The organism is Endozoicomonas sp. ALD040 (genome assembly GCF_049275945.1).
Lineage (GTDB): Bacteria > Pseudomonadota > Gammaproteobacteria > Pseudomonadales > Endozoicomonadaceae > Endozoicomonas_A.
Window position 1 is genome coordinate 5,159,447 of record NZ_CP184829.1, and the last position, 230,686, is coordinate 5,390,132.

Genomic DNA, 230,686 nt, shown 5'->3' on the forward strand with positions numbered 1-230,686 from the left:
AAGTATTTCAGTGACCCTCAGTCCTTTGGCATTCGATCCATTCAAACTCCTTTATCCCGGCGTCTCTGTGGTTTGTCTGTTTCAGATCAGGCTGACACACTCCGCGAACAACTTGGAGGCAAGGGGATGTTTTTGTGGCGCATGAGCAAAACCGGTTTATCTGTTCCGCCATTCCAATGTGTGACAACCGGGGTCATGGCTGCTCTTGCACGTTATTCTCTGGATACCCGTCGTTTATCCCACTATCTTCCCGGGATTGACCACGGACAGCAGGCACAGACCAGCCTGACGAAGATCAGGGAATACCTCAATGCCTTGCCACCTTCGGAGCAAACCAAAAGAGATGAATGGTTGGCGGGTCTGGCAGAATTTATTGCCAGTGATGACTGTTACGAACAGGTTAAAAATTCTGAAGCAGCTAAAAAAATCAGGGATCTGCGTCGTCAGCTGGATGGACCCTGCACATCACAGCCGTTTATTGTCCGCAGTTCCGGCATTAATGAAGATAACTTCGGCGATGCCCAGGCGGGCAAATACCTCTCGGACGTTCAGGGAGATGAGGATGTTTTGCGTACCTGCCTCAGGGTTATGGCTTCAGCTTACCGACCTGAAGTCTGTTCCGAAGGCATACCCTCCCCCATAGCACTGGTCATCCAACAGTGCATTGACTGCCAATACGGCGGGGTTGCCATGAGCTTTCAATCCTTTAACGATGGTACCGTCAGGGTTGAGTACACAATGGGGCAGCCCAGAGGCGTAGTGGCAGGGCAGTCTGGTAACAGGCCCCACCGCATCGATATTTATCGCGGGGATAGCAAAGAAGAAACTGACCGCTTTCAATTCTTTCCCGGGACGATCTCGAGTCACTTTATCCTGCAAAAGAACAATAACGGCTATTCAGAAACAAGAATTGATGATGCCGATGCCCAATCAAACGACGTTGAGCAACAACTCACTGATGACATGGTTTCAGACCTCAGGCAGATGGTGACAGAGCTGGAAAAACTTTTGCTCTGCCCCGTGGATGTGGAGTTTGCCATAGACCATCAAGGTCGCCTGTTTCTGTTGCAGGTGCGTCCTGTCACCCGACTCTCTGGCGGCCTGGATTTCGCCATGCCCATACCCGAAGAGACCCTGGCCATCGGCGAGGGTGTCAGCGAAGGCTATTGCACCGGACCGCTCTGGCTGGCTGAAGAAGCAGCGGCAGACTCTATGCCAGACGGAGCCATAGTGGTGGCCCGACACGCTGAAGACTGGATGCTTGAGCCCGGGTTCCTGAAGCGGGCAGGAGGCTTTGTCACTGCCACAGGAGGGTTCAATGATCATGTAGCGATCGCCATGAAACAGAAACGAAAAGCCCTGATGCTGGCCGCTAGTCAGTTCGCGGCAGTGGCCGCTAAGCCTGGCCAACAGGTGACGCTGGCCTGTGCCCACTTTAACGGAAAGTCCGGAGCCTTTATTGTTGCCGGTGACATTACCGGGGAACTGGTGAGTCATGGAAGCCTGTCTGATCTGCCGCCAGTAAAAGCCGTCCCGTCACGGGATGATTTGTCCCCCTCAGACGACACATTCCATACGGTCGCCAGCGGTTTTCAATGGCTCACGGATCAAAATGCCCGGCTGTTGGCATTTTTTGCCACCGGCGGCGGGCTGGACTGTCTGGCAAATCCGGTAAAACTGAGTATGTCGCCACAACGATCAAAGCGACTGGCAGAGACCTTGGACAGCGTAAATCGACTGGTTCATGGGGCTCAGGCGCTGCTGGATGGGTACGAGGCATTCCTGCAACTGGCTGTTAAGCAAAGTTCTGACAGAGTCGAGTCATTGCGGCAAGAGTTACCGCAGCTGAGCAACCGGTTCGAGATGCTGAAACAGACCATTGAATCCGGGTTAGAGCGTATCACTCCTCTCATGCAAGCCGCTGAAAAAGAGAAGGTATCCCCGGTAAGCTTTCGTCAGTGGCTGGCAGACTGTCATCAGCTACAATCCTGTCTTCAAGCACTCAACCCGAAAAGCGCTGAGCAGGTGAGAAGTGTTCATGGGCTGATTTTTGCCTTGCATCAGCGTTTTGTGGAGGCACTGGCACCGGTCACTCTGGCTTCGGATCAGGGTGAGGTATCTACGGCAAATGGCATCACTTATGTTGATTGCACGACACCGGGCGCAAAGACGCCGTTATTGAGACCGTCCGACAAAGTATCCATTGAAGAATCAGGGCTCTTGGGGACTGTCATCAGTATGGATACTGCCTTGATTGTTAACCTGAAGCTTGGCAGTCATATGAGCCTTGTCGAGCTGCTTGAAAACGCAGAGGGAGGTAAAGGACGAACCTTGAGGCTGAAATTTTCTGACCAGTTTCGGAGCCCTGATGGCAGTGATGAACACGGTAAGTTAAAACGTATGTGGTTTTTAGTGCAGCTACTGAAAACGATCAAGCTGGGTAAGGAGGCTGTTAGCATGAAGCTGGGTTGTAACGCCGTGGCGGGTGAAATTATCGTCGAATACTCCGGCATAACATCATGCAAAGCCATGCAGGATGCCTTTGAAAAACTGATGATTGTGTTAAGTGATATGTCTGAGCTTGATATTTTCTTTACTGACAGAAAGACATTTGCAGAAAATCATTGGGATTTTAACTTGCTTGCACAACGCCTTAATTCCGATGCTATGACAGAAACCGATAGATTCACCTTTCAATATTGTCTTTTCACAATGTATTATCTGCGTTTATGCCGTCTTGTTCCCGAATGCTGCCAGTTACTAAGCAACCACCTTCAACAGTTTGTTTATTATGCTGAGCAGTTAGGGGAGTGTCTGGCGTTAGTAAATTCCAAGAAAAAACCGGAGGATAGTCTAAGGGAAATTTTAATGAGTGTTGAGATTAGTGAGGATATCCGCAGGGAGCTCTTACATCATTTTTTATTGTCAAATCGCCATTACTCTATAGGACTGATTGAGTACTTTTATCCGCATTTGAGAGATCAATACTTTATTATCAAACCATCACGGGATTACACGCTGACATTTGATGTTCCACCGTCTCAGTCGCTTTCGGATATCAAAGGAACGGTGAAGAAAGCCCTGGTGAAAGATGGACTGGAATATGTCAGTCAACGGATTCGAAGTGATAAAGAGCTTGTATTAGAAGCTGTTACAGGGCATCCATCTAACCTGAAATATGCAAGTCAGGAACTGAGGAATGATAAACAGGTTGTCATAGCCGCAGTTACTCAGAGAGGCTGTTGTCTGATCGACGCCAGCTCGAAACTTCAGGATGATGATGACGTTGTCAAGGCCGCTATCAAACAGAGTCCAGATGCTCTGGAGTATGCCAGTGAAAGAATTCGAAGAGATAAAAGCATTATTAGTAGTGTAATTAAACAAGGCGTTTGTCACTTGCGATATGTCAGTAAAACCTTGTTAAATGATCGCGAGTATATGCTTGACTTAATTGCAGAGTATCCTGGAGCTTTCAAACATGCGGCTTACAGGCTTAAAAATGATCAGGTTTTTATCGATTCAGCAAGGCTTGGAAACCCCGAAGTTGATAAATACGTCAGGTATTTTTTAGCCTGAATTATGAACTTTATAAAAATATTATTGTCAAATGTAAAGGTAATGACCAGTCGTTGATTCATGGATGATTATTAACGTGAGAGGGATACCTTTATGTTACCTTTACCACCTGCAACCATTGGCAGATCAGATTTTCAAAGTCTGGCAATTGACCCCAATCATAAGGCTGAGGCTGATCGTTCAGCCAAAAGGTATTTTGGTGATCCTGAAGCCACTGGCGTTCCCGACACAAGGTCACTAGCCAAGCGCAAATGCTGTTCTCCTGTTCAAGATCAGGCTGATCATTGTTCCCCTGCCAACCGGGCACTAGTTGGGGGCAAGGGAATGTTTTTGCAGCGTATGAAAGCAGCCGGTTTGTCTGTGCCACCGTTTCAGTGTGTGACAACTCAGGTCACCAATGCGCTGGAACAATACCCTCTGGATAGCCAGCGTCTGGAACCCTATTTCCCCGGGATCGGCGATGAACCGGAGGCGGAGATCAGTCTGGCAAACATCAGGGAATGCCTCAATGCGATGCTGCCTTCAGAGCAAGCCAGAAGAGACAGCTGGCTGGCGGGTCTGGCGAACTTTATTGCCAGTGATGACTTTTATGAGCAGGTTAGAGATTCTGAAGCGGCCCAACACATCAGGGATCACGGACTATCAACATCAGGGCCGCTTATTGTCCGCAGTTCCGGCATCAATGAAGATAACTACGGCGACGCCCAGGCGGGCAAATACCTTTCGGAAGTTCAGGGAGATGAGGATATTTTGCGAACCTGTCTAAAGGTTATGGCCTCAGCTTACCGGCCTGAAGTCTGTTCCGAAGGCATACCGCAACCCATGGCGCTGATTATCCAGGAGTGTATTGACTGCCTGCACGGCGGAGTCGCCATGAGTTTTCAATCCTTTGATGATGATACCGTCAGGGTTGAGTTCACACGGGGGCAGCCCAGAGGGATAGTGGCCGGGCAGTCCGGTAACAGGCCCCATCGTATTGATATTTTTCGCAAGGAAGGCGCCGACAGCTATCAATACTTTCCCGGGACCATCTCAAGTCATTACATCCTGCGTAAAGACAATAACGGCTATTCGGAAATAAGAATGGATGATGCCGATGCCCAATCAAACGACGTTGAACAACAACTCACTGATGACATGGTTGCAGACCTCAGGGTGATGCTGACAAAGCTGGAAAAGTTGTTGCTCTGTCCGGTGGATGTGGAGTTTGCCATAAACTATCAGGGTCGTCTGTTCCTGTTGCAGGTGCGTCCTGTCACCCGACTCTCTGGTGGCCTGGATTTCGCCATGCCCATACCCGAAGAGACCCTGGCCATTGGCGAGGGTGTCAGCGAAGGCTATTGCACCGGACCACTCTGGCTGGCTGAAGAATCAGCGGCAGACTCTATGCCAGAGGGAGCCATTGTCGTGGCCCGACACGCTAAAGACTGGATGCTTGAGCCCGGGTTCCTGAAGCGGGCAGGAGGCTTTGTTACTGCCACAGGCGGATTCAATGATCATGTCGCGATCCTGATGAAACAGCAACGAAAAACCCTGATGCTGGCCGGTGACCAGTTTGAGTCCGTGGCCGCTCAGGTTGGCCAACAGGCGACGCTGGCCTGTGCCCGCTTTAACGGTAAGCCCGGTGCCTTTATTGTTGCCGGTGACATGACCGGGAAACTGTTGAGTCACGGCATTCTATCCTCTGCTGTTTCTGATGAGCCTTCAGCAAAAGCCATCCCTGCATGGGATGAATTGTCCCTCTCAGAAGGCGCACTCCGTCAGGTCGCCAGCGGATTTCAATGGCTCACGGATCAAAATGCCCGCCTGTTGGCATTTTTTGCCACCGGCGGCGGGCTGGATTGTCTGGCAAACCCGGTAAAACTGAGCATGTCACCACAACGATCAAAGCTATTGGCAGAGACCTTGGACAGCGTAAATCGACTGGTTCATGGGGCTCAAGCGCTGCTGGATGGGTACGGGGCATTCCTGCAACTGGCTGTTAAGCAAAGTTCAGACAGAGTCGAGTCATTGCGGCAAGAATTACCGCTGCTGAGCAACCGGTTCGAGATGTTGAAACAGACCATTGAATCCGGGCTAGAGCGTATCACTCTTCCCATGCAAGCTGCCGAAGAAGAGAAGGTATCCCCGGTAAGCTTTCGTCAGTGGCTGGCAGACTGTCATCAGCTACAATCCTGTCTTCAAGCGCTCAACCCTGAAAGCGCTGAGCAGGTGCGAAGTGTTCATGAGCTGATTTTTGCCTTGCATCAGCGTTTCGTAAAAGCGCTGGCACCGGTCACTCTGGCTTCGGGTCAGGGTGAGATATCTACGATCAACGACATCACCTATGTTGATTGCACGAGTCCGGGCGCAGGGGCGCCGTTATTGAAGCCGTCCGACAAAATATTCATTGAAGGATCAAGGCGCTCAGGGACTGTCGTCAGTATGGATGATGCTCTGATTGTTAACCTGAAGCTTGGCACTCATATGAGCCTTGTCGAGCTGCTTGAACACGCAGAGGGAGGTAAAAAACGAACCTTGCGACTGACATTTTCTGATCAATTTGATAGATCTGATGATTTTGATATATCCGGCAAGTTCCGGCGCATGTGGTTTCTGGCGCAATTATTGAGAGAGATCAAACTGGATGAAAATGCTGATAGCATGAAGCTGAGTTGCAACGCTGTTGCGGGTATAATGACCGTCGAATGCCCCCGAATGAAATCAACTCAAACCATGCAGGCTGCCTTTAAAAAACTGATGATTGTGTTATGTGCTTTGAGTAATTTGGATATTCGTTTGAATTACGGACCCATTTTTGAAGGAGGCCAGTGGGACTTTGACTTGCTTGCCCAGCGCCTTAATCGTGATATTGCGACAGAAGCGGATAGATTCGCCTTTCAACGTTGCCTTTTCTTAATGTCTTTTCAGAATAAAAGAGAGTGGCCCCATATTGCTCCTTGCTGTGAGTTATTAAGCAGATACCATCAACAGTTTATTTATTATGCTCATCGCTTATGTGTTTATTTTTTGTCATTGAAAAGTCGGGAAAAACCTGAAGAAACTGCGCGGGAAATCTTGATGAGTGATGAGATGAGTGAACAGACCCGCAGGGAACTCTTGCACCATTCTATATTATTTAATCCTATAAGTACTATTAGATTGATTGAGGAAGTGTATGACATCGGATATCAATGCTTTGTTATCAATCCATCTTGCAATTACAAATTGGAGTTTTATGTACCACCGGGCCAGCCACTTGAGGATCATAAAGAAAAGATCAGGAATGCCGTGCTGAAGCATGGATTGGAATATGCCAGTCAACGGGTTCGAAATGATAAATATTTTGTATTATCCGCCATTACAAAAGATCCCTCACAACTGCGAGATTTGAGTGAGGAGCTGAGAAATGATAGCGATGTCGTCAAGGCCGCTATCGAAACGTCTTCCACACTTCTGGTTCATGCAGGTGAGAGAGCCCGAGGGGATATAAAGGTTATTCGAGTGGCCATTGCTAAGAGTATTTCCAGCTTATCATTGGCCAGTGAAAAGATTTTGAAGGATCGCGAGTGTATGCTCGAATTAATTGAAATAAATCCTCAGGCTTTCAATTATGCTGCTTCCGAGCTTAAAGGTAATAAAGCTTTCATCAATGCAGCAAAACAAAGAAACCCTGAAGTTCATGAATTCCTCAGATAATCTGCGAACAAGGTCTGATCGATTCAGATAATGTTGACCAGTGCCAACCCCGTTGTTGTTATTTTTCTACTGTGTGCCTGAAGCTGACGGGGGAACTTTATAAAAACATTATTGTCAAACGTAAGGGTAACGACCAGTCGTTGATTCATGGATGAATATTAACGTGAGAGGGATACCTTTATGTTACCTTTACCACCTGCAACCATTGGCAGATCAGATTTTCAAAGTCTGTCAATTGTCCCCAATCATAAGACTGAGGCTGATCGTTCAGCCAAAAAGTATCTTGGTGATCCTGAACCCGCTGGCGTTCCCGACACTAGGTCACTAGCCAGGCGCAAATGCAGCTCACCTGTTGCAGATCAGGCTACTCATTGTTCTGTTGCCAACCGGGAACTGCTTGGTGGCAAGGGAATGTTTTTGCAGCGCATGAAAGCAGCCGGTTTGTCTATGCCACCGTTTCAGTGTGTGACAACTCAGGTCACCAATGCGCTGGAACAATACCCTCTGGATAGCCAGCGTCTGGAACCCTATTTCCCCGGGATCGGCAATGAACCGGAGGCAAAGATCAGTCTGGCGAAGATCAGGGAACGCCTCAATGCGTTGCTGCCTTCAGAGCAAGCCAGAAGAGACAGCTGGCTGGCAGGTCTGGCGAACTTTATTGCCAGTGATGATTTTTATGAGCAGGTTAGAGATTCTGAAGCGGCCCAACACATCAGGGATCACGGACTATCAACATCAGGGCCGCTTATTGTCCGCAGTTCCGGCATCAATGAAGATAACTACGGCGACGCCCAGGCGGGCAAATACCTTTCGGAAGTTCAGGGAGATGAGGATATTTTGCGAACCTGTCTAAAGGTTATGGCCTCAGCTTACCGGCCTGAAGTCTGTTCCGAAGGCATACCGCAACCCATGGCGCTGATTATCCAGGAGTGTATTGACTGCCTGCACGGCGGAGTCGCCATGAGTTTTCAATCCTTTGATGATGATACCGTCAGGGTTGAGTTCACACGGGGGCAGCCCAGAGGGATAGTGGCCGGGCAGTCCGGTAACAGGCCCCATCGTATTGATATTTTTCGCAAGGAAGGCGCCGACAGCTATCAATACTTTCCCGGGACCATCTCAAGTCATTACATCCTGCGTAAAGACAATAACGGCTATTCGGAAATAAGAATGGATGATGCCGATGCCCAATCAAACGACGTTGAACAACAACTCACTGATGACATGGTTGCAGACCTCAGGGTGATGGTGACAAAGCTGGAAAAGCTGTTGCTCTGTCCGGTGGATGTGGAGTTTGCCATAAACTATCAGGGTCGTCTGTTCCTGTTGCAGGTGCGTCCTGTCACCCGACTCTCTGGCGGCCTGGATTTCGCCATGCCCATACCCGAAGAGACCCTGGCCATCGGCGAGGGTGTCAGCGAAGGCTATTGCACCGGACCGCTCTGGCTGGCTGAAGAAGCAGCGGCAGACTCTATGCCAGACGGAGCCATAGTGGTGGCCCGACACGCTGAAGACTGGATGCTTGAGCCCGGGTTCCTGAAGCGGGCAGGAGGCTTTGTCACTGCCACAGGAGGGTTCAATGATCATGTCGCGATCCTGATGAAACAGCAACGAAAAACCCTGATGCTGGCCGGTGATCAGTTTGAGTCCGTGGCCGCTCAGGTTGGCCAACAGGCGACGCTGGCCTGTGCCCGCTTTAACGGTAAGCCCGGTGCCTTTATTGTTGCCGGTGACATGACCGGGAAACTGGTGAGTCATGGAAGCCTGTCTGATCTGCCGCCAGTAAAAGCCGTCCCGTCACGGGATGATTTGTCCCCCTCAGACGACACATTCCATACGGTCGCCAGCGGTTTTCAATGGCTCACGGATCAAAATGCCCGGCTGTTGGCATTTTTTGCCTCCGGCGGCGGGCTGGACTGTCTGGCAAATCCGGTAAAACTGAGTATGTCGCCACAACGATCAAAGCGACTGGCAGAGACCTGCGACAGTGTAAATCGGCTGGTTGATGGGGCTCAAGCTCTGCTGGATGGGTATGGGACATTCTTGCAACTGGCTGGTAAGAGGTGTTCACACAGGGTCAGGTCATTGCGACAAGAAGTACCGCAATTGAACGACCGGTTCGCAATGTTGAAAAAAACCATTCTATCCGGGTTAAAGCGTATTATTCTTCCCATGCAAGCCACTGAAAAAGGGAAGCTATCCCCGGTAATGTTTCGTCAGTGGGTAGCAGACTGTTGTCGGCTACAATCCTGTCTTCAAACACTTAACCCTGAGGAGGCTGAGCAGGTCCGGAGTGTCCATGAGCTGATTTTTGCCCTGCATCAGCGTTTCGTGAAAGCGCTGGCACCAGTCACTCTGGCCTGGGGTCAGGACAGTCTGTCCATAAAAAGGAAAATCACCTACGTTGATTGCACGACCCAGGGTGAAGAGGCGCCGCTGTTGAGGCAGTCCAGCAGAGCATTCATGGAAGAGTCAGGGCTTTCAGGGACTCTTATCAGTATGGATGAAGCCTTGATTGTTAACCTGGATCTTGGCAGCCATGTGAGCCTTATCGAACTGCTTGAACGCGCAGAGGGAGGGAAAGGACGCACCTTGCGGCTGACATTTTCTGACCAGTTTGTTAGCACTGATTACGCAGGTAAATCCGGCAAGTTAATGCGTATGTGGTTTCTCGCGCAATTACTGAGAGAGATCAAACTGGCTGATAATCCTGATAACATGAAGCTAAGTTATAACGCCGTAGCGGGTGAAATTATCGTCGAATGTTCCCGAATGACAACACGTCCAGCTATGCAGGATGCCTTTGAAAAACTGATCACTGTCTTACCTGCTATGTCTGATCTGGATCTGCATTTGAAGTGCAGTCCCATTTTTGAAGGAAGTCAGTGGGACTTTAACCTGCTTGCACAACGCCTTGAACGTGATGTTGCCACAGGAGCGGATAGATTTGCCTTTCAACATTGCCTTTTTGTCATGTTTTATCGGATTGCGGGTGGTCAATACTCGACTGCCGCTTTCTGCTGGCTGTTAAGCAAACACCAGCAAGAGGTTGCTCATCATGCCCGCCGGTTGGGCGCGTGTCAGTGGTCGTTGTTGCTTAAGAACAAACCGAAAGAGAGTCTGCGGGAAATCTTAATGAGTGATGAGATGAGTGAGGATATCCGCAAGGAACTCTTACATCATTTTTTATTATTCGATCCCAAAAGCGCTACCCGATTGGTTGAACAACTGTATGACCTGGGAGATCAATACTTTGTTATCAAGCCATCTTACGGTTACAGATTGGAATTTTATGCGTCACCTCAGCCACTGTCCGGGGATCATAAAGAAAAGGTCAGGAATGCCGTGCTGAAGCATGGTTTGGAATATGCCAGCCAACGGGTTCGCAATGATAGAGACTTTGTATTACCCGCCATTTCAAAACATCCCAAACAACTGCAATATTTGAGTGTGGAGCTGAGGGATGACAGCGATATTGTTATGGCCGCTGTCGAAAAAAATCCCTTAGCTCTGAATTATGCCAGTGAAAGACTCCGAAACGATAAAAACATTATTCGAATGGCCATTGCTGAGAGTACTTATCCCTTATCATTTGCCAGCGAAAAGGTTTTGAGTGATCGCGAGTGCATGCTCGACTTAATTGCAAAAAATCCTCAGGCTTTCCATTATGCTGCTGTAAAGCTTAAAGATGATAAAAAATTTATCAATGCCGCAAAACAAAGAAACCCCGAACTTCGTAAATACCTCAGATAATCTGCAAACAGGGTCTGATTGATTCAGACAACGCTGACCAGTGCCAACACTGTTGCCAGCCTGTTGTTGCTTTTTCTACTGCGTGCTTGAAGCTGACGTGTGAACTTTATAAAAACGCCATTGTCAAAGGGGGGAGAGGGAAATCTAGATGTTGTCTGTTAATGAAGTGCGCAATAGGGAATTAGAAAGTTCGATTGGTATTAGTGGAAAACCAGAGAATGATAAGTACGTCGTCATGGCTGCGGTCACTCGGTATGGCAACGGGCTGGCAGATGCAAGCCCGGAGGTTGAACATAAACATCAGAGGGATGTCTCAGTTACATGCCAATTCTGATCGTTCAAATCAGCAAATCCCGACAACCATTCCAAATCGGATTACCGGGGCTCTCAGTTCAGTTAACAGGGCTAACCTTTTAGCCAAAAGATATTTCAGTTATCTGGTTGCCAGTCCCATTCCCTGCCAGACACTACTGGCCAATCGTGTCTGTCGTATACAGACTTCAGTTCCACTCAATCAGGCTGCTGACCAGTCTCGCCCCAACCGGGCACTGCTTGGGGGCAAGGGAATGTTTTTGCAGCGCATGAAGGCAGCAGGTCTGCCTGTTCCACCCTTCAAGTGTGTAACTGCTCAAATCATGAATGCGCTTGAACAATATCCTCTGGATAGCCATCAACTTGCTCGCTGTCTCCCGGGGATTGTTCATCAACAGAAGGCTCAGACCAGCCTGATTAACATCCGGAAATACCTCAATGCCCTGCCATCTTCAGAACAAGTGAAAAGGGATATCGGGCTGGCGGGTCTGGCGAAATTTATTGCCAGTAATGACTTTTACGAACAGGTTAAAGATTCTGAAGCGGCCCGGCACATTGGCAATCTGCGCTCTCAGCTGGACGGACCGTGGACATCAGAGCCGGTGATTGTTCGCAGCTCTGGCATCAGCGAAGATAATTACGGCGATGCCCAGGCGGGCAAATACCTCTCGAAAGTTCAGGGAGAAGAGGATGTTGTGCGAACCTGCCTTGAGGTTATGGCCTCAGGTTACCGGCAAGAAGTCTGTCCCGGAGTTATACCACCCCCCATGGCGCTGATCCTCCAACAGTGCATTGACTGCCAATATGGCGGGGTCGTCATGAGCTTTCAATCCTTTCAGGATGATACCCTCAGGGTCGAATACACACCGGGTCAGCCCAGAGGCGTTGTGACAGGACAGTCCGGTAACAGGCCCCATCGCATCGATATTTCTCGCAAAGAAAGCGTTGACAGCGCTCACTATTTTCCCGGAACGATTTCAAGTCGCTTCATCCTGCGCAAAAACACGAATAATAACGGCTATTCAGAAATAAGAATTCATGATGCGGATACTCAATCAGACGACTTCAGTCAGCAACTCAGTGATGACAGGGTTTCAGCACTCAGGGAGATGGTGACAAAGCTCGAAAACCTCTTGCTCTGTCCTGTGGATATGGAGTTTGCCATCGATCATAAGGGGCGCCTGTTCCTGTTGCAGGTGCGCCCTGTTACCCGACTCTCTGGTGGCATGAGTTTTGCCATGCCGATACCCGAAGAGACTCTGGCCATCGGCGAGGTTGTCAGCGAAGGCTATTGCACCGGACCACTCTGGGTAGCCAAAAAACAAAAGGCAGACTTGATGCCAGAGGGAGCCGTTGTCGTGGCCCACCACGCGCAAGAGTGGATGCTTGAGCCTGAGTTCCTGAAGCGGGCAGGAGGGCTCGTCTTTGATGAAGGAGGATTCAATGATCATGTAGCGATCCTCCTGAGACAGAAAGCAAAAACTTTGATGCTGGCTGCTGGCCAGTACCCGGCCATAGCCGCTCAGGACGGCCATCAGGTTACACTGGCCTGCGCTCGTTTTAAAGGGACGCCCGGTGCCTTTATTGTTGTCGGTGACCATAGCGCAAAACTGACCAGTTTCAGAACGCCATCCAGTGCTTTTTTCGATGAAACCTTACCGCAAACCATCCCGACACAGGATGATTTGTCCCCCCCTGAAGGCACATTTCGTCAGGTCGCCAGTGGCTTTAAGTGGCTCACAGATCAAAATGCCCGACTGCTGCTGCTCTACGCCCCGGGCAGTGGCCTGGATTGTCTGGCAAATCCGGTAAAACTGAGTATGTCGCCACAACGAGCAAAGATACTGGCAGAGACCAGGGAATGCGTAAATCGGCTTATTTATGGCGCAAAAGCCCTGTTGGAGGGTTACCTGGCCTTCTTGCTGCTGGCGCGTAACAGCAGGGCACCCAAGGTCGGGCGATTGCTGGATGAATTACCGCTATTAATCAACCGGTTCGAGACGTTGAAACAGACTATCCGAGCAGAGCTGGAGGCTATCATCCTGCCACTGGATGACTGTGAAGATGGGAAGATATCGTTTCGTCAGTGGCTGGCCGCCTGCCACCGGCTACAATCCTGTCTTCAGGCACTCAACCCTTCAGAGGCTGAGCAGGTGCGCAGTGTCCATGAGCTGATTTTTGCCCTGCATAAGCGCTTTGTAGAGGCACTGGCTCCGGTCACTCTGGCCTCGGGACAGGGCAGATCGTTCAAGGAGGAAGAAGTCGCTTATGTTGATTGCACGACTCCGGTTGGCTCGGGTGAAAGTCCTCCGCTATTGAGTCCCTCCTGCAAGGCATCCCTCAAAAAATTAGCCCGTCCGGCGACGGTCATCAGTATGGATGATGCCTTGATTGTGAACCTTAAGTTAGGACATCACCTGGCGCTTATCGAGCTACTTGAAAACGCAGAGGGAGTTAAAGGACGAACCTTGCGGCTGAAATTTTCTGACGAGTTTGATGCCATTGATGGCACTGACAAACCCGGCAAATTGAAACGCATGTGGTTTCTGGTGCAATTACTGAAAACGATCGAACTGGATAAAAATGCTGCCGGTATGAAGCTCAGTAGCAACGCCGTAGCGGGAGAAATTATTGTCGAATACACCCGAATGACATCACGTCAAACCATGCAGGATGCCTTTGAAAAACTGATGACAGCTTTGCATGCTATTCAGGATATGGATATTTATTTAGAGGACTGCAGCCTTTTTGAAGGAGATCAGTGGAATTTTGATTTGCTTGCGCAACGTCTTGATAGAGACTCAGCCACAGAAGCTGATAGATTTGCCTTTCAACATTGTCTTTTCTCAACGATTTATGACTATTCCACGATGACTCCCGATTGTTGCCAGTTATTAAGTAAACAACACCAACAATTTATTGATTATGTTCAACGGTTAGAAGAGTGGTGGAGAAAGTCGGAGAACCATTTTCGGGAAGTGTTAATGAGTAATGAGATCAGTGAGGACACCCGCAGGGAGCTTTTACATCATCTGTTATTGATAGATGCCCAAAACGCTATGCCATTGGTTGAGGCTGTTTATCCCGATTTGAGAGACCAATACTATATTGTAAAACCATCAGCCTGCAGTTATAGCCTGGAGTTTGATGTTCCATCAGGTCAGTCGCTTCCGGAAGACAGAGAAAAGGTCAAGAGTTTCTTTCTGAAGTATGGGCTCGAATATGCCAGCCAACGGGCTCAAAAAGATAAACATCTGGTATTAGCCATCACTGCAGCACATCCGCATAACCTGAAGTATTTGAGTGAAGAACTGAAAGCTGATAAAGAGGTCGTCCTGGCCGCAGTCACTGGAGATGGCGGTCTGCTGGAATATGCCAGCTCGGGGCTTCAGGATGATGATGAGGTTGTCATTGCTGCTATCGCACAGTATCCAGACGCTTTTAAGTACGCAAGTCCAAGAATCCGAAGCGATAAAAACATGATTAAAATCTTGATAGCTGATGATATCACTCACTTAAGACATGCCCATAGAGCGGTATTTCATGATCGCGAGTATATGCTGGACTTAATTCAGGAATATCCTCTGGCTTTCGAATATGCTGCCTACAGACTTCAAGAAGATGAGGACTTTATTGATGCAGCAGTCCAAAGAAATTGCGAAGTTCTTAAATACATACGCAAGTAAGAAGTTCGGAATGCTCCATTTTTTATCCTGATTAAGCTCTGTGCTTGCAGCGAATGGCGGAACTCTATAAAAATTCTCTTGTCAAATCAAAGGTAAGTAGCTAACCAGTTGGTTTCGTATATTCTGGACGGCGGCTTTTTCCATCCTTCTGCGTTCCAACTCTGGTTGCCTGGCTATGGCTACACGCCCGTCGTTGCGCCTTGAAGGATGAAAAAATCCACTCGCCAGAATATGCGAAACCAACTGGCCAGGTACTTAAAGGCTCACTCTGGTCACCCAGTACAAAAGTAAATAAAACGAGGGTTTTCTTTACTTTCTGTTGTAGTGGTGCAGTGTTAATAGGTAACACCTTTTAATACCAAAGGAGAAGAGGATGGCCACCACCTCAGTTAAACTTGATGAAGACTTGAAAAGGAGGGTTCAGCACTTGGCTGAAGCCAGACACCGATCAGCCCACTGGATTATGTGTGAGGCAATTCGTCACTATGTGGCTTGTGAGGAAAAGAAAGAAGCCTTCAAGCAGGATGCTCTCAATGCTTGGGAAGCCTATCAGGAAAATGGCATGCACCTGACGCTTGAAGAGGCAGATGCATGGCTGGCCAAACTTGAAGCCGGAGAAGATGCGGAGATTCCTAAGTGTCACGATTGATATGGTCACCTTCTGCCCTTAGAGATGTTCAGCGACTTCATCGGTTTCTGGCAAGCAAAGGTGGAAAGTCTGCCAGCCGTGCTATCAAAACAATCCGTTCTAATGTGAAAATTTTAGCCCATCAACCTGAAGTTGGTCGGCCTGTTGATGGCATGGAGCCTGAGTTTAGGGAGTGGCTGATTGACTTTGGTAGCAGTGATTATGTTGCCTTGTATCGTACTGATGGCGAACTAACAACGGTACTAGTGCAGCTAAGCTCTGATATCCATACACCCCTCGTTCCCACGCAACAAAGGGTGTCGCAAAACCCTGGTTCACCTCCCGTCATTTCCGGCCTCACTCCCGTCATTCCCGCGAAGGCGGGAATCCACACAGACTCATCACCAGAACCATACTGCCCGGTGCCCCCCTGGCCTTTTCATCCGCGTGAAGGCAGAGACCCGCTGTTGGCGCTGGATTCCCGCCTTCGCGGGAATGACGACCACAGAGTATCGGAACGAGTGGGCTGTATGGATATCAAGGCTTGGCTGCACTAGGAGCCTTATATGGTCCGCCCCGTTTTGCAAGAGCCTGTTTTGTTAATTAGCAAACAAAGATAACTGCAATCATATATACGGCCTATTCATGAGGTCTAACCCTCTGGCCCTGATGGGTATCCGCGCAACCTGGCCTTATCAGTCCGACGGCCTCAAGGGCCAAGACTCCTATCAGGTTTCAGGTTGCCGGTTTTTTTTTACCTGTTTGCCATCAACTGTACATGCTCATCGCAATCTGCGGGGGGGTTCCCCTTTGATTAAGCTTATGCTTTACTTTGCCGCTGCCGCCTTTACCTCATTATGCAGCCTTGTAAACTTCATTTCGGGTCATGATGACCCAGACAATCCGAGCCATTTTATTAGCCAGACCAACGGCGGCAACGTTGTGATTGCTGCGCTCATTAAGTTGGCTAACCCATTTTTTACAGCGGTCATCCTTATTTTTGAGGCAGTGGAGTACCGAACGTGCGCCGTGTATCAATAATGTGCGCAGGTATTTATCACCCCGTTTACTGATGCCCAGCAGGACTGACTTACCGCCTGTGGAATGCTGTCTTGGAACTAATCCCAACCATGCGGCAAGGTGTCGACCAGATTTAAAATACGTCGCATCACCAACGGCTGCCTTCAATGCAGTGGCAGTGATGGCTCCGATACCCGGCATAGTCATCATTCGACGACATTCGTCGTCGTTTTCAGCCAGCTCCTGAATTTTCTGGTCATACTGTTGAATACGCTTGTCAAGACTGGCCAACTCTTCTGATAAACCATGTAGCAGCTCACGAGTCAGCGAATGGAGTCCATTTTCAGCATCTTCCAGAATTAGGTGAAATCAGCTTGACAGTATGCCCATAGTTCTTGAATAACCGAGCCAAATAGTGAGCACCACCACAGGCTTCCATAGCGATAATGCATGGCTCCAGATTTGCCACGTACTCCAGAAGGTTCTTCCTGGACAACTTCTTTCTGATGACTTTGCTACCCTGCTCATCAACACCAAACAGGTGAAAGTTGTTCTTGCCAATATCGATACCATGTACTGAAATAGTCATGGGTGGTTCGCTCCGGTTAATCCTGTTTAAATGGTTAACTCCATTTTGGCTCATTTGAAGCCGTTTAGGAGGGGCGGACCATCCCGTTAGACCGAGAATAGACTGCCCTACACGGCAACTGCTCCTGCGTTGCTCTAGCTCCTGCATCCATGCAGTCGTGCGGCGGCAGCATATTGTTCTGTAAATCCGCTTTTGTTCGTCAAATAGCTCGCTATTCTCCTCACAAAACCGAATTTTCATCCTCAATTTTCTGCCGTCCTCGCTACGGGGTCGCCTAGACGGGCGCTATTCTCGGTCAGGCTCCTAGTGAACTTTTCGAGGGTATGTGAGCAGTACCCCTTGCAGGGTTTGCAGTTTGTACTGGTGTTCACAGTAAAGCCCATGGCCCGGCAACGACCAGTGCACCGACACTTTGCCAGATCGTGAATAGATGTACTCCTGTCAATGATTCCAAAGCCACTGCTTTGACTGGACTGACCAACGTCGAGGGTCAGTTCTACTTTGACTCAGCTGTTTGCACGACAGAGCCTTAATCCTCTGCTTCATCAGCGGATACAACTCCAGTGACCAATGCTTTGGGGGTCATAACCTCTCGTTTTTCCATGACCAGATGATGCAGGGTAAAGCCAAACTGATCCTGCAATACGCAGACTCTGAGGCCAAGCTCTACAGGAGTGCCAGCCTTACCTTTGCTGATCCATTCGGTATGACGTTCGAACAAAGAAAAAACCTTCTCATTATGAGGGATGCTTTCATGGCTCAATACACGACGGACAATCAGCTGACACTGGTAGTCTGAATCTTTTACCCAACGTACCAGTTCTTATTTGTCCAGATATATTGCAATGCCAGGAGCAAGCGGGGAATGTCATCCCTTGATCTGAGATTGAATGTAATGGCAGAGATATCAACCTCGCCAAGCTGCATTTGTGGATTAATGGTCTGGCGCATAAGTTCGGAATGCTTCATCTTTTATCCTGATCAAGTTATGTGCTTAAGGCCAATGGTGGAACTTTATAAAAATATTCTTGTCAAAGTAATGGTAATGACTCGCTGTTGAATCATGGATGAATATTAACGTTAGAGGGATATCTTTATGTTACCTTTGCCACTTGTAAATATTGACAGATCAGGTTCTCAAAGCCTGGCAACTCTCCCCGATCAGGAGACTTTGGCTGATCGTTTAGCCAAAATGTATCTTGGTGACCCTGAACCCATTGGCGAGCCCGACGCAACGCCACTAGCCAAGCGCAAATGCAGCACACCTGTTGCAGATCAGGCTGCTCATTGTTCTCCTGCCAACCGGGAATTACTGGGCGGCAAGGGAATGTTTTTGCAGCGCATGAAAGCAGCTGGTGTATCTGTGCCACCGTTTCAGTGTGTGACAACCCGGGTCACCAATGCGCTGGAACAACACCCTCTGGATAGCCAGCGTCTGGAACCCTATTTCCCCGGGATCGGCGATGAACCGGAGGCGGAGATCAGTCTGGCAAAGATCAGGGAACGCCTCAATGCGTTGCTGCCTTCAGAGCAAACCAGAAGAGAGTGCTGGCTGGCAGGTCTGGCGAAATTTATTGCCAGTGATGACTTTTATGAGCAGGTTAAAGATTCTGAAGCGGCCCGACACATCAGAGATCACGGACTATCAACATCCGGGCCGCTTATTGTCCGCAGTTCCGGCATTAATGAAGACAACTACGGCGATGCCCAGGCAGGCAAATACCTCTCGGAAGTTCAGGGAGATGAGGATATTTTGCGAACCTGTCTTAAGGTTATGGCCTCAGCTTACCGGCCTGAAGTCTGTTCCGAAGGCATACCGCAACCCATGGCGCTGATTATCCAGGAGTGTATTAACTGCCTGCAAGGTGGAGTCGCCACGAGCTTTCAATCCTTTGATGATGATACCCTCAGGGTCGAGTACACACACGGTCAGCCAAGGGGGGTAGTGGCAGGACAGTCCGGTAACACACCCCACCGTATTGATATTTCTCGCAAAGAAGGCGCCGAAAACGTTCAATACTTTCCCGGAAAGATTTCAAGCCACTTCATTCTGCACAAAAACACAGATAATTGCGGCTATTCGGAAATAAGAATTGATGATGGGGATGCGCTATCAGACGACGATGGTCAAAAATTCAGTAATGGCCACATACTCAGTAACGACATAATCTCAAAACTTAAGGACGTGGTGGCAAAGCTGGAAGACCTGTTGCACTGCCCCGTGGATGTAGAGTTTGCTATCGATCATCAGGGGGGGCTGTTCGTGTTGCAGGTGCGCCCTATAACCCAACTCTCTGGCGACATGGTTTTTACCATGCCCATGCCCGAACACAGCCTGGCCAGTGGCGAGGGCATCAGTGAAGGCTATTGCACCGGACCACTCTGGCTGGCTAAAAAACAACAGGCAGGCTTTATGCCAGAGGGAGCCATTCTCGTGGCCCGACATGCTGAAGACTGGATGCTTACGTCCAAATGTCTGGATCGGGCTGGAGGTGTCGTCTTTGCCTCAGGTGCGTTCAATGACCACATGGCCATCCTTATGAGACAGAAAAAAATACCCTTTATGCTGGCCGGCGAAGCGTTTACGACCCTGGCCGAGCGGGATGGCCATCAGGCGACATTGGCCTGCGCCCGCTTCAAAGGTGAGTCCGGAGCCTTCATTGTTGCCGGTGACATGAGCGAAAAACTTGCCAGTCACAGAAGCCTGTCCTCTGCTGTTGCTGATCTGCCGTCAGTAAAAGCCATCCCGTTAAGGGATGATTTGTCCCCCCCTGAAGGCACATTCCGCCAGGTCACCAGCGGTTTTGAATGGCTCACGGATCAAAATGCCCGTTTGTTGGCATTCTTTGCCCCCGGCAGGGGACTGGATTGTTTGGCAAACCCCATAAAACTTAGCATGTCGCCACGACGCTCAGAATTATTGGCAGAGACCAGTGACAAGATCAATCAGCTGATTCATGGGGCCGATGCACTGTTGGAGGGTTACCGGGCCTTCCTGAACCTGGCGGGTGACAAAGATTTACAAAAGGTGCAGCCATTGCTGAATGAATTGCAGCTGCTAATCAACCGCTTCGCGACGCTGAAAGAGACCATCCTATCAGGGTTAAAAACGATCATCCGTTCCCTGCAATCCGATGAAAAAGAGCAGTTATCCACGGGAGCTTTTCGTCAGTGGGTGGCTAACTGCCACCAGCTGCAATTCTCTCTTCAGGCACTTAACCCCAGGGAGACTGAGCAGGTACGGAGTGTTCATGAGCTTATTTTTGCCTTGCATCAGCGTTTTGTGGAGGCATTGGCACCGGTCGCTCTGGCTTCGGGTCAGGGCCGGATATCTACGGAAAACAAGATCACCTATGTCGATTGCACGACTCCGGGTGCAGAAGCACCGCTCTTAAGACCGTGCGACAAAACATCGATCCAGCGATCAGGGCGCAGAGGGACTGTTCTCAGTATGAATGATGCTTTGATTGTTAACCTGAAGCTTGGCTATCATGTGGCCGTTATTGAGCTATTCAGGGACGCAGAAGGGGGGAAAGGCCATACCCTGCGACTGAAATTCTCCGACAGGTTTGATAAACCTGATGGCAGTGACAATCCCGGTGCTTTAAAACGTATGTGGTTTCTGGTGCAGTTACTGAAAATGATCGGACTGAATAAAGAGGGCGAAACCATGAAGGTTAGTTTTAACGCCATAGCTGGAGACATGATCGTCGAATGTGCCCGTATGGCATCACCTGAAACCATGCAGGAAGGCTTTGAAAAACTGTTGACAGCGTTACGTGCTTCTCGTGATATGGATCTTTACTTGGCGGACAGTGCTATTTTTGAAAGAGATGAAGTAGAACAGTGGAACTTTAACATGCTGGCACAACGCCTCGATAGTGATGCGGTTACTGAAACTGACAGATTCTCCTTTCAACATATCCTGTTCTTGATAGCCGGTGATTTATATAGAGAAGACCGAACAACCCCCGTTTTCTATCATTTATTAAGCCATCACCAACAACAGTTTATTGATCAGTGTCGAGAGTTAGTTTTTTCGGCTCCTGTGGAAGTGCTAATGAGTGATGAGATGGGTGAAAACATCCGCAGGGAATTGTTACATCATCTTTTATTATCACACCCCCAAGAGGTTATTTGGTTTGTTGAAGATGAGTATCCCAATTTGAGAAATGATTACTTTATTATCGACCCGGCTTACAGCTACGAGCTAAGGTTTTCTGTTTCACCGGGTCAGTTGTTTCCGGGTGGTAGAGAAGAGATTAAAAAAAATCTGCTGAAGCATGGGCTTAAATATGCCAGTCGGCGGGTTCGAGATGATAGAGAGCTGGTATTGGCAACGGTTAAAGTGCATCCGGGTGACCTGACATATGCTAGTGAAGAACTGAGGAATGATAGAAAGATCGTTATGTCCGTCGTTACTCAATATGGCATTGGATTGGCATATGCCGGCGAGGAAATGCAGGATGATGATGAAGTTGTAATGACCGCTTTCGCTTCGCATCCGAAAGCTTTTCGTTTTGCAAGTTGGAGAATCAGAAGCGATATAAACATTATTAAAAGGGTGATTGCTGATGATATTAATCGCTTGTCATGGGCCACTGACACGATATTGAGTGATCGCAAGTCTATGCTGGCCTTAATTAAAGATAATGCTCTTGCTGTTAAATATGCCTACAAAGAGCTTCTTCGTGAGAGGGCCTTTATTGAGGTGGCAATCCGGAAAAACGCCGAAGTTCAAAGATACGTGGAGAAGCCTGCGAGTTAAAACTGATCGATTCAGACAAGGTTGGTCAGTGCAAGCTGTGTTGTCGGCTTGTTGTTGTTTTTTTGCGTGTTTTAGCCTGACGGGTGACGGGTGAACTTTATAAAAACATCATTGTCAAAGAAAGAGGCTTATTAATTAGCTGTTAGTGAATAATGGATGAATGTTAATACAAGAAGGATATCTTGATGTTTCCCACTACATTTGATGCTCAAACTCCGAAAGCAAATTCAAATCAGAATACGGTGACTGGAAGTTCATCCAGCAGGGCTGGTAGTTCATCCAAAAAGCATTTTAGTGACCATGGCACCCGTAGTTTTCCAGAGCCAAGGTCGCTAACCATGCGCTCCTGCCGTTCACCTGTTTCAGATCAGGCGGCTGACAGTTTTCCCAGCAGCCGGGAACAAGTTGGCGGCAAGGGAATGTTTTTGCAGCGTATGAAGAAAGCCGATCTGCCTGTTCCACCCTTCGAATGTGTGACTGCTCAGGTCATGAATGCGCTTGAACAACAGCCTTTGGATACCCGACTTTTAGACCGCTATTTCCCCGGGGTTGTTTATGATCCGGAGGCAGAGATCAGCCTGACGAACATTCGGGAATACCTCAATAGCTTGCCGCCTTCAGAGCAAACCAAAAGGAACAACTGGCTGGTGGGTCTGGCTGAATTTATTGTCAGTGATGACTATTACGAACAGGTTAAAGATTCTGAAGCGGCCCGGCAAATCAGGGGGCTGCGCCATGAGCTGGACAGACTCTACATATCACAGCCGGTTATTGTCCGCAGTTCTGGCATCAATGAAGATAACTACGGCGATGCCCAGGCGGGCAAATACCTTTCACTGGTTCAGGGAAATGAGGATATTTTGCGTACCTGTCTTAAGGTCATGGCCTCAGGTTACCGGTCTGAAGTCTGTCCCGAAGGCATACCACAACCCATGGCACTGATCATCCAGCAGTGTATTCATTGCCGATGCGGCGGGGTCGCCATGAGCTATAAATCTTTTGATGATGATACCATCAGTGTTGAGTTCACACCCGGTCAACCCAGAGGTGCAGTGGCAGGGCAGTCTGGTAACACGCCTCACCGCATTGATATTGCTCGCAAGGGTCGAAAAAGAGCTGACAGTTATCAATATTTTCCCGGGACTATCTCAAGCCAGTTTACCCTGCACAGCAACAATAACGGTTATTCGGAAAAAAGAATGGATGTTGTCGATGTCCAGGCAAACGACGGCGGGCAGCTAATCAGTGATGAGATGGTATCAAAACTCAGGAAACTGGTGAAAAAGCTGGAAAAACTGTTGTTCTGCCCCGTGGATGTCGAGTTCGCCATCGATCATTGGGATCGCCTGTTCCTGTTGCAGGTACGTCCTGTTACCCGACTCTCTGGCGATATGGTTTTTGCCATGCCCATACCCAAAGAAACCCTGGCCATTGGCGAGGGCATCAGCGAAGGCTTCTGCACCGGACCGCTCTGGCTGGCCAGAAAACCAGAGGCAGTCACTATGCCACAGGGAGCTATTGTCGTGGCCCACCACGCTGAAGACTGGATGCTTGTGCCTGAGTTTCTGAAACGGGTTGGGGGTTTTGTGCTGGCCGAAGCAGGATTCAATGATCATGTAGCAATCCTTATGAAACAGAAAAAAATAACCTTGATGCGGGCTGGTGGCCAATATTCGGCATTGTTCGCTCAGGATGGTCAACAGGCGACGCTGGCCTGCGCCCGTTTTAAAAATAAGCCCGGTGCCTTTATTGTTGCCGGCGACATTGCCGAAACACTGGCCAATTACAGAAGCCTGACTTCAGCTGTTTCTGATGCATTGACAACAAAACCCGTCCCGTCACGGGAGGATTTGTCACCACCTGAAGGCACATTCGACCGGGTCGCCAGCGGTTTTCAATGGCTCACGGATCAAAATGCCCGTCTGTTGGCATTTTTTGCCTCCGGGGGCGGACTGGATTGTCTGGAAAATCCGGTAAAACTAAGTATGTCGCCACAACGATCAGAAATACTGGCAGAGAATAAGTACAACTTAAAACGCCTGCTCTATGGAGCTGAAGTCCTGCTGGAGGGGTACCGGGCCTTCCTGCTGCTATCGGGTGACAGCAGTTCACCCTGGATCAAGCCACTTCTGGCAGAATTACCGCAATTAAACAAGCGCTTCAAGACACTGAAAAAGACCATCCGATCAATGTTGGAAACGATCAGGCTTCCTCTGAAAGCCGATGTTGAAGGGCCGTTATCCACCGTAACTTTTCCTGAGTGGCTGGACGCCTGCCATCAGCTGAAATCCTGTCTGCAGGCACTCAACCCTGAGAAGGCTGAGAAGATTCGGAGTGTCCATGAGCTGATTTTTGCCCTGCATCGGCGCTTTGTAAGTGCACTGGCGAAGGTTACTCTGGCTTCGGGTCAGGGCAGGCAATCCAGTAGCGGGAGCATCAAATATGTTGATTGTGCGGTTTCGGGTAATCCGAATGAAAAGATGCCGCTATTGAAGCCGTCCTGCAAAGTATTAATTGAAAAGTTAGGGTGCTCAGGAACGGTCATCATTGCCGATGGCGTTTTGATTGTTAACCTGAAGCTTGGAAGTCATCTGTGTCTTATCGAGCTATTTGAAAACGCAGAGGGGGGTAAAGGACGGACCTTGCGGCTGAAATTCTCTGACCAGTTTTATAAAGATGATGGTATTGATTCAGCTGCCAAGTTAAAGCGTATGTGGCTTCTGGTGCAGTTACTGAAAGTGCTCGAACTGGATAAAGATGCTGATAGCATGAAGCTGCGTTGCAATGCGGTAGTGGGAGAAATTATCGTCGAATGCACTCGAATGAAAACAACTAAAACTATGCAGGATGCCGTTGAAAAACTGCTCACTGTGTTATGTGGTATGTGTGATTTGGATTGTAAGATGCTGCACATTGACCTTTTTGAAAGCAATCAGTGGAACTTTAGCTTGCTGGCACAAAGGCTTAATGGCGATATTACGGCAGAAGCTGACAGGTTCGCCTTTCAACATTGCCTTTTCGCAATGTATTATAAGAAGCGTATCCACTACACTCCCGATTGTTTCAAGTTATTACCAAGCCACCACCGACAGTTTATTCATTATGCCAAACGGTTTGAAGAATGTCGTGATAAAGATTCTCGTGATAAAGAGTCTCGTGATAAAACTGAGGACAACTTTCGGGAAATATTAATGAGCAATGAAATCACAGAGCAAACCCGAAAGGAACTTTTACATCATCTGTTATACCTGGATGCCCAAAGGACTGCTCCATTGATTGAGGATGTTTATCCCGATTTGAGACATCAATGCTATGTTCTAAAACCATTCTCCTACGGTTACAGGCTAAGTTTTGATGTTCCACCGGGTAAGTCGCTTGCGGATAATAGAGAAAAGATCACAAAAGCCTTGCTGAAGCATGGACTGCAATATGCCAGCCAACAGCTTCGGAATGATAAAGAACTGATATTAACAATTATTGCAGCACGTCCCAAATGCCTTGAATTTGCCAGTGAGAAACTAAAGAATAGTAAAAAGGTCGTCATGACTGCAATCAACCAACATGGCTTTTATCTGCAATATGCCGGCCCGAAAATTAAAGATAATGAAGAGGTTGTAAAGGCTGCCATCACCGATTATCCAGAGGCTCTCGGGTATGCAAGTGAAAGAATCCGAAGCGATAAAAACATTATTCAAATGGTAATTGATAAGCATATTGACCACTTATATTATGCCAGTGAAAGGGTATTGAATGATCGCAAGTATTTGCTGGATTTAATTGCACATAATTCCCGTGCCTTCATATCTGTTGCGCATAATCTTAAACGTGATATGGATTTTATCAGGTCAGCAATCCACAGGAACCGGGGTGTTGTTAAACACGTAGACGAGGAAAGTTTAGAAAAATACTACAGTAGTGAATTTGCCGGTTCGTAATACAAACAGCAGCCTGAAAAACCAAAGCCCATAGCTATTTGTAAAATCCTCTGAGCCTGATTTTCACCTTTTAAATACTTTGATGAGCCTACAAGAGCTTATTTCATAGCCTGATCAATTTGCTTGCTTCAGGCTGATTGGCGAACTTTATAAAAACATCATTGTTAACGTTAGAGAGGGATATCCTGATGTTACCTGTTATTTCTGAGACGTCAGATCCTCAGAGTCTGACAACGAATCCAAATCATAATACCCGGGCTGGCAGTCCATCCATCGGGGCTGATGATGTGCCCAAAAGGTATCTCGGCCATTCTGATCCCGATGGCATTCCCGACCCGGAGCCACTTATCAGGCGCACCTGTTGTCCAGCTGATTCAGATCAGGCTGCTGACTGTTTTCCCCTTGGCCGGGAAAAAGTTGGGGGTAAGGGGATGTTTCTGCAGCGCATGAAGAAAGCTGATCTGCCTGTTCCACCCTTCAAATGTGTCACTGCGCAAGTCATGAATGCTTTTGATCAACATCCTCTGGACAGGCATCGTTTAGACCGCTATCTACAGAAGGTTGACCGTGAACCGGAGGCCGGGACCAGCCTGACGAACATCCGGGAATACCTCAATACCCTGCTGCCTTCAGAGCGAACCAAAAGGAATGACTGGCTGGCGGGTTTGGCTGAATTTATTGTCAGTGATGACTATTACGAACAGGTTAAAGATTCTGAAGCGGCCCGGCAAATCAGGGATCTGCGTCGTCAGCTGGACCGATTTTCCATGGCACAGCCGATTATTGTCCGCAGTTCCGGCATCAATGAAGATAACTACGGCGATGCCCAGGCAGGCAAATACCTCTCTTTAGTTCAGGGAGAAGAGGATATTTTGCGAACCTGCCTCAAGGTCATGGCTTCAGGTTACCGGCCTGAAGTTTGTCCCGAAGGCATACCGCAACCCATGGCGTTGATTATCCAAAACTGCGTTGATTGCCAATACGGTGGTGTCGCCATGAGCTTTCAATCTTTTCAGGATGATACCGTCAGGGTTGAGTACACACGGGGTCAACCCAGAGGTGTTGTGGCAGGGCAGTCCGGTAACACACCCCATCGCATTGATATTTATCGTGAGGATTGCAAAGAAGCAGCTGCAGGCTCTCAATACTTTCCCGGTACGATCTCAATTCACTTTATCCTGCAAAAGAACAATAACGGCTATTCGGAAACAAGAATTGATCATGTGGCTGCTCAGTCAGACGACGGTGGACAGAAACTCACTGATGAAATGGTTTCAGATCTCAGGAAGGCGGTGACAGAGCTGGAAAACCTGTTGCTCTGCCCCGTGGATGTGGAGTTTGCCATAGACAAACAGGGTCGCCTGTTCCTGTTGCAGGTGCGCCCCATCACGCAACTCTCTGGCGGCATGGATTTTGCCATGTCCATACCCAAAAAGACACTGGCCATTGGCGAGGGTATCAGCGAAGGCTATTGCACCGGACCACTCTGGCTGGCCAGAAAACAAGAGGCAGGCGCTATGCCAGATAAAGCCATTGTCGTGGCGCAACACACCGAAGACTGGATGCTTGAGTCCGGGTTCCTGATGCGGGCAGGAGGTTTTGTCATTGCAGAAGGAGGATTCAATGATCATGTGGCGATACTCATGAGACAGGAAAAAAAGCCCTTAATGCTGGCCGGTGGGCATTTTGACACCCTGGCTGCCAGGGTTGGCCAGCAGACGACGCTGGCCTGTGGCCGCTTCAAAGGCAAGCCCAGAGCCTTTATTGTTGCCGATGACCTTAGCGAAGAACTGGCCAGTCACAGAAGCCTGTCCTCTGCATTTTCTGATGCACCGTCAACAAAAGCCTTCCCGTCCCGGGAAGCTTTGTCTCCATCTGAAGGCACATTCCGTCAGGTCGCCAGCGGTTTTCAATGGCTCACGGATCAAAATGCCCGGCTGTTGGCACTTTTTGCCCCCGGCAGTGGTCTGGATTATCTGGTAAACCCGATAAAATTGAGTATGTCGCCGCAACGATCAAAGTTACTGGCTGAGACCAGGAATGACGTAAATCGGCTGATTTATGGCGCTGAAGCTCTGTTGGCTGGCTATCAGGCGTTCTTGCAGCTGGCAGGACAACGCGGTTCACCTGAGGTCAGGCAATTACAGGAAGAATGGCTGGAACTGAGCGACCGTTTCGAGGCGTTGAAACAGGCCATCCAGTCCGGCCTGGAGAAAATCATTAAGCCCATGCAAGTGGCTGAAGACGGGCAGCTATCCCCGGGAATGTTTCGTCCGTGGATAGCAGACTGCCATCAGCTAAAATCCTTTCTTCAAGCGCTCAATCCACAAGAGGCTGATCTGGTGCGGAGTGTCCATGAACTGATTTTTGCCCTGCACCAGCGCTTTGTAAAAGCATTGGCACCGGTCACTCTGGCTTCGGGTCAGGGCAGGATATCCGGGGAAAAAAACATCACCTATGTCGATTGTACGACACCGGGTGAAGAGGCACCGCTATTGAGAATTTCCGATAAAGTCTCTATGGAAGAGCTGGAGCTTTCCGGGACCGTCATCAGTATGGATGAAGCCGTGATTGTTAACCTGGAGCTGGGAAGTCATGTGGGCATTATCGAGCTACTGGAACAGGCAGATGGGGGTAAAGGACGAACCTTGCGGCTGACATTCTCAGACAAATTTGATGCAAACTATGACTATGACAGACCCGGCAAGTTCAGGCGTATGTGGTTTCTGGCGCAATTATTGAGAGAGATTGAACTGGATAAAGATGCCGATAACATGAAGCTGAGTTGCAACGCCGTAGCGGGTGAAATGATCGTCGAATGCCCCCGAATGAAATTACGTAAAACCATGCAGTATGCCTTTGCAAAACTGATCATTGTGTTACGTGCTATGTTTGATCTGGATCTTGATTTGAATTCCAGACCCATTTTTGAAGGAGGTCAGTGGGACTTTAACCTGCTTGCACAGCGTCTTAATCGTGATGTTGCGACAGAATCGGATAGATTCGCCTTCCAACATTGCCTTTTCATAATGGCTTATCGGGCTGGGAGCATTTGGTCCGTTACTGCTATGTGCTGCCAGTTTTTAAGCACACACCACCAACAGTTTGCTCATCATGCCCGGCGCTTGGGTATGTGTCGGAGGTCAAAGTTTATCAGGGGGAATCCATGGGACGCTATGAGGGAAAGGTTAATGAAGATCAGTGAGAACACTCGTACGGAGCTCTTACATCATCTTTTATTATTAAATCCCAGAAACGCTACCCGATTGATTGAGCAACTGTACGATTTGGAAAATCAATGCTTTGTTATCAATCCATCTTACAGTTACAGACTGGAGTTTTATGTGCCACCGGGTCAACCGCTTGGGGATCATAAAGAAGAGATTAATAATGCCTTGCTTAAGTACGGACTGAGATACGCCAGCCAACGTGTCCGAAATGATAGAGACTTTGTATTACCCGCTATTTCACGACATCCCGAAGAACTGCAGTTTTTGAGTGCAGAGCTGCGCAATGACAGAGATGTTGTCATGGCCTCTGCCGCAGAGGAGGCAAAAGTTCTGTCCTATGCCAGTAACACAATCCGAAGCGATAAAAGCACTATTGAAAGCTTAATGGCTGTCAATGTTAATGTCTTAAAATATGGCTGTGAGACCTTATTGAGTGATCGCGAGTTCATGCTGGACTTAATTGCAAAGAATTATCAGGCTTTCCAATATGTAGCTCTGGAGCTTAAAACTGATACAGATTTTATCAATGAAGCAACCCTGAGAAACCCCTTACTGGGTAAATGGGTCTGATTCCGGGAATAGGTTCAGATCTATTCTGAAAATGTTGACCTCAACAGCTCGTTATCGTTTTTCCTGTTATCTGCTTCAGACGGACGGGTGAACTTTATCAAAGTCTCATTGTCAAATGTCAGGTAATCGCTTTAAACGTTTGCACTTGAATCATGGATGAATAATATCATTAGAGGGATATCTTGATGTTAAATGCTACTGCTACTGTTGAAATTTCAAATCATCAAAACCTGGCGACCGACCCCAATCAGAATACTGAGGTCAATGAATTGCCTAAAAGGCACTTCAGGGATCTTGATCCCGGTGGCGTTCCCGATCCAAGGTCGCTAACCAAGCGCACCTGCCGTTCACCTGTTTCAGATCAGGCTGCTGACTGTTTTAGCGCCAACAGGGAACAATTTGGGGGTAAGGGCATGTTTTTGCTGCGCATGGTGCAAGCCGGTCTGTCTGTTCCACCCTTCAAATGTGTCACTGCTCAAGTTATGAATGCGCTTGCACAACAGCCTCTGGACCCCCATCGTTTAGCCCGCTATCTCCCCGGGATCGCCCATGGATGGGGCGCAGAGACCAGCCTGACGAACATCCGGGAACATCTCAATACCTTGTCCGCTTCAGAGCAAACCAAAAAGAATAACTGGCTGGCGGGTCTGGCAGAATTTATTGCCAGTGATGACTATTACGAACAGGTTAAAGGTTCTGAAGCGGCGCAACACATCAGGGATCTGCGCCAGGAGTTGAACGGATTCTCCCTATCACAGCCCGTGATTGTTCGCAGCTCTGGCATCAATGAAGATAACTACGGCGATGCCCAGGCGGGCAAATACCTCTCTGTCGTTCAGGAAGAAGACGATGTTTTAAGCACCTGCCTTAAGGTCATGGCCTCAGCCTACCGGCCTGAAGTCTGTGCCGAAGGAATACCGCAACCCATGGCACTGATCATCCAGCAGTGTATTGACTGCCTGTATGGCGGCGTCGCCATGAGCTTTCAATCCTTTCAGAATGATAACCTCATGGTTGAGTACACATCCGGTCAACCCAGAGGTGTGGTGGCAGGGCAGTCTGGTAATACGCCTCACCGCATTGATATTTCTCGCGAGGGTCGAGAAGGAGCTGACAGTTATCAATACTTTGCCGGGACGATCTCAAGCCAATTTATTCTGCACAAGAACAATAACGGTTATTCGGAAAAAAGAATTGCTGGCGCTGATGTCCAATCAAACGACGGCGGGCAGCGACTCACTGATAAGATGATTTCAAAACTCAGAAATATCGTGACAGAGCTGGAAAACCTGTTGTTCTGCCCCGTGGATGTTGAGTTCGCCATCGATCATTGGGGTCGTCTGTTCATCTTGCAGGTGCGCCCTGTTACCCGACTCTCTGGCGATATGGTTTTTGCCATGTCCATACCCGAAGAGACCCTGGCCATTGGCGAGGGTATCAGCGAAGGCTTCTGTACCGGACCACTCTGGCAGGCCAATAAACAACGCGCAGAATCTATGCCAGAGGGCGCCATTGTCGTGGCCCACCACGCTGAAGACTGGATGCTTGGGTCTGGCTTCCTGAAGCGGGCAGGGGGTTTTGTCCTGGCCGAAGCAGGATGCAATGATCATGTCGCGATAGTCATGAGGCAGAGAAAAATAACCCTGATGCGGGCTGGTGGCCAATATTTGGCCTTGGCCGCTCACCATGGCCAACAGGCGACGCTGGCCTGCGCCCGCTTTAACGGTGAGCCCGGAGCCTTTATTGTTGCCGGTGACATTGCCGGAAAACTGGCCAGTCACAAAAGTCTGGTCTCAGCTGTTTCTGATGCGCTGTTTGCAAAAGTTGCCCCGTCCCGGGAGGATCTGTCCCCACCTGAAGGCACATTCCATCAGGTCGCCAGCGGTTTTCAATGGCTCACGGATCAAAATGCCCGGCTGTTGGCATTTTTTGCTTCTGGCGGTGGACTGGATTATCTGTCAAACCCAGTAAAACTGAGTATGTCGCCACAACGATCAGAGCTACTCACAAAGACTGAGGACAGTGTAAATCGGCTGGTTGATGGGGCTCAAGCAATGCTGGATGGGTATCGGGCCTTCTTGCAGTTGGCAGGTAAATGGCCTTCATCCGAGGTCAAGTCAAGGTGCGATGAATTATCGCAACTGGACAACCGGTTCGAGATGCTGAAAGAGACCATTCAATCAGGGCTAAAGAGTGTCGTTCTGCCACTGCAAGCCGCTGAAAAAGGGCAGTTATCCCCGGGAGTGTTTCGTCAGTGGGTGGCAGACTGCCATCAGCTGCAATACTGTCTTCAGGCATTCAACCTTGATGAGGCTAAACAGATCCGTAGTATCCATGAGCTGATTTTTGCCCTGCATCAGCGTTTCGTAGAGGCATTGGAGCCGGTTACTCGGGATTTGTGTCAGGGCAGGATATCTGAGGGAAATAACATCACCTATGTTGATTGGACGACCCGCAGTCAGGCGACACCGCTATTGAACTCGGCCGGCAAAGCAATGTTGAATAAATTATGGCTTTCAGGGTCTGTTGTCAGTTTGGACGATGCCTTGATTGTTAACCTGTCGCTCTGTCAACATATGAGTGTTATCGAACTACTTGAACACGCAGAGGGGGGTAAAGGACGAACCTTGCGGATGACATTTTCTGACCAGTTTCAGAAACCTGATGGCAGTGATCAACCGGGCAAGTTAAAGCGTATGTGGTTTCTGGCCAAGTTACTGAAAGTGATCGAACTGGATAAAGATTCTGATAGCATGAAGCTCAGTTGCAACGCCGCAGCGGGAAAAATTATCCTTGAATGCCACCGAATGACATCAACGAAAAACATGCAGTATGCCTTTGAAAAATTGCTAACAGTGCTAGGTGCTACTGATCAATTAGATGTTTTTCTGGACAGAGCCATTTTTGAAGAAGATCACTGGTGCTTTAACACACTTGCACAGCGCCTTGATAGCGATGTTGTCACAGAAGCCGATCGATTTGCCTTTAAAGACTGCCTTTTCTCAATTGCCAGAACTTATTTACATAGAGTTCCGCGTTTTTATCATTTATTAAGTAAACAACACCAGCAGTTTATTCGTTGTGTTCAACGCTTGGAAACGTGCATGAGAACATCGGCGGACCATTTTCTGAAAAAGTTAATGAGTGATGAGATCGGTGAGGGCACTCGTATTGAACTCTTACAGCATTTTTTATTGACATATGCTAAAACCGCTATGCCATTTTTTGAGATTATGTATCCTCACTTGAAAGGTCAACATTATGTTATCAAACCATCCTGCGGTACACGTCTGAAGTTTTATGTTCCGCCAGGTCAGCCATCTGGGGGTCACAAAGAAAAGTTCAAAAATGCCCTGCTCAAGCATGGGTTGAAATATGCCAGTCAGGCTGTTCTGAATGATAAAGACCTTGTGTTGCCCGCCATTTTAAAACATCCTGAACAACTGGAATATGTCAGTAAAGAGTTGAGGAATGACAGCGATATTGTCATGGCATCAGTCACTCAGAATGGTTCTCAGCTACAATATGCCAGCCAGAAAGTTAAGGATAATGAGGAAGTGGTAATGGCTGCTGTCAAACAGTATGCCGGAGCCCTGGAGTATGCCAGTGAAAGATTGCGAAGCGATAAAAATATTGTTCGAATAGCCGTTGCTAAAAGTATGTGTTATTTAAGAGGGGCCGGTGAACAGATATTAAATGATCGCGAGTTTTTGCTGGACTTGATTGCAATCGATTCATTTGCTTTCTCAAATATTACTAACAGCCTTCAAAATGATACTCAGTTTATCAATTTAGCAATCTCCAGAAACCCCGAAGTTCGTCAATACGTCGGGTAATCTGCAAATAAGTACTCAGCCATGCGGAATCGAATATTTCTGGCTTATTGGGCAGGTGCTCTGCAAGGCGCAACGACGGGAACATAGCAAGCTATGTGACCAGAGTTGCAACGCATCACGACTGCATGGATGCAGGAGCTAGGAGCCTGACCGAGAATAGGCTTATCTGTTATGATAAGCCTTAAACCAACTCTGATTATGCCAAATGTCACCACCACCAAAGTTTAAGGACAGTCCTGTTGAGTTTGATCAGCATCTGCTGTTCCCAACCAACGTTTTCGATTTGCTTCCCAAAGATCATGATTGTTTTATTTATGAAAGCATTTTTCAGAACATTAATACGTCTGAAGTCGAAAAAAAATATCACCACCTTGGTCAGCACGCATACCCTCCAAAGCTCATTGTCGCTATTCTGATCTACGCGTACAGCCATGGTGTTTTCAGTTCCCGTGAGATTGAGCGACGGTGTCGACAAGACTTGGCGTTCATGTATATCTCACAAATGAACTGCCCGAATTTCAGGGTTCTTGGTGACTTTCGTAAGGATAATCTGTCGTTTTTCCATGACTGCTTCAAACAGTCAGTCAAACTGGCCATTGAACTCAAAATGGCATCACTGGGTCATATCAGCCTGGACGGCTCCAAGTTCAAAGCCAACAGCTCAAAACACAAGGCCATGAGCTACGGGAGGCTCAAAGCGAAAGAGGCAGAACTCAGTGCCGAAGTGGATGAGCTGATCAAAAAAGCCAGTCAGTGTGATCAGGAAGAAGATGACGCCTACAAAGCAACCAATGGTTACAGCATTCCTGAAGACCTCCAGTTTAAAGAAGAGCGCCTGAAAAAAATCAAAGAGGCCAAGAAAGCACTTGAAGAACGTGAAAAAGCTTTAAATCCAGACAAACCAATAGACGACAAAAAGCAGATCAGTTTTGCAGATCACGATGCCCGCGTGATGAGCAAGAAGGGGTATTGTGAGTACAGCTACAATGCTCAAATTACAGTTGATTCCGATAACCAGATCATTGTTGGCCAGCATGTCAGCCAACACGCCAACGATGTACAGGAAGTGGAGCCGGCGCTGAGGGCATTATCAGGAGCCACTGATGGCGCGGCTGTAGATAAGTGGAGTATGGATAATGGTTACTTTTCAGGGTCAAACTTACATACAGTCGAGCGACATGAGATTGATGCCTATATCGCAACCGACAAGGCGGAGAAGCCTGCCGCTGACGACCTTGAAAGCTCTGACAGGAAGTTTGTCAAAGCGGATTTTGCGTATGATTCCGAAGCTGATGTATTTATCTGTCCGGCAGGGGAAAAGCTGGTAACGAACCCGGCCAGCAAAAGCAAAAGAAAAAGCTACCGGGCAAACAAGACGGTATGCAGGGAATGCCCTTATCGTCGGAATTGCAGTGATTCAAAGAAAGAGGCTGGCAGGGTTATCCGTACCGATAAGTTTGAAAAAGCACGTCAGGCTATGAATAAGAAAATGGAGACAGCCGGTGCGAAAGCCATATATGAGCGTCGTAAAGTTATTGCGGAGCCACCATTTGGACAGATAAAAGAATCTGGTTTCCGAGGGTTCAGTCTCCGCGGCAAAGAAAAAGTTTCAGCGGAATTTTCACTGGTATGCACTGCGCATAATATCAAAAAATTTGTAAAAGCGGCTTCCACGAGGTCAATCCGTCTCGAAGATTTGAAAGAGGCTAAAAAGGCAGCATAGAGGCTGTGAGAAGGCATAAATATGCAAAAATGAGCAAAATCCCACTAATAATTGGATATTTTTTGCTCATTTTAAGATTTGGGAAAACTTCTGTTGGTCTGGTTGCGCTATTCTCGGTCAGGCTCCTAGGAGCCTGACCGAGAATAGCGCCCGTAGCGAGGACGGCAGAAAATTGAGTATGAAAATTCGGTTTTGTGAGGATTGCGCCTTGCAAGCGCGTAAAATCTTGTGACCTGAAATGGTCATCGCGGTAAAGCTGTGGTCGGCAGCCGTGTACCGAGTCTTGCGTGGTAGAAGGTAACGACTACTGCGAAGCGTAGACAGGGTGATAACAGGCCGTAACGTCTGCTAAGGGATAATTAGCCCCGAAATTGAACGTGGTTGAAGTAGCTGACCTTCTTTCTCAATGGGGAAAGCGGAAGTCGGGAGCTCCGCTAATGACAAGGCATCCCGACTGCTTCCGGGGTTCGTACCCACGGCATGTTATCGAATGATTTTACGTGAACAAGGGAGATCCTGAACGTTCAGGCGGAGCCTGTAGGGTCCGACGAGCCTGTAAAGCAAGAACGACTTGATGACGTTCAGGAAGTCAGACCAGCTGATAGTACTCCGAGGCGGGGAGAGCCCGTCACATGGGGAAGCGGCTGGCGGTATTTGAGCCTTTCCAGGGAAACATGGGCTCCACATCTGAGGGAGTTACGGTCTTTTACGCAGTGAGAAGGTAAACCAGCCATGGCAACGGGACTGGAGAGGGTAGCAGCGAAAGCCCGGAGTTATCCGAAACTTCGCTTTACAAGTCTGGCACATCATATTACCCCGGCGAGCCTGTGTATGAATCTGAACAAGATTCCACACAACACATCGCCCGGAGTCGATGGGCTGACTGTCGAAGAGACAAAGAAAGACTTTAAGCGGTGGTTGGAACAGACACTGACGTCTATCCATCGGCAAGGCTACAAGGCACCGCCGGTCAAAAGGGCATGGATACCCAAGCCGGGAAAAAAGGAAAAGCGCCCTCTGGGTGTTCCCTGCATCAATGACCGGGCTTTGCAGCGAAGTGTTGCTGATGTGCTGAATGCTATTTATGAGCAGGACTTTTTGCCCTGTTCCATGGGTGGCAGGCCACGACTGGGAGCGCACCATGCCCTGTCCACTTTTAACGAGGTGGTTTCAGGCCGAAAGGTCAGCTGGGTGCTGGAAGCGGACTTGAAGAACTTCTTTGGGAGTCTTGACCATGGATGGCTGCTTCGTTTTGTGGAACACCGGGTCGGTGATCCCAGAATCCTGAACCTTATACGGCGCTGGTTGAAAGCCGGGGTGATGGAGGCCGGGGAGTTGCAAGAGTGTGAAGAAGGTACGCCTCAGGGTGGGCCGATCAGCGTAGTTCTGAGCAACCTGTACCTGCATTATGTACTTGACCTCTGGTTCGAGTGCATGGTCAAGCCTCGGCTAAAAGGCGAGGCATGGCTGATCAGGTACATTGATGACTTTGTGGTGTGTTTTCAGTATCGCAGTGATGCGGAGCGGTTCATGAATGTGCTGCCACAGCGACTGGAGAAGTTTGCGTTGAAACTGGAGCGGGATAAAACCCGGTTAGTCAGGTTCGGACGTTTTGCCAGTCGTGGGGGAAGACGACCGGAAACGGTTTACTTCCTTGGCTTTACGCACTACTGCACAAGGAATCTGAAAGGAAACTTCATGGTGGGAAGGAGAACGGAAAAATCCCGCCTAAGACGCAGCATAGCCAAACTGAAGGAACTGCTGAGACGAATACGCCATGAACCGCTGCACGAACAAGTGACAGCGATCAATCGACGGTTGAGAGGGCATTATGCGTATTACGGTCTGGGAGGAAACTTCCGAAGTATGGAGAAGCTTTACCGGTTTGTTGACCGCTACTGGTACAAGATGCTGTGTAGCCGATGCCGGAAAGGCAAGATTCCATGGGAAAAGTACCATAACCTCAAGCAGCTTCTGCCGCTACAGAAACCGAGGATAATGCTGCCTTTTATGGCAATGAAATCCATGGCTGTGCTGTGAGTCAAATATCGAAGAGCCCGGTGCGGGAAATCCGCACGCCGGGATCTGAGGGGGTTGGAGCTACAATTGGTAGCTCCTTCTACCCGGTGAATAGCGAGCTATTTGACGAACAAAAGCGGATTTTCAGACCAATTTGCTGCCGCCGCAGTAGGGCAGTCTATTCTCGGTCAGGCTCCTAGGAGCCTGACCGAGAATAGCGCAACCAGACCAACAGAAGTTTTCCCAAATCTTAAAATGAGCAAAAAATATCCAATTATTAGTGGGATTTTGCTCATTTTTGCATATTTATGCCTTCTCACAGCCTCTATGCTGCCTTTTTAGCCTCTTTCAAATCTTCGAGACGGATTGACCTCGTGGAAGCCGCTTTTACAAATTTTTTGATATTATGCGCAGTGCATACCAGTGAAAATTCCGCTGAAACTTTTTCTTTGCCGCGGAGACTGAACCCTCGGAAACCAGATTCTTTTATCTGTCCAAATGGTGGCTCCGCAATAACTTTACGACGCTCATATATGGCTTTCGCACCGGCTGTCTCCATTTTCTTATTCATAGCCTGACGTGCTTTTTCAAACTTATCGGTACGGATAACCCTGCCAGCCTCTTTCTTTGAATCACTGCAATTCCGACGATAAGGGCATTCCCTGCATACCGTCTTGTTTGCCCGGTAGCTTTTTCTTTTGCTTTTGCTGGCCGGGTTCGTTACCAGCTTTTCCCCTGCCGGACAGATAAATACATCAGCTTCGGAATCATACGCAAAATCCGCTTTGACAAACTTCCTGTCAGAGCTTTCAAGGTCGTCAGCGGCAGGCTTCTCCGCCTTGTCGGTTGCGATATAGGCATCAATCTCATGTCGCTCGACTGTATGTAAGTTTGACCCTGAAAAGTAACCATTATCCATACTCCACTTATCTACAGCCGCGCCATCAGTGGCTCCTGATAATGCCCTCAGCGCCGGCTCCACTTCCTGTACATCGTTGGCGTGTTGGCTGACATGCTGGCCAACAATGATCTGGTTATCGGAATCAACTGTAATTTGAGCATTGTAGCTGTACTCACAATACCCCTTCTTGCTCATCACGCGGGCATCGTGATCTGCAAAACTGATCTGCTTTTTGTCGTCTATTGGTTTGTCTGGATTTAAAGCTTTTTCACGTTCTTCAAGTGCTTTCTTGGCCTCTTTGATTTTTTTCAGGCGCTCTTCTTTAAACTGGAGGTCTTCAGGAATGCTGTAACCATTGGTTGCTTTGTAGGCGTCATCTTCTTCCTGATCACACTGACTGGCTTTTTTGATCAGCTCATCCACTTCGGCACTGAGTTCTGCCTCTTTCGCTTTGAGCCTCCCGTAGCTCATGGCCTTGTGTTTTGAGCTGTTGGCTTTGAACTTGGAGCCGTCCAGGCTGATATGACCCAGTGATGCCATTTTGAGTTCAATGGCCAGTTTGACTGACTGTTTGAAGCAGTCATGGAAAAACGACAGATTATCCTTACGAAAGTCACCAAGAACCCTGAAATTCGGGCAGTTCATTTGTGAGATATACATGAACGCCAAGTCTTGTCGACACCGTCGCTCAATCTCACGGGAACTGAAAACACCATGGCTGTACGCGTAGATCAGAATAGCGACAATGAGCTTTGGAGGGTATGCGTGCTGACCAAGGTGGTGATATTTTTTTTCGACTTCAGACGTATTAATGTTCTGAAAAATGCTTTCATAAATAAAACAATCATGATCTTTGGGAAGCAAATCGAAAACGTTGGTTGGGAACAGCAGATGCTGATCAAACTCAACAGGACTGTCCTTAAACTTTGGTGGTGGTGACATTTGGCATAATCAGAGTTGGTTTAAGGCTTATCATAACAGATAAGCCTATTCTCGGTCAGGCTCCTAGGAGCTTGTCCGAGAATAGCGCCCGTATCGAGGACGGCAGAAAATTGAGGATGAAAATTCGGTTTTGTGAGGAGAATAGCGAGCTATTTGACGAACAAAAGCGGATTTTCAGACCAATTTGCTGCCGCCGCAGTAGGGCAGTCTATTCTCGGACAAGCTCCTAGAGCAACGCAGGAGCAGTTGCCGCGAGTGCCTGAACAATAAGTCAGAAAATATGATTTCGTATGGTTGAGTACTTAAGTTCTTTTCAACTCCGGGGACATTGACCGGTGCAAAGGTTGTTACCAGCTCATTACTTTTTTTCTATTGTCAGCTTCAGGCTGTCGGTTGAACTTTATAACAATGTCATTGTCAAAAGAAAGTAATCTATTGAACTTTAGCGATTAAATCATGGATGATTTTAACATGTGAGGGATGTCTTGATGTTACCTGCTACTGCTGAGATGTCAGATTCTAAAAGCCTGACAAGGATTCCAAATCATAATATCCAGGATGGTAGTCCATCCATCGGGACTGATGATTCTCCCAAAAGGTATTTTGGCAATTCTGATCCCGGTGGCGCTCCCAACCCAGCATCGCTCGCCAGGCGCACCTGCCGTCCAGCTGATTCAGGTCAGGCTGCTGACTGTTCCCCCTCCAACCGGGAACAATTTGGGGGCAAGGGAATGTTTTTGCAGCGCATGAAGAAAGCCGGTCTGTCTGTGCCACCGTTCGAGTGTGTTACTGCTCAAGTCATGAATGCTCTTGAACAACACCCTCTGGATAGACTTGACCGCTATCTTCCCGGGATTGACCGCGAACTGAAGGCTGAGACCAGCCTGAAGAACATCCGTGACCACCTCAATGCCTTGCCGCCTTCAGAGCAAAGCAAAAGGGATAAGTGGCTGCAGGGTCTGGCGCAATTTGTGGCCAGTGATGACTATTACGAACAGGTCAAAGATTCTGAAGCGGCCCGGGAGATCAGAGGTCTGCTCCGTCAGCTGGACCGACTCTCCACATCACAGCCGGTTATTGTGCGCAGCTCAGGCATCAACGAAGATAACTACGGCGATTCCCAGGCCGGTAAATACCTCTCGGTAGTGCAGGCAGAAGAGGATATTTTGCGTACCTGCCTTAAGGTCATGGCCTCAGGTTATCGGCCTGAAGTCTGTCCCGAAGTCATACCCCCACCCATGGCGCTGATCATCCAGGAGTGCATTGACTGCCAATATGGTGGGGTCGCCATGAGTTTTCAATCTTTTCAGGATAATACTGTCAGGGCAGAGTTTACACTGGGTCAACCCAGGGGCGTAGTGGCAGGGCAGTCCGGTAACACGCCCCACCGCCTCGATATTTATCGCAAGGGCCACAAAGAAGAAGTTCACAGCTATCAATACTTTCCCGGAACCCTCTCAAGTCACTTTGTCTTGCACAAGAATAATAACGGCTATTCGGAAGTAAGAATTGATCATGTTGATGCTCAATCAGGCGACGGTGGACTGCAACTCACTGATGAAACGGTTTCAGAACTCATGGAGGCGGTGACAAAGCTGGAAGACCTGTTGCTCTGCCCCGTGGATGTGGAGTTTGCCATTGATCGTCAGGGTCGCCTGTTCCTGTTACAGGTACGCCCCGTTACCCGACTCTCTGGCGGCATGGATTTTGCCATGCCTATACCAGAAGAGACCCTGGCCAGTGGTCAGGGCATCAGCGAAGGCTATTGCACCGGTACACTCTGGCTGGCGGAAGAACAAGCGGTAGATTCAATGCCAGAAGGAGCCATTGTCGTGGCCGACCATGCCGAAGATTGGATGCTTGAGCCTGAGTTCCTGAAGCGAGTGAGGGGGGTTGTCTTTGCCAAAGCAGGATTCAATGATCATGTCGCGATCCTCATGAGGCAAGAAAAAATAACCTTAATGCGGGCCGATGATCAGTTTTCGGCATTGGCCGCTCAGAAAGGCCAACAGACGACACTGGCCTGCGCCCGCTTTAACGGTGAGCCCGTAGCCTTTGTTGTTGCCGGTGACCTTACCGAAAAACTGGCCAGCCACAGAAGTTTATCCTCGGCCTTCTCAGATATGCCCCTGGGAAATGCCGTCCCGTCACGGGATGATTTGTCTCCCTCTGAAGACACACTTCGCCAGGTCGCCAACTGTTTTCAGTGGCTGACGGATCAAAACGCCCGCCTGTTGGCATTTTTTGCCTCCGGTGGTGGACTGGATTGCCTGGCCAACCCGATAAAACTGAGCATGTCGCGGCAACGATCAGAGCTACTGGCTGAGACCAGAGAGAACATAAAACGACTGATTTATGGCGCTGAAAAGCTGTTGGAGGTGTACCAGGCATTTCTGCAGCTGGCGGGCAACAGCAGTTCATCCCTGATTGAGACATTGCGAGATGAATTACCGCAACTGAACAAACGCTTTGAGACGCTGAAACAGACCATCCAATCCGGCTTGGAGAATATCATTATGCGAATGCAAGCTGCTGAAGACGGGCAGCTTTCCCCGCTAATGTTTCGTCAGTGGGTGGTAGACTGCCATCAGCTGCAATCCTGTCTTCAAGCGCTCAACTTCGGGAAGGCCGAGCAGGTGCGTAGTGTCCATGAACTGATTTTTGCTCTGCATCAGCGCTTTGTAGAGGCTCTGGCAGCGGTCACTTTGGGGTCGGGTCAGGGCAGGCTATCCAAACAAGGGCAAGCCACCTTTGTTGATTGCACCACTCCGGGTAAGTCGGGTGAAAAGGCACCGCTATTGACTCCGTTCGGCAAGGAGTCCATCGGAAAATCAGCGAATAAAGCGACTGTCATCAGTATGAATGATGCCTTGATTGTTAACCTGAAATTAGGAAGTCATGTAGGCCTTGTCGAACTGCTCGAACAGGCAGAGGGGGGTAAAGGACGAACCTTGCGACTGAAATTTTCTGACAAATTTCGTAAGCATCGTGCATCAGGTCTTTATAATCCCGGCAAGTTAAAGCGCATGTGGTTTCTGGCACAGTTACTGAGAGCGATCGAACTGGGAGAAAATACGCAGAGCATGAAGCTGAGCTGCAACGAAGTAGCAGGTGAAATGATCGTCGAATGCTCCCGAATAAAATCACGTCCAGTCCTGCAGGGTGCCTTTGAAAAACTGATCACTGTATTAAACAATACCTATAATCTGGATCAACAATTGTCGGACCTGCCCATCTTTGAAGGAGATCAGTGGGACTTTAACCTGCTGGCACAACGCCTTAATCGTGATATTACCACAGAAGCTGATAGATTCGCTTTTCATCATTGTCTTTTCTCAATGTTTTATGATTGGAAATTATACATTTTTTACAAATGCCTTATTCCCTGCGACCAGTTATTGAACAACCAGCAACAACGACAGTTTATAGATCATTGTCGACGTTTAGGTAAATCAGAGCGCCATCTTGAGAAAGTGTTAATGAGTGATGAGATCGGTGACGACAGCCGCAGGGAACTATTACAGCATCTTTTATTGATACATCCGGAACATGCTGTGCCATTGTTTGCCCATGTGTATCCCCATCTGGAAGGTCAATACTATGTTATCAAACCATCCTTTAATGTCAGACTGGAGTTTGATATTCCTCCGGGTCAGCCAGTTCCGGATGATAAAGAAAAGGTCAGGAATGTCTTACTCTTGCATGGGCTGAAATATGCCAGCCAACGGGTTCGAAGTGACAAAGAGGTTGTGTTACCCACCATTAGAGTTTATCCGGGTGACCTGAAATATGTGAGTACAGAACTGAAAAATGATAAAGAGGTTGTTATGGCCGCAGTCACTCAGAAGGCCAGACAGTTGCAATATACCAGCCCGGAACTTCTTGACAATAAAGAGGTCGTCATGGCCGCAGTCTCTCAGAATGGTCGTATGCTGGAATATGCCAGCGCAACACTTCGGGATGATGAAACGGTGGTCATGGCCGCTGTTGAGACGTTTCCGCAAGCCCTGCGTCATGCCAGTGAAAGATTACGAGGCGATAAAAAAATTATACAATTCGCAAGCTCTGGTGATGTTCGTAGCTTATATTATGCCAGTGAAACCTTACTGAATGATCGAGAGTACATGCTGGGCTTAATTGAGCAGAACTGTCTTGCTTTCGAATTTGCTGCTTCAAGGCTTCAAATGGATTATGACTTTATCAATGCAGCAACCATAAGAAACCCGGCAGTTTTTGAATTCTTCGAAATACCCTGCCAACAAGGTCTGACCGGCTCTGACAGTATTGGCCAGCAGACGGCGTTTTAACCACTTCAGCCGTACGGTTGAACTTTATAAAAACATCAATGTCTATAGAAAGTAGTCAATTAACGTATCAACCGTTGATTCATAGATGAACATAATGAAAGGGATATTTTATGCATTGTGCTACTTCTGAGACATCAGATCCTAAAAACCCGATAACAAATCCAAATCAGAATACCCTGGCTGGCACTCGATCCAATAGGGCTGGTGATTCACCTAAAAGATATTTCGGTGCCCTTGATCCCAGCGGTATTCCCGCCTCGACTTTGCTGGTCAAGCGCATTTGTAGTTCGCCTGTTCCAGGTCAGGCTGCTGACCATTCTTTCTCCGACCGGGAACAATTGGGGGGCAAGGGGATGTTTTTGATGCGCATGGAAAAAGCCGGTCTGTCTGTTCCGCCCTTTGAATGTGTGACAGCCCAGGTCATAAGTATGCTCGAAAAACACCCTCTGGATAGACAGCTGTTAGTCCGCTATCTCCCTGTGAATGTTGATGAACCCGATGCACTGACCAGCCTGACGAACATCCGGGAATACCTTAATACCTTGCCACCTTCAGAGCAAAGCAAAAAGGATGACTGGCTGGCAGGTCTGGCGGAATTTATTGCCAGTGAAGACTATTACCAACAGGTTAAAGACTCTGAAGCGGCGCAAAAAATCAGGGATCTGCGTCGTCAGCTGGACGGGTGCCCCACCTCTCAACCGATTATTATCCGCAGCTCTGGTATTAACGAAGATAACTACGGCGATGCCCAGGCGGGCAAATACCTCTCTGTCGTCCAGAAAGAAGACGATGTTTTAAGTACCTGCCTGAAGGTCATGGCCTCAGCTTACCGGCCTGAAGTCTGTCCCGAAGGCATACCGCAACCCATGGCGCTGATCATCCAGCAGTGCATTGATTGCCAATACGGCGGGGTCGCCATGAGTTTTCGATCTTTTCAGGATGGTACCATCAGGGTTGAGTACACACCCGGTCAACCCAGGGGGGCAGTGGCAGGGCAGTCTGGTAACACACCTCACCGCATTGACATTTCTCGCGTGGAAGGAGCTGACAGCATTCAATACTTTCCGGGTACGATCTCAAGTCACTTTGTCTTGCACAAAAACAACAAGGGTTATTCAGAAACAGCTATTCAGAATGCTGACGCACAAACAGACGACGGCAGGCATAAACTCAGTGATCATTTGGTTACAAAACTCAGCCAGGCGGTGACAGAGCTGGAAAACCTGTTGCTCTGTCCCGTGGATGTCGAGTTTGCCATCGATCATCAGGGTAATTTATTCCTGTTGCAGGTGCGCCCTGTTACCCAGCTCTCGGGCGGTATGGATTTTGTCATGCCCATACCCGAAGAGAGTCTTGCCATTGGCGAGAGCATCAGCGAAGGCTATTGCACAGGGCCAATCTGGCTGGCCAATGAACGACAGGCAGACACTATGCCAAAGGGCGCCATTGTCGTGGCTCAACAGGCTAAAGACTGGATGCTTGAGTCCGGGTTCCTGAAGCGGGCAGGTGGCTTTGTCTTTGCCTATGCCGGATTCAATGATCATGTAGCGATCCTCATGAGACAGCTAAAAGTCACTTTAATGCGGGCCAGTGGCCAGTATTCGGCGTTGGCCGCTCAGGTTGGTGAACAGGCGACGCTGGCCTGTGCCCGCTTCATGGGTAAGCCCGGAGCCTTTATTGTTGCCGGTAACTTTACTGAAAAACTGGCCAGTCACAGCAGCCTGTCCTCAGCTTTTTCTAATGCGCCCCTGAAGGAAGTCAGCCTTTCAAGGGATGAACTGTCCCCTCATAGATGCCAGTTCCGTCAGGTCGCCAGCTGCTTTCACTGGCTCACAGACCAAAATGCCCGTTTGTTGGCATTTTTTGCCTCCGATGGCCGATTGGGTTGTCTGGCAAACCCCATAAAACTGAGCATGTCGCCAGCACGATCGCAACGACTGGCAGAGATCAGGAACGACGTAAACCAGCTGATTCGTGGGGCTGAAGTCATGTTGGAGGGGTATCAGGCGTTCTTGCGGCTGGCTGGTAAAACGGATTCGCCTCTGGTCAACTCGTTGCGGGTTGAATTCCCGCAACTGAGCAGACGATTCCAGGCATTGAAACGGGCCATCGAATCAAAGTTGGAGAGTATCATTTCTGCAATACAAACCGCTGAAGAAGGGCGGCTTTCCCCGGTAATATTTCGTCAGTGGCTGGTAGATTGCAAGGAACTGGAATCCTGTTTGCAAAAACTCAACCCAAAGGAGGCGGAACAGGTCCAAAGTGTCCATGACCTGATTTTTGCCCTGCACCAGCGCTTTGTCGAGGCGCTGGCTCCCGTGACTCTGGGTTCGGGGCAAGGCAGTATATCCAAGAGAAAGGATATCACTTATGTTGATTGTACGACCCCTTGTGAAAGGCCGCCGCTACTGACGCCTTCCGCAGCAGCAGCCATGGAACAATTTAATTTTACAGCCACTGTCGTCAGTCTGAACGATGCCTTGATTGTTAACCTGAGGCTTGGCAATCATATGAGTGTTATTGAGCTGCTTGAACATGCAGAAGGGGGCAAAGGACGAACCTTGCGGCTTAAATTTGCTGACACCTTTGGTAAAGAATGGGACTTTGCAGTCGGCAAATTAAAGCGTGTGTGGTTTATGGTGCAGTTACTGAAAGAGATAGTACTCGATAATAATACCGATGGCTTAAAGACAAGTATCAATGCCGTAGCCAGTGAAGTTATCATCGAATGTCCCCGAATAAGATCACCTGAAACCCTGCAAAATGCCTTTCAAAAACTAATCATAGTGTTACGTGATATTAAAGATGTGGATATGAATTTGAACGATAAACCCATTTTTGAAGGGGACCAGTGGGACTTTAACTTGCTTGAACAACGGCTTGATCGCGATATTGCGACAGAAGCCGATAGATTCGCCTTTCGACGGTGCCTTTTCTCAATCAGTTATACCTATTTACACAAAGTTACTCTTTGCTACCCGTTATTAAGCAAGCAATACCAACAGTTTATTGATGATGTTCAACGTTTATCCCGGTGCGCGATAAAATCAAAGGACGATCTTCAGGCGCTTTTAATGAGTGATGAGCGCAGTGATAACAACCGCAGGGAACTGTTGCAGCATTTTTTATTCAGAAATCCTGAAGCAGCTATGCCATTTTTTGACATTATGTATCCTCAATTGAAAGGTCAATATTATGTTATCAAGCCCTCCTTCAGTGAGCGTCTGGCGTTTTATGTGCCACCGGGTTTGCCGGTTGGGGATCACAAAGAAAAGATTGCGAATGCCATACGAATGCATGGGCTGGAATATGCCAGCCAAGCGGTTCGAAATGATAGAAAGTTTTATACTCACTATCTCTGAAGATCCCAAAGAACGCCAATATGTGAGTGAAGAGCCCAAGAATGGCAGCTATGTCGTCATGACAACATTCACTCAAGTCACTTCATTATGACTTGAAGCTGGGCTATTAAACAGCAGATGAGGGATCAAAGTCAGCCCCGGAATACGTAAACTGTGTCGTTTTTCGGGCTAAAAACCTGTTTTTTAAAATTAATGGGTATTTCAAAACATTCCTTTGATTACCTAAAATGAGCGTGGTCAAGCTCCGGTCGTCTTTCGAACGCCAAATCAGATTTTCAGCGGTGGTTTCTCCCAAACTGTCTGCCGCCTCTTTCCCATAATACGCCTCCTGCTGATATTCCAATGACTTTTGAAGGTTTATCAATGAGTCATCCCAGGCCTCATGTTTTTTACTCGAAGATTATTCTGGCTTTTGCCGTTGTTTCTGTGATTTCCGGGTGGGTTTTGGGAGATGATAGCGGCGGCAGCCGCTTTGACCCCAAGGAATGGCCCCCCCATAAAACCAAAGTTGTAGAGTGGGTAGAATCCATCCCAAAAGATAGTTCCGTTACCATAGGTCCCGCTGATCCATCCAAACCCGACGGGATAAATTACATAAAAATGGTGAATGGAACATTAAACATCGAAGGTTCTCTGACGAGCGAATTACCCAGTGGCAATAAAGTGCAGGCCGGGGTTCATATGATCGTCAGCGCTGTAGGCATGAATAATAGAGTCACTAACAAAGGCATACTCAGCAGTGCACGGGAGAAGAAGGGTTACGCTGCAGACGTCGTCATGGCCCTGACCAAATATGGGGATACTATCAGCAACGAGGGCATAGTCACTATTCAGGGGATAAAGAGACGAACTGCACCCACAGCCTTTCAGGCTGCGCACAAAGCTTCTGAGGCCGCTAATGAGATAAATGGAACCTTTAATATTTTAAGCGCTCCCGCAATGGGCTTTCTCATTATCAACGGTTTGGGTACAAACAGTGGCACTCTTAACTTGTCTAGCCAGTCCTCAAGCGACCAACCGTCCTATGGAATGAAAGCCAGAAATCAAAATGTCCACGACTTCGGAGTAGAACAGGGTAATGCAGAAGTTCGCAATAGAGGCACCCTCAACGTTAATGGCAAAAACAATTATGGTATGGCTGCAACCGCCGATGCCAGTAACCCGCCCCCGGTCGGTTACTCCTCCACCGCTGCCAACTGGGCCACTATCAACGTTTCTGGCGACGATAGTGTTGGTATGAGCACAGACACACATCGAGCTAAAGTAGACAACAGTGGTGATATTTTTACCAAAGATAATGCCATTGGCATCAAAATCTCAGGCAATGGTCAGTTAGTGAATGCGGGAACCATAAGAGGTACTGGCACCGGATTGCTTTATTCTGGTAATTTTCCAAGAGGCCTTAGCATTAAACCCGGATACGTCATTGAGGGGTCGCCTGCCATTAAAATGGAGCAGGCAAGTCAATCCCCTCTGTATTTGCACGGAGGATTCATAACAGGAAACATCGAGGGTGCTGGTGGCGAAGACAACACTCTTTATATTGCTCTTCCTGAAGAAGTTCCGGGTAAAAATACGACATTATCCATAAAGGGCAATATTTCCGGCTTTTCCACCATTAAGATTTCCGGATCAGGCTGGAGCCTGAGTGGCTGGATTTCAGAGGCGACAAGGTTTGATACATCCAGTCAAATCAATAGCTTGTTTGTGAGCGATACAATAGCATCCTCCCATGAAGCCCCTGACGCTTCCTTAAGGTTTGCTACTACAAGTGAGAGCCAGAACAAACTGGACATAAATACTGAAGGGGGAGGGAAGGTAGAGAGTCTGAACCTTTTCGGTAGCGCTCAGCTTAATCATTTACCGGAGCTAAAACATATAGCTGTTTACCATTCCGGGAACTGGTCAGTCTCGCCTGTTGCACCTTTGCCTGACCTGCTCACCATTACAGCAGGTTCAGGAGGTCAGATTGAAGAGATAACTACTAAACGTCCCTCGAACAAATCCAAATCACTGTATCTGTCGTTCAGCCAATCAACTTTGGTTGCTCGTGATCTGGTTGTTCATAGCTTGCCTGAGAGCATCATCAAGACGATTGATCTATCGTCAAAAGACGACCGAAAACCTCTATTGTTGTTTCTGGAAGGGGGGGAAACAGGAACCATCAAGGGCCGTTCTGACCTAAATGATAAATTTGTACTGAATAAGGGGTCAGTAACAGAAGCGGTCAATGATATCTCTACCATCACGGTAACAAGTGACAATGCTGACGCCTGGTCAGCGACAGGGCCAGTGTACAACCCCAATTCCATAAATATAAATGACGGTGCGCAGATCAACAGCATCAATACCCACTCCAGCCGTGGCAGTGACCGTGGCGCTTTAAGTCTGGCATTTAACCGCAGCTATACCAACAACGACTTCATTAAAGTGGATAATCAGGGGAAATTAGGGAGTCTGGACTTCTCGAGTGACGCTGAACGTCCCAGGCTGTGGTTTCTGCAACAAGGTCAAACAGCAGCCATCAAAGGTCGTTCCGATAAACAAGATGAACTTGAACTGAAGACGGGTTCAGTGAAAGGAACGGTTGATAATATCCATACCGTCAGGGTAACAGGTAGGGAGTGGACGGTTCTGAATTGGCTTACCGGCACACAGAGAGTGGATCTGCAAAGCCCTGTTCATCAGATTCGTATTGCCGACAAGAAAGAACAGGGAACCTTGCCAGGCAGCACTCTGGGCCTGGTCAACAGCAACAGTCCAATCAGTATCACCAGCCATGCTGATCAACAATCGGATCTGTGGTTGCGAGGTAAAGCTCAGATCAGCGATCTTCATGGAGTCAGGAATATTCTGCTGGACAGTGCTGAGGTTTGGTCAGTGACAGGATCAGTCCCCAACCCTGACTCCATAACCATAACTCCCTATGCCAAGGTCAGCAGCATCAATACCCGCTCCAGTCACGGCGATAATACGTTATCCCTGACATTTAACGGCACCTACACTGACGATAACTTTTTTAAAGTAGATAACCGCGGAACACTGGAGAGACTGGACTTTTCGAACGGCGCTAAACGACCACCTCTACAGCTCTCTCTGAAAGGGGGTGAGATGGGAGTAATCAAGGGTCATCCTGATCGGGATGATCAACTTATACTGAACACCGGCTCAGTAACAGGCGAAGTTAATAATATCCGTACCATCAATGTGACGGGTAAAGCATGGACGTTTCTGAACTGGGCCGTCGGCACACGAAAAGTGATCCTGGAAAGCCCTGTTCATCAGATCCGGGTTTCCGACAAGAAACAACAGGAAGTCGTGCCAGGCGCCACTCTGAACCTGATCACCAGCAACAGTCCAGTCAGTATTACCAGTCATGCTGATCAACAAACGGATCTATGGTTGCGGGGAAAAGCTAACATCAGCGATCTTAAGGGTGTCCGAAATATCCTGCTTGACAGTGCTGAAGACTGGTCGGTCAATGGCTCAGTTTACAACTCCAATGCTATCACCATAAGCCCTGAAGCACAGGTCAGCAGTATCAATACCCACTCCACCCACTTAAACAGGGGAAACTCGGATAAAACCTTAACCCTGTTATTTAACGGCACCTACACAGACGACAATGTCTTTAAAGTAGATAATAGTGGAACACTGGGAAGCCTGGACTTTTCCAGTAACGCTAACCGCCCTCCATTGCAGTTTTCTCTGAAAGGGGGTGAAGTAAAAGAAATCAAGGGTCGTTCTGATAAAAATGATGAACTGATACTTGACAAGGGTTCGTTGACAGAAGCGGTTAATGATATTCATACCATCAGGGTAACAGGTCGGGAATGGACTTTTCTGAATTGGGCCACCGGCACACACAAAGTGGATCTGCACAGCCTTATTCAGCGGATCCGTGTTTCAGACCAGAGAGAGCAGACAGACGAGGAATGGAAAAAAGGGTTGCCAGCAGCGACTCTGGGCATCATCACCCGTAGCAATCCAGTCAGTATCACCAGTCATGCCGATAAACAAACCGATCTATGGTTACAAGGTGAGGCCCGGATCACCGATCTTGAAGGAGCCCGGGGTATCTGGCTGGACAGCGCTAAAGACTGGTCGGTGACGGGGCAAGTACTAAACCCTGACTCCATAACCATAAGACCGGGTGCACAGGTCAAGAATATCAGTACCCACTCCGGATTCGGGACTCAATCTCTGGCTCTGGTGTTTAAAAATATTGATGCCGACGACGACTTTAAAGTGGATAACTATGGAACACTGGAGAGCCTGGACTTGTCCGCTCATGCTCAGCGCCCTTCTTTAAAGCTCTCTCAGAAAGGCGGTGAAATAGTTAAAGAAATCAAAGGTCGCTCTGATAAAAATGATGAACTGATACTGGACTCCGGCTCAGTAAAAAGAGCGGTTGATAGCATCCATACCATCAGGGTAACAGGTAAAAAATGGGATTTTCTGGACTGGGCCACAAATACACGACAAGTGACTCTGGAAAGCCCCATTCATCAGATCCGTGTTTACGACAAAAAAGATCAGGAAACAGTTCCAGAAGAGACCCTGAGCATCATCAGTGATAAGAATCATCCAGTCATTATTACCAGTCATGCCGATAAACAGGCAGATCTATGGCTGAAAGGTGAAGCCCAGATCAGAAAGCTTCAAGGAGCCAGACACATCCTGCTGGACAGTGCAGATGCCTGGTCGGTGTCAGGGCAAGTCAACAACCCCAGTTCCATAACCATAAATCCTGATGCCCAGGTCAGCAGCATCAATACTCGTTCCACCTATGGCAATAAAACCTTAGCTGTGGCATTTAACGGCACCTTTAGCAACAACGATTTTTTTAAAGTGGATAACCATGGAACACTGGCAAGCCTGGACTTTTCCAGCGACGCCCACCGCCCTTCACTGCAATTTATCCAATCCGGTGGAGCTGCTGACCTTGTAAAAGCACGCCCTGGAATGAACGACACTCTTGTAATGGTCGCAGGCACTATCAGGGAACAGAGCGGCTTTGACAACCTGATCGTGCAGGGAGATACATGGGGCTATTTGAGAATGGATAATCTTGACATTGTGAACCTTGTTAAAGGCGCTGTCGTTAACAGAATCACGGATGACCCAAAGGTTGAAAAAGGAACTGATCGTCTGGTATTAGGCTTTAAAAAGTCTTTATTTAATCGGTCAGCCTTTGCTATCAATAATGAAGGCGGTGAAATCCATGAAATCGATCTCTCAGGGCCAGACTCCGCACGTCCGAAACTCTTTCTGAACCATCTCGATGGCATCACCGAAAACATTAAAGGTCAACAAGGCCACGGCGATAGTCTGTTTCTCAGCGGTGGCAAGATCACTGGATCGGTCAGTGGCATAGATGATGTCTCGATCACAGGCAAACAATGGGAAACCATTGCAATACAGAACCCATTAAGCATCACGGTGACTGAAGACGGTACAGCCAGACTGATAACGACCAGAGACGCAGGCCCTGCTGGCGGTGCTTTAACATTACCTCTTAAATTCACTAAGTCAGCGGTACTTTTCAAGAAAGTACCATTAAACACCCGTGGCACAATAAAGGAGATGAAGTTTGATGACACGGGTCACCGCCCACCCATCAACATTGTCCTTAAGGCTGGCACCATTGGCAGCATCCGGAGCCTACCGGGTAAAGGTGACAGTCTGGATGTTCAGAACAGTACCGTAGAGGGCGACATTATCGGGCTGGACTCCCTGACCTTCAGTGGTCCGGAGGCTCAATTCGGCGGTCAGCTGATTGAGACTATGGGAACAGTGAGCATTTCAGGCAAACTGACCCTGACCTCAAACCTGAAATTGTCTGTCACTCCCGTCAAATTTTTACAATCTGTTTCAGAAGCTGAATCTGATACCTCAACCGCCTTGGCCAAGACAACTGTCCATATTAACAAAGGCGGTACTTTATACCCGAAGGCACCTTCTGCAGCTCTGTCGTCCAGACGTGACAGTGCCTTGGAAGTGGCAGGTCTTTATAAGCAAGAGGGCACACTGGTAGTGACTCTGGATGAACTGCGTGACCTGAAAGCACCTTACATCAAAGCCAGCAGAATTGAAGTCGGCCCTGAAGCCGGTGTTTTACTGAATAATCAACCGGATATCGGTGAGAGCACCGAATATCTTTTGATGCAATCAAGCGACTGCGACATTAAAACAATGCCCTCCCTGGTAACGACTTCATTCACTCCTCACACCCTTTACTACCTTCGCCTGACGGCCAGACAGCTGTTCCTTGTCAGCTACCATGTAGCGACATTTGTTGCGGATCTTGCCAGATCCGGCGGTGCCAACGATTCAGCCTTGAAAGCGATTGAAATAGCACTGACTACCCGTCAATCAAACGACAGTGAACCATTGAATAACTGGATCCTGAGTCAGGTCAAGATGATCAATAACAACACTGCCGAAGTCGCCAAAATTGTCAACCAGATGACTCCGGACCTGTCCGGTGCGTCCATAAGTTCTGCCAACGCTTCGATCAGACAGGCCCGTACTGCAGTTGGCGCCCGACAGACTGGCCTTCGCAACGGTATTGCTGCGGGTGATATGGTTGCCTCCGGTAATGTCTGGATGCAGTATGCCAACACGGATGCCAGGCAGGATAAAAAGGACGGGTACAACGGCTATGAAGCCAAAACCCACGGCTTCACAATGGGTGTTGACTCTGATCTGAATGAACGCATGACGTTAGGTGTCGCCTATACCTACTCAAAGGGTGATGTTAACGGGACCGATGGCTCAAGCAGCAGGATTGATACCGAAGGGCATACCTTCAGCGTCTATTCGAGCTTTGCGCAGGGCTCCGTGTTTGTCGATGGCCGTATAGGTTACAGCTGGAGTAATAATGATGGTAAACGTAACGTTGTCGGCAATGAGATCAAGGCCAAACATGATCTCAATTCGTGGGATGTTGGTCTTCTGACTGGCTATAAAATGCCATTGGGTCAGTCAGGAGAATGGCACTGGTTGCCACAACTGGCCTTCAACTATGCCAGCATCAAGCCAGACGACTACCGGGAGACAAGCGTTAACGATTGGTCAGATATCCTGCGGTTTGCAAGAGTCAAAAGCGACACTTACGAGATACTGGAACTGGGCGCTGGTCTGAAACTGTCGGGCGATATCACCACAGCCAGTATGACCGTCAAACCTGAAGTCAGCCTGATGGCCTTCCACGATTTCAAGGATGACCCGGTGAGCATGACCGCGCAATTTGCCCAGGGTGGCAATGCTTTTCTGATGAGCGGGGCCAAACGTGAACAAAGCCGTTACCAGTTCGATGCAGTGATTAATATGGAGAGCCACAGCAACCTGGCCTTTACCATCAGCTATCACTATGACTGGATGGACAGCTTCAAGGCTTATGGTTTTATTGCCAGAGTCAGCTACGGGTTCTGAGTAAGCCGTCAATTTTTCACCGGAAAGAGCGTAAAACCCTGTACTTTTAGAGGGTGTTGCAAAACTTCAACAACTACTCAGGTTCGGCTTATGCGTTTTGTTCTCAACCTCTGTAGAAAGGGCTTTGATGAGAATATTCATCTGATGGCTGGTCAATGTCGAAATGGCATCAAGAAATGCCTTGATGAGATCATATTGCATAATTGCATACCTGAAAGTAGGAGGCTGCTGCATCATAGTTCAAACAACAGGTAAGGCTAATTTAGCCTTTTTTACTTGTGGCGCATAAATTTCCCGACCCGTGAACAGGACTTCCTCCTGATCAGCGGTAAAACTACGACACCTGAGAAATGTGAACTGGTGGAAGTAGCTTAACCTGGTGTTCATTACAGCTCGGTATTGGGCTCGTCATCCTTGTCTTTCCTTTTCGGCCATTTCAGGATCTCTTTCACATCATCTTGTGTGAGCGATCTTATGTCATTACGCATGGACGAGAAAGAGTGATAAAGCGCCATATTGAAATCGTCCCTGGCTTCCCGGTCCTGCAAGTCTTGTGAAAAGCCGCGAAACAACTTCTTACTGAACCTGCCATCTTTGTCGTTCAGTATCTGCCAACAGAGCATCGTCGCTCTCATGGCTTCAAAGCTGAACTGAGTATCATTATTTCTTGAGGTAGCACAATTGCATGCTCCTCCACAGTTACAGTTTTCCGGGAATTCCGCAAAATGTGCGGGGGGTTGGTTAGCTCTGGCTGCAGCATCATAATTATCGATGGAGAATGTCAGGGTATAAAAATTGGAGTTAACTGAAATCGCTAATATCTGAATGTTATTGTTGGGTGATTTCCTAAGGTGGTATTGAACGACAGTTCCTTTTTGAAAGTATAATGATAAAAAATTTGATGGTTGCAGGTTTGCACTATCATCTTCACTGGTTTTCTCATGCACAATAATATTGGCAGGTCTGACTGTATTGAATAACTCAGGTATTATCAAATTAAACGTACCGTAGGACGTAGAGTTTAGTAGATGCTCTATTATCCATTGTCGTGTTTCTGGATTATTCAGGAAAAGGTCAAATATAAGATTATTATCGTCTATAGCTTTTGTGCTTGACGATAAAAGCGTTTGAGCATTATCGGTCTCATCTGTAGGAGATCGAGATACAGATATAGAGCGACTATCGATACTTACATGTTCTGGTAAAGTGGTTGGCGTTGCTGCTTCAAGCGCGTTCACCTTTTCTTCGCTATTTAGTAAGTTTTGAAAAAGCATCCTGCTAGTCCAGATAAAAGGCATAGCAAAAAAGCTTAATATATGGGCAAATTTACGTGCTGTTGTTTTCGTTTCACTTCTTAGTGTGTAACGAGTGTGTAAGCGATGCTGAAGGTTATGTTGGCCATTTCCTAATAAGCTACTAAAAAAAGCTGGCACACGATTGGCCGTGTTATGTTGATTAAGCTCTATATTAGCGGAAGAGGTCAGGTCATAATTGACAAAACGATCCCCGGAAATATAACTAAAAAAGCTAGTGGGGTTATTCAAATAGCTATTTATTGTTCTCCCATTGTGACTGAAATTAGCGGATGATGTGGCTGTACCATCAAGTACTAATTGACCTAAACGCTCCAGTTTCCATGTAAAGTGCAGGTCATTTGAATTTGAATAAGATGATAGCAAGCAGAGACAGAGTAAAATGATTAATCTTATGTCTATTTTCATCGTTAATTACCTGTTTTTTACTAATATCAATTTTCGGTGAATGATTGAGAGTAGCACACACAGTTTATATGACTGTTTTTTTTGAGGATTCTGACACCTGATGTTCATTTTGATTGCTCTAGACCAAAAAATACACGATCACTCATGTTTTCACTCTGATAATCTGAGTCATCTGTATCGTTATTGCTTGAATCCAGCCTTAAAGATAATGATGATTTTATCGAGGCCACAATAAAAAGAAACCCCGAGGTTTCTGAATACTTCGAATAATCTGCGAATAAGGTTTGATCTATTCAGACAATGTCATCCGGTGCAAACCCTGTTGTTGTTTTTCTTATTGCGTACTTCAGGCTGATGAGGGAGCTTTGTAAAAATTCTGCTGTCAAAAGAAACTAATTAATTGATGCACTAGTAATGGGATGGATAATAACATGAGAGGGATTTCTTGGTGATAACTGCTGCTTTAGTTGATAAATCAGATCTTTACAGCCGGACAACGAATCCGAATCAGGATGCCGTGACTGCCAGTCCATCCATTGGGGTTAATGGTTCACCCAAAGGGTATTTGGCTGGTCATAATACCACTGTCGTTCCCGATCCAAAGTCACTAACCGAGCGCAACTGCGGTTCACCTGCTTCAGATCAGGCTGCTGATTGTTTTTCCGGCAACCGGGAACAATTTGGGGGCAAGGGGATGTTTTTGCAGCGCATGAAAGAAGCCGGTCTGTCTAAAACAGAAGGGATGACTGGCTGGCGGGTCTGGCGAAATTGATTGCCAGTGATGACTATTACGAACAGGTTAAAGATTCTGAAGCGGCCCGAAAAATCCGGGGGCTGCACCGTCAGGTGGACAGACTCTCTGGATCACAGCCCGTGATTATCCGCAGTTCCGGTATCAACGAAGATAACTACGGCGATGCCCAGGCAGGCAAATACCTCTCTGTCATTCAGGCAGGAGGCGATGTTTTCAGAACCTGTCTTAAGGTCATGGCCTCAGGTTACCGGCCTGAAGTCTGTCCCCAAGGCATACCGCAACCCATGGCGCTGATCATCCAACAGTGTATTGATTGTCGATATGGTGGAGTCGTTATGAGCTTTCAATCCTTTTAGGATGATACCGTCAGGATTGAGTACACACTGGGTCAGCCCAGAGGCGCAGCAGTAGCAGGACAGTCCGGTAACACGCCCCACCGTATCGATATTTGTCGCAGGGAAGGCGCTGAAAACTTTCAATACTTTCCCGGCAAGGTGTCAAGTTACTTTGTCCTGCACAAAAACAATAACGGCTATTCGGAAACTTTCGAGGTTCGGTCATTGCGGGATGAAATACTGACATTGAGCAACCGGTTCGAGGCGCTGAAAAAGACCATCCGATCCGGGTTAGAGACTATCATCCTGCTTCTTGATAATGGTAAAAACAGGCAGATAACATTTCATCAATGGCTGACTGCCTGTCAGCAACTGAAATCCTCTTTGCAAGCACTGAATCCTAAAGAGGTTGAGCAGGTCCGGAGTGTTCATGAGCTGATTTTTGCCTTGCACCGGCGCTTCGTAAATGCACTGGCACCGATCAGTCAGCATTCCGGTCAGGGCGAGCTATCAAAAGAAAAGAAAATTACCTACCTTGATTACACAACTCAGCGCAACCCGGGAGAAAAGGCGCCGCTATCGAGGCCGTCCTCGAAGCCATTAATCGAAAAGCTTAATTGTTATGGGACTGTGGTCATTATGGATGATGTCTTGATTGTTAACCTGAAGCTTGGAAGTCATGTGTGCCTTATTGATCTGCTTGAATACGCAGAGGGAGGCAAAGAACGAACCTTACGGCTGAAATTCTCTGACCAGTTTTATAAAGATGATGGTGTTGGTAAAACCGCCAAGTTAAAGCGTATGTGGCTTCTGGTGCAGTTATTGAAAGTGCTCCAACTGGATGAAAATGCTGATAGCATGAAGCTGAATTGCAATGCAGTAGCCGGAGGCATTACCGTCGAATGCACGCGAATGAAATCAACTAAAAACATGCAGGATGCCTTTGAAAAACTGATCATTGTGTTACGTGATATGCGTAATGTGGATTGTAAAATGCAGTACATTAAGGTTTTTGAAGGAGATCAGTGGAGCTTTAGCTTGCTTGCACAACGCCTGACTGGCGATATTGCGGCAGAAGCTGACAGCTTCGCCTTTCAACATTGCCTTTTCGCAATGTATTATGAGCAGCATTTCACCTGCAGTCCTGATTATTTGCTTTTATTACCCGAACACTACCAGCAATTTATTAATTATGCCCAACGGTTTGCAGAGTGTCGTGATAAATCGTGTCGTGATAAATCGTGTCGTGATAAATCGGAGGACGACTATCGGCAAATATTAATAAGCAATGAGATCACTGAAGAAACCCTCAGGGAATTTTTACATCATTTGTTATTCCTGGATGCCAAAAGAACGGCTCCATTGGTTGAGGATGTTTACCCCGATTTGAGAGATAAATACTATGTTATAAAACCATCATCCTACAGTTACAGACCAAGTTTTGAAATCCCTCCGGATCTGTGGCTTTCTGATGATAAAGAAATTTTCAAAAAAACCTTGCTGATGCACGGACTGCAATATGGCAGTCAACGGGTCAGGAATGATAAAGACCTGGTATTACCAATCATTGCAGAGCGTCAAGAAAACCTTGAGTTTGCTGGTGAAAAAATGAAGAATGATAAAGAGGTTGTCATGACCGCAATCAAAAAGCACGGCAATTGGCTGCAATATGTCAGCCCGGAAATACGGGATGATGAAAATATTGTAAAGGCCGCTATCGCCAGTTATCCAACCGCGCTGAGATATGCAAGTGAAAGAATCCGAAGTGATAAAGACATTATAAAAATAGTTATCGATAATGATATTGTTTACTTACGATGTGCCAGTACAAAGGTACTGAGTGATCGCGAGTATTTGCTGAACTTGATTGAACGTGATCATCATGTTTTCGACTATGCTGCTGATGAACTTAGATACGATAAGGATTTTATCAGGTCAGCAATCTTCAGGAACCCGGATGTTGTTGAATATGTCTCCCAGACGACTTTAAGTCCGATACGACTTTAAGAATGTGCTTCAGTACTGAGAGTGCAAGTCAGCACTTTGCGCTGTCAGCGGGACGAACTCTCCAGGACACTGTCGGTTATTGTCCGCAATTCCGGCATCTGCTGTTCGATAATGCGCTAGAATGCACAAGCAAAGCATCAGGGGTTGTTATACATCCGGTCAATTCTTCGGCGGCAACCATGTTCTCTCGGAGGTTCGGATCATGTTATGGCAGTGGGTCTTCTGGCTCAGTCTGGCAGGCACTTTGGTTATTGGTGCGATTCTGTTTCGGGATCTGGGTGATATCAGTCAGTCGTTCATCAGGGTTAAGCGAGAAAACATCCTTCGTGCGATTCGCCAGGAGCGTCGCCTCATGGCAATCGGCCTTGGTCTGGCGTTGCTGATGGCCCTGTGTCATCTGACGTATGATGCCGGCAGCGGCTGGACCTTCTGGTCAGCGGCAGCACTGGTGACATTGTTCTATGGCTTTCCCTATGTCTGGATTCACATAGGCCTGCGCAATCAGCAAGGCACTGCAAGCTATTACTCCATCGACAAGGCTCGCAACTTTATCAATCCCTCCACCAGTATGCTGGTGATCGAGAACAATGGCGAAGCGGCTGCGCATAGTGATTACGACTTGAGTCGGCCGCACCTGGCCAGCAGTGCCAGAGGTCTTGGTGGCGAGAAGCGCTTGATCATGACTTATTGCGCACTGGCAAATCTGGGTTTGGGCTTCAAGGCCGAAATGGATGGCCGTCCTATCGATTTAGACGTGCTGGCACAGCATGGTAATAACCTGGTGATGCGTGACAAACAAACCCGTGAGCCGATTCAGCATATTTTCGGTCAGCGCGTTTGCGACTTGTCTGCAAACAGTCATGGACGGCCCGACAGACATTCGACCTGCGAGCGCCAGGGCATGCCGCTTTGGCCAACGTTTCGCATGAGTTTTCGCGCCTTTGAAAAGGCCTATCCAAATGGGCGTGTGTTTCTGAACAAGCCGGTGTCTAATCCGTTTCTGCGTTTGCTGGATGCCGGTATCGACTCGATCTTTGCTGTCTTGCTCGGTCGGCATGCTCGTGAGAACACGCCTGTTATCGATAATATGACCCATTATGATGATCGGCTCCCTAACAAGACGTATATATGGGGTATCGCGCTAAATGGTGATGCAGTGGCCTATACAGAGGACTTTGTGTTTGAGCAGGATAATGTCATCAACGTGACGATTGGCGGTCGAGCGGTAGTCATTGCATACGATTCTAAACTGGAAAGTCTTGGGGCCTGGTACAACGACAGCGGTCAGTCTGTCACCCGTATCGACTTCAATGGCCGATCGGATCGTGGCCGATTGATGCGGATTGAAGCCCTGCGGCCCGGCATGTTTTGGCATGTTTGGGTGGAGTTTTTTCCAGCCACCGACATCAATCGTCTCGACAAGGTATCGTGGCAAACTTAAGGCTGAAGAGTGAACTTTATAAAAACAGTACTGTCAAAAGAAAGTAATTTATTGATGCACTAGGAGGCTCCTAGAGAGCCATTAATGATTACTCCGTAGTTCAGTGATTTTCACCGAACGGTCCCTGGAGACGGTTACCACATAGCGACCATCGGCGCTGAAGGCGGCTGATTTTAAACCGCAATCATTAGAAAAAATGCCGTTTTTGTGTGAAATGCGGGCTTTTTCTAACCATGACCCATCGGTCTCCTGACCAATTATTGTCGCTGTTCCGTCTTTGCTGGCAGTCACCACATGGCAGCCATCAGGGCTGAAAGTGGCTGATATGACTCCGCCTTCATGGAAAATGCTGGCTTCTTGTTGCCACGACCCACCGGCTTTCTGGCTATAGATTCTTGCCCTGCGATCCTCACAGGCAGTCACCAGATAGCGGCTATCGGGGCTGAAGTTGGCTTTGTAGACCCAGAAATTATGGTGAATGGTGTCTTCTTGTTCCCATGATCCATCGGCCTTATGACCGAAGATTACAACCGTGTAATCGGTACTGGCGGTCACCATATAGTGATCATCGGGGCTGAAGGTCGCTGATTTGATGCTGTTATCATGTTCAAAGCTGGTATTTTCTAACCATGATTCACCGGCCTGCTGGCTGAGGATTGTTGCCGTACGATGCTTATTGGCTATAACCAGATGGCGGCCATCGGAGCTGAAGCTGGCTCTTTTGATCGGACTGTCCTGTTGGATAGTGGCTTCACTTTTCCATGATCCATCGTCCCTGAGGCCATAGATTTTTGCCGTTTGATCTCTACTGGCGGTTACCACACGGCGACCATCGGTGCTGAAACTGGCTGAGCTGACACGGGCAGTATGGGTAATGCAGCCTACTCTTTCCCAGGACCCATCGGCCTGATGGCCACAGATTACAGCCGTGCCATCGGTACTGGCAGTTACCATATGCTGACCATCGGGGCTGAAGGTGGCTGATCTGAGCCAATCGGCATGGTGAATGATGTCTTTTACTTCCCATAAGCCAGCACCCTTGTGAACGTAGATTTGTGCTGTGTCGTTATCGTAACGGGTAATGACCAGGTGGCAGCCATCGACACTGAGACTGGCCGAGTCGATGCGGCTATTTAGTTTGATGGTTGATCTAGTCACTAAGTTAAATGTTTTGCATTCAGCCATCAGCCTGGCTTTGGTGAAAAAAAACAGAGCAGGCACATAAGCCCCCTCCGGGTTGCGATCTGTGAGTGACTTCACCAACGCCTGATCATTCGTGAAGGATTCAAACCAATCACGAAGTTGATCCTTGTTTTTTGTATTGATGGCTATCCTCAGCTGATTCTGATGCGAGGAAGGAAAACGGCGATACCAGGCTTTTGCCTCAGCATTATCCTCTTTGATTGCATCGCGCAGGAGGGTACATACCTGTTTTAAACGGCAGATATCCCGAAGTTCCAGACAGCGAAAAATTATGGGTAATGAGGATAAGTCCAGCAGTGAGGGTTTATCCTTTTTTTCCCTGATTGCTACAGTGACACTCCTGCCTGCAATGGTGCCCGTTGTTGTTGCCGATTCCTCTTGCCCGGGTGGTGGTGAGGTGTGACTTTCACTACTGAAGTCAGTATCTATTCCATTCATGCCTGGTTCCCCGAGAGTAAATATTTATTCTCGATAGTTAAGGATGTCGAACAATAATCTCGTTGGTTAGAGTCGGCTTTGAAAAGAAAGTTCATCTTATTGTTAAGCGAAACGAGCAAAGTGTCCGTCTTTCTGCACAGGCAGAATGTCGTTACTCAGTGACAGTAAACAATGAATTACTGCTCCGTAGTTCAGTGATTTTGACTGCGCCGTCGGAACCGGCGGTGATCACATGGCTGCCATCGGCGCTGAAGGCTGCTGAGGTGATCCAGCCATCATCAGGGTCAATGCTGTTATTGTGGGAAATGCTGGCTTTTTCTAACCATGTTCCATCGGCCTCCTGACCAATTATTTTCGCTGTTACGTCGTCACTGCCAGTCACCACATGACGGCCATCAGGGCTGAAAGTGGCTAGTAAGACTGCGTCTTCATGGCTGATGTTGGCGACAGGTTTCCATGATCCATCGGTTTTCCGGGCACAGATTTTTATCGTGTTATCACTACTGGCAGTTACCAGATAACGGCTATCGGGGCTAAAGTTGGCATCGCAGACACGGTCAGTATGGTGAATGGTGTCTTCTGGTTGCCATGATCCATCGGCCTTATGACCGTAGATTACAGCCTTGCCATCTTTACTGGTAGTGACTAGATGGTGGCTATTGGGGCTGAAGGTGGCTGATTGGACGCTGCCATGATGGTCGATGCTGACTTTTTCTAACCATGATTCATCGGCCTGCTGACTAAGGATTTTTGCCGTTTTATCTTTACAGGCGGTCACCAGGTGCTGGCCATCGGAGCTGAAGCTGGCAAATTTGATCTTACTTTTCTGCAAGATAGTAGCTTCGCTTTCCCATGATCCATCGTCCCTGAAGCCATAGACTTTTGCCGTTTTATCTTTGCTGGCAGTCACCAGATGGCGGCTATCAGCGCTGAAGCTGGCTGAGACGACATCATCAGTATGAGCAATGATGCCCGCCAGTTCCCAGGACCCATCGGCCTTGTGGCTGTGAATTAAGGCCGTGCCATCATAACTGGTAGTCACCAGATGCTGACTATCGGGGCTGAAGGTGGCTGAATTGACCCAATGGGCATGGCGAACGACGAGTTTTAGTTCCCACAATCCAGCATCCTTATGAAAGTAGATTTTTGCTGTGTGATCTTGACAGGCGGTGACCAAGTGGCAGCCATCGACACTGAGGCTGGCTGAGATCAGTGCTTTATGTTCGTGAATGGTCGATGTTGTGACTAATTTAAATGTTTTACATTCAGCCATCAGCCTGGCTTTGGTGAAAAAAAACAGAGCAGGCACATAAGCCCCCTCCGGGTTGCGATCTGTGAGTGACTTCACCAACGCCTGATCATTCGTGAACGATTCAAACCAATCACGAAGTTGATCCTTATTTTTTGTATTGATGGCTATCCTCAGCTGACTCTGGTGCGAGGAAGGAAAACGGCGATACCAGGCTTTTGCCTCAGCATTATCCTCTTTGATTGCATCGCGAAGGAGGGTACATACCTGTTTTAAACGGCAGATATCCCGAAGTTCCAGACAGCGAAAAATCATGGGTAATGAGGATAAGTCCAGCAGTGAGGGTTTATCCTTTTTTTCCCTGATTGCTACAGTGACACTCCTGCCTGCAATGGTGCCCGTTGTTATTGCCGATTCCTCTTGCCCGGGTGGTGGTGAGGTGTGACTTTCACTACTGAAGTCAGTATCTATTCCATTCATGCCTGGTTCCCCGAGAGTAAATATTTATTCTCGATAGTTAAGGATGTCGAACAATAATCTCGTTGGTTAGAGTCGGCTTTGAAAAGAAAGTTCATCCTATTGGTAAGCGAAACGAGCAAAGTGTCCGTCTTTCTGCATAGGCAGAATGTCGTTACTCAGTGACGGTAAACAATGAATTACTGCTCCGTAGTTCAGTGATTTTGACTGCGCCGTCGGAACCGGCGGTGATTAAATGGCTGCCATCGGCACTGAAGGCTGCTGAGGTGACGCAGCAACCATGAGGGTTAATGCTGTTATGGTGGGAAATGCTGGCTTTTTCTAACCATGTACCATCGGCCTCCTGACCAATTATTTTTGCTGTTTCGTCACCACTGCCAGTCACCACATGACGGCCATCAGGGCTGAAAGTGGCTGAGAAGACTTCGTCTTCATGGCTGATGTTGGCGACAGGCTCCCATGATCCATCGGTTTTCCGGGCACAGATTTTTATCGTGTTATCACTACTGGCAGTTACCAGATAACGGCTATCGGGGCTAAAGTTGGCATCGCAGACACAGTCAGTATGGTGAATGGTGTCTTCTGGTTGCCATGATCCATCGGCCTTATGACCGTAGATTACAGCCTTGCCATCTTTACTGGTAGTGACTAGATGGTGGCTATTGGGGCTGAAGGTGGCTGATTGGACGCTGCCATGATGGTCGATGCTGACTTTTTCTAACCATGATTCATCGGCCTGCTGACTAAGGATTTTTGCCGTTTTATCTTTACAGGCGGTCACCAGATGCTGGCCATCGGAGCTGAAGCTGGCAAATTTGATCGGACTTTTCTGCAAGATAGTAGCTTCGCTTCTCCATGATCCATCGTCCCTGAGGCCATAGACTTTTGCCGTTTTATCTTTACTGGCAGTCACCAGATGGCGGCTATCAGCGCTGAAGCTGGCTGAGACGACACCATCAGTATGAGCAATGATGCCTGCCAGTTCCCAGGACCCATCGGCCTTGTGGCTGTGAATTAAGGCCTTGCCATCATAACTGGTAGTCACCAGATGCAGACTATTGGGGCTGAAGGTGGCTGAAAAGACCCAATGGGCATGGCGAATGACGAGTTTTAGTTCCCATAATCCAACATCCTTATGAAAGTAGATTTTTGCTGAGTGATCTTGACAGGCGGTGACCAAGTGGCAGCCATCGAAACTGAGGCTGGCTGAGATCAGGAATTTATGTTCGTGAATGGTTGACGTTGTGACTAATTTAAATGTTTTACATTCAGCCATCAGTCTGGCTTTGGTGAAAAAAAACAGAGCAGGCACATAAGCCCCCTCCGGGTCGCGATCTGTGAGTGACTTCACTAACGCCTGATCATTCGTGAACGATTCAAACCAATCACGAAGTTGATCCTTGTTTTTTGTATTGATGGCTATCCTCAGCTGATTCTGGTGCGAGGAAGGAAAACGGCGATACCAGGCTTTTGCCTCAGCATTATCCTCTTTGATTGCATCGCGCAGGAGGGTACATACCTGTTTTAAACGGCAGATATCCCGAAGTTCCAGACAGCGAAAAATCATGGGTAATGAGGATAAGTCCAGCAGTGAGGGTTTATCCTTTTTTTCCCTGATTGCTACAGTGACACTCCTGCCTGCAATGGTGCCCGTTGTTGTTGCCGATTCCTCTTGCCCGGGTGGTGGTGAGTTGTGACTTTCACTACTGAAGTCAGTATCTATTCCATTCATGTCTGGTTCCCCGAGAGTAAATATTTATTCCCGATAGTTAAGGATGTCGAACAATAATCTCGTCGGTTAGAGTCGGTTTTGAAAAGAAAGTTCATTCTATTGTTGAGCGAAACGAGCAAAGTGTCCGTCTTTCTGCATAGGCAGAATGTCGCTACTCAGTGCCGGTAAACAATGAATTACTACTATGTACAGAGTTTGCCCCGTAGAGCCCAAGCCATTGATGATCATTGCAACTACAACTTGTCCAATAGTGACATTACGAACATCAGAGTCATTTGTGATACGGGCATCAATATATTCGGCTATCTTTAACTCCCGACACCATAGTGGCAATCAAGCCAGGGTGGTTGAGGTTCTCAAACGGGTACTTAGGTAAATATCAGTCGCTGTGGTGAAAGGCAGTTATCGAATGAGCGTAAAACCCCGTACTTTGATGACGGGGATGAAAGCTCGGCTTGCAGAGCAAGCCCCTTGTGCTACTTTACTATCCGTCAGGTGTTTTTAGCGATTACGCTACCTGACAGGAAAAGTAAAATACCTTCCGCTTTCTGCCCGTGTTTGTTAACGGGGTCGCCTAGACAATCCGAAAGGTAGAGCAGATTGTCGAATAAGGTGTATGCCGCTATAGGGTAAGGTATACACTGCGGTCGGGCATGACCGTCTAGCCGTAGGAATCCCCGTCCTTTAGAGGGTGTCGCAAAACTCCAACAGCTCGTTCCCATGCTCTTAGGTCGTCATTCCCGCGAAGGCGGGAATCCAGCGCCAACGGTGGATCTCTGCCTTCTCGGGGATGACAAGGCCAGGGGGGCACCGGGCAGTATGGTTCTGGTGGTCAGTCAGTGTGGATTCCCGCTTTCGCGGGAATGACGAGAATGAAGCCGGGAATGACGAGAATGAAGCCGGGAATGACGAGAATGAAGCCGGGAATGACGAGAATGAAGCCGGGAATGACGGGAGTCAAATCGTTCCCACGCTGGAGAGAGTTTTGCGACACCCTCTGAAGATGTGAACCAGAGTTTTGCGACACCCTCTTTAGGGCGGGGAGGATGTCAATGCTAACCAATAACTCTGGGATGGATATTAATATGAGAGGGATTTCTTGATGTTACCTGCTGCTCTAGTTGATAAATCAGACCTTTACAGCCTGACAACGAATCCGGATCAGAATGCCGGGACTGCGATTCCATCCATAGGGGCTGATGGTTCATCCGAAGGCTATTTGGCTGGTCATGATACCACTGTCGTTCCCGATCCAAAGTCACTGACCGAGCGCACCTGCCGTCCACCTGATTCAGATCAGGCTGCTGACTGTTTTTCCGGCAACCGGGAACAATTTGGGGGCAAGGGAATGTTTTTGCGGCGCATGAAAAAAGCCGGTCTGTCTGTTCCGCCCTTTGAATGTGTTACTGCCCAGATCATGAATGGGCTTGAACAACACCCTTTGGATACCCATCTTTTAGACCGTTATTTACCTGAGTTTGTTTGTGAACCCCAGACTGAAACCAGTGTCAAAAGCATCCGGGAGTCTATCAATGCCTTGCTGCCTTCAGAGCAAACCAGAAGGGATGAATGGCTGGTGGGTCTGGCGCAATTTATTGCCAGTGATGACTATTACCAACAGGTTAAAGATTCCGACGCGGCCCGGCAAATCAGGGCTTTGCGCCGCCAGCTGGAAGAGCTTTCTAAATCACAGCCCGTGATTGTGCGCAGCTCTGGCATTAAGGAAGATAACTACGGCGATGCCCAGGCGGGCAAATACCTTTCTTTAATTCAGGAAGAAGAGGATGTTTTAAGTACCTGCCTTAAGGTCATGGCTTCAGCTTATCGGCCTGAAGTCTGTCCCGAAGGCATACCAAAACCGATGGCACTGATCATCCAGCAGTGTATTGACTGCAAATACGGCGGGGTTGTCATGAGCTTTCAATCTTTTCAGGATGATACCGTCAGGGTTGAGTACACATACGGTCAACCCAAAGGTGTGGTAGCAGGGCAGTCCGGCAACAGGCCCCACCGTATTGATATTTATCGCGAGGATCGTAAAGAAGAAGCTGACAGCTATCAATACTTTGTCGGGACGATCTCAAGTCATTTCGTTCTGCACAAAAAGAACAACGGCTACTCGGAAATATCAATTGATAATGTTAATGCTCAATCAGACGACGGTGGACAGAAACTCACTGATGAAACGGTTTCAGAACTCATAGAGGCGGTGACAAAGCTGGAAGACCTGTTGCTCTGTCCTGTGGATGTGGAGTTTGCCATTGATCGCCGGGGTTGCCTGTTGCTGTTACAGGTGCGCCCTGTTACCCGACTCTCTGGCAGCATGGATTTTGCCATGCTCATACCCAAAGAGACTCTGACCATTGGTGAGGGCATCAGCGAAGGCTATTGCACCGGAACACTTTGGCTGGCCCGGGAACAAGCGGCTGACTCTATGCCAAAGGGAGCCATTGTCGTGGCCGACCACGCTGAAGAGTGGATGCTTGAGCCAGAGTTCCTTAAGCAAGCAGGGGGTTTTGTCTTTGCAAAAGCGGGATTCAATGATCATGTAGCGATCCTCATGAAACAGGAAAAAATAACCTTAATGCGGTGCGCTGAAGAGTTTGCGGCATTGGCCCCTCAGAATGGCCAGCAGGCGACGCTGGCCTGCGCCCGCTTTAACGGTGAGCCCGGAGCCTTTATTGTTGTTGGTGATCTTACCGGAAAACTGGCCAGTCGCAGAAGCCTGGCCTCTGCTGTTGCTGATGCACCCCTGGCAAAGGCCATCCCGTCACGGGAGGATTTGTCTCCCCCTGAAGGCACATTCCTTGAGGTTGCCAGCGGATTTAAATGGCTCACGGAACAAAACGCCCGACTGTTGGTATTTTTTGCCTCCGGCAGCGGACTGGATTGTCTGGCAAACCCGATAAAACTGAGCATGTCGCCACAACGATCAAAGCTACTGGCTGAGACCAGGGAGAGCGTCAATCGGCTGGTGCTTGGGACTCAGTCACTGTTGGCTGGGTACCGGGCATTCCTGGGGCTGGCGGGTAACAGTGATTTATCTCCGCTCAAGTCATGGCGGGAAGAGTTACCGCAACTGGTCAACCGCTTCGAGGCTCTGAAAAAGACCATCCGATATGGTTTGGAGAGTATCATTCTCCCCTCGCAAGCCGGTGAAGAAGACCAGAAATCCAAGGGCGCTTTTCGTCACTGGCTGGCCGCCTGCCAGCAGCTGCAATCTTGCCTTCAGGCACTTAACCCCAAGCAGGCTGATCAGGTCCGGAGTGTCCATGAGCTGATTTTTGCCCTGCATCAGCGCTTCGTAAAGGCACTGGCACCGGTCACAATAGCCTCGGGTCAGGGCCGACTGTCCAGTGAAAGGAAAATTACCTATGTCGATTGTACAACCTCAAGTGATGAGGAACCGCTATTGAGGCCGACCGGCAGAGCATACATGGAAGAGTTGGGGCTCTCAGGGACGGTTATCAGTATGGATGAAGCCATAATTGTTAACCTGAATCTTGGCAGTCATGTGGGCGTGATCGAGCTACTTGAACAGGCAGAGGGAGGTAAAGAAAGAACCTTGCGGCTAACCTTTTCTGACAAATTTGATAGACCTTTTGACTATGGTAGATCCGGCAAGTTCAGGCGTATGTGGTTTCTGGCGCAACTTCTTAAAGAGATCAGACTGGATGAAAATGCGGGTAGCATGAAGCTGAGTTGCAACGCCGCAGCGGGTGAAATGATCGTCGAATGCCCCCGAATGAAATCACGTAAATCCATGCAGTATGCCTTTGAACATCTGATCATTGTATTACGTGCTATGTATAATCTCGATCGTCAGTTCGGGGATAAACTTATTTTTGAAGGCGGCCAGTGGGACTTTAACCGGCTTGCACAGCGCCTTGGTCGTGATGTTGCGACAGAAGAGGATAGATTCGCCTTTCAACATTGCCTTTTCGTAATGTCTTATCGGAGTGGGGGGAGTTGGTACATTACAGCAGCTTGCTGCCGGTTATTAAGCAAATACTACCAACAGTTTATTCATCATGCCCGGCGGTTTGGTGCCTGTCAGTACTCAGTATTTCTCCGGGAAAAACCGGAGGAAAGCCTGCTGGAAATGTTAATGAGTGATGAGATAACTGAGGATATCCGCAGGGAACTCTTACATCATTTTTTATTATTAAATCCCATAAGCGCCACCCGATTGGTTGAGCGAGTGTATAACCTGGAAAATCAATGCTTTGTTATCAATCCATCGTTCAGACACAAATTGGAGTTTTATGCGCCACCGGGCCCACCGCTCGGGGATCATAAAGAAAAGCTCAGGAGTGCCTTGCTGAAACATGGTCTGGACTGTGCCAGCCAGCGGGTTCGAAATGATAAAGACTTTGTATTACCCGTCATGTCAGAACATCCCATGGAGCTGCGATATTTGAGTGAAAAGTTGCGAGATGATAGAGAGATTGTCATAGCCGCTGTCGAAAAGTATCCGGGAGCTTTGCGTTATGCCAGTAAAAGACTTCGGAGCGATAAAAGCATTATTGGATTGGCAATTGCTGATGGCATTTATGCCTTAACATTCGCCAGTGATACGGTATTGAGTGATCCTGAGTATATGCTGGAGTTAATTGCAAAGAATCATGAAGCTTTCCATTATGCTGCTTCCGAGCTTAAAGATAATGAAGCTTTTATCAATGCAGCAAAACAAAGAAGCCCCGAACTTCGTGAATACCTCAGATAATCTGCAAACAAGGCCTGATCGATTCAGAAAATGTGGACCAGTGCCAACCCTGTTGTTTTTTCTACTGCGTGCCTGAAGCTGACGGGGGAACTTTATAAAAACATGATTGTCAAACGTAAAGATAATCACCAGTCGTTGATTCAAGGATGAATATTAACGTGAGAAGGATATCTTTATGTTACCTTTACCACCTGAAAAAATTGGCAGATCAGATTTTCAAAGCCTGGCCAGTGTCCCCAATCAGAATATTAAGGCTGATAGTTCATACAAAAGGTATTTCAGTGATCTTGAACCCATTGGCTACTGCGACGCAACGTCACTAGCCAAGCGCAAATGCCACTCACCTGTTGCAGATCAGGCTGCTCATTGTTCTGTTGCCAACCGGGCACTACTGGGCGGCAAGGGAATGTTTTTGCAGCGCATGAAAGCAGCCGGTTTGTCTGTGCCGGCGTTTCAGTGTGTGACAACTCAGGTCACCAATGCGCTGGAACAATACCCTCTGGATAGCCAGCGTCTGGAACCCTATTTCCCCGGGATCGGCGATGAACCGGAGGCAAATATCAGTCTGGCAAACATCAGGGAATGCCTCAATGCGATGCTGCCTTCAGAGCAAGCCAGAAGAGACAGCTGGCTGGCAGGTCTGGCGAACTTTATTGCCAGTGATGACTTTTATGAGCAGGTTAGAGATTCTGAAGCGGCCCAACACATCAGGGATCACGGACTATCAACATCAGGGCCGCTTATTGTCCGCAGTTCCGGCATCAATGAAGATAACTACGGCGACGCCCAGGCGGGCAAATACCTTTCGGAAGTTCAGGGAGATGAGGATATTTTGCGAACCTGTCTAAAGGTTATGGCCTCAGCTTACCGGCCTGAAGTCTGTTCCGAAGGCATACCGCAACCCATGGCGCTGATTATCCAGGAGTGTATTGACTGCCTGCACGGCGGAGTCGCCATGAGTTTTCAATCCTTTGATGATGATACCGTCAGGGTTGAGTTCACACGGGGGCAGCCCAGAGGGATAGTGGCCGGGCAGTCCGGTAACAGGCCCCATCGTATTGATATTTTTCGCAAGGAAGGCGCCGACAGCTATCAATACTTTCCCGGGACCATCTCAAGTCATTACATCCTGCGTAAAGACAATAACGGCTATTCGGAAATAAGAATGGATGATGCCGATGCCCAATCAAACGACGTTGAACAACAACTCACTGATGACATGGTTGCAGACCTCAGGGTGATGCTGACAAAGCTGGAAAAGTTGTTGCTCTGTCCGGTGGATGTGGAGTTTGCCATAAACTATCAGGGTCGTCTGTTCCTGTTGCAGGTGCGTCCTGTCACCCGACTCTCCGGCGGCCTGGATTTCGCCATGTCCATACCCGAAGAGACCCTGGCCATTGGCGAGGGTGTCAGCGAAGGCTATTGCACCGGACCACTCTGGCTGGCTGAAGAATCAGCGGCAGACTCTATGCCAGAGGGAGCCATAGTCGTGGCCCGACACGCTAAAGACTGGATGCTTGAGCCCGGGTTCCTGAAGCGGGCAGGAGGCTTTGTTACTGCCACAGGCGGATTCAATGATCATGTCGCGATCCTGATGAAACAGCAACGAAAAACCCTGATGCTGGCCGGTGACCAGTTTGAGTCCGTGGCCGCTCAGGTTGGCCAACAGGCGACGCTGGCCTGTGCCCGCTTTAACGGTAAGCCCGGTGCCTTTATTGTTGCCGGTGACATGACCGGGAAACTGTTGAGTCACGGCATTCTATCCTCTGCTGTTTCTGATGAACCTTCGGCAAAAGCCATCCCTGCATGGGATGAATTGTCCCTCTCAGAAGGCGCACTCCGTCAGGTCGCCAGCGGATTTCAATGGCTCACGGATCAAAATGCCCGCCTGTTGGCATTTTTTGCCACCGGCGGCGGGCTGGATTGTCTGGCAAACCCGGTAAAACTGAGCATGTCACCACAACGATCAAAGCTATTGGCAGAGACCTTGGGCAGCGTAAATCGACTGGTTCATGGGGCTCAAGCGCTGCTGGATGGGTACGGGGCATTCCTGCAACTGGCTGTTAAGCAAAGTTCAGACAGAGTCGAGTCATTGCGGCAAGAATTACCGCTGCTGAGCAACCGGTTCGAGATGTTGAAACAGACCATTCAATCCGGGTTAGAGCGTATCACTCTTCCCATGCAATCTGCCGAAGAAGAGAAGTTATCCCCGGTAAGCTTTCGTCAGTGGCTGGCAGACTGTCATCAGCTACAATCCTGTCTTCAAGCACTCAACCCTGAAAGCGCTGAACAGGTGCGAAGTGTCCATGAACTGATTTTTGCCCTGCATCAGCGTTTTGTGGAGGCATTGGCACCGATCACTCTGGACTCGGGCCAGGGCAGGCTTTCCAGGGAAGGTTTCGTTGACTACGTTGATTGCACAGTTCGGGGTAACCTGGATGAGAAGGCAGCGATACTGAGCCCGAATGGCAAAACATTAATTAAAGCATTGAGGCGTCGAGGGACTGTTATCACTATGGATGAGGCTGTGATTGTTAACCTGAATCTTGGCAGTCACGTGAGCCTTATCGAGCTGCTTGAACACGCAGAGGGGGGGAAAGGACGAACCCTGCGGTTGACATTTTCTGACCAATTTGAAAAAGATGATAACGCTGAAAATTTCGGCAAGTTCAGGCGTATGTGGTTTCTGGCGCAATTTTTGAGAGAGATCAAACTGGATGAAAATGCTGATCCCATGAAGCTGAGTTGCAACGCCGTAGCGGGTGAAATGATCGTCGAATGCTCTCGAATAAAATTACGTAAAACCATGCAGTATGCCTTTGAAAAACTGATCATTGTCTTAAGTGAGATGCGTGATCTGGATTTTCGGTTGCAGAGCAGACCCATTTTTGAAGGAAGCCATTGGGACTTTAACGTGCTTGCACAACGCCTTGATCATGATGTTGTGACAGAAGCAGATAGATTCGCCTTTCAACATGGCCTTTTCTTAATGTCTTATGAGCCTAGTAGTGGTTGGCACAAAACTGCCGCTTGGCGCCAGTTATTGAGCAAACACCATCAACAGTTTGTTGATTATGCTCATCGGTTGTGTATTTATCTTTTGTCATTGGTAAGTCGGGAAGAATCTGAACAAACTGCGCAGGAAATCTTGATGAGTGATGAGATGAGTGAGGACACCCGCAGAGAGCTCTTAAATCATGTTTTACTTCTCAAACCCAAAATCGCTACTCGATTGATTGAGCAAGTGTATGACTTGGGAAATCAATACTTTGTTATCAGCCCATCTTGCAATGACAAATTGGAGTTTGATGTATCACCGGGCCAGCCAATTGGGGATCATAAAGAAAAGATCAGGAATGCCGTGCTGAAACATGGATTGGAATATGCCAGTAAACAGGTTCGGAATGATAAAAACTTTGTATTACCCGCCATTTCAAAAGATCCTGCACAATTGCGAAAATTGAGTAAGAAACTGAGAGATGACAGCGATGTCATCAAGGCCGCTGTCGCAAAGAATCCAAAATCTCTGCGTTTTGCAAGCCAAAGACTCCGAGGCGATAAAGACATTATCCGAATGATCACTGCTAATAGTATCCGTCACTTACGAGTAGTCAGTAAAGAGGTATTGATGGATCGCCAGTATATGCTCGAACTAATTGAAATAAATCCTGGAGCTTTCAGTTATGCTGCTCCGGAGCTTAAAGATGATAGGGATTTTATCAATGCAGCAAAACAAAGAAACCCTAAAGTTCATAAATTCCTCAGATAATCTACGAATAAGGCCTGATCGGTTCAGACAACCTTGACCGGTGCCAACCCTGTTGTTGTTTTTTCTACTGCCTGTTTAAAGCTGACGGGGGAACTTTATAAAAACATTATGGTCCAATCAAAGGTAATGACTCACTGTTGAATCATGGATGAATATTAACGTGAGAGGGATACCTTTATGTTACCTTCACCACCTGCAACCATTGGCAGATCAGATTTTCAAAGTCTGGCAATTGACCCCAATCATGAGACTGAGGCTGATCGTCCAGCCAAAAGGTATCTTGGTGATCCTGAAGCCACTGGCGTTCCCGACACAAGGTCACTAGCCAAGCGCAAATGCTGTTCTCCTGTTCAAGATCAGGCTGATCATTGTTCTCCTGCCAACCGGGCACTAGTTGGGGGCAAGGGAATGTTTTTGCAGCGCATGAAAGCAGCCGGTTTGTCTGTGCCGGCGTTTCAGTGTGTGACAACTCAGGTCACCAATGCGCTGGAACAATACCCTCTGGATAGCCAGCGTCTGGAACCCTATTTCCCCGGGATCGGCGATGAACCGGAGGCAAATATCAGTCTGGCAAACATCAGGGAATGCCTCAATGCGATGCTGCCTTCAGAGCAAGCCAGAAGAGACAGCTGGCTGGCAGGTCTGGCGAACTTTATTGCCAGTGATGACTTTTATGAGCAGGTTAGAGATTCTGAAGCGGCCCAACACATCAGGGATCACGGACTATCAACATCAGGGCCGCTTATTGTCCGCAGTTCCGGCATCAATGAAGATAACTACGGCGACGCCCAGGCGGGCAAATACCTTTCGGAAGTTCAGGGAGATGAGGATATTTTGCGAACCTGTCTAAAGGTTATGGCCTCAGCTTACCGGCCTGAAGTCTGTTCCGAAGGCATACCGCAACCCATGGCGCTGATTATCCAGGAGTGTATTGACTGCCTGCACGGCGGAGTCGCCATGAGTTTTCAATCCTTTGATGATGATACCGTCAGGGTTGAGTTCACACGGGGGCAGCCCAGAGGGATAGTGGCCGGGCAGTCCGGTAACAGGCCCCATCGTATTGATATTTTTCGCAAGGAAGGCGCCGACAGCTATCAATACTTTCCCGGGACCATCTCAAGTCATTACATCCTGCGTAAAGACAATAACGGCTATTCGGAAATAAGAATGGATGATGCCGATGCCCAATCAAACGACGTTGAACAACAACTCACTGATGACATGGTTGCAGACCTCAGGGTGATGCTGACAAAGCTGGAAAAGTTGTTGCTCTGTCCGGTGGATGTGGAGTTTGCCATAAACTATCAGGGTCGTCTGTTCCTGTTGCAGGTGCGTCCTGTCACCCGACTCTCCGGCGGCCTGGATTTCGCCATGTCCATACCCGAAGAGACCCTGGCCATTGGCGAGGGTGTCAGCGAAGGCTATTGCACCGGGCCACTCTGGCTGGCTGAAGAATCAGCGGCAGACTCTATGCCAGAGGGAGCCATAGTCGTGGCCCGACACGCTAAAGACTGGATGCTTGAGCCCGGGTTCCTGAAGCGGGCAGGAGGCTTTGTTACTGCCACAGGCGGATTCAATGATCATGTCGCGATCCTGATGAAACAGCAACGAAAAACCCTGATGCTGGCCGGTGACCAGTTTGAGTCCGTGGCCGCTCAGGTTGGCCAACAGGCGACGCTGGCCTGTGCCCGCTTTAACGGTAAGCCCGGTGCCTTTATTGTTGCCGGTGACATGACCGGGAAACTGTTGAGTCACGGCATTCTATCCTCTGCTGTTTCTGATGAACCTTCGGCAAAAGCCATCCCTGCATGGGATGAATTGTCCCTCTCAGAAGGCGCACTCCGTCAGGTCGCCAGCGGATTTCAATGGCTCACGGATCAAAATGCCCGCCTGTTGGCATTTTTTGCCACCGGCGGCGGGCTGGATTGTCTGGCAAACCCGGTAAAACTGAGCATGTCACCACAACGATCAAAGCTATTGGCAGAGACCTTGGACAGCGTAAATCGACTGGTTCATGGGGCTCAAGCGCTGCTGGATGGGTACGGGGCATTCCTGCAACTGGCTGTTAAGCAAAGTTCAGACAGAGTCGAGTCATTGCGGCAAGAATTACCGCTGCTGAGCAACCGGTTCGAGATGTTGAAACAGACCATTGAATCCGGGTTAGAGCGTATCACTCTTCTCATGCAAGCCGCTCAAGAAGAGAAGGTATCCCCGGTAAGCTTTCGTCAGTGGGTGGCAGACTGTCATCAGCTACAATCCTGTCTTCAAGCGCTCAACCCTGAAAGCGCTGAGCAGGTGCGAAGTGTCCATGAGCTGATTTTTGCCCTGCATCAGCGCTTCGTAAAAGCGCTGGCTCCGGTCACTCTGGACTCGGGTCAGGGCATTCTGTCCAGAAAAGGGGAAATCACCTATGTCGATTACACGACACCGGGTGAAGAGGCACCGCTGCTGAGACCGTCCGTCAAAGTACTTATTGCAGAGTCAGAGCTTTCAGGGACTGTTATCACCATGGATGAAGCCTTGATTGTTAACCTGAAACTTGGTAGTCATGTGGGCCTTATCGAGTTGCTTGAACAGGCAGAGGGGGGGAAAGGACGAACCCTGCGGCTGACATTTTCTGACCAATTTGACAGAACTGATTACGCTGATAAATCCGGCAAGTTCAGGCGTATGTGGTTTCTGGCGCAATTACTGAAAGAGATCAAACTGGATGAAAATGCTGATCCCATGAAGCTGTGTTGCAACGCCGTAGCGGGTGAAATGATCGTAGAATGCTCCCGAATGAAATTACGTCAAACCATGCAGGATGCCTTTGAAAAACTGATCATTGTGTTACGCGCTATGTATAATCTGGACATTTGGTTGAAGGGCAGACCCATTTTTGAAGGAGGCCAGTGGGACTTTAACCTGCTTGCACATCACCTTGATCGTGATGTTGCGACAGAAGCGGACAGGTTTGCCTTTCAACATGGCCTTTTCGCAATGTCTTATCGGAATTGGACTGGTTGGCAAAATACTGCCGCTTGCTGCCAGTTATTGAGCGACCATCACCAGCAGTTTGCCCATCATGTCCGGCGGTTAGGTAAGTATCAATCGTCATTGTTAGTATATAAAGAACCAGAAGAGAGTCTGCAGGAAATCTTAATGAGTCATAAGATGAGTGAGAACACTCGCAGGGAGCTCTTGCATCACTATTTATTGGTCAAGCCCAAAAACGCTACCAGATTCATTGAGCAAGTGTATGACTTGGGAAATCAATACTTTGTTATCAAGCCGTCTTACAGTTACAGACTGGAGTTTTATGCGCCACCAGATCAACCGTTCGGTGACCATAAGGAAAAGGTCAGGAATGCCCTGCTGGAACATGGATTGGATTATGCCAGCCAACGGGTTTGGAATGATAAAGACTGTGTATTACCCATCATTTCAGAATATCCCATGGAGTTGCAATATTTGAGTGAAGAGCTGAGGAATGATAGAGATGTCGTCATAGCCGCTGTCAAAAAAGATCCCAGACTTCTTTGTTATGCCAGCAAAAGACTCCGAAGTGATAAAAAAATTATTCAAATGGCCATTGCTGACAGTATAAATCCCTTATTTTTTGCCAGTGAAACGATATTGAATGATCCTGAGTATATGTTGGAGTTAATTGCAAAGAATCATGAAGCTTTCGATTATGCTACTTCCGAGCTTAAAGATAATAAAGCTTTCATCAATGCAGCAAAACAAAGAAACCCCGAACTTCGAAAATACCTCAGATAAGTACTCAGCCATACGGAATCGAATATTTCTGGCTAATTGGGCAGGTGCTCTGCAAGGCGCAACGACGGGAACATAGCAAGCTATGTGACCAGAGTTGCAACGCATCACGACTGCATGGATGCAGGAGCTAGTGCAGCCAAGCCTTGATATCCATACAGCCCACTCGTTCCGATACTCTGTGGTCGTCATTCCCGCGAAGGCGGGAATCCAGCGCCAACAGCGGGTCTCTGCCTTCACGCGGATGAAAAGGCCAGGGGGGCACCGGGCAGTATGGTTCTGGTGATGAGTCTGTGTGGATTCCCGCCTTCGCGGGAATGACGGGAGTGAGGCCGGAAATGACGGGAGGTGAACCAGGGTTTTGCGACACCCTTTGTTGCGTGGGAACGAGGGGTGTATGGATATCAGAGCTTAGCTGCACTAGAGCAACGCAGGAGCAGTTGCCGCGAGTGCTTGAACAATAAGTCAGAAAATATGATTTCGTATGGTTGAGTACTTAATCTGCGAACAAGGTCTGATCGATTCAGACAACGCTGACCAGTGCCAACCCTGTTTTTCTACTGCGTTGACGGGGGAACTTTATAAAAACCTTATTGTCGAACGTGAAGGTAATGACTCGCTGTTGAATCATGGATTTACATGAGAGGGATATCTTTATGTTACCTTTACCGCCTGCAACCACTGGCAGATCAGATTCTCAAAGTCTGGCAACCCCCGATCAGAATACTAAGGCTTATAGTTCAGCCAATAGGTATTTTGGTGATATTGAACCCGTTGTCATTCCCGATACAAGGTCACTAGCCAGGCGCAAATGCCACTCACTTGTCGCAGATCAGGCTGCTCATTGTTCTGTTGCCAACCGGGCACTATTGGGCGGCAAGGGAATGTTTTTGCAGCGCATGAAAGCAGCCGGTTTGTCTGTGCCGACGTTTCAGTGTGTGACAACTCAGGTCACCAATGCGCTGGAACAATACCCTCTGGATAGCCAGCGTCTGGAACCCTATTTCCCCGGGATCGGCAATGAACCGGAGTCGGAGATCAGTCTGGCAAACATCAGGGAATGCCTCAATGCGATGCTGCCTTCAGAGCAAGCCAGAAGAGACAGCTGGCTGGCGGGTCTGGCGAACTTTATTGCCAGTGATGACTTTTATGAGCAGGTTAAAGATTCTGAAGCGGCCCAACACATCAGGGATCACGGACTATCAACATCAGGGCCGCTTATTGTCCGCAGTTCCGGCATCAATGAAGATAACTACGGCGACGCCCAGGCGGGCAAATACCTTTCGGAAGTTCAGGGAGATGAGGATATTTTGCGAACCTGTCTAAAGGTTATGGCCTCAGCTTACCGGCCTGAAGTCTGTTCCGAAGGCATACCGCAACCCATGGCGCTGATTATCCAGGAGTGTATTGACTGCCTGCACGGCGGAGTCGCCATGAGTTTTCAATCCTTTGATGATGATACCGTCAGGGTTGAGTTCACACGGGGGCAGCCCAGAGGGATAGTGGCCGGGCAGTCCGGTAACAGGCCCCATCGTATTGATATTTTTCGCAAGGAAGGCGCCGACAGCTATCAATACTTTCCCGGGACCATCTCAAGTCATTACATCCTGCGTAAAGACAATAACGGCTATTCGGAAATAAGAATGGATGATGCCGATGCCCAATCAAACGACGTTGAACAACAACTCACTGATGACATGGTTGCAGACCTCAGGGTGATGGTGACAAAGCTGGAAAAGCTGTTGCTCTGCCCCGTGGATGTGGAGTTTGCCATAAATCATCAGGGTCGCCTTTTCCTGTTGCAGGTGCGTCCTGTCACCCGACTCTCCGGCGGCCTGGATTTCGCCATGCCCATACCCGAAGAGACCCTGGCCATTGGCGAGGGGGTCAGCGAAGGCTATTGCACGGGACCACTCTGGCTGGCTGAAGAATCAGCGGCAGACTCCATGCCAGAGGGCGCTATTGTCGTGGCTCAACACGCTGAAAACTGGATGCTTGAGCACGGGTTCCTGAAGCGGGCAGGAGGCTTTGTTACTGCCACAGGAGGATTCAATGATCATGTCGCGATCCTGATGAAACAGCAACGAAAAACCCTGATGCTGGCCGGTGATCAGTTTGAGTCTGTGGCCGCTCAGGTTGGCCATCAGGCGACGCTGGCCTGTGCCCGCTTTAACGGTAAGCCCGGTGCCTTTATTGTTACCGGTGACATGACCGGGAAGCTGGTGAGTCATGGAAGTCTATCCTCTGCTGTTTCTGATGTGCCGCAAGAAAAAGCCGTCCCGTCATGGGATGATGTGTCCCTCTCTGAAGACGCATTCCGTCAGGTCGCCAGCGGTTTTCAGTGGCTCACGGATCAAAATGCCCGCCTGTTGGCATTTTTTGCCTCCGGCGGCGGACTGGATTGCCTGGCAAACCCGGTAAAACTGAGCATGTCACCACAACGATCAAAGCTGCTGGCAGAGACCCTGGACAGCATAAATCGGCTGGTTTATGGGGCTGAAGCGCTGCTGGATGGGTACGGGGCATTCTTGCAACTGGCTGTTAAGAAAAGTTCACACAGAGTCGAGTCATTGCGGCATGAATTACCAGAACTGATCGACCGGTTCGTGATGCTGAAACAGACCATTCAATCCGGGTTAGAGCGTATCACTCTTCTCATGCAAGCCGCTGAAGAAGAGAAGGTATCCCCGGTAAGCTTTCGTCAGTGGGTGGCAGACTGTCATCAGCTACAATCCTGTCTTCAAGCGCTCAACCCTGAAAGCGCTGAGCAGGTGCGAAGTGTCCATGAGCTGATTTTTGCCCTGCATCAGCGCTTCGTAAAAGCGCTGGCTCCGGTCACTCTGGACTCGGGTCAGGGCATTCTGTCCAGAAAAGGGGAAATCACCTATGTCGATTACACGACACTGGGTGCAGAGGCACCGCTGCTGAGGCCGTCCGACAAAGTACTTATTGCAGAGTCAAAGCTTTCAGGGACTGTTATCACCATGGATGAAGCCTTGATTGTTAACCTGAAACTTGGCAGTCATGTGGGCCTTATCGAGTTGCTTGAACAGGCAGAGGGAGGGAAAGGACGAACCCTGCGGCTGACATTTTCTGACCAATTTAACAGAACTGGTTACGCTGATAAATCCGGCAAGTTCAGGCGTATGTGGTTTCTGGCGCAATTACTGAAAGCAATCAAACTGGATGAAAATGCTGATCCCATGAAGCTGAGTTGCAACGCCGTAGCGGGTGAAATGATCGTCGAATGCTCCCGAATGAAATTACGTCAAACCATGCAGTATGCCTTTGAAAAACTCATCATTGTGTTACGTGCTATGTTTGATCTGGATCTTGATTTGCGTTCCAGACCCATTTTTGAAGGAGGTCGGTGGGACTTTAACCTGCTTGCGCAACGTCTTAATTGTGATGTTGCGACAGAAGCCGATAGGTTTGCCTTTCAACATGGCCTTTTTGTAATGTCTTATCGGAATTGGAATGGTTGGCACTATACTGCCGTTTGCTGCCAGTTATTGAGCGACCATCACCAGCAGTTTGCCCATCATGCCCGGCGGTTAGGTGAGTATCAGTCGTCATTGTTTTTTCATGAAACACCGGAAGAGAGTCTGCAGGAAATCTTAATGAGTCATAAGATGAGTGAGAACACCCGCAGGGAGCTCTTGCATCACTATTTATTGTTTGAGCCCAAAAGCGCTACCAGATTCATTGAGCAAGTGTATGTCTTGGGAAATCAATACTTTGTTATCAAGCCGTCTTACAGTTACAGACTGGAGTTTTATTTGTCACCAGGTCAACCGTTTGGGGACTATAAGGAAAAGGTCAGGAATGTCATGCTGGAACATGGATTGGATTATGCCAGCCAGCGGGTTTGGAATGATAAAGACTCTGTATTACCCTTCATTTCAGAATATCCCTTAGAGCTCAAATATTTGAGCGAGGAGCTGAGGAATGATAGAGCTATAGTCATGGCCGCTGTCAAAAAAAATCCCAGAGCTCTGTGTTATGCCAGCGAAACGTTATTGAATGATCGTGAATATATGCTGGAGTTAATTGCAAAGAATCATCAAGCTTTCCGATATGCTGCTTCAGAGCTTAAAGCTGATCCGGTTTTTATGGATGAAGCAACCCTCAAAAGCCCCGAGCTTCGAGAATACTTCAGATAATCTGCGATTAATGTCTGACTTATCCAGACAACTTCTGCCAGTGCCAACCGTGTTGTTGTTTTTTCTGTTGTTTGTTTCAGGCTGATTGCTGAACTTTTTAAAAAAATTATTGTCGAAACAAAGTAATTGATTAATGCCACAGCCATTGAACCATGGATGAATGTTAATAATAGAGGGATATCTTGATGTTTCATGCTAATTTTGGCCGTTCAGAGGGTCAAGTCCTGAAAACTGATCCAAATCGGAATGCCGACGCTGGCGGTCCATCCAGGGAGGCTCGCAGCCTACCCAAAAAGCGTTTCAGTGATCCCGGTCCCTGTGGCGCTCTGACCAGCGAAACTCCTCTGGCCAAGCGTGATTGTCGTCCATCTGTTGCAGATCAGACTGCTGGCTATTCTCCTCCCAATCGGGAACAACTCGGCGGCAAGGGGATGTTTTTGCAGCGCATGAAAGAAGCGGGCCTGTCTGTTCCGCCCTTCCAATGTGTGACTGCTCAAATCATGAATGCGCTGGCACAACACCCTCTCGATACCCATGCTTTAGACCACTATTTCCCCAGGTTTGTTGATAAATCGCTGGCAAAGACCAGCCTAAGGAACATCCGGGAATACCTCAATACCTTGCCGCCTTCAGAGCAAACCAAAAGGGATGACTGGCTGTCAGCTATGGCAGCATTTATTGCCAGTGATGACTTTTACGAACAGGTGAAAGATTCTGAAGCGGCCCAAAAAATCCGGGAGCTGCACCGTCAGGTGGACCGACTCTCTGGATCACAGCCCGTGATTGTCCGCAGTTCCGGCATCAACGAAGATAACTACGGCGATGCCCAGGCAGGCAAATACCTTTCTGTCATTCAGGCAGGAGGCGATGTTTTCAGAACCTGTCTCATGGTCATGGCCTCAGGTTACCGGCCTGAAGTCTGTCCCGAAGGCATACCGCAACCCATGGCGCTGATCATCCAACAGTGTATTGACTGTCGATATGGTGGAGTCGTCATGAGCTTTCAATCTTTTCAGGATGATACCATCAGGATTGAGTACACACGGGGTCAGCCCAGAGGCATAGTGGCAGGACAGTTCGGTAACACGCCCCACCGTATCGATATTTCTCGCAAGGGTAGGGAAGGCAGTGACAGTTATCAATACTTTCCCGGCAAGGTCTCAAGTCACTTTGTCCTGCACAAAAACAATGATGGCTATCTGGAAACAGAAATTTATGATGCGGACGCCCAATCAGACGACAGTGTTCATAAACTCAGTGATCATTTGGTTGCAAAACTCAGTCAGGCGGTGACAGAGCTGGAAAAGCTGTTGCTCTGTCCGGTGGATGTGGAGTTTGCCATCGATCATCTGGGTAACCTGTTCCTGTTGCAGGTGCGCCCTGTTACCCGGCTTTCTGGCGGCATGGATTTTGCGATGCCTATACCCAAAAAGACCCTGGCCATTGGCGAGGGTGTCAGCGAAGGGCATTGCACCGGAACACTCTGGCTGGCTGAAGAACAAGCGGCAGACTCTATGCCAGAGGGAGCCATTGTCTTAGCCCACCATGCTGCAGACTGGATGCTTGAGCCAGAGTTCCTGAAGCGGGCAGGGGGTTTTGTCTTTGCCGAAGGAGGCTTCAATGATCATGTCGCGATCCTTATGAAACAGGCAGGAAAAACCTTGATGCTCGCCGGTGGACAGTTCGCGGTCGTGGCCGCTCAGGTTGGCCAACAGGTGACGCTGGCCTTTGCCTGCTTCAAAGGTGAGCCTGGCGCCTTTGTTGTTGTCGGTGACCTTAGTGGAAAACTTGCCAGTCGCAGAAGCCTGTCCTCTGCATTTTCTGATGTGTCGCTGCTCAGAGCCGTCCCGTCACGGGATGATTTGTCCCCACCTGAAGGCACATTCCTTAATGTCGCCAGCGGTTTTCAGTGGCTCACGGATCAAAATGCCCGTTTGTTGGCATTTTTTGCCTCTGGTGGCGGACTGGATTATCTGGCAAATCCCATAAAACTGAGCATGTCACCACAACGTTCAGAGTTGCTGGCAGAGATCAGAGTCAGGGTAAATTGGCTGGTTCAGGGGGCTGAAGCTTTTCTGGATGGCTACCATGCGTTCTTGTTGCTGGCGGGAAAAACAGGTGCTTACGAGGTTCGGTCATTGCGGGATGAAATACCGACATTGAGCAACCGGTTCGAGGCGCTGAAACAGACCATCCGATCCAGTTTAGAGGCTATCATCCTGCTTCTGGATGATGGTAAAAACAGGCAGATAACATTTCATCAATGGCTGACTGCCTGTCAGCAACTGCAATCCTCTCTGCAAGCACTGAATCCTAAAGAGGCTGAGCAGGTCAGGAGTGTTCATGAGCTGATTTTTGCCTTGCACTGGCGCTTTGTAGATGCACTGGCACCGATCACTCAGCTTTCCGGTCAGGGCAAGCTATCAAAAGAAAACAAAATTACCTACCTTGATTACACAACTCAGCGCAACCCGGGAGAAAAGGTACCGCTATTGAGGCCGTCCTCGAAACCATTAATCGAAAAGTGTAGTTGTTATGGGACTGTGGTCGTTATGGATGATGTCTTGATTGTTAACCTGAAGCTCGGAAGTCATGTGTGCCTTATTGAGCTGCTTGAATGCGCAGAGGGAGGCAAAGAACGAACCTTACGGCTGAAATTCTCTGACCAGTTTTATAAAGATGATGGTGTTGATACAACCGCCAAGTTAAAGCGTATGTGGTTTCTGGTGCAGTTATTGAAAGCCCTCGAACTGGATGAAAATGCTGATAGCATAAAGCTGTATTGCAATGCGGTAGCGGGAGGCATTATCGTCGAATGCACTCGAATAAAATCAACTGAAAAGATGCAGGATGCCTTTGAAAAACTGATCATTGTGTTACGTGCTATGTGTAATGTGGATTGTAAAATGCAGTACATTAAGGTTTTTGAAGGAGATCAGTGGAGCTTTAGCTCACTGGCACAACGCCTGACTGGCGATGTTGCGGCAGAAGCTGACAGGTTCGCCTTTCAACATTGCCTTTTCGCAATGTATTATGAGAAGCATATCCTCTACACTCCCGATTGTTTCCTGTTATTACCCGATCACTACCAGCAATTTATTAATTATGCCCAACGGTTTGCAGAGTGTCGTAATAAATGGGAGGACGACTATCGGCAAATATTAATGAGCAGTGAGATCACTGAAGAAACCCGCAGGGAATTTTTACATCATTTGTTATTCCTCGATGCCAAAAGAACGGCTCCATTGGTTGAGGATGTTTATCCCGATTTGAGAGATAAATACTATGTTATAAAACCATCATCCTACAGTTACCGGCTAAGTTTTGAAGTCCCTCCGGATCTGTGGCTTTCTGATGATAAAGAAACATTCAAAAAAGCCTTGCTGAAGCACGGGCTGCAATATGGCAGTCAGCGGGTTCGGAATGATAAAGACCTGGTATTACCAATCATTGCAGAACGTCAAGGAGACCTTGAGTTTGCTGGTGAAAAAATGAAGAATGATAAAGAGGTTGTCATGACTGCAGTCAAAGAGCATGGCATTTGGCTGCGATATGCCAGCCCGGAAATGCGGGATGATGAAAACATTGTAAAGGTCGCTATCGCCAGTTATCCACCAGCACTGAGTTTTGCAAGTGAAAGAATCCGAAGCGACAAAAACATTATACAAATGGCAATTGTTGATGATATCTGTTGCTTACAATGTGCCAGTAAAAGAGTACGGAGTGATCGCGAGTATTTGCTGAACTTGATTGAACATAATTATCGTGCTTTCGACTCTGCTGCTAATGAACTTAAACGCGATAAGGATTTTATCCGATCAGCAATCCACAGAAACCCTGATGTTGTTCAATACCTCTCTGCGGAGACTTTAAGAATGTGTCTGAGTACTGGGAGTGCAAGTTCACAACAGAAAAATCAGCCCGAAAACGCTGAGGACCATAACGTTCTGTGTAACATCCTCTAAGCCTGATTATCAGCCAGTTGCTACCGGTTTTTTTAAGCAGGCAAGCAACAATTTTCTCATCAGATAACGCCCTCCAGTGCAAACCGAGTTGTTATTTATCCTATTGCGTGCTTCAGGCTGAACTTTATAAAAATAGTATTGTCCAAACAAAGTAATTGATTAATGCCACAGCCATTGAACCATGGATGAATGTTAATAATAGAGGGATATCTTGATGTTTCATGCTAATTTTGGCCGTTCAGAGGGTCAAATCCTGAAAACTGATCCAAATCGAAATGCCGACGCTGGCGGTCCATCCAGCGAGGCTCGCAGCCTATCCCAGCGGCATTTCAGTGATCTTGGTCCCTCGGGCGCTCTGACCAGCGAAACTCCACTGGCCAAGCGTGATTGTCGTCCATCTGTTGCAGATCAGACTGCTGGCTATTCTCCTCCCAATCGGGAACAACTCGGCGGCAAGGGGATGTTTTTGCAGCGCATGAAAGAAGCGGGCCTGTCTGTTCCGCCCTTCCAATGTGTGACTGCCCAAATCATGAATGCGCTGGCACAACACCCTCTCGATACCCATGCTTTAGACCACTATTTCCCCAGGTTTGTTGATAAATCGCTGGCAAAGACCAGCCTAAGGAACATCCGGGAATACCTCAATACCTTGCCACCTTCAGAGCAAACCAAAAGGGATGACTGGCTGTCAGCTATGGCAGCATTTATTGCCAGTGATGACTTTTACGAACAGGTGAAAGATTCTGAAGCGGCCCAAAAAATCCGGGAGCTGCACCGTCAGGTGGACCGACTCTCTGGATCACAGCCCGTAATTGTCCGCAGTTCCGGCATCAACGAAGATAACTACGGCGATGCCCAGGCGGGTAAATACCTTTCTGTCATTCAGGCAGGAGGCGATGTTTTCAGAACCTGTCTCATGGTCATGGCCTCAGGTTACCGGCCTGAAGTCTGTCCCGAAGGCATACCGCAACCCATGGCGCTGATCATCCAACAGTGTATTGACTGTCGATATGGTGGAGTCGTCATGAGCTTTCAATCTTTTCAGGATGATACCATCAGGATTGAGTACACACGGGGTCAGCCCAGAGGCATAGTGGCAGGACAGTCCGGTAACACGCCCCACCGTATCGATATTTCTCGCAAGGGTAGGGAAGGCAATGACAGTTATCAATACTTTCCCGGGAAGGTCTCCAGTCACTTTGTCCTGCACAAAAACAATGATGGCTATCTGGAAACAGAAATTTATGATGCGGACGCCCAATCAGACGACAGTGAGCATAAACTCAGTGATCATTTGGTTGCAAAACTCAGTCAGGCGGTGACAGAGCTGGAAAAGCTGTTGCTCTGTCCGGTGGATGTGGAGTTTGCCATCGATCATCTGGGTAACCTGTTCCTGTTGCAGGTGCGCCCTGTTACCCGGCTTTCTGGCGGCATGGATTTTGCGATGCCAATACCCAAAGAGACCCTGACCATTGGTGAGGGTGTCAGCGAAGGCCATTGCACAGGAACACTCTGGCTGGCTGAAGAACAATCGGCAGACTCCATGCCAGAGGGGGCCATTATCGTGGCCCACCATGCTGCAGACTGGATGCTTGAGCCAGAGTTCCTGAAGCGGGCAGGGGGTTTTGTCTTTGCCGAAGGAGGCTTCAATGATCATGTCGCGATCCTTATGAAACAGGCAGGAAAAACCTTGATGCTGGCCGGTGGACAGTTCGCGGTCGTGGCCGCTCAGGTTGGCCAACAGGCGACGCTGGCCTTTGCCCGCTTCAAAGGTGAGCCTGGTGCCTTTGTTGTTGTCGGTGACCTTAGCGGCGAACTTGCCAGTCGCAGAAGCCTGTCCTCTGCATTTTCTGATGTGTCGCTGCTCAGAGCCGTCCCGTCACGGGATGATTTGTCCCCCCCTGAAGGCACATTCCTTAATGTCGCTAGCGGTTTTCAGTGGCTCACGGATCAAAATGCCCGTTTGTTGGCATTTTTTGCCTCTGGTGGCGGACTGGATTATCTGGCAAATCCCATAAAACTGAGCATGTCAACACAACGTTCAGAGTTGTTGGCAGAGATCAGAGTCAGGGTAAATCGGTTGGTTCAGGGGGCTGAAGCATTTCTGGATGGCTACCGTGCGTTCTTGTTGCTGGCGGGAAAAACAGGTGCTTACGAGGTTCGGTTATTGCGGGATGAAATACCGACATTGTGCAACCGGTTCGAGGCGCTGAAACAGACCATCCGATCCAGTTTAGAGGCTATTATCCTGCTTCTGGATGATGGTAAAAACAGGCAGATAACATTTCATCAATGGCTGACTGCCTGTCAGCAACTGCAATCCTCTCTGCAAGCACTGAATCCTAAAGAGGCTGAGCAGGTCCGGAGTGTTCATGAGCTGATTTTTTCCTTGCACTGGCGCTTTGTAGATGCACTGGCACCGATCACTCAGCTTTCCGGTCAGGGCAAGCTATCAAAAGAAGCGAATATTACCTACCTTGATTACACAACTCAGTGCAACCCGGGAGAAAAGGCACTGCTATTGAGGCCGTCCTCGAAAGCATTAATTGAAAAGTTTGCTTGTTCAGGGACTGTCGTCATCATGGATGATGTCTTGATTGTTAACCTGGAGCTTGGAAGTCATGTATGCCTTATTGAGCTGCTTGAATACGCAGAGGGAGGCAAAGAACGAACCTTACGGCTGAAATTCTCTGATCCGTTTTATAAAGATGATGGTGTTGATACAACCGCCAAGTTAAAGCGTATGTGGTTTCTGGTGCAGTTACTGAAAGCCCTCGAACTGGATGAAAATGCTGATAGCATGAAGCTGTTTTGCAATGCGGTAGCGGGAGGCATTATCGTCGAATGCACTCGAATAAAAGCAACTGAAAACATGCAGGATGCCTTTGAAAAACTGATTGTTGTATTACGTGATATGTGTGATGTGGATTGTAAAATGCAGTACATTGAGGTTTTTGAAGGAGATCAGTGGAACTTTAGCTCACTGGCACAACGCCTGACTGGCGATGTTGCGGCAGAAGCTGACAGGTTCGCCTTTCAACATTGCCTTTTCGCAATGTATTATGAGAAGCATTTCTCCTACAGTCCTGATTATTTGCTGTTATTACCCGATCACTACCAGCAATTTATTAATTATGCCCAACGGTTTGATGAGTGTCGTAATAAATCGGAGGACGACTATCGGCAAATATTGATGAGCAATGAGATCACTGAAAAAACCCGCAGGGAATTTTTACATCATTTGTTATTCCTCGATGCCAAAAGAACGGCTCCATTGGTTGAAGATATTTATCCCGATTTGAGAGATAAATACTATGTTATAAAACCATCATCCTACAGTTACCGGCTAAGTTTTGAAGTCCCTCCGGATCTGTGGCTTTCTGGTGATAAAGAAACATTCAAAAAAGCCTTGCTGAAGCACGGACTGCAATATGGCAGTCAACGGGTTCGGAATGATAAAGACCTGGTATTACCAATCATTGCAGAGCGTCAAGAAAATCTTAAATTTGCTGGTGAAAAAATGAAGAATGATAAAGAGGTTGTCATGACTGCAATCAAAGAGGACGGCATTTGGCTGAAATATGCCAGCCTGGAAATGCGGGATGATGAAAATATTGTAAAGACCGCTATCGCCAGTTATCCACCAGCGCTGAGTTTTGCAAGTGAAAGAATCCGAAGCGACAAAAACATTATAAAAATGGTTATCGATGATAATATTGTGAACTTAAAATGTGCCAGTAAAAGAATACTGAGTGATCGCGAGTATCTGCTGAACCTGATTGAACATCATTGTCGTGTTTTCAATTATGCTGTTGATGAACTCAGGCGCGATAGGGATTTTATCCGATCAGCAATCTACAGGAACCCTGATGTTGTTCAATACCTCTCCGAGAAGACTTTAAGAATGTGTCTGAGTACTGGGAGTGCAAGTTCACAACAGAAAAATCAGCCCGAAAACGCTGAGGACCATAGCGTTCTGTGTAACATCCTCTAAGCCTGATTATCAGCCAGTTGCTACCGGTTTTTTTAAGCAGGCAAGCAATAATTTTCTCATCAGATAACGCCCTCCAGTGCAAACCGAGTTGTTAAGTACCTAACCAGTTGGTTTCACATATTCTGGACGGCGGCTTTTTCCATCCTTCTGCGTTCCAACGCTGGTTGCGTAGCTAAGGCTACGCGTCCGTCGTTGCGCCTTGAAGAATGAAAAAATCCACTCGCCATAATATGTGAAACCAACTGGCCAGGTACTTATTTATCCTATTGCGTGCTTCAGGCTGAACTTTACAAAAAAATTATTGTCAATAGAAAGGGATTTGTTTATTCGTCAGCGATTGAATCATGGATGAATATCAATAACGGAGGGAAGTCTTGATGTTTCCTGCTCATTCTGGCCGTTCAGAGGGTCAAATCCCGAAAACTGATCCAAATCGGGATGCTGGTGCCGACAGTTCATCCAAGGGGATTAGCAGTTTATCTAAAAGGCATTCCAGTGATCCTTATCCCTGTGGCGTTGCGACCAGCGAAACTCCCCTGACCAAGCGTCACTGCCGTCCATCTGTTGCAGATCAGACTGCTGGCTATTCTCCTCACAATCGGGAACAACTCGGGGGCAAGGGGATGTTTTTGTGGCGCATGAAAAAGGCTGGTCTGTCTGTTCCGCCCTTCGAATGTGTGACTGCTCAAGTTATGAATGCGCTTGAACAACACCCTCTGGATAGCCATCTTTTAGACCGCTATTTTCCCGGGATTGTCCATGAGTGGGACACAGGGAACAGCCTGAGGAACATTCGTGACTACCTCAATACCTTGCCGCCTTCAGAGCAAACCAAAAGGGATGACTGGCTGTCGGGTCTGGCAGAATTTATTGCCAGTAATGATTATTACCAACAGGTTAAAGATTCTGAAGCGGCTCGACAAATAGCTGGTCTGCGCCGTCAGCTGGGTGTACTCCTTGCATCACAAGCGGTTATTGTCCGCAGCTCTGGCATCAATGAGGATAATTACGGCGATGCCCAGGCGGGCAAATACCTCTCTTTAGTTCAGGGAGAAGAAGATATTTTGCGAACCTGTCTCAAGGTCATGGCTTCAGCTTGCCGGCCTGAAATCTGTCCCGAAGGCATACCGCAACCCATGGCGCTCATTATCCAACAGTGCATTGATTGTCGATATGGCGGAGTCGCCATGAGTTTTCAATCCTTTCAGGATGATACCGTCAGGATTGAGTACACACGGGGTCAGCCCAGAGGCGCAGTGGCAGGGCAGTCCGGAAACAGGCCCCACCGTATTGATATTTATCGCGAGGATCGTGAAGAAGAAGCTGCCAGCTCTCAATACTTTCCGGGGACGATCTCAAGTCGCTTCATCCTGCAAAAGAACGATAACGGCTATTCGGAAACAAGAATTGATAATGCCGATGCCCAGTCAGGCGACGTTGGACAACAACTCAGTGATGACACGGTTTCGACACTCATGGAGTGGCTGACAGAGCTGGAAAACTTATTACTCTGCCCCGTGGATGTGGAGTTTGCTATTGATCATCAGGGGTGTCTGTTCCTTTTGCAGGTGCGCCCTGTTACCCGCCTCTCTGGTGGCATGGATTTTGTCATGTCCATACCCGAAGAGACCCTGGCCATTGGCGAGGGCGTCAGCGAAGGCTTCTGCACCGGTCCACTCTGGTTGGCCAGTCAGCCAGAGGCAGGCTCTATGCCAGAGGGAGCCATTGTCGTGGCCCACCATGCTGAAGACTGGATGCTTGGGCCTGAGTTTCTGAAGAGGGTTGGTGGTTTTGTCATTGCTGAGGGAGGATTCAATGATCACGTAGCAATCTTCATGAAACAGGCAGAAATAGCTTTGATGCTGGCCGGTGGCCAGTTTACGGCAGTGGTCGCTCAGGTTGGGCAACAGGCGACGCTGGCCTGTGCCCGCTTTAACGAAAAACCCGGAGCCTTTATTGTTGCCGGTGACCTTAGCGGAAAACTGGCCAGTTGCAGAAGCCTGTCCTCTGCATTTTCTGATCTATCGTTGGCAAAGGCCGTCCCGTCACGGGATGATTTGTCCCCCCCTGAAGGCACATTCCTTCAGGTTGCCGACGGTTTTCAATGGCTCACAGATCAGAATGCCCGTCTGTTGGCAATGTTTGCCTCCGGCGGCGGACTGGATTGTCTGGCAAATCCGGTAAAACTGAGCATGTCTCGACAACGATCCGGGATACTGGCAAAGATCAGAGACAGTGTAAACAGGCTGGTTCATGGAGCTGAAGCAATGCTGGATGGGTACCGGGCATTCCTGCTGCTGGCGGGTAACAGCAGTTCATCAGAGGTTCAGTTATTGCAGGATGAAGTACTACTATTAAGCAACCGGTTCAAGACACTGAAACAGACCATCCAATCATTGCTGGAGGCTATCATCCTGCCCCAGGATGACGATGAAGAACGGCAGTTATCGTTTCGTCATTGGCTGTCAGCCTGCCAACAACTGCAATCTTGTCTTCAAGCACTCAATCCCAGGGAGGCTGAGCAGTTCCAAAGTGTCCATGAAGTGATTTTTGCGCTGCATCTGCGCTTTATAAAAGCACTGGCACCGATCACTCTGGACTCGGGTCAGGGCCGGTTATCCAGGGAAAAGCGAATCACTTATGTTGATTACACGACCCAGGGTAATCCTGATGAAAATGCGTTGCTATTGAGTCCAACCGGTAAAGCCATTATGAATGAATTAGAGCTTTCAGGGACTGTTGTCATTATGGATGATGCCTTGTTGGTTAATCTGGGATTAGGCGTTCATGTCAGCCTTGTCGAATTATTTGAAAACGCAGAGGCTGGGAAAGGACGAACCTTGCGGCTGAAATTTTCTGACCAATTCGATAGACCTGGTGGCTTATATAAATCCGGCAAGTTACAGCGGGTCTGGTTTCTGACACAGTTTCTGAAGGCCATCGAACTGGATGAAAATGCTGATCCAATGAGGCTCAGTTACAATGCGGTAGCGCGTGAAGTTATTGTCGAATGTACGCGAATGCAATCACCTCAAGCTATGCAGTATGCCTTTGAAAAGCTGATGCTTGTTTTAGATTCTATGACTGATCTTGATATTCTCTTTGATTACGAAGACATTTTTGAAGAACCTCATTGGGATTTTAACTTGCTTGCACAACGTCTTAATCCCGTTGTTGCGACAGAAGCTGATAGATTCACCTTTCAACATTGCCTTTTTTCAATGTTTTATAAGAACGATTATTGGATGAGTCCCGCTTGTTGCCAGTTACTCAGTAACCATCTTCAACAGTTTGTTCATCATACTGAGCGATTAGGGGAGTGTCGGTCTTTAGTCTATTCAGGGAAAAAACCGGAGGCGAGTCTGAAGGAAATATTTATGAGTGATGACATGAATGAGAGCATGCGCAGGGAGCTCTTACATCATTTTTTATTGCTAGATCCCTATTACTCTGTTGGCCCGGTTGAGGATTTTTATCACCATTTGAGAGGCCAATACTTTATTATCAAGCCATCACACGCTTACACGCTGACGTTTGTTGTTCCACCGGTTCAGTCGCTTTCGGATATTAAAGAAAAGGTCAGGCAAGCTTTGCTGAAAGATGGGCTGGAATATGCCAGCCAACGGGTTCGAAATGATAAAGACCTTGTATTAGAAGCCATTGCAGTACATCCATTTAACCTGAAATATGTAGGTGAAGAACTGAAGAGTGATAAAGATGTCATCCTAGCCGCAGTTACTCAGAAGAGCTATTGTATGAGCTGCGTCAGCCCGGAACTCCCAAATTATGATGAGCTGGTGATAGCGGCTATCGCAAAGCGTCCAGCAGTTGTGAGGTATGCCAGTGAGAAAATCCGAAGTGATAAAAACATTATTCAAAGTGTCATTGCTCATAATATTGAGTACCTGGCATATGCCAGTAATACGGTGTTGAATAATTACCATTCTATGCTCGATTTTATTGAACAAAATCCACGTGCTTTTGAATTTGCTGCTCCCGGGCTTAAACTTAATAAGGCTTTTATCGAAGCAGCAAAACAAAGAAATCCCGCAGTTATTCAATACACCAGAGAGCTTTTGGATAAGGTCTGAACGGCTCTGAAAAGTTGGTCAGTGCAAACCCTGTTGCCAGCTTATTGGCATTCTTTTTATTTCGTATTTCAGTCTGACGGGGGGAACTTTATAAAAATATCATTGCCTGAACAGGGTGATACATTGAATTTCTGGCAATTAAATTATGTATGAGTACTTAGTATGACGTGGATGTCGCGATGTTACCTTTACCTGAAAATTTTGGCAAATTAGATCCCCGAAGCCCGGGAACCTGTTCAAATCAGAACACCGGGGCTGGCAGTCTATCCAACAGGGTTCGCAGTGCAATCAAAAGGCATTTCGATAATCCTGTACCCCGTGGCGTTTCGACCAGCGAAACCCCTTTAACCAAACGTCTCTGCCGTTTAGCTGTTTCAGAGCAGGCTGCTGGCTGTTCTCCTTCCGAACGGGAACAGTTCGGGGGCAAGGGAATGTTTTTGTTGCGCATGAAAGCAGCCGGTCTGTCTGTTCCGCCCTTCGAATGTGTTAGTGCTCAAGTCATGAATGCGCTTGAACAACACCCTCTGGATGCCCATCTTTTAGACTGCTACTTCCCCGGAATTATTTATGAACCGGAGGTGGGAACCAGCCTGGCGAGCATCAGGAAATACCTCAATGCCCTACCGCCTTCAGAGCAAACCAAAAGGGATGAATGGCTGTCGGCTATGGCGAAATTAATTGCCAGTAATGACTATTACGAACAGATTAAAGATTCTGAAGCGGCCCGGCAAATCAGGGTTCTGCGCTCTCAGCTGGGCAAAGTCTCCAACTCACAGCCCGTAATTGTCCGCAGTTCCGGCATCAATGAAGATAACTATGGCGATGCCCAGGCGGGCAAATACCTCTCTTTAGTTCAGGGGGAAGAGGATATTTTGCGAACCTGTCTTAAGGTCATGGCCTCGGGTTACCGGCCTGAAGTCTGTCCCGAAGGCATACCACAACCCATGGCGCTGGTTATCCAACAGTGCATTGATTGCCTATACGGCGGGGTCTTTACGAGCTTTCAATCCTTTCAGGATAAAACCGTCAGGGTTGAGTACACAAAGGGTCAGCCCAAAGGCGTAGTGGCAGGACAATTCGGTAATACGCCCCATCGTATCGATATTTATCGCAGGGAAGGCGCCGAAGACGCTCAATACTACCCCGGGACCATCTCAAGTCACTTCATCCTGTACAAGCACAATAACGGCTTTTCGGAAACAAGAATTGATAATGTCGATGCTCAATCAGGCGACGGTGGTCTGAAACTCACGGATAAAATGCTTTCAGATCTCAGGGACGCGGTGACAAAACTGGAAGACCTTTTGCTCTGCCCCGTGGATGCGGAGTTTGCCATTGATCACCGGGGTCGCCTGTTCCTGTTGCAGGTGCGCCCTGTTACCCGACTCGCTGGCGACATGGATTTCGCCATGCCCATACCGGAAGAGACCATTGCTTCTGGCGAGAGCGTTAGCGAAGGCTACTGCACCGGACCCATCTGGCTGGCCAGTGAACAGGAGGCAGACTCTATGCCAGAAGGTGCCATTGTCGTGGCCCATCACGCTGGAGACTGGATGCTTGAGCCTGAGTTCCTGAAGCAGGCAGGAGGCTTTGTCATCGCCGAAGGAGGATTCAATGATCATGTAGCAATCCTCATGAAACAGGAAGGAAAAACGTTGATGCTGGCCGGTGGGCAGCTTGCGGCAGTGGAAGCTCAGGTTGGGCAACAGGCGACGCTGGCCTGTGCCCGTTTTATGGGCAGGTCCGGCGCCTTTATCGTTGCTGATGACCTTAGCGAAAAACTGGCCAGTTACAGAAGCCTGACCGCTATTGATTCTGACGTGCCGTTAGCTGAAGCCGTTCCGTCACGGCAGGATTTGTCCCCCGCTGAAGGTACATTCGATCAGGTTACCAGCGGTTTTCAGTGGCTCACAGATCAAAACGCCCGCCTGTTGGCATTTTTTGCCTCAGGCGGCGGACTGGATTGTCTGGCAAACCCGATAAAACTGAGTATGTCGTCACAACGCTCAAAGTTGCTGGCAGGGACCAGGGACAGTGTAAACCGGCTGATTCATGGGGCTGAAGCATTGCTGAATGGGTACAAGTCATTCCTGCAGCTTGCGAGCGTAAAGGACCCATCCGAAATCGGGCCATGGCTGAATGAATTACCGGAACTGACCAGCCGGTTCAAGACGTTGAAAGAGAAAATCCAATCAGAGTTAGAAATGATGCTCCTTCCCCTGCAAGTCGGTGAAGAAGGTCAGAAATCCATGGGCATTTTTCGACACTGGTTGACGGCGTGTCAGCAACTAAAGTCATCTCTTCAGGCACTCAATCCCAATGCGCCCGAGCAGCTCCGGAGTCTCCATGAACTGATTTTTGCCTTGCATGAGCGCTTCGTCAAGGCACTGGCACCGGTTACTCTGGCCTCGGGTCAGGGCAAGATCAGCAGGATATGGCCCATCACCTATGTAGATTGCAGGACTCCGGGTGACTCGGCTAAAAAGGTACCGCTATTCACTCACTCCTGCAATGCATCCCTCATAAGATCAGAGTGTGCAGCGACTGTCATCATTATGGATGCTGCTTTGATTGTTAACCTTGAACTGGGACATCATGTGGGCCTTATCGAGCTACTTGAAGAAGCAGAAGGGGGGAAAGGACGTACCCTGCGGCTGAAATTTTCTGACCGGTTTGCCACAGCTGATGGCAGTGATGGCTCCGGCAAATTGAAACGTATGTGGTTTCTGACGCAGTTACTGAAGACGATCAATCTCGATGAACAAGCGGGTCCTATGAAGTTCAGTTGCAATGCCGTAGCGGGTGAAATGATTGTCGAATGCCCCCGAATGAAATCACCTCAAGTCATGCAGGCAGCTTTTGTAAAACTGACAACGGCGTTATCTGTCATTAGGAACCTGGATAAGGACTTAAAGTCAGCAGCCATTTTTGATGGAGATCAGTGGAGCTTTAACAGCCTTGCACAACGCTTTGATAGTGATGTTACGACAGAAGCCTATAGATTTGCCTTTCAACACTGCTTTTTCTTAATGGTTTATTCTGCTCGATATAACATTAATGAGGATTGTTTCCGGTTATTAATAACGTTCTTAAACAATCATCAAAAACAATTTATTCTTCATAGTCAACGGTTCGCTGAATCAATACACTCCCCTCGTGAAGCGTTAATGAGTGATAAGATCCCCGGGGACACCCGCAGGGAACTCTTGCAGCATTTTTTATTGTTAAAGCCTGATGACGCTGCGCCATTGTTTGAAGAGGTGTATAAGCTGGAAGATCAGTACTTTGTTATCAATCCATCCTGCAGTTGCAGTGTAAATTTCGAGGTTTCACCCATTCAGTTCCTTGGGGTTCAAAGAGAAAATATGAAGAATGTTTTACGCAGGCAGGGACTGAAATATGCCAGCCAACGGGTTCGCAATGATAAAGATCTTGTATTAGCGACCATTGCCGTACATCCATACAGCCTGAAATATGTGAGTGAAGAACTGAAGTGTGATAAAGAAGTCGTTCTAACCTGTTTTAAAGCGCTCAATCTTTTGAAGACTGAGGAGGTACGCATTGTCAATCACCTGATCTCTGACTTGTATAGGTCCGTGACAGAGGCCCGGAGACCGGTTACCAGGGCCTCAGCTCTGAGCATGCTATCCAGAGATGATAAGGTCATATATGTTGATTGCACGACTCCGGGTGGCGCGGGTGAAAAGTCAACGCTATTGAATCCGTCCTGCAGAGCAGTCCTTGGAGAATCAGGACTTTTTGAAGGAACTGTTATCAGTATGGATGATACTTTGATTGTTAACTTTAAGATAACCGATCTTGTAGGCGTTATCGAGCTACTTAAAAACGAAGAAGAGGCAAAAGAATGTACCTTGCGGTTGAAAATTTCTGACAATTTTTCCTACTCTGATGGTAGTGATGCACCTGGCAAGTTAAAACGTATGTGGTTTCTGGTGCAGTTACTGAAAGCGATAGAGCTGGATAAAAGTGCTGCCAGCATGAAGCCTGGTTGCAACGCCGCAGCGGCTGAAGTGATCGTCGAATGCCCGCAAATAACATCAACTCAAGTCATGCAGGGTGCCTTTGTGAAACTGATAAGGGCATTAGAGGCTGTTAGATCTTTGGATATGTTTTTAGGCCCAAGACCTGTTTTTGAAGGGGGTCAGTGGAGCTTTAACATGCTTGCGCAACGCCTTGATAGCGATGTTGCTGCAGAAGCCAATAAATTTGCCTTTCAACATTGCCTTTTCTTAATGGCTGAACGTTACCGATATGCCATTGATCTCAGTTGCTACTTGTTATTAAGCAGTCATCAACAACAGTTTATTGATAATGGTCATCGGTTGTTTAAATTGGAGGGTAATCCTGGCGACGTATTAATGAGAAATGAACTCCCTGAGGACACCCGCAGGGAGCTACTGCATCATTTTTTATTGTCAGATCCCGGTGAGGCTAATCGATGGGTTGATCTTGTGTATCCTCATTTGAAAGATCATTACTTTGTTATCAAGCCATCCTGCAGTTACAGCCCGAAGTTTGATTTTTTACCGGTTCAGGCGCTTGGTAATAATAAAGAAAGGGTCAGGAATATCTTGCACAGGGATGGACTGAAATGTGCCAGCCAACGGATTCGCAATGATAAAGACCTTGTGATAGCGGCTCTTGCAAGACATCCACATAGCCTGGAATATGTAGGTGAGGAGCTGCAGAGTGTTGCTGAGGTCGTCATGCATACAGTCACTAAAGATGGTTGTTATCTGCAATATGCCAGCCCGACACTTCAGGATGATGAGAAGGTTGTCATAGCCGCTGTTACAAATTCTTCAGGCGCTCTGAAATATGCCAGTGAAAGAATTCGAAGCGATAAAAACATTATTAAAACCTTGATAGCTATCAACGTTAATAACCTGATATACGTCAATAAAACGATATTGGAGGATCCTGAGTACATGCTGGACTTAATTGCAAAGGATTCTGCTGCTTTTATTTTTGTTGCTCCCGAGCTTAAACAGAATGAGGCTTTTATTGAGGCAGCAAAAAAAAGAAACCCCGAAGTGAGTCAACACCTCATGTAATACCCATCGTGCTTTCTAACTTTAACAGCCTTACGCAACGCATATATATTAGCGAAAGAACCCGGTCTGGTGGTTTCTGGTTTGCAGTGTGTCGCTTAAGCAGACGGCGGCACGGATAATGCCCTGAGAGTGGGTCAGAAGCCTGAGTGATATAATCAGTCATTTAAGTCTTAAGGCTATGAAATATGTTAAAGGTAAAACAGTCAGGAAGCATGATCGTCGGCATATTGCTTCTGTTTGCAACTCAGGTTTTTGCCTGGTCTCATGTCCATATCGTTAATAAAACTGACCTCGATGTATATGGTGAAATCAAATACATTGGCGGATCCGCTTGGGATTGTGATACACAAACCTATGCACTCGCTCCCTGGGGGGCATTTACTGCACCTTCCCGAGGCGCATGTCTGGTACGCAAAATTACCGTCAGTGCCTACGACCTGGGCAATGGTATTCCCTATGAGTCATCAGCAGGAACTGCCTTTGTGCAATTCATAGTGGTCAAGAGAGACGACGGCCAGCTTATGGTGACTCGCCCTTAAGAGAGTTAACGCGTTTATTCAGACAACGTTAAACAGTGCCAACTGTGTTGATAGCTCATTGTTGTTTACCTGTTGCCTGGTTCAGCCTGAGTGGTGAACTTTATAAAAAAATAATTGTCATATATGTAATAAGCGATTTTTTAGGCGTTAGTCATTGAATTATGGATAAATGAGAGGGATATCTTGATGTTGCCTGAAACTATTGATCTTCAAATATCGAAAACGAACCCAGAGCAGAATACCGGGGCTGGTCGTTCATCCAGCAGAGCTGCCAGTTCCCCCAAAAGGTATTTCAGTCATCTTGATCTCAGTGACGTTCCCGACCCAACGTGGCTAAACAAGCGCACCTGCTGTTCCCCTGTTTCAGGCCAGGCTGCTGACTGTTCTGCCGCCAGCCGGGAACAACTTGGTGGCAAAGGAATGTATTTGCAGCGCATGAAGAAAGCCGGTCTGTCTGTGCCACCGTTCGAATGTGTTACTGCTCAAGTCATGAGTGCTCTTGAACAACAGCCTCTGCATAACTTTGCCCGCTATCTCCCCGGGATTGACCGTGAACTGAAGGCAGAGACCTGTCTCAAGAACATCCGTGAACACCTCAATGCCTTGCCGCCTTCAGAGCAAAGCAAAAGGGATAACTGGCTGCTGGGTCTGGCGCAATTTGTTGCCAGTGATGACTATTACGAACAGGTTAAAGATTCTGAAGCGGCCCGACACATCAGGACTCTTCGCCATCAGCTGGACAAACTCTCCAGATCACAACCCGTTATTGTCCGCAGTTCCGGCATCAACGAAGATAACTACGGCGATGCCCAGGCGGGCAAATACCTCTCGGAAGTTCAGGGAGAAGAGGATGTATTGCGCACCTGCCTAAAGGTCATGGCCTCAGGTTACCGGGCTGAAGTCTGTTCCGAAGGTATACCACAACCCATGGCACTGATCATCCAACAGTGCATTGATTGCCGATACGGCGGTGTCGTCATGAGCTTTCAATCTTTTCAGGAAGATACCATCAGGGTTGAGTACACACGTGGTCAGCCCAGAGGCGCAGTGGCAGGGCAGTCCGGTAACCGGCCCCATCGCATTGATATTTATCGCGAAGATCACAAAGAAGAAGCTCACAGCTATCAGTACTTTCCCGGAACAATCTCCAGTCACTTTGTCTTGCACAAGAACAATAACGGCTATTCGGAAACAATCATTGCTAATGCCGATGCTCAATCAGACGACAGTGGACAGAAACTCACTGATAAAATGGTTTCAGATCTCAGGGATGCGGTGACAAAACTGGAAGACCTGCTGCTCTGCCCCGTGGATGTGGAGTTTGCTATCGATCATCAGGGTAGCCTGTTCCTGTTGCAGGTGCGTCCTGTTACCCGACTCTCTGGCGGCATGGATTTTGCCATGCCTATACCCATAGAGTCTCTGGCCATTGGCGAGTGCATCAGTGAAGGCTTCTGCACCGGGCCACTCTGGTTGGCTAAAAAAACACAGGCAGACTCTATGCCAAAGGGCGCCATTGTCGTCGCCCGGCAGGCAGAAGACTGGATGCTTGAGCCTGGCTTCCTGAAACGGGCAGGAGGTTTTGTGCTGGCCGAAGCAGGCTTCAATGATCATGTAGCGATCCTTATGAAACAGGAAAAAATAGCCTTGATGCGGGCCGGTGCTGAGTATGCAGCTGTGATCGCTCAGGATGGCCAACAGGCGACGCTGGCCTGCGCTCGCTTTAATGGTGAGCCCGGCGCCTTTATTGTTGTCGGTGACCTTGCCGGAAAACTGGCCAGTCACAGAAATTTATCCTCTGCCTTCTCTGATGTGCTGCCGGGAAAAGCCGTCCCGTCGCGGGCTGATTTGTCTCCCTCTGAAGATACACTTTGTCAGGTCGCCAGCGGTTTTCAATGGCTCACGGATCAAAATGCTCGCCTGCTGGCATTTTTTGCCTCCGGCGGCGGACTGGATTGTCTGGAAAACCCGATAAAACTAAGCATGTCGCCGCAACGATCAGAGTTACTGGTAGGCACCAGAGAGAACATAAGCCGACTGATTTATGGAGCTGAAAAGCTGTTGCAGGGTTATGAGGCATTCCTGCGGCTGGCGGGCGACAGCCGTTCATCCCGGGTTGAGCCATTGCTGGATGAATTTCTGCACCTGTCCAACCGCTTTGAGATGCTGAAACAGACCATCCTATCCGGCTTGAAGAGTATCATTATGCCAATGCAAGCTGCTGAAGACGGGCAGCTATCTCCGGTAACGTTTCGTCATTGGCTGGCAGACTGCGATCAGCTGCAATCCTTTCTTCAAGCTCTCAACCCCTGGAGGGCTGAGCAGGTACAGAGTGTCCATGAACTGATTTTTGCTGTACATCAGCGCTTCGTAAATGCGCTTGCACCCATCACTCTTGCCTCGAGTCAGGGCAGGGTCTCTCGGGAAAAGCGCATCACCTATATTGATCACAGGACTCCGAGTGAAACGGCACCGCTACTGAGTCCAGCCTGCAAAGCAACCCTCGAAGGATTATTGTTTCGTAAAGCGATTGTCGTCTGTATGGATGAAGCCTTGATTGTTAACCTGAAGTTAGGCACTCATGTGAGTCTTATCGAGCTACTTGATCGTGCAGAGGGGGGGAAAGGACGAACCCTGCGGCTGAAATTTTCTGACTCTTTTGACAGTGATGATGGCAGTGAATCACCCGGCAAATTAAAACGTATGTGGTTTCTGGTGGAGTTACTGAAAGCGTTCGAACTCAATAAAAATGCGGGTAGCATGAAGACAAGTTGTAACGCTGTAGCGGGTGAAATTATCGTTGAATGCACTCGCATGAGATCACGTGAAAACATGCAGGAGGCCTTTGTAAAACTGACCAAGGCATTATATTCATTAGTTAGTCTGGATCGATACTTAAGTCGGATAACTCTGTTTGAAGGAGGTCGGTGGAGCTTTAACTGGCTTGCGCAGCGCCTTGACAGCGATGCTTCGGCAGAAGCTAATAGATTCGCCTTTCAGCATTGCCTTTTCTCAATGGTTAATAGTATCCGAGATGGCATTGCTCCAGAGTGTTACCCGTTATTAAGCAAGTATCAACAAGAGTTCATGGATCAAGGTCGATGTCTGGTCAAATCGAAGGACAATGTTTGGGAACTATTAATGAGTGATCAGGTCTCTGAAGATATCTTAAGGGAGCTATTACATCATTTTTTATTGTCATATCCTGGTAACGCCAGTCAATGGGTTGAGCTTTTGTATCCTCATCTTAAAGATCAATACTATGTTATCAAACGGTCCTGTAGTTACAGTCTGGAGTTTGATGTGCCACCGATGCCGTTGCTCGGGGGGCAAAAAGAAAGGGTCAGGAGTTTCTTGCTCAAGCATGGCATAGAATGTGCCAGCCAACGAATTCGAAATGACAAAGACCTTATGTTAGCGGCTCTTGCAATACATCCGTATAGCCTGAAATATGTCAGTGAAAAGCTGAGGAGTGATAAACAGGTCGTCCTCACTGCAGTCACCGGAGATGGTTGTTGCCTGCAATACGCCAGCACCAAACTGCGGGATAATGAAGAGGTTGTCAAAGCCGCTATCAAACATGATTCAGCAGCCCTGAAATATGCCAGTGACAGAATTCGAAGCGATAAAAAAACATTATCAAAGCCTTAATGGCTGTCAGTTTTGATAACTTAAGATATGTCAGTAAAGCGGTGTTGAAGGATCGTATAGGTTGAACTTTATAAAAAAATTATTGTCAAAAGATTAATTGATGTTTTTTCTAGATGAATCATGGATGAATATTAACATGGGAGGGATATCTTGATGTTACCTGCTAATTCTCAAATGTCAGCGCTTCGGAGTCCAACAACGAATCCAGATGAGATTACCGGGACTGGTAGTTCATCCGGCAGGGTTGGTAGTTTATACGGCAGGGCTGTTAATTACCTCAAAAGATATTTCAGTTATCTTGATAGCACTTCCATTCCAGACCCGACGTGCCTTAGCAAACGCACCTGCTGTTCATCTGTTTCAGATCAGGCTGATGACTATTCTCCCCCCATCCGGCATCAGCTTGGGGGTAAGGGACTGTTTTTGCAACGCATGAAGGAAGCTGGTCTGCGTGTTCCAGCGTTCAGATGTGTGACAACTCAGCTCGTTCATGCGCTTGAACAACACCCTCTGGATCCTCACTCTTTAACTCGCTATCTTCCCGATATCGCCTATGAGCCGGGTGTGCACAGCAGCCTGACGCTCATCAGGGAATACCTCAATACTCTGCCACCTTCAGAACCCGTCAAAAGAGCCGGGGTGCTGACGGGGCTGGCGGAATTTATTGCCAGTGATGACTTTTATCAGCAGGTTAAAGAGTCTGAAGCGGCCCAACAAATCACAGACCTGCGTCGTCAGCTGGACAATCTCTCTTTATCACAACCGATTATTGTCCGCAGTTCTGGCATCAACGAAGATAATTACGGCGATGCCCAGGCAGGCAAATACCTCTCTTTGGTTCAGGAAGAAGACGATGTTTTGCGTACCTGTCTGAAAGTCATGGCTTCAGGCTACCGCCCTGAAGTCTGCCCCGAAGGCATACCACAACCCATGGCTCTGATCATCCAGGAGTGTATTGACTGCCAATACGGCGGTGTCGTCATGAGCTTTCAATCTTTTCAGGATGGAACCATCAGGGTTGAGTTTACTCAGGGTCAGCCCAGAGGTGTGGTTGCGGGGCACTCCGGTAACACGCCTCACCGTATCGATATTTCTCCTGAGGAAGGCCCTGACAGCTATCAATATTTTCCCGGTACGATTTCAAGTCACTTTGTCCTGAACAAAAACAATCACGGTTATTCAGAAACAAGAATTGATAATGTCGGTGCCCAGCCAGACGACGGTGAACAGTTACTTGGTGATCAAACGGTCTCAGATCTCAGAGAGATGGCGACAACGCTGGAAAACCTGTTGTTCTGCCCCGTGGATGCCGAGTTTGCCATCAATCGTAAGTGGCAGCTGTTCCCGGTGCAGGTGCGCCCTGTTACCCGACTCTCTGGCGGCATGGATTTTGCGCTGTCCATACCCGAAGAGACCATTGCCACAGGTACGGGTGTCAGTGAAGGCTTTTGCACCGGAACGCTCTGGCTGGCCAGACGACAAAAGGCAGACTCTATGCCAGAGGGTGCCATTGTCGTGGCCCCACACGCTGAAGACTGGATGCTTGAGCCCGGGTTCCTGAAGCGGGTTGGTGGTTTTGTCATTGCCAATGGAGGATTCAATGATCATGTTGCGATCCTTATGAAACAAGAGCAAAAAACGTTGATGCTGGCCGGTGGGCAGCTTGCGGCAGTGGAAGCTCAGGTTGGGCAACAGGCGACGCTGGCCTGTGCCCGCTTTAACGATAAGCCCGGAGCCTTTATTGTTGCCGGTGACCTTACCGGAACATTGGCCAGTCACAGAAGCCTGTCCTCAGCTGTTTCTGATGTGCCGCTAGCCAAAGCCGTCCCCTCACGGAATGATTTGTCCTTTCCTGAAGGTACATTCCTTCAGGTTGCCAGCGGTTTCAAATGGCTCACGGATCAAAATGCCCGCCTGCTGGCATTTTTTGCCCCTGGTGGCGGACTGGATGGTTTGGCAAACCCGCTAAAACTCAGCATGTCGCCACAACGATCCAGGATACTGGCAGAGACTAAAGTCAGCGTAAATCGGCTGGTTTATGGGGCCGAAGCCCTGTTGCAGGGTTACTGGGCCTTCTTACAACTGGCGGGTGAGAAAGGTTCGCCCGAGGTTCAGTTATTGCGGGATGAATTGCAGCAACTGATCAGCCGGTTTGAGACGTTGCAAAAGACTATCCAATCAGGGCTGGAGAGTGTCATTCTGCCCATGCAAGCCGCTGAAGAAGGGCGGCCATTCCCCGGTATCTTTCGTCAATGGCTGGCCGATTGCCATAAGCTACAATCCGATCTTCAGGCACTCAACCCCTGGAAAGCTGAGCAGGTCCTAAGTGTCCATGAGCTGATTTTTGCCCTGCATCAGCGCTTTGTAGAGGCACTGGCACCGGTCACTCTGGCTTCGGGACAGGGCAGGATATCTACAGAAAAGAAAATCACCTATGTCGATTGCACGACTCCGGGTGGCTCAGATGGAAAGGTGCCGTTATTGAGGCAGTCAGGCAAAGCATTGCTTGAACAATCAAGGCACCTGGTAACTGTCGTCAGTCTGGATGATGCCTTGTTGGTTAATCTGGAGCTTGGGCATCATTTAGGCCTTATCGAGGCACTTGAATGCGCAGAAGGAGGGAAAGAAAGAACCTTGCGGCTTAGATTTTCAGACCGGTTTCGGAGCCCTGATGGCTATCAACAACCTGGCAAGTTGAAGCGTATGTGGTTTCTGGCGCGGTTGCTGAAGGCAATTGAACTGGATAAAGAGGCAGATGGTATGAAGATCAGTGTCAATCCCGCAGTGGGTGAAATGATTGTTGAATGCTCCCGAATGTCATCACGTAAAATCCTGCAGCAGGCTTTTGAAAAACTGATAATGGCATTGTATTCAACCTATAGTCTGGATCTGTACATACGTAATATAGCCCTTTTTGAAGGAGATCAGTGGTGCTTTAATTTGCTTGCACAACGCCTTGATAGCGATGTTGTGACAGAAGCCGATCGATTCGCCTTTCAAAAATGCTTAATTCAACATGGCTTATGCACACTATATTACTCCGCTGCGATCGGTATTTCAGATGCTTGCTACTCGTTCTTAAGCGACCATCAACAGCAGTTTATTAATCATAGTCGGCGGTTCTTTCGATCGGAGAAGAATTTTTCGGAAGTGTTAATGAGTGATGAGGTGGGTGAGGACACCCGCAGGGAGGTACTGCATCATTTTTTATGGCTCAATCCCGATGAGGCGACTCCACTGTTTGAGCTTGTCTATCCTCGTTTGAGAGGCCAATACTATATTATTAAGCCATCATGGGATTACACGCTGATGTTTGATGTGCCACCGGGGCAGGCGCTTCCCGATCACAAAGAAAAGGTCAGGAATGTTGTGGTGAAGGAAGGGCTGACATATGCCAGCCAGCAGGTTCGAAATGATAAAAGCCTTGTATTAGCGACCCTTGCAAGACATCCAGATAACCTGAAATATGCGAGTGAAAAACTCAAGAATGATAAAGTGGTCGTCATGGCTGCAGTCACTCAAAATGGCTCTTCTCTGAAATATGCCAGCCCGAAACTTCAGGATAATTATGAAATTGTCATGGCTGCAGTCACTATTCATGGCAGTTATCTGGAATTTGCCAGCCCGAGACTTCGGGATAATTATGAAATTGTCATGGTCGCAATCAAACGGGATGGTATACATCTCAAATATGCCAGCCCGAGACTTCGGGACAATGAAGAGATTGTCAGGGCTGCAGTTGCAGCTTATTCAGGACCTGTGTCTTATGCCAGTGAAAGAATCCGAAGCGATAAAAACATTATTAAAAACCTGATAGCCGTTAATATTGATATTCTACAAAACGTCAGGAAAACATTATTGAATGATCGGGAGTCTATGCTGGACTTAATTGAACAGGACTCTTTTGCTTTTTTGTATGCGTCTGATGAGCTTAAACAATATAAGGCTTTTATTGAGGCAGCAAAAAAAAGAAACCCCGAAGTGATTCGACACCTCAAGTAATCTCCGAACAAGGTTTTATTTACTCTGACAATGCTAAACAGTGCCAACTGTGTTGACAGCTCATTGTTGTTTCCCCTATTGCCTGGTTCGGCCTGAGTGGTGAACTTTATAAAAAAACTATTGTCTGAGGTTTATTGACCTTCCAGTCATTGAGTCAGATGGATGAATATTAACATGAGAGGGATATTTTGATGTTACCCGCTTATTCTCAAAGGGCAGATTCTCCGACTCCGGCAACCAATTCAAATCAGATTCCCGGGGCTGAGGGTCTATCCGACGGGGCTGAGAGTAAACACAAAAGGTATTTCAGTGATCCTGATCCCACTAGCGTTCCCGTCCAGACATCATTAGCCAATCGTCTTTGCTCTTCACCTGTTTCAGATCAGGCTGATGACTATTCTCCCCCCAGCCGCCATCAGCTTGGGGGTAAGGGAATGTTTTTGCAGCGCATGAAGGAAGCCGGTCTGCGTGTTCCACCTTTTAAATGTGTGACAACCCAGGTGATGAATGCACTGGAACATCAGCCTCTGGATCGGCACTGCCTGGCCTGCTATCTCCCCTGGATTCCTGATCAACCGGAGGCAGAGACCAGCCTGTCGAAAATCAGGAAATACGTCGCTACTTTGCCACCTTCTGAGCAAGCCAAAAGGAAAGACTGGCTGGCGGGTCTGGCAACATTTATTGCCAGTGATGACTATTACCAACAGGTTAAAGAGTCTGAAGCGGCCCAACAAATCAGAGACCTGCGTCGTCAGCTGGACAAACTCTCCCTGTCACAACCGATTATTGTCCGCAGTTCTGGCGTTAATGAAGATGACTACGGCAATGCCCAGGCGGGCAAATACCTCTCGAAACTTCAGGGAGAAGAGGATGTATTGCGAACCTGCCTTGAGGTCATGGCTTCAGCTTACCGGCCTGAAGTCTGCTCCGAAGGTGTACCGCAACCCATGGCGCTGGTTATCCAACAGTGTATTGATTGCAAATACGGCGGGGTCATTATGAGCTTTCAATCCTTTCAGGATGATACCGTCAGGATTGAGTTCACACCCGGTCAGCCCAGGGGCGCAGTAGCAGGACAGTTCGGTAATACGCCCCACCGTATCGATATTTATCGCAAGGAAGGCGCTGAAGACGTTCAATACTTTCCCGGGACGATCTCAAGTCACTTCATCCTGCACAAGAACAATAACGGCTATTCGGAAACAAGAATTGATAATGTTGGCGTTCAATCAGACGACGGTGAACGGCAACTCAGCGATAAGATGGTTTCATTACTCAGGGAGGTGGTGGCAAAGCTGGAAGACCTGTTGCTCTGCCCTGTGGATGCGGAGTTTGCCATTGATCACCAGGGTCGTCTGTTCCTGTTGCAGGTGCGTCCTGTTACCCGACTCTCTGGCGGCATGGATTTCGCCATGCCCATACCGGAAGAGACCATTGCCTCTGGCGAGAGCGTCAGCGAGGGCTTCTGTACCGGACCCATCTGGCTGGCCAGGGAACAAAAGGCAGACTCTATGCCAGCGGGTTCCATTGTCGTGGCCCGACACGCTGAAGACTGGATGCTTGAGCCTGAGTTCCTGAAGCAGGCAGGGGGATTTGTCATTGCCGAAGGAGGATTCAATGATCATGTAGCGATCCTTATGAAACAGGCTGGAAAAACGTTGCTGCTGGCTGGTGGTCAGCTTACGGCAGTGGTCGCTCAGGACGGCCAACAGGCGACCCTGGCCTGCGGCTGTTTTAAGGGTAAGCCCGGTGCCTTTATTGTTGCTGGTGACCTTACTGGAAAACTGCTCAGTCACAGAAGTCTCTGTTCTGCTGTGTCTGATGTGCCGTTAGCCAACGCTGTTCCGTCACGGGAGGATTTGTCCCCCGCTGAAGGCACATTCGATCAGGTTACCAGTGGTTTTCAGTGGCTCACAGATCAAAACGCCCGCCTGTTGGCATTTTTTGCCTCCGGCGGCGGACTGGATTGTCTGGCAAACCCGATAAAACTGAGCATGTCGCCACAACGGTCAAAATTGCTGGCAGGGACCAGGGACAGTGTAAACCGGCTGATTTATGGGGCTGAAGCATTGCTGGATGGGTACAAGTCACTCCTGCAGCTGGCCGCTAACAGGGATCCTTCCAAGGTCCAGCCATGGCTGAAGGAATTACCGCAACTGAGCAATCGGTTCGAGACATTGAAAGGGAACATCCAGTCAGTGTCAGAAACGTTCATCCTTCCCCTGCAAGCCGGTGGAGAAGGTCAGAAATCCATGGGGGTTTTTCGACAGTGGCTGGCAGCTTGTCATCAGCTGCAATCCTCTCTTAAGGCACTCAACCCCAATACGCCTGAGCAGGTCAGAAGTGTCCACGAACTGATTTTTGCCTTGCATAAGCGCTTCGTCAAGGCACTGGCACCGGTCACTCTGGCCTCGGGTCAGGGCAGGATAAGCGGGGGGTGGCCGGTCACTTATGTAGATTGCAGGACTCCAGGAGGCCCGTTTGAAAAGGCACCGCTATTTAATCGGTCCTGCAAGGTATCCCTGATAAGATCAGAGTGTCGAGGAACTGTCATCATTATGGATGATGCTTTGATTGTTAACCTTGAATTAGGACAACATGTGGGCCTTATCGAACTACTTGAAAACGCAGAGGGGGGCAAAGGACGTACCCTGCGGCTGAAATTTTCTGACCGGTTTGCCAGAGCTGATGGCAGTGATGGCCCCGGCAAGTTGAAACGTATGTGGTTTCTGGTGCAGTTACTGAGAGCGATCAATCTGGATGGACAAGCTGGTAATATGAAGCTCAGTTGCAATGCCGTAGCGGGAGAAATGATTGTCGAATGCGCCCGAATGACATTACGTCAAACCCTGCAGGATGCCTTTGTAAAACTGATGACAGCTTTGCATGCTATTCAGGATATAGATATTTATTTAAAGGACTGCACCCTTTTTGAAGGGGATCAGTGGAATTTTGACTTGCTTGCGCAACGTCTTGATAGAGATATAGCGACAGAAGCCGATAGATTTGCCTTTCAACATTGTCTTTTCTCAACGATTTATGACTATTCCAGGATGAGTCCCGATTGTTGCCAGTTATTAAGTAAACAACACCAACAATTTATTGATTATGTTCAACGGTTAGAAGAGTGCTGGAAAAAGCCGAAGGAGCATTTTCGGGAAGTGTTAATGAGTGATGAGATCAGTGAGGACACCCGCAGGGAGCTTTTACATCACCTGTTATTGATAGATGCCCAAAAGGCTATTCCATTGGTTGAGGATGTTTATCCTGATTTGAGAGATCAATACTATGTTATTGAAACGTCATCCTGCAGCTACAGGATGGGGATTAATGCTCCACCTGCTCAGTCACTTGCGGAAGATAGAGAAAAGGTCAAAAGTTTCTTTTTGAAGCATGGACTGAAATATGCCAGCCAACGGGTTCGAAATGATAAAGACCTTGTATTAGCAACCATTGTCGTAAATCCATACAACCTGAAATATGTGAGTAAAGCACTGAAGCATGATAAACAAGTCGTCTTGTGCTGTTTTAAAACTCTCAATCTTTTGAAGACTGAGGAGGTCCGCCGTGTCAATGACCTGATTTTTGACTTGCATTGGGTCTTAACAGAGGCCCGGACATTGGTTACCACGGCCTCGGCTTTGGGCATGCTATCCAGAGACGAGAACTTCATCTATGTTGATTGCAGGATTCAGGGAGGCACGGCTGAAAAGGCATCGGTATTGAGTCCGTCCTGCAGAGCATCCCTCAGAGAATCAAGACCTCTTAGAGGAACTGTTATCAGTATGGATGATAACCTGATTGTTAACTTTGAGTTATTCGGTCTTGTGGGCTTAATCGAGCTGATTGAAAATGCAGATGAGGGAAAAGGAAGTACCTTGCGGCTGAAGTTTTCTGATAAATTTTCCTGTATTGATTGCAGTGATGCACCTGGCAAGTTAAAACGTATGTGGTTTCTGGTGCAGTTACTGAAAGCTATTGAACTGGGCGAAAATGCTGATAGTATCAGGTCTGTTTGCAACGCTGCAGCGGCGGAAGTGATGGTCGAATGCTCGCAAATAACATCACCTCAAGCCATGCAGGATGCCTTTGTAAAACTGATAACGGCATTAAGAGCAGTTATTTCTTTGGATATACTCCTGGGCTCGATAAGTATTTTCGACGAGGGGCGGTGGTGCTTTAACTCGCTTGCGCAACGCCTTGATAGCGATGTTGCGGCAGAAGCCAATAGATTCGCCTTTCAACATTGCTTCTTCTTGATGATTGATAATTACCAATATGGCATTGATCCCGATTGCTGTCAGTTATTAAACAATCATCAACAACAGTTTATTGATCATGGTTATCGGTTGGTTAAATCAAAGGACAACCTTCGGGAAGTGTTAATCAGTGATGAGCTTCCTGAGGACATCTGCAGGGAACTTCTGCATCATTTTTTATTGTTAGATCCCGGTAGGGCTAATCGATGGGTCGAGCTTGTGTATCCCCATTTGAAAGATCATTACTTTGTGATCAAGCCATCCTGCAGTTACAGCCTGAAGTTTGATTTCTCACCGGTTCAGTCGCTTGGGGATAATAAAGAAAAGCTCAGGCATTTCTTGCTCAGGGATGGACTGATACATGCCAGCCAACGGATTCGCAATGATAAAGACCTTGTATTGGCAACTGTTGCGATACATCCGGATAGCCTGAAATATGTCAGTGAAGAGTTGAAGAATGTTGCAGAGGTCGTCATGCTTGCGATCACTAAGGATGGTTGTCATCTGCAATATGCCAGCCCGACAGTTCAGGATGATGAGAAGGTTGTCGTAGCCGCTGTTACAAATTCTTTAGGCGCTTTGCAATATGCCAGTGAAAGAATTCGGAGCGATAAAAACATTATTAAAACCTTAATAGCCGTCAATATTAATTGCCTGATGTATGTCAATAATACGGTATTGAAGGATCGTGATTATATGCTGGACCTGATTCAAAAGGATTCTGCTGCTTTTATTTATGTTGCCTCCGAGCTTAAACAAAATGCGGCTTTTATTGAGGCAGCAAAAAAAAGAAACCCCGAAGTGAGTCAACACCTCGAGTAATCTCTGAACAAGGTTTCATTTATTCTGACAACGCTAAACAGTGCCAACTGTGTTGACAGCTCATTGTTGTTCCCCCTATTGCGTGGTTCAGCCTGAGGGGTGAACTTTATAAAAAAACTATTGTCAAAGGTTTATTGACTTTCCAGTCATTGAGTCACATGGATGAATATTAACATGAGAGGGATATTTTGATGTTACCCACTTGCTATCAAAGGGCAGATTCTCCGACTCCGGCAACCAATTCAAATCAGATTCCCGGGGCTGAGGGTCTGTTCGACGGGGCTGAGGGTCTGTTCGACGGGGCTGAGAGTCCACACAAAAGCTATTTCAGTGATCCTGATCTCACTGGCGTTCCCGTCCAGACATCGTTAGCCGATCGTCTTTGCCGTTCACCTGTTTCAGATCAGGCTGATGACTATTCTCCCCCCAGCCGCCAACAGCTTGGGGGTAAGGGAATGTTTTTGCAGCGCATGAAGGAAGCCGACCTTCCTGTTCCACCCTTTGAATGTGTGACAATCCAGGTCATGAATGCACTTGAACATGAGCCTCTGGATCGCCGCTGCCTGGCCCGCTATCTCCCCTGGATTCCTGATCAACCGGAGGCAGAGACCAGCCTGTCGAAGATCAGGAAATACGTCACTACTTTGCCACCTTCTGAGCAAGCCAAAAGGAAAGACTGGCTGGCGGGTCTGGCAACATTTATTGCCAGTGATGACTGTTACCAACAGGTTAAAGATTCTGAAGCAGCCCGGGAAATCAGAGACCTGCGCTGTCAGCTGGAAAAACTCTGCCCATCACAGCCGTTTATCGTCCGCAGTTCTGGCATTAATGAAGATAACTATGGCGATGCCCAGGCGGGCAAATACCTCTCGAAACTTCAGGGAGAAGAGGATGTATTGCGAACCTGCCTTGAGGTCATGGCTTCAGCTTACCGGCCTGAAGTCTGCTCCGAAGGCGTACCCCAACCTATGGCACTGATCATCCAACAGTGCATTGATTGTCGATATGGCGGGGTTGCCATGAGTTACCAATCCTTTCAGGAGAATACCGTCAGGCTTGAGTACACATATGGTCAGCCCAAAGGTGTCGTGTCAGGGCAGTCCGGTAACAGGCCCCACCGTATTGATATTTATCGTGAGGATCGCGTAGAAGAAGTTAACAGTTTCCGATACTTTCCAGGGACGATCTCCAGTTACTTTATCCTGAAAAAAAATGATAACGGTTATTCGGAAACTGAGGTTTTTGATGCCGATGCCCAATCCGACGACGCTAGACATGCACTCACTGATGACATGGTTTCAAAACTCAGTGACTATGTAACAAGACTGGAAAACCTGTTGTGCTGCCCGGTGGATGTGGAGTTTGCCATCGATCGTCTGGGTCGTCCGATCCTGTTACAGGTGCGCCCTGTTACCCGACTCTCTGGCGGCATGGATTTTAACATGCCCATACCCGAACAGACCCTGGCCATTGGCGAAAGCGTCAGCGAAGGCTACTGTACCGGACCCATCTGGCTGGCCAAAAAACGACAGGCAGGCTCTATGCCAGAGAGAGCCATTGTCGTGGCCCACCACGCTGAAGACTGGATGCTTGAGCCCGGGTTCCTGGATCGGGCGGGGGGTTTTGTCCTTCTCGAAGGAGGATTCAATGACCATGTAGCCATTCTCATGAAACAGAAACGAAAAACTTTGATGCTGGTTGCTGGTCAGTTTGCGGCAATGGATACTCTTGTTGGCCAACAGGCGACGCTGGCCTGTGCCCGTTTCAGGGGTAAGCCCGGCGCCTTTATTGTCGCCGGTGACTGTACCGAAAAACTGGCGTGTCACAGCAGTCTGTCCTCTGATTTTGCGGATATGCCCTTAGCAAAAACTCTCCCGTCACGGGATGATTTGTCCCCCCCTCCAGGCACATTCTCCAGGGTCACCAGTGCCTTTCAATGGCTCACCGACCAAAACGCCCGGCTCCTGTCATTCTTTAACTCCGGCAGCGAACTGGATTGTCTGGCAAACCCGATAAAACTGAGCATGTCGGCACAACGTTCAGAGCTACTGGCAGAGACCAGAGACAGGGTTAACAGGCTGATTTATGGGGCTGAAGCCCTGTTGAAGGGCTACCAGACATTCTTGCAGCTGGCCGGAAAAAAAGATTCACCCCATGTCAAGTTATTGCAGGATGAATTTCCACTCCTGAGGGAACGGTTTGTGGAGCTGGAAGAGACCGTGGAATCAAAGTTAGACAGTGTCATTCTGCCAATGCAAGCCGCTAAAGAAAGACTGGTTTCCCCGTTAGTGTTTCGGCAGTGGGTGTTTGCCTGCCATCAGCTGCAATCTTGTCTGCAAGCACTCAACCCCAGAGAAGCTGAGCAGGTTCGAAGTGTCCATGAGCTGATTTTTGCTCTGCATAAGCGCTTTGTAGAGGCGCTGGCACCGGTCACACTGACCTCGGGTCAGGGCAAGATATCTATGGATAAGAACGTCACTTATGTTGAGTGCTCGACCCCGGGTGAAACAGTCCCGCTAATCAGTACGTCCTGCAAAACATCTCTCAAGAGATTAGTGCGTCATGCGACGGTCGTCACTATGGAGGGAGCCTTGATTGTTAACATGAAGTTTGGCGAACACTGGGGCTTAATTGAGCTGCTTGAAAAGGCCGAGGGGGGGAAAGGACGAACCTTGCGGCTGAAATTTTCTGACACATTTCATCCATCGGATGGTAGTGAAGAACCGGGTAAGCTGAAACGTATGTGGTTTCTGGTGCAGTTACTGAAAGCCATCGAACTGGACGAAAATGCTGATAGCATGAAGCTAAGCTGCAACGCCGTTGCAGGGCAGATTATCGTCGAATGCCCCCGAATGACATCACCTGAAACCATGCAGAAGGCTTTCGAAAAACTGATAACAGCTTTACTTGCTGTTCAGAATCTGGATCTTTTTTTAGAGGATAAAAGCATTTTTGAAGAGGTTGAGTGGAACTTTAACCTGCTTGCACAACGCCTTGATAGTGATGTTGTGACAGAAGCAGATAGATTCGCCTTTCAACATTGTCTTTTCTTAATGGCTCTTAGTCAGCAATATGACATTCTTCCCAGTTGCTACCGGTTATTAAACCACCAGCAGATGCAATTTATTGATCATTCCCGGCGGTTAGTTAATTTGGAGAATGCTTATGAAAAAGTGCTGCTGAGTGATGATATTGGTGAGGCCAATCGCAGGGAACTTTTGCATCATTCTTTATTAGTAGATCCCGGATTGGTGACTCCGTTGTTTGAGGATGTGTATCCCCATTTGAAGGGTAAAAGTTTTATTATCAAACCATCAGAAGATTACCAGTTGAATTTTGTCGTTTCAACTGATCAGCTGTTCAGTGAGCATAAAGAGAAAGTCGAGAAAGCCTTTCAGAGGAATGGGCTTCTATATGCCAGTCAACGGCTGCGAAATGAATACTTTGCTTTTAGGTACGATCAATAATTTTGTGAATCAGGTCTGATCTATTCTGACAACCTTGACCTTAACGGCTTATTGTCATTTTTACTGGTGCCTGTTTCAGACTGAAGGTTGAACTTTATTGGTGTGCCAGTTATTCACGAAAGGGATATCTTAATGTTAAATGTCAATTCTGATAAATCGAATGATGGACTTCTGACAGCTTATTCAAGTCAGAATAACCGGGTTGGTAGTCCATCCAGAGGAACTGATAGTTCACCCAAAAAGCATCTCTGTGATTCTGATTCCAGTGGCGTTTCGATCAGCAAAACGCCTTTAGCCAAACGTCACTGTTGTTTTTCTGTTTCAGATCCGACTCCCCTCAACCGCGAAGAACTGGGGGGTAAGGGAATGTTTTTGTGGCGCATGAAAAAAGCCGGTTTGTCTGTTCCGCCATTTCAATGTGTGACAGCCCGGATCATGAACGCGCTTGAGCAACACTCTCTGGATACCGGGCTTTTAGCCCGCTATCTGCCAATGATTGAATATGAACTTGAAGCAGAGAAAGAGATCAGCCTGACGAACATCAGGGCATGCCTCAATGCCTTGCCACCTTCACAGCAGACCAAAAGGAATAACTGGCTGGCGGGTCTGGCAGAATTTATTGCCAGCGAAGACTATTATCAACAGGTTAAAGATTCTGAAGCGGCCGGAAAAATCAGGGGGCTGCACAGTCAGGTGGGCGGACTCTCTGCATCACAGCCCATGATTGTTCGCAGTTCCGGCATCAATGAAGATAATTACGGCGACGCTCAGGCGGGCAAATACCTCTCTTTAGTTCAGGGAGAAGAGGATATTTTGCGAACCTGTCTTAAGGTCATGGCTTCAGCTTACCGGCCTGAAGTCTGCTCCGAAGGTATACCGCAACCTATGGCCCTGATCATCCAACAGTGCATTGACTGTCGATACGGCGGAGTCGCCATGAGCTTTCAATCTTTTCAGAATAATACCCTCAGGGCAGAGTTTACATCGGGTCAACCCAGAGGCGTGGTGGCAGGGCAGACCGGTAACACGCCCCACCGCATCGACATTTATCGCAAGGATCGCAAAGAAGATGCTGTCAGCTATCAATACTTTCCCGGGACAATCTCAAGTCACTTTGTCTTGCACAAGAACAATAACGGCTATTCGGAAACAATAACTGATAATGTTGATGCTCAATCATACGACGGTGGACTGCAACTCACGGATGCAACGGTTTCAGAACTCATGGAGGCGGTGATAAAGCTGGAAAACCTGTTGCTTTGCCCTGTGGATGTGGAGTTTGCCGTTGATCATCAGGGGCGCCTGTTCCTGCTGCAGGTACGCCCTGTTACCCGGCTCGCTGGCGACATGGTTTTTGCCATGCCCATACCCGAAGAGACCCTGGCCATTGGCGACAGCATCAGTGAAGGCTATTGCACCGGTCCCCTCTGGCGGGCTGAAAAAAGAGCAAAAGACGCTATGCCACAAGGCGCCATTGTCGTCGCCGACCACGCTGAAGACTGGATGCTTGAGCCAGAGTTCCTGAAGCAAGTGAGGGGGTTTGTCTTTGCCAAAGCAGGATTCAATGATCATGTAGCGATCCTCATGAAACAGCAAAAAATAAGCCTGATGCGGGCTAATGATCAGTGTCCGGTATTTGCCACTGACAATGGCCAACAGACGACACTGGCCTGCGGTCGCTTTAAAGGCAAGCCCGGAGCCTTTATTGTTGCCGGTGACATGACAGAAAAGCTGGTCAGTCACAGAAGCCTGGCCAGTGTTTTTTCTGATCAGCCCCTGGCGAACGCAATTCCGTCCTGGGAGGATTTATCAATTCCTGAGGGCAAGTTCTGTCATGTCGGCAGTGGATTCAAATGGCTAACGGATCAAAATGCCAGGCTTTTGGCATTTTTTGCCTCCGGTGGTGGACTGGATTGCCTGGCAAACCCGGTAAAACTGAGCATGTCGCCAGATCGCTTAAAACTATTGGCACAGACCAGAGATAGCGTGAAACGGCTGATTCATGGATCTGAAGAACTGTTAGCTGGATACAAGGCATTTCTGGGGCTGGCTCTAAAAAGTCGACCATACCTGACCATGTCATTGCGGGATGAATTACCGCAACTGAGGAAACGGTTCAAGACGCTGCAACAGACCATAGGATCAGGGTTAGATAATATTATCCTGCCAATCCAGGCCGCTGAAGAAGGGGATGTATCCCCGAGAATCCTGAGTCAGTGGGTGGCAGATTGCCATCAGCTGCAATCCTGTCTTCAGGCACTGGACCCTGAGCAGGCTGAACAGGTCCGGAGTGTCCATGAGCTTATTTTTGCCTTGCATCGACGTTTCGTAGAGGCTCTGGCCCCCGTCACTCTGGCTTCTGTTCAGGGCAAGATATCTAGAAAAGAGCACATCACCTATTTTGATTTTACCACTCCGGGCGGAGAGTTATCGCTATTGGGACTGTCAGGCAAAGCATCCATGGAAAGGTTGAGGCTTTCAGGGACTGTCATCAGTATGGATGAAGCCTTGATTGTTAACCTCGAGTTAGGATGTCACCTGGCTCTTATCGAGCTGCTTGAGAATGCAGAGGGAGGTAAAGGACGAACTCTGCGGCTGAAATTTTCTGACCAATTCAATATATCTGATGGTGTTGGAAAAACCGGCAGGTTTATTCGTGTATGGTTTCTGGTGCAGTTACTGAAAGCAATCGGGCTGAACAAAGATGCCGATAGCATGCATGTGAATGGCAATGCTGTAGCAGGTGAAATCACTGTTGAATGCACGGGAATAGCATCACGTGAAACCATGCAGCATGCCTTTGAAAAACTGATCATTGTGTTAGGTTCAATGGCTGAACTGGATCAAAAGTTTCGGAAAAGGGTTATTTTTGAAGGAGGCCAGTGGGACTTTAGCTTGCTTGTAGAACGGCTTAATCGAGATGTTGCGACAGAAGCCGATAGATTCGCCTTTCAACATTGCCTTTTCTTAATGTTTTACAAACAAGGTTGGTGCATCACTCCGGCTTGCCGGGGGTTATTGAGCAATCAGTTTCAACGTTTTACTGAACATGCACAGCGGTTAGGTGAGTGCACGCGGGCAATTTTTTGGCGACGAAAATCGGAGGACATTCTGCGGGAAATGTTAATGAGTGATGAGATCGCTGAGGACACTCGCTGGGAACTCCTGCATCATTTTTTATTGGTCGACTTCAGTTACGCCACTCGATTGGTTGAACGTCTGTATGGCCTGGAAAATCAATACTTTGTGATCAAGCCATCCTGCAGTTACAGATTGGAGTTTTATGCTCCACCGGGACAGCCGTCCGGGGATCATAAAGAAAAGGTCAGGAATGCCCTGCTCATGCATGGGTTGATGTATGCCAGCCAACGGGTTCTGAATGATAAAGAACTTGTATTAGCCGCCATTGCAAAACATCCCGAACAACTGAAATACGTGAATGAAGAACTGAGGGATGATACTGATGTCGTCATGGCATCAGTCACTCGAGATGGCAATCAGCTGCAATATGCCAGTCCAGAACTTAAGAATAATGTCAGGGTGGTAATGGCGGCTGTCGAACAATATCCAGAGGCTCTGAGGTATGTCAGTGAAAAAATGCGAAGCAATCAAAATATTATTAAAATCGCAATGGCTAATGATATTCAATACTCAGAATATGCCAGTGAAAGTGTATTGAGTGATCGCGATTTTATGCTGGACTTAATTGCAAAAAATCATCGAGCTTTCAAATATGTTGCTTTTGAGCTTAAACAGGATAAGGATTTTATTGAGGCAGCAAGACACAGAAACCCCAAAGTTATTAAATACATCAGGAAACTTTCGGATAAGGTCTGATTGGCTCTGAAAACGTTGACTGGTTCAAATCGTCTTGCCACACCTTATTGCCGCTTTCCTGCTGTGCTCTTCAGCCTGAGTGGTGAACTTCGTAAAAATATCATTGTCAAAAGTACCAAACGTTTTATGCCATAGCGATTAAGTCATGGATGAATAAGAACCTGAGAGGGATATTTTGATGTTACCTCCTGCTACAGACATACCAGGTCCCAGTGGCCTGACAACTGTTCCTGATCAGGATAATGAGGCTAAGCATTCACACAAAAGGCATTTCAGTGATCTTCATTCCGGTGACGTTCCGGACCGGACGCCGCTAGCCAAGCGCACCTGCCTTTCAGCTGTCTCAGATCAGGCTGCTGACCGTTCATCCGCCAAACGGGAAGAATTTGGGGGCAAGGGAATGTTTTTGCAGCGCATGATGAGCGCCGGTCTGTCTGTTCCACCGTTCCGATGTGTGACAGTCCGGGTCATGAATGCGCTTGCACAATACCCTCTGGACAAACACCCTCTGGACAAACACCCTCTGGATAGCCATCTTTCAGGCCGCTATCTCCCCGGGATTGACCTTGAACTGGATGCCGGGATCAGCCTGAAGAACATCCGGGAATACCTTAGTGCCATGCCGCCCTCAGAGCAAACCAAAAGGAATGACTGGCTGGCGGGTCTGGCACAATTTGTAGCCAGTGATGATTATTACCAACAGGTTAAAGATTCTGAAGCAGCCCAAAATATCAGGGATCTGCGCACCGAGCTGGACAGACTCACCAGATCGCAGCCCGTAATTGTCCGCAGTTCTGGCGTCAATGAAGATAATTACGGCGATGCCCAGGCGGGCAAATACCTCTCTTTAGTTCAGGGAGAAGAGGATATTTTGCGAACCTGCCTTAAGGTCATGGCTTCAGCTTACCAACCTGAAGTTTGCGCCGAAGCTATACCACAACCTATGGCGCTGATCATCCAACAGTGCATTGACTGCGAATATGGTGGTGTCGCCATGAGCTTTCAATCTTATCTGGATAATACCGTCAGGCTTGAGTATACACAGGGTCAGCCCAGAGGCGTGGTGGCAGGGCGGTCCGGTAACAGGCCTCACCGCATTGATATTTATCGCGGGGGTGTTAAAGAAGAAACTGACAGCTACCAATACTTTCCCGGGACCATCTCCAGTCACTTTATCCTGCACAGGAACAAGGATGATAACGGCTATTCGGAAACAATAATTGATGATGCCAATCCGCAATCAAAGGTCACTGGGCATTCACTCACTGATGACAGGGTTTCAAAACTCAGGGAGGCGGTAACAGAGCTGGAAAACCTGTTGCTCTGCCCTGTGGATGTGGAGTTTGCTATCGATCATCAGGGACAGCTATTCCTTTTGCAGGTACGCCCTGTTACCCGACTCTCCGGCGACATGGTTTTTGCCATGCCCATACCCGAAGAGACCCTGGCCACTGGCGAGAGCGTCAGCGAAGGTTATTGCACCGGCCCCATCTGGCTGGCCAAAAAACCAGAGGCAGACGCTATGCCGTTCGGAGCTATTGTCGTGGCCCCGCACGCTGAAGACTGGATGCTTGAGCCTGAGTTCCTGAAGCGAGCAGGGGGTTTTGTCTTTGCCGAAGGAGGATTCAATGACCATGTAGCGATCCTCATGAAACAGAAAAAAATAGCTTTAATGCTTGCCGGTAAAAAGTATGCGTCAGTAGTCAATCATAATGGGCAGCATGCGACACTGGCCTGTGCCTGCTTTAACGGTGAGCCCGGTGCTTTCATCGTGAGCGGTGACATGACCGGTAAACTGGCCAGTTACAGAAGCCTGCCTTCTGCTGCTTCTGATGTGCCGATAGCAAAAGCCATCCCCTCACGGGATGATTTGTCTCCCCCTGAAGGCACATTCTCTCAGGTGGCCAGCGGTTTTAAATGGCTAACGGATCAAAATGCCCGGCTGTTGGCATTTTTTGCCACCGGCGGCGGACTGGATTGTCTGGCAAACCCAATCAAACTGAGTATTTCGCCGCAGCGATCAAAGCTATTGTCAGAGACCAGGGACAGCATAAATCGCCTGATTTGTGGGGCGGAAGCCTTGCTGGAGGGTTACAGGGCCATCCTGCGGCTGGCGGATGACGGTGATTCATCTCAGCTCAAGTCAATCTGGGAAGAATCACAGCAATTGATCGACCGGTTCGGGACGCTGAAACAGATTATCTGGTCAAGGCTAGAGGGTATCATCCTGCCCCTGCAATCCGTTGAAGAAGGCCTGGTACCTGCCGGAACTTTTCGCCAGTGGCTGGCCGCCTGCCATCAGCTACAATCCTGTCTTCAAGAACTCAACCCCGGCGAGGCTGAGCAGGTCCGAAGTGTCCATGAACTGATTTTTACCCTGCATCAGCGCTTTGTAGAGGCAATGGCGCCGGTCGCTCTGGCTTCGGGTCAGGGCCGGATATCCAGGAAAAAGGACATCACCTATGTTGATTGCAGGACTCCGGGTGGCGACGATGAAATGGGACAGCTATTGAGCTACCCCTGCAAAGCATCCCTCAAAAAATCAAAGCGTTCAGCGACGGTTGTCAGTATGGATGATGCTTTGATTGTTAACCTTGAGTTAGGACATCACATGGGCATCATCGAGATGCTTGAACACGCAGAGGGGGGGAAAGGACGTACCTTGAGACTAAAATTTTCTGACCAATTTGTCAGGGCTGATGGCAGTGATGCCCCCGGCAAATTGAAACGTATGTGGTTCCTGGCGCATTTGCTGAAAGTGATCGAACTGGATAAACACGCTGGTAGCATGAAGCTAAGTTGCAATGCCATAGCAGGTGAAATGATTGTTGAATGCCCGCGAATGGAATCACGTGAAATCATGCAGGATGCCTTTGTAAAGTTGATAACGGCGTTACGTGTCATTAAGAATCTGGATATAGACTTAAAGTCGACAGCCATCTTTGAAGGAGATCAGTGGAGCTTTAACTTGTTAGTACAACGCCTTGATAGCGATGTTGCGGCTGAAGCCGACAGATTTGCTTTTCAACATTGCCTGTTCTTAATGGTTTATGGCATTGGGGATTGGATTACTCAGGATTGCTTCCGGTTATTAAAACGGTTATTGAGCCAACACCAAAAAAAGTTTATTCATCATAGTCGACGGTTAGCTCAATCAAAGGACAATCTTCGGGAAGTGTTAATGAGTGACAGGATCGCTGAGGACAACCGCAGGGAACTCTTACAGCATCTTTTATTGTTAGAGCCCAATAAGGCTACTCCATTGTACGAGGATGTATATAGCCTGAGAGATCAATACTTTGTTATCGATCCATCCCTCAGTTACAGCCAGAATTTTGAGGTTCCAGCGGTTCAGTCGCCTGGGGATCAAACGGAAAAGATTAAAAATGTCTTGCGCAAGCGGGGACTGAAATATGCCAGCCAACGGGTTCGAAATGATAAAGATCTGGTATTAGCGGCCATTGCCGTACATCCATACAATCTCGAATACGTGAGTGAAGAACTGAAGAATGACAGAGAAGTCATCCTATCCTGTATTCAGGCACTCTATCCCATGAAGACTGGAGAGGTCCTGAGTGTCAATGGCCTGATGCTTGCGTTGTACGAGTGCCTGGTAAAGTCCCGGGCACCAGATACTCCGGTCTCGGCTCAGGGCATGCTGGCCATGGACGAGGGCGTGATCTATGTTGACTGTACGACAACGGATGGCTCGGGTGAAAAAGCACCGGTATTGAGTTCGTCCTGCAGGGCAGGTCTGAGAGAGTTAAGGCTTCTTAAAGGGACTGTCATCCGTATGGATAATACCCTGACTGTTAATTTGGATTTAGAAGATACCAAGAGCCTTATCGAGCTACTTGAAAACGCAGAGGGGGGAAAAGGGCGGACCTTGCGGCTGACATTTTCTGAGGAATTTTATGCCACTAATGGCAGTGATGCACCCGGCAAGTTGAAACGTATGTGGTTTCTGGCGCAGTTATTGAAAGCGATCGAACTGGATAAATATGCTGATAGCATGAAGCTGAGTTGCAACGCTGCAGCGGGAGAAATGATCGTCGAATGCTCCCGATTGACATCACCTGAAATCATGCAGGATGCCTTTTTAAAGCTGATAACGGCGTTAGATGTCATTTATGATCTGGATGAGTTTTTAGAGCTAAGAAGCATTTTTGAAGAAGATCTGTGGAGCTTTAACTTGCTTGCACAACGCCTTGATAGCGATTTTTCGGCAGAAGCCAATAGATTCGTTTTTCAACATTGCCTTTTCTTAATGGTTGATAGTCACAGAAATGGCATTAATCCCGGTTGCTACCAGTTATTAAACAGTCATCAACAAGACTTTATTGATCATAGTCGACGGCTCATTAATTCGAAGGACAATCTTCGGGAAGTATTGATGAGTGATAAAAACGCTGAGGACATCGGCAAGGAGCTGCTGCATCATTTTTTATTGTTACATCCCGGTAAGGCTATGGGATGGGTTGATCTTGTGTATCCTGATTTGAAAGATCAATACTACGTGATCAAGCCGTCCTATCTTTACAGCCTGGAGTTTTATTTTCCACCGGCGCAGTCGCTTGGGGATCTCGAAGAAAAGATCAGGAGTGTCTTGCTCAGGGGAGGATTGAAATATGCCAGCCAACGGATTCGAAATGATAAAGACCTTGCATTAGCAGCCATTTCATCAAACCCCTATAATCTGATACATTTGAGTGAAGAACTGAAGAGTGATAACGAGGTCGTTCTGGCTGCAGTCACCCAAGAAGGCTATCAACTGCGATACGCCAGCCCGAAACCACAGGATAATGAAGAAGTTGTAATGGCCGCTATCAAAAATTATCCGGCAGCCCTCAGATATGCCAGTGAAAGAATCCGAAGCGATAAAAACATAATTAAAACCTTAGTGGCTATCAATTTTAATATCTTGAGATATGCCAATAAAACGCTATTGAAGGATCGTGACTATATGCTGGACTTGATTGAACAGGATTCTGATGTTTTCAATTTTGTTGCTTTCGAATTTGAAGATGGTGAGGATTTTATTGAGGCAGCAATACAAAGAAACCCCGAAGTTCGTGAATACGTCGAGTAATCTGCGAATAAGGTCTGATCAATTCTGACATCGTTGACCGGCACAAGCCGTTTTGCCAGCTTATTGGCTTTTTTTCTAATGCGTGCTTTTGGCCGACGGTTGAACTTTATAAAAATATCAATGTCCAAGGACAGTAATTAATTGACTCATCAGCTATTGGGTCACAGGTGAACATTATGAGAGGGATGTCTAATGAATCATGTTACTTTCAGAGCATCATGTCCTGAAAGCCTGACAACCAATCCTGATCAGAATACCGGAGCAGGTACTCGATCCAATGAGGCTGGTCATCCAGCCAGAAGGTATTTCGATAATCTTGATACCCGTGGTACGCCCGACTCAAGCTTGCTGGTCAGGCGCAACTGTCATTCAGCGGTTTCAGATCAGGCTGCTGAGCATTCTCCCTGTAAACGAGAACTACTCGGGGGCAAGGGGATGTTTTTGTGGCGCATGAAAGCAGCCGGTCTGTCTGTTCCGCCCTTCGAATGTGTTACTGTTCAAATCATGAATGCACTGGAACAACACCCTCTCGATACCCATGTTTTAGACCACTATTTCCCCGGGTTTGTTGATGAACCGCTGACGGAGATCAGCCTGAAGAACATCCGGGAATACCTCAATACCTTACCGCCTTCAGAGCAAACCAAGAGGGATGACTGGCTGTCAGGTATGGCAGAATTTATTGCCAGTGATGACTTTTACGAACAGGTTAAAGATTCTGAAGCGGCCCGAAAAATCAGGGAGCTGCACCGTCAGGTGGACCGACTCTCTGCATCACAGCCCGTGATTGTCCGCAGTTCCGGCATCAACGAAGATAACTACGGCGATGCCCACGCGGGTAAATACCTCTCTGTCGTTCAGGCAGAAGGCGATGTTTTGAGTACCTGTCTCAAGGTCATGGCCTCAGGTTATCGTCCTGAAGTCTGTCCCGAAGGCATACCGCAACCCATGGCGCTGATTATCCAACAGTGTATTGACTGTCGATATGGTGGCGTCGTCATGAGCTTTCAATCCTTTCAGGATGATACCGTCAGGGTTGAGTACACACCAGGTCAACCCAGAGGTGTGGTAGCAGGGCAGTCCGGTAACAGGCCCCACCGCATTGATATTTATCGCAAGGATCGTAAAGAAGAAGCTGACAGCTATCAATACTTTGTCGGCACGATCTCAAGTCATTTTGTCCTGCAAAAGAAGAATAACGGCTATTCGGAAGTAGCAATTGATAATGCTGGTGCTCAATCAGACGACGGCGGACAGAAACTCAGTGATGAAACGGTTTCAGAGCTCATGGAAGCGGTGACAACGCTGGAAGACCTGTTGCTCTGCCCCGTGGATTTGGAGTTTGCCATCGATCATCAGGGTCAACTTTTCCTGTTACAGGTGCGTCCTGTTACCCGACTTTCTGGTGGTATGGATTTTGCCATGCCTGTACCCGAAGAGACTCTGGCCATTGGCGAGGGTGTCAGCGAAGGCTTTTGCACCGGTCCCCTCTGGCTGGCCAAACAACAACAGGCCGACTCTATGCCACAGGGAGCCATTGTCGTGGCCCACCATGCTGAAGAGTGGATGCTGAAGCCTGAGTTTCTGGAGCGGGCGGGAGGTTTTTTCATGGCTGAAGGAGGATTCAATGATCATGCAGCGATCCTCATGAAAGAGAGAGGAAAAACGTTAATGCTGGCCGGTGAAAAGTTTGCAGCCATAGCCGCCGGGGAAGGCCAACAGGCGACGCTGGCCTGCGCCCGCTTTAAGGGTAAGCCGGGTGCCTTTATTGTTTCCGGTGACCTTACCGCAAAACTGGCCAGTTATAGAAGCCTGGCCTCTGCTTTTGCTGATGTGCAGTTACACAAAGCCGTCCCGTCACGGGATGATTTGTCCCCCCCTGAAGGCACTTTCCTTAAGGTTGCCAGCGGTTTTCAGTGGCTCACGGATCAAAATGCCCGCCTGCTGTCATTTTTTGCCTCCGGCAGCGGTTTGGATTGTCTGGCAAACCCGATAAAACTGAGCATGTCGCCGCAACGACTCAAGATTATGGAAGAGATCAGAGACACCGTTAATCGGTTGGTTTACGGGGCTGAAAAACTGCTCGATGGCTACAGGGCATTCTTGTCGCTGGCGGGTAACAGCGATTCACCTCAACTCAAATCACTGCAGGAAGAATTACCGCAACTGAGCAACCGGTTCGAAACACTGAAACGGATCATCGGATCAGGGTTAAAGCGTTTCATCCTGCCAATGCAGACTACTGAAAAAAGACAGCTATCCCCGGTAATTTTTAGTCAATGGGTGACAGACTGCCATCAGTTGCAATCCTGTCTTAAGGCACTCATCCCCGGTGAGGCTGAGCAGGTCCGGAGTGTCCATGAGCTTATTTTTGCCCTGCATCAGCGCTTCATAAAAGGGCTGGCACCGGTCACTTCGGCCTCGGGTCAGGGCAATCTGACAAGGAAAAGGGCAATCAACTACGTTGATTGCACGATCCCGGGTGAAAAAACACCGATATTGAGTCCGGTCCTCAGAGCACTTATGGAAGAGTTAAGGCTTATAGGGACTGTCATCATTATGAATGAAGCCTCGATTGTTAACCTGGAACTTGGAAGTCATGTGGGCCTTATCGAGCTGCTTGAGTGTGCAGAGGGGGGGAAAGGTCGAACCTTGCGGCTGACATTTTCTGATCAATTTGACAGGCCTGATGACCGTGATAAATCCGGCAAGTTCAGACGTATGTGGTTTCTGGCGCAATTACTGAAAGAGATCAAACTGGATCAAAATGCTGACAGCATGAAGCTAAGTTGCAACGCAGTTGCGGGTGAGATTATTGTCGAATGCTCCCGAATGAAATTACCAAAAACCATGCGGAATGCCTTTCAAAAACTGATCATTGTGTTACGTGCTATGTATAATATGGATATTCGGTTGAAGTGCTCTCCCATTTTTGAAGGCGGTCAGTGGGACTTTAACATGCTTGCGCAACGTCTTGATCGTGATGTTGTGACAAACGCAGATAGATTCGCTTTTCAACATTGCCTTTTCGTAATGTTTTATTGGCTCAGGGGTGGTCGCTACACTACTGCCGCTTTCTGCAGTTTATTGAGCAACCACCACCAACAGCTTACCCATCATGCCCGGCGGTTAGGTGCGTATCAGTGGTCATTGTTTTTTAATAGAGAACCGGAAGAGAGTCTGCAGGACATCTTTATGACTGAAGAGATGAGTGAGGACATCCGCAGGGAGCTATTACATCATTTTTTATTATTCGAACCTAAAAGTGCTACCAGATTGGTTGAGCAAGTGTATGACCTGGGAAATCAATACTTTGTTATCAAGCCATCGTTCAGTCACGAATTGGAGTTTTATGCAGCACCAGGCCAACCGCTTGGGGATCATAAAGAAAAGGTCAGGAATGCCCTGCTCAAACATGGATTGGAATATGCCAGCCAAGCAGTCTGGAATGATAAAGACTTTGTATTACCCGTCATTTCAAAATATCCCATGGAACTGAGATATTTGAATGAGGTGCTGAGGAATGATAGAGATATCGTTATTGCCGCTGTCGCAGAATCTCCCGGAGTTTTGTGTTATGCCGGTGAAGGGCTCCGAAGCGATAAAGAGATTATTCAATTGGCAAATGGCAATTGCCGATAGTATTTCTCCCTTATTCTTTGCCAGCGAAACAAAGCAATCCCGAATTTCGTGAAAACTTCATGAACTTTATAAAAATATCAATGTCCAATGAAATTAATTAATGACTCATCAGCTATTGAGTCACAGGTGAACATTATGAGAGGGATGTCTAATGAATCATGTTACTTTCAGAGCATCATGTCCTGAAAGCCTGACAACCAATTCAATTCAGAATACCGGAGCTGGCACTCGATCCAATGAGGCAGGTCATCCAGCTAAAAGGTATTTCGATAATCTTGATATCAGTGGTACACCCGACCCAAGGTTGTTGGTCAAGCGCAGCTGTCATTCAGCTGTTTCAGATCAGGCTGCTTACCATTCTTCCTGCAAACGGGAACTGCTCGGGGGCAAGGGGATGTTTTTGTGGCGCATGAAAGCAGCCGGTCTGTCTGTTCCGCCCTTCGAATGTGTGACTGCTCAAATCATGAATGCGCTGGAACAACACCCTCTCGATACTCATCGGTTAGATCACTATTTGCCCGGGTTTGTTGCTGAACCGCTGGCTAAGACCAGCCTGAAGAACCTCCGGGAATACCTCAATACCCTGCCGCCTTCAGAGCAAACCAAAAGGGATGACTGGCTGTCAGGTATGGCAACATTTATTGCCAGTGATGACTTTTACGAACGGGTTAAAGATTCTGAAGCGGCCCGAAAAATCAGGGAACTTCACCGTCAGGTGGACCGACTCTCTGCATCACAGCCCGTTATTGTTCGCAGTTCTGGCATCAATGAAGATAACTACGGCGATGCCCAGGCGGGCAAATACCTCTCTGTCATTCAGGCAGAAGGCGATGTTTTCAGAACCTGTCTCAAGGTCATGGCCTCAGGTTACCGTCCTGAAGTCTGTCCCGAAGGCATACCGCAACCCATGGCGCTGATCATCCAACAGTGTATTGACTGTCGATATGGTGGAGTCATCATGAGCTTTCAATCCTTTCAGAATGATACCGTCAGGATTGAGTACACAAAGGGTCAGCCCAGAGGCGTAGTGGCAGGTCAGTCCGGTAATACGCCCCACCGTATCGATATTTATCACAAGGAAGGCGCTGAACACTTTCAATACTTTTCCGGCAAGGTTTCAAGTCACTTCGCCCTGCACAAAAACAATAACGGCTATTTGGAAACAGAAATTTATGATGCGGACGACCAATCAGACGACAGTGTTCATAAACTCAGTGATCATTTGGTGGTAAAACTCAGTCAGGCGGTGACGGAGTTGGAGAACCTGTTGCTTTGCCCCGTGGATGTGGAGTTTGCCATCGATCATCAGGGTAACTTGTTCCTGTTGCAGGTGCGCCCTGTTACCCGGCTTTCTGGCGGCATGGATTTTGCGATGCCGATACCCAAAAAGACCCTGACCGTTGGTCAGGGCGTCAGCGAAGGCCATTGCACCGGAACAATCTGGCAGGCTGAAGAACAAGCGGCGGACTCTATGCCAGAGGGTGCCATTGTTGTGGCCCAACACGCTGCAGACTGGATGCTTGAGCCAGAGTTCCTGAAGCGGGCAGGGGGGTTTGTCTTTGCCGAAGGAGGCTTCAACGATCATGTCGCGATTGTTATGAAACAGGAAGGAAAAACCTTGATGCTGGCCGGTGGACAGTTTGCGGTCGTGGCCGCTCAGGTTGGCCAACAGGCGACGCTCGCCTTTGCCCGCTTCAAAGGAAAGCCTGGCGCCTTTATTGTTGCCGGTGACCTTAGCGGTAAACTTGCCAGTCACAGAAGTCTGTCCTCTGCATTTTCTGATGTGCCGCTCACCGGAGCCGTCCCGTCACGGAGTGATTTGTCCCCCCCTGAAGGCACATTCCTTAATATCGCCAGCGGTTTTCAGTGGCTCACGGATCAAAATGCCCGTTTGTTGGCATTTTTTGCCTCCGGTGGCGGACTGGATTGTCTGGCAAATCCCATAAAACTGAGCATGTCGCCGCAACGGGCAGAGTTGCTGGCAGAGATCAGAGTCAGGGTAAATCAACTGGTTCAGGGGGCTGAAGCATTTCTGGATGGCTACCATGCATTCTTGCAGTTGGGGAGAAGCAGTGTCAGACCTTTGCAGGATGAAGCACAACAATTAATCAAACGGTTCAAGACACTCAAAGAGAGCGTCCTGTCAGGCCTGGAGGCTATTATGCTGCCCCTGAAAGCTGCTGAAAAAAGGCAGGGATCCTTCCGTCAGTGGGTTGCAGACTGTCAGCAACTACAATCCGTTCTGCAATCACTGCATCTTAAAGAGGCTGAGCAGGTCAGAAGTATTCATGAACTGATTTTTGCCTTGCATCAGCGTTTCGTAAACGCGCTGGCTCCGATTGCTCTGGATTCGGTTCAGGGCAGGGTATCGAGAGTAAAGAAAATCACCTATGTTGACTGCACGACCCCGAGTGACAAAGTATCGCTACTGAGGCCGTCCGACAGATCATCCATTGAAAATTCCGGGTCTACGGGGACTGTCTTCAGTATGGACAGTGCCACGATTGTTAACCTGAAGCTTGGCGTTCATCTGTGCCTTATCGAGCTACTGGAAAACGCAGAGGGGGGAAAAGGACGAACCTTGCGGCTTAAGTTTTCTGACCAATTTGATGGCAATGATGGTGTCGATGTCAGCGCCAAGTTAAAGCGTATGTGGTTTCTGGTGCAGTTGCTGAAAGCGATCGAACTGAATAAAAATGCTGGTGGTATGAAGGTAACTTGCAATGCCATAGCGGGTGAAATTGTCGTCGAATGCCCGCGAATGAAATTGCATCAAACCATGCAGCATGCCTTTGAAAAACTGATGATTGCGTTAGATTCCATGTATAATCTGGATAGACATTTAGAGGACTTACGTATTTTTGAAGGAGATCAGTGGGACTTCAACTTGCTTGCACAACGCCTTAATCGCGATGTTGCAACAGCAGCTGACAGATTTGCCTTTCAACATTGCCTTTTCTCAATGTTTTACTGCGGTGGGTTCAGGATTTCTAGCGAATGCTGCCAGTTATTAAGCAACCGACTGCAACAGTTTGTTCGCTGGGCCCAGCAGTTAGGTTCGTGTAATTCGTTAGTATTTCAGGGGAAAAAAACAGTAGATAGTCTGAGGGAGATGTTCTTGAATGATGAGATCGCTGAGGACATTCGCTGGGAGTTCTTACATCATTATGTATTGTTACATCCCAAATACGCTGTTCAAGTGGTTGAGTTGCTGTTTGGCTATAAAAACCACTACTTTGTGATCAATCCATCCTTCAGCTACAAACTGGAGTTTTATCTTCTACCGGTTCAGCCACTTTCAGTTAATAAAGAAAAGCTCAATAATGTCTTGCGAGAGCATGGGCCGGAATATGCCAGCCAACGGGCTAAAAATCATTACTCTGCTTATTTCTGGAGATAAGGTCTGATCTATTCTGAGAACCCTGATCAGTGAAAATATTGTCGTTTTTCCTGATTGCTGGATAGAACCGGGCTGAAGCAGACCGGAAATTTCCCTCGTTTTTTATCGATCATTTGAAAATACCTAAATATTCAGCGTTGCGACATCTCTCTTGGGGTGACATGGCATCTTTCTGCGTCATTAAGACTTTGCTGAACATTTTTGAGGTCAGACATGTCCAGAGGGTGTCGCAAAACTCTCTCCAGCGTGGGAACGAGTTGACTCCCGTCATTCCCGGCTTCATTCTCGTCATTCCCGGCTTCATTCTCGTCATTCCCGCGAAGGCGGGAATCCACACTGACTTACCACCAGAACCATACCGCCTGGTGCCCCCTGGCCTTATCATCCCCGAGAAGGCAGAGATCCACCGTTGGCGCTGGATTCCCGCCTTCGCGGGAATGACGACCCCAGAGCATGGGTACGAGTTGTTGGAGTTTTGCGATACCCTCGTCCAGAGTGAAGAGACCGATCAAAGTCGTATAAAAAGTCAGTAAGAAATCATTGTTTCCTACTTCTCCTGTCGTTAGTCTTTACAGGCAGATTCAATTTTTTCGCACTATTTTTCGATCACAGTATGCAGGAACCGAATCAAACCGTTCAGAGAAAAATTCTCCATGTTGATGCAGATGCCTTTTACTGCTCTGTAGAGGAGAGGGATGACCCCACGCTAAAAGGCAAGGCTTTTGCTGTGGGGGGTAAAGCTGAACGTCGAGGAGTGATTGCCACATGCAGTTATGCGGCGCGAAAGTCGGGCGTGCATTCTGCTATGGCGTCCTATCGTGCACTCAGGCTCTGTCCTGATCTGATTATTTTGCCAGCCCGGTTTGATGTCTATAAAGCCGCTTCACGGCAGATGCATGCCATTTTTCATCGTTACACTGAGATGATTGAGCCCTTGTCGCTGGATGAGGCCTATCTGGATGTTTCCCTCTCCAGTCACTGCCAGGGCAGTGGCACGCTGATGGCCCGGGAGATTATGCAGTCTGTCCTGGAAGAGGTGGGGATTTCTGTCTCTGTGGGTGTGGCTCCAAACAAATTTCTGGCCAAGGTGGCATCGGACTGGAACAAGCCAAAAGGTCTTTGTGTGATCACGCCCGACCAGGTTCAGGATTTTGTTTTTGAATTACCGGTTGAGAAGATACACGGTGTCGGCAAGGTCACTGCTCAAAAGCTACATAGCAAAGGGATTATGACCTGTGGCATGTTGCGACAATACTCTCCGGTTGAGTTGTGTCGTTGGTTTGGCAGTTTCGGCGAGCGCCTCTGGGAGCTTGCCAGAGGCGAGGACAATCGTGCACTGGAGCTGGATAGAAGACGGAAGTCGTTATCTGTTGAGCACACTTTTGATGCAGATTTGCAGGACGAACAGTCGATACTGACTCAGGTAAAACCCCTGGTTGAGGATCTGTCGCGACGTTTTCAGGCAATCAGGAATGAATATTCGGTCACCAAGCGGTTTGTAAAAGTGAAGTTCAACGATTTCACCCAGACAACACTTGAGGAAATGATAGAGTCCGATGATCTGGCACCCGAGGCACACTTCCAGGCATTGCTGATTCGAGCCTGGCAAAGGGGGGATAAAGCTGTTCGTCTACTGGGTGTTGGCGTAAGGCTGCTGGATTTGAGAACCTCGGGGCAGATGCAGCAATTGGAGTTGTTTGAACGCAGGGGTGGAAGGATATAGTATGGCATCTCTCAATATTTAAACTCTGATAAGGTCCCATGGAGCTGAATCTGACAACTCCCGCCCTGTTGTTTCCGGCCATTTCTCTATTGTTCCTTGCCTATACCAACAAGTTTCTGGCGCTGGCTACATTGATCAGAAATCTTCACGGTGAGTTCAAGAAACATCCGGATAACCCTCACATCAAAGGGCAGATGGAAAACCTCAGGCGACGAATGATACTCATCAAACACATGCAGGGAGCTGGAATTGTCAGCTTTATCTGCTGTGTTCTGGTTATGTTTCTTCTTCACCTGGGTCAATATCAGGTGGGTTTTATCATTTTTGGTATAAGCCTGCTGGCTTTATTGATTTCCCTGATCATCTGTCTGGCCGAAATTAAAATTTCGATTGATGCGCTGGAACTTCAGGTAAGTGAGATGGAAGATTGAGCAGTTTATGGCTGCTCTTTCAATAACAGCTGCCCTGTCAATCCTGAAACCAGGCAGTAGGCGACAAAGAGATAGAATCCACAGTGCAGTTCTGCCTGAAAATTCAGCAGAGCGCTTTCCGACGCAGTGGCGTTGGCAGCCAGCATGGCAATGATGATCCCCATTGCGAACACGTCTGCCATAGACCATTTGCCGAGCGCAGCGTTGACTTTAAGTGCAACTCTTCGTGATGGCGAGTGACAGGATGCCAGCAAGAGTAAGCTTTTGATAGCAGGTATCAGGACACTGAAGGTAAGAATCAGAATGGCGACAAATTTGTAGCCAAAATTCCAGAGGTCGCTGGCAGTGCCAAGAATGCTTCGGGTCTTGTCATAAACCCGGCTCTGGCCTTCCACCTTCAGATTAGAGAGAAACTGGTTGGCCATAGTCAGCAGTGCCGGGTGAATGGACTGTTGTTCCATAATTTTTTGACCTTCCTTGACCAGGGCCTGTCGGTTCATATCCGCCTGAAGTGTGATCATGGGTTGGGTGATTCCGGGAATCAATAAACCTAGTGAAATGATTAAAACAATCAGGGGGGCAGCAATACTGAAATTTCGGGGCTCAGTCATTTTTCTTGTGTCTTCTGGAAAGAGTTATCTTGTCACTAAAATAGTTGAGAAACCTGCAAAGAACAATGATATGCCAATGAGGGCAGTCCCCCTGCTATCAGGCTGATTCAAGGTGGTCAACAATCAACTGAAGGCTCTGTTGACCCCGAAACTCGTTAATGTCCAGTTTATAAACCGCTTTAACGGTTGTTATGTTCTGGTTTGGCCACTGCCCCGGGTCAATGTTGAAGGCAATGGCATCTACATAATATTCTGACGAAGGCAGCTTGAGCACCATTTTCAGATGTTTCTGGCCTACCAGCCGCTGCTGAATGATCTGAAACCGGCCATCGAATGAAGGTTCCGGGAAATTCTGTCCCCATGGCCCGCTATCGCGTAGCAGTTGAGCCGTATCCATTGTCAGCTCGGAGACACCCAGTTCGCCATCGGTATGGATCTCTGCTTCAAGCTGCTCAGCAGAGAGCTCCTGTTTTACAATCCGGTCAAAAGCAGCCGCGAACGTCTCGAAATCTTTTTTATAAATGCTCAGACCTGCTGCCATGGCATGACCGCCGAATTTGATGATGAGGCCGGGGTTTTCCCGGGCAACACTGTCCAGAGCGTCGCGCATGTGCAAACCTTTTATGGACCTTGCCGAACCTTTGATTTCGTCATTGTCGGCTTCTGCAAAGGCGATCACCGGGCGGTGTAATTTCTCTTTCACCCTTGAGGCCAGAATGCCTACCACACCCTGATGCCAGCCTTCGCGGAAAAGACTGACCCCCCAGGGCAAGTCGGAATGCTGATCCAGTTTCAGGCTGGACAAGTGGCTCATGGCCTCTACTTGCATTCCTGCTTCAATCTCTTTTCTGTCCCGGTTAAGACCGTCCAGCTCAGCAGCCAGTTCCCGTGCTGTCTCGATACGCTCTGTCAGTAATAATTCGATACCGGTGGACATGTCATCCAGGCGTCCCGCTGCATTGAGGCGAGGTCCCAGGGCAAATCCCAGGTCGGAAGAGGTCAGGCGTGACTGTTGTCGGCCTGAGATCTCAATCAGTGCCTGAATCCCCGGACGACAATGGCCAGCACGAATTCTTGCCAGACCCTGATAGGCGAGAATGCGATTGTTGGCGTCCAGACTGACAACGTCAGCAATGGTACCCAAGGCAACGAGATCCAGTAATTGAAAAGGGTTGAGCTCGGTTTTTCCTGCAAACCAGCCCCGCCTGCGCAACTCGGTTCTCAGTGCGCACATGACGTAAAAAATAATGCCCACCCCGGCGGTATTTTTACCGATGAAAGGGCAGTCAGGCTGATTGGGGTTGACGATAGCGTCGGCTTGAGGAATCTGTTCGCCGGCCAGATGGTGATCCGTGACGATGACCTTCCAGCCCAGAGATTTTGCAGCTGCTACGCCTTCTATGCTGGAGATGCCATTGTCGACGGTGACCAGAACGTCAGGCTGATATTGTCTGGCGACCTGAACAATCTCCGGTGTCAGACCATAACCATATTCAAATCGGTTAGGCACCAGGTAATCCACTATTGCACCCATTTCTCTCATGGCCAGGACACCCAGCGCACTGCTGGTGGCTCCGTCACAATCAAAGTCTCCGACGATTAAAATACGTTGCTGGCCATAAACAGCGTCAGTCAGAAGACTGGCTGCTTTTTCAATATCCTTGAGACTTTTATAGCTCTGAAGACCCTTTAGCTGACGATTGATTTCCGAAGGGTGGCTGATGCCCCGGGCACTGTATATTCGGGCGAGAAGCGGGTCTATGCCATTAGTTAAAGAGAGAGGGGTGCTGGTGCGTCTAATGATCTGAAGCGGCATGGAAGTTCTGGGCTGTCTGCAGTAAAAAGTATCGGTTTACTCTATCACAGAGAGCGTCAGAGCACAGGAGGGTTATTGGCTAAATGAGAGCAGGCAGCTCAGGATAAGCTGCCTGCGGTAAGCTTTATTGTGCCAGATGATTCTGAATAAAGCTTTTCACAGCGTTCAGGTCGTCAGGCAGAACCTCATAACGCTCTTCACGTTCCAGAAGGTCCTTCAGATGATGTGGTAGCTCCGGGGCGTCCAGTCCGGCTTTTTCAATGGCTTCGGGAAACTTCACAGGGTGAGCGGTTGCCAGAACGACATTGGGAATACGGCTGTCCGTTTCAACTTCTGTCAGTGCTCTGATAGCGGTAATAGTATGAGGGTCGGCCAGGTATTCAGTGCGATCAAACAGGTCTTTGATGGCATTGCAGGTATCCTGGTCGGCACTACGACTGCTGTCGAACAACTCGCGGATTTTCTGCCAGCGCTGTTCTGAAACCGAGAGCTTGCCGGTTTCTTCAAAGGCTGCCATCTGTGCGGCAAGGGCCTGGCCATCACGATCCTGAAGGTCGAACAGCAGGCGCTCAAAGTTGCTTGACACCATAATATCCATACTGGGCGACAGGGTGTGTTCGAGGCCTTGTTTGCTGTAATCGTTGCTCTGGAAAAAGCGGTGCAGAATATCGTTACGGTTAGTTGCAACAATCAGCTTATTGATTGGCAGTCCCATACCCCGGGCGATGTAACCTGCGAAGATGTCACCGAAGTTGCCGGTGGGTACCGAGAAGGAAACCTCTCTGTCCGGGCCACCCAACTCCAATGCTGCATGGAAGTAGTATACGACCTGAGCCATGATGCGGGCCCAGTTGATGGAGTTGACAGCCACCAGGCGGGTCTTTTTTCCTGGCGAGTCTGGCAGGAAGGACTGATCGGCAAAGCACCGTTTGACCATCGCCTGACAGTCATCAAAGTTACCCTGAACAGCGATATTGTTGACGTTGCTGTCCAAAATAGTAGTCATTTGTCGTCTCTGGACTTCAGAGACTCTCTGGTAGGGGTGAAGGATGAAAATATCCAGCGCTTTACTGTGCCGACAGCCTTCGATAGCTGCCGAACCTGTGTCACCGGAGGTGGCACCCAGAACGACAGCACGTTCACCTCTTTCGGTAAGAGTGTAATCCAGTAATCGGCCAAGCAGTTGCAGGGCAAAATCTTTAAAAGCCAGGGTAGGGCCGTGGAACAGCTCCATGACCCACTGGTGACTTTTTAGTTGAGTTAGCGGTGCAACTGCTTCATGAGCAAAGGTTGCGTAGCTGTCATCAATCATTTCCTTCAGTTTGGGGTCAGGAATTTCACCTGCCACAAAAGGTTTAATCACTTCAAAGGCCAGTTCGTTGTAAGGCAGGCCCCTCAGTGAGCGGATTTTATCTTGATCAAACTGGGGCAGTTCGGCAGGGATGTACAAGCCACCGTCTTCGGCCAGACCGGCCAGAAGTACTTCCTTAAAACTCTTTTCTCCACCCTGTCCCCGGGTACTGATGTATTTCACGGTCTATTCCATCTATTGTTTATGAGTTCATGGCTGCTTTCCCATGAAGGGTGAGACTTGAATCTCACTCCTTCCGGGGCTTATGCACTCAGGACTTAATCTGTAGCTGTCTGACAAACGACAGTTTTCAAGCCATGGTCTCAACACGAATGCGTGTGACAGGTGCCTGGATATCGCTCAGGCTTTCAATTTCGGCAATGGCCTTATCCAGCTCCGATTCTTTGATGGTCTGGGTCAGGATAACAATGTCAGCGAAGCCATCGCTTTCACGGATCGCTTTTTGGGTGATGGCATCCATATTGATCCCACGGTCACTGAGAATCCGGGTAATGGCATTCATGACACCAGGGTGATCGTCAGCATGGATGCGCAGATAATTGGGACTCAGTGTTTCACCGATGGCCAGAACTGGAATGCTTTGTAACTGATCTTCGGAGAAACCCAGTGGGTTAGGGGCTGCTTCTGGCGTTGCCAGTGCTCTGGCAATGTCCATAATATCGGCAACAACAGAAGAGGCTGTTGGCTCGGCGCCAGCACCGGGTCCCACCATCATGGTTTCACCGATGGCATCTGCATTGATCACAACAGAGTTCAGAACGCCGTTGATATTGGCCAGTGGTCGGGAAGCCGGAATCAGGGTCGGATGAACTCTGAGTTCAACGCCTTCATCAGTTTGTCGGGCAATGCCCAGATGTTTTATGCGGTAGCCCAGCTCTTGCGCGTATTGAATATCGGCCGGAGTTATACGGCTGATACCTTCTGTATAGGCGCGCTCAAAGTTCAGAGGGATACCAAAGGCAATAGAAGCCATAATGGTCAGTTTGTGGCAGGCATCAATGCCTTCTACATCAAAGGTGGGGTCAGCTTCTGCGTACCCCAGGGCCTGGGCCTCGGCGAGTACTTCTTCAAATGAACGATTTTTGTCGCCCATTTCAGTCAGAATAAAATTACCGGTTCCATTGATGATGCCGGCCAGCCAGTTAACCTGGTTGCCTGCCAGACCCTCTCTCAGGCACTTGATGACAGGGATGCCGCCAGCCACTGCCGCTTCATAGGCAACCACGACATTCTTTTCACGGGCTGCCTGAAAGATCTCATTGCCATGTTCGGCTATCAGCGCTTTGTTGGCCGTAACAACATGTTTGCCGTGTTGGATCGCTGTGAGAATCAACTCCTTGGCAACATCGTATCCGCCAATGGTTTCGACAAGAATATCCACTTCGGGATTACGGGCGACATCAAAGATGTCACGGGTGACTTGGGTGGTCGAGGTATCAGCAGCAGGATTGTCCCTACGGGCACCAATCTGCTCTACAATAATGGGTCTGCCAGTTCGTGCAGCAATGCTACTGGCATTGCGTGTCAGTACATTAAACGTACCGCTGCCTACGGTACCCAGGCCACATATTCCTACTTTGACCGGTTTCAAACTGTTATCCCCCGTGAGCTGATCTCAACTCACTGTCTGTGTCGACGGCTTTCAGAAACAGAAAGCGCTCTGATTTATTATCAATGGATGGGGGATTATAGCCATAAACCGGCCTTAAGAGCGATAGTTTGCCCGAACTGTTTGCAGGTTCTTCGCTGGTCCTGCTGACGATCAGAGGCTATTAATGTATGGCGGTATGACTGATTTGGGAAGCAGGTGCGAAGCAGGTTCGCACCCTGAAGTACTCTATGACTTTGGCGCAGAGTCAGCTTTAGTGTCAGGAGCTGGTTCAGGGGCAGGAGGAGGTGTAATGCCCATAATTTTGGCAAGCTCCACAGCTGGGCGGTAACCGGGTATGGCTTTGCCGCTCTCAAGAAACAGAGCAGGGGTTCCGCTCACACCCAGCTTCAGGCCCTGCTCGAATTGCTCTTCAACGAGAACTTCGCATCGGGTTTGATCTTTGTCTTCTTTGGAAGCTTGATGAGTAATCTCTTTGCCGTTTTTCAGCTCTGAAAGGGCTTGCGTTCTCTCAGGTGAACACCAGGCATTAACCATTTTGGCGTAGGCGGGGGATTGTTTTCCGCCTCTGGGGAAAGCCAGATAACGTACTTCTATCCCCATATTATTGAGTTCAGGCACTTCCTGGTGGAGCTTTCGGCAGTAACCACAGTCGGTATCTGTAAAGATATAAACAACGCCTTTGACCTCTTCGGGTGAAAAGACAATCTGATCTTCTTTTTTCAGAGACTTCAGTTGGTCTGCCACGGCTTTATTACGGAGTTCTTCTGTCAGGTTAACGATCTGGCCATTGTTAATTTCCAGCATGTCACCACGCAGCAGGAGTTTGCCGGTTTCATTGGAATGGATCACGCTGCCGCCTTCCAGCGTTATTCTGAACACGCCTTCCCAGCCAGTCTTTTCAATCTTTTTAATGGGAATGTTGGGATCCAGACCTTTCAGTTCACTGGTAATGGCATTTTGTACTTCTTGAGTGACCTGGTCTGCTAATGGCTCAGCCCGCAAAAAGGGGGCAGTCGCCAGAGTGGCAGATAAGATCAGGGTGCTTAGGCGCATGAGTCATCCTCCTGGGTATTGTTTTTTTCTCGACCGACAGTGTGAAGCAAGTCAGGTAGCTACTGCCAATATGATCGTAGGTTCTGGGGCAGAAGTTTAGACACTTTATTGGAATTGTCAGTTTTAGCTGCCATGAATCAGAAAATTGACTACTGGTTGGTTGTGATATCTCCTTTTGTGTTCCGTCAGGTCTCTTGAACTTCTGCAGAGCGTCCAACATAGCCTCTGTTGGCCATCCGTATCTGTTACGGTTATGTCGCACCTTCTTCGCCCGCTGTGTTCTGCGTTTTCGTGAGCCGACAAACTACTGGCATTCGGGAAGATCTCCCCGCATCGCCATATTTGGCCATCCTCGCCGATTATGAAGGTGTCACAGACCAGCCCGACTACGACAGCCTCCTTCGCGGGAATGACGGGAGTGAAGACAACTCGTTCCCACGCTGGGACCCACAGGGCCTGAAAGTGTGGGAATCAGTGTTTTGCGACACCCTCAGAGCGTGGGAACGAGTGGTGAGTGCTCTAACAGGCGGCGACATAAACCGTGACCCGTTCGGAGTTGGGTCTTTACTTTCTGGGTGGAGGCATTAATGCCGCGTCCAGGGGGAGCCTTCGAAAAGTCTCCCTATCAATATCTGCAACACCATAGTTGGTGCTGAGATAGTCCAGGATCGGTTCCCAGGTTTCAGAAAGATCCCAGAGTCCCTGGGTATCTATCATCCACTGCAGGGTCTCACGCCAGGCTTTTTTGTCACCACTGTTCTGGCTGATAATAAGACTGCTATGGCAGACGTTACACTGAGCGTTAACCATCTCCCAGCCCGGAGCCATTATCAGTCCGGACCCGGGATCAACCGGGTACTCTTTTTTTGGCACTTCATCGGGTGCGGCCAGGCTTGCTCCACAAAGTAACGCCGAGACTATCAATATTTTGAGCTTTTTTAAGTCCGGCATCAGGCAACCCTCACAGCAATTCGGTGACAGCCATTGAAGAGGTAGCCTTTCGGATTCCACTGGGGTTGTACCACAGGCTGGGAATCTCCTTCACTGTCCGTGGCTTTGGCCCAGATTTCGTAGTAACCCTGCTCTGGCAGCTTCAGATTTATGCGCCACTGTTGCCAGGCACCCTTGTTGACCGGTTGACTCAATTCGGCCTGATGCCAGCGAGTACCATAGTCATAACTGACTTCAACCTTGACGACTTTTCGCAAACCGGCCCAGGCGTGCCCCCTCACTTCCTGGGTTTTACCCAGTGACAGTTCAATCCCGCTCTGCGGGAAAGTGATCAAAGATTTGACGATCATCTCTTCGATAATTTCATAATCTTCATTGGGCACTTTCTCTCCGGGTGCTATAGGGTATCTGGGAACCTGATAGGCCGGTGCTGCCATCTTGGCGCCATCATGCACCTTGTTACGAACACTGATACCTGTGGCTGCCTTCTGGGAGACAGAAGCCGGGCGGCCAGCAAAGACAATGCGCAGGGGGAAACCGTGGCGAAATGGAATATCTTCGCCATTCATAGCCCAGGCGATCAGGGCGTTATCATTCATGGCTGCGGCAATGGGTACACCCCGCGAAATCGCAGGTCCTGTGCCGCTCAGTTGTTTATCAATCCCATGGTTACCGGTGTAAACTGCGTCGTCTTTCACGCCACAGTCTTTCAGTACATCGCTGAGCAGGACGCCGGTCCATTGTGAGCAAAAAACGGCAGCGTTATTCCATTGGTTGCCTTTGGTGTTGGGAAAAAAATTTTTACGGCTATTGCCGCCACATTCCAGAACCAGGTTCTGTTTGTGGTGTTTGAACCTGCTTTTGAGTTCATCAATGGTATAAGTCCTGGATTTGACGACGGATTCACCGTCGACAGTAAAGGTCCAGGTCTTCGGGTCTATCTTGTCGAAATCCGGCATCAGACCATTCCAGCGTGTAAAGGCTATGTTTGCCGGTGTGACTGCCGGGTCCAGCATATGCTCAGCAGGATGGGCATTTAACGGCTTGGTATTCAATACCGTGTAATAATCTGGCAGATCTTCCGCCCTGACCCATTTCATTGTGGAGATGTCAACAGGCTCCAGACCCGGGGGACGGTTTTGAGCAAAAACCCACCTCACAGACAGAATGGAAGCAGCGGATGCGGTCAGTGCCTGCTGTAGAAACTTTCTTCTGTTCATTGTCTGGTATCCGGTTAACCTTTTGGCATCTGGTTTGTTCAGGTTACAGAGGCTTTGGGTATGCTCAAGGCTTTTTGCCTTCGAAGAAAAAGTCAGCCAGACGCAGCATATCTTCTTCACTTAACAGTTGAGCGACTTTAGTCATGGTGATGTCCTGTCGTTTCCCGCTTTTGAAAGCCTGTAATTGAGCGAAAAGGTACTGGCGATTCTGCCACTTGAGATTCGGGATGGTATTGAACTTATTACTACCATCCTGACCATGGCAGGCACGACACATGTTAGCTAACTTTTCATATCTGTCAGCTGCCTGGGCTGTTGACAGGATGGCAGAAGGCAAAAGCAACAGTGCTGTAACTGCCCAGGGTCTCAGGTAGAGCCTGATGGTATCCGGTAAGTTCAAAGCGCAAGCCTACACAATGTTTTCTGATTTTAATCCGAATGGCTAAATTAAAAGGCGTAGGTCTTATAATTGCTAAATAGTGATGCTTATAAATACTTAATATCTGTTTTTTTTGGGTCTGATGAAGCCGGATTCGGATGTTCAATGGGTGTCTGTCAAATGAAGCTTAGTCTTGTATTTTACTGTTTAAAAAGGCTGAACCTGCATTCAGCCTCTGGGATGGTGAGATTCATGCAGTTCGCTCAACCGCTGCCGGGCAATATGGGTATATATCTGGGTCGTTGAAAGGTCGCTGTGTCCCAGTAGCAGTTGGACCACCCGGAGGTCGGCTCCATGGTTCAACAGGTGGGTAGCAAAGGCGTGTCGAAGAACGTGGGGGGAAACCGTGCTTTGAATGTTAGCTGTTATGGCATGTTGTTTGATCCGGTGCCAAAAGGTCTGACGTGTCATCGGGCTGCCGTTTCGGCCGGGAAACAGTACCCGATTCTCCGGGTCACTGATCAGAAAGGGTCTGCTGTCTTTCAGGTAGAGGTGAAGCCAGTTCAGGGCCTCTTCACCCATAGGCACCAGCCTCTCTTTATTACCCTTGCCCTGAATACGAACGATGCCCTGCCTTTGGTTGATTTGATTCAGGTTGAGGTTGACCAGCTCCGATACTCTGAGTCCGCAGGCGTAAAGTAGCTCCAGCATACATCGATCTCTAACTCCTAAATCGGTATCAAGATCAGGGGCTGCAAGCAGGTTTTCAACGTCAGTCTCCGTCAGGGATTTGGGCAGAGGCCGTCCCTGTTTGGGCATCTCAATATTTTGAGTAATGTCCTGACTGACCATGTTTTCTCTTAAAAGGTAACGGTAATAGCCGCGCAGGCTGGATAGTGCTCTGGCTGTTGAGCTGGGTTGAAACTTTTGCTGGTGTCGCCAGGCCAGATAGTTTCTCAGGTCCGAAGTAGATGATTTCTCAAGTGTGAGTCTGTTCTGAGAAAGCCAGGAAGCGAATTGTTCTATATCGCTTTTATAGGCCGTGCGGGTGTTTTCGCTAAGGCCTTTCTCAAGCCAGAGGTGGTTGAGAAACAGTTCGATGGAGGTATTGGCCATTATTATCTGTATATCAGGTTCAGGTCTCCATTATTGCGGCATATGGAAGGATCGTAAAGAAAACAGTACAAGCCTGAAAATGAAAAGCTGTTTTCTGTTTTGAAGCCATAAAAAAAGCGACTTTCGTCGCTTTTTTTATGGACTGACAAGGTTGCCGGATTGTCAGAACTTTTATGACCCTGGGCGTCATGCTCAGGGTTTTGGAGAACCCTAAAGAGTTTTTCCGCGCGAGGCGAAAAGCGTCCCTTAGTTGAGCTTTTCCTTGATACGAGCCGCTTTACCGCTCAGAGCGCGCAGGTAATACAGCTTGGCTTGACGTACGTCACCGCGACGCTTCACATTGATAGAAGCGACCAGAGGGCTGTATGTCTGGAAAACACGCTCAACGCCAACACCGCTGGAAATCTTGCGAACGGTGAAAGCGGAGTTCAGGCCACGATTACGCTTGGCAATGCAGACACCTTCGAACGCCTGCAGACGCTCACGGTTACCTTCTTTAACCTTAACTTGTACGACCAGGGTATCACCAGGGCCGAAGCTCGGGATTTCCTTGGTCATCTGCTCTTGTTCGAGCGCTTCAATGATTCTGTTCTTGCTCATTTTAAATCTTGCTCCCGTTAGTCAAGTGTTCCGCTCGTCGAGTCTGCCTTGCTGTGGCTATCCGAAGAATGATGCTCCTGAATGAATTCAGACAACAGTTTTTCCTCTTCACGGGTCAGTTTTCTGTCTTGCAACAGGTCCGGTCTTCTCAACCAGGTTCTGCCCAGTGCCTGTTTGAGGCGCCATGCACGAATTTTTGCATGATCCCCAGACAACAGGACTTCCGGCACTCTCTGCCCCTTGAAAACCTCAGGGCGGGTGTAGTGCGGACAATCCAGCAGGCCATCAGCAAAGGAATCCTCTAATGCGGAATCCTTGTGACCCAGGGTGCCCGGTACAAAGCGTGAAACTGCATCAATCAGAGTCATGGAGGCGAGTTCGCCACCACTTAACACGTAATCACCGATCGACCATTCCTCGTCGACTTCTTCGTTGATTACACGCTCATCAATACCTTCATACCGCCCCGATACCAGAATAAGCCGCTTTCTGGCGGCCAGCTCCTGAACCCCGGCCTGGTCAAGCAGGCGTCCCTGGGGAGACAGGTATACTACCGTGGCATCGGCTCCTGCAGCCTTCTTGGCTGCATGGATGGCGTCACGCAGAGGTTGAATTTTCATCAACATGCCGGGACCACCGCCGTAAGGTCGGTCATCCACAGTCCGGTGTCTGTCGTGGGTGAAGTCCCTGGGATTCCAGGTTTCTACCGAGACAATTCCCTCCTTTACAGCACGGCCGGATATGCCGTGATCGGTAATGGCCCGAAACATTTCCGGGAAGAGGGTGACTACACCGAACCACATATCTGCTGTTACGGGTGATTGTTCATGGCTGTTCTGCGGCTCAGGGCTGTTTAATGGCTCAAGGCTGTCCGCAGGCTCTGGGCTTTTAATCAGACCAGGGCTGTCCATGTCAGTTTCACTCATAACGGTTAAAATTCCGGATCCCAGTCAATCCGAATGAATCCTGCTTCCGGATTCACTTCCATAATCACCTGATCCAGTAACCAGGGGACCAGTCGTTCGCGTCGGTCGATGCTGCCCTTGCAGGCTTTGATGACCAATACGTCGTTGGCTCCTGTCTCCATCAGGTGGCTGGCTTTGCCCAGCAGAAGCTCCTTGCCCGCCTCGTCAGCGGTTTTCACTTCCAGACCTTCAAGCTGATGCCAGTATATCTCGTCATCAGCCAGTGGGGGCAGTTCGCTCTCAGCGATGAGGATTTCTGAGCCAGTGAACTGGCGGGCGATATCCCGGTCATCGCATCCGGCGATGTGTGCGACCAGTCCCTTGCCCTGACGGCGGCCCTGATCGACTTCAATGGTCTGCTGGCGACCATCCTGGCGCAAAATCCAGTGTTTGTAGTTCAGAATATTGGTCATGGGATTGGTGTGTGAATACACTTTCACCCAGCCTTTTACTCCGTACACACCAGTAATACTTCCGAGGACAACCTGTTTGGGTTGAGCGGTTGCTGATGCTTTTTTCACTGGTTCTGTTCCTTTTTGAGGTGGTTGTTTAAACGGCCCGGGGCTGTTCTAAACGGCTCAGGGTTGTTCAAATCTGACCTCAGGCTGCTTTGGCGTCTTTCAGCAGCTTGCTAACGCGGTCGGATACGGTAGCGCCCTGGCTCAGCCAGAACTCAACACGCTCCTGATCCACACGCAGACGCTCTTCCTGACCACGGGCAGTAGGGTTGAAGAAACCTACACGCTCGATGAAACGGCCACCTTGAGCCTTACGGCTGTCAGCAACAGTCAGGTGGTAGAACGGACGCTTTTTGGAACCGCCGCGAGCTAAACGAATTGTTACCATGGAATAATTTCCTGTAATCGTGATGTCCGGCAACGCTTATCTCTGAGGGCTCCGGGAGCCTTCAGATTCATGGAACACCGACAGTGGGCCATGAAGGGCGCATATTCTAAGGAATAACCGTCCTGCTGACAATATGCTTGACACTTATCTTGCTGCGGAAAGTCTCATGGAATGAGAGGAGGGCAGGCATTGTGAGCTACAACGACGAGCTTGTTATGACTTTTATATTGCACGCAAGTTTTAAAAAAGTCTTTTCAGATTGCCCATTCTTAATGTTATTGAAACTGTCCGGGTTGACTGAAAAGCTTGAATACCTGGTATAGGTGATGTTTGTCGTATATAAAATCGACCGTTTCCTGATCCATGAATGAGAAAGGAAAAGTCATGTTTTTTATTACGGTCGATGAAGAAATACGATTACAGCTGGTCAGTGAGGCGTTGGCACCAGGACAATTCTGGGTTCCATGCTTTCAGGCCCTGTGGGTCCCAGCGTGGGAACCCATACCTATCTCGCGTTGTAGAGTCAGCTTTTTAGGGTAGGTATGCATTCCCACGCAGAGCGAGGGTGTCGCAAAACTCTCTCCGGCGTGGGAACGCGCTGACTCCCGTCATTGCCGGCTTCATTCTCGTCATTGCCGGCTTCATTCTCGTCATTCCCGCGAAGGCGGGAATCCACAGTGACTCTCCATCAGAACAATATGCCCGGTGTCCCCCTGGCCTTGTCATCCCCGAGAAGGCAGAGATCCACCGTTGGCGCTGGATTCCGGCCTTCGCGGGAATGACGACTTCAGAGCGTGAGAACGAGCTGTTGAAGTTTTGCGACACCCTCAGAGCGTGGGAACGAGTGGTACCACTCTTCAAAAGAGCTTAGAAAGGAAACTTCTTGCCGCCGCCTGGAGTCATCATACCGCCCATGCCGCCGGGCATCTGACCTTTCATGCCACCCAGACCGCGCATCAGCTTGCTCATGCCGCCTTTCTTGGTGACTTTCTTCATCATCTTGCTCATCTGCTTGTGCTGCTTGATCAGACGGTTGATGTCCTGGATCTGGGTGCCGGAACCTGAGGCAATGCGCTTCTTGCGAGAGCCGTTCATAATATCCGGATTTGCACGTTCAGCCGGGGTCATGGAGTTGATGATTGCTTCCATCTGGACAAAAATCCTGTTGTCCATCTGGCCGGGCATGTTGGCTGGCATACCCGGCATGCCGGGGAGTTTGTCCATAACGCCTGCAAGGCCGCCCATTTTCTTCATCTGCTGAAGCTGGTCACGGAAGTCTTCCAGGTCAAAGCCTTTACCCTTTTTCAGTTTGCTGGCCAGTTTGTCGGCTTTCTTTTTGTCGAGCTTCTGTTCAGCTTCTTCAATCAGGGAGAGAACGTCACCCATGCCCAGGATTCGGGAAGCGATACGGTCAGGGTGGAAGGGGTCCAGAGCGTCTGTCTTTTCACCGACACCCATGAACTTGATTGGCTTGCCGGTAATATGGCGAACTGACAGGGCGGCACCTCCGCGTGCGTCACCATCTGCCTTGGTCAGAATGACACCGGTCAGGGGCAGCGCATCACCAAAGGCTTTGGCGGTATTGGCGGCATCCTGGCCGGTCATGGCGTCAACCACAAACAGGGTTTCGACAGGATTAATGGCACCGTGCAATGCCTGGATTTCAGCCATCATATCGCTGTCGATGTGCAGACGACCGGCGGTATCGACAATGACCACGTCAATATGCTTCAGGCGAGCTTCCTGAATGGCTGCTGTGGCAATATCAACGGGTTTTTGTTCGCTGCTGGATGGGAAGAAATCGACGCCGACTTCACCCGCCAGCGTTTCCAGTTGCTTGATCGCTGCCGGACGGTAAATGTCGGCACTGACGACCATCACAGATTTTTTGTGGCGTTCCTTGAGGAACTTGCCCAGTTTCGCCACAGAGGTGGTTTTACCGGCACCCTGAAGACCGGCCATCAGCAGGACCGCAGGTGGCTGGGTCGACAGGTTCAGCTGGTCATTGGCTTCGCCCATGACCGAAATCAGTTCTGCCTGAACAATCTTGACGAAGGCCTGGCCGGGGCTCAGGCTGGCCTGTACCTCCTGACCAATCGCCCGCTCTCTGATCCGGTTGATGAACTCTTTGACCACCGGCAGCGCAACGTCAGCCTCCAACAGAGCCTTGCGAACCTCGCGCAGGGTATCTTTAATATTGTCTTCAGACAGTTTCGCCTTGCCGGTGACGTTACGAAGCGTCTGCGACAGGCGTTCGGTTAAATTCTCGAACATCCAGTTACCTTGGAAATACCTTGAAGTAAGGTGCAAGTATGTAATTGGCAGTCATTATATCCAATCCAGCGCAAAAGGGGCAGTATCGGGTCCCGGCAGAGACAGTATTTCCACTTGATGGATGAAAACAAAGTGGTTCTTGTGTAGATTTGGACATGGCAAGCTCTGGTTTGCATCTTCCTAAGTGGCTTTGTGACGGTTTCGCCATCAGGAAAATTTCAGATGGAGGTTATAAAAGAATCAATGAATTTCATGCTCGTCAGCATCGGTGCCATCATTTTTTATGCGGTGGGAATGGTCTGCCAATGGGGAAGAATTACTGGTCGCGGTGGCGCTCGAAAGGTGGTGTTGCTGGCAACCACAGTCGGAGCTGCTTTACATGCTTTTTCGCTCTATTTTTCTATTCACACCGATAAAGGGACCAACCTTGGTATTCTCACGATCGGTTCTTTGACGACACTGATAGTCACACTGGTAGTACTGCTCAGCAGTTTGCGAAAGCCTTCTGAAAGTCTGCTGGTTACGATTCTGCCTTTTACCATCATCTCGGTTCTGGCGGACTGGCTGGCTCCGTTGGAACACATTTTTCATTCACCCACCCTGATGGTGGTGCATGTTCTGCTGTCGGTATTGGCCTATGGTTTGTTGATGGTGGCCGTGTGTCAGTCACTGCTACTGGCCTATCAGGAGAAGCAGCTGAGGAGTCACAATCAAAAGCGTCTGCTAAAAGCCCTGCCGCCCCTGCAGACTATGGAAAAATTGCTGTTCGAGTTTCTATCTGTAGGAGTGATCCTGCTGACCCTCTCGCTGATTTCAGGCTTCCTGTATATCGATAATATGTTTGCCAGTGATATGTTCCACAAAACAGTGCTTTCTCTGGTGGCCTGGGTGCTGTTTACGACACTGCTGATTGGGCGCTGGGTCAATGGCTGGCGAGGACAAAAGGCCATGCGTTGGACGGTTGCCGGTTTTGTCCTGTTATTGGTGGCTTACTTTGGCTGGCGGACGGTTGTTGACTTTATCCTGGTTAGATGAGCCTTTTCGGAGCAGACTCTGTTTCCTGCTCCTCTTAATCTCTCTTGGTACTTCTTTTTTTTTCCGGCAGCTTGAGATGTCTGTAAGTCGGTCTATTGTTTATGGCTATGAAAATGATAATAGCCACCAAGCTCAGTAAAATTTTCTTGACGGCGGCTGTTGCTCTATTTAGTACGTTGGTTGTGTTTAATAATCTGATGGACTACCAGAGCAATTACCTTTATGTCCAGCATGTGATGAGTATGGATACAACCGGGAACCATGCTCAGGCAGAATGGCGAGCAATTCATGATCCCATGGTCTGGAAAATTGCTTACAGCCTGATTATTGCTGTTGAAGCCATTATAACCCTTTTATGTTGGACGGGTGTCGCTTGTATGTTCTTCAATCTGCACGGTGAGAATTTCCATGAAAGCAAGTGTCTGGCTCTGCTGGGTTTGACTCTGGGCATCATGCTCTGGTTTCTGGCCTTTATGGGAATTTCGGGAGAGTGGTTTCTGGCCTGGCAGTCCCGCAGCTGGAGTGGTATTCAGCCAGGCTTCAGGGTGGCCACATTGTTTTTTTTGACCTTGCTCTATTTGAGTCAGGAAGAGCGATAAAAGTGTTTGGGGTTTAGAGTATGAAACGTTAGAATCAGCGCTTTCATAAACAGAATCTGAACGAGCGATTTCAGCCTTGAGCGAAGCATCTACCAGTCTTCTTTTAACCATATTGGCCCTTTTAATGTTGCTGTCGGCTTTTTTTTCCAGTTCGGAAACCGGCATGATGGCGATCAACCGTTATCGCCTTCGCCATCTGGTTCGCAAGAATCACAAAGCGGCCATGCGGACTCATAAACTGCTTGAACGCCCCGACAGACTGATTGGTGTGATTCTGATTGGCAACAACTTTGTCAATATCCTGGCTTCTGCCCTGGCCACTCTGGTGGCAGTGAGGCTCTGGGGGGATAGCGGTATTGCAATTGCTACTCTGGGTCTGACGGTGGCAGTACTGATTTTCGGTGAGGTAACACCCAAGACAGTTGCCGCGCTCTATCCTGAAAAGATTGCTTTTCCTGCCTCTTTTATTTTGACACCGCTGCTGAAACTCTTCTATCCCATGGTGGTCGTTTTAAACTGGGTCTGTGGTTTCCTGCTGAGACCTTTTGGTATCAAACCCGGTCAGGCTGCCGAGGATCAGTTGAACGCTGAAGAGCTGCGCACCATTGTGACCGACCCTGGCATGTTGTTGCCGCAGAAAAGACGGGGAATGTTGCTGGGTATTCTGGATCTGGAGAAAGTCCGGGTAGACGATATCATGGTACCCCGAAATGAAATTTTCGGAATTGATATTGACGATGACATCAAGGATATCCTGGAGCAGTTAAGGGCCTGTCAGCACACCCGCTTGCCAGTCTATCGTGGCGATGTGAACAATCTTGTGGGCATGTTGCATATGCGAAAGGTGGCGCGACTATTGAGTCAGGAAGAAGTCAATAAAGCGCTTCTCCTGCAGGAAACCACAGAGCCTTATTATGTTCCTGAAAGCACTCCCCTGCATACCCAGCTGTTTAATTTCCAGAAGTCAAAAGAGCGTGTAGCGCTGATAGTCGATGAATATGGCGATGTTCTGGGCCTGGTGACGCTGGAAGATATTCTGGAAGAAATTGTGGGTGACTTTACTACCGATGTTTCCGACTCCAGCCAGGATATTACCCCTCAGGAAGACGGCACTTACATCATTGATGGTTCTGCATCCATAAGAGATATTAACCGTTCTCTGGGTTGGAAATTACCCACCGGGGATGCCAGAACAATTAACGGTTTGATCACCGAGATGATGCAGTTTATACCGGAGTCCAGTGTCTGTCTCAAAGTAGGCGAATACCGGTTTGAGATTATGCAGGTCAAGGACAATCGAGTAAAAGCAGTGAAAATTTTCACTGCTTAACCTGAGTCACTTATTCTGTAAAATGGACTTTAACCTCAGGCCATCCGAAAGTTAGCGGTTTTGCGTAAAACTGTGGCTGGCATGGAACTGAGGGGCATCCAGTGGAATAGTGGTGTTTAATCCCACATTCAGAAATTCTACCAGCATAATGGCCGTCAATCCCCAGATCAGATATTCATCGTATTGATAAGAGGGCATGGAGTAGGTTTTATCGTTCATGCTCCAATGGTGAAACTGCAGGTTGTCCAGATTGGTGAAAAACTCCAGTGGGACGTGAAAAATGCGGTCCAGCTCTTCAATGTTTGCGCTGAGTGACAGGTTTTCCGGTACAGAACCGACGACAGGGATCACCTTGATGCCAAAGCGCGAAATAACTGGACCCATGGTGCCCAATATATGGACGGAAGCAGGGTTCAGATCAATCTCTTCCTGGGATTCTCTCAGGGCGGTCTGAATCAGATTATGATCGTCATCTTCCCGTTTGCCACCGGGAAACGCCACTTCACCGCTATGCTTGTTCATGTGCGAAGCCCTTCGGGTAAGGATTATTTCGGTGGCCTGTCCCTGGCCATTAGTCACCAGAGGTATCAATACTGCGGCTTCCGGTAGAGGAGTGTCTATACTTCTTGGCTGATGTTTGTGGAGTCTTCGTTCTATATCTGTAATCAACATATAACAAGTGAATCTCTGGCTTTCTTGGCGACATTCAGATGCTCAGAAAATATAGTGACATTGAAAAAAGGCGCCGTTGGAACATTATTGTTATCGACCTTGGGTACCAGACTGCCAGTAACACCAGGCAGAGCTAAGCTTCCGTGGGTGCAACACTAATTTTTCAGGCTTTGAAAAGATCATAACACAGATATTTTTTACGGCATGATCCATCTGGTAAAGAAATGATAAGCATTTTCTACACCAACTCTGATTCAAGTGACTTCAGGTATGAATCAGGTTAAGGTGAAGAAAGATTTTCATAGTTAGAAGGAAAAACAGTGAATTTCTGCAGTGAGTGTGGTGCGAAGGTCAGTAAGAAAGTTCCTTGTGGCGATAACCGGTTACGTGATGTTTGTGACAACTGTGGCAAAATTCACTATCAAAATCCGTTAATCGTTGCCGGTTGTCTGCCAGTCTATGAAGGTAAAGTGCTCCTTTGCAAACGCTCTATCGAACCACGCAGGGGTTACTGGACATTACCCGGCGGTTTTATGGAGCTGGGAGAAACCCTTGAGCAGGCTGCCTTGCGGGAAACCATGGAAGAGGCCGGAGCCGAGGTTACTCTGCAATCACTATATACCCTTTTTAATATTGTTCATGTGAGCCAACTCTCGGTATTTTTTCTGGCTCATCTTGATAAACCCGAATACAGCGCCGGTGAAGAAAGTGAAGCAGTGGCCCTTTTCAGTGAAGAAGAGATTCCCTGGGATCAGCTGGCTTTCAACACCATCAGTCGCACCCTTCGCCATTACTTCAGTGATCGTCAGACAGGTGATTTCCCTCAGCGGATGGAAGATATTGCCCTGCCGGGCCGTAGAGTGGCTTCCTGAATTTCAGGGGCATTTTATCAGGTTGAAGCAGCGTGAATGACAAGCCGGAAATTACCGATCAGCAGTTAGTGAAACTGGCAGGCGAGAAAGCTTTTTCCCGGGGGAAGGGGTACTACCAGGAAGGACGGGTCACAGACCTGACGATCCGGGGCCAGAGGATTTCAGCCAGTGTTATGGGCAGCGAGGTTTATCAGGTCAATCTGGTTTATACCCAGAGTGCCCTGGACGGCAGTTGTAACTGTCCGGCTTCTGATGGCATCGACTTTTGCAAACACTGTGTTGCTGTGGCTATGGTGTTGCGAGATAAAGTCTTTGTTCCCCGGGTGAAAAAAGGCGCACAGGCCACAGACGTATTGGCCGCTTATTTATTGCAGATGCCCAAAGAAGAACTGGTGGGGCACTTTGTTGAAATGATAGACGCCAGTCGTTCAGTGCGAGAGCACTGGTTGCTCAAGGCTGAAACAGCTCTGGGCATTATGGACCGAAAAACCATCCGTAAACGAATAACCGCCGCTATCCCCTACAATCGACATTACTTTAGATACGCTCAAGTCAGGCAGTATTTTGCCAATGTCGAACAGGTTCTCTTTAATCTTGAACCCCCTTTAAAAAAGCTGGCAGCTACTGATCAGTTGGCGTTGCTGGACTATGCTATGTCACGAATCGTCCGTGCGCTGGAGACAGTGGATGATTCCGGAGGTTTCAGGTTTGAGGCTGTCGCTCAGTTACAGAGGATGTATGTTGAGGCCTTTGCTTCACTGAACTGGTCTGAAGCGTCCAAGGCTCAGCATCTGTTGGAGTTGCTGCTCAAGGATGAAGATGAATGGCATGGCCGCGTCCCGGATGATTTCAGTGAAGTTATGACGCCAGAGTGTCAGAAGACTTTCCTGGAGATCGCCCGGGCTCGTTGGGATGAGTTACCCAGGCTGAAAAGTGATAACTGGCGGGATCGCCTCATTTATGACCGGTTGCTCAGTGTCCTGCAAGTCGAACCCGAACTGGAAAATGACTACAAGACATTGATTCAGCTCTATAAAAAGATTGCCATGACTGAGAAAGACTATCTGGTTATTGCGCGCTGTTATCTGGAGCTGGATGAATATGACGAAGTCCACAATTATCTTGATAGAGCTCGGCAGAGCAGTCGTTTCGGTGAATCAGCTGAGATTCATGAACTGCAACAGTTGCTGCTTTTGAAAACGGGGCGAAGCTCTGAAGCTTTGCAGGATGTTTGGGAGCAATTTAAAGAGTCACCAACACTGTCCACTTTTGAGTATTTGCAGGAGCTTTCACAAGACCTGAACAGTCAGCAAGACTGGCGGCAAAAAGCCATAGACTGGATGAAAGAGCGTGTCGTTAGTACTCAGGGGTATCTCCACCACCGTGTGTTAAACACACTGATGATGACTTTTCTTGCCGAGTCTGATCTGGAGTCGGCCTGGCAACTGGTTACAGATGCAGAACCGGATGTGGCATTGCTCTACGAGCTGAGGAAACATTTTCGGCAGGATGGAGAACGCTCTTTTGCTCTCTATGGGAAGCTGGTTGAAGCTTGTCTACAGAAAAAAACGAATAATAGTTATAAAGAGGCGGTCGAGCTAATGGCCGAGTGTCGGCAGATATTGACTGGACTGAATCAGCAGCAGGCATTCAGTCATTGGTTTGAAGAGCTGCGCGAAAAGCACAAGGCTAAAAGAAACTTTATTCGTTTTCTCGGTGAGGCGTTTCCCGGCTTTTAGACTCAGGCTCCAAGCGGCCAGCTTTCAAAGGCTGGCTCTTCATAAGGGTGTGCCGATTTCAACGCTGCAATGGCGGCTTTCAGATACTGGTCCTCGCAGATCATTTCAACCTTGAATTCCTGAACGGTTTCCAGCTTACCCTGGCTACCGATAAAAGGATCGCTGCCATCCAGCGCTCTGAACTGTCCCTGACCTAACGTTTGCCAGCAACAGTTGTCGTACTTTTCATAACGACCGGCACCCGCAGCAAAGACGGCAGTCTTCACTGATTCAAGATGACTTTCAGGGACAAAAAAACAAAGCTTATGCAAAGACATGTCGTTTTCCAGCAAAATGATTGATAACAGGATTGGCGTACATCCTCAGGAACCAGGGTTGATGAGCCTCCGGGCACTGGGTTATGCGATCATTGAAGTCTGTGACTTTATCGTCGAGCGATTCTTCCGGGCAAAACCTTTCAAACAGAGCCTCTAAAGTGCACTCTGTGACATTGGGATAGCCACTGCGGAGCCGATCAAAGGCAATCAGATTGGAAGCGAACAGATGGTAGTTTTGATGAACCTGACGATCTACCTCTTCAACAACCTGATTGGCATTTTCATACTCGTCGAACAGCGGTGTACCGAAAGCTACATGAACCTTGCCTTTGAAGCCTTCGATGCCTGTCACTATGCTTTGCAGGTCTTCTCCTTTAAATTTTTCGTAATTACCCCAGGTTTCAGTGGCGTGGAGTTCTCTGGCTTTGGCCATATCGCAGGGGTCGTATTCGTAAGCAATCGAAACCGGTACCAGGTTCATGGAGCGAATGCTGTCGGCAAAAGAGGTTTCCGCAGCCTTTCGGCTCATGTGGAGCATTTTGATGATAGCAGAGTCGGTTTTGTCGTCACCGTCTTTTGCCCGGCCTTCACTTTGAGCGATCCAGACGGGATGCCCGGTATCTATGGAGTGATGAATATAGGCTGACAGTGTCTGATAAGACCTGAGTTTTTCCCGGCGGCCTTCCACAGAGCGTTTGACGATAAAGCTTTTGTTAAGACGCATCAGGTCGCTGACAAAAGGTCTTTGCAGCAGGTTGTCACCAATGGCTATTCGAACGGTTTGCATGCCCTGTTTGTAAACAGCCAGATTGACAAAAGCCGGGTCCATGACAATGTCCCGGTGATTGGACAGGAACAGATAAACCTGCTCTTTGTTGAGCTGATCCAGTCCGGAAAAGCTGATGCCGGAAGTACTGCCTTCAATGACGCGGGTCAGGTAAGGTTCAATGACGTGTTGCAGTCCATCAATGTCATGTATGTTCTTCAGTTTGTAGCGCAATCCGATGGCTGTCAGCCAGCCTGCAATACCATTAAGGAAAGCAGGCATATCAGGGTATTGATGACGCACCAGTGCCTGAATAAGCTCACGGTCTTGCAACAGGCGGTCCAGGACGGGCCTTACTTCCTGATCGTGATAGGGGCGGATCTCTTCAAAACGTTCCATCTGTTTCGGGTGGTTGCCTTTTATAACAGCAGTGAGTGAAACCACGAGTATATAGTTATTAAAACAAAGGGTCTGTAGCCGGGTTGTGGCACTTTGTAACGGTTTGAGAATGGCTGGACGTATGAATGTTTGTTGATGTGGATTTAAATGATTATTGAGTTGGTGATAATTGAAACCTTGCAGAATTCCCTGCCTTGAGTGTGTATACTCTGCCCAATCGAAAAAATCAGTGTTTCAAAAATGAAATCATTGAGCAGTCGACTGCTCAAAATGGCTAGAGGTAATAGATGTTATTGAGTAAAAAGTGCCAGGGTGGGCTGCTGGCCATGACATTACTGTTTTCCCTGAGTGGCTGGGCTACTGACTTTTCCGGTCTGTTGAAGCGGGCCAGCTCAGGTGATGAACAGGCCGTGCTTGAAGTGGGTAGCCTGTTGGTTGCTGGTAAAGTCATGCCGCAAAATGCCAGTCAAACCCTTTCTCTGCTGGAACCTCTGGCAAACAGGGGTAATGTTCAGGCGGAACTTTTGCTGGGCAAGGCCTATCGAGAGGGTCTGGGGGGTGTAGCTAAAGATCCCAAAAAAGGTTTTGAACTGATCGAACGGGCCGCAGGTCGACAGGGCAAGAGTGCAGAGGCTCAGTATGAACTGGGGAAATCGTATTATAAAGGGGCAGGCACAGACCGCAACCTGATTGCTGCTTATATGTGGACTGCCCTGAGTCTGGAAGATTCCGAGGGGGACTTTCTGAAAGCGGCCCGTAAACAGAAGCAGGAGCTGTCTGAACTGCTCAACCCTGCCCAGAGAGCTAAAGCGAACGAGCTGGTCAGCCAGATCAGGACGGTTTACCTGAAGTAAGCTTGCTTGACGACGATAGCCGTGTTTTTATTAAAAGTATGATCAAGATATTCAGCCCTGAAAATCTCCTTGAGGCTCAATGCCTCAAGGATGTTCTGGAGAGCCATGGCATTGCCTGCCATCTGGGAGGTAGCTATCTGGCGGGTGCCGTGGGTGAACTACCCGCTACCGGTCTGCTGGCTCTCTACGTTGACGATTACGATGCCGGTCTGGCTAAAGAAATGATCGAGGATTACCTCAGGGCGTCCCCCGTTTTGGAAGAATCTGATCACATTCAGGAAGAGTGATTATGTGTGGTCGTTACACGCTGATGGCTGATCAGATCAACCTGGGGTGTCTGGGTATCCACCAGACGGAAGTCAATATTCCCTCCTATAATGTTGCGCCTGGTGAACAGGTGCTTATTGTCAAAAATAATGAGCAGGGCTGTTTTGAAACCGCGCGGGTTAAGTGGGGGCTGGTTCCTCACTGGCTGCAGGATTTTTCCAGAGCCCAGATCAATGCCAGAATCGAAACCGCTGCCGATAAACCAATGTTTCATAGTGCCCTCAGAAAGCAGCGTTGTCTGATTCTGGCCGATGGCTGGTTCGACTGGCAGAGGGTAGGGGATCACAGTCAGCCATGGTATATACGTCCAAAGTCGGGTGGTTTGTGCCTGTTTGCCGGTCTCTGGGAGAGTTATCCTGTGGACGACCAGTTGAGTTTCGAGTCCTGCGCGATTCTTACTCGTCCTGCTATCAGTGATATTACACCGCTGACTGAGAGAATGCCGGTTCTGTTGCAACAAAAACAGGCCAGGGAGTGGCTGGGTGAGCGCTATAAGACGGTTCTGGCGAGTTTGGGCAAACCGACTGAGACAGTCAGTAAACTGTCTTTTTATAAAGTGGGCAGAACGGTGAATCATGTTTCGAACAAGGGACCAGAGTGTGTGAAGAAACTGGTTGCTCGCAATTAAACGACTCCCCCGTTGCCAACGACTAAAGGTGAGAGGAGTCTTGAGGCTCCCCTTACCTGATTAATGGCTACCGGTACCCTATTCTGAAGTGCTTCGAGGATCAAGTGTCTGCCCAATAAAGAGGATTCTTTTTGTTATTTTATTATGCAATACGTAAATAAATGGTCGATTGAACTGGATGGATTTGCTCATGTCAGCCCTTCGCGATAAAGCGATGTGTGTGACAGCTGCGGCTCGGGTCCCATCTTCATTAACCTCAATTGCGCAATGTTGATGAACCATATTAATAGAAACAGCTACTAGAGTATCAGATAGCATGGCTCCTAATTCCAGGGGACTTGTAAAAAGAGGATGTAGAGGTGTTTTTCTTAAAAAATGGCTCAATTCAATGTCCGAATCAACTTTAAAGGGTGGAAGCCTGAGAGAGATTTTTGAACATGATGGACACGATTCTTCGGAGTTTAATGATGCAAATAATGCCATTATTATTTCTGCTGATATCTCATGGGGCATTATCCCTTTGGGAGGTAAAACTAAAATCATTTCATGGGCTCCCTGGTAAGGAACGGTGACTGCTTGCCAATCATTGTGATTTGCGTATTGGGAGGAGCTGATTTCATCCTCCATAAATCTGTCCAAATTGACTCTCTGGCCGTTGGGTAAAGTAAATACACCTGCTTTCCGGACATTAAAAGACCTTTCCCAAAGCCCTTTGAAGTAAATAGAATTTATCAGTGCCATGGTGGTAGCTGGCGACCATTGGTCGGCATAGCAAAATTGTGGAACCATGCCATGGGTTAACTGGCTAAATAGTTTGTTGAGCTCATTAGCAAGGCTTTCTAAAGATACACGGTCGAAGAAGTTGATGTTATCGCGAATATCGACGTTTACTTCTTTAAGTCTCTCACGATAAGTTTCCTTAACTTCAAGTTCACTGGACAAGAGCATAGTGTTCGAGATGAAGTATTCGTCCTGTGCAGAAGATGTTGCGGTTGGTGCTGCTGCAAGGGATGGCTCAGAATATTTATCTCCCAGGCAGCTTTGAAGCAATCGCCTGGTTTCTCCAGTAGCCCCCATGAGTAACGGTACCAGAGCTCGAAAAAGGCCATCAGGGGAGATAAGAAAATTTTCAGGCGTTACTTTTGCTGCCTGATTAAATACACTTATAGCAAGCTCCAAATGCCCCTTGGACTCAGCCGCCCGTGTACCAGGATCCGAATCAGGGCTTTCTGGTGTTGCCGATTGGACAGGCATTGTGTCACCTTTAAGCTTGTCGTCAGAATCTTCTTCATGAAACGCCGGGCAGGCTGAAAATTTTTCACGATCCTGATTGATGCCGCAGTTGTCATTGGTCAAAGCCCAGAGTTGTGAGGGTAGCAACAGGAAACAAAGCAAACTGACCAAGAGCAGAATGCGCCTGTGCTGCAAGGCTATATCGGGAGATTTAATTACCTGAGCCATGCTGGCACCTTATAACTTACTGATTTCAGGGGTTGTCTCAAGATGACCTTCCTGTTCACTGAACAGCTCACCTGATTAATGGCTACCGGTACCCGATCCTGAAGTGCTTCGAGGGTCAAGTATCTGCCCAATAAAGAGGATTCTTCCTGTTTCTTCATCAATCAAAAAATAAAGAAATGGTCGATTAAATTGGACGGATTTTCTATCATGTCCTCCTCTTCCAAACGATCTCGTTGTACCGGTGCGTGTGACAGCTGCGGCTCGGGTCCCAGCTTCATTAACCTCAATTGCGCAATGTTGACGAACAAAATTAATAGAAGCAGCTCGAGGATCGGATAATAGCATATCTCCTAATTCGAGGGGGCTGGTTCCTCTAAAGACGACGCCTGTAAAAACAGGACGTAGAGGTGTTTCTCTTAAATAATTGCTCAACTCCATGTCCGAATCAACTTTAAAGGGTGGAAGTCCAATAGAGATTTTTGAACATGATGGACATGATTCTTCGGAGTTTAATGATGAAAATAAAGTCATTATTATTTCTGCTGATATCTCATGGGGCATTATCCCTTCGGGAGGTAAAACTAAAACCATTTCATGGGTTCCCCGGTAAGGAACTTTGACTGCTTGCCAATGTTCGTGACTTGTGTATTGGGAGGAACTGATTTCACCCTGCAACCATTTGTCCAAAATGACTTTGTTGACGACGCCGGGTAAAGTAAATAAACCTATCATTCCGACTTGAAAAGAGTCTCTCCAAAGCGCATTGAAGTAAATAGAACTTATGAGTCCCAAGGTGGTATCTGCCGACCATTCTCTGGGGCTGCAAAATTTTGGAATCATGCCATGGGTTAATTTGCTAAATAGTTCGTTGAGCTCATCAGCAAGGCTTTCTAAAGATTTACCGTCGTCGAACCTGATTTTTTCACGAACATCGAGGTTTACTTCTTTAACTCTCCCACGATAAGCTTCCTTAATTTCAAGTTCTTCGGACAAGAGCACAGTGTTCGAGACGAAGTAGTCGTCCTGTGCAGAAGATGTTGTGGTTGCTTCTGCAGGGGATGGCTCAGAATAGTTATCTCCCATGTAGCTTTGAAGCAATCGCCTGGTTTCTCCAGAAGCCCCCATGAGTAATGGTACCAGCGATCGAAAAAGGCCATCAGGGGAGAAAAGAAAATTTTCAGGAGTTTCTTTTGCTTTTGCTGCCTGACTAAATACACTTATGGCAAGCTCCAGATCCCGCTTGGACTCAGCCGCTCGTGTACCAGGATCTGAATCAGGGTTTTCTGGTGTTACTGATTGGTAAGGCATCGTGTCACCCTGAAGCTCGTCGCCAGAAACTTCTTCATGAAATACCGGGTAGGGTGAAGATTTTCCAGGATTTTCGTTGTTGCCGAAGTGGTCATAGGGCGCAGCCCAGAGTTGTGAGGGTAGCAACAGGAAATAAAGCAAACTGACTAAGAGCAAAATGCGCCTGTGCTGCAAGGCTATATCGGGAGATTTCATTACTTGAGCCATGTTGGCACCTCGTAACTTCTCAATTTCAGGGATTGTCACAAGATGACCTTCCTATTCACCGGACAGTTGCCCTGAGGAGTGGGGAATGGAACCCGTAGTACAATATAGGATGGTTTTTTGGTGAGTGCCTGAAAAATTAAACCTGCTCAAGGGTCGAGGGAATTGACGCTGTAAAAATTAAAGATTTAATGTCTATCGATGGCTATTTACCCAAAAATCTCTGAGAACACTATTCCATCTGGCTTGCAAAGAAAGGGTGAGGGGGAGTCGTGAGGCTCCCCATGTCAATTATTGGGACCCGAACCTGAAGAGTCTTCTTTCAAGTCCGGGGATCAAGTATCTGTCCAATGAAGATGATTTTTTTTGTTATTTTATTACGCAATATATAAATGAATGGTCGTGTAAAGTTAATGGGCTTCGGAAAACTCATACCCGTTGATGTAAAAAAACCGACGTGTGTTACAGCTGCGGCTTCGGTTCCTTGTTCATCAACTTCCATGACGCTGTGCTGATTAAACATATTAATAAAAACAGGTGCTGGATTGGATAGCATAGATCCTAAGCTGAGTGTGCCTGTAAAAAGAGAGTGTAAAGTTGTTTGAGCTAATGTATTTATCAATTTAGTGTCCGAGTCAACACTAAAAGTCGGGAGTCCAAGACCAAGAGGAACTGATGAGCTTGAAAATAATAGCTCTTTGGAGTCTAATGATGAGAATAGTGCCATTATTATTTCTGGCGATACCTCGTGGGGCATTATCCCTTCCGGGGGTAAAACCAAAATCATTTCATGATCTCCCTGGTAGGGGACGGCAGCTGCCCTCCAATCATTATATTCAGCCTCCTGGTCAGCATTAATTGTTCCATCCATAAACCCGTCTAAAACAACTCTTTGATTATCGGGTAAAGTAAATGTTGATCCTCCAATTCGTTTCCTGAAAAACGTTTCCCAGAGGCCTTTGAAGTAAACAGAATTTATGAGTGCCATGGAAGTATTGGAATGCCAATCATTGTCCTGGCAAAATTCTCGAACCAATCCATGGGTTAATTGGCAAAATAGATCGTTGAGTTCTTGAGCAAGGCTTTGTAATGATGCACGGTCGGAGAAGTTGACGTTATCTCGAATATCGGCGTTTATTTGTTCAAGCTTTTTTTTATAAGTTTCCTGAAGAGTATGCCTATTGGAGACAAGCAGGCAATTGGCAATACAGTATTGGTCCTGTCCAGAGGCTGTCGCGCCTGATGCTGTGGCAACGGATGGCTCAGAATAATCCTCTCCCAGACACTTTTGAAGCAATTGCCGGGTTTCATCAGTGGCCCCCATCAGTAACAGTGACAGTGTCTGAAAAATGCCATCAGGGGACAGGACCAGATTTTCAGGAGTTGCCTGTGCTGCACGCCTGAATATATCTATGGCAAGACCCAGAGTCCCGTGTGATTCATCTGCCTGTGCACCGGGATTTAAATCATGACCCTCGTCAGCAGAATCAGAACCGTCTTTTGTTCGACATAAATAGCAGGGTTCAGATTCTTTAAATAAGTCATCACTGTACTTACGACCGCACTTTATACAGTTCACTGCCAGAAGTTGTGAGGGTATGAACAGGAAGCAGAACAAACAGGATAACACTGAAACGGACCTGTACTGCCTGGCTATATTGGAAGCCTTGCCTGGTGAAGCCATGTATGTACCTTGTCGTCTTAATCTTCGGTTAGGAATATCGTCCCTATCTTATGAACCGCTACCCTGCAGAATGGTCAACCTAGTGTTAAATCAGGCACTCAATATAGGATGGTTTCCTGGTTGGCGCCAAAAAAACAAATCAGTATGAAGATTAAAATCTTTCTAAGCCACATTCTTCTTCGTTTGCAACAAAGGGTGGGGGGTCGTGAGGCTCCCCCAACCCCGATTACTGGGTACCCGATCCTGAAGTACCTGCTCCTGATTTCCGGGGATCAAGTATTTGCCCGATGAAGATGATTTTTTTGTTATTTTATTACGCAATATATAAATAAATGGCCGTGTAAATTCAATGGGCTTAGGGCTATTCATACTAAATCCTCTCGAACAACCGATGTGTGTTACAGCAGCAGCTTCGGTTCCTTGTTCGTTAACTTCTATGGCGCTGTGTTGATTAAACACATTAATTAAAACAGGTACAGGCTCCGATAGCATGGTTCCTAAGCTGAGTGTATTTGTAAAAAGAGAATGTAAAGTTGTTTGAGTTAATGCCTTTATCGAAAGCCAGACCCTATCGGAATATTTGCTCAGTAAAACCACGTTTGTACCTTGTTGACTTAATTTTAGGGTTGGTCTCAAATCAGAGTGTGTTGAATTTATACAAAATCAGCGAGGGAGCCAAGAGGATCTCCTGATCCCGATTAACGGGTTCAGGATCATGAAGTGTCTCTGAGATAAAATATCCGCCCAATATAGATGATTATTTTTGTCATTCTATTACGCAAGATATAAATAAAGGGTCGATCAAATTGGATTGGTCGTATTGTATCTCCCTCGTGTGTTCTCTCAAAATCAGTGTGCGTTAAGGTTGCGTCCGGGGCTGCCTGGTCACTATACATATTCATACGAGCAGGTATCGTTGGTATAGCTCCTGAACTCAGATCACTGGTAACAACTGAAAGTAAACCTGAACCTGAACGACTTAAAGCTTCGCTCAAGTGAGTGCTTGTATCAACGCGAGAGGGTGGAAGTCCGTGAGTTGTCGTTGAAATGGATTTTTCGGAGTCTAATGACGATAATAATGCCTTTATTATTTCTGAACTTAGTCCATAAAGCACTATTCCTGCCGGTGGTATAATCAATACCATTTCTTCATTTCCCCAGTTGGGGTAGGGAAAGGAAAATGCCTCCCAATCATTGTGATGGGCGTATTGGGAAGGTCTGATTTCTTCATCCACAATTCTACGCAAAGTGGCGGCCTGGTCGTTAGGTAATGAGGTAAATAAACCTGCTGCATTTTGGGTTCCAAAAGACCTTTCACGCAGCCCTATGAAGTAATAAGCACTTATGAGTTCTGTGGACCAGGATCGGGGCCAGACGTTGGAGTTGCAGAAACGTTGAATTATACCGCTGGTTAACTGGCAAAATAGACTGTTGAGCAACAGGGCTAAGTTTTTTATAGGCCCACGGTTGGTGAAGTTGACATTACTACGAGCATGGCGGTTTGCTTCTTCAAGTCTCTCTCTGTAAATTGCCAGAGGATCAGGCTGACTGGCTGCGAGCCAGTCAGTCATATTCCGGTTTTTCTCCTGTCCGGATTCTGTAGCGCGTGATGATGCTGCACCGGTTGGCTCAGAAGAATACTCTCCCACATAAATTTGACGCAATTGCTCGGCCGCACCGTCAGCACCCACATGTAGCAGCAACATTGCCACTGTCTGAAAAAGGCCATCGGGGGAAATGACAAAATCTCCATGAATATTTGCGGCAACATGGCCAAGTACATTGATGGCATAATCAAGATTTCTCTGGGATCCATTCACTTGCGCACCAGGATCTGAATCAGGGTTTACTCCTGTCGCCCCCTGGGGAGGTGCTGTGTCATGTTGAGGGGGCTGACTCTCAGCTTCTCTATTACATGACGCTGTTGGGCAAAATTTAAAGTCTTCCTGATCGTAATTGAAGCCGCATTGCTCACAAGTCACAGCCAGAAGTTGCGAAGGCAATAAGAATATGTGGAGTAAACAGACCAGTACCAGGTCGACTCTGTAATGGCAGTCTGGATCGGAAGATTTTCTGAGTAAAACCACGCTTGTACCATGCTGCCTGAAGTTTTAGGGTGAGCTGGAATAACCTTCCTGTTTTTTTATGGAACGTTATTTTGCCGAACACTCAATCGAGTGTGAAATCCATAGTCCAATATAGGGTGGTTTTCTGATCAGCGTCCAGATAAAAACTAAAACAATTTGAAGGACATAGAGTGTCGACGTCGTATAAAACAAATGTCCATTGTCTTTTGATTGCTTATATCCCTCATTAAATCTTTGGAAGTCCCATTGACCTTCGCTTGCGAGGAAATCAGCGAGGGATTTATGAGGCTCTCCTGATCCCGGTCAGCGGGTTCACAATCATGAGGCGTCTCTGGGATAAAATAACCGACCAATGTAGATGATTCTTTTTGTTATTCTATTACGCAAGATATAAATAAAGGGCAGATCGAACCGGATTGGTTGTATTGTATCTCTCTCATGGTTTCTGTCAGAATCAGCGTGTGTTAAAGCTGCGCCCCGGGTTCCCTGTTCACTAAACATATTCGAACGAACTGTCAGATCTGGCATAGCTCCTGAGCCCAGATCACTGCTAGCAATAGAAAGTAAACCTGAACCCGATCGACTTAGAGCTTCACTCAAGTCAGTGTTTTTATCAACTTCAGAGGGTGGGAATTCGGTAGTTGTCGTTGAACTGGATGAAAAGGGTTCCTTGGAGTCGAACGAGGATACCAAGGCCGATATTATGTTACACTTTAGCCCATAAAGAAACACCCCTGCCGGTGGTAAAACCAAAATTATTTCATTGTCTTCCCGGAAGGGAAAGTTAAATGCTTTCCAATTATTGTGACGTGCGTATTGAGAAGGATTGGTTTTTCCTTCGATAATTCTTTTTAAAGCGTCTGCTTGATCATTGGGTAAGTTAAATAAATAGGCACTATCGGTCCCAAAAGACTTTCTCCACATCCCTCTGAAGTATAAATAGCATGCGTGTTCTATGGAGAAAGATAACTGAAAGGAGTAAGCATCGGGAGTGCAATAATCTTGAACAATACCATGGGTTAATTGGCAAAATAGTCTGTTAAGCAGTTGGCCAAGGGTTTGGGTTTGTCCGCGATTGGTGCAGTCGACATTACCAGGAGTATTGTCGACTTGTTTAAGTCTTTCTCTATAAACTGCCAAAGCCTCAGGTTGACTGGCTGCGAGCATGATAATCGAAGAAGGGTCTTTGTTCTTTCCACCGGCTGTTGCGCTTGCACCGGATGGCTCATAATCATAGCCTGGCCAATAAATTCGACGCAATTGCTCGTCCGTACTGTTGGTACCCGCTTGTAACAGTAACAGCGTCATTGTCTGCAAAAGGCTGTCAGGGGACATGACAAAATCTTTAAGGATATTTGCTGATGCCTGGTAAAATACCTTCATTGCAAAATCAAAATTTCCCTGGGATCCATCCACTTGTGCAACAGGATTTGAATCAGGGTTAACTGGTGTTGCCCTTTCAGGAGGTGCTGTGTCATGTTGAGGGGGCTCACTCTCAGCTTCTATGTTACACGACGGTGTTTGGCAGGATGAAAGGGTTTCATCATCGTAATTCAGACCGCAATTTCCACAAGTCACAGCCAGAAGGTGTGAGGCTGGCAACGATAAATAGAATATGCAGAGCAATACCATAAGGATCCTGTAATGGCAGACTGAATTGAAAAAATGACTGAGCAAAACCACGTCTGTACCTTCTTACCTTGGTTTAAGGTTTTTTACTTGCCATAACCTCTCTGTCTACCGAACCCTTGCCCTATGGATGCGATCAACTGAATACGAAATCTGAAATTCAATATAGGATAGTTTCCTGGTTGTATCCCATCCAGAATTCAATCCACTCGTCGGGTAATTACATAGCCATTGGATTTGACGGTCAGTTTAAAAAGTTGCCTCGTCAGCAAAATCTGTGGGGCATTTCTGGTTCGGGCAGCTTGCCCAGTACATGATAGAAATTAATTAAAAAGAAAATTAATTAAAAAGACACCCATAAACTTGCTTTACCATCCACCTGGTCTACTTTTTCACCCATCACTGATTTTTTACCCAAACAGGTGAGTCCATGGCTCAGGCCCGCAATACTCTGATTGACCCCGGCTCAACGCCTTATTACCACTGCATGGCAAGATGTGTTCGTCAGGCTTACCTCTGTGGAGAGAACCACCTGACTGGCAAGAACTACGAGCATCGCCGCCAGTGGGTGGTGGATAAACTCCGGGAACTGGTTTCAGTCTTTGCTATCGAAGTCTGTGCTTACGCTATCATGTCGAATCATTATCATGTGGTTTTGCACATCAATCAGTCATCTGCCAGAGGCTGGTCACGGAATCAAGTGCTTCACCGTTGGACGACCTTGTTCAGAGGTCCGCTTTTGGTGCAAAGGCATCTGGCCGCTGACAAACTGGGCAGCGCTGAGTTGTCCCGTATTGATGAATATGCTGAGGAATACCGGCGTCGTTTAACGGATATCAGCTGGTTTATGCGCTGCCTGAATGAATATCTTGCTCGTGAGGCCAACAAAGAAGACGAATGTAAAGGACGCTTCTGGGAAGGTCGCTTTAAAAGCCAGGCATTACTGGACGAAGCAGCGTTACTGACCTGTATGACCTATGTTGACTTGAATCCGATTCGGGCTGGTAAGGTAGAAACACCGGAAGAATCAGACTACACGTCGATTCAGGAACGCGTGGAGCAGGTTACACACTCTGAGACTAAAAATCAGCCGCTGACCCTGAAACCTTTTTGTTTGCAGGGCCAGAATACGGATGTTGCCCTTCCATACCTTCTTCACGACTATCTGGAACTGGTTGACTGGAGTGGCCGCATTGTCAGGACAGACAAGAAAGGTTCCATCCCGTCGTGTACCCCTCCTATTCTTGAAAGATTGGAAATTGATCCGGATGAGTGGCTGAAAACCATGCAATGGAATAATCGTTTTTATCGGGCAGTTGGCCGTCTGGAGGCGATGAAGGCTTATGCACTTGAAGCCGGACAGAAGTGGCTTCGAGGTTTAAACGCCTGCAGTCGTTTGTACCTGACAGGTTAGCGTAGAAATCAGTTAAGACGTCAAAGACCCTCTCTTTATCTCTCTTCGACTTATGTCGGAATGAATTTGCATTGTCTGAATTATGGCTTGAACAGCCTCTGTTCGTTGGGTGGCGCTGTGTGGCTCGTTGATACGCTACTTGAAGATAGATTTTTCTGATCCTTTTTGGGAGTACAGATTTTTGAATGTCTTATTTTTTTATTTTTTCCCTTGAAGTGACATTTTTTATGGGTGTCTTATTTTTTTCTGACGAGGCCTTTTTTTTATGGGTGTCTTATTTTTGTTTTATGGGTGTCTTATTTTTGTTTATTTATGGGTGTCTTATTTTTTTTATGGGTGTCTTATTTTTTTATTTTTTATTTTTTTTTGCTGACGAGGCCTTTTTTTTATGGGTGTCTTATTTTTGATTTTTATTTTTATTTTTTTATTTGTTGTTTTTTTTGTTTTTTTGTTTTTCTTGAAGAGCTTGTCCCTGAGTCCGGTGGAAAGAAGTATCTGCCAATGAGGTTGATTCTTTTTGTTATTTTATTACGCAATATATAAAGAAAGGGTCGATCAAATCGGATTGATTGTATTCTATCTCCTTCACGGTTTCTGTTAGAATCAGTATTGGTTAGAGCTGCGTCCGGGGCTTCTTGATTACTAAAGGCATTCATAGGAAACGACAGAGCTGGCATAGCGCCTGAACTCAGATCGGTGGTAACAACAGAAAGTAAACCTGAACCTGATGGACGTAAAGCTTCGCTCAAGTCAGTGTTCTTAGCAATTTTAGAGGGTGGAAGTCCGGGAGTCATCGTTAAGCTGGATGAAAAGGATTCGTCGGAGTCTAATGATGAAAATAATGCCGTTATTATTTTTGATGTGACTGCTCTTAGCATTGTTTCTGGCGGGGGTAAGACCAAAATTATTTCATCATCTCTCCGGTAGGGAAAGGTAACTGCTTCCCAATCATTGTGATGTGCGTACCGGGAAGGATTGATTTCTCCATTCATAATTCTGTCTACAACGGCGGCCTGACCATCGGGTAAGGTAAATAAAGCTGCATTTTCGGTCCCGCGAGACCTTTCCAACAGCCCTGTGAAGTAAATCGAAGTCATGAGTTCCATGTATGTTGATAAGGGCCAAGCGATGGGGCTGCATAAACGTTGCATCATATCATGGGTTAATTGGTAAAATAGTCCGTTGAGTTCTTGGGCCAGGCCATGCATAGGCGTGAGGCTCATCAAGTTGATTTTACCACGAAAATCGTCGTGTATTTGTTTAAGTCTCTCTCTATAAACTGCCACAGCCTCAGGTTGACTGGCTGCGAGCAAGATAATCGAAGAAGGGTTTTTGTTCTGTTCATGGGCTGCTGCACCGGATGGCTTAGAATGATCCTCACTCAGACAATTTTGACGCCATTGCTCGATCGCACCGTCAGGACCCGCATTTAATACTAACAATGCCAGTGTCTGAAAAAGACTATCAGGGGATAATACAAAATTTTCAGGAATATTGGGGGCTGCACGGCTAAATACTTTTACGGCAAACTCCAGATTTCTCAGCGATTCATCCACCTGTGCACCAGGACTTACTGGCGCTGCTGATTGGGAAGGCATTGTGCGATGCAGAAGATCTTCATTTTCAGCTTCTTCCCCACACATTGGGCAGAACGAGAAGTCTTTTCGATTGTAATTGAAGCCGCATTTGTGACAAGTCAAAGCCAGTAGTTGTAAGGGCAGCAACAGTAAACAGAGCAACACAAGAACGACAGTGTACTGGCAGGTTGAACCGGAAGGTTTAGCAATTAAAAACAAGTTTCACCTCACCTCTCTTAATTAAATTTTGCTGTCTTTTGATAAAGCTGAGAGAGAATCAACCGCAGCACTTTTTGTATTTTTTGCCACTGCCGCAGAGACAAGGGTCGTTTCTTCCAGGCAGTCTGGCAGGTATATCCGGATAAATAAAATACCAGTGACCCTGTTCCCTGATGAAGTCTGAGTGCTCATGGTGCGCTTCTTCCCTGCCGGTGGCGGGGTTCAGGAACCAGGCTTTGAATTCCACTTTTCCCCGGCTGTCAGCACTGCCGCCAGCTTCAGTGCTGACCAGGTCCAGTCGGGTCCACCGGGTGGCGTCTGTCTCTCGGTGAATGTCGGCTTTATCCAAGCCATTGATCTGGCGCTGCCAGGTGGTGGCCAGCAGATAATCCGTGTTTTTAAGATAATAGGCTGAAAAGCGGGAACGCATCAGGGCTTCTGCGGTTGGAGCCGCTTGCCCCGAATGGTAAGGGCCACAGCATGCTTTATAGGTTTGGCCTGAACCACAAGGGCAATGGTTGATAGAGGCGTCTGAATAAGGATGTTTGTGCTCAAGGCTGTTTTTAAGCTCAGGGCTGTTTTCAGTCATAGAATTCTTCGAGCAGGAGTGATGGGTTTTCGATAGAATATCATTTTACTTAAATTACAGGATCAGATACATGGGCTTTGGCAAAGCGGTGGTGGTTTTATTCTGGCTTTCAGCACTGTGGAATCTCTTTGTGCCCGTGGCAGAACCCATGGGGTCCGTATTGAATTGGGCTGCGCCCCTGTTGCTGCTGTTGCACACGGCAGAGCATTTCTTCTTCAGTCGCCGTTTTGCCGCTATGGGCGCGCCGCTGTCCATGAAAGATCGCTACATGATTCTGATCTTTGGCGGCTTTCACCTGATGAGTCTGATGAAAAAAATTCCAACCCAGCCGGTGGGTGATCAGCACAGTGCTTGAAGATTCACAGAAAAAAAAGATCCAGAAGGCTTACAGCACGTTTCTGGCCAGCAAAAAGCTGAAGGCCCGGCCCGGTCAGAAACAGATGATTGCAGAAGTCGCCCGTTCCCTGGGTGAGGTCAAGACCGACAGTGAAGGGCGCAGAACCTCGGATCCTTCCGTGATTGTCGTCGAGGCTGGTACCGGTACCGGTAAAACAGTGGGCTATGTTCTGCCTGCTGTGGTGATGGCGCAGGCTGCTGATAAAAGACTGGTAATCTCAACAGCCACTGTGACGCTGCAGGAGCAGATTATCGGCAAGGACCTGCCCGATATTATCCTGAAAACCGGACTTAAGTTCTCTTTTACCCTGGCCAAGGGTCGTGGGCGGTATGCTTGTCTTAGCAAGCTTGATCGGTTGTTGCAGGAAGAGCAGTCAACGGCCTCATTAATGGATATGTTTGCCGCAGAAGGTTTCACACTGGCGCAGGACGAGACTTCCCTGAAGCTCTATCAAACTATGTTGGAAGACTTTGCCGCTTCCAGTTGGGAGGGTGATCGCGACAGCTGGCCCGATGCATTGGAAGATCAACAATGGCGAATGATTACCACGGATCATTCCCAGTGCAGTGGCCGCCGCTGTGGCTATTTCAATCAGTGTCCTTTCTATAAAGCCCGGGCAGATCTTGAACAGGCCGATGTGGTGGTAACCAATCATGATCTGGTGCTGGCTGATCTGGCCCTGGGCGGTGGCGCTATTCTGCCTGATCCGAAAGATACCGTTTACGTCTTCGATGAGGGCCATCATCTGCCTGACAAGGCGATCGATCATTTCGCCTGTCATTCGAGAATAAAAGGAACGGCCAGCTGGCTGGAGAAAGCCAGTAAGTCTCTACAGAAAACCCTGTCCCAAAACGCCTTGCCCGGTGAGTTGGGTGAAAGACTCGAAAAACTCATGCCTGAGTTTGATGAACTGGTGAATGCCCTGGGTCACACCCATACTCTGTTACAGGGTGTTGCAACCTTTGAACCTCGAATTCAGGGTGATACGACGGTTGCTGTCTATCGCTTTGAGCAAGGGAAAATACCTGAAGCACTTCGTCAGCAGGCTGAAGTACTCAAAGCCGGTTTCAGTCGTTGCAGTGGTATGGTAGAAAAAATTACCAGGGAACTGGACGATGCCATGGACGGTGATGTCCCGGGTATTGACCGTTGGCAGGCCGAGCAACTGTATCCGGAAATGGGTGCAATGCAAATGCGTCTGGAAAACCAGTTTAAGCTCTGGTTGACCTACACCATGAAAGACCCTGAGGGTGAGCCACCCAGTGCCCGCTGGCTGAAGTGGAGTGAAGGGCCCTTTGGTGAGGAACTGGAGGCTTTCAGCAGCCCAATACTGTCTTCGGCAACACTCTGGCAGACGCTCTGGAATCCGGGTTATGCATCGATTGTTACGTCGGCCACACTCACTGCATTGGGCAACTTCAATCGTTTCCGTATGCGCTCAGGGGTTCCGTCTGAATCCCGTTGCGTTGTGGTTCCCAGCCCTTTTCAGCACAGTCTCGCTGCACAGCTGGTGGTACCGGGTATGTTGTCTGATCCTCGTCAGAGTGAAGAGCACACGGAAGAAATCGTTGAGAAGCTGCCCGATCTGATGGCCAGACAAAAAGGTACATTGGTACTTTTTTCATCACGCAAGCAGATGAAAGATGTGCATTTTGGTCTCGATGATGCCTGGCGCAAGAAGATCCTTTTGCAGGATGATTATTCCCGGGCGGAACTTCTGAAACTGCATCGCAAGCATATTGATGAAGGCAAAGACAGTATTCTCTTCGGTCTGGCCAGTCTGGCGGAAGGGATCGACCTGCCTGGTGAATATTGTGAGCATGTTATTATCGCCAAAATTCCTTTTGCGGTTCCCGATGATCCTGTGGAATCGGCGCTGTCAGAATGGCTTGAGGCTCAGGGTCGGAATCCGTTTATGGAAATAACCGTTCCAGATGCAGCCATCAAGCTGGTACAGGCCTGCGGTCGTTTGTTAAGAACAGAGCAGGATACCGGCCAGATCACCCTGCTGGATCGAAGAGTGGTCACAGCCAGGTATGGTCGTATGATTCTGGACTCTCTGCCGCCTTTCAGAAGAGCCATAGAGCATGCAGTTTTCTGAATCTTGCAGAGAGCGTTGATTCTGCTGTCGATGGGGTTCATCGACGGCAGAAGCAGTTGCCGGATGCCAGCTTTTGACTTTGTTCCGGCTTCGCCATCTTTTTACAGCAGCTCAAAACGGTTGTTTTGTTCTGTCGATGGTTTTTCATCCTCCGCAGACTCTTCTTCGGTGTTTGTCTCTTCATTTTTAGCCATCAGGCTTTGAAGGATCAGAACCTTCTCGCTTTTATTGCTCTCATCCTGCTTTGGCTCTTCTTCATCAGCAAAGCCGGACAGGGCTACAGCGGTCAGGGGCAGTATCAGGGCCAGGGCCGTCAATTTCTGTTTGATCATGATGTATACCTCTTGTTGGTTGCTTTTTTTCTGTTCTCATTACATTTGACTGCCAGATGCTGAAAATGTTCCCTGAATAGTCTCCTGACCAGACATTCGGGGGTTGGCTTTTGTTTTTCTCTCATTCCAACACTTGGGCTGATCAGGTAGAATGGTCGGCTGTTTTTTATTGTGGAAATCATTCTTTCCTGTCACTGCCCGGGGCAAGCCATCCGGTTCTGTTCCTGTTCAGGCATTTGCCTTACTCATGGTCAATACCGACAGCCGAAGTGATATTTCCCGATTTTTCATCGAACACTGAACGATATTGAGCGATAAACCATGCTTGAAGTAAACCCTATCAAGGAGCGTATTAAGGATCTGACAGCGCGTACTGACGTGCTTAGGGGGTATCTTTGACTACGCTCACAAGAGTGAGCGTCTGCAGGAAGTAGAGCGGGAGCTTGAAGATCCGGATGTCTGGAATGAACCGGAGCGTGCCCAGGCCCTGGGCAAAGAGCGTTCCATGCTGGAAGGCATCGTTGCTACCATTGATCAGCTGACATCAGGCCTGGAAGATTCCATTGAACTGCTGGAAATGTCGGTGGAAGAGCAGGACGAAGACGGCGTCGAAGGCGTTGTGGAAGAGCTGGACCAGCTGGGCGAAAAACTGGCAGAGTTGGAATTCCGGCGTATGTTTTCCGGGGCAATGGACCCCAACAATGCCTATCTGGACATTCAGTCGGGTTCCGGTGGTACCGAGGCCCAGGACTGGGCCAATATGCTGTTGCGGATGTACCTGCGATGGGGTGAGCAGAAAGGCTTCAAAACAGAAATCATTGAAGTATCTGCGGGCGAAGTAGCTGGTATCAAGTCGGCTACGGTTCAGTTTACCGGTGAATATGCTTTTGGCTGGTTGAGAACAGAAACAGGTGTGCATCGTCTGGTACGAAAGTCTCCATTTGATTCTGGTAACCGTCGTCATACCTCCTTCTCATCGGTTTTTGTCTCTCCGGAGATAGACGATAATGTCGAGATTGAGATTAATCCGGCCGACCTTCGAATTGATACCTACCGCTCCAGTGGTGCCGGTGGTCAGCACGTAAACACCACCGATTCTGCGGTTCGTATTACTCACGAGCCCTCCGGTATTGTGGTGCAGTGTCAGAATCAGCGTTCCCAGCATCAGAACAAGGACAAGGCTATGCAGCAGTTAAAAGCCAAGCTGTATGAGCTGGAGATGCAGAAGCGCAGTGCTGACGCCCAGGCTCTGGAAGATTCCAAGTCCGATATTGGTTGGGGCAGTCAGATTCGTTCCTACGTTCTGGATGATTCCCGAATCAAGGATTTGAGAACCAGCGTGGAAACCCGAAATACCCAGGCCGTTCTTGACGGAGATCTCGATAAGTTTATCGAGGCAAGTCTCAAGAAAGGCCTTTAAAGTCAGCCGTTGGCAGAGAACAGTTTACGCAAAAGTTTACGCAAAGGAGTAGCAGGCAACTGTTAACTCCCGCCCCCCCCTGGGGTTGAACCGGAGAAACTATGTTTGAAGAACAGATCTTAGATACCCAGGAAGAGAACCGGCTGGTGGCTCTTCGCCGAGAAAAACTCACTGCCATTCGTGCTGAACGGGTCGCTTTTCCAAACAAATTCCGTCGTGATGCACTGGCTGCTGATCTTCAAAAAGAGTTTGCAGATGCCAGCAAGGAAGCGCTGCTGGAAGCTGGAAAGAAGGTCAAGATAGCTGGCCGTATCATGCTGAACCGTGGTGCATTCATGGAAATTCAGGATATGTCTGGTCGTATCCAGGTGTACGTGAATCGCAAGGTGCTGGCTAAAGAAGTGCTGAAGGAAGCCAAGACCTGGGACCTGGGTGACATCATCGGTGCTGAAGGCACCCTGCAGCGTTCCGGCAAGGGGGATCTTTATGTCGACATGGAGCAGGTTGAGTTGCTGACCAAATCCCTGCGCCCATTGCCCGAGAAGCACAAGGGGCTGACCGACACCGAAATGCGTTATCGTCAGCGTTATGTGGACCTGATTACCCGCGAAGAGTCCCGGGAAGCATTTCGTGTTCGTTCCCGTATTGTTCAGGTGATTCGTGACTATTTCCATGAGCAGGATTACATGGAAGTGGAAACCCCGATGCTACAGGTGATACCGGGTGGTGCAAGCGCTCGTCCGTTCGTGACTCATCATAATGCGCTGGATATTGATATGTACTTGCGTATTGCTCCAGAGCTCTATTTGAAGCGTCTGGTGGTGGGCGGATTTGAACGGGTGTTTGAAATTAATCGGAACTTTCGTAACGAAGGATTGTCTACACGTCATAACCCTGAATTTACGATGATTGAGTTCTATCAGGCTTACGCAGACTACATTGATATGATGGATCACACGGAAGCCCTCTTTAAGCGTCTGGCAAAAGACGTGACCGGTGGAACCTCAGTGACTTACCAGGGTAAGGAGATCGATTTCGGCAAGCCATTTGTGCGTATGTCCGTTTTCGATTCTATACTGCACTTCAATCCGGATCTTGAGGCTGCTGACATCGATACGATTGATTCAGCAACCCGGGTTGCGGAAAAGCTGGGTATCGAGGTCAAGGGTACCTGGGGCCTGGGCAAGGTTCAGATCGAAATATTTGAGGAAACGGTTGAACACCGGCTGATGGATCCGACATTCATTACCGAATACCCGACAGAGGTTTCGCCTCTGGCTCGTCGTAATGATGACAATCCATTCATTTCTGACCGCTTTGAGTTTTTCGTGGGCAGTCGTGAAGTGGCCAATGGTTTCTCCGAGTTGAACGACTCTGAAGATCAGGCTGAGCGTTTTCATCAGCAAGTCACAGAAAAAGACGCTGGTGATGATGAAGCCATGCATTTCGATGCAGACTACATCAACGCTCTGGAGTACGGTTTGCCGCCAACGGCGGGCGAAGGTATCGGCATAGACCGTCTGGTCATGCTGTTTACTGATGCACCTTCTATCCGTGATGTACTGTTGTTCCCGCACATGCGACCCCAGCAGTAATCCCGGCTGGAATCATGGCAGACAGTTGATCTGTCTGCCTCCTAGCCTGCAGCCCAGTCTTCAGCGGCCATTGACCAAGCCTGGACAATGACACTTTAACCGTCATTTTCAGGCTGAAGTACAAGAAGATTGGCGTAGCTGAAACCTCTCTTTCAAGCGAGGGTTTCAAACGTCTTAAGACTAACAGGCAACTGCAAGGCATTTAATCATGGAAGCAACGTACAGTGACGAAAGAAACTGCGTCCTAACGCAGATGGCCCGGAATGAAGGAGCAGCTCTCGGAAATGGAACTCTGAAATACCAAGGGCGTAAAACCAGTCGGGCCAATAGTGAACAGCGCCGTCGAACCATACTGGAGGCAGCACTGAGAATCGTAGTAAGAGATGGCGTTCGTGGTGTAAGACACCGCGCAGTCGCTAAAGAAGCTCAAGTACCTCTCTCTGCGACTACTTATTACTTCAAAGATATTTCCGACCTCATAACAGACACCTTTACCCTGTTTGTGGAAATGGGGGCTGAAACTTTCAAGGCATTCTGGGAAGAGTCTGATGATCAGCTGCAAAAAGCGCTTTCACTGCTGGATGACTCCAGTGATTCCAGGGATCAGTTTGTTGATCAGATGCTGGATCTGGCCGTTGATTATGTTGGCAACCAGCTGACTGAGCATCGTGATTACCTGATCGCAGAGCGGGCTTTCCAGCTGGAGTGCCTGAGAAATGAAAATCTGCGTCCCATCGCTTTTAAACATCAGACCTATCTGTTGAACAGCCTGACTTCACTCTTCAGGCGTACAGGCTCTTCACAGCCAGAAACCGATGCACAACTGCTTGCCTCGTTCATTGCGCAGGTTGAGTATGAGGGGCTGTTGCAGAAAGGTGGACTGGATATGACACCGATTAAAGAAAGACTACATCGCCAGATAATGTTGATGTTCAAACATTGATTAATCACGGACTGTCAACAGGCATTCTGTAAAGTTAAAAATACCGTACACCTCTCTGCTAACGGGTGTACGAAACTATTTTATCAAGTCAGTTTAACATCAATCGTATGTATAAGTGCCTGCCTTGTTGGTTCTGCCTCTCTGGGCGACGTCTTAATCGATCCTTCTGCGTTTCAATTCTGTTAACCTGCCCTGGCTATGGGGCCGTGGCTGTGCCACGAGGGATGAAGAAATCCACTCGCCACTATATGCAAAACCAACTGGTCAGTTACTTGCTGACTCGATTATCATTCAACTCTTATTGTTAATATTTACAGAACCGGGGAAGTCCTATGCAGGAAATCAGACTGGAGCCCTCCTGGAAGTCTCATTTGCAGAGTGAGTTCAACAAGGAGTATATGCAGGTTTTGCGTAGCTTTCTGTTGAATGAAAAGGCCGCTGGTAAAACGATTTATCCTAAGGGCAGTGAATATTTTCGGGCTATGGAGCTGACACCTTTTGAACAGGTCAAGGTGGTGATTCTTGGACAGGACCCCTATCATGGCCCGGGTCAGGCTCATGGACTTAGTTTCTCGGTGCGTCCAGATGTTCGTATTCCTCCTTCACTGATCAATATGTACAAAGAGCTGCAAAATGATCTCGGGATTCCCCCAGCCAGTCACGGTTGCCTGGAACACTGGGCTGAGCAAGGGGTTTTGCTGCTCAACAGCGTCTTGACTGTTGAACACAAGCAGGCTGCTTCCCATCAAAAGCGAGGCTGGGAGCAGTTTACCGACAGAGTGATTGCAGAGCTGAACAATAAGAGAGAAGGGCTGGTGTTTATCCTCTGGGGTAGTTATGCCCAGCGTAAAGGGCAATTCATTGACCGCAGCAAACATCGGGTATTGCAGACTGTGCACCCTTCGCCACTGTCAGCACATCGGGGCTTCTTTGGCAGCCGACCTTTCTCGCAGGCTAATGATTATCTGACTTCCAGAGGCGTTCAGCCCATCGACTGGCAGCTGCCATGATAGCGACTGAATGAGGACTCGAAAGTCCTCATCTTTTTTCAGATCGTCAGCTCACCAGAAATACTCTTTCCGACCAGTTCTCTGATCTCTTGTGTTGAGAGGCCTTTTGACAGTAAGTGATGAAGCTTACAGAACATGGCTTCAGTCGTGGTGTCCAGACCACCAGTTACCCCCGCTTTGGCCAGTGCAGAGCCTGCGGCATAACTGCCTTGATGGACAGCGCCCCTGTGGCATTGGGTCAGATTGACGATGATTTTTCCGGCATCTGTCGCCTTTTTCAGTGCGTTCAGCAGGGCCGGGTCGTCATCAGGGCCATTCCCTGTGCCATAAGTCCTTATGATAAAGGCTTTTTGAGGCTGGTTCAGGGCCGCTTCCAGCCACTGGGCTGTGATACCGGGGAAGAGTTGCACAATGCCGACCTGGGTATCTTCAGAGCATTCAAGATGAAATTCTGGTTTTTTTTCAGGCTTCAACAACAGTAGATCATTGATCTCGATATTGATATCGGCACGTCCCAACCAGGGGAAGTTGGGAGAGTCAAAAGCATCAAAAAGATAGGCGTTTTGTTTGCGAGCCCGGTTGCCGCGCATTAAACGACCGTTAAAGTACAGGCATACTTCATTGATGCGCTCATCAGCGGCGATACTCAGGGCGCCGACAAAGTTTTCCAGTCCGTCACTACGAGGTTCACACAGAGGGATCTGGGAGCCGGTAAAGACAACCGGTTTATCCAGATTGCGAAGCATAAAAGACAGCATGGAGCTGGAAAATGCCATGGTGTCGGTACCGTGCAGAACCACAAAACCATCGTAGTCTTCATAGTGATCAGCAATGTCCGTTGCTATCTGCTTCCAGTTTTTTGGGCAGATATTACTGGAGTCGATCAACTCCCCATACTCCACCAGGTCAAAGTCGGGCAGACCCTGACGGACGTGGGGAGGCAGTTTTTCATCCAGAAGCGCCTGCATATTACCAGAGGGGGCATAACCCGAATCAGTGGGTTTCATGCCGATGGTGCCGCCGGTGTAAATAACGTAGATTTTCTTGGTCATAACAGCAATTTCAGGGGCTTTAATGGTTAATGAGTCGGTCTTTCAATCCTGATGAACGCAGGGTCTTCTGTTGAATGGCTTTGACCAGAATCTGCGGCAGTGCAAACAGATCCAGTCTGGCCTTGGCCCGGGTGATGCCGGTATAAACCAGTTCCCGGGTAAGAACCGGTGTCATCTGTTCTGGAAGTGCCATGACGGTGTGGGGGAATTCTGACCCCTGGCTTTTGTGTATGGTCATGGCAAAGACCGTCTGGTGCTCTGGCAAGCGACTGGGCAATAGATGTTTGAGGCTACCGTCGGGTAATTCAAAGACCACTTTCAGGCGGCCATTGCAATCAGGAAGAGCAATGCCAATATCACCGTTGTACAGGCCGAGGTCATGGGCATTTCGGGTAATCAGAACCGGGCGGCCCGGATACCATAAGCCTTCTGATGGAATCAGGTTGCTCCTTGCCAGAGCTGAGCGAATGCCATCATTGAGTCCTTCAACACCCCAGCGTCCTTCCCGCAATGCACAGAGCAAGCGTAAATGGTTAAAGGCAGCGAGAACTGTTTTTTCATCTTGCTGATCATTAATGGCCTGAAGATAGGGGGTATAGCCCTGTGCACAGAGTGACATCAGTTGGGAGTAGCTGCTATCGTCTACAGGGTGCAGGGCAATATCAGCAAATGTTTGCTGAAATATCTCCTTTATAAGTCTGGTGTCGCCTTTGTTGACGGCTTTGGCCAGCGTGCCTATGCCCGATCGGTCATCAAATCGGTAACTTTTCTGAAGCTGACAGAAGCGGTCATTGATAGCCCGACTTTTTTCTGAAAAACAGGCTGTCATAGCGTTCTCTTTTACTGTGGACATTTGTCGTCTTGTCCATGATTTCAGATCAAAGCCGGTTAATTGTTCCAGTGTATTAGCCTGGGCCTGTGAGTAACCACCTTCGGCAGCGGAACAAATATCACCCAGCACACTGCCAGCATCCACAGAAGCCAGCTGATCTCTGTCACCCAGCAGAATAACTCGGGCATGGTCAGGCAGTGCGTCCAGCAGCTGACGCATGAGTGTCAGATCAACCATAGAGGCTTCATCCACCACCAGAACATCCAGATGCAGTGGGTTGTTGGCGTTGTGGCGAAATTCCGGGCGGTTAGGGATAACACCCAAGAGCCGATGAATCGTTCCTGCCTGAGTTGGGATCAACTTACGCACCTCTTCATTGCAGTGAAGAGCGGGCAGGGCGCCCCCCATCGATTCAGTGAGCCGGGCAGAGGCTTTACCAGTGGGTGCCACCAGTCGGATGTCCGGTATTTTGTCACTCTTCAGTCCTTTCTCAACCAGCATGGCCAGCAGTCTTGTGACCGTTGTTGTTTTACCTGTACCGGGTCCACCGCTGATGATGACCAGGGGTTGAGTCGCTGCCATGGCCGCTGCAACTTTCTGCCAGTTCAGGCAATAGTGTTGCGGGATTGTTTGATCGAAAACCTTAAGGTCTCCAGTCTCTCTGGCAGACAGCAGCGTCTGGATACATTCTTGCCAGTCAATGGCCTCAGGAAATTCTACATCGAGCCATTTTATGAGGTATTCCTGGAGGGCTTTCGAATCGCTGGTATCGGGACGATTCTCAAGAAGAGCGGAATAGTTTCGCTGAAACAGCCGATCCAGAATGGCTCGGGTTTCCTGAAAGTCTTCTGACTGTTTTCCCTCTTTGAGCAGGTGTCGGGCAACCAGACACTCATGTTGCCAGTATCGATAGAGATAGAGTCGCTTAGCGTCCAGAATCAGAGGCGAATTGGTTTTACCCTTGCTGATAACCGGACTTGAGAGTAGAAGACTGATCAGCTTGTCTTCGGATTGATTGTCAATGTCTGCTAAAGCCCTGAGTGCATTGCTGTTTGCCAGACTCAATTCGAACAATGGCTTATGGAATAAATGACTGAACTCCAGACAGAGGTTGCCTCGACCCAGCTCATGACTGATGAGGGCTGCCACCATTACAACACAGGGCGTGTCGTCCAGTTCATGAATAAAACGGGCAAACTGGTAATCCAGGGGGCGAATCTTGCCTTGTTGGTAAAGATGCTTAATGGCATTGATCATGAAGAGACTCCGGTTTTGGTGGAGCCTTCTTCACTTAGGGCAGAGTCTCCATAAAAAAGACGATCCAGTTTTTCAATCAGGATTTTACTGGGGCGACAGTGGAAAATGCCCGGCTGGCCTGGCTCATCTTTTCGTATACCCCTGAGAAACAGGTAATAACCCCCCCCGAAATGTTGCTCAAAGTCATAATCTGGCAGCCTGCTACTCAGTAGCCTGTGCAATGCCAGTGAATAGAGCTGGTATTGAAGATCGTATCGGTGCTCAATCATGACTTTCTGCATGTTCTCCCGGGTGTAATCGACGAGCTGGTCACCCAGCCAGTTTGACTTGTAATCGAGAACATACCAGCGGCCATCTTGTTCAAAGGTCAGATCGATAAAGCCTTTTAACATGCCTTTCACGGTTACAAAGTCCAGTAATCCCGCCTCGGCTGACAGTCTGTCTTCTGACTGCAGGATGGCGTTTAGTTCCCTGGCTCTGAGCCTGCTCACCGGCAGATAAAACTCCATCTCGACTTTTTTGCAACGCTTGGGCAGATCACCCAAAGTGAGTCCGTTGTCGTTCAATGGTGCTTTCAGGCAATGATCAAGCATATTTTCGAGGGTAGGGCACCACTTCTCATCAAAGCCTTCCATTTGCAATTGTTCGAGCACATAGCCAGATAAATCCCGGGGCAGGTCATTCAGTGTATCTGCTGTCAGATCTTCGAGGTTTTCGAACAGGGCGTGCAGAAAGGTACCGGGTCGAGCGCCTTTTGGAAATGTGAAAATATCCAATGTTTCCGCTTCGGGCTCTTGCTCATTGCTAAAAGCTGCTTCTGCCTCATTGATTACTTCGATATCCAGACCGGCTGTTTCCAGAGAGGCATCAGGCTCCTGAGCTTTGTGGTGACTCTGCTCTTTTTTATGAGACTGCGAGGTTCTGGACAATGCGGAGTAGCTGGTGACCCACCAGTCCTTCTGGATGTCACCCCTGAACTCTTCTGCGACAAAATGAGGAGTCTCTTCAGATTCGCTCTGGTAATGAGGTAGCTGAAGGTCCTCAACGGGCTGGAAAGCAATGCCAGGGTGGCTTTCGGCCAGATGTTTCAGTTGTTGCTCCAGCGTCGCATAATCAAGCTCTTCAGGGCCGTTCAACAACCAGCCAATGGCGGTTCTGTGCAGATCGGTCAGATCACCTTTTCGTCCCGAACCACTTTTGACGGGAGCCATGCCCATGTAGCAACGATGAACTGAACGGGTGAGTGCCACATACAACAGTCGAATGTCTTCAGCCAGTCTTTCTTCATCGGCTTTAATCAGGGCCTGATCATCACCAGACAGGTCTAAGGTGGTGTGCTGGCTGTCATGATAAACCGGCTCTTCCGCTTCCCTGAAACTGCAGATATGGGGCAAAAACACGACAGGGTATTCCAGCCCCTTGGATTTATGGATGGTGACAATCTGGACCCGGTTGCGTTCGCTTTCAAGATGCAGCTGCTGCTCATCGGCATGGGTGTCCGGCTTGCTGATGTGTTCAGACAGCCATCTCTGCAGAGCGTGGGGGCTCTCCAGCTCAAGGCTGGTTGCTGCCAGCAGCTCACCCACATGCAACAGGTCTGTCAGACGTCGCTCGCCATGGTCTTTTGCTAACAGCTTTTCTGCCAGTTTGCGTTTTTGCACCATGACTCTGAGCATGGGCAAAACACCCTGCTTCATCCAGATCTGGTGGTAGTTGGAAAACTCTTCAACGGCTTCTTCCCAGGCAAGCTCATTTTCATTCAGTGCATCCAGGGCCTCAGCCGTCAGATCCAACAATGGCGTTGCCAGGGCGGATCTCAAGGTTCTGTCGTGGCCTGGATTGAGGCAGGCAGAGAGAATTCTTAGCACATCAAGCGCTTCATTTGAGGCAAACACCGAGTCACTGCTGCTCAGATAAACACTGGGAATCCCCTGTTGTGCCAGGGCTTCCCTGATCATCAGGCCTTGTCGGCCGGTTCTTACCAGAATGGCAATATCTCCGGCTTTTAAAGACTTTTGCTGTTGGTCTGAATGAATGGCAGCCTGAGCCTGGCTCAGCAATCGGTTGACTTCACTGGCTGTCGCCCGGGTCATGATCTGCTCATAATCCGTTTTGCCCACCGTAGTACCTTCATTATCCTGCCACCAGATTGTCAGAGCCGGAACCTCAGAGTTTGCTTCCAACAGACGTTGACGGTCGGCTTTCGGTGAAGGTTTGACGGATAAAAAGGGAATGTCCTGGTAGATAAAAGGTGGGCGACCTGTGTCAGCGGATGTTTTGAGACATTGCTCAAAAATCCGGTTCACACTTTGCACCATATTGCTGCTGGAACGCCAGTTGGTATCCAGTGAGTAGTGAGCCGAAACCTGCTTTCTTGCCTGCATGTAAGTGAAAATATCGGCGCCCCTGAAAGCATAGATAGCCTGTTTTGGGTCGCCTATCATAAACAGCCCGGCATCACGGTTGGGGCTTGAGTGACCGGGATAGATTCGGCTGAAAATAGCATACTGCAGTGGGTCGGTATCCTGAAACTCATCGATCATGGCCACCGGAAACTGGATTCGCAGCCTGTTTGCCAGCTGTTCGCCGTGACCCTGATGCAGTGCCTGATGGAGTCGGGTCAGAAGGTCGTTAAAAGACATCTGATGCTTCTGGTTTTTGATTCTGTGGCTTCTCTGCTGAATGCTGGAGAGGGCTCTGGCCAGCATCATGCTTTTGAAGGCGTTCTGAATGCTGGTGGACTGATCCAGTATGTTTTCGATGAGACCAAAAACCTTGTGTCCGGGCAGTTGGCCTTTTTTGGACAGGGCCTTTTCCAGAATCTCCCTGCCATAGATTTCCCAGCTCTCGTTTTTACCAAGAACCGGGAAGAGGGCATCACTATCGGCAAAAGCCGCCATTTTAGCTATTCGCGTGAAAGGTTTGCTTCTTTTAGTCAGACCACAAGACAGCAGCTGATCTTCTATGGCATTGCGATCGTCACGCCATAAATTTCTGATGGCCACAGCGGGTTCAACAAACTTTTGGTTGAAACGTTCAAGGTTATCAGGCATTGCACCGGTTTTGATTTGCAGCCCCGGTTTACCCAATAGCCCTCGCAGATCGTTAAGCAGATCGCCGGGGGTTTTCCAGACAGATCGCGCCAGTCGTGCCAGAGGCTTGTCCAGTGGGTAAAGTTCGGTGCGCCAGAAGTCTGCGGCTGACTGCTCCAGCAGGTGGGATTCGTCGGTAATTAACTCATTGGTAAACAGCGTACCACTTTCAAAGGCATGTTGTTTCAGCATTCTCTGACAGAAGCCGTGTATGGTGAATACCGCTGCCTCATCCATCTGACGCTCTGCGGCCAGCAATAGTTTTGCTCTTTCTGAGTGACGATCAAGGTCGTTCATCAGTGTTGCTATGAAGTCATCATCCTTCAGACCTTTTTCAAACGCTTCTCTGGCCTGATGAAGCCGGGCACGAATTCGGTCTCTCAGCTCTTCAGTGGCTGCTTCGGTGAAGGTGACTACCAGGATCTGGTCCACTGTTAAAGGCTGACAGTGGGCTGATATTTTATGGTTATGCTCAGGTCCGTGGCCAAGGACCAGCCTGAGGAAAAGGTTGGCAATTGTGTAGGTTTTGCCTGTTCCTGCACTGGCTTCGATCAAGCGGTTTCCATGCAGGGGGAAGGTTCGGGCATCCAGCTGTAGTGGTGGATTGGCTATTTCTGCCATGGGCTGGTTTTCCGCTGCAGGCTGTTGAGTGGTATCAGTCATTTGCGGCTTCCTTTTGAAACCACTTCTATCGTCCGGGCCATGGGCTCAAGAATAAGACGACTCAGGTTGGTAAATTCGTCAAAGATGGGTTCCAGTTCAGGAAACGTCCTGTGAATGTAAACATTCTCAACTTCGCCATGAATCTTAAAACCCCCATAAAAGGCCGTTTCAGCCGCTTTGCGTGCTTTTTCTTCGTCGTCTTCTTTTTCCAGCCACGCCTGTGAGGTGGTTGGGAAGAAAGGAACAGGTCGGGTTTGCCCCTGCAGGTAGAGAGACACCAGATCGCCAAGGTAGGCTCTGGCCTGTTGTCGGGCAATGGGGGTAAACAGGATCTCATCGTCCAGTCCCATCAACCGGGTATGGCCACCGCTATGTGATTCACTTTCCAGGGAAGCGCAATACAAGAGATGTTCAATCCAGGCGAAGAGTTTGTCTTTTGCCTTAAGTCCTGCAGCCCGGTAGCGCAGCAATCCGGAATTCTGACCTGCAAATGAGTAATGCTGTTTCAGCCAGCCAGTGACCTTGATACCGGCTACTGACAGATTAACCTCAACATCATCCAGGGGGGCAAGGGTGGCATCTTTCAGCTTTTCCACGAGTGGTGAGACGGCATTCTGCTGGTCTTCCAGAAGCAGCTCACCAAAGGCACCATGGGGTAGTGTGCCAGTGGCGTTTAATTTTTCCCGGAGGCTGTCCAGCCTGTTATCTGCAAGAAGAGTGTCCAGCATGGACGTTTTGAGCCAATAGGTGTCCAGTGCATCCAGGGCAAAAGGTTCGGTTTCCACCAGCAGGGTGTCTTCCTGCTCGAAGAAAACTTTTAATCTTCGGTTACAGAAATATTGGCTGGGATTACGAAAGAATCTCAATAATTCCGGGACTTCAAGTGCTTCCGGCGTTTCTCGAGTGCTTAGTGGTGAAGCCAGAAAAGGAGCGGATGATTCAGTAGGATTGTTGGCATTCGGTAACCACTCTTTGGCGTAACTGAACAGACCGCTGTCCGGGGTGAAGTTCTCCTGACTGAAGGGTTGTAGCCGGTGTTCTGTGATCAGGTTCTGAAAAGCTTCACTATCGGTGAAAAACTGACTGCAATATTCCTGCAGTTCCGTTACCAGTACTGAGGGTATGCGTTCACTGTTGTCTTTAATGCTTCGACCCGTATAACTGATGTAGAGAGTCTGGCGGGCCGATAGCAAGGCTTCCAGAAACAGGTAACGGTCGTCTTCACGGCGAGAGCGATCACCCCGTCGGGGGCTTTCTGTCATCAGGTCAAAACCGCCTGGAGCAATGCTTCTTGGATAAGCACCGTCATTCATACCCAGCAGACACACCACTTTAAAAGGAATGGATCGCATGGGCATCAGGGTGCAGAAATTGACTCGGCCTGAAAGGAATTTCTGGCTGCTCCGTTCGCTGGTGAGTCGTTCTGTCAGGTAATCCAGTAAGACAGGCCGGGATAACCTGTCGCTATAACCTGCATCCCGAACTTGCTCTGTCAGGTGTTCCAGTGAGCTTCGGACCAGTTTCAGTGCGTATTCGTCTTCTTCATCGGGTTGAAAGAAGTTTTCCAGTATCTGATTGATAAAAAGTGTCCAGCTTTCAATGGAGCGAGATTCGTTAAGTTGCAGAATCAGTTCAGAGGCTTCTTCAACAAAAGCTGCCAACTTTCCGCTCAGAACCGCATTCATTCCCTGTGAAGAATCCAGTGACAGTATGCCCGAGAAAAGTCCGGCATCTTCTGGCAGCGCATAACCCAGCAGCATCCGCTTGAGGCCAAAGAGCCAGGAGTTACTTTCTCTTGGCGGGACGCCAAAGCCACTCTGGTGTTCAGGGCTTAATCCCCAACGAATGCCTGATTCAGCGATCCATCGGCGCAGGAGTTCAAAGCCCTTTTCATCAATCTGGAAGCGTCTCTGAATGGCTGGAATTTCCAGCAATTCCAGCATTTCCTGGGCACCACAGCGCTGATTGTCCAGGTCAAGCAGCTCCAGTAAGCCTTTCAGCAGAGGAAACTCCTGGCGGGCGCTTCGATCTGAAATAGCAAAGGGGATATAGCGTGGATTGTTGTGATGATCCGGCAGTCCACCAAAAACAGCCTGAATCCAGGGGCTGTATTGATCTACATCAGGCAGCATGACAACAACATCTCTGGGTGTGAGATCAGGATTTCGTTCAAACAGTCTTAACAACTGGTCATGAAGAACTTCCACTTCCCTGAGCGCACTGTGGCAGTTATGGAAAACCAGAGACTGATCATCAGGGGCTATAGTGACGGGACCTTCAAGAGTTCTGTCGGTCAGGTCCAGGATATCTTTCTGAATCCGGTGCAGCAGTGAATCTTCCTGACCATCAACAAAGGCCATGATCTCGGTTGCGTCCAGGTCATGCAGCTGATGCATGTAATCTCTGCCCAGCTTGCCCATGGAGGCTAACAGGGGGTTGCTTTGCTCATCAACCAGGGATTCGAACAGGTCAGTCTGTTGTGAAGCGCCCTCAGCTTTATGTGCCGTCGATTGACTGACCTGTTTACTGAAGAGCCGGGTTGCCAGTTTGGCCAGGTATTTAGGGTCTTTCTCGTCACCCCAATAGTATTGGCAGGGGTTGCAGACCATGAGATGGACGTCGGTTTGTTGACCCAGTGCTTTCAGGGTTTCTACAAAATGCGGGGGGAGTGCGGAAATTCCGAAAACAAATAACCTGCGGGGCAGGTCTTGTTTGTGAAGAAAGTGTTTATGAGAGTCGTTCTCCAATGCGCTCAAAAAACTTTGATGCATATTGGCCCGATGCCAGTGTGACTGGCCCGCTTCCGACGTTCTTGAGACCAGTGCTCGCCAGAGCATAGGCTGCCAGAGCTGATCTCTTGCTGTCTTATCCTTTCCCTGTTCCCAGTCAGCGATCCATTCCGGTCGATAGACCAGATATTGGTCAAAAATATCCGCTACCTTGCCTGCCAGCTGGTAACACCGCACGCTGTCGCTATCATCGGCCAGATAGTGCCTGAGAGGCTTGAAGGCCCCTTCTTCCAGCATGTCTGGCAGCAATGACATCAGCTTCCAGGTCATGGCTTCCTTATTGAAGGCTGAACGTCCCGGGACATCCGGTAACACCTTGACGAACATGTCCCAGAGAAAACTGGCTGGCAACGGAAAATTGAGAGATGCCGCGATGCCCATGGATTGAGCCAGCTCCTGCCGAAGCCACTGGGCCATGCCGGGGCTCTGAACAAGAATCTGTTCGTCTTCCAGTGGGTTGGGAAGAGGATCCCGCTGTATCAGATCAATCAGCAGGTCTTTAAGCAGGTCAAGCTGGTTAGAGTGATAAATAGTGAACACGAAAGGAAAATCAGCCTGTATCTATGAAGGTTCTAACTCTTCATGTTCTGGTGGGTTATGTCAACACAAATGGAGGAGTACCAAGACTTTAAGTTAAAAAACAATGCTTTCAGGCAGTAATCACAATCTGCCTGTGTTCCTGATCAGGCTCTGCCATGTCTGTGCAGGGCATTCATAAGGTTCTTGTGCTTCTTTTTCTTCCTTTCCGGGTTGCTGCTTTTTCCGGTGTATTGGCTGGCAATTTCCTTTTCAGCGGTTTTCAGGCTGGCTTCATCAGGCTTGATTCTTTGCAGGTAGCGTCTGCCTGCGCCTTCCTGGATGTTTAGCTTTCCTCGCAGGGCGGCCATTTTGTCCATCAGGTTTTGGGCCTCAAGAATGCAGTTTTTACTCTCATCAAGACTCTGTTGGGATCGTTTTTCAATATCCATGATTCATCCGGAATGGGTATACCTCTATTTATTCTAGGTTCTTGTCTGTGAAATTGCGTACTTCTCTCAGTGGCATAGCCGTTGATTACAGGTAAAATGTTCGTGCCAAGTCCTATATAGACCCAGAACGAGCTCTTATGTCATACGCTCTAAAAAGCCTTGAGCGTGAAAACAGTCCTGAACCGTTGGTTAGTCTGGAAGCCTTCGGTGAAGAGTCTGTTTTCACTATAAAAAGAAAACGTGGCCTGATTTTTTACTTCGTTAGCCTGCTTTTTTTCTGTACTTTGTCGTTTTCAGCCTGGGCTGATGACAGCAGGCTCAAGTCGGACTCCAGTTATTTCAAGCCTCTTAAAATTGCTTATACGCAAGACTCTCTGCCCTGGGCTTTCACCAATGATGCCGGTGAACCGGACGGTCTGATACTCGACCTCTGGCGGGAGTGGTCTGAACAGGTTGGCGTGCCCGTCAAGTTCTATCCCATGGCTCGACAACAGGCGATCGATCTACTTAAAAATAATGAAATTGATGTCATTGCTCTGCTTGGGTCGGCAGATGAAGTCACCGAAATAGGTGTTATGACCCGCGAGATCTTCCAGAGTCGCAGGGCTTTGTTTATCCGCAACGACATTACCCCAAAGCCCATTGAGGAGCTGTTGTCAGAGCATCAGGTGGCCATTCTGGACAATGACTATCTGAAAGACAAGATCATTAAGCGGTTTCCTGATGTCCGTCTGAAAGAGTATGACAATCAGCATTTAATGATTGACGACATTGCTGCCAGGAAGGTGACGCTGTTTGCCGGTAATGCAGATGTATTGGGGTATTATCTGGAAAGTCGGGGGGTCAGCTCCGAATACTCGCCTTATGCATCGCCTTTGAATACTTCTGTTTCACTTCTGGCCGGGATTAATAAAAAACGTTCTGCCCTGGGTTCTATCATTGAAAGCGGTATGGAAATGATACCGCAGGACCGTAAGAGTCTGGTATTCGAGAACTGGCTTGGGAATGATAGCCAGACTTCTGGCAAACTGGTTATTGCTCTGGAATCAGCCTCGTCGCCGCTGTCTTTTGTGAATGCGCTGGGTAAACCGGCAGGTATGTATGTAGACATCTGGCGAAAGTGGTCAGAAAAAACTTCTACGCCTGTTCGCTTTAGAATGGGAGAACAAAAAGAGATCATTCGGGCACTGAAGAGTGGCAAGGTAGATGTTCTCGGGAGCATTTCGCCCTCCCGGGCTCGCAGTGAGTGGATGCGTATGTCCAATCCATTCTATGGCATCAATTCACGAATTTACTATCGCAGTAACCAGACTCTCAATGATCTTGGGCCTGATCTGGAAGGCAGAAGGCTGGGCGTTGTCACAGACTCCAGTCATGAAGAATTTGTCGACAAGTGGCTTCCGGGGGTTATAGTGGTAACCCGTGATAATGTCATTGAGCTGATCCAGAGTCTGTTTAAAGGTGATATTGATGCGCTCCTGGCTGAGCCTGTGGTGGTTGAGTCTGCCTTGGGCGCTATGGGGCTGATCGGTGAACTCAAAAGTGGCAAATACTTCAATATGAATGAGGCGATTGCTGCCGGGGTAGCCGCCGATAGAACAGATGATCTGATTACTCTGGTCAACACTGGGCTGGGAGATATCTCGCCAGAAGAATACCGTAAGATTGAAGAGCGCTGGATTGTTAACAGTGATAACCGGTATTTTGGCAAGGGCGTTACCAATGTCAACCTGACCGAAGCGGAGCGTCGCTGGCTGGACAGGAATCGTATTATCCAGATTGATGTGCAGGCGGATCATCCTCCGTTCCTTTTTCAGGACGAAGAAGGGAATTATCAAGGCATAGCCGTTGATTATATTCGTCTTCTTGAAGATCGTCTGGGTTTAACATTCCGTCTTAACCCCTCCAAGGTCTGGACCGAATCTCTGGGTCGTGCCTATCGTCACGAAACCGATGTGCTCGGCATGGCACAGAAGACAGACGAGCGCAGTCGTTATCTGGACTTCACCAGCCCGTTGTTTAAGGTGCCTTCCGTGATTCTGGCCAGAACCTCGGATAAAACCATTGAAAATATTCGGGATCTGAGAGGACACGATGTGGGTTATGTGCCTGGCAGTGCTTCTCTTGATTATTTCAGAGCGAAAAATTCCGGTATTAATTTCAAGCCGGTGGCCAGTCTCAGTGGTGGTATCAGTCGGGTTTCCAGCGGTGCTCTGGATGCGGTGATTGCCGACATTGCAGCTTCCAGTTTTGAGCTTGATCGACTCAAAGTCACCAATCTTCGCGTGGTGGGTGAGGCAGGTTTTGAATATGAATATGCTCTTGGTAGTCGCAATGACTGGCCCATGCTGGGTTCCATTCTACAGAAAGCGGTTGACAGTTTGACTGAGGCAGAGAAGTCGCAGATTAACAGTCGCTGGGTCTCTATTACTGAGCTGAGGTGGCAGCCTAACAAGGAACTGTTTATCGGGCTGTTACTGATTTTTGTGACGCTGATTCTCATTATTTATTGGAACCGAAGGCTGACTCTGGAAATCGGTGAAAGGGAGCGTGCCGAAGAAGAGTTGAAAGCCCGTTCAGATCTGGACCGCCTGCTCAGTGATATTTCCAGAAAGTTCATTAACAAACCGCTTGAAGAGGCCGTTCAGTACTTCCTTCGCAAATTGGCTGTCTTTATGAGTTACGACATAGCTCTGGTTTATTCGAGAACGGATGGACATGCAGCCATTGAACATTTCTGGTCCGACAGAAAATTTCTGAAAATGGCTGACCTGAATGAGTTGCTCCGGGGTGCTCTCAGTCAGGGAAGCCAGCCATCTGAAGATGGTATAGCAACAATGAAATTGAGTGTTGATAGTGAACAGTTAGCCAAAAGCGAATCTTTGAGAAGCATCAGTAAGGACGGAGTGGTAGCAGGGATTCATGTGGCCATGAGGCTATTCGCTGAAGAGATAGGTGGGGTCATTTTTCTCAATCGCCAGACCGAAGACGAACTGTTGAGTGATGAAGTGGATCTCCTGCGCAGGGCCAGTGAACTGGTGGCTGTTGCGCGTTCAAGACAACTCTCCGAAGATGCCCTGAGGTCCAGTGAAGAGCGCTATCAGCTGGCGATGGATGCTGCTTCCGATGGTCTCTGGGACTGGGATGTCGCTAATGAACGTATCTATTTCAGTCCCCGATATCAAAGTATGCTCGGCTATGAGGCCGGAGAGCTGATAAATACCCCAGGGGGCTGGCGTCGGCTGATCCACTCAGATGACAAGATTGCAACCGTAGATTTCTTTAACGACCAGTTTGCTCACTCGGATAAAGCCTTCGTCTATGAATACCGGATCAGACGCAAGGATGGCAGTTTCGCTACGGTCAGGAACAAAGGTAAGGTTGTTTTCCGGGATAGTCGTGGTCATCCATTGCGAGCAGTGGGCACCATGGTGGATATTACCGAGCAGAAAGAACGTGAGCGTGAACTCTCAATGGCCCGTTTCACGCTGGATCGGGCTGCTGACTTCATTCACTGGTTCCGCCATGATGGCAGCCATAAATATGTGAATGAGTCTTCTTGCCGCGCCCTGGGCTATACCACCGCACAGGTGATGGAACTCAGCATCATGGATATCAATCCTGCGGTGACGGAAACTTCCTGGGAGCGGCTCTGGGATCAGCTGACCATGCGCAAGGCAATGACTTATGAGACCCTGCGCAAAACCCATGATGGCAGGGTTTTCCCGGTTGAAGTGACGGCGAACTATATGGAGTACGAAGGCGAAGGTTATCTCTCTGCTACCGGGCGTGACATCACCGACCGCAAGCACGCTGAAGAAACGCTTCATAAAGCCAAAGAAGCCGCAGATCAGGCTAACCAGGCGAAAAGTAACTTCCTGGCCAATATGAGCCATGAAATCCGTACGCCAATGAATGCCATTATTGGCCTGAGCCACCTGGTGTTGCAAACAGATATGTCTGACAAGCAGCAGGATTATGTCACCAAGATCCAGTCCTCTGCCCATGCTCTGCTAGGCATTATTAATGACATCCTTGATTTTTCCAGAATTGAAGCCGGAAAGCTCAATATGGAGACCATTGACTTTAATCTGGAGGATGTTTTTGACAATGTTTATGACATTACCAACGTAAGGGCAGAAGAGAAGGGTATTGAACTTGGCTACGATATTGCGCCGGATGTTCCGGACCACCTCCGGGGTGATCCTCTGCGTCTTGGACAGGTATTGATTAACCTGATTCACAATGCTGTGAAATTTACCCACGTTGGGGCTGTCAGAATTTCAGTAAGACTACTGTCGCTTAATTCAAAAACTGCCAGAATCTGTTTTGAAGTACAGGATACCGGTATCGGTATCAGTCCTGAACATCAGGCCCGACTGTTTGAGTCTTTCTCTCAGGTTGATGGCTCCACTACCCGTAAATTTGGGGGTACGGGTCTCGGTCTGGCCATCTGTCGAAGTCTGGTCAATATGATGAATGGTGATATTGAGGTGGAGTCCGAAATTGATCGGGGCAGTACCTTCAGATTTGATGTTGAGCTGGGTCTGGGTGTACCGATTGGGCTTAATGATCAGGCGCTGGTCGGCACACGAGTGCTGGTCGTCGATGACACTGATGAGGCCCGGAAGATACTGGTTAGTCAGCTCAACAGTTTTGGCTGTGAAACTCTGGAAGCCTGTGACAGTTCAACGGCTCTGAATATCCTGAGAGAGCACAATCTTGACTCGAATAATCCGGTTACTGTGACTCTGTTGGACTGGCGAATGCCAGATACCGATGGCATTGAGCTGGCAGAGCAGATCAGAGCGATGAATCTCGACTCTGCACCCGTATTGATCATGGTTTCAGCTTACGGTCGTGAAGAGGTCATGATCAGGGCTTCTGGCAGGGTAGACGCTTTCCTGATCAAGCCTGCCAGCAGCTCTGTGTTGATAGAAACCATTCTTCGCACCCTTGATTATAAAAGCTCGGGTGGCGGCCGCAAGGGTATCGACAGCAGTGCCGGCAAGCAGACGTTCAATGGTGATATTCTGCTGGTGGAAGATAATGAGATTAACCAGCAGGTAGCCCGTGAGCTGCTCGAAGGTATGGGGCTGAAGGTGACCCTGGCAGATAATGGTCAGGAGGCTGTAGATATTCTTGAATCCAAAGCTTTTGACCTGGTCTTTATGGATATTCAGATGCCCCTGATGGATGGTTATCAGGCAACCAGAGTCATACGACGAAATTCAGGTGATAAAAATTTGCCGATTGTTGCCATGACGGCCCATGCTATGACCGGTGACCGTGAGCGTTGCCTGCAGATGGGGATGAATGATCATATTTCCAAACCTTTGAATCCTGCTGAGTTGCAGGAAATGGTAGGTCGCTGGCTTCAGGTGCCTGAACGAGGAAAGTCATCCAGCCTCGCTGCAAAGGATGCATCAGAGCAAAAAGCGTTTGCAGAAGATCTTGAGAAACTGGAAGGCATTCATCTCCACAATGGTCTGAACCGGGTTAGAGGAAATGTCGATTTATACCGGCAGTTGCTAGTGAACTTTTATCTGGATCAGAGAGAAGACTTGCAAAAGCTCTTGAATTGTCTGGATAAACGGGATTGGCAGGGTGCCCGTTTTATTGTTCATGGCATTAAGGGGGCTGGAGGCAGCCTTGGGGCAGAACAGTTGCATATTACTGCGGCTCGTTTGGAGGCAGCCTTGAGAAACCGGGATGAATTGCCTTCAAAAGCGTTGATTGAAAGTTTTGAGCATGCCTTTAACAAAGTGATGGAGAGTCTTAAGCAGCTGGTCGAGAACGGCCCGGAAGAAGAAGTGATAGGCGAAGGGATGGTTGAGGTTGAACGCTTGTCCTTTCTGATGAGTTCCATGATCACTCAACTTCAGGAAGGCGATGTTTCTGCATCAGAGTCTCTGTCTGAACTGGTTGGCGGACTGAACGGTAAGGTTGACAAACAGAAACTGGACAGACTGCAGAAAAGCATCAGAGTCTATGATTTTGAAGTAGCTGAGCAGATTCTTGAGGATTTTCAGTCAGAAATCGAGCATTAAGAAAATGCAGCAATTCCCGACGATTGAATTTATAGTCGGTTCGTTACTTTCAAAGTGCATTTTGTTGACGCGATATTATTGGCACAGCACATTATAAAAGGTTCTTTGAAAAACTTCCCACAGGTGTATTCGCTTAATGATAAATGCTTTACTCACTTTCGCTGAGTACCTGACCGCGCAAGTGCTCAACCATATTAACCGAGTCAGGATTGAAGGCGGCCTTTAAGACCGGAATCGCTAATCCTGGCTGAGCATCACCACAGACAAAGATATCGAACGCCGCGAAGTCCCTCTCTGGCCAGGTGTGCACACTGATATGCGACTCAGCCAGTATTGCAACGCCAGAAATGCCGCCATTGGGCTCGAAGCGATGAAGATGGATATGCAACAAGGTAGCACCTGCCTTTGCAACCGCATCACGCAGTGCTTGTTCCATCAGAGCGGGGTGATCCAGCTTTTCAGCTCCCCAAAAGTCGAGGATCAAATGCGTGCCCGCAAAGGTTATCCCATCACGGGTAATAAAGTGATCCGCCTGTTCTTCACCAGTGATGGAAGTATGGTCGTGGGTGGGCCAACGCCCATCATGCGCTATGGAAACAGCTAATTCAGCAAAAGATCCTTGAGTAACGGAAGATGTCGCTAATAAATTACCTGGTTGATATAGATCTGGACGTCTCAATAGACCAGGATCCCCTGATGGGTTATGTCCTGACTTTCTTCTCAATCCAATAATACATTCCGGTAACAACGGGAGAGCCGGAAGACCCAAACCCAATGTCGCCGCTAACACCTGACTGGTATGTCTTATCCAGGCCTGCTTGATAAGTTTTGAAAGGTGGAACCAGGTTTGAGTTATAGCCTGATTCAAAATAGAAAAGCCAGCACCTAAGCCTACTTTTTCCCATGTGGCTAACCTTTCCAGTCTTTGTGACTCTGCTGTTTCAATATTATTCATAAACATAGCGCCCGTATCACCTGCATCAGGAATGAATGCGGGTGATGAACCGGGTGTTGGCACAGAAGAATCACACTTAACATCAAAACCCGCCCTGGCCCATGTGCGCACTGGGGCAAATCCTGTTCGATAAACCTTTTCAAACAGAGTCGTACAACTGTGTTGATCAGTGTCGTCTACGGATATCCAACCCCATGCCTGCTCTCTGTTTTTTAATCCAAAGGGTCCATTAACCATTTTGATATTGGAACAGCTATTACTGCCAAAAACGCCACCCATATAGTGATAGGGATCTGCTGGATGAGCTGAGTCAATGGATAGATCATTATCATGCTGATCAACGAGACTGTTACAGGTAGCATCGACAAAGCTTAGAATATTTTCTCTGGGCCATAAGTTCATGGAGAACAACACACTACGGCTTTGTTGCGATCCAGGTAGTGACCCGGATCTGGGTGTGTCAGTTTCAGTGGGTACAGCTATGACGGTTTTAGTGTTTTTCAGGGTCAAGTGTACTTGCCCTGTTTGCTCAAAACATTCAACATTCAATGCAGCGCTTTGAATGCCTGTTAATTTCTGTACGTCTTGCAGAAGATCAAATTCAGAGTGCATAAATCGATAGATGAAATTTGCCTCTGTTCCCCTGCCATCATAACAGGCACAACCGAGATATATCGGTTTGATCCCCATTTCGTTATCTGCAGGAACCACTACCACTCTGATGTTGTCTGCAACGAAAATACCCGCGCCCCTGAGATCCATAATGCCTGTCGGTGAATAACGCAGTGTGGTCGGGATTGTATCGGACTGTCCCGTGGCAGCTGTCGCTGTTGAAACGCTTTTATCCAGAGGGTTTCTGGAATTAATTTTGATATTCGCCAGATAATACACAGAATCATGATGAGGTGCCGACATCACAAAATGATTCTGTAGAACTCCCTCAATCACAAATTCTGGCAGAATGTCTGCACTGTTCCCTACAAAAGCTGAGTTATCCGGCAGATGAAAACTGTTGATTCTTTTGCCATCGCCAGTTATGAATTCTGACAGTGGTAATTCATAGACGGCGGCTTGTCCCTTACCGGGTGATCGTTCTGCATCAAAGATAAACAATGTTGGATTCGAAGTTTCAAAAAACTCATGACCCGGTTTTTGTGTTGACGCAGATATTTTTATTATCTTGATTGTTTCAGGAATTGGCTCAGACATTGGGGGAGAAGTTGGGGGAATGCCTGAAGAAGCGTCTGAAGAAGTTCCTGGCGAAGATGTTGACAGAAATACCTGATTGTTCTTCTCCCTGATAAGCGCCTTAAAAGCAGGTAAATGGCGACTGCACACATCCCTGTCGACACTACGGGTCAATTCAGAACAACTTGAAACCTCTCTAACGATGGAACTGTCCGTTGAGCCACCTGAGGGCAAAGCATGACAAGAGAGGGCATAGATTGCTGAAAATATCACGACCCCTGACCCGGATCTGGAAATGTTCATAACTGCACTCTGCCTGATTTTTAAAAGTTAAAACAAAAGCATCCGTGCCGTGACAATTCATTTTAAGGGCGCTACTCATCCTAGACCGGAAATTTCATAAATAAAGCTAAAACGTTTTCCAAAACGATATGAAATTTACATCTTTGGATTGTTTGTTTATTGCAGCCGGTAGCGCTACTTTAAAACACAGATTACCGGCTTGTGGAGGTTTCAGGACAAACGACAATGTTTTATATTATCGATGGGTTATTCGTCGGGAATAGCTCAATGGAATGAATGCTCAGTATTCAGCTGATGGTGTTCTGAGCATCTGAAGCCAGAGGTACCTCCTGTTAATGTGCAGGTACCCTGGTTTAAGTACTAAACCCTACGAAATCATACTTTCTGACTCATTGTTCAGGCACTCTGACTGCGTTGCAACTCTGGTCACATAGCTTGCTATGTTCCCGTCATTGCGCCTTGCAGAGCACCTGCCCAATAAGCCAGAAATATTCGATTCCGTATGGCTGAGTACTTAGAGTTCACTGGCAGTTAGACACTTTTTAAAATTGCAGTTCCTGTTTGGGATCCACTTCGTAAGGCAGTGGCTGACAATTGAGTTTTTGTCCTTCACCGCCATCCAGTCGAATATCATTTTTCTGGGCGGATTCAACTCGAATCACCGCCAGCAGTTCTGTTCCCTGTCCGGTTTGAACGCTTTCAATCACTTCACCTATAGCTTTGCCTGTGCTATTGAACAGGTGCGTATCAGGTTCCAGCCTCAGCTGTTGGTCTGAGCTGAGGCGATAGCAACGACTCTTAAGCTGCCCCAGATTTTGCATGCGGGCAACTATTTCCTGGCCGGTGTAGCAGCCTTTTCTGAAGCTGACACTTTTCAGTGAGGGCAGGTTGAGATGCTGCGGAATGTAATTATTTGCGGTTTCCGGTGACAGGCAGGGCTCGACTGCGAGACAGTCCAGCAGCTGCCAGTGCTGATGCCCTGCGGGTGAGAACTGCTCAGTGAGTTTGTCCCAGAGTGTTGCCAGATGCTCGAAGGTAATCCAGAGTTCAAAACGATTCAGGCTCCCGGAAACATTCAGAAGCCAACCCTGCTGATCAATATTGAGCGCGCTGTTGCCATCGGGAACATCATTAAAGAGACTGGCAATTTTCTCTTCAACAGCATTTCCGGAAAGCCCCAGACAAACATACTTCTGGTCAGGGGTCAGTTCGGTTTTATAAAAAACAGCGTATTTTCCCAGGCCGGTCCGGGTGCTCTCAACCAGCCCCTGATGCATAGCCATCATAAATTGATCTTCACCGGCCATGAGCAGTCTGAAGCTGGTGAACATTCTACCTTTGGGGGTGCAGGCCGCTCCCCCGCAAAACTGGTCAGTCGCAAGCGTATCAAGATTGCAAGTGAGTTGTCCCTGGAGAAATTTCAGACTATCCGGGCCAGAAACCTGCAAAAGTGCTTTTTGATCCAGAACAGATAATATCGGGCTTTCCGGTTCGGCTGCTGGAGAGGCCTCACCAAAGTCAAGCAGTTTGCCGTTTTCATAACGAGCGCCCCGTTCAGTAAAAAACTGTTGGAATCTTTCTTCTTGATCGTTAGTCATGATCCATTCTCTGCAATGTTTCGAAAGTATGCTGATTTCAGTATCCCCGCTGGCTGGCAATGGATACAGATAAGGGCGGGTGAATGTTAGTCGTCATAATATAGAGTATTCAGGACTCTAACTAAACCGTATAATACTCGTCGCTGGAAACAAGATGCTTGTCCTGTCTACTTTTAGACAGGCTTCTGGTCCTGTGACAAGACTTTCTGTTCCTGTTTATCGAACTCAATCAAGGGAGTATTGCGATAATGTTGAGCGCTGATGATTTCAGACGCCTGCAATGGCACAGTCGACGCGGTATGCTGGAGCTGGATGTCTTGCTCGAGCCCTTCACCAATCAGGTTTTTAAAAAACTCTCTGTGGAAGATCAGTCTGTCTACTTGAAATTAATTGATTGCGAAGATCCGGACCTGTTTGCCTGGTTTATGGGAGAAGGTCGTCCTCAGGACCCTGGGCTGGCAAGTATGGTGGACAAAGTTCTGCAATATGCCCGTAGTGGTTTAGCGAGTGGTTTGAAGAATGCGGTTAGCATCCAATGATACTCTGATTGAAGTGCGGGCAGGCCTTTCTGTTCGTCACTTCATACTGGCTGTTTTCTGTTATCTGCTTGCCAGTCTGGCACTGTTTTTCACCTCTCTTGATTTTACTTACTCCCTGTTGTTTTTTGCAGGCCTGAATGCCTATGCCATTCATTATTATCTGTTGCGGCTAAAAAAGAGTATTGGCACTAGCGTGCTGGCTATTCGCTGGCATGGAGATCGATGGTTTATCGAGACTCATAAAGGTTGGCAGACATGCCGACCAAGGGGGGAATGGCTGGTATTGTCATGGCTGATGTGTCTGAGATTTCGTGGGGAGGATGAGCGAAATTATTCAGTGAATTTTTTCAAAGACTCTGATCACCCTGAATCGCTGCATGCTTTGAGGTTGCGCTTGCTGTTGATGACTGAAGGAAGAAATTGACAGCCACTGAATCATAGGGGGCTATTCACCGAACAGGTTTCGCTGGAATCTATAATGTTGTCTCTCGAGTCGACGATCCTGATACTTGACTATCATTATTGCAAAACCCATGCAACCTAGACCAATCGCGACGACTAACGCCAAAGCACAATGGATTGAGCAGGCAGGTTCAGGTTTTGCCAGATTTCCGTTTCTGTCTCTATTTCCATTTCTGTTTACATATTCAGTATCGGTCTGAACTTCAGTGAGCTGATGAATTCCATCGCCATCAATCCTGTACTCCAGCAAATATCCGTTTTCGTCACTGAACGAAAAGTAATTCGGCTCCAGGTCAAGACTTAACGTTGCCAGAGTCATCCCGTCTTGATCTTTGGTAATAATCTCTGTACCAACATTTTCAGGAATGGCCGCTAAGGCGTCTGGCAGTATATCTCTTGTTGAAGAGGATATTGATAAAGACCGGATTGGAGAAGGGTTGATTGTTGTATACGTCATTAGACCAGTGTCAGACAGGGTAACCGAGGTTCTTTCAGCCCTTGCTTTCCAAACGACTTCAATCGAATAATCCAGCTTTTTTTCCAAGCTTAGAATAGGTTTGAAGGGCTTAAACTCACCCCTTTTTGGGATCAAACCCTCTGGCCCGGTGTTATTATGGGAAGTCAAGTTAGCATTTATAAAAGTATTGTTTGAAGACTGGCCTGAATGAGGTGTTAGAATCGTGCTATTAGTGTCAGTAGCGTTGGTGACTGAAACCGGTAAGTCAGACTTATTTAAAACGTTCTGCAAACAGATCGGCGCAGCCGATGGACTGGAAACAGCTGTATCTATAACACTGTCTTCATTCTCTTCATAGTAGCCAAGATACAATTTTGAGGAATCGACCGGGTTTTCAATTAAAACCAGATGGAACAAAACCTCCTGTAATGAATGCCCCCTGAGTGTGTAGTAAAGAAAATCAGACTCCTTACTTTGAAAGCGGACTTTTGACTCAATTTTGTAAATTGGCTGACTCCCCCGCATGGACCTACCCAGCGGGTTTACGGAGACAGATATTTTTTTAGAGGTAGTCAGGGAGTAACCTTTCAAGAATTTTGTGAGTTTAATTCTGGCTCCTGATGCTAATGAATTTATGTAGTTTGTTAGCTTGTGAGTGCCTCCTGAAGAGCCGCCATCTCTTCGCGCTTCCCTTTTGTCCCTTTCAGAAACAACGTCACCTTCTTCATTAACGTCGTACTCATAAGAGTCGTATGGCAACAAACTATTTGCTCCGATCTTATCATTCCCAGCCCAAAGAGAAGAACAAAAAGGGAGCAGCAGAGCCAAAAGCAGGCTTGAAAATATCTTCATAAATTATGGTAACCAGCTGAAGAGGTTAAAAACCAAAAGAAAAAGTTGTTCGCCGGAAACAACAGCTGACCCGGATGCTCAGACTGGTGGGAAGCTTAGACAGCATATTTTTACTTGTCCAATAAAGAAGTCGTCGATTGCATGAATGGTACTCGTGTTTATTTCAGGTTGCGCTTAGTATTGATGAATGCCGGTGCTTCCGTGCACCAAACTATCTGTTAAATGTCTTTGAAAAAAAACTATTACAGTAGAAACTGCCATCAGTGCTGCAACTGGAGCAAATGAGAAGCGTATAAAAAAACTCAAGGATTTGCGTAAGGTCTCTTCTCCCAATGATTCTCATAATAGTGTATTAATGCGAGTGCACCGACGTAGAGTAATAGAAGCCCAGCAACCACTGAGCCAACCACGATTAGACTGGTATCATCAGGTCCTTCTTGAGAGGTGAAAACAATTCTGCCTTGATTCTCATATTCAGTTTCGGTATGAATTTTAGTGAGCTGATGAATCCCGTCCCCATCAATCCTGTACTCCAACAAATATCCGTTTTCATCACTGAATGAAAAGTAACTCAGCTCCAGGTCAAGGTTTAATGTTGCCAGAGTCATCCCCTCTTTATCTTTGATAATGATCTGTGTGCCGACATTTTCTGGAATGGCCGAGGCGTCTGGCAGTATTTCTCTCTTCGAAGAGGCTATTGATGAAGACTGTGGTGATAAAGACTGGGTTGGTGAAGGGTTGATTGTTGTATACGTCATTGTACTAGTGTCAGACATGGCAACAGACGTTATTTCAGACTTTGATTTCCAGACGACTTCGATTGAATAATCCTGCTCCTTTTCCAAACTTAGAATGGGTTTGAAGGGCTTAAGCTCACGTCTTTTTGGCATCAGACCCAGCGATCTGGTGGTGTTGTGGGATGTTAAATTAGCATTTATAAAAGTGTCGTTTGAAGTCTGACCTGAATGAGGTGGTAAAACCGTGCTATTGGTTTCAGAATCATTGGAAACCGGCGTTTCAGACTTATTTAAAACGTTCTGCAAATAAATGGGTGCAGCCGTTGAACTGGAAGTAGCTGTATCTATAACACTGTCTTCATCCTCTTCATAGTAACCAAGATGCAATTTTGAGGAATCTTCCGGGTCTCCAATTAAAACCATATGGAACAAAGTATTCCGTAATAAATATCCCCTGAGTGTGTAGTAAAGAAAACCAGACTCTTTACTTTGAAATTGGACTTTGGACTCAATTTTGTTTACTGGCTGACTTCCCCTCAGGGACCTGCCTATCGGGTTTACGGAGACAGATATTTTTTTAGAGTTGGTCAGAGAGTAACCTTTCATGAATTTTGTGAGTTTGACTTTGGCGCCTGATGCTAATGATTTTATGTAGTTTGTCGCCTTATGACTGCCTCCTTTGTAGCCGCCTCCTTTGTAGCTGCCTCCTTTGTAGCCGCCTCCTTTGTAGCCGCCTCCAGAGGATCCACTGCCCCTTCGCGCTTCTCTTCTGTCCCTTTCAGGAACAGCACCAACTCCTTCGTCAGCGGCGTATTCCTGAGGATCGTATGGAAACACACCGTCTGGTCTGATCTCATCATTCACAGCCCAAAGAGAAGAACAAAAGGGCAGCGTCAGGGATAAAAGAAGGCTAGAAAGTAACTTCATGATTTTTACAAAGCACCTGAAGGATAAAAAATCAAAGAAAATTTTATTTTCCGAACATAATAGTTTTGTCAGATGTTTATGGTAGCAGGAAAATTCGATATCACATTGTTATCTGTCCACTCAAAATACATGAGCACTCTCTCTGGTTGTACGATATTCCAAACCACTACAAGCTCTGCGGAAAACGGTTTACAGAAATTCCAGCAGCCATATTGTCTCGCTCTTCTGAGCGGATTGTTTAGCAGAACGACATTGGTATCAGGGTCAAAAATTATTGTCCTGAATGTGCATACGGGAGGAAATGGTTGGTTTTTCGACATAGCCATCTGCACAAGGTAGACGCTGTGTTTAGTTATTGATGAACGCAGCGACGAATATCTGCTTATATTGCTGCCATAACGAATACTGGTGTTTCACTGCTCCAAACAATCAGTTAAATTTCGTTATAGAGGACATGAAAGCTGTAATTGCCACTAATGCTGCAACCGTTGGCAAAAGAGAGCGTATAAATAAACTCAGGGTCTTTTTATAAAGGCACTTCATCAAGTCTCGCAGGGGAACGATTCTTACGATGGTTTATAAATGCTGCCAAACCAACACAGCCTAATCCAAATGCGACAAGTCCGGCAATAAAATTACGCATGATGTCAGGCTCAGGTTTTTCCCGATCAGGATTAGACCCGTTTTTTTTCACATATTCAATATGAGTTTGAATTTTAGTGAGCTGATGAATCCCGAACCGATCAATTCCGTACTCTAGCAAATATCCGTTTTCATCACTGAGCGAAAAATAACCCGGCTCCAGATCAAGGTTTAATGTTGCCAGAGTCATCCCGTCTTTATCTTTGATAATAATCTCTGTGCCGACATTTTCGGAAATTTCTGCCAATGGGACTGGCTGTATTTGTTTTGTCGAAGACAATATTGATGAAGACTGGACTGGTGAAGGGTGTATTGATGAAGACACGGTTGCTGAAGTACTGGCTGCTGTAAACGTCATACTACTGGTGTCAGACATTACAACTGACGTTATTGCATCCTTTGATTTCCAGACTACTTCGATTGCATAATCCTGCCCTTTTTCCAGACTTAGTATGGGTCTGAAGGGCTTAAGGTCAGGCTCTTTCGGCATCAAACCCTGTAACCCGGCGGTATTCCTGGAAGTAAGATTGGTATTTATCAAGGTGTCGTTTGCAGACTGCCCTGAATGAGGTGGTAAAACAGTCTTATTGGTGCTGAATCCATTGATTTTGGAAGCCGATGTGTCAGACTTTTCCAGAACGTTTTTTAGAAAGATGGACGCAGGAGTTGAACTTAAAACAGTGGTATCAATAACACTGTCTTCATCCTCTTCATAGTAACCAAGATACAATTTTGAAGAGTCTTCTGGTTCTTCAATTAAAACCAGATGGAACAAAGGCTCCTTTAATGCATACCCACTGAGAGTGTAATAAAGAAAATTAGACTCTTTATTCTGAAAGCGAACTTTGGACTCAATTTTGTTTATTGGTTGACTCCCTTGCATGGTCTTAGCCAACGGATTTATGGAGACAGATATTTTTTTAGAGGTGGTGATCAAGTAGCCATTCATGAATTTTGTGACTTTAATTTTGGCTTTATGATTATATGGCGGCAGGCCGTCGTCAAAAATTTCATTATTCGCAGCCCGGAGAAAAGAGCAAAAAGGCAGCATCAAGGCTAGAAACAGACTTGAAAGTATCTTCATGAATTATAAAAACCATCTTAAAGGATAAAAGCCAAAAACAAAGGTTGTTTTCTGGACGCAATAGCTTGCTTGAATGCCAAGAGCAGAAGGAAGCTTAGGCAGCACATTTTTACCTGTCCAGTCAAAACCCTAATGAAAGATTACGAAACGGACTGATTAAAGTTCATTGTGCCACAGCAGGTAAATAGTTGAGTACTTATGTTCTTTATTTTTTAAAAATATGATCGATCGCACAGTGATGGTCAATATTGGTCTATCCTTGTTCATTCGCAGGTTGGGTTTGCCTTGAATTGCAACTGAATGGATTGTGACTCTTGTCACTTTGAGCTGGCTTTCGGTGAGTATTTCAGAGTGTTGTCCAGATTGTAATTTTTTATGCCTGGCCACGGTGGGCAGGAGCAAACCTGGTGTATTGAGTCATACCGATTGTGATAACAAAATGACCTCTATCGATAACTTACCTTCTGCTCCGGAACTCTCCAGTGACTTTATGCATTTTATGGAGCACGACCGCATGCAGGCCTGGGGTGTGCATGATTGCCATGCCAGAGCGTTCTATATGAATGAGCACTCTCTTCGGTTGTACGGTATTCCACGCCGCTACAAACTCTGTGGAAAACGGTTTTCAGAGATTCCAGCACCCATATTCTCTCGCTGTGCTGACCAGATTGTGGAGCAGAACAACATTTGTATCAGGGAAAAAAAAGAGATTACTGTCCTTAATGTGCATCCGGGAGGAAATGGCTGGTTTGCCTACATTTCCAGGAAAAAACCTCACTACAACCATCTGCACCAGGTAGACGGTGTGCTCAGCCATGGTTATTCGGTGACGCAGTCATGGATGAAAGCAGCCATGAACATCCGCTGTCTGATGAAGCTGGACGGTCGAGCCAGAGGTCAGTCAACATTTCGTGTGGGTGTCATGCCCAACCTGAGTCCCAGAGAGTCCGAGGTGTTGTTCTTCCTGATCTGTAATCAGCAGATCAAGCAAATTGCCGGCATTCTGTCACTGTCTGAAAACACTATCCGGTCCCACATTGAGCATCTGAAGAAAAAGTTTGATGTGCATTCCATCGCCCAGTTGATAGAGGCAGCGATTTCTGTGGGCTTTCATGACTTCCTGCCTCCTACTTTACGTCTCAGAGAGCTGTCTATGATTATGGCTAACGATCGGTGATGCACCTGAAAACTGACCGGGAATAGACTGCCCTGCGCGGAAACTGCTCCTGCGTTGTCGCGCAGGACAGTCTTAATTCCGACAGGCTCCTGAGCAGGTGCTACTCCCGATCAGGCTCCCAGAAGCGGATAGATGATATCTGATGCTGTTTTGCAGACCTGTTGAGATTAAGTTAAGTCATTTTTTTGCAATATTACTTGTGAATTTTTCAGAGAGTTAGCTATGGCTTTGTCCCAGAAAAAGGTAGTAGCGATTACATCAATGGGCGGACTCCTTGAAGCCTTCGATTTTACTGTATATGCGTACATGGTAGTCTATATCTCTCAGGTTTTTTTTCCAGCTTCTGGTACTACCAGTTCACTCATTAATACCTTTGTTACTTTTGCGTTTGGGTACATTTCCAGGCCACTTGGGGCTATCGCCTTCAGTCACTGGGGAGATCGCCATAGCCGTAAATCCAGTTTTACGGTCACCATTCTCTTAATGGCTATCTCAACATTATTGATTGGCCTGCTACCCGGTTACGCTCAGTGGGGGCTGCTGGCACCTGTACTCCTTGCTGTTTTACGTTTTTTGCAAGGGTTTTCTTTTGCAGGTGAGCTCTGTGGTGCTTTCGTTTATCTCTATGAAACCGTCCCTGCTCAATCAAAGGGTTTTGCTGTCAGTATCCTGAGTGCAACCACTATGACTGGAACTCTTCTGGGTATTGGCCTGCAAGGGGGTCTTGTTTATCTGTTGACGGTGGAGCAAATGATTGATTGGGGCTGGCGAGTGCCCTTCATACTGGGTGGATCTCTTGGGGCTGTCAGTTATGTCGTCAGAAGACATTTTGTGGAGCCGGAAGCTTTCAGGCAGCTGTTGGCTCGGGGTGAAGCAGAGAGAGTGCCAGTGCGCACCCTTTTCAAGCAATACAAGTCAAAAATTTTTACCGGGTTTCTGCTGGTTATGCCGGTGCTGGTTGCTGTGACAATCCTGGTACTGTTTATGCCTGGCTATCTGACAGGGCTGCTTGATTATTCGGCCAGAGAAGTGGCGGTGGCCAACGGGATCAGTATGTTTGTCGGAGTGCCTGTATGCCTGCTGACGGGCTGGCTGGCTGATCGGTTAGACAGGAGCTATCTGATGCTGGGGTCTTCTTTTCTGATTGTTGTGATGGCCTGGCCACTTTTTCATTGGTATGCTTCTGGCGATGCGAATCTGCCGGTGACTGCTCTCATTGGAGCTATCTTATGGGGAAGTATTGATGCTATTTCCTTTTTGTTGCTGGTATCGGCCTTTCCAGTAGGCATTCGTTTTACCGGAGTGGCTTTCGTTTACAATATAGCTGCCATGATTTTTGCCGGATTTGGCCCGGTTATCTCAATGGGGTTGATTCGAGTGACAGAGTTGCAGGCAGCTCCAGCATTTTACCTGATGGTCGCTGGGGTTGTCGGCTGTCTTGGGGCGATGCTGATAGCGCCGGAACAGAGAAGGAACCATGCTCCTGTTTCTAAAGAGCCGAAACCCGGGGCTTAGAAAATGTCTGGCCTGCGAGTCTGTGGATTTCAGCCCTTTGGAGGTATTAAAACTTAATTGCGTTTTCCGGCACAAAATTTTCCGGTATCAGGGTAGTTTCCTTGCTGTGATCCTGTGTGAACGGGAAGTCCAGGTTGAAATGCAATCCCCGTGACTCTTGCCGGGAGAGAGCGCATTCAATAATCAATTCCGCAACCTGAGACAGATTTCTCAATTCAATCAAGTCATTGCTGATCTTGAAGTTGCTGTAAAAATCATGAATCTCATGCTGTAACAATCTGGAGCGGTTTCTGGCTCTTAGCAGGCGTTTGGTCGTTCTGACAATGCCAACGTAGTCCCACATGAAGCGTCTGAGTTCGTCCCAGTTGTGTGAGATGACAACATTTTCATCAGAGTCGCTCACCAGGCTGTCGTCCCACACCGGAATTTCAGGGCAGGGAGGTTGATCGGCGATGGTGCGGTTGATGTCTTCGGCACAACTTCTGGCGCTGACGAAACATTCCAGCAGTGAGTTGCTGGCCAGACGATTGGCACCATGCAGGCCGGTAAATGAACATTCACCGATGGCGTAAAGTCCCGGAAGGTCCGTTTGACCGTTAAGGTCAACAAGAATGCCACCGCAGGTGTAGTGGGCTGCCGGAACGATGGGGAGAGGTTCACGGGTCATATCAATCCCGTATTCCAGACACCGTTCATAAATATTCGGAAAGTGGGAAGTAATAAAATCCCGTGGCTTGTGACTGATATCCAGAAACAGACAGTCTGCACCCAGCTTTTTCATTTCATGATCGATGGCTCTGGCAACAATATCTCGGGGGGCCAGCTCGCCACGGTGGTCGTAGTCATCCATAAAGCGTGTTCCATCAGGGCGAACCAGCATACCTCCTTCTCCTCGAACCGCTTCAGATATCAGGAAGGATTTGGCCTTGGGATGGAACAGACAGGTGGGATGAAACTGGTTGAACTCCAGATTGGCAACCCGGCAGCCCGCACGCCAGGCCATAGCAATACCATCTCCGCTGGCACCATCGCTGTTAGTGGTAAAAAGATAGGCTTTGCTGGCTCCGCCACTGGCAATAGCCTGTGCACGTCCACGGAACAGTTTTACCTGGTCTGAACGAATATCCAGCACATAGACCCCGACGCACCTTTGCTCATCCAGGCCCAGTTTGTTGGTAGCAACGACATCGATGGCCAGGTGGTGCTCATAGAGATGAATGTTGGGTTGTTTTCTGGCTTTATCGATCAGGGTTTCTGAAATGGCTCTGCCGGTCGCATCGGCAGCATGAATAATTCTTCTGGTGCTGTGACCGCCTTCACGGGTCAGGTGAAAATTAAAGTTTTTTTCATCTTCTTCATCACGGGTAAAGGGGACACCCTGGTTAATCAGCCACTGGATGCTGGCATTACCCTGTTCTACAACGTGCCTGACAGTGGACTCCCTGCAGAGTCCTGCACCTGCAAGAAGTGTGTCTTCTATGTGTTTGTCCAGGCTGTCTTGTTGTGTGTCCAGAACAGCAGCGACACCACCCTGGGCCCCGGCTGAAGAGCCGGCCATTAGCTCACCCTTACTGAGAATGGCGACTTGAAGTTGGCTGTCCAGGTGCAGTGCTAGTGTCAGTCCCGCTGCGCCACTGCCAATGATTACTACGTCATAGTCAAGTATTGGATGCATGTATATTCTCTGATCCTTTTATAACAGACTGCTGGGTCTGTACCGGGAGTCTGTCACTGACAGACTCAGGTCTGAAAAATATTATGAACACGGGCAGGGAAATTATCCACTGGGCATCAATAGACAGTGGAGATTCCTGTGTCTGAAGCTGGACATAAAGTGAATATGGTCGTTTTACAGGTGAAACTGGAACTAAGAATCATGGCGGTTAAACTCACTTCCATCTAAAGCTGTGTCATAGGTTGCCGATGGTCTGTACGGAGAATATCACTCACCTTTGCAGTGAAAATCATTACGCTCCCTGAGGTTCGTAATGCAGTCTTCGCTTTTGGCGGTATATAAAGCAGACACAACGTACGGCGTTATAAAACACTGAAAAATCGGTATCTAGTATATAGAAATTATGGCGAGCACTATAGTACGCTGTGATAGTCCGAATCAGTTTTCAGCCGATACTGTGAATTTTTTTGAATGAGTTCGGGAACTTTCTGGCCAAAACATGGTCTATATAGAAGAAAATAGAGTTCACAGCACAAGCATGTGTTTGTGGAAAGGGGGGGAGTCTGGTCAGCCGGGATGCCGATTTGTGGTCGGTCAGCTGACTGTCTCATATTTCCATTCCTTTCCCTTTTGCCCATGTGTTTTCTGCAATAGTGGGAGACCCCCTCTATGGTAGAACAACCACAAGCGGACAAGCAGCTCGTTGAGCGCGTTCAGAAGGGCGATAAAGCGGCTTTCGATATGCTGGTTCTCAAGTATCAGCATCGTGTACTGGGTCTGGTAGGTAGTTACATTACTGACTATCAGGAAGTGCAGGATGTAGCTCAGGAAACGTTTATTAAGGCCTATCGGGCAATAGACAAGTTTCGCGGCGACAGTTCTTTTTATACCTGGCTGTACCGGATTGCTGTGAACACTGCCAAGAATCATCTGGTTTCCAGGGGGCGCAAGATTCCGGAGTCTGAGATTGATGTTCATGATGCAGATTTTCTGGACACTACAACGTCTCTTCGAATGGTTGATACCCCCGAGAGAAATCTTTACCGGGATGAGATTGAACGGGTTATCCATGATGTAATCCGTCGTCTGCCGGATGAGTTGCGAACGGCTGTCGTGCTGAGGGAGTTTGATGGTCTCAGCTATGACGAAATTGCTAATGTTATGGATTGTCCCGTCGGTACGGTAAGATCAAGAATCTTTCGTGCCAGAGAGGCGATTGATAAGGAAGTCGAGCCACTTTTGCGTCGCGGTCCATAACTGGCCGTTAAGGCCATGAGTGAAGAAAATGATTTCCTTATGGTGATCATTTTCGTGTTATGTTGATTGATATTGTTGATACTTGATGCATCGGGTATCAGACAGGTCGGATGACCGGAGGTATGCCTATGAGTGAGAAGACACCTCACAATCATGCCCAGGAAAGGTTGAATGAGTCACTGTCAGCAGCGATGGACGGTGAAGCTGGAGAGTTTGAACTGCGTCGGGTGCTTGATAATATCGGCAGCGATGAAGATCTACGGGGCAAAGCTCGCAGGTATCAGATAGCAGGTGACGCGCTGCGGCGAGAAACCAACGAATTTATGAATATCGATCTGTCAGCCGGTATTCGCGACCAACTGGAGGCTGAGCCACCTCATTCTCTGGCTAAAGAAAGATCTGTAACCGGTTACAGCGTCTTGAAGGGTGTTGGGCATTGGTGGTCTAAAGCGGGGCGACTAGCGGTAGCTGCTTCTGTTGCATTGGCTGTGTTGCTGGGTGTAAAAAATTACCACACCACCCCGGAAGCTTTACCTCTGGTCACATCGGTAACTGATCAAACGACACTGTTGCAGCCTGTGCAGATCATGCATAATGGCTATGGTGCTGCCGGGATCCAGGCGGGATACAACTCTCGTCAGCATGACAGCATTACCCCGGAACAACTTGCTCAGGCCCAGAGCGTAGCAGACAGGGCTATTAAGGAACGTTTCAGGGCTTATGCACTTCAGCATGCTGAAATGAGTGCCATGAATTCAGGACAGGGAATCCTCCCTTTTGCACGCTTGACCACTTTTGAATCACAATGAGTTTATGAAAGGAATTCGATTGAACAGGGGGCGTTTACTGCCATTACTGCTGGTTTTGCTGGTAGTAACAGTGGGTCGTCCCTTTGCTGACGGGGAGTCATCAAAATCGGGCAATCCGTCATCAAAACCTGCCGACCAGTCATCTAAATCTGTCGGTCAGTCATCTAAGCCTGTCGGCCAGTCATCCAAGCCTGCCGATACGCCCGAAAAGTGGATGGAAACCATGATTCAGGCCACTCAAAATCTTACCTATCGCGGACACTTTGTTTACCAACAGGGTGCTAATCTTGAGACCCTGGCAGTTACGCATACGCTTCAGAAGGTGAATGGTAAGTCAGAAGAGCTGGAGAGTATTGCTTACCTTGATGGATTGCCCAGAGAGATGGTTCGTCAGGGAAACAATATCACTTTTGCCAGCGCTGGAAGAGAGCCTGCAAGGTTTGAGCACGAGTCTCTGGTTCCTATGGTGGGGCGTTTTACTTCCGGTCATTTTGACAAACATTACAAACTGAAGCCAGCCGCACTGGACAGGGTGGCGGGCAGGGAAGCCGTTCAGCTGCTGGTGGTACCAACGGACCGCTTCCGTTACGGTTATCAATTATGGCTGGATCGTCGAACCGGTCTGCTGCTCAAGTCCGTTATGGTGGACAAAGAAGGCAGGATCATCGAGAGAATGCAGTTTACCAGCCTTGAATTTCCGAAAGAGTTGACTTCGCAAGAGCTGGAGCGATTAAAACGGAAACTGCCTGAATCATCGGGCAAGAATGTAGTGAAACTTAGCAGTAAATCAGTCCCTGAAAAGGCTGAATGGAAATGGGAAACTGGCTGGATACCTGAAGGCTTTTCGCCTCGTGGCCACAGCAGTAGAAACTCAGCTGTCAGTAATCAAAAGGTGGATACTCTGAACTTTTCTGATGGACTGGCCAGTTTTTCAGTATTTGTTGAGCCGGATGAAACCCGGGTATTGAGTCAGGCTACTGAGCAGATCGGTTCTATGGCAGCAGTGTCTAAAGTCTTTCGTAACGGTGAAAAGTATTTTCATGTCACTGTTTTGGGAGAGATTCCACTGGGTACGGCCGAGAGGATAGCGGTTTCAGTTCGCCCCAGGGAACAGAGTCGGAAGGCAGATAAATGATTGAGGAAGAAGGCAGGGTTGTGGCTATTGAGCAGGGGGCTGTCTGGGTAGAAACCATTCGCAAAAGCACCTGTTCGAGTTGCAGTGTACGAAATGGCTGTGGTCAGAATCTGCTTGAGAAGTATCGCTCCAATAAACATCAGTCGTATATCCAGGCGATCAATGACTTCTCTATTGAAGAGGATGATCAGGTCATCATAGGTATACCTGAAAGTGCGTTGATGAGAGCCTCGTTTCTGGTTTATCTGATGCCATTGGTAGCTATGATGGGGGCACTCTTGCTGGCCACGGCTGTTGGCTGGAGTGATTTTTTTACCGCCTTGTCTGCTATGGCAGGCCTTGCTGCGGGGTTTGTTTCCGTGCGTATGCTGGGTCATTCAACCAGCGACCAATGTCGCGTCAGGGTGATAAAGGTGATGCCCCGCAAGTTGGTCGGACCTGAACTAATCACAATCGATCAGTCCTGGTCTGCATAAACAGCTTAAAACAAAGAAAAATGTTTTTTAACATGAAAAATGAATATGGAAAGTTAGCCATCAGAATATTTTTCATAATAAACGTTATAACCATTCATTCACAAAACCCATTTTGGGTCTCTAATCACAAGGTGTAAGGAGAAGTCAGGTTCATGAACAGGGTCAACCTTCTCTTCAGGAACTTTATTTATTTTCTGAGTCTCTCGCTGCTTTCATTGCAAATGGTTAAGGCCACTGAGTTACCGGACTTTGACCGATTGTTTGAAGAGGCCTCGCCCGCAGTCGTTAATATCAGCACACTTGCGACCCCAAAACAGGGGCGTGGGCAGATTTATGGTCCGGGCAGCGAAGAGTTGCCCGAGATATTTCGTCGCTATTTTGGTTTACCCATGCCTGAGGCGCCTTCTGGTAAGCCGCAGCCCATGTCCCTGGGTTCCGGATTTATCATCTCTAATGATGGCTATATCCTTACTAACAATCATGTGGTGCAGGGTGCAGATAAAATTATCGTCAGACTGCATGATCGCAGTGAGAAGGTGGCCAAACTGATTGGTGCCGACAAGCGCTCTGATCTGGCGTTGCTTAAAATTGAGAGTGATGCCAATTTGCCCGCAGTGAAGATGGGTAATTCGGAAGATATTAAACCGGGACAATGGGTGGCAGCTATTGGTTCACCCTTTAACTTTGAGTATTCCATCACCAAAGGCATTGTCAGTGCTCTGGACAGAAGTCTGCCCAGTGACGCCTATGTTCCATTCATTCAGACAGATGTGCCTATTAACCCGGGTAATTCCGGTGGCCCGCTGTTCAACATGAAGGGTGAAGTGATTGGTATCAATTCCCAGATTTTTACCCGCTCCGGTGGTTTCATGGGGCTGTCTTTCGCTATTCCTTCGGACCATGTTGAATGGGCTGTTGAACAGCTTAAGGATAAAGGCTATGTCTCTCGTGGCTGGCTGGGGGTGGCTATTCAGGAGGTGGATCGCGATCTGGCAGAGTCTTTTGGTCTTGAAAAGCCGATGGGGGCCCTGATCAGTCAGATTGTGCCCAGTGGACCTGCAGATAAAGCCAAGTTGCAACCAGGCGATATCATTACCCGGGTCAATGGTCGTGAGATCATGAGATCTGGTGCTCTTCCCATGGCAATTGGTGTTATCAAGTCGGAAGACAAGGCAACGCTTGAGCTGATTCGTGAAGGCAAGAAAAAAATCATTAAGGTGGAAGTCGGTGAGTTGCCTGATGAGCAGGGGCAGGGCTCAGAACGTCCTCAAAGCATAGATATTAAAAAGAACCGTCTGGGTATCCAGGTCGAAGCCCTCAATGATGACTATCGCAACAAGTTGCGCCTTGAAAAGAGTGTTAAAGGAGTGGTGGTGACTGGCGAGATTTCAGGTGTGGGTCGATCCATTGGTCTTCGTAAAGGGGATGTTATCACAGATCTGAATAATGACCGTATTCAATCAGTTAAGGACTTTAACAAAGTAGTGGCTGATCTTCCTGTAGATCGCTCGGTTTCCATGAGGGTAATTCGTGGTGGGCAGTCAGGCTACATCACATTCCGGCTGACCGAATAATTCAGTTCTGGTTGGGGTTTCAGGTCTTCAGGGGTGATCTGTATCTTCAGATGCTGTAGACTTCGTCTGAATTTACAGCAGCTTCGCGCCTTTGTTTCAGGCTCGCGAAGACCCTGCAAGCTGAACAACTGTCCTCGTGAAAGAGATTGAGCTCTGAACGGGGACAAATTTTTTGTAGTGATGCAATCGTGAGCGACTTAAGTCATATCAGGAATTTCTCCATTATTGCCCATATCGACCACGGTAAGTCGACGCTGGCAGATCGCTTTATCCAGTCCTGCGGAGGGTTAAGTGATCGTGAAATGCAAGCCCAGGTTCTTGACTCCATGGAACTTGAGCGTGAGCGTGGTATTACCATCAAGGCGCAGAGTGTCACTCTGGACTATACCGCTAAAGACGGTATCACCTACCAGTTGAATTTCATTGATACGCCCGGACACGTAGACTTTTCCTATGAAGTTTCACGTTCTCTTTCTGCCTGTGAAGGTGCTCTGTTGGTAGTGGATGCTGCTCAGGGCGTTGAAGCTCAGTCTGTGGCAAACTGTTACACCGCAATCGAGCAAGGGCTGGAAGTGATGCCCGTGCTGAATAAAATGGATCTGCCTCAGGCAGAACCTGAGCGAGTTGCGCAGGAAATCGAAGAAATTATCGGTATTGATGCCCTGGATGCAGTACGCTGCTCCGCCAAGAGTGGTCTGGGTATTGACGATGTGCTTGAGCGTCTGGTTCAGACTATTCCTGCTCCAGAAGGTGATGTCGACGGTGAGTTGCAGGCCTTGATTATTGATTCATGGTTTGATAATTATCTCGGTATTGTATCTCTGGTCCGTGTCAAGAACGGTACCTTGAAGAAAGGTGACAAGGTGCTCGTCAAATCGACTGGCCAGACCCACGGCGTAGATAATGTGGGTATCTTCTCTCCAAAGATGGATGCTACTGGTGAACTGAAAGCGGGTGAAGTCGGCTATGTTATCGCCGGCATCAAGGACATTCATGGAGCACCAGTGGGCGATACCCTGACTCTGGCAAAAACACCGGGTGTTCAGGAACTACCAGGTTTTCAGAAGGTCAAACCTCAAGTTTATGCAGGTCTTTTCCCGGTCAGCTCTGACGACTTTGAGTCTTTCCGTGAAGCCCTGGAAAAACTGAGTCTTAATGATGCTTCTTTGTTCTACGAGCCTGAAAGCAGTGATGCCCTGGGCTTTGGTTTCCGCTGTGGCTTCCTGGGTATGCTGCATATGGAGATCATTCAGGAGCGACTTGAACGTGAATATAACCTGGATCTGATTACTACTGCACCGACGGTTATCTACCAAGTAGAGCTGAAAAATGGCGATCTGGTAGAGGTTGATAACCCATCCAAACTACCAGATCCAGCTGGTATCCAGGAAATCAGGGAGCCCATCGTTCAGGCAAATATTCTGGTTCCCCAGGATTATCTGGGTAACGTGATCTCCCTGTGTGTTGAGCGTCGGGGAGTTCAGAAAGACATGCAGTTCACTGGCAGCCAGGTGGCAATAACCTATGATATGCCTATGAACGAGGTGGTTCTGGATTTTTTTGATCGTCTGAAGTCTGTTAGTCGCGGTTTTGCGTCTTTGGACTACAGTTTTGATCGTTTTGAAACGGCCAACATGGTTAAGCTGGATATTTTGATCAATGGTGAGAAAGTTGATGCACTGGCTCTGATTGCTCATAGAGATCATGCAGTCTCCAGAGGTCGTTCACTGGCTGAAAAGATGAAAGAGATTATCCCGCGCCAGATGTTTGATGTGGCCATTCAGGCTGCAGTAGGTGGTCAGATCTGTGCACGGACCACTGTTAAGGCGCTGCGCAAGAATGTGACTGCGAAATGTTACGGTGGTGATGCTTCTCGTAAGCGTAAGCTGCTTGAGAAGCAGAAAGCAGGTAAGAAACGGATGAAGCAGGTGGGGCGGGTTGAAATTCCTCAGGAAGCTTTTCTTGCTGTGCTTAAGGTAGATAAATAACTGACCTTTGATAAAAAGTGTCAGGGTTACTCAATGGAGAGTCTGTCAAAACAGGCGGACTTCCCATGAATATGAAAAAACATCCCGTTGAGGCAGCTTAGATTCTGCCTTGGCAGCAATTTTGGTAGAAAAAAGATCGGGTATCTGAGAACAAATAACCATGGATATTAATTTTCCACTGCTGTTGGTTCTGGCGGTTTTTATTACAGGTCTGGTTGCGCTGTTTGACAGGCTGGTTCTATTGCCCAAAAGAAAGGCGGCCATAGAAAGCTTCAACTCCAGTTCGGGTTCTGAGCCGGACGAGGAGACTCTGGTCAGTCTGGAGAAAGAGCCCAGTATTATTGAGACCTCGAAGTCGATATTTCCGGTTCTGGCTCTGGTGCTGGTGGTCCGGTCTTTTCTCTTTGAGCCCTTTCAGATTCCCTCCGGTTCCATGATACCTACCCTGCAGGTGGGAGACTTTATTTTGGTAAACAAGTTTGAATACGGACTTCGTCTACCGGTCATTGGTACCAAAATTGTCTCCATCAATGAGCCAGAGCGTGGCGATGTTATGGTCTTCAAGGAGCCACAAAATCCGAATATCAATTTTATCAAGCGGGTGATTGGTATACCGGGAGATGAAATTCGCTATTTGAACAAGAAACTCACCATCAATGGCAAGCCGGTTCCCGAGAAATACATCGCGCAACTGAGGGATGAAAGTCGAGCTTATCAGCTGTTTGAAGAGACCATTGATGATAAAAGCTTCGAGATTCGCAAGGACCTGGGCGTGAGAAGTCTGCGAGCTGAAGGAATCTGGGTCATTCCCCAAGGGCAGTATTTTATGATGGGGGATAACCGGGATCGCAGTAACGACAGTCGATATTGGGGAACCGTGCCTGAGAAGAATATTGTCGGTAAAGCCGTTTATATCTGGATGCACTGGCCGAGCTGGACTCAGCTGCCCGGTTTCAAGAATAATGGGACAATAAATTAATTATTCTCTCGGTTTGGCTCTGCCTGTTATGGTGAGCAGAGACAGAGTTGTCCCGGGGTTTAAAAAACGGACAATAATAGCCCGGCGGGAGGGATCATGACCGTTGCAAAAAACAGACAAAAAGGACTGAGTACTTTGGGCTGGCTGGTAGCTATACTGGTCGGTGGTTTTATGATCATGTTGACTCTCAAGGTGACACCGGTCTATCTGGATGATTATGCCATCAAGAAAGTGCTGACGTCTTTGGATACCAGGCCAGGTATTAAAGAAGCGGGAGTGCAGCAGGTAAGAGAATGGCTAAATAAGGGGCTCTCGACTAACCGGGTGCAGCTGGCCAGGGAAGAATCCAATGTTCTTCGGAATAAGGGCCAGTCGGTGGCGGTTGAAATCAATTATGAGCGTCGTGTACATCTGGTGCACAACGCTGATCTTGTATTAACTTTTGAACATAACTGGAATGCTAAAACTCAGTGAAGACTGATGAACTTGCCCGGCTGGAAAGACGGCTGGGCTATACATTTTCTGATCGTAACCGGCTGGAGCTGGCTCTGACCCACAGGAGCTGTGGCAGTCGTAATAATGAACGACTCGAATTCCTTGGGGATTCCATCGTTAACTTTGTCATCGCAGAAGCTCTGTTTGAGCGTTTTCCTGATGCCCGGGAAGGCCAGCTAAGCCGACTGCGTGCTCGTATGGTACGAGGAGCGACACTGGCTGAAATTGGCCGTGAATTCCAGTTGGGAGACTCTCTGCGATTGGGTTCGGGTGAGTTGAAGAGTGGTGGTTATCGTCGCGAATCCATTTTGGCGGATGCGGTAGAAGCGATTATTGGTGCCATCTATCTGGATGCTGGCATGGAGGCTTGTCGTGCGCGTATTCGCAGCTGGTTTACTGATCGTTTGGCAGGGCTCTCCGTCACCGATCAGCAGAACAAGGACCCTAAAACCCGTCTGCAAGAGTTCCTTCAGGCTCGTCAGAATCCTCTGCCAAAATATCGGGTGTTGAATATTGAAGGTGATGCCCATGATCAGGTGTTCACTGTGGTTTGTGAGCTGGAAAGTCTGGACATAACCACTGAAGGTCAGGGGCCCAGTCGTCGAGGGGCAGAGCAGCAAGCTGCCCGTTTTGCATTGGAAAAACTGCGAGTAGATAATCAATGATTTCAGCCGTGACCGGATCTGAAGCAGTGACTGAAGGTCAACGATGTGGCTACGTGGCAATTGTCGGGCGCCCTAATGTAGGTAAATCAACGCTGCTCAACCATGTTCTGGGACAGAAGCTGTCCATTACCTCCCGCCGTCCCCAGACCACACGACACCAGGTTCTTGGTATAAAGACGGAAGATAATGTACAAACCATATTTGTGGATACCCCCGGTATGCACAAAGTGGAAAAGAAGGCCATTAACCGTTACATGAACCGTGCTGCCAGCAGTGCTCTGACCGGTGTTGATGCCGTCGTGTTTGTTGTCGATCGTTTGACCTGGACCGAAGAAGACCAGCTCGTGCTCACTAAACTCAGTCATGCCAAGTGTCCGATTATTCTGGTACTGAACAAGGTCGATCGTCTCAAGGAACGCAAAGAAGAGCTGATGCAGTTTATGCAGGAAGTTTCTGATAAGGCGAACTTTAAAGCTATTATTCCGGTGTCGGCTCTGCATGGTCATAACCTGAAAGAACTGGAAAAATTGATTGCTGATCTGATGCCTGAGAGTATTCACTTCTTCCCGGAAGACCAGATCACTGATCGCAGTTCCCGCTTCATGGCCGCTGAGCTGATTCGTGAAAAGATCATGCGTCAGCTGGGTGACGAACTGCCTTACGAAATGACGGTTGAGATCGAAGAGTTCAAGCAGGAAATGCGTCCAAAAGGCCCATTGCTGGTCATCAGTGGTCTGATTCTGGTTGAACGCTCCAGTCAAAAGGCGATTGTCATTGGTGATAAGGGTGCCAGACTGAGACAGATCGGTCAGGAAGCCCGGATTGATATGGAAAAAATGTTCGACAGCAAGGTCATGTTGAATCTCTGGGTTAAGGTCAGGGGAGGCTGGTCTGACGATGACAGGGCTCTGAAAAGCCTTGGCTACGACTTCGACTGATGAATGAACTGAGCGCAGCCTGGATGCTGCACAGCAGACCCTACAAGGAGCGCTCTGTTATTGCTGAATTCCTGGTGAAAGACCATGGCCGTATTGCCATGGTTATCAGAGGGGTTCGTCAGGCAAAATCCCGCTCCTGGGCTATTCAGCCCTTTACCCGGCTCTTCGTCAGTTGGAGAGGGCGGTCAGAACTGAAAACTCTCAACAGCTTTGAAACCGCTGCCGCCATAAACCTGAAGGGACAATCACTCTACTGTGGTTTTTATCTGAATGAACTCTTGATGCGTTCAGTGTTGCCAGGACAGCATGTTGAGGGGTTGTTCGACCTGTACAGTGCTGTGCTGCAACAACTGACTTCGGGAGCGCCTCTGCAACCTTTGTTGAGAGTGTTTGAGATTGAATTGCTGGAAATAACTGGCTACGCCCCGTCATTGACTTCTGACGCTGCATCAGGGACAGACATAAAACCCGATCTGCTTTATGAATTCAAAGCCGGAGTGGGTTTTATACCTGTTCTTGAGCTTAGGGAAAAAGACCGGTCCCACTATTTTTCCGGAGAGCTGCTGCTGTCTCTGGCAGAGAGGCGTTTTGACAAGGTTCGGCATTATCCGGGCTATAAACGATTAACCCGTCTGGCACTGGTTCCTCTGGTGGGAGAGAAGCCGCTGAAAAGTCGGGAATTTTTCCGTACCAGGGAGAAGTTTGTCTCATGATTCCTCACAACCGCATCCTGCTGGGTGTGAACATTGATCATATCGCAACCATCCGTCAGGCCCGGGGAGGTACTTACCCTGATCCGGTTCAGGCCGCCATTGAGGCGGAGCAGGCAGGAGCCGATGGTATCACTCTGCATTTGCGTGAAGATCGCCGTCATATTCTGGATCGGGATGTCAGGCTGATTCGCCATGTACTTCAGACCCGTATGAATCTGGAGATGGCTGCTACGGAAGAAATGTTAGCCATTGCTGAAGAGGTTCTGCCTCACGCAGTTTGCCTGGTACCCGAAAAACGCGAAGAGCTGACCACCGAAGGGGGGCTGGATATTGTTGGACAGATGTCTTCCATCTCCTCTGCCTGCTCGCGAATGGCAAAGGCTGGTATCGAAGTTTCTCTTTTCATTGATCCGGATCTGGGGCAGATAGAAGCTTCTGTGGAAGCGGGAGCGCCTGTCATTGAACTACATACTGGTGCATACGCCGATGCAGAAACACCAGAAGCTATGCAGACAGAGCTGGACAGGCTGAAAAAAGCCACTGAGTTTGCCCTGTCTAAAGGCTTAATAGTGAATGCCGGGCATGGTTTGAACTATCAGAACGTGGAGCCTGTTGCTGCTATCAATGGCATGAATGAATTGAATATTGGTCATTCTATTATTGGTCGGGCATTTTTTAGCGGATTGAAAACTGCCGTAAAAGAGATGAAGACCTTAATGCTGAGAGCTTCTCTTCATAAATGATTGCAGGCATAGGCACGGATATCGCCAGTATTGCGCGATTCAGGAAAATCCTGGAGCGGCGGGCAGAGGCCTTTACTCGCAGAATTCTTACGGATTCCGAGCTGGAAATCTTTGCGTCCCACCCCCAGCAGGCAGCCTGGCTGGCCAAGCGCTTTGCGGCCAAGGAAGCCGCTTCCAAGGCTCTGGGAACCGGCATAGGCAAGGTTTCGTTTCGGCATCTTGAGACATTCAGTGATGAGAGGGGCGCGCCTCGTATGCGTTTTTTGGACTACGCCCGGGAACTTCAAAAAGAGAGGGGGATAAAAGCGATCCATCTGAGCCTCTCTGATGAAGCAGAGCATGCTCTCGCTTTTGTTATCCTTGAGTGCTAACCCTGATTGTTATCACTCGTTTCCACGTTCTGACGATGTCGCAAAACTCTCTTCAGGCTGGGAACGGGCTGTTGGAGTTTCACGACAGCCTCTGGTTGGGGGAGGATATCAATAAGAGCGGCCCAAACAATGCCATCTATTCCGTGGCTGAGTTAGCTCTGTCCTCCGGTTTTTCTACAGCCGCATCAATATCAGAAGGATTCCCTTCCAGATCATCTCCAGCGTCGTTAGGGCCATATAAATGGCTGGTCCCGAGATGCTCTTGCAGCATTTCTTTTCCGGATTCAAGCTCACTGTCAGCGGCGTCAACTTCAAGAGAATGTCTCACCTCAAAGGTTCGGGTAGCAATATTAAATGTGACGTCAACAGCTACCGATTCTCCAGTTTTTGTGAAATTAGCCGGACTGACACGAAAAACACTCCTGAGCTTATCTGTAACGTCGTCATTGGCACATAAATAGCTCGTCCCGGGATATTGACTCAGCATTTCTAGCCAGGACTGAGCTTCGCGGTAAGCTGATCTAACTTCAAGAGGATTCTCCATCATGAACATGGCTTCTATTAAATCGTCGGCTAAAATTGCCTTGTTCACCGAGTTAAAATGCCATGCATTATAGAATTCAGCATTATCAGGAACATGAATGGCGAACAAGCAACCATAAATCTCTGTAGCTTGAACATTCTCATTGATCCCAATCCATTCACGTTCATCCACATGCAATTGTAAGATTTTATTATCATTGTTTTCTGAATTATCATCAGAAGTCTTAATAGAATATGAAGACAATCCTCTAGTCTCATAGCGATATCTATAATCAGAAGTGTCTATAAAGCGAGGGGCTTTATTGTTATCAAAATTTTCCGTGATGGCTTTCTGCGTATCTGACTTCATTAGCTTCTGGTAAGGACCCGCAGTAGATTGATTAGTTCCATAAGAGTTAAAATTATTCATAAGATTCTCCTTTACTTGGTTATTGGGTTATTCCGTAGTCACTGCCCAGAATTTGCAGGCCCCTTTTGAACTTGAAGAGTTGCAACCCGGAAAAATCCGCGAGCTTCAGCTCAAAATAAACAGCTGTGTCCTGTACTAATTTTAGATGCAACAAAATAAAAAAAGTTCCTGAACACTGGTACAAAGTTGAAATTAAATTAAAGATAATTAAAAAGACACCCATAAATTTGCTTTACCATCCACCTGGTCTACTTTTTCACCCATCACTGATTTTTTTACCCAGACAGGTGAGTTCATGGCCCAAGCTCGCAATACCCTGATTGATCCCGGCACAACGCCTTATTACCACTGCATGGCAAGATGTGTTCGTCAGGCTTACCTCTGTGGAGAGAACCACCTGACTGGCAAGAACTACGAGCATCGCCGTCAGTGGGTGGTGGATAAAAGATAATTAAAAAGACACCCATAAATTTGCTTTACCATCCACCTGGTCTACTTTTTCACCCATCACTGATTTTTTTACCCAGACAGGTGAGTTCATGGCCCAAGCTCGCAATACCCTGATTGATCCCGGCACAACGCCTTATTACCACTGCATGGCAAGATGTGTTCGTCAGGCTTACCTCTGTGGAGAGAACCACCTGACTGGCAAGAACTACGAGCATCGCCGTCAGTGGGTGGTGGATAAACTCCGGGAACTGGTTTCAGTCTTTGCTATCGAAGTCTGTGCTTACGCTGTCATGTCGAATCATTATCATGTGGTTTTGCACATCAATCAGTCATCTGCCAGAGGCTGGTCACGGAATCAAGTGCTTCACCGTTGGACGACCTTGTTCAGAGGTCCGCTTCTGGTGCAAAGGCATCTGGCCGCTGACAAGCTGGGCAGAGCTGAATTGGCCCGTATCGATGAATATGCTGAGGAATACCGGCGTCGTTTAACGGATATCAGCTGGTTTATGCGCTGCCTGAATGAACATCTTGCTCGTGAGGCCAACAAAGAAGACCAGTGTAAAGGACGCTTCTGGGAAGGACGCTTTAAAAGCCAGGCATTGCTGGACGAAGCAGCGTTACTGACCTGCATGACCTACGTTGACTTGAATCCGATTCGGGCTGGAAAGGTAGAAACACCGGAAGAATCAGACTACACGTCGATTCAGGAACGCGTAGAGCAGGTTACACATTCTGAGACTAAAAATCAGCCGCTGACCCTGAAACCTTTTTGTTTGCAGGGCCAGAATACGGACGTTGCCCTTCCGTACCTTCTTCACGACTATCTGGAACTGGTTGACTGGAGTGGCCGCATTGTCAGGGCAGACAAGAAAGGTTCCATCCCGTCGTGTACCCCTCCGATTCTTGAAAGATTGGAAATTGATCCGGATGAGTGGCTGAAAACCATGCAATGGAATAATCGTTTTTATCGGGCAGTTGGCCGTCTGAAGGCGATGAAGGCTTATGCACTTGAAGCCGGACAGAAGTGGCTTCGAGGTTTAAACGCCTGCAGTCGTTTGTACCTGACAGGTTAGCGTAGAAGTCAGTTAAGACGTCAAAGACCCTCTCTTTATCTCTCTTCGACTTATGTCGGAATGTATTTGTATTGCCTGAATTATGGCTTGAACAGCCTCTGTTCGTTGGGTGGCGCTGTTTGGTTCGTTGATACGCTACTTGAAGATAGATTTTTCTAAATCAAAAAGACACCCATAAATTTGCTTTACCATCCACCTGGTCTACTTTTTCACCCATCACTGATTTTTTACCCAGACAGGTAAGTTCATGGCCCAAGCTCGCAATACCCTGATTGATCCCGGCACAACGCCTTATTACCACTGCATGGCAAGATGTGTTCGTCAGGCTTACCTCTGTGGAGAGAACCACCTGACTGGCAAGAACTACGAGCATCGCCGTCAGTGGGTGGTGGATAAACTCCGGGAACTGGTTTCAGTCTTTGCTATCGAAGTCTGTGCTTACGCTGTCATGTCGAATCATTATCATGTGGTTTTGCACATCAATCAGTCATCTGCCAGAGGCTGGTCACGGAATCAAGTGCTTCACCGTTGGACGACCTTGTTCAGAGGTCCGCTTCTGGTGCAAAGGCATCTGGCCGCTGACAAGCTGGGCAGAGCTGAATTGGCCCGTATCGATGAATATGCTGAGGAATACCGACGTCGTTTAATGGATATCAGCTGGTTTATGCGCTGCCTGAATGAACATCTTGCTCGTGAGGCCAATAAAGAAGACCAGTGTAAAGGACGCTTCTGGGAAGGACGCTTTAAAAGCCAGGCATTGCTGGACGAAGCAGCGTTACTGACCTGCATGACCTACGTTGACTTGAATCCGATTCGGGCTGGAAAGGTAGAAACACCGGAAGAATCAGACTACACGTCGATTCAGGAACGCGTAGAGCAGGTTACACATTCTGAGACTAAAAATCAGCCGCTGACCCTGAAACCTTTTTGTTTGCAGGGCCAGAATAAGGACGTTGCCCTTCCGTACCTTCTTCACGACTATCTGGAACTGGTTGACTGGAGTGGCCGCATTGTCAGGGCAGACAAGAAAGGTTCCATCCCGTCGTGTACCCCTCCGATTCTTGAAAGATTGGAAATTGATCCGGATGAGTGGCTGAAAACCATGCAATGGAATAATCGTTTTTATCGGGCAGTTGGCCGTCTGAAGGCGATGAAGGCTTATGCACTTGAAGCCGGACAGAAGTGGCTTCGAGGTTTAAACGCCTGCAGTCGTTTGTACCTGACAGGTTAGCGTAGAAGTCAGTTAAGACGTCAAAGACCCTCTCTTTATCTCTCTTCGACTTATGTCGGAATGAATTTGTATTGCCTGAATTATGGCTTGAACAGCCTCTGTTCGTTGGGTGGCGCTGTTTGGTTCGTTGATACGCTACTTGAAGATAGATTTTTCTGATCCTTTTTGGGAGTACACATTTTTGAATGTCTTATTTTTTTCCCCTGAAGAGACATTTTTATGGGTGTCTTAATTTTTTAATTTTTTCTCAGGGTGTCTTAATTTTTTCTCATGATCGTAAGGAGTGACAGAACGGGTGAGTGCGTACGCTGCCTGACCACCCGATAACCGGGCAGTTTTGTCCTCAGTCGGGCCTGATTTTGTTGATTGAATGCTCTCCATAGCTTTGATCTCCTTGATTTCTCTCCTTGAAATGAGACCCTTACTTTATTCCGGTACCGGGCCTCTTTGTCTGCACCACATCAGTTCACGAAAGCGCACTCAGAAGGTGAAAATCAGAGTCATAGGGTGACACACGAACGCTTTTTATCTTTCGGCTTTTCAGGCTGATCTCAACTTTCGGTTTCAGGTTCAACTTCAATCGGGTGCCCGGCTGCAGCCATAATATCCGGATCCGATTTCAGTCTGTCACTGAGATATTTGTAAATGTCGGCATTTTCGTAAGTGCGGGTATTTCCCAAGAGCACTGGCAGGACAAAGTCCTTGTCATTTTTAAGGGACTCAGTTGCATAGATCAAGACCATAGGGTTTTCTGCAATGAGCACTCTCAAGAGGGATTCGTTGTTTTTTACTGTCTGCCCGGCATATTTTATGGAATGAAAACTATGTCGGGTAGCTGCCACAACCACATCTGGGGTATTTTTGAGATCGGTACTGGCATACTCAAGCGCAACACAGCCAGGATCACTAATGGCAAGCATTACCAGAGGTTTATGCTTTTTGAGATGATCGCTGGCATATTCTAATAACCGCCCTCGCGATCCTATTGCAGACTTGGCTATTTCGAAATCATCCCTGAATGCGTCGGAGACATAACGGAATAACGTCGGGTTTTGTTCTATCAGGAAAAGCACCAGGTCCTTATCGTGATCTAAATCAAAGTCCTCACGCAAGAGTGTAAAAGTAAGCTCCGGGTGGAAGTCTTCAATGACCATGTGGGTCAGCAGTTCCTTTATTATTCTTTCCGCATCATCGGGTTTGAGCCGTTTGCTGGCGTTGGCTAACATTTGGCGAAGTTCTGAACTTCTGCACGAGCCCTGAAATGCCTCAAGAGTTTCATGAGTATTTTTGGCTAGTTCATGTAACAACTTGTATTCGTCGTCCAGATAATCAACGAACGCATAGTTTTTGTGACATCGATTCCTGTTGCGGCTTTCGAATACATCCACTACCAGGCAATGTTTGAATGTCCAGTTATTTACAGAGTCGCTCAGCCCGATTTGAGACTTTTTAACCAGCGTTTCAAAATTCCATTCGTCAAGATTTTCACCACGATTAAATTTGTTGATTGACATATCCAGGTCGGTCAGTCCGCTCAGAACAGTCACTAATTTCACAAAGCCCTCTTGTAATGCTTTTTTTGAATCAACCTGAGTGTATTCTATGGTCATTTTCAATGCATTTTTATTGAAACTGACCGCCATTGGCAGTGAATGACTATCAATCGATGCGCAGCGCAGTGTCTGGATCAAAAACCAGAAACGCTTCAATTTACCCTGTAAGTGTGTGTTTTCCTCGTCTTGGGAAAATTTATCAGAGATGTCGAGGCGGAGTGTACGGCCCTTGCCTCCCTCGGCCTGTTCCAGCATGGATATAGTGCAGACGTGTACTCCGAGTGTTGCACTGACAAAAGCGGCATCCACCATATTAAGTATCCGTAGCCTTAATGTGGCAAGTTTGCTCAGTACCGACATGCAATTGTCGTTTAATAGTCCCCAGGCGCCCTGGGGGAGTATATTAATCAGCACTTCGGTGTATGAAATTTTGGTGATTTGTCCCTGCCCTGATGCTTCTGCCACCGAGTCGAGTGCAAGAACGAATTGCTGATGAAGCCAATAAACCAGGTCGTGGGCAGAACTAATATTGAGCACAGATATGGGCCGGGTCAGTTTTTGCAATCTATCCTGCAAGGTCTGGCAATCGCTTAGCCACTGTCTGAAATTCGCGGGCTGGTCGGGTAATTCCAGCTCGGTGGTCAGCGGCAAGACCACCTTTAAGCGCAGTTCATCAATGGCATCTTTCAGGCTTTTGCATTGTATTTTAAGGCGTCGGATTTTCTGGGTAAAGGATTTGACTTTGGATGGTGCAGTATTCGATTCAGATGCTGTGGCCAGACCTAAAAAGTGCTGATAACCAGAGACAAACAGGTCTAAATCCTTCTGTAGTTGCTGAATCTCAAGGTCAAGTTGTTGTAATAGTTTCGATCGGTTTGCTGACATGCTGACTGCCTTACTTCGGCCCGGGCCAAGGCAGCGACTTGTTATACGGTCAGGGTGGAAATAGTCAAGCAACCGGTTATTCTGGCGGTTCAGCCAGGCAAAACCGTCGTCGACACGGGTGAAGTCGGGTGGTTCCGCAGGACTGGTTGCGGCTGAGCTGATGATATCCTGACCGGAAGTGGTGCTCCTGGCCTGCCAATAGGCAGACTGGTCGCCTGACAGCAAACAGGCTCCGGGGCTGCCGGCAAAACTGCCTGCTACCAGTGTTACCTGTTGTCCGCTGCTCTGTCTTAATGCCTCAGAATACTGACAACCAGCCAACAGACAGGGTATACCCGCCTGACGCAGGGTGATGGCAACATGATCGTTAGTTCCTCCCTGTTTGAACACGCAGCCACCTAGACGTTTTAAAATATCAGGCGCCAGCATCCAGTCACTGGCGTGATTGGCAAACAGAAGGGTTCCGGGCGGAATCTGTTCTGCGTTGACCGGTTCGGTGACCGCCAGGGCCACACCACTGCAGCAACCTTCACTGACCATGGTTCCTTTAGCCAGTGGCAGGGTTGGTGCAGGTGCAGAGAAACAGGTACTGCCCGGCAGCTCGGTCACTGGTCGACTCTGGAACATGTGGAGTTGCAGATCGCCATCCACGCCGAACTCAGCATCGACCGGGCAACAGAACATATCTTCCAGCTTTTCTATGTTTTTCTGCAGTTCTTGCAATATCTCGTCAGAGAGCATGATCTCTTTTGCATCGGTGGTTGCCGTGTTGCTGCGTTCGATATAACCCACTTCACCGGTCTTTTCATCGGTGATTTTTTCCAGGACAAACTGTGTCGTAATATCACCCGGGGTAAATTGCCGATCTGGTTGGCTGTTTCTGTCGTCACTGCGCTTGATCGAATAACGATGGGGGCGGATACCTGTGGTTCCGGAGACCGCCCCCCGGGGTTGACCCAGTGCATATTCCACCTCAATGGTATTGTCCTGCAGTGTTGAGTGGCTGATCACTGCGCCCCCCAGCAGGCAATGAATGCACTGCTGGAACACCAGCGCCATGGGCTTTACTTGCCCGTTTGGACAGACTTCAGGCCGGTAGGCGGAGGACAGGACTTGCAGGCAGGTTTTCAGGATATCGCCGCCACCATGAACCCGGGAATCATAGCGACCGGCCTGGGCATTGCCGAAGCAGTCTTCATCAACGCCGGAACTGCGGACGATGCAGGCTTCGCTGGCTTGTTGCTGAAGCACAAAGTAGCGATGACGAATATCCTCGGCAGCACTCATATTTTCTACCTGTTGATAGAAATCCTCACTGGCAATAAATTCGGATAACCCCTTGAGCCATTTTGATTGTTGCTGATGCGGTAGTTCGGTAACGATCGTGCGCAATTGTTCCAGGCTGAATGATTCCTGACTTCGCGTGTCAATATCTGGCAAAAAGGGCAACAGGCATTTTGTGGGGAAAGGCTGTTGCTCGAGCCTGGCGATCAGGGCTGTGTCAACCACAGTGAAGGGTGGAACCGGTATCCTGGCCTGCTGCATACGGTGCAGAAACAGTCCCTTGCCGCCAAAAGAGGATCGGATTTGCTCGTCTGTGATGAGAGTAGAAATGCCAGGTGGCAAGTCATGGCAGGCAGGCTTGCTATTTTTCGTATCCGGGCGTTCGATACCACGAGCGGATAGCGGAGTAAAAGACGGGAAAGCTTCACCTGGATCAACCTTCATTGACCGCAGCTTCTTGTGAGGAGGGCTCTCATGATCGTTAGGAGTGATAGAACGGGTGAGTGCGTACGCTGCCTGACCAGCCGACAACCTGGCGGATTTGTCCTCAGTCGGGCCTGATCTTGTTGGTTGAATGCTCTCCATAGCTTTAATCTCCTTGATTTCTCTCCTTGAAATGAGAGCCTTACTTTATTCCGGTATCGGGCCTCTTTGTCTGCACCACATCAGTTCACAAAAGCGCACTCAGAAGGTGAAAATCAGAGTCACAGGATGACACACGAACGCTTTTTATCTTTCGGCTTTTCAGGCTGATCTGAACTCGCGGTTTCAGGTTCAATTTTAATCGGGTGCCCGGCTGCGGCCATAATATCCGGATCCGATTTCAGTCTGTCACTGAGATATTTGTAAATGTGGACATTTTCGTAAATGTGGGTATTTCCTGAGAGCACTGGCAGGACAAAGTCCTTGTCATTTTTAAGGGACTCAGTTGCATAGATCAAGACCAAAGGGTTTTCTGCAATGAGGACTCTCAAGAGGGATTCGTTGTTTTTTACTGTCTGCCCGGCATATTGAAAGGAATGATAATTATATCGGGTAGCTGCCATAACCACTTCAGGGTCATTTTTGAGATCGGTACTGGCATACTCAAGAGAAATACCGCCAGGATCACTAATGGCATGCATTACCAGAGATTTATCCTTTTTGAAACGATCGCTGGCATATTTTAATAACCGCCCTCGCGATCTTATTGCAGAATTGGCTATATCGAAATCATCCCTGAATGCGTCGGAGACAAAACGGAATAACATCGGGTTTTGTTCTATCAGGAAAAGCACCAGATCCTTATCGTGATCTAAATTAAAGTCCTCACGCAAGAGTGTAAAAGTAAGCTCCGGGTGGAAGTCTTCAATGACCATGTGGGTCAGCAGTTCCTTTGTTATTCTTGCCGCATCATCGGGTTTGAGCTGTTTGCTGGCATCGGCTAACATTTGGCGAAGTTCTGAACTTCTGTACCAGGCCCGAAATGCCTCAAGAGTTTCATGAGTTTTTTTGGCCACTTCATGTAACAACTTGCATTCGTCGTCCAGATAATCAACGAACGCATAGTTTTTGTAACATCGACGCACGTCACGGCTTTCGAATACATCCACTATCAGGCAATGTTTGAATATCCAGTTATTTACAGAGTCGCTCAGCCCGATTTGAGACTTTTTAACCAGCGTTTCAAAATTCCATTCGTCAAGATTTTCACCACGATTAAATTTGTTGATTGACATATCCAGGTCGGTCAGTCCGCTCAGAACAGTCACTAATTTCACAAAGCTATCTTGTAATGCTTTTTTTGAATCAACCTGAGTGTATTCTATGGTCATTTTCCATGCATTTTTATTGAAACTGATCGCCATTGGCAGTGAATCACTATCAATCGATGCGCAGCGCAGTGTCTGGACCAAAAACCAGAAACGCTTCAATTTACCCTGTAAGTGTGTGTTGAACCCGTTTT

Annotated in this window: 129 protein-coding genes and 3 pseudogenes (2 of these 132 cut by a window edge); 78 read left to right on the forward strand and 54 right to left on the reverse strand. The window is 48.2% G+C overall.

Annotated features, from left to right (window positions below; translation table 11 throughout):
• From ACOJUN_RS18835 to ACOJUN_RS18860, 6 genes are all read left to right on the forward strand, one after another.
• Positions 1-3,576 carry the 3' portion of a DUF4116 domain-containing protein gene (locus tag ACOJUN_RS18835; protein WP_422133437.1) on the forward strand. Its footprint begins 87 nt before the window's first position, so 3,576 of the gene's 3,663 nt are visible here — the last part of the coding sequence; its start codon lies off the left edge, out of view; it ends in the stop codon at positions 3,574-3,576.
• A 93-nt stretch (positions 3,577-3,669) separates the two neighbouring features.
• A complete protein-coding gene (locus ACOJUN_RS18840) occupies positions 3,670-7,254 on the forward strand; it encodes a PEP/pyruvate-binding domain-containing protein (RefSeq protein ID WP_422133438.1) in 3,585 nt (1,194 codons plus the stop codon).
• Positions 7,255-7,434: 180 nt separating this feature from the next.
• Positions 7,435-11,007 carry a DUF4116 domain-containing protein gene (locus ACOJUN_RS18845; RefSeq protein ID WP_422133439.1) on the forward strand — a complete coding sequence of 1,191 codons (3,573 nt, stop codon included), beginning with the start codon at positions 7,435-7,437 and terminating at the stop codon, positions 11,005-11,007.
• Positions 11,008-11,225: 218 nt separating this feature from the next.
• The gene (locus ACOJUN_RS18850) at positions 11,226-15,005 is read left to right on the forward strand and encodes a DUF4116 domain-containing protein (protein ID WP_422133440.1); all 3,780 of its coding nucleotides are present in this window, start codon (positions 11,226-11,228) and stop codon (positions 15,003-15,005) included.
• 373 nt (positions 15,006-15,378) lie between these two features.
• The gene (locus ACOJUN_RS18855; protein ID WP_422133441.1) at positions 15,379-15,654 is read left to right on the forward strand and encodes a CopG family ribbon-helix-helix protein; all 276 of its coding nucleotides are present in this window, start codon (positions 15,379-15,381) and stop codon (positions 15,652-15,654) included.
• On the forward strand, positions 15,642-16,190 hold the full coding sequence (locus ACOJUN_RS18860) for a type II toxin-antitoxin system RelE/ParE family toxin (protein ID WP_422133442.1): 549 nt from the start codon (positions 15,642-15,644) through the stop codon (positions 16,188-16,190). The genes ACOJUN_RS18855 and ACOJUN_RS18860 overlap by 13 nt, the downstream gene beginning before the upstream one ends.
• Before the next feature lie 298 nt (positions 16,191-16,488).
• Here the strand turns inward: ACOJUN_RS18860 and ACOJUN_RS18865 are convergent.
• From ACOJUN_RS18865 to ACOJUN_RS18875, 3 genes and pseudogenes are all read right to left on the reverse strand, one after another.
• Positions 16,489-17,242, reverse strand: a pseudogene (locus ACOJUN_RS18865) (IS110 family transposase).
• 595 nt (positions 17,243-17,837) lie between these two features.
• Positions 17,838-18,020: pseudogene (locus ACOJUN_RS18870) on the reverse strand (ISNCY family transposase); the annotation flags it as partial.
• A 26-nt stretch (positions 18,021-18,046) separates the two neighbouring features.
• Positions 18,047-18,211: a hypothetical protein gene (locus ACOJUN_RS18875; protein ID WP_422137146.1), complete on the reverse strand. Its 165-nt coding sequence runs from the start codon at positions 18,209-18,211 to the stop codon at positions 18,047-18,049.
• Positions 18,212-18,338: 127 nt separating this feature from the next.
• Here ACOJUN_RS18875 and ACOJUN_RS18880 point away from each other — a divergent pair, with 127 nt between their 5' ends.
• The 6 genes from ACOJUN_RS18880 to ltrA all read left to right on the forward strand — a co-directional run bounded on the left by ACOJUN_RS18880 (position 18,339) and on the right by ltrA (position 37,344).
• Positions 18,339-22,010: a PEP/pyruvate-binding domain-containing protein gene (locus tag ACOJUN_RS18880; protein WP_422133443.1), complete on the forward strand. Its 3,672-nt coding sequence runs from the start codon at positions 18,339-18,341 to the stop codon at positions 22,008-22,010.
• Positions 22,011-22,195: 185 nt separating this feature from the next.
• A complete protein-coding gene (locus ACOJUN_RS18885) occupies positions 22,196-25,945 on the forward strand; it encodes a DUF4116 domain-containing protein (RefSeq protein WP_422133444.1) in 3,750 nt (1,249 codons plus the stop codon).
• A gap of 188 nt (positions 25,946-26,133) precedes the next feature.
• A complete protein-coding gene (locus tag ACOJUN_RS18890; protein ID WP_422133445.1) occupies positions 26,134-29,745 on the forward strand; it encodes a PEP/pyruvate-binding domain-containing protein in 3,612 nt (1,203 codons plus the stop codon).
• A 185-nt stretch (positions 29,746-29,930) separates the two neighbouring features.
• Positions 29,931-33,581: a DUF4116 domain-containing protein gene (locus tag ACOJUN_RS18895; RefSeq protein ID WP_422133446.1), complete on the forward strand. Its 3,651-nt coding sequence runs from the start codon at positions 29,931-29,933 to the stop codon at positions 33,579-33,581.
• Between the two features lie 205 nt (positions 33,582-33,786).
• Complete coding sequence (locus tag ACOJUN_RS18900; protein ID WP_422132798.1) at positions 33,787-35,304, forward strand: IS1182 family transposase; 1,518 nt, start codon at positions 33,787-33,789, stop codon at positions 35,302-35,304.
• Between the two features lie 732 nt (positions 35,305-36,036).
• On the forward strand, positions 36,037-37,344 hold the full coding sequence (gene ltrA, locus ACOJUN_RS18905; RefSeq protein WP_422132384.1) for a group II intron reverse transcriptase/maturase: 1,308 nt from the start codon (positions 36,037-36,039) through the stop codon (positions 37,342-37,344).
• Positions 37,345-37,648: 304 nt separating this feature from the next.
• Here ltrA and ACOJUN_RS18910 read toward each other — a convergent pair whose 3' ends face one another.
• Positions 37,649-39,166, reverse strand: coding sequence for an IS1182 family transposase (locus tag ACOJUN_RS18910; RefSeq protein WP_422132798.1), 1,518 nt, complete (start codon positions 39,164-39,166; stop codon positions 37,649-37,651).
• Between the two features lie 488 nt (positions 39,167-39,654).
• On the opposite strand from ACOJUN_RS18910, the gene ACOJUN_RS18915 reads away from it, so the two are divergent.
• The 3 genes from ACOJUN_RS18915 to ACOJUN_RS18925 all read left to right on the forward strand — a co-directional run bounded on the left by ACOJUN_RS18915 (position 39,655) and on the right by ACOJUN_RS18925 (position 54,272).
• Positions 39,655-43,473: a DUF4116 domain-containing protein gene (locus tag ACOJUN_RS18915; RefSeq protein ID WP_422133447.1), complete on the forward strand. Its 3,819-nt coding sequence runs from the start codon at positions 39,655-39,657 to the stop codon at positions 43,471-43,473.
• Between the two features lie 110 nt (positions 43,474-43,583).
• Entirely contained in the window at positions 43,584-46,835 is a 3,252-nt protein-coding gene (locus ACOJUN_RS18920) for a PEP/pyruvate-binding domain-containing protein (RefSeq protein ID WP_422133448.1), read from the forward strand.
• 342 nt (positions 46,836-47,177) lie between these two features.
• Positions 47,178-54,272, forward strand: coding sequence for an autotransporter outer membrane beta-barrel domain-containing protein (locus tag ACOJUN_RS18925; RefSeq protein WP_422133449.1), 7,095 nt, complete (start codon positions 47,178-47,180; stop codon positions 54,270-54,272).
• 66 nt (positions 54,273-54,338) lie between these two features.
• Here the strand turns inward: ACOJUN_RS18925 and ACOJUN_RS18930 are convergent, their stop codons facing one another.
• Entirely contained in the window at positions 54,339-54,473 is a 135-nt protein-coding gene (locus ACOJUN_RS18930; RefSeq protein WP_422133450.1) for a hypothetical protein, read from the reverse strand.
• A 185-nt stretch (positions 54,474-54,658) separates the two neighbouring features.
• Positions 54,659-55,993, reverse strand: coding sequence for a hypothetical protein (locus tag ACOJUN_RS18935; RefSeq protein WP_422133451.1), 1,335 nt, complete (start codon positions 55,991-55,993; stop codon positions 54,659-54,661).
• A 448-nt stretch (positions 55,994-56,441) separates the two neighbouring features.
• On the opposite strand from ACOJUN_RS18935, the gene ACOJUN_RS18940 reads away from it, so the two are divergent.
• The 4 genes from ACOJUN_RS18940 to ACOJUN_RS18955 all read left to right on the forward strand — a co-directional run bounded on the left by ACOJUN_RS18940 (position 56,442) and on the right by ACOJUN_RS18955 (position 60,530).
• Positions 56,442-56,765 (forward strand): hypothetical protein, encoded by a 324-nt coding sequence (locus tag ACOJUN_RS18940; RefSeq protein WP_422133452.1) that lies wholly within the window; start codon positions 56,442-56,444, stop codon positions 56,763-56,765.
• Complete coding sequence (locus ACOJUN_RS18945) at positions 56,762-57,103, forward strand: PEP/pyruvate-binding domain-containing protein (protein ID WP_422133453.1); 342 nt, start codon at positions 56,762-56,764, stop codon at positions 57,101-57,103. The genes ACOJUN_RS18940 and ACOJUN_RS18945 overlap by 4 nt, the downstream gene beginning before the upstream one ends.
• A gap of 204 nt (positions 57,104-57,307) precedes the next feature.
• Entirely contained in the window at positions 57,308-59,089 is a 1,782-nt protein-coding gene (locus ACOJUN_RS18950; RefSeq protein ID WP_422133454.1) for a DUF4116 domain-containing protein, read from the forward strand.
• Between the two features lie 202 nt (positions 59,090-59,291).
• Positions 59,292-60,530 carry a DUF3179 domain-containing (seleno)protein gene (locus ACOJUN_RS18955; protein WP_422133455.1) on the forward strand — a complete coding sequence of 413 codons (1,239 nt, stop codon included), beginning with the start codon at positions 59,292-59,294 and terminating at the stop codon, positions 60,528-60,530.
• 81 nt (positions 60,531-60,611) lie between these two features.
• On the opposite strand, the gene ACOJUN_RS18960 is transcribed toward ACOJUN_RS18955, so the two are convergent.
• The 6 genes and pseudogenes from ACOJUN_RS18960 to ACOJUN_RS18985 form a co-directional block, all read right to left on the reverse strand.
• Positions 60,612-62,171: an F-box/WD repeat-containing protein gene (locus tag ACOJUN_RS18960; protein WP_422133456.1), complete on the reverse strand. Its 1,560-nt coding sequence runs from the start codon at positions 62,169-62,171 to the stop codon at positions 60,612-60,614.
• A 151-nt stretch (positions 62,172-62,322) separates the two neighbouring features.
• On the reverse strand, positions 62,323-63,900 hold the full coding sequence (locus ACOJUN_RS18965) for an F-box/WD repeat-containing protein (RefSeq protein WP_422133457.1): 1,578 nt from the start codon (positions 63,898-63,900) through the stop codon (positions 62,323-62,325).
• Between the two features lie 151 nt (positions 63,901-64,051).
• On the reverse strand, positions 64,052-65,629 hold the full coding sequence (locus tag ACOJUN_RS18970; RefSeq protein WP_422133458.1) for an F-box/WD repeat-containing protein: 1,578 nt from the start codon (positions 65,627-65,629) through the stop codon (positions 64,052-64,054).
• A gap of 183 nt (positions 65,630-65,812) precedes the next feature.
• Positions 65,813-65,954: pseudogene (locus tag ACOJUN_RS18975) on the reverse strand (DUF4277 domain-containing protein); the annotation flags it as partial.
• Positions 65,955-66,290: 336 nt separating this feature from the next.
• A complete protein-coding gene (locus ACOJUN_RS18980; RefSeq protein WP_422133459.1) occupies positions 66,291-66,440 on the reverse strand; it encodes a hypothetical protein in 150 nt (49 codons plus the stop codon).
• Positions 66,441-66,461: 21 nt separating this feature from the next.
• Complete coding sequence (locus ACOJUN_RS18985) at positions 66,462-66,590, reverse strand: hypothetical protein (RefSeq protein ID WP_422133460.1); 129 nt, start codon at positions 66,588-66,590, stop codon at positions 66,462-66,464.
• Positions 66,591-66,731: 141 nt separating this feature from the next.
• Between ACOJUN_RS18985 and ACOJUN_RS18990 the strand changes: the two genes are divergently transcribed.
• The 3 genes from ACOJUN_RS18990 (at position 66,732) to ACOJUN_RS19000 (ending at position 77,886) form a co-directional block, all read left to right on the forward strand.
• The gene (locus ACOJUN_RS18990) at positions 66,732-70,355 is read left to right on the forward strand and encodes a PEP/pyruvate-binding domain-containing protein (RefSeq protein WP_422133461.1); all 3,624 of its coding nucleotides are present in this window, start codon (positions 66,732-66,734) and stop codon (positions 70,353-70,355) included.
• A gap of 175 nt (positions 70,356-70,530) precedes the next feature.
• Complete coding sequence (locus ACOJUN_RS18995) at positions 70,531-74,124, forward strand: PEP/pyruvate-binding domain-containing protein (protein WP_422133462.1); 3,594 nt, start codon at positions 70,531-70,533, stop codon at positions 74,122-74,124.
• Between the two features lie 177 nt (positions 74,125-74,301).
• Positions 74,302-77,886 carry a DUF4116 domain-containing protein gene (locus ACOJUN_RS19000; RefSeq protein WP_422133463.1) on the forward strand — a complete coding sequence of 1,195 codons (3,585 nt, stop codon included), beginning with the start codon at positions 74,302-74,304 and terminating at the stop codon, positions 77,884-77,886.
• A gap of 127 nt (positions 77,887-78,013) precedes the next feature.
• Here ACOJUN_RS19000 and ACOJUN_RS19005 read toward each other — a convergent pair whose 3' ends face one another.
• Positions 78,014-78,253 carry a hypothetical protein gene (locus tag ACOJUN_RS19005; protein ID WP_422132873.1) on the reverse strand — a complete coding sequence of 80 codons (240 nt, stop codon included), beginning with the start codon at positions 78,251-78,253 and terminating at the stop codon, positions 78,014-78,016.
• 114 nt (positions 78,254-78,367) lie between these two features.
• Here ACOJUN_RS19005 and ACOJUN_RS19010 point away from each other — a divergent pair, with 114 nt between their 5' ends.
• The 18 genes from ACOJUN_RS19010 to ACOJUN_RS19095 all read left to right on the forward strand — a co-directional run bounded on the left by ACOJUN_RS19010 (position 78,368) and on the right by ACOJUN_RS19095 (position 134,033).
• Positions 78,368-78,526, forward strand: coding sequence for a hypothetical protein (locus ACOJUN_RS19010; RefSeq protein ID WP_422133464.1), 159 nt, complete (start codon positions 78,368-78,370; stop codon positions 78,524-78,526).
• Between the two features lie 13 nt (positions 78,527-78,539).
• Positions 78,540-82,046, forward strand: a complete 3,507-nt coding sequence (locus tag ACOJUN_RS19015; protein WP_422133465.1) for a PEP/pyruvate-binding domain-containing protein — start codon at positions 78,540-78,542, stop codon at positions 82,044-82,046.
• A gap of 185 nt (positions 82,047-82,231) precedes the next feature.
• Positions 82,232-86,011 (forward strand): DUF4116 domain-containing protein, encoded by a 3,780-nt coding sequence (locus ACOJUN_RS19020; protein ID WP_422133466.1) that lies wholly within the window; start codon positions 82,232-82,234, stop codon positions 86,009-86,011.
• Positions 86,012-86,225: 214 nt separating this feature from the next.
• Positions 86,226-90,005: a DUF4116 domain-containing protein gene (locus ACOJUN_RS19025; protein ID WP_422133467.1), complete on the forward strand. Its 3,780-nt coding sequence runs from the start codon at positions 86,226-86,228 to the stop codon at positions 90,003-90,005.
• A gap of 377 nt (positions 90,006-90,382) precedes the next feature.
• Entirely contained in the window at positions 90,383-94,096 is a 3,714-nt protein-coding gene (locus ACOJUN_RS19030; RefSeq protein ID WP_422133468.1) for a PEP/pyruvate-binding domain-containing protein, read from the forward strand.
• Positions 94,097-94,275: 179 nt separating this feature from the next.
• A complete protein-coding gene (locus ACOJUN_RS19035) occupies positions 94,276-99,171 on the forward strand; it encodes a DUF4116 domain-containing protein (protein WP_422133469.1) in 4,896 nt (1,631 codons plus the stop codon).
• 185 nt (positions 99,172-99,356) lie between these two features.
• Positions 99,357-99,710, forward strand: coding sequence for a hypothetical protein (locus ACOJUN_RS19040; protein ID WP_422133470.1), 354 nt, complete (start codon positions 99,357-99,359; stop codon positions 99,708-99,710).
• A 186-nt stretch (positions 99,711-99,896) separates the two neighbouring features.
• Positions 99,897-103,361: a DUF4116 domain-containing protein gene (locus ACOJUN_RS19045; protein WP_422133471.1), complete on the forward strand. Its 3,465-nt coding sequence runs from the start codon at positions 99,897-99,899 to the stop codon at positions 103,359-103,361.
• 153 nt (positions 103,362-103,514) lie between these two features.
• Positions 103,515-107,363 carry a DUF4116 domain-containing protein gene (locus ACOJUN_RS19050; RefSeq protein ID WP_422133472.1) on the forward strand — a complete coding sequence of 1,283 codons (3,849 nt, stop codon included), beginning with the start codon at positions 103,515-103,517 and terminating at the stop codon, positions 107,361-107,363.
• A 191-nt stretch (positions 107,364-107,554) separates the two neighbouring features.
• Positions 107,555-112,444 carry a DUF4116 domain-containing protein gene (locus ACOJUN_RS19055; protein ID WP_422133473.1) on the forward strand — a complete coding sequence of 1,630 codons (4,890 nt, stop codon included), beginning with the start codon at positions 107,555-107,557 and terminating at the stop codon, positions 112,442-112,444.
• Between the two features lie 191 nt (positions 112,445-112,635).
• A complete protein-coding gene (locus ACOJUN_RS19060) occupies positions 112,636-115,911 on the forward strand; it encodes a PEP/pyruvate-binding domain-containing protein (RefSeq protein ID WP_422133474.1) in 3,276 nt (1,091 codons plus the stop codon).
• A 132-nt stretch (positions 115,912-116,043) separates the two neighbouring features.
• Complete coding sequence (locus tag ACOJUN_RS19065) at positions 116,044-119,748, forward strand: DUF4116 domain-containing protein (RefSeq protein WP_422133475.1); 3,705 nt, start codon at positions 116,044-116,046, stop codon at positions 119,746-119,748.
• Positions 119,749-119,926: 178 nt separating this feature from the next.
• On the forward strand, positions 119,927-124,837 hold the full coding sequence (locus ACOJUN_RS19070) for a DUF4116 domain-containing protein (RefSeq protein ID WP_422133476.1): 4,911 nt from the start codon (positions 119,927-119,929) through the stop codon (positions 124,835-124,837).
• Positions 124,838-125,029: 192 nt separating this feature from the next.
• Positions 125,030-128,479 carry a PEP/pyruvate-binding domain-containing protein gene (locus tag ACOJUN_RS19075; protein WP_422133477.1) on the forward strand — a complete coding sequence of 1,150 codons (3,450 nt, stop codon included), beginning with the start codon at positions 125,030-125,032 and terminating at the stop codon, positions 128,477-128,479.
• Positions 128,480-128,630: 151 nt separating this feature from the next.
• Positions 128,631-131,879: a PEP/pyruvate-binding domain-containing protein gene (locus ACOJUN_RS19080; protein WP_422133478.1), complete on the forward strand. Its 3,249-nt coding sequence runs from the start codon at positions 128,631-128,633 to the stop codon at positions 131,877-131,879.
• Between the two features lie 257 nt (positions 131,880-132,136).
• Positions 132,137-132,412 (forward strand): hypothetical protein, encoded by a 276-nt coding sequence (locus ACOJUN_RS19085; RefSeq protein ID WP_422133479.1) that lies wholly within the window; start codon positions 132,137-132,139, stop codon positions 132,410-132,412.
• An 80-nt stretch (positions 132,413-132,492) separates the two neighbouring features.
• Positions 132,493-133,602: a DNA polymerase IV gene (gene dinB / locus ACOJUN_RS19090; protein ID WP_422133480.1), complete on the forward strand. Its 1,110-nt coding sequence runs from the start codon at positions 132,493-132,495 to the stop codon at positions 133,600-133,602.
• 38 nt (positions 133,603-133,640) lie between these two features.
• Positions 133,641-134,033 carry a DUF2721 domain-containing protein gene (locus ACOJUN_RS19095; RefSeq protein WP_317141854.1) on the forward strand — a complete coding sequence of 131 codons (393 nt, stop codon included), beginning with the start codon at positions 133,641-133,643 and terminating at the stop codon, positions 134,031-134,033.
• A 5-nt stretch (positions 134,034-134,038) separates the two neighbouring features.
• On the opposite strand, the gene ACOJUN_RS19100 is transcribed toward ACOJUN_RS19095, so the two are convergent.
• From ACOJUN_RS19100 to rpsP, 13 genes are all read right to left on the reverse strand, one after another.
• The gene (locus ACOJUN_RS19100; protein ID WP_422133481.1) at positions 134,039-134,644 is read right to left on the reverse strand and encodes a paraquat-inducible protein A; all 606 of its coding nucleotides are present in this window, start codon (positions 134,642-134,644) and stop codon (positions 134,039-134,041) included.
• A gap of 97 nt (positions 134,645-134,741) precedes the next feature.
• The gene (gene recJ / locus ACOJUN_RS19105; RefSeq protein WP_422133482.1) at positions 134,742-136,460 is read right to left on the reverse strand and encodes a single-stranded-DNA-specific exonuclease RecJ; all 1,719 of its coding nucleotides are present in this window, start codon (positions 136,458-136,460) and stop codon (positions 134,742-134,744) included.
• 124 nt (positions 136,461-136,584) lie between these two features.
• Entirely contained in the window at positions 136,585-137,994 is a 1,410-nt protein-coding gene (gene thrC, locus ACOJUN_RS19110; RefSeq protein ID WP_422133483.1) for a threonine synthase, read from the reverse strand.
• Between the two features lie 127 nt (positions 137,995-138,121).
• Entirely contained in the window at positions 138,122-139,423 is a 1,302-nt protein-coding gene (locus ACOJUN_RS19115) for a homoserine dehydrogenase (protein ID WP_422133484.1), read from the reverse strand.
• A 246-nt stretch (positions 139,424-139,669) separates the two neighbouring features.
• The gene (locus ACOJUN_RS19120) at positions 139,670-140,497 is read right to left on the reverse strand and encodes a DsbC family protein (protein ID WP_422133485.1); all 828 of its coding nucleotides are present in this window, start codon (positions 140,495-140,497) and stop codon (positions 139,670-139,672) included.
• Positions 140,498-141,061: 564 nt separating this feature from the next.
• On the reverse strand, positions 141,062-141,448 hold the full coding sequence (locus ACOJUN_RS19125; protein ID WP_422133486.1) for a hypothetical protein: 387 nt from the start codon (positions 141,446-141,448) through the stop codon (positions 141,062-141,064).
• Entirely contained in the window at positions 141,448-142,668 is a 1,221-nt protein-coding gene (locus tag ACOJUN_RS19130) for a sulfite oxidase (RefSeq protein WP_422133487.1), read from the reverse strand. Before ACOJUN_RS19130 ends, ACOJUN_RS19125 begins: the two co-directional genes overlap by 1 nt.
• A gap of 64 nt (positions 142,669-142,732) precedes the next feature.
• Positions 142,733-143,068 carry a c-type cytochrome gene (locus ACOJUN_RS19135; RefSeq protein WP_422133488.1) on the reverse strand — a complete coding sequence of 112 codons (336 nt, stop codon included), beginning with the start codon at positions 143,066-143,068 and terminating at the stop codon, positions 142,733-142,735.
• Between the two features lie 207 nt (positions 143,069-143,275).
• Positions 143,276-144,163, reverse strand: a complete 888-nt coding sequence (xerD, locus tag ACOJUN_RS19140) for a site-specific tyrosine recombinase XerD (protein ID WP_422133489.1) — start codon at positions 144,161-144,163, stop codon at positions 143,276-143,278.
• A gap of 246 nt (positions 144,164-144,409) precedes the next feature.
• Positions 144,410-144,763 carry a 50S ribosomal protein L19 gene (rplS, locus tag ACOJUN_RS19145; protein ID WP_252180499.1) on the reverse strand — a complete coding sequence of 118 codons (354 nt, stop codon included), beginning with the start codon at positions 144,761-144,763 and terminating at the stop codon, positions 144,410-144,412.
• A gap of 17 nt (positions 144,764-144,780) precedes the next feature.
• Complete coding sequence (trmD, locus tag ACOJUN_RS19150; protein ID WP_422137100.1) at positions 144,781-145,566, reverse strand: tRNA (guanosine(37)-N1)-methyltransferase TrmD; 786 nt, start codon at positions 145,564-145,566, stop codon at positions 144,781-144,783.
• A 128-nt stretch (positions 145,567-145,694) separates the two neighbouring features.
• Positions 145,695-146,249, reverse strand: coding sequence for a ribosome maturation factor RimM (rimM, locus tag ACOJUN_RS19155; protein WP_422133490.1), 555 nt, complete (start codon positions 146,247-146,249; stop codon positions 145,695-145,697).
• Between the two features lie 79 nt (positions 146,250-146,328).
• On the reverse strand, positions 146,329-146,574 hold the full coding sequence (gene rpsP / locus ACOJUN_RS19160; protein ID WP_317141840.1) for a 30S ribosomal protein S16: 246 nt from the start codon (positions 146,572-146,574) through the stop codon (positions 146,329-146,331).
• A 565-nt stretch (positions 146,575-147,139) separates the two neighbouring features.
• On the opposite strand from rpsP, the gene ACOJUN_RS19165 reads away from it, so the two are divergent.
• Complete coding sequence (locus ACOJUN_RS19165; RefSeq protein WP_422133491.1) at positions 147,140-147,445, forward strand: hypothetical protein; 306 nt, start codon at positions 147,140-147,142, stop codon at positions 147,443-147,445.
• Here the strand turns inward: ACOJUN_RS19165 and ffh are convergent.
• Positions 147,442-148,848: a signal recognition particle protein gene (ffh, locus tag ACOJUN_RS19170; protein WP_422133492.1), complete on the reverse strand. Its 1,407-nt coding sequence runs from the start codon at positions 148,846-148,848 to the stop codon at positions 147,442-147,444. The genes ACOJUN_RS19165 and ffh overlap by 4 nt on opposite strands.
• Positions 148,849-149,070: 222 nt before the next feature.
• On the opposite strand from ffh, the gene ACOJUN_RS19175 reads away from it, so the two are divergent.
• The 3 genes from ACOJUN_RS19175 (at position 149,071) to ACOJUN_RS19185 (ending at position 151,812) form a co-directional block, all read left to right on the forward strand.
• Positions 149,071-149,883 (forward strand): cytochrome C assembly family protein, encoded by an 813-nt coding sequence (locus ACOJUN_RS19175; protein ID WP_422133493.1) that lies wholly within the window; start codon positions 149,071-149,073, stop codon positions 149,881-149,883.
• Positions 149,884-149,996: 113 nt separating this feature from the next.
• Positions 149,997-150,482, forward strand: coding sequence for a DUF2165 family protein (locus ACOJUN_RS19180; RefSeq protein WP_422137101.1), 486 nt, complete (start codon positions 149,997-149,999; stop codon positions 150,480-150,482).
• A gap of 76 nt (positions 150,483-150,558) precedes the next feature.
• Positions 150,559-151,812, forward strand: coding sequence for an HlyC/CorC family transporter (locus ACOJUN_RS19185; RefSeq protein WP_422133494.1), 1,254 nt, complete (start codon positions 150,559-150,561; stop codon positions 151,810-151,812).
• A 51-nt stretch (positions 151,813-151,863) separates the two neighbouring features.
• Here the strand turns inward: ACOJUN_RS19185 and ACOJUN_RS19190 are convergent, their stop codons facing one another.
• Entirely contained in the window at positions 151,864-152,484 is a 621-nt protein-coding gene (locus ACOJUN_RS19190; RefSeq protein ID WP_422133495.1) for a CoA pyrophosphatase, read from the reverse strand.
• A gap of 320 nt (positions 152,485-152,804) precedes the next feature.
• Between ACOJUN_RS19190 and ACOJUN_RS19195 the strand changes: the two genes are divergently transcribed.
• Positions 152,805-153,356 (forward strand): NUDIX hydrolase, encoded by a 552-nt coding sequence (locus ACOJUN_RS19195; protein WP_422133496.1) that lies wholly within the window; start codon positions 152,805-152,807, stop codon positions 153,354-153,356.
• Positions 153,357-153,388: 32 nt separating this feature from the next.
• The gene (locus ACOJUN_RS19200; RefSeq protein ID WP_422133497.1) at positions 153,389-155,095 is read left to right on the forward strand and encodes an SWIM zinc finger family protein; all 1,707 of its coding nucleotides are present in this window, start codon (positions 153,389-153,391) and stop codon (positions 155,093-155,095) included.
• 2 nt (positions 155,096-155,097) lie between these two features.
• Here ACOJUN_RS19200 and ACOJUN_RS19205 read toward each other — a convergent pair whose 3' ends face one another.
• Together ACOJUN_RS19205 and ACOJUN_RS19210 are read right to left on the reverse strand one after the other, a co-directional pair.
• Entirely contained in the window at positions 155,098-155,412 is a 315-nt protein-coding gene (locus ACOJUN_RS19205) for an NGG1p interacting factor NIF3 (protein WP_422133498.1), read from the reverse strand.
• Positions 155,399-156,622, reverse strand: coding sequence for a 1-acyl-sn-glycerol-3-phosphate acyltransferase (locus ACOJUN_RS19210; RefSeq protein WP_422133499.1), 1,224 nt, complete (start codon positions 156,620-156,622; stop codon positions 155,399-155,401). Before ACOJUN_RS19210 ends, ACOJUN_RS19205 begins: the two co-directional genes overlap by 14 nt.
• A 242-nt stretch (positions 156,623-156,864) precedes the next feature.
• Here ACOJUN_RS19210 and ACOJUN_RS19215 point away from each other — a divergent pair, with 242 nt between their 5' ends.
• The 3 genes from ACOJUN_RS19215 to ACOJUN_RS19225 are packed head-to-tail and all read left to right on the forward strand — an operon-like array spanning position 156,865 to position 158,386.
• On the forward strand, positions 156,865-157,431 hold the full coding sequence (locus ACOJUN_RS19215; RefSeq protein WP_422133500.1) for a tetratricopeptide repeat protein: 567 nt from the start codon (positions 156,865-156,867) through the stop codon (positions 157,429-157,431).
• Positions 157,432-157,433: 2 nt separating this feature from the next.
• Positions 157,434-157,718 carry a DUF2007 domain-containing protein gene (locus ACOJUN_RS19220; protein WP_422133501.1) on the forward strand — a complete coding sequence of 95 codons (285 nt, stop codon included), beginning with the start codon at positions 157,434-157,436 and terminating at the stop codon, positions 157,716-157,718.
• Between the two features lie 2 nt (positions 157,719-157,720).
• A complete protein-coding gene (locus tag ACOJUN_RS19225; protein ID WP_422133502.1) occupies positions 157,721-158,386 on the forward strand; it encodes an SOS response-associated peptidase in 666 nt (221 codons plus the stop codon).
• Between the two features lie 78 nt (positions 158,387-158,464).
• Here ACOJUN_RS19225 and ACOJUN_RS19230 read toward each other — a convergent pair whose 3' ends face one another.
• From ACOJUN_RS19230 to ACOJUN_RS19255, 6 genes are all read right to left on the reverse strand, one after another.
• Positions 158,465-159,847, reverse strand: coding sequence for a serpin family protein (locus tag ACOJUN_RS19230; protein WP_422133503.1), 1,383 nt, complete (start codon positions 159,845-159,847; stop codon positions 158,465-158,467).
• A gap of 75 nt (positions 159,848-159,922) precedes the next feature.
• On the reverse strand, positions 159,923-161,362 hold the full coding sequence (locus ACOJUN_RS19235; RefSeq protein WP_422133504.1) for a serpin family protein: 1,440 nt from the start codon (positions 161,360-161,362) through the stop codon (positions 159,923-159,925).
• Positions 161,363-161,681: 319 nt separating this feature from the next.
• Positions 161,682-163,043: a serpin family protein gene (locus tag ACOJUN_RS19240; RefSeq protein WP_422133505.1), complete on the reverse strand. Its 1,362-nt coding sequence runs from the start codon at positions 163,041-163,043 to the stop codon at positions 161,682-161,684.
• 162 nt (positions 163,044-163,205) lie between these two features.
• Positions 163,206-163,640, reverse strand: coding sequence for a serpin family protein (locus ACOJUN_RS19245; RefSeq protein WP_422133506.1), 435 nt, complete (start codon positions 163,638-163,640; stop codon positions 163,206-163,208).
• A gap of 116 nt (positions 163,641-163,756) precedes the next feature.
• Complete coding sequence (locus ACOJUN_RS19250) at positions 163,757-165,130, reverse strand: serpin family protein (RefSeq protein WP_422133507.1); 1,374 nt, start codon at positions 165,128-165,130, stop codon at positions 163,757-163,759.
• A gap of 318 nt (positions 165,131-165,448) precedes the next feature.
• Positions 165,449-166,546 carry a serpin family protein gene (locus tag ACOJUN_RS19255; RefSeq protein ID WP_422133508.1) on the reverse strand — a complete coding sequence of 366 codons (1,098 nt, stop codon included), beginning with the start codon at positions 166,544-166,546 and terminating at the stop codon, positions 165,449-165,451.
• 643 nt (positions 166,547-167,189) lie between these two features.
• On the opposite strand from ACOJUN_RS19255, the gene ACOJUN_RS19260 reads away from it, so the two are divergent.
• Positions 167,190-168,173 (forward strand): transposase, encoded by a 984-nt coding sequence (locus ACOJUN_RS19260; protein ID WP_422133509.1) that lies wholly within the window; start codon positions 167,190-167,192, stop codon positions 168,171-168,173.
• Between the two features lie 416 nt (positions 168,174-168,589).
• Here the strand turns inward: ACOJUN_RS19260 and ACOJUN_RS19265 are convergent, their stop codons facing one another.
• Both ACOJUN_RS19265 and ACOJUN_RS19270 read right to left on the reverse strand, forming a co-directional pair.
• Positions 168,590-169,969, reverse strand: coding sequence for a serpin family protein (locus ACOJUN_RS19265; protein ID WP_422133510.1), 1,380 nt, complete (start codon positions 169,967-169,969; stop codon positions 168,590-168,592).
• A gap of 58 nt (positions 169,970-170,027) precedes the next feature.
• Complete coding sequence (locus tag ACOJUN_RS19270) at positions 170,028-170,558, reverse strand: YchJ family protein (RefSeq protein WP_422133511.1); 531 nt, start codon at positions 170,556-170,558, stop codon at positions 170,028-170,030.
• 70 nt (positions 170,559-170,628) lie between these two features.
• Between ACOJUN_RS19270 and ACOJUN_RS19275 the strand changes: the two genes are divergently transcribed.
• Both ACOJUN_RS19275 and dinG read left to right on the forward strand, forming a co-directional pair.
• On the forward strand, positions 170,629-170,913 hold the full coding sequence (locus tag ACOJUN_RS19275) for a DUF1145 domain-containing protein (RefSeq protein WP_422133512.1): 285 nt from the start codon (positions 170,629-170,631) through the stop codon (positions 170,911-170,913).
• On the forward strand, positions 170,906-173,056 hold the full coding sequence (gene dinG / locus ACOJUN_RS19280; RefSeq protein ID WP_422133513.1) for an ATP-dependent DNA helicase DinG: 2,151 nt from the start codon (positions 170,906-170,908) through the stop codon (positions 173,054-173,056). Before ACOJUN_RS19275 ends, dinG begins: the two co-directional genes overlap by 8 nt.
• Before the next feature lie 101 nt (positions 173,057-173,157).
• Here the strand turns inward: dinG and ACOJUN_RS19285 are convergent, their stop codons facing one another.
• The gene (locus ACOJUN_RS19285) at positions 173,158-173,388 is read right to left on the reverse strand and encodes a hypothetical protein (RefSeq protein WP_422133514.1); all 231 of its coding nucleotides are present in this window, start codon (positions 173,386-173,388) and stop codon (positions 173,158-173,160) included.
• Between the two features lie 151 nt (positions 173,389-173,539).
• Between ACOJUN_RS19285 and ACOJUN_RS19290 the strand changes: the two genes are divergently transcribed.
• The 5 genes from ACOJUN_RS19290 (at position 173,540) to ung (ending at position 178,356) form a co-directional block, all read left to right on the forward strand.
• Positions 173,540-173,689 carry a hypothetical protein gene (locus ACOJUN_RS19290; RefSeq protein WP_422133515.1) on the forward strand — a complete coding sequence of 50 codons (150 nt, stop codon included), beginning with the start codon at positions 173,540-173,542 and terminating at the stop codon, positions 173,687-173,689.
• 20 nt (positions 173,690-173,709) lie between these two features.
• Positions 173,710-174,808, forward strand: a protein-coding gene (prfB, locus tag ACOJUN_RS19295; protein WP_422133516.1) for a peptide chain release factor 2 whose coding sequence is annotated in 2 segments (ribosomal slippage) — positions 173,710-173,784 and positions 173,786-174,808 — 1,098 coding nt in all. Because the reading frame shifts where the segments join, the coding sequence is not laid out codon by codon here.
• A gap of 101 nt (positions 174,809-174,909) precedes the next feature.
• Positions 174,910-176,403: a lysine--tRNA ligase gene (lysS, locus tag ACOJUN_RS19300; protein WP_422133517.1), complete on the forward strand. Its 1,494-nt coding sequence runs from the start codon at positions 174,910-174,912 to the stop codon at positions 176,401-176,403.
• Between the two features lie 208 nt (positions 176,404-176,611).
• On the forward strand, positions 176,612-177,346 hold the full coding sequence (locus tag ACOJUN_RS19305) for a TetR/AcrR family transcriptional regulator (RefSeq protein ID WP_422133518.1): 735 nt from the start codon (positions 176,612-176,614) through the stop codon (positions 177,344-177,346).
• 332 nt (positions 177,347-177,678) lie between these two features.
• The gene (gene ung / locus ACOJUN_RS19310) at positions 177,679-178,356 is read left to right on the forward strand and encodes a uracil-DNA glycosylase (RefSeq protein ID WP_422133519.1); all 678 of its coding nucleotides are present in this window, start codon (positions 177,679-177,681) and stop codon (positions 178,354-178,356) included.
• 38 nt (positions 178,357-178,394) lie between these two features.
• Here ung and ansA read toward each other — a convergent pair whose 3' ends face one another.
• The 5 genes from ansA to ACOJUN_RS19335 all read right to left on the reverse strand — a co-directional run bounded on the left by ansA (position 178,395) and on the right by ACOJUN_RS19335 (position 189,009).
• Positions 178,395-179,408, reverse strand: a complete 1,014-nt coding sequence (gene ansA / locus ACOJUN_RS19315) for an asparaginase (protein WP_422133520.1) — start codon at positions 179,406-179,408, stop codon at positions 178,395-178,397.
• A gap of 19 nt (positions 179,409-179,427) precedes the next feature.
• Positions 179,428-181,497 (reverse strand): exodeoxyribonuclease V subunit alpha, encoded by a 2,070-nt coding sequence (recD, locus tag ACOJUN_RS19320; protein WP_422133521.1) that lies wholly within the window; start codon positions 181,495-181,497, stop codon positions 179,428-179,430.
• The gene (recB, locus tag ACOJUN_RS19325) at positions 181,494-185,252 is read right to left on the reverse strand and encodes an exodeoxyribonuclease V subunit beta (RefSeq protein WP_422133522.1); all 3,759 of its coding nucleotides are present in this window, start codon (positions 185,250-185,252) and stop codon (positions 181,494-181,496) included. Before recB ends, recD begins: the two co-directional genes overlap by 4 nt.
• Complete coding sequence (gene recC, locus ACOJUN_RS19330) at positions 185,249-188,581, reverse strand: exodeoxyribonuclease V subunit gamma (RefSeq protein WP_422133523.1); 3,333 nt, start codon at positions 188,579-188,581, stop codon at positions 185,249-185,251. Before recC ends, recB begins: the two co-directional genes overlap by 4 nt.
• A 143-nt stretch (positions 188,582-188,724) precedes the next feature.
• The gene (locus tag ACOJUN_RS19335; RefSeq protein WP_317141800.1) at positions 188,725-189,009 is read right to left on the reverse strand and encodes a hypothetical protein; all 285 of its coding nucleotides are present in this window, start codon (positions 189,007-189,009) and stop codon (positions 188,725-188,727) included.
• A gap of 137 nt (positions 189,010-189,146) precedes the next feature.
• Between ACOJUN_RS19335 and ACOJUN_RS19340 the strand changes: the two genes are divergently transcribed.
• On the forward strand, positions 189,147-195,059 hold the full coding sequence (locus ACOJUN_RS19340) for a transporter substrate-binding domain-containing protein (RefSeq protein WP_422133524.1): 5,913 nt from the start codon (positions 189,147-189,149) through the stop codon (positions 195,057-195,059).
• A gap of 148 nt (positions 195,060-195,207) precedes the next feature.
• Here the strand turns inward: ACOJUN_RS19340 and speD are convergent, their stop codons facing one another.
• Both speD and ACOJUN_RS19350 read right to left on the reverse strand, forming a co-directional pair.
• Positions 195,208-197,505, reverse strand: coding sequence for an adenosylmethionine decarboxylase (gene speD / locus ACOJUN_RS19345; protein ID WP_422133525.1), 2,298 nt, complete (start codon positions 197,503-197,505; stop codon positions 195,208-195,210).
• A 542-nt stretch (positions 197,506-198,047) separates the two neighbouring features.
• On the reverse strand, positions 198,048-199,103 hold the full coding sequence (locus ACOJUN_RS19350) for a YgfZ/GcvT domain-containing protein (protein ID WP_422133526.1): 1,056 nt from the start codon (positions 199,101-199,103) through the stop codon (positions 198,048-198,050).
• Positions 199,104-199,351: 248 nt separating this feature from the next.
• Here ACOJUN_RS19350 and ACOJUN_RS19355 point away from each other — a divergent pair, with 248 nt between their 5' ends.
• Both ACOJUN_RS19355 and ACOJUN_RS19360 read left to right on the forward strand, forming a co-directional pair.
• Positions 199,352-199,642, forward strand: coding sequence for a succinate dehydrogenase assembly factor 2 (locus ACOJUN_RS19355; protein ID WP_422133527.1), 291 nt, complete (start codon positions 199,352-199,354; stop codon positions 199,640-199,642).
• On the forward strand, positions 199,623-200,066 hold the full coding sequence (locus ACOJUN_RS19360; protein ID WP_422133528.1) for a hypothetical protein: 444 nt from the start codon (positions 199,623-199,625) through the stop codon (positions 200,064-200,066). Before ACOJUN_RS19355 ends, ACOJUN_RS19360 begins: the two co-directional genes overlap by 20 nt.
• 21 nt (positions 200,067-200,087) lie before the next feature.
• On the opposite strand, the gene ACOJUN_RS19365 is transcribed toward ACOJUN_RS19360, so the two are convergent.
• The 3 genes from ACOJUN_RS19365 to ACOJUN_RS19375 form a co-directional block, all read right to left on the reverse strand.
• Positions 200,088-201,323 (reverse strand): hypothetical protein, encoded by a 1,236-nt coding sequence (locus tag ACOJUN_RS19365; protein WP_422133529.1) that lies wholly within the window; start codon positions 201,321-201,323, stop codon positions 200,088-200,090.
• Positions 201,324-201,715: 392 nt separating this feature from the next.
• Positions 201,716-203,077 carry a hypothetical protein gene (locus ACOJUN_RS19370; protein WP_422133530.1) on the reverse strand — a complete coding sequence of 454 codons (1,362 nt, stop codon included), beginning with the start codon at positions 203,075-203,077 and terminating at the stop codon, positions 201,716-201,718.
• Between the two features lie 526 nt (positions 203,078-203,603).
• Positions 203,604-204,803 carry a hypothetical protein gene (locus ACOJUN_RS19375; protein ID WP_422133531.1) on the reverse strand — a complete coding sequence of 400 codons (1,200 nt, stop codon included), beginning with the start codon at positions 204,801-204,803 and terminating at the stop codon, positions 203,604-203,606.
• A gap of 439 nt (positions 204,804-205,242) precedes the next feature.
• Between ACOJUN_RS19375 and ACOJUN_RS19380 the strand changes: the two genes are divergently transcribed.
• Together ACOJUN_RS19380 and ACOJUN_RS19385 are read left to right on the forward strand one after the other, a co-directional pair.
• On the forward strand, positions 205,243-205,980 hold the full coding sequence (locus tag ACOJUN_RS19380) for a helix-turn-helix transcriptional regulator (RefSeq protein ID WP_422133532.1): 738 nt from the start codon (positions 205,243-205,245) through the stop codon (positions 205,978-205,980).
• Between the two features lie 222 nt (positions 205,981-206,202).
• Positions 206,203-207,495, forward strand: a complete 1,293-nt coding sequence (locus ACOJUN_RS19385) for an MFS transporter (RefSeq protein ID WP_422133533.1) — start codon at positions 206,203-206,205, stop codon at positions 207,493-207,495.
• 46 nt (positions 207,496-207,541) lie between these two features.
• Here the strand turns inward: ACOJUN_RS19385 and nadB are convergent, their stop codons facing one another.
• Positions 207,542-209,170 carry an L-aspartate oxidase gene (nadB, locus tag ACOJUN_RS19390; RefSeq protein ID WP_422133534.1) on the reverse strand — a complete coding sequence of 543 codons (1,629 nt, stop codon included), beginning with the start codon at positions 209,168-209,170 and terminating at the stop codon, positions 207,542-207,544.
• Between the two features lie 669 nt (positions 209,171-209,839).
• Here nadB and rpoE point away from each other — a divergent pair.
• The 13 genes from rpoE (at position 209,840) to acpS (ending at position 221,313) form a co-directional block, all read left to right on the forward strand.
• Positions 209,840-210,427: an RNA polymerase sigma factor RpoE gene (gene rpoE / locus ACOJUN_RS19395; RefSeq protein WP_422133535.1), complete on the forward strand. Its 588-nt coding sequence runs from the start codon at positions 209,840-209,842 to the stop codon at positions 210,425-210,427.
• A gap of 128 nt (positions 210,428-210,555) precedes the next feature.
• Positions 210,556-211,236 carry a sigma-E factor negative regulatory protein gene (locus ACOJUN_RS19400; RefSeq protein ID WP_422133536.1) on the forward strand — a complete coding sequence of 227 codons (681 nt, stop codon included), beginning with the start codon at positions 210,556-210,558 and terminating at the stop codon, positions 211,234-211,236.
• Between the two features lie 4 nt (positions 211,237-211,240).
• A complete protein-coding gene (locus ACOJUN_RS19405; RefSeq protein WP_422133537.1) occupies positions 211,241-212,371 on the forward strand; it encodes a MucB/RseB C-terminal domain-containing protein in 1,131 nt (376 codons plus the stop codon).
• Entirely contained in the window at positions 212,368-212,847 is a 480-nt protein-coding gene (locus tag ACOJUN_RS19410) for a SoxR reducing system RseC family protein (RefSeq protein ID WP_422133538.1), read from the forward strand. The genes ACOJUN_RS19405 and ACOJUN_RS19410 overlap by 4 nt, the downstream gene beginning before the upstream one ends.
• 152 nt (positions 212,848-212,999) lie before the next feature.
• The gene (locus ACOJUN_RS19415; protein WP_422133539.1) at positions 213,000-214,421 is read left to right on the forward strand and encodes a DegQ family serine endoprotease; all 1,422 of its coding nucleotides are present in this window, start codon (positions 213,000-213,002) and stop codon (positions 214,419-214,421) included.
• Positions 214,422-214,609: 188 nt separating this feature from the next.
• On the forward strand, positions 214,610-216,409 hold the full coding sequence (lepA, locus tag ACOJUN_RS19420) for a translation elongation factor 4 (RefSeq protein WP_422133540.1): 1,800 nt from the start codon (positions 214,610-214,612) through the stop codon (positions 216,407-216,409).
• Between the two features lie 160 nt (positions 216,410-216,569).
• Positions 216,570-217,388, forward strand: a complete 819-nt coding sequence (lepB, locus tag ACOJUN_RS19425; RefSeq protein WP_422133541.1) for a signal peptidase I — start codon at positions 216,570-216,572, stop codon at positions 217,386-217,388.
• 96 nt (positions 217,389-217,484) lie between these two features.
• Positions 217,485-217,862 carry a DUF4845 domain-containing protein gene (locus ACOJUN_RS19430; protein ID WP_422133542.1) on the forward strand — a complete coding sequence of 126 codons (378 nt, stop codon included), beginning with the start codon at positions 217,485-217,487 and terminating at the stop codon, positions 217,860-217,862.
• Entirely contained in the window at positions 217,859-218,548 is a 690-nt protein-coding gene (gene rnc, locus ACOJUN_RS19435; RefSeq protein WP_422133543.1) for a ribonuclease III, read from the forward strand. The genes ACOJUN_RS19430 and rnc overlap by 4 nt, the downstream gene beginning before the upstream one ends.
• A complete protein-coding gene (gene era, locus ACOJUN_RS19440) occupies positions 218,545-219,486 on the forward strand; it encodes a GTPase Era (RefSeq protein WP_422133544.1) in 942 nt (313 codons plus the stop codon). The genes rnc and era overlap by 4 nt, the downstream gene beginning before the upstream one ends.
• Positions 219,486-220,199, forward strand: a complete 714-nt coding sequence (recO, locus tag ACOJUN_RS19445; protein WP_422133545.1) for a DNA repair protein RecO — start codon at positions 219,486-219,488, stop codon at positions 220,197-220,199. Before era ends, recO begins: the two co-directional genes overlap by 1 nt.
• Positions 220,196-220,942 (forward strand): pyridoxine 5'-phosphate synthase, encoded by a 747-nt coding sequence (pdxJ, locus tag ACOJUN_RS19450; protein ID WP_422133546.1) that lies wholly within the window; start codon positions 220,196-220,198, stop codon positions 220,940-220,942. The genes recO and pdxJ overlap by 4 nt, the downstream gene beginning before the upstream one ends.
• Positions 220,939-221,313: a holo-ACP synthase gene (gene acpS / locus ACOJUN_RS19455; RefSeq protein ID WP_422133547.1), complete on the forward strand. Its 375-nt coding sequence runs from the start codon at positions 220,939-220,941 to the stop codon at positions 221,311-221,313. The genes pdxJ and acpS overlap by 4 nt, the downstream gene beginning before the upstream one ends.
• Before the next feature lie 136 nt (positions 221,314-221,449).
• Here acpS and ACOJUN_RS19460 read toward each other — a convergent pair whose 3' ends face one another.
• Positions 221,450-222,265 carry a hypothetical protein gene (locus tag ACOJUN_RS19460; protein ID WP_422133548.1) on the reverse strand — a complete coding sequence of 272 codons (816 nt, stop codon included), beginning with the start codon at positions 222,263-222,265 and terminating at the stop codon, positions 221,450-221,452.
• 295 nt (positions 222,266-222,560) lie between these two features.
• On the opposite strand from ACOJUN_RS19460, the gene ACOJUN_RS19465 reads away from it, so the two are divergent.
• The 3 genes from ACOJUN_RS19465 (at position 222,561) to ACOJUN_RS19475 (ending at position 225,019) form a co-directional block, all read left to right on the forward strand.
• A complete protein-coding gene (locus ACOJUN_RS19465) occupies positions 222,561-222,716 on the forward strand; it encodes a hypothetical protein (protein ID WP_422133549.1) in 156 nt (51 codons plus the stop codon).
• A gap of 88 nt (positions 222,717-222,804) precedes the next feature.
• Positions 222,805-223,788, forward strand: coding sequence for a transposase (locus tag ACOJUN_RS19470; protein WP_422133550.1), 984 nt, complete (start codon positions 222,805-222,807; stop codon positions 223,786-223,788).
• 247 nt (positions 223,789-224,035) lie between these two features.
• Complete coding sequence (locus ACOJUN_RS19475; protein WP_422133551.1) at positions 224,036-225,019, forward strand: transposase; 984 nt, start codon at positions 224,036-224,038, stop codon at positions 225,017-225,019.
• 228 nt (positions 225,020-225,247) lie between these two features.
• Here the strand turns inward: ACOJUN_RS19475 and ACOJUN_RS19480 are convergent, their stop codons facing one another.
• The 3 genes from ACOJUN_RS19480 to ACOJUN_RS19490 form a co-directional block, all read right to left on the reverse strand.
• Positions 225,248-225,400 (reverse strand): hypothetical protein, encoded by a 153-nt coding sequence (locus ACOJUN_RS19480; RefSeq protein ID WP_422133552.1) that lies wholly within the window; start codon positions 225,398-225,400, stop codon positions 225,248-225,250.
• 170 nt (positions 225,401-225,570) lie between these two features.
• Positions 225,571-229,326, reverse strand: coding sequence for a DUF4116 domain-containing protein (locus ACOJUN_RS19485; RefSeq protein WP_422133553.1), 3,756 nt, complete (start codon positions 229,324-229,326; stop codon positions 225,571-225,573).
• A gap of 119 nt (positions 229,327-229,445) precedes the next feature.
• Positions 229,446-230,686: the end of a DUF4116 domain-containing protein gene (locus tag ACOJUN_RS19490; protein WP_422133554.1), read on the reverse strand. 2,560 nt of this gene lie beyond the right edge of the window; 1,241 of the gene's 3,801 nt are visible here — the last part of the coding sequence; the start codon falls outside the window, past its right edge; the stop codon is at positions 229,446-229,448.

Bases quoted from the DNA above. Each gene is read 5' to 3' on its own strand.
- ACOJUN_RS18840 (WP_422133438.1), top strand. From the start codon at position 3,670: ATGTTACCTTTACCACCTGCAACCATTGGCAGATCAGATTTTCAAAGT.
- ACOJUN_RS18845 (WP_422133439.1), top strand. From the start codon at position 7,435: ATGTTACCTTTACCACCTGCAACCATTGGCAGATCAGATTTTCAAAGT.
- ACOJUN_RS18850 (WP_422133440.1), top strand. From the start codon at position 11,226: ATGATAAGTACGTCGTCATGGCTGCGGTCACTCGGTATGGCAACGGGC.
- ACOJUN_RS18855 (WP_422133441.1), top strand. From the start codon at position 15,379: ATGGCCACCACCTCAGTTAAACTTGATGAAGACTTGAAAAGGAGGGTT.
- ACOJUN_RS18875 (WP_422137146.1), bottom strand. From the start codon at position 18,211: ATGAAGCATTCCGAACTTATGCGCCAGACCATTAATCCACAAATGCAG.
- ACOJUN_RS18880 (WP_422133443.1), top strand. From the start codon at position 18,339: ATGTTACCTTTGCCACTTGTAAATATTGACAGATCAGGTTCTCAAAGC.
- ACOJUN_RS18885 (WP_422133444.1), top strand. From the start codon at position 22,196: ATGTTTCCCACTACATTTGATGCTCAAACTCCGAAAGCAAATTCAAAT.
- ACOJUN_RS18890 (WP_422133445.1), top strand. From the start codon at position 26,134: ATGTTACCTGTTATTTCTGAGACGTCAGATCCTCAGAGTCTGACAACG.
- ACOJUN_RS18895 (WP_422133446.1), top strand. From the start codon at position 29,931: ATGTTAAATGCTACTGCTACTGTTGAAATTTCAAATCATCAAAACCTG.
- ACOJUN_RS18900 (WP_422132798.1), top strand. From the start codon at position 33,787: ATGTCACCACCACCAAAGTTTAAGGACAGTCCTGTTGAGTTTGATCAG.
- ltrA (WP_422132384.1), top strand. From the start codon at position 36,037: ATGGCAACGGGACTGGAGAGGGTAGCAGCGAAAGCCCGGAGTTATCCG.
- ACOJUN_RS18910 (WP_422132798.1), bottom strand. From the start codon at position 39,166: ATGTCACCACCACCAAAGTTTAAGGACAGTCCTGTTGAGTTTGATCAG.
- ACOJUN_RS18915 (WP_422133447.1), top strand. From the start codon at position 39,655: ATGTTACCTGCTACTGCTGAGATGTCAGATTCTAAAAGCCTGACAAGG.
- ACOJUN_RS18920 (WP_422133448.1), top strand. From the start codon at position 43,584: ATGCATTGTGCTACTTCTGAGACATCAGATCCTAAAAACCCGATAACA.
- ACOJUN_RS18925 (WP_422133449.1), top strand. From the start codon at position 47,178: ATGACTTTTGAAGGTTTATCAATGAGTCATCCCAGGCCTCATGTTTTT.
- ACOJUN_RS18930 (WP_422133450.1), bottom strand. From the start codon at position 54,473: ATGCAATATGATCTCATCAAGGCATTTCTTGATGCCATTTCGACATTG.
- ACOJUN_RS18935 (WP_422133451.1), bottom strand. From the start codon at position 55,993: ATGAAAATAGACATAAGATTAATCATTTTACTCTGTCTCTGCTTGCTA.
- ACOJUN_RS18955 (WP_422133455.1), top strand. From the start codon at position 59,292: ATGTTATGGCAGTGGGTCTTCTGGCTCAGTCTGGCAGGCACTTTGGTT.
- ACOJUN_RS18960 (WP_422133456.1), bottom strand. From the start codon at position 62,171: ATGAATGGAATAGATACTGACTTCAGTAGTGAAAGTCACACCTCACCA.
- ACOJUN_RS18965 (WP_422133457.1), bottom strand. From the start codon at position 63,900: ATGAATGGAATAGATACTGACTTCAGTAGTGAAAGTCACACCTCACCA.
- ACOJUN_RS18970 (WP_422133458.1), bottom strand. From the start codon at position 65,629: ATGAATGGAATAGATACTGACTTCAGTAGTGAAAGTCACAACTCACCA.
- ACOJUN_RS18990 (WP_422133461.1), top strand. From the start codon at position 66,732: ATGTTACCTGCTGCTCTAGTTGATAAATCAGACCTTTACAGCCTGACA.
- ACOJUN_RS18995 (WP_422133462.1), top strand. From the start codon at position 70,531: ATGTTACCTTTACCACCTGAAAAAATTGGCAGATCAGATTTTCAAAGC.
- ACOJUN_RS19000 (WP_422133463.1), top strand. From the start codon at position 74,302: ATGTTACCTTCACCACCTGCAACCATTGGCAGATCAGATTTTCAAAGT.
- ACOJUN_RS19010 (WP_422133464.1), top strand. From the start codon at position 78,368: ATGGTTGAGTACTTAATCTGCGAACAAGGTCTGATCGATTCAGACAAC.
- ACOJUN_RS19015 (WP_422133465.1), top strand. From the start codon at position 78,540: ATGTTACCTTTACCGCCTGCAACCACTGGCAGATCAGATTCTCAAAGT.
- ACOJUN_RS19020 (WP_422133466.1), top strand. From the start codon at position 82,232: ATGTTTCATGCTAATTTTGGCCGTTCAGAGGGTCAAGTCCTGAAAACT.
- ACOJUN_RS19025 (WP_422133467.1), top strand. From the start codon at position 86,226: ATGTTTCATGCTAATTTTGGCCGTTCAGAGGGTCAAATCCTGAAAACT.
- ACOJUN_RS19030 (WP_422133468.1), top strand. From the start codon at position 90,383: ATGTTTCCTGCTCATTCTGGCCGTTCAGAGGGTCAAATCCCGAAAACT.
- ACOJUN_RS19035 (WP_422133469.1), top strand. From the start codon at position 94,276: ATGTTACCTTTACCTGAAAATTTTGGCAAATTAGATCCCCGAAGCCCG.
- ACOJUN_RS19040 (WP_422133470.1), top strand. From the start codon at position 99,357: ATGTTAAAGGTAAAACAGTCAGGAAGCATGATCGTCGGCATATTGCTT.
- ACOJUN_RS19045 (WP_422133471.1), top strand. From the start codon at position 99,897: ATGTTGCCTGAAACTATTGATCTTCAAATATCGAAAACGAACCCAGAG.
- ACOJUN_RS19050 (WP_422133472.1), top strand. From the start codon at position 103,515: ATGTTACCTGCTAATTCTCAAATGTCAGCGCTTCGGAGTCCAACAACG.
- ACOJUN_RS19055 (WP_422133473.1), top strand. From the start codon at position 107,555: ATGTTACCCGCTTATTCTCAAAGGGCAGATTCTCCGACTCCGGCAACC.
- ACOJUN_RS19060 (WP_422133474.1), top strand. From the start codon at position 112,636: ATGTTACCCACTTGCTATCAAAGGGCAGATTCTCCGACTCCGGCAACC.
- ACOJUN_RS19065 (WP_422133475.1), top strand. From the start codon at position 116,044: ATGTTAAATGTCAATTCTGATAAATCGAATGATGGACTTCTGACAGCT.
- ACOJUN_RS19070 (WP_422133476.1), top strand. From the start codon at position 119,927: ATGTTACCTCCTGCTACAGACATACCAGGTCCCAGTGGCCTGACAACT.
- ACOJUN_RS19075 (WP_422133477.1), top strand. From the start codon at position 125,030: ATGAATCATGTTACTTTCAGAGCATCATGTCCTGAAAGCCTGACAACC.
- ACOJUN_RS19080 (WP_422133478.1), top strand. From the start codon at position 128,631: ATGAATCATGTTACTTTCAGAGCATCATGTCCTGAAAGCCTGACAACC.
- dinB (WP_422133480.1), top strand. From the start codon at position 132,493: ATGCAGGAACCGAATCAAACCGTTCAGAGAAAAATTCTCCATGTTGAT.
- ACOJUN_RS19095 (WP_317141854.1), top strand. From the start codon at position 133,641: ATGGAGCTGAATCTGACAACTCCCGCCCTGTTGTTTCCGGCCATTTCT.
- ACOJUN_RS19100 (WP_422133481.1), bottom strand. From the start codon at position 134,644: ATGACTGAGCCCCGAAATTTCAGTATTGCTGCCCCCCTGATTGTTTTA.
- recJ (WP_422133482.1), bottom strand. From the start codon at position 136,460: ATGCCGCTTCAGATCATTAGACGCACCAGCACCCCTCTCTCTTTAACT.
- ACOJUN_RS19120 (WP_422133485.1), bottom strand. From the start codon at position 140,497: ATGCGCCTAAGCACCCTGATCTTATCTGCCACTCTGGCGACTGCCCCC.
- ACOJUN_RS19125 (WP_422133486.1), bottom strand. From the start codon at position 141,448: ATGCCGGACTTAAAAAAGCTCAAAATATTGATAGTCTCGGCGTTACTT.
- ACOJUN_RS19130 (WP_422133487.1), bottom strand. From the start codon at position 142,668: ATGAACAGAAGAAAGTTTCTACAGCAGGCACTGACCGCATCCGCTGCT.
- xerD (WP_422133489.1), bottom strand. From the start codon at position 144,163: ATGGCCAATACCTCCATCGAACTGTTTCTCAACCACCTCTGGCTTGAG.
- rplS (WP_252180499.1), bottom strand. From the start codon at position 144,763: ATGAGCAAGAACAGAATCATTGAAGCGCTCGAACAAGAGCAGATGACC.
- trmD (WP_422137100.1), bottom strand. From the start codon at position 145,566: ATGTGGTTCGGTGTAGTCACCCTCTTCCCGGAAATGTTTCGGGCCATT.
- rpsP (WP_317141840.1), bottom strand. From the start codon at position 146,574: ATGGTAACAATTCGTTTAGCTCGCGGCGGTTCCAAAAAGCGTCCGTTC.
- ffh (WP_422133492.1), bottom strand. From the start codon at position 148,848: ATGTTCGAGAATTTAACCGAACGCCTGTCGCAGACGCTTCGTAACGTC.
- ACOJUN_RS19175 (WP_422133493.1), top strand. From the start codon at position 149,071: ATGGAGGTTATAAAAGAATCAATGAATTTCATGCTCGTCAGCATCGGT.
- ACOJUN_RS19180 (WP_422137101.1), top strand. From the start codon at position 149,997: ATGATAATAGCCACCAAGCTCAGTAAAATTTTCTTGACGGCGGCTGTT.
- ACOJUN_RS19190 (WP_422133495.1), bottom strand. From the start codon at position 152,484: ATGTTGATTACAGATATAGAACGAAGACTCCACAAACATCAGCCAAGA.
- ACOJUN_RS19205 (WP_422133498.1), bottom strand. From the start codon at position 155,412: ATGTCTTTGCATAAGCTTTGTTTTTTTGTCCCTGAAAGTCATCTTGAA.
- ACOJUN_RS19215 (WP_422133500.1), top strand. From the start codon at position 156,865: ATGTTATTGAGTAAAAAGTGCCAGGGTGGGCTGCTGGCCATGACATTA.
- ACOJUN_RS19225 (WP_422133502.1), top strand. From the start codon at position 157,721: ATGTGTGGTCGTTACACGCTGATGGCTGATCAGATCAACCTGGGGTGT.
- ACOJUN_RS19230 (WP_422133503.1), bottom strand. From the start codon at position 159,847: ATGGCTCAGGTAATTAAATCTCCCGATATAGCCTTGCAGCACAGGCGC.
- ACOJUN_RS19235 (WP_422133504.1), bottom strand. From the start codon at position 161,362: ATGGCTCAAGTAATGAAATCTCCCGATATAGCCTTGCAGCACAGGCGC.
- ACOJUN_RS19240 (WP_422133505.1), bottom strand. From the start codon at position 163,043: ATGGCTTCACCAGGCAAGGCTTCCAATATAGCCAGGCAGTACAGGTCC.
- ACOJUN_RS19260 (WP_422133509.1), top strand. From the start codon at position 167,190: ATGGCTCAGGCCCGCAATACTCTGATTGACCCCGGCTCAACGCCTTAT.
- ACOJUN_RS19270 (WP_422133511.1), bottom strand. From the start codon at position 170,558: ATGACTGAAAACAGCCCTGAGCTTAAAAACAGCCTTGAGCACAAACAT.
- ACOJUN_RS19275 (WP_422133512.1), top strand. From the start codon at position 170,629: ATGGGCTTTGGCAAAGCGGTGGTGGTTTTATTCTGGCTTTCAGCACTG.
- ACOJUN_RS19285 (WP_422133514.1), bottom strand. From the start codon at position 173,388: ATGATCAAACAGAAATTGACGGCCCTGGCCCTGATACTGCCCCTGACC.
- ACOJUN_RS19290 (WP_422133515.1), top strand. From the start codon at position 173,540: ATGGTCGGCTGTTTTTTATTGTGGAAATCATTCTTTCCTGTCACTGCC.
- lysS (WP_422133517.1), top strand. From the start codon at position 174,910: ATGTTTGAAGAACAGATCTTAGATACCCAGGAAGAGAACCGGCTGGTG.
- ACOJUN_RS19305 (WP_422133518.1), top strand. From the start codon at position 176,612: ATGGAAGCAACGTACAGTGACGAAAGAAACTGCGTCCTAACGCAGATG.
- ung (WP_422133519.1), top strand. From the start codon at position 177,679: ATGCAGGAAATCAGACTGGAGCCCTCCTGGAAGTCTCATTTGCAGAGT.
- ansA (WP_422133520.1), bottom strand. From the start codon at position 179,408: ATGACCAAGAAAATCTACGTTATTTACACCGGCGGCACCATCGGCATG.
- recD (WP_422133521.1), bottom strand. From the start codon at position 181,497: ATGATCAATGCCATTAAGCATCTTTACCAACAAGGCAAGATTCGCCCC.
- recB (WP_422133522.1), bottom strand. From the start codon at position 185,252: ATGACTGATACCACTCAACAGCCTGCAGCGGAAAACCAGCCCATGGCA.
- ACOJUN_RS19335 (WP_317141800.1), bottom strand. From the start codon at position 189,009: ATGGATATTGAAAAACGATCCCAACAGAGTCTTGATGAGAGTAAAAAC.
- ACOJUN_RS19340 (WP_422133524.1), top strand. From the start codon at position 189,147: ATGTCATACGCTCTAAAAAGCCTTGAGCGTGAAAACAGTCCTGAACCG.
- speD (WP_422133525.1), bottom strand. From the start codon at position 197,505: ATGAACATTTCCAGATCCGGGTCAGGGGTCGTGATATTTTCAGCAATC.
- ACOJUN_RS19350 (WP_422133526.1), bottom strand. From the start codon at position 199,103: ATGACTAACGATCAAGAAGAAAGATTCCAACAGTTTTTTACTGAACGG.
- ACOJUN_RS19355 (WP_422133527.1), top strand. From the start codon at position 199,352: ATGTTGAGCGCTGATGATTTCAGACGCCTGCAATGGCACAGTCGACGC.
- ACOJUN_RS19360 (WP_422133528.1), top strand. From the start codon at position 199,623: ATGCGGTTAGCATCCAATGATACTCTGATTGAAGTGCGGGCAGGCCTT.
- ACOJUN_RS19370 (WP_422133530.1), bottom strand. From the start codon at position 203,077: ATGAAGTTACTTTCTAGCCTTCTTTTATCCCTGACGCTGCCCTTTTGT.
- ACOJUN_RS19375 (WP_422133531.1), bottom strand. From the start codon at position 204,803: ATGAAGATACTTTCAAGTCTGTTTCTAGCCTTGATGCTGCCTTTTTGC.
- ACOJUN_RS19380 (WP_422133532.1), top strand. From the start codon at position 205,243: ATGACCTCTATCGATAACTTACCTTCTGCTCCGGAACTCTCCAGTGAC.
- ACOJUN_RS19385 (WP_422133533.1), top strand. From the start codon at position 206,203: ATGGCTTTGTCCCAGAAAAAGGTAGTAGCGATTACATCAATGGGCGGA.
- nadB (WP_422133534.1), bottom strand. From the start codon at position 209,170: ATGCATCCAATACTTGACTATGACGTAGTAATCATTGGCAGTGGCGCA.
- rpoE (WP_422133535.1), top strand. From the start codon at position 209,840: ATGGTAGAACAACCACAAGCGGACAAGCAGCTCGTTGAGCGCGTTCAG.
- ACOJUN_RS19400 (WP_422133536.1), top strand. From the start codon at position 210,556: ATGAGTGAGAAGACACCTCACAATCATGCCCAGGAAAGGTTGAATGAG.
- ACOJUN_RS19405 (WP_422133537.1), top strand. From the start codon at position 211,241: ATGAAAGGAATTCGATTGAACAGGGGGCGTTTACTGCCATTACTGCTG.
- ACOJUN_RS19410 (WP_422133538.1), top strand. From the start codon at position 212,368: ATGATTGAGGAAGAAGGCAGGGTTGTGGCTATTGAGCAGGGGGCTGTC.
- ACOJUN_RS19415 (WP_422133539.1), top strand. From the start codon at position 213,000: ATGAACAGGGTCAACCTTCTCTTCAGGAACTTTATTTATTTTCTGAGT.
- lepB (WP_422133541.1), top strand. From the start codon at position 216,570: ATGGATATTAATTTTCCACTGCTGTTGGTTCTGGCGGTTTTTATTACA.
- ACOJUN_RS19430 (WP_422133542.1), top strand. From the start codon at position 217,485: ATGACCGTTGCAAAAAACAGACAAAAAGGACTGAGTACTTTGGGCTGG.
- era (WP_422133544.1), top strand. From the start codon at position 218,545: ATGATTTCAGCCGTGACCGGATCTGAAGCAGTGACTGAAGGTCAACGA.
- recO (WP_422133545.1), top strand. From the start codon at position 219,486: ATGAATGAACTGAGCGCAGCCTGGATGCTGCACAGCAGACCCTACAAG.
- pdxJ (WP_422133546.1), top strand. From the start codon at position 220,196: ATGATTCCTCACAACCGCATCCTGCTGGGTGTGAACATTGATCATATC.
- acpS (WP_422133547.1), top strand. From the start codon at position 220,939: ATGATTGCAGGCATAGGCACGGATATCGCCAGTATTGCGCGATTCAGG.
- ACOJUN_RS19460 (WP_422133548.1), bottom strand. From the start codon at position 222,265: ATGAATAATTTTAACTCTTATGGAACTAATCAATCTACTGCGGGTCCT.
- ACOJUN_RS19465 (WP_422133549.1), top strand. From the start codon at position 222,561: ATGGCCCAAGCTCGCAATACCCTGATTGATCCCGGCACAACGCCTTAT.
- ACOJUN_RS19470 (WP_422133550.1), top strand. From the start codon at position 222,805: ATGGCCCAAGCTCGCAATACCCTGATTGATCCCGGCACAACGCCTTAT.
- ACOJUN_RS19475 (WP_422133551.1), top strand. From the start codon at position 224,036: ATGGCCCAAGCTCGCAATACCCTGATTGATCCCGGCACAACGCCTTAT.
- ACOJUN_RS19480 (WP_422133552.1), bottom strand. From the start codon at position 225,400: ATGGAGAGCATTCAATCAACAAAATCAGGCCCGACTGAGGACAAAACT.
- ACOJUN_RS19485 (WP_422133553.1), bottom strand. From the start codon at position 229,326: ATGGAGAGCATTCAACCAACAAGATCAGGCCCGACTGAGGACAAATCC.